Origin of the sequence: Streptomyces avidinii (assembly GCF_045161815.1) — a bacterium.
In the GTDB taxonomy this organism is placed as follows: domain Bacteria; phylum Actinomycetota; class Actinomycetes; order Streptomycetales; family Streptomycetaceae; genus Streptomyces; species Streptomyces avidinii.
Genome location: NZ_CP108863.1, coordinates 7,110,777 through 7,341,462, shown reverse-complemented (window position 1 = coordinate 7,341,462; position 230,686 = coordinate 7,110,777). Strand labels below are relative to the sequence as shown.

Genomic DNA, 230,686 nt, shown 5'->3' with positions numbered 1-230,686 from the left:
TCGCCGCCGGCCCGGAAGAAGTCGCTGTCGGCGTCCACAGCGGTGCCGGGGAGGGTCTCGGTGAAGATGTCGACCAGTGCGGTGAGGGCGGAGCAGGTCGTGGCGGCCGCCGGGGTCCGGGGCGTGTCGCGCGGCACGTCGTGGGATGCGGCGTGCTCGGTGAGGGCCTTGCGGTCCAGTTTGCCGTTGACGGTCAGCGGCAGGGCGTCGATCGGCAGGACCAGGCCGGGGACCATGTGCACGGGCAGTTTCGGGGCGAGCAGGCCGGCGAGGTCGTCGGGCACCCGCCCGACGACGTGCGCGACGAGGTGGTCGCCGCTCGCGGCCACGGTGACGGCCGCGTCGACCACGCCGTCGAGCTCCCTGATCGCGGACTCCACCTCGCCGGGCTCGATGCGGAAGCCCTTGAGCTGCACCTGGTCGTCGGCGCGGCCGGTGAACTCCAGCTCGCCGTCGAGCGTCCGGCGGGCCAGGTCGCCCGTGTGGTACATGCGGGAGCCGTCGCCCGCGAACGGGTCCGCGACGAAGCGGCCCGCGGTGAGGGCCGGCCGGCCCAGGTAGCCGAGGGAGACCTGGTCCCCGGCGACGTAGATGGCGCCCACCCGGCCCGGCGGGACGGGGCGGAGTCGGTCGTCGAGCAGATGGGTGACCAAGCCGGGGATCGGGCCTCCGATCGGGCTGGCGTCGGCTCCGTGGCGGAAGTCCTCCTCGGTCAGGATCCGGTGGGTGACGTGCACGGTGGTCTCGGTGATCCCGTACATGTTGACCAGCTGGGGCGAGGCGGTGCCGTGCCGCTCGGCCCAGGCGCGCAGCCGCCCGAGGTCCAGCGCCTCGCCGCCGAAGATGATGCGGCGCAGGGCGGTGGCCGGCTCGCCGGCGTGCCGGTCGGCCTCGATGAACCGGTAGAAGGCCGACGGGGTCTGGTTGAGGACGGTCACCCCGCGCTCGCGCACCAGGCGGTGGAAGTCGACCGGGGAGCGGGTCAGACCGTACTCGGGGACGAGCAGTTCACCGCCGTGCGCGAGTGCGCCCCACAGTTCCCACACGGCGAAGTCGAAGGAGTACGAGTGGAACTGGACCCACACGTCGTGGGGGCCGAACTCCATGTCGGGCCGGGTGTTCGCGAGCAGGGTCACCACGCTGTTGTGCGGGACGACCACGCCCTTGGGCCGGCCGGTCGAGCCCGACGTGTAGATCACGTACGCGGGATCGTGCGGGCCCGCCCCGGGCGCGGCGGTGTCCCGAGCCTCCCGCGGCGCCGGCTCCTCGCCCTGTACGAGCACGCGGGCCGCGACGCCCGCCCGGGCCAGCAGCCGCGTGAACCGGTCCCGGTGCTCCCGGTCCACGAGCACGACCTGCGGGGCCGCGTCGGCCAGGACGTATTCCAGCCGTCCGTCCGGGTAGGCCGGGTCCAGGGGTACGTAGGCCCCGCCCGCGGTGACGATCGCGACCAGGGCGACGACCTGTTCGAGGGAGCGCGGGACGGCGACGGCGACCCGTTCGCCCGGCCGGACTCCGGCGGCGCGCAAGGTGGAGGCCAGCTCGTCCTTCGCGGCGGCCAGTTCGCCGTAGGTCAGAGACCGGGCACTGCCGTCGAGGGCGCACTGGGTGACGGCGGTGGCGGCCGGATCGCGGTGGGCGGCGGCGTCGAAGAGTGCGCCGAGGGTCGTCGGGGCGGTCTGTACGGGGGGCCGGGTGCCGGTGGGCGCGAGCTCGTCGACGAGGGCGTCGGGCCGCGTCAGCAGGCCGTCCAGGGTGCGGGTGAAGGTGTGCAGGATCCGCCGGGCGGTCGCCTCGCGCAGCAGCGCGCCGTCGTGGATCAGGTTGAAGCGCGGGCGGCCGTCGAGCGCCCGCTCCACGACGAGGGTCAGGGGGTAGTGCGGGGCGCCCTCGTTCACGATGCCGGTGACGGCGAGGGTGTCCTCGGGCCGGCGCAGACCTGCCACGTCGGTCGCCACGTCGAACACCACCAGGGTGTCGAAGAGGGGGCCGGCGCCGCTCCGGCGGCTGATGCGCGCCAGGGAGACGTGCTGGTGCGCCAGCACCGCGCTCTGGTGTTCGCGCACCGAGTCGAGCAGGTCGCGCGCGGTGGTGGTGGCGGCCCACCGGGCGCGTACGGGGATGGTGTTGATGAACAGACCCACCATGTCCCCGATGCCGGGGACGTCCGCGTCGCGCCCGGAGACCGTGGAGCCGAAGACGACGTCCCTGGAGTGCAGGAGGCCGCCCAGGGTCACCGCCCAGGCGCTGTGCACGGCCACGCTGAGCGGTACGCCGGCGGTCCGGGCGGCCTCGTCGATGTCGCCCTCCGGCGGTGCGGAGGTGTCGTCGAACCGGTCGGACGGGGTGTGCCCCTCGGCGACCAGCGAGGGGCCGGGGAGCCCGGCCAGTTCCTCGCCCCAGATCCGGTCGCTCTCGTCCTCGTCGCGCTCGGCGAGCCAGCGCACGTAGTCGGTGAAGCCGCCGAGCGGGTACACGGTCCCGGGTGCGTGGTACTCGGCCAGCAGCGCGCGGAGCATCGGCGGCACGGACCAGCCGTCGGCGATGATGTGGTGCACGGTCTGCACCAGGACGCTGCGCCCGGGGCCCGTGCGGATGAGCGTGTAGCGCATCAGCGGACCGGTGGCCAGGTCGAACCCGGCGCGGCGGTCCCGCTCGGCGTGCTCGCGGATCTCCTCGTCGGTGATGCCGGGTCGGTCCAGGGTGGTGAACGGGGCCGCCACCCCGTCCTCCAGTACGGAGACCACCCGGCCGTCGGCGAGGGCCACGAACCGCGCGGCCAGGTTGGGGAACAGGGTGAGCAGCCGGGTGGCCGCCGCGGCGAGCCGGTCGGCGTCCACCTCCCCGTCCAGGGTCAGCAGCTGCTGTTCGACGTAGCTGCCCGCGGAGTCGTCGTCGAAGACCGAGTGGAAGTACAGGCCTTCCTGGAGCGGGGTCAGCGGCAGGACGTCCCGCAGCGCCGGGCCGTCCAGTTCGTCGACGTCGGCCTGGGTGAGCGTCGAGAGGGCGAAGTCGCTGGGCGAGTGGCCGCCCGTGTCGAGCGAGGCCAGCCCGGCCAGCCCCGTCAGGGCCTCCCGGAAGTACCGGCCGATGGTCTCGATGTCCCCGTCGGTGAGCAGCCCGTCGGGCCAGGAGAGGGTGGTGACCAGTTCGTACGCGCCGCCGGCCGCGGCGGGTTCGGCGATCGCGTTGAACTCCAGGACGCGGGGCAGGCGCATCCTCGGGTCTCGCTTCTCGCCCAACTGGCCTGTGGTTCCGGCGAGTTCCCAGTCGCCGGAGGAGCCCGCGTCGAAGCGTCCCAGGTAGTTGAACAGCACCTGCGGGGCGGGGGCGTCGAAGCCGGTGTCGGCCAAGTGGCGCAGGACGCCGTAGGAGACGCCGTTGCTCGGTACCCGGGCCAGGTCCTCCTTGACCGCCTTGAGGGCGGCGACCAGGTAGTCGGGATCGGTGGGATCGGTGGTCGCGCCGGGGTCGACGGTCACCGGGAACAGGGTGGTGAACCAGCCCACGGTCCGTGACAGTTCCGGCTCGAAGCCGGCGGACTCCGCCACGTACCGGCCTTCGCGGCCGTGGCCCTCCAGCTCGATGTGCGCGAACGTCTGGTCCTGGCCGAGGTCGCGGCGCCACCGGGCGAGGGTGACGGCGAGCGCGGTCAGCAGTACGTCGTTGACGCCCGCGTGGAACCCGGCGGGGATCTCGCCCAGCAGCGCGGCCGTGACGTCGGGGCCGACCGAGAGGGTCGTCGTCCGCTCCCGGGCGACGGTGTCGGCCGCGGACAGTGCGCGCCGGCCGAGCGGCTCGTCCGGCCCCGGCAGGGGGCGCAGGAAATGGTCGCGGTCGGCGTCGAAGCCCGCGCGCGCCAGCAGCTGCGTCCAGCGGCGGAACGACGTGCCCACCGGCGGCAGGTCGATCGGTGCGCCCGAGACGAACCAGCGCCACGCCGTGGAGAGGTCCTCCATCAGGATCCGCCAGGACACGCCGTCGATGACCACGTGGTGCGCGACCAGGACCAGCTGGCGCGCCTCGCGGCGCCAGACGGCGCGCAGCATCACGCCGCCGTCCGGGTCCAGTCCGTCGGTGGCGAGCGCGACGCACTCGTCGAGCGGCCGGTCGCTCTCCTGCCATCGCGCCGCGGCCCGGTCCGCCTCCGGGATCTCGAAGCCCCAGCGCTCGCCGCGCACCAGCTCGGCGCGCAGCATGTCGTGCCGTGCGACCACGGCGGTGAGGATCGCGTCGAGGGCCTCGGCCGTCAGGTCCGCCGGGGTGTTCAGGACCACCGACTGGACGAAGCCGTCGACGGCGTCGGTGGTCCCGCCGAGCCACTGCACGATGGGCGGGCCGACGACGGTGCCGGTGGCGACGTCGCCGTGGTCCACGGCGGCGGCCTCGCGGTCCGCGACCGCCGCCAGCGCGCCCACGACGCTGTGGGTGAAGATCTGGCGGGCCGTGACGTGGAGGCCCACTTCGCGCAGGGCGCTCAGCAGCGAGATCGCCAGGATGCTGTCCCCGCCGAGCCGGAAGAAGTCCTGGTCGACGCCGACCGCGTCGCGTCGCAGGACCGCCGCGACCGCCGCGCACACCAGCCGCTCGTTCTCGGTGACGGGCGGGGCGAGCGCGCCCGCTCCGGTCTCCGGCTCGGGCAGCGCGCCCCGGTCGAGCTTGCCGTTCGCGGTGAGCGGGAATTCCTTCATCACGACGATGTGGGCGGGCACCATGTACTCGACCATGTGGCCGGTGGCCCATTGCCCGACGTCGTCCGCGCGCAGGTCCTCGCTCCCGGCGGCCGGGATCACGTACCCCACGAGGTAGGTGCCGCCCGCCGTGTTCTTCTTCGCGACGACGCAGGTGTGCCGTACCGCGGGGTGCTCCGCGAGGCCGACCTCGACGTCCTCGATCTCCAGCCGCATGCCGCGGATCTTGATCTGGTTGTCGGCGCGGCCGAGGAAGTCCAGCGAGCCGTCCGGGGCGAAGCGGGCGAGGTCACCGGTCCGGTACAGCCGGGACCCGTCCGTGGCGAAGGGGTTCGCGACGAACCGGGCGGCCGTCAGGGCGGGGGCGCCCACGTACCCGCGGCCGAGCAGGAACCCTCCCACGTACAGCTCGCCGCCGACCCCGACCGGGACCGGGCGCAGCTCGTCGTCCAGCACGTACAGCTGGGTGTTGGGGTTGGGCCTGCCGATCGAGGTCGACAGGCGTTCGGCGGCGCCGCGGTAGACGACGTGCGAGACGCCGATCGTCGTCTCGGCGGGGCCGTAGCCGTGGTACATGGGTATGTCGAGCCGGGTGCGGAAGCGTTCGTACAGCTCCGGGGTCAGTACCTCGCCGCCGCACCAGACGTGGCGCAGGCTGTCCAGTCGTCCGGAGTCGCCGGCGATCTCCAGCAGGACGTCCAGCATGGACGACACCAGGTAGGTGAAGGTGACGCGCTGCTCGGCGATCACGCTCAGCAGGTGGTGCGGGTCGCGTTCGCCGCCGGGCCGCAGGACCACCAGCCGGCCGCCGCACACCAGGGGCAGGAAGATCTCGTTGATGGAGATGTCGAAGGACAGCGGCGCCTTGAAGAGCGAGGCGTCGTCGTGGCCGAAGCCCAGGATCTCGTCGACCTGCCAGAGCAGGCGCTCGCTGATCGCCTCGTGGCGGATCATCGCGCCCTTGGGCCGGCCGGTCGATCCGGACGTGAAGATCACATAGGCGAGGGCGTCGCCGGCGACGGTGACTTCGGTGTCCTCACCGGGGTACGCGCCGAAGCGCCAGTCGCCGAGGTCGACGGGCACGGCTTCCGGTTCGTCCGGGGCGTGCTCGGCCGAGGCGGCCAGCTGCAGGACGACGCGGGCGTCGTCGATGACGACGGACCGGCGCGCGGCCGGCCACTGGGGGTCGAGCGGTACGAACGCGGCTCCTGCCCGGAGCACGCCGAGCAGGCCGATGACCATGGCGGCGGAGCGGTCCAGCGAGATGGCGACGACCTGTTCGGCGGTGACCCCTCGTTCGAGCAGGTGGTGGGCCAGCTGGCCGGAGAGTTCGGCCGCCTGGCGATAGGTCAGCGAGCGGTGCTCGTCGACGACGGCGACGGCGTCGGGCCGCAGGCGTGCCTGCTCGCGGAACATCTCCACGATGGTCGGGCGGACCCGCTCCGCCCCGGTGTCGTTCCACCGGGCGAGGGTCGCGAGCCTCTCCTCGATACTGGAGGGGCCGATGGTGGAGACGGGCCGGTCCGGGAAGTCGGCCAGGTCGTCGAGCGCGAGCTGGGCGTCGGCGGGTACGACGCCTTCCGGGACGGTGATGCTCCGGCCGCCCGCGGGGTCCGCGGCGACCTCCCAGCCGGCCGGCCCGGCGCCGCCGCTGTCCGCCCAGCCCAGGACGTCCGCGAACAGCGTGCCCGGGGTGAGCTCCAGGCCGTCGGGGCTGCGGCCCGTCGCCCAGTACGCCAGCCCGATCGCGCACGCCCGGGCGACGGTCGTGTCGCAGTAGTCGCCGGAGCGCCGGCGCACGTCGGCCAGGCGGGTGGGAGAAAGCAGCACGAGGCGAGCGGTCGATTCCGTCATCGAAGGCTCAACGTCCCTTCCAGATCGATAAGTTGACCCAACCGAAAAAAGGGCCGGCCGGTTAGCTGCCTTCCCGCCAGGCCCGCCACAGTCGTGCGTAGCGGCCGCCGAGGGCCACCAGCTCCTCGTGCGTGCCCTGTTCCACGACGCGCCCGGCGTCCAGTACGGCGATCCGGTCCGCCGCCATCGCCTGGGTGAGCCGGTGGGCCACGAACAGCGTGGTCCGGCCGGCGCACGCGGCCAGGACGGCCCGCTCCAGCTCGGCCGCGCCCTCGCTGCCCGCCTCCGCCGTGGACTCGTCGAGCACCACCACCGGTGTCCGGCCCAGCACCAGCCGGGCCAGCGCGATGTGCGCGACCTTGGTGACGTCGAGGCGTTCGCCGCCCTCGCCGACCGGGGTGTTCAGCCCCTCGGGCAGCGCGTCGACCCATCCGTCGGCCCCGACCGTCCGCAGGGCGTCCCGCAGCTCGGCGTCGCCCGCCTCCGGTGCGGCCAGCCGCAGGTCCTCCGCGAGCGGACCGGAGAACACGTGTGTCTCCTGCGTCAGGATGCTCACCAGGGCCCGTGCCCCGGCCTCGTCCAGACCGGCGAGGTCGGTGGACCCTATGCGCACCGACCCGGCCTGCGGGGCGGCGATGCCCGCGATCAGGGCCGCCAGCGTCGACTTGCCCGCGCCCGTCGCCCCGACCAGCGCGAGCGAACCGCCCGCCGGGATCGTGAGGTCGACGTCCCGTACGACCGGCTCCTCGGAGTCGGGGTAGCCGAACGTCAGCCCGCGCACCGTCACGGGCACCGGGTCCGGCAGGTCCGCGGCCCGTGCCGCGGCCAGTGCGCCCACCAGCCGGTCCTCCGCGTCCTCCTCCAGCACTCCGACGAGGCGGGTCAGGCTCGCGCCGGACTTCTGCGCCTCGTCGAAGGTGAACATGATGGAGCCGAGCGGGGTGAAGAGGCGGTGGAACAGCAGCGGGGCCGCCGACACCTCGCCGAGGGTCGCGGCGTCGGCCTCCAGCAGGGCGTACCCCACAACGATGATGAGGGTCAGTCCGATGAACTCGGCGCGGTTCTCCCGGCCGACGAAGCGGCCGAAGAGCCGGAACACCTCGATGCCGAGTTCGCGTACCCGCCACGACTCCCGGGTGACCTTCTCGCGGACGGCCCCTTCGAGGCGGTAGGCCCGGACCGTGTCGATCCCGTTCAGTCCGCTGATCAGGGCCTGCGCACGGTCGGCCTGGGCCGCCCGCTGCTTCCGGTAGAGGGGCGCGGAGCGGGGCAGGTACCAGCGCAGGGCCAGCCCGTACGCCGGCAGTGCGCAGGCGCCGGCCAGTCCGAGCCGCCAGTCGAGGCCGAACATGCCGATCGTCGCGATGACGACCAGCACGCCCGCGGAGAACACGGTGGGCACGGCCGTTCTGATGCCCTTGGACAGGACGGCCACGTCGTCACCGACCCGGGAGAGCACGTCCCCCCGGCCCACCTGCTCGATCCGTGCGCTCGGCAGGCCCAGCACTGCCCGGACGGCGCCTTCGCGCAGCCGGGCGAGCAGGTCCGCGCCGAGCCGCCCGATGAGGTACGTCGACAGGGCGGTGGCCGCCGCGCCGAGGAGCGCGGCGGCCACCATCAGCACCCCGGTCGTGACCAGGATCGAGCGCGGTCCGCCCGCGACCACCCCGTCGACGACCCGGCCGAGCAGGAGCAGCGGGAGCACCTGGAGCGCCGCCCCCGCCACCGTGGTGAACACGGTGGCGAAGGTCAGCCACGGCACCTCGCGGCAGTGCGCCACGACCCAGCGGGTGGCCTCGCGTCCGGTCGTCGTGCGCAGGGTCGACGGGACGACGCGCGTGACGGTGGTGCTCACATCTGACCGGCCGACTTGACGAGTTCGTCGATCGCGTACGGCAGCGAGAGCAGGGTGCCCTGGGACATGGCCGCGCCGACGGCCGGGCCCTCGCTGTCGAGGAGGTAGGAGACCTTGCCGTTCTTGACCGCGTTCAGGTTGGTGAACAGCTGGAACTTCTTCAGCGCTTCCTGGTCCGCCTTGTCGGCGATGACGAAGAGGCGGTCGACGTCGACGAGGTCCATGCGCTCGGGGGAGAGCGTGGTGTAGAACTTGCCGTCCGCGATCTTGTCGATCTCGGTCTGGCCCTTGTAGCCGATGCCCGTCACCAGCCGTCCGCGCACGTCGGTGGTGGTGAAGGGGGCCACGGAGTCCTTGTACCAGGACAGCGGAACGGCGGTCTGGTTCGCGAACTCGGGGTGCGCCTTCTTGGCCGCGTCGAGCTTGTCCTGGATGCCCTTCACCAGCTCGGTGCCCTTGGTCTCCTGGCCGAGCGCCTTGGCGATGTGGACGGCGTTGTCCTGCCAGGGAGCGCTGAAGGGCTCCTTCTCGGCCTTGGTGCGGCCCACCGTGGGGGCGATCTTGGAGAGTTTCTCGTAGCCCGCCTGGTCGATCTCGGAGTACACCGCGATGATCAGGTCCGGCCGCAGGGCCGCGATCTTCTCGTAGTTCGGGCCGGTGTCACCGTTGTTCATGATGACCTCGGGGCGGGTGTCGCCCCACTTGTCCTTCACCCAGGGCCACTGGGTGTTGATGTCGGGGGACGTGCCCGGCGGGTTCGGGTACTGGTCGACCATGCCGACCGGCTTGATGCCGAGTGCCAGGATGGCCTGGTCGTCGGTGTACCCGACCGAGACGACCTGCTGGGGGGCCTTCTCGACGTTCGTGGATCCGAAGGCGTGCTCCACGGTGACCGGGAACGTGCCGCCGGCGGCGGGCGCGTTGTCGCTCTTCTTGTCCGCCCGGTCCGCGGAGTCCGAACCGCATCCGGCAAGGAGCCCCACGCCGAGGGTCGCAGCGGACAGTACCGCCGCCCACCTGCGCCAGGGCCTCGTACGTGTTGTTGGCTGGAGAAGCATCCGAATCCCTTGCTTTCGTGCCATCCGTTGCGGTCCCGCCCCCGGGGGCAGCCAAACCCTACCGCGCCCAAGTGAGGCTAGCCTAGCCTTACTTGGGCCGTAACTTTGTTTGATCTAGAGGGTGTTCTGCTGATCGAGCCGCACGTGGGTGCGCCCGATGGGAACGATGAGGGGCCGGTCCCCCACCGGGTCGTCGATCACCTTGGCGCGCAGCCCGAACGCCTCGTACAAAAGCTCTGCCGTGATCACGTCACGGGGATGCCCCTGCGCGAGGATCGAACCGGCCTTCATCACGACGAGGTTGTCGCTGTAGCGCGTGGCCAGGTTGAGGTCGTGCAGCACCAGGACCACGGTGCAGCCCGACTCGTGCAGGTCGTCCACCAGGTCGAGTACGTCGATCGCGTGCGCCAGGTCCAGATAGGTGGTCGGCTCGTCCAGCAGCAGCAGGTCGGTGCCCTGAGCCAGCGTCATCGAGATCCAGACGCGCTGGCGCTGCCCGCCGGACAGCGCGTCGACGGGGCGGTCGGCGAGGTCGGAGACCCCGGTCATGGCGAGGGCTCGCGCCACGACGTCGGCGTCGTCCGAGGACCACTGGCGCAGCCAACTCTGGTGCGGATGGCGGCCCCTGGCGACGAGGTCGGCCACCGTGAGCCCTTCCGGCGCGACCGGCGCCTGCGGCAGCAGGCCGAGCTTCTTCGCCACCTCGCGGGTCCTGAGCCTGCCGATGTCCTCGCCGTCCAGTACGACCGTTCCGCTGGTCGGCCTGAGCAGCCGCGACAGGGTCCGCAGGAGTGTCGACTTCCCGCATCCGTTGGAGCCGATGATCGTCGTGATCACCCGCGGCGGGATCGACACGTGGAGATCGTCGATGACGGCCCGGCCGCCGTACCCGACCGTGACCCCTCTGGCGGCCAGCCGCGAGGTCCCCGCTTCCCCGGACTCGATCCCGGCGATCTGCTGTACGGCCACAACTCCCCCTGAAGTAGGCATGTCTGAAGAGGTATCGAAAGGAACCGAGAGGTACCGGCTAGCGGAGGTTGGCCCGCACCAGCAGATGGATGAGGAAGGGGCCGCCGATCACGGCCGTCACCACGCCCACCGGGAGGGTGATCGGCAGCGCCGTACGGGCGACCAGGTCCGCGCCGATCAGCAGCAGGGCTCCCACCGTCCCGGAGGCCGCCATCGGCGGCGTCGGGCACTTCGCCAGGCGCATCGCCACCTGCGGCGCCACCAGCGCGACGAACGGGACCGGGCCGGCCGCACTCACCGCCACGCCGGCCAGCAGGACCGCGCACAGCAGGAGCACCGCCCGCACCCTCGTGTAGCGGACGCCGAGGCCCGCCGCCACGTCGTCGCCGAGGTGCAGCGGCTTGAACTGGAAGGCGACGCCCGTGACGACCACCATCAGCGCCAGGGTGCACCACAGCGCGACGCCCACGTCGTCCCACGACCGGTTGTCCAGCGAGCCGATCAGCCAGGCCTGGGCCCGGGCCACGTCCCTGATGTCGGCCGTGACCAGCAGCCAGGTCGTGACGGCCTCCATGACGGCGCTCACCGAGATGCCGATGAGGATGAGCCGGAAGCCGTCGATCCCGCGCCGCCACGCCAGGAAGTACACGAGGAGACCCGTGCCGAGGCCGCCCGCGAGCGCCGCCCCGGACAGGCCCACGGAGCTGACGACCGCCGCGGCGGTTCCGCCCGAGACGGTCACCAGGAACACCGCGACCGCGCCGGCGCCCCCGGTGATCCCCAGGATGTCCGGGCTGGCCAGCGGGTTGCGCGCGATGGACTGGGTGATCGCCCCGGACACCCCCAGGGCCACCCCCACGACCAGCCCTGCCAGGGCGCGCGGCATCCGCAGGTCCATGATCACGAACTTGTCGACCTGCTCACCCCCGCCGAGGAGCGTGCTGATCACCCGGGTCAGGCCGATGGGGAAGTCCCCGACGCCGATGGACAGGCAGAACACGAGGAAGGTGGCCGCCGCGAGGAGCAGCGTGACGCACACGACCCACGGCCGCCACACGAACGAGACCGGGCCGAGCCGCACGCCCGGCGTCACCGAGGCCTTCACGTCGGTCCCGGTCATGCGCTCTTGAACTTTCCGCGCCACACCAGGGCCGCGAAGAACGGGGCTCCGAGGAGGGCCACGACCACACCCGCGTCCAGCTCCCCCGGTCGCACCAGCAGCCGCCCCGCCATGTCGCAGACCAGCAGGACGATGGCGCCGAGCAGACCCGCGTAGGGCACCAGCCACCGGTAGTCCGGCCCGGTCAGGTACCGGGCCATGTGGGCCACCATCAGGCCGAGGAAGGCGATGGGGCCGCACGCCGCCGTCGCCGCCCCCGCCAGCAGGGTGATGGCGACGATGCCGACCGTCCGGCTCAGTACGATGTTCACCCCCAGCCCCCGTGCGACGTCGTCGCCGAGGTTGAGCAGGTTGAGGGCGGGCAGCGTGATCAGGGCCAGTACCAGACCGACGGCGATGAAGGCGGCCACCGGCCGGATGATGCCGAATCCGACGCCGGCCACGGAGCCCGCGTTCCAGAAGCGCAGGGCGTTCAGCGAGGCCCTGTCCGACAGCGCGACCGCCGTGGTCATCGCGGCGAGGAACACCGTGACCCCCTGTCCGGCCAGTGCGAGGGTCAACGGGTTGCCGGCGCCCCGGCCGATGCTCGCCAGCCCGAAGACGATGACACCGGCGACCGCGGCGCCCAGGAAGGCGAACCAGACGTACCGGAGGGGGTCGGCGAAGCCGAAGAGGGCGATCACCAGCACCACGGCGAACGAGGCGCCGGAGTTCACTCCCAGCAGGCCGGTGTCGGCGATCGGGTTGCGCGTGTACCCCTGGATCAGCGCTCCGCCGACCCCCAGGGCCACGCCCGCCACGACCGCGAGCACCGTGCGGGGCACCCGTACGGTCCGTACGATGAGCCGTATCTCGGTGAGCCGCTGATCGGGATCCGGCGGCGCCACCAACCCGCGCCACACCTCGCCGGGGGTCAGCGCACGCGCGCCGACGGCCAGCGAGACCACCATGGCGGCCAGGAGGACCAGCACCAGGATGACCGAACCGGCAACCCGCCGCCGACGGGCCTCTGTTACGCCCCTGGGCACGGGGCGTTCCACTGCGATCGTGCCCATGTTGCTCTACGTCATCCCTTCGAGCCGCCGGGGCGAAGCATGGTGTCAGCGGGCCGTAACTTAGGCAAAGCTAAGCTGATTCCATGGCGCACTGTCGATAGACAAAACGGGCAGTCGGGAGCGGGAGGCCGTCAACTCGCCCCCAAATATGCACTGCTGAACGATTAGCTTAGCCTAACCTAACTCTCACGCTGCGGCGCATGCGTCACACGGGGCGCGACAGCGGCGCGCCCCGGCCGCCGCCCCCGGTTGCGGGGGTCGACGACCGGGGCACGCACGGTCCTCGGGAAGTGAAACGTCAGGTGTGCAGACGGCTGTTGGGGCCGTCCTGGTCCCCGGCGCTCTCGTCGTTGAACCAGTAGTCCCCGGCCGCCAGGTACCGGAACGAGTGCGTGCTCCTGCTGGGCAGCTCGACGGTCACGGCGCGCTTGCCGTCCTTCCGGCGGGCCAGGGTGTGGACACCGGGCTGCCAGTCGTTGAAGTCCCCCACCACGCTGACCGGTCCCGGCGGGGTGTCGACGGGCAGGATGAAGGTGACCTCGGTGCGGTCCTTGCGCAGCTTGCGCTCCAGCATGGTGAGCTCCTGACAACGGCAGTGGGGGTGGTACGCCGCCATCGTCGGCGGCGGACGCACCGGACGCACCCCGGCGCCGCCACTCCCCCCGCGGACCCACCACATCGAGTGACCCGCGGGCACGCCATGTCACCCTGCGTGTCCGCGAGTAGCCCGGACACCTCGCTCTCCGCTCCTGTCAAGGCACGAATGGCCGGGACTACGGCCCCGTCCCGCCCGCGGGCACGGTGGATATCGACCTTCCTGCGCGAAAGCAGGAACGCATCGCGTCCGCCATCGGAGGCACCCATGTTCCGCCGCGCAGGGGCTTTCGTGACCCGTCGCCCCCGACTCGTCCTCGCCGCCGCGCTCCTGTTCCTCGTCGTGTCCGTCCTGTTCGGTGCGGACGCCACCGGCCGGCTGAAGACCCAGGGGTACGCGGCCTGAACCGGTGGGCCCCGCGTCCCCTGCGGCCCGCGGAGCCGAGCCCGGTGTCCCGTCCTCCCCCGGCCCCCGTCCGGAGGTGTCCCGCGGCTCGGCCCGCCCTCCGTTCCCCGGCCCGCGCGTGCCACTGACCAACGGCGCGCCTCTCCGCCCCGCTCCCCCACCTCACGACAAGGAAGACCTCCCATGACCGACATCGCCATCACCGGACTCGGCTGCCGCTTCCCCGGCGCACCCGACATCGGCGCCTACTGGAAGCTCCTGCTGAGCGGGGAACGGCAGTTCGCCGCCGTCCCGAAGGAGCGCTGGAACCACGAGACCTTCCACGAACCCGGCGATCCCTCGGCCCCGCACGCCGCGTACACCGACCAGGTCGCCTTCCTGGACGACGTGGACCGCTTCGACGCGGCGCACTACGGCGTACCGCCCGCGCGCGCCCGGGCCATGGACCCGCAGCACCGCCTGCTGCTCGACGTCACCCGGGAGGCCCTGGACGACGCGGGGCTGGGCCGGGGCGACTTCGACCGGGAGAACACCGGGGTCTTCTGCGGCCTGTCGGTGTCCGACTACAAGGACCTCATGTCGGCCCCCATCCGGGCCATCGCCCTGGCCGATGACGCACGGCAGGCGGCGGCGGAGCACCGCGGGGGCATCGACGCCGTCCGGGAGCACGCGGAGGCGCTCGGCAGCGTCCAGGCGTTCAGCCTGCCGGGCAGCCTGCTCAACATGGCCCCCGGCACCGTCAGCCGGCACTTCGACCTCGGCGGGCCCAGCTTCGCCGTCGACGCCGCCTGTTCCGGCTCGCTGGTCGCCCTGGACCAGGCCGTGGCGCAACTGCGCCAGGGCCGTTGCCGGATCGCCGTCGTCGGCGGCGTGTACCTCAGCCTCACGCCCGACGGCCTGATCGGTTTCTCCACGCTCCGGGCGCTGTCCGCCACCGGGGTCTGCCGCCCCTTCGACGAGGGCGCCGACGGATTCGTGCTCGGCGAGGGCGCCGGCGCCGTCGTCGTACGGCCGCTCGACGACGCGCTCGCCGCGGGGGACCGGGTCTACGCGGTGATCAGGGGCATCGGCTCCGCCAACGACGGCGCGTCCCCCGGACCGCTCGCGCCCGCTCCCGAGGGTCAGCTGCGTGCCATGCGCCGGGCCTACGACGACGCGGGCCTCGCCCCGTCCACCGTGGGCTTCCTGGAGGCCCACGGCACGGGGACAGTCACCGGCGACCTCGTGGAGGTGGAGGCGCTGCGCCGGCTGCGCACCGAGTACCCCGACGACGACCCCTCGCTGTGCTACCTCGGCGCCGGCAAGGCCCTCATCGGGCACTCCCTGTCCGCTGCCGGCATCGCCGGGCTGATCAAGACGGCCCTGGTCGTCCACCACCGCACGATCGTTCCGCAGCCGAGGACCACCGCCCGTCCGGACCTGGACATCGACACCGCCGGGCTGCGCCTCGCCGACGGCCCGCGACCCTTTCCGACCTCCGGCGCTCCGTGCCGGGCCGCTGTCAGTTCGTTCGGATTCGGCGGGACGAACGTCCACGTCGTTCTGGAGGAGCGGCCCTCCCCCTCCCCTTCCCTCCCCCTCATCGGTCTCCCGGAACACGGCGGGGCCGCCGGACCGCAGCTCGTCCTGCTCTCGGCCGGCGACGCCGAGCTGCTGGACCAGCACATCGGCGACGTTCTCGACGCACTCGACACGGCGGACCCCGCCCCGCTGGCGGCCGTGGCCCACACCTTCGGCTCCCGCCGGCCGCTGACGGCCCGGCTCGCGATCGTGGCCGACGGCACGGAGGCGTTCGTCCAGCGGCTGCGCCACGCGCGCCGGCAGCTCGCCGCCGGGGACCGGGGCGACCTCGGCGACGGCGCCTTCGCCGCCGACGCTCCGCTGCCGGCCGACCGGCGCCGCCTCGCCTTCCTCTTCCCCGGCCAGGGCAGCCAGCGGCCGAACATGGTGCGGGACCTCTACGAGCGGTTCCCCGGCTTCCGGGCGACCGTCGACGGCCTCGGCGCCGCGGCCCGCCCGGACAGCGGCTTCGACCTGGTCGACCTGCTGTTCGGCGGGGCGCCCGGCGCCGACGGCGGCGCCGAGGCCGAGGAGCTCGGGCGCCGGCTCGCCTCGACCGAGGTGTGCCAGCCGCTGCTCGGTACCGTCCAGATCGCCGCCACCCGGCTCCTCGCCGACCTCGGCGTCCGGCCCGACCTGGTCCTCGGCCACAGCGTCGGGGAGTTCGCGGCGGCCGCGGCGGCCGGCGCCCTCACCGCGGAGGACACCGTGCGCCTGCTGGTCCACCGGGGTGCGACCCTCCGGGAGAGCGAGAGCGGGCTGCGCGGCGGGATGCTCGCCGTACAGACCGACAAGGAGACCTGCCGCCGGCTGGTGACCGGCATCGACGACGTGTGGCTCGCCTGCTTCAACCAGCCGCGGCAGGTCGTGGTCAGCGGTACGCCGCACGGGCTCGCCGCGATGCGGCGGGCCTGCGCCGAGGCGGGCGTCGTCACGGTGGCGCTCGACGTCTCGAACGCCTTCCACTCGCCGCGGCTCGCCGACGCCGACGAGAGGATGCGCGAGGACCTCGCCGACCGCCCCGTGAGCAGCCCGGTCCTGCCCTTCGTGTCGTCCGTGAGCGCGGCCCTGTGCACCGACCCGGAGGGGCTGCGCGCGCTGTGGGCCCGGCACGCGTCCGCGCCGGTCCGGTTCGACGACGCCGTGCGTACCGCCTACGGCCAGGGGGCCCGCGTCTTCCTCCAGGTGACCGGCGGCAACTCGCTGCTGACCTCGGTGCGGCGCAGCCTCGCCGACCGCGGCGACGTGCACGTCGTCCCCGTCACCGGGGAGGATCCGGACGATGCCCGCAGCCTCGTACGGGCCCTCGCGCGGCTCGCGGTCCTGGGCGTGGCGGTCGACCCGCGCGCCCTGGTTCCCCGGGAGGGGCGCCGTCTGCTCGACCTGCCGGTGGCGAGGCTCGCCACCCGGTCCTACTGGGTGCCTCGTCGGCACCCCCGGAGGGCGGACGACCGCACCGCCTCCCGCCTGCCCGTATCGCCCGTATCGCCCGAGGAGATCGCCATGGACGAGTCGCTGCACCACCCGATGGACGAACTGCTGCGGCTGATGCAGCAGCAGACGGCACTGCTCGCCCGCCTCGCCGGGGCGCTCCCGGAGCGGAGCCCCGCCGCGCCGGCGGCCGCGCCGGCCCCCACCCCTTCCGCCGCTCCCGCTGACGTTCCCGTCGACGAGGATCCGCCACCGCCCGGGGAGCTCACCGAGGTCAGGGAGGTCGTGCTCGCGCACGTGTCCCGGGTCAGCGCCTTCCCGGTGGCTCATCTGCGCGACGACCAGTTGCTGGTCGACGACCTCGGCTTCGACTCGCTGATGCTGACCGACCTGTTCACCGCCCTCGGGCAGCAGTGGCCGCAGTGGACCTACGACGAGACGGTCACCGATCGGCCGACCGTCGGAGCGATAGCCGCGATGATCGCGGGCGGATGCCCGGACGCCGTACCGGCGGCCCTCCCCGGGCAGCGCTCCGGGGCAGGCGAGGGGCAGGCGCCGGATCCCGCCCCGGACCGGGACCCGGCCCCGGCCCCGGCTCCGGCTCCGGCCCCGGCTCCGGCTCCGGCTCCGGCCGCTACCGCGCTGCCCGAGGAGCACACGAGGATCGAGTGCTTCCCCGAGGTCATCGCCCACAGCGAGCGCATCGCGACCCTCTCCGGGCTGGGCCTGCCCAATCCGTACTTCCTCGTCCACCAGCGCGGCATGACGGACACGACCGTCGTCGACGGCCGGGAGCTCCTCTCCTTCTCCGGCTACAACTACCTGGGCCTGGCGACCCACCCGCAGGTGAGCGCGGCGGCCCGGGAGGCAACAGAACGCTTCGGCACCTCGGTGTCCGCCAGCCGGCTCCTGTCCGGCAGCCGCCCGCTCCACCTGGAACTGGAGAACGAGCTCGCCGACCTGCTCGGATGCGAAGCGGCGATCACCCTGGCCAACGGGCACGCCACCAACGTCACCGTGATCGGACACCTCGTCGGACCCGGGGACCTCATCGTCCACGACGCCCTCGCCCACGACAGCATCCTGCAGGGGTGCAGGCTCTCCGGCGCGACCCGGCGGCCCTTCCCCCACAACGACGCGGCCGCCCTCGACGCCCTGCTGAGGCAGGTCCGCGGCGAGTACCGGCGGGTCCTCGTCGTCGTCGAAGGCGTCTACAGCATGGACGGGGACATCGCCGATCTGCCCGCCCTCGTCGAGGTCAAGCACCGGCACGGCTGCCTGCTGATGATCGACGAGGCGCACAGCATCGGGACCATCGGCCGGACGGGGCGCGGTATCGGCGAGCACTTCGACATCGACCGCACGGCCGTCGACCTGTGGTCGGGCACCCTGTCGAAGGCCCTGGCGAGCTGCGGCGGCTACGTCGCGGGGAGCCGCCCGGTCGTGGAGTACCTGCGCTACACCGTCCCCGGCTTCGTCTACAGCGCCGGGATGACCCCGGCCGACACCGCGGCGTCACTGGGCGCCCTGCGCATGCTGCGTACCGAGCCGGAGCGCGTGGCACGTCTCGCGGAGAACGCGGCGCTGTTCGTCCACCTCGCGCGCGAGGCGGGCGTCGACACCGGCGACAGTCACCGCACGCCGGTCGTCCCGTGCATCGTCGGGGACTCGCTGAAGACCCTGCGCCTCGCGGAGGCCCTCTTCCGGCGCGGCATCAGCGTCAACCCCATCCTCCATCCGGCGGTACCGGAGGAACTGGCCCGGCTGCGCTTCTTCGTCACCCACGACCACACGCCCGGCCGGATCCGGCAGGCCGTGGCTGCGCTGGCACGCGAGCTGCTGCTCCTCGACACGGCCGCGGCCGCGTGACCGGCCCTGTGGACACCGCCTTCCGGCGGTGTCCACAGGGCCGTGTCCTGCGTTGGTGCTCCTTGCCCCGCTGGATCATCCTGGTCAGAGGAGCGCCTGGCCGTGCGGGTCCCCGTGGGACGGCGGCAGCGGAACGAGCGAGGGCGAGATGAGTGGCGATGGAGCGAGTTCCCACCTCTCCTGGTGAGCGGCCCGAGGAGACGGGCGCCTTCGAGTCGGCGTACACGGCCTCGGCCACGATCAACGAGGAGGGCATCGTCACCGAGTGGAGCGAGGGAGCCACCCGTCTGCTCGGCTACGTGCCGTCCGAGGTCGTGGGGCTGCCCGCCGCCCACCGGCTCGCCGATGTCCTCAGCGAAGCGGCGAGCCGGATTCCGTCGGCGCAGGAGCGGTGGAGCGGCACGGTGGCGCTGCGGCACCGGGACGGCCACCGGATCGAGGTGGCGCTGCTCGCGCACCGCTGGACGTCCAGCGGTGGGACCACCAAGTGGTTCGTGGTGTCCGCCGTCGGTGGCACGGGCCGCTCGCCCTGGGAGGAGCCGCTGAAGGAATGGGCGTTCACCCAGTCCCCCTGCTTCCTGGCGATCTTCGATGCCGACCTGCGGCTGGTGCGGGCGAACTCCGGCATGGAGCGCGCGCTCTCCCTCACGGAGGCCGAGATGCGCGGGCTGCGGCTGCCGGAGATCGCGCCGGATCCGGTGAGCGACGAGACCGAGCGCAGGATGCGCGTGGCCCTGGAGTCCGGTGAGCCGCAGTACATGGAGTCCTTCGTCCATCCGACGGTCGGCGGCGCGGATCACGGCTGGGCGACCTCGGTGGCGCCGTTGCGGGATCCGGACGGCCGGGTGCACGCCGTGTGCCTGGCCGCGCACGACCGGAGCGCGGTGGAGAGCGTCCAGCACCAGATGCTCCTGACGGACGAGATCGACAACGCCGCCGCGCCCATCGGGACCACCCTGGACAGCGTGCGCACCGCGCACGAGCTGGCCGACGCCGCCGTCCCCCGGTTCGCCGACTTCGCGGTCGTCGACCTGCTGGAGCCCCTCCCGCGCGGCGACGAGCCGTCCTCGGTCCCGGTGGACGGGCCGGTCACCGTGTGCCGCGCTGCGGCGCGGTCGATCCTCGACGGGACCCCGGAGTCCCAGGTCGCCGTCGGGGACACGACGAGCTATCCGGCGCTGTCCCCGCCCGTCGAGGTGCTGATGGCGGGCCGCGGCGCCGTGTACGGGGCGGCGGACCCGGCCCTCGCCCGGTGGGCGGCCGAGGACCCCGGGGCCGCCTGGATCGGCGAGTACGGGGCCCACTCGCTCATGGTGGTGCCGATGCGGGCCGGCGGGGGCTCGCTGGGTGTGGCCGTCTTCAGCCGCCACCGGCGGCGGGAGCCCTTCGGGCCGGAGGACCTGCGGGTGGCCGGGGAGCTCACCGCCCGGGCGGCAGCCGGGATCCGCAACGCGTACCGGTCCGGCCGCGAGCACACCACCACGATGACCCTGCAGCGCAGCCTGCTCCCGCACACGCTGCCCGATCAGGCAGCGCTGGAGATCGCCTCCCGCTACCTGCCCGCCGGCGGCGAGGCCGGGGTGGGCGGCGACTGGTTCGACGTGATCCCGCTGTCCGGCGCCCGGGTGGCCCTGGTCGTGGGCGATGTCGTCGGCCACGGCATCCGGGCCACCGCCACCATGGGCCGGCTGCGCACCGCGGTACGCACCCTCGCGGACGTGGACCTGGGCCCCGACGAGCTGCTCACCCACCTCGACGACCTCGTCATCCACCTGTCCGCCGACGAGGGCGACCAGGAGACCGGCGGGGAGACGGCCGGGGGCATCGGCACCACCTGCCTCTACGTGGTCTACGACCCGGTCATCCGGCGGTGCACGGTGGCCCGGGCCGGGCACCCGCCGCCCGCCGTGGTCTCCCCGGAGGGCTCCGTGTATCTGCTCGACGTCCCGGCCGGTCCGCCGCTGGGCCTGGGCGGCCTGCCCTTCGAGACGACCGAGGTCGAGCTGCCCGAGGGCAGCATCCTCGCCCTGTACACGGACGGTCTGCTGCAGCCCCGCGACCACGACATCGACGAGGCGCTGGACAGTATGTTCGCGGCTCTCGCGCGGCCGGCGGACACGCTGGAGGCGGTCTGCGACCGGGTACTGACGACCATGCTGACGCACCGCCCGGACGACGACGTGGCCCTGCTCGTGGCCCGGACCCGGAGCCTGCACGCGGACCAGGTCGTCGTCTGGGACCTGCCCTCCGACCCCTCCGTCGTCGCCACGGCCCGGCGGCAGGCCACCGACCAGCTGACGGCCTGGGGACTGGAGGAGGCCGCCTTCGTCACCGAGCTCCTGGTCAGCGAGCTGGTCACCAATGCCATCCGGTACGGCCAGCCGCCCATCCAGCTGCGGCTGATCCACGAGAAGAACAGCACCCTGATCTGCGAGGTCTCGGACGCGAGCAGTACCGCCCCGCACATGCGGCGGGCCCGGACCTTCGACGAGGGCGGGCGGGGTCTGCTGCTGGTCGCGCAGCTCGCCCAGCGCTGGGGCACCCGGCACGCGGCCATCGGCAAGACCATCTGGGCCGAGCAGTCCCTCACGGGGTTCTGAGGACGCGTACCAGGCAGGGCAATATGCACGGAAATGTTCCCTGTGACGCGCCTGTGACAGTTGACGGACACCTCCATGAAGTCGCGCCCACAAGCTCTTTAACAGGGACAAACACCGACATTCAGGTACGAGTCCCCTGCTTCCGAGGACGTGAGCAGTGATGACCAGGCCGACCTGTCGGAGGAAATCATGACTCTCACCCTCACCGCCCCGCAGACCGAAGCGCAGACCGAAGCCACCGTCCCCACGCTCGCCCCGCGCGAGCAGGAGGCACTGCGACACATCGCCGCCGGCTGCACCTACCTGCAGGCGGCCCGCCAGATGGGGCTCTCGAAGCACACGGTCGACGCCTATCTGCGCCGCATCCGCGCCAAGCTGAACATCAACACCACGGCCGAGATGACCCGTCTGGCCATCTCCATGGGGCTGTGACGCACTCGGACATGGAAGCGCCCGTAGCGGGCGGGGCGGTCTACGGGCCGCCGGGCAGGCCGTAGAAGACGGGCCGGGCCCAGACCGGGGGCTCCTTCGGGGGCGCGGAGTCCCCCGGAGCACCGGGGGTACGGGAATTCTCCCGCGCAGGCGGATCGGCCATACGGCCGGTGCCGCCTCCCGTGGCGACGCGCAACGCGGCCACGAATTCGAGGCAGGATCCGTAACGGTCCTCGGGGATCTTCGACAGGGCCTTGGTCAGCACGTCGGCGGCGGCGGGAGCGATTCCCGGCCGCCTTTCCGTCAGTGGGGGCGGGGGGTCGTACTGGTGCGCCCACAGCAGCGCCGCGTCCTCCTCGCGCTGGAAGGGCGGCCCGCCGGCGAGGGTCTCGTAGACGACGCACGCCAGGCTGTACAGGTCGCACCTGCCGTCCACCGGCCTGCCGGAGATCTGTTCCGGCGCCATGTAGTCGAGCGTGCCGACGAACTCCCCGTCCGTGGTGAACCCGGTGAGCGCCAGCGACTTCTTCGTCAGCCCGAAGTCCGTGAGGTAGATGTGCTCGGGGTGCTCGCTGTCGGTGCCCGCTGCCACCAGGATGTTGCCGGGTTTGACGTCCCGGTGCACCAGGTCGTGGTCGTGGGCCGCGTCGAGCGCGGACGCCACCTGGGCGGCGATGCGCAGCGCGGTCGCGACGGGCAGCGGACCCTCCCGGTCCAGCAGTGCGCGCAGGTCCAGGCCGGAGACGTAGCGCATCGCTATGTAGAGGACGCCGTCGGTCTCACCGGCTTCGAAGATGGGCACGATGTGCGGGTGGTCGATCGACGCGGCCACCCGCGACTCGTGGGTGAAGCGGCGGCGGAAGGTCTCGTCGCGGGCGCGTTCCGGGGCGATCAGCTTGAGCGCTACCGTACGGTCCAGGCGCAGGTCCTTCGCGCAGTAGACGACGGCCATGCCGCCGCGGCCGATCATGCGCTCCACCCGGTAGCCCGCGATCCGCTTCCCGATGAGGCCCGAGGCACGACCCGCGTACACGCTGAGGTTGGAAACCTCGCTCATCGGACGCCCCGCTCACCTGGCCGTACGGCGCCGCCGGACGCGGCGGGCCGCTCTTCCCTACCTGGAAGTCTATCGACGGGGCCACCCGAGTGCCGGTCCGACAGGATCGACACGCGCATCCCCACACGCATACGCATCGCGCACGGTGACCGGCCCCGTCGGGGCCGGTCACCGTGCGCGATGCGGTCGGTGGTGGTCGTCGTGGTGGCCGGTGGGTCAGTCCTCGTCGAAGCCGCCGGCGCCGCCGGCCCCACCGAAGCCGCCGGTGACCCCGCAGCCGAAGCCGAGGCAGAGGCCGCCCTCGCCGCCGGTGCCGCCCTTGCCGCCGTCACCGCCGGGCAGCGCGTTCCCGCCGGTGCCGCCGGTCCCGCCGTTGGCGCTTCCCTTGCAGGAGCCGGCGCAGATGCCGCCCTTCCCGCCGGTACCGCCCGTGCCGCCCGGCACGCCGGTGGCGCCGGTGCCGCCGTTGGCGCTCCCGTTGCAGAGCCCGGCGCAGATGCCGCCCTTGCCGCTGGTGGTGCCGTTCACCGTTCCGTTGCATTTGCCCGCACAGACCCGGTCACCGACGCGGACGCTGCCCTTGTCCACCTTGATGCTCTCGAGGACCGCCCTGCCGTCGAACCGGCCCCCGCCGGGACGGGAGTCATCGGCGGCGAACGCGGGGGCCACCTGACCGGTTGCCGCCGTCGGCGCTGCCGTGGCGACCGGTGCCATGGCACCGGCGCCGATCAGCGTGGCCGAAATGACGAGACCGAGACGAAACTTCGTGGACCGCATACGCATGAGATTCTCCCTGCCTAGGAATTGCTTTCCGTATCGAGTGGCCCGATCCATATCCGGCCGGCTGTTCCCCGGGATTCGTCGGCGCCCCGGCCTTCTGCAGGCCGGGGCGCCGCGGTGGTGCGCCTGTGTTCTCGTCAGGTACGGCCGTCCGCCATCAGCGCGAACCAGTCGCCCTCGACGTAGTACTTCTTCCAGGTGTCGATCTGCTTGTCCGAGATCTTGTACTTGTCGGCGATCTTCTTCGTCATCTCGTCCGGCTCGTCGGCCGCCAGCACGATGAGCGAGATGCGCACCTTGTCCACCACCGTCAGGTCCGCCTTCGACTTGTCGGGCAGGTCCTCGAACCTGAGGCAGCCCACTCCGCCGGGCTGGCCGGGCTCACCCGGCTGACCGGGCTCGCCGCCCCGGCCGCCCTTGCCGCCCTCGCCGCCCTTGCCGCCCTTGCCGCCGGCGCCGAAGCCGATGCAGTGCTCGGGCTGGTCGGCCGGGGCCGAGGCGTTGATGCCGGTGGGGGTGTGGGACTGCTGCGACGCCTGCGCGGCGCACGCCGTACCGGTGACGAGGGCCAGAGAGGCCGTGACCAGGATGATCGGACGCTGCCAGGACTTCGTGAACATGGCGTGGTTCTCCGTTTCCGCAAATACCGAGGTGGGGGGATGAGAAGGGGTGAGAAGGGGGTGGGGAGGGTGGAGGCCCGAAGGCCTCCACCCGTTGAGCCGGGTACTGCGGTGTGCGGTTTAGAAGATGCTTCCGCCGCCGGCGCCACCGTTGCCACCGAGGCCGCCGATCAGGCCACCGAGGCCGCCGTCTCCGGCCTTGCCGCCGTTGCCGCCGTTGAAGACGCCGAAGCCTCCGTTACCGCCGTTGCCGCCCTTGCCGCCCTTGAGGAAGCCGTCGCCGCCCCCGCCCCCGCCACCGGCGTTGCCGCCCTGGAGGACGCCGAAGCCGCCGTCGCCGCCGTTACCACCGGCGCCACCGATGCGGCCCTCGCCGCCACCGCCGCCGCCGCCACCGGCGCCGCCGACCAGGAAGCCGTCCCCACCGGTACCGCCGTTACCGCCCTTGCCGCCGGTGCCCGTGACGCTGCCGCCACCGGAGCCTCCGGCTCCACCGGCGCCACCGACGAGACCGCCGGTACCGCCCTTGCCACCGTCACCTCCGGCGCCTCCGGCGTTCGGGAGGGCCGTTGCCACGTGGGAGGTCACGGGCGTCGCCGAGGCCATGGACGCCGGGAGCAGGACGCCACCGGTGACGACAGCTGCCGCGGCGGCCAGGGTCGCAATGCGGAAGCCGCGACGGGTCGGACGGACAATGCTGTTGGTGTGCATCTTGCGGTTCATGACTTTCTCCTACTGATGAAGAGGGATATGTGACCTCCCCGGATTTCCGGGGAGGTGCGGATATGGGGAGAAGTGATCCTCGGAGAGGATTTCCGTCTCTTCCGTCTGCCTCGTTCTGTTTCCGGTGAGGCCCGCACCACAAGTAAGCCCCGGGGGCCACATCCGGGTCATGTTCCGGAATCTCGGGGCTTGACACCCTCATAAACACCGACTAAAAGCCCCCGGCGGCGTCATCACCGCGGCCGGTCCTCCGGGGCGCGGGCCTCCGCGAGGGCGGGAGCCTCGGGGCCTCGGCCGCCTCCCGGAGCCGCCCCGGGTCCGCCGGGGCCACCACATACAGGGACAGCGCGTCGGCATACAGGGACAGCGCGTCGGCGAGGAGCGCGCCGGGCGGTATTGGGGGGCGCGCGGGCGAGCGCGCGGTACAGGGCCACGGACTCCCGGGCCACGGACTCCCGGGGCACGGCTCCCGGGGCACGGCGAGTGCCTCCTGCGGGCGCCCGCGTCCCCCAGGGCGGCGCCCGGGCGGAGCAGGGTGGCGCACAGCGGGGCGGATGAGCCGGACGCGGGGGTCGAAGGGCTCCCGTCGCGCGCGCCGGCGTCAGCGCGGTCCGCCCCCGGCCCGGGGAGGGGGCCGGGGGCGGGTGGGTCAGCGGGGCTGTACGAAGGTGCGGCCCTGGTGGGCCTCGGCGGTGCAGGATCGCTTCTCCGCGGCGGTCATCTTGCGGGTCTTCACCACCACCGCGTTGCTCTTGCCGTCCGTGCCGTTCTTGGCCGGGCTGGTGATCGTGTCCTGGAAGAACCAGTAGTAGTGGCCCCACTTGGGGCTGTCGTAGTGGGTCTGCCAGGTGCCGGAGACCCGCTGCATCACCTGGGCGCGCGAGATCCAGCCCACCTCGCCCGGCTTCACCGTCATATTGAGCGAACTGCTCTCGGAGTGACTGCTCGACCAACTGTGGCTGTAACTCGCCGTTACGCTCAGGTCTACGATGCCCGCTATCTTGCCTCCCGCCGTGACGGAAACTCCCAGGGAGTCGGTGGAGCCCACCGTGTCGTCCCAGGTCATCGACTGGGTGGAGTCGGACGTGCTGCAGTTGAACAGCGAGTTCGACACCTGGCGGAGCTCACCCAGGTACGCCTCCTCGAGCCGGGGCGAGTTGAACGTGCACTTGCCTTCGCCCGAGGCGCAGTCGGCCATGAGCAGCTGTCGTGTCGGCTGGTCGGAGGCGGATGCCGGAAGGGCGGTCGCCGCCGCGACGGCGCAGGCCGCCACCGTCATGGTCAACGCGCGGGCTGCATAACGCCTGACGCGGTGTGTGGTCATCGTGGAACCTCTCACGGTGCTGGGGGGATCGGTGAACCGCCGTACGGAGGACGCGAATTCACTCGCCGCCCGCCGCGCGTTCGATCACCGCCTGTTGCTCCTGAGATTCTCCCGACCGACCGGAGGGGTACGGTCCGATTGAGTCAACCTGCCACCGGACGCAGCAGCGCCACCTCCGGGCCGAAGCCGACCACGAGCCGGCCGCCCGGCGCGGCCCCCAGCGCACCCACCGCGAGCGGCAGCACGTACTCGTTCCCGGCCTCGTTCCCCGTCACGAGGTCCCAGCACCGCACGGTCTGTCCCTGACCGACGGCCACCGCCGGCCGCCCGGCGCCCCCGTCGCCCCCGCCGATGACGGCCATCGGCCCGTTCGGATCCGCGTGGCCGGTCCGCGCCCCGCCGATCTGCCGCATGGCCGCCAGGTCCCACAGGCAGACCGTCTTGTCCCGGCTCCGGCTGACCGCGGCGGGCCGCCCGTCCACCAGCACGGTGGCCACCGAGGTCACCCAGTCGGTGTGGCCGGTCAGCGGTTCGCCGATCTGCCGGCCGGTGCCGAGGTCCCACACCCGTACGGTCTTGTCCCAGCTTCCGGTGACCGCGACGGGCCGCCCCTCCAGCTCCGCGGTCGCGACGGCGGTCACCCGGCTGGCGTGGCCGGTGAGCGGCTCGCCGACCGCCCGGCGGGTGGCGGGGTCCCAGACGCCCACGGTGCGGTCGGCGCCGGCCGTGACGAGGACCGGCCGGCCTGCGAGGGTCGCGGTGGCCAGGGCCAGCACCCGGCCGTGAGGGGTGGTGACGGGTTCGTGCGGCTGTCCCCCACCCACCGGATCCAGCAGGCGCAGCGCGTCGCCGGAACCGGCGGTGACGACCAGCAGCCGCCCGTCGACCACCGTCGTGACCATGGCGGTCACCTCGCCCTCCAGGTCCGTCACGGGGGCCGTGACCTGCTGCCCGGTGGCCAGGTCCCAGACCCGCACGGCCCGGTCGGCGCCTGCCGTGACGGCCACCGGGCTCCCGTCGAGAACGGCCGTGGTGATCGCGCAGACCGTTCCGGTGTGCCCGGCGCGGGGCGGGCCGTCCCCGTGGACATGGGTGAGGTCCCAGGTCCGGACCGTGTGGTCGGCGCCCGCGGTGACGGCCACCGGCCGACCGTCCAGGACCGTGGTGGCCACGTCCTGGACCTTGCCGGTGTGGCCGGTCAGGGGCGGGCCCACGGGCTTCCCCGTGGCGCGGTCCCGTACGACCACCGTGCCGTCCTGCTCCACGGTGAGGGCCGTCCGATCGCCGCTGCTGCTGCCGCTGCCGCCTCCGACCGGACCGTTGCCGTGGCCGTTCCCGGGCCCTCGGCCGGAGACACGGCGCCACAGGTCGGCGGCCTGCTCCGGGCCGGGCGGGAAGACGGGGACCGCCTCGCTCGCACCGATGCTCCGCATCACGCGCATGCCGTTCACGCGCGGCCCGTCCTCCGTCAGGTCCCAGATGCGCAGGGTCCCGTCCCCGGCCGCTCCGGCGGTGAGGGCGACCGTACGTCCGTCCAGCAACGCGGTCTCCCGGGCCCGGTGCCGTGCCAGCGCGCCGTTCTGGCGGGCGAGCGCCAGCGGGCCGATGAACCGGGGTTCCTCGGCATCCGACCCGACGGCGACGACGCGCCCGTGCACCACCGTCACGGTGGACACTCCGGGCACCTCCGTGCCGTCGGACAGGGCCGCGGCGGCCGAGGGGGTCGCAACCGGCTCCCCCGTGGCCAGGTCCCACAGCCGCCGCTCCTCCCCGGCCTCGCCGGGACCCACGACGGTGGCGGCGAGCACCCGCCCGTCGAGGGTGACGGTCCGCTCCACCGTCAGCGACCGGGCCAATTGCTCGCCGGTGCCCAGGTCCCACACCCGTACCGTCCGGTCCACGTCGATGTCGTCGACCGTGAGGACGACACGGCGGCCCTCCAGCACCGCGAGGCCGGCCGCCGACGGAAAGACGCCGACCCGGCCGCCCGTGAGCAGGTCCCACGCGCCCAGGGTCCCGTCGGCCCCGAGGGTGAGCAGCACCCGGCGCCCGTCGAGGACGGTGCTCTCCACCAGCCTGACGAACTCCCCTGCCGCGCGGCCCGTGGCCAGGTCCCGCACGAGGACCGAGTCGTCACCGTGCAGGGTGAGGGCCACCGGCCTCCCGTCGGCCTGTGCCGTGGCCACGGACAGGACCTCGGCGGTCATCGAGGACACCGGATCGGTGCGGCCGGTCACCGGATCGTGGAGCTGCTCGCCCGTCGCCAGGTCCCAGACGCGCACCGTGTTGTCCCGGCTGCCCGACACCACCACCGGTCTGCCGTCGACGATCGCCGTGGCCACCGACCTGACCGGGCCGGTGTGGCCGCCCAGGGAGCGCAGCCGCCGGTGGTCCGGCACGGGCCCGTCGGCCCACTGCACGGTCCACCGCTGATCGGGCAGCGGGGCGTTCACGTCGTCGGGCGCACCCGCGGAGGTCTCAGACATACCGCCGAGGCTAGCCACCCGGTCTGACAACGCCCGTCGCTACCACACCGCGACCGTCGGCCGGAGCGTGCGGACCACCACCATTGTGCCCGGTGCGGGACGGCACTCCGGTGGGGGGCGCGGGCGGAGATTATGCGGGGCCACCGCCCATGTGCGGGTGGAGCGGATGGCGTTGAGTCGGAACTGCCGATCGGCCGGCAAGGAATCGACATCAGCCGCGCGAACCGCGCACTCGACCTTCGAGGAGGTGATCCGGATGAGCGTCCTCAAGCTTCAGAACATGGAAGCCCGCACCACGCAGAGCGCTGCCGCCACCGTCAGCCTGACGAGCAGCAACAGCAACTGCTGCAAGTCTCCGCACGAGCCGGAGAACCCGAACTGACCCGGCGGTCCGTGCGGGGGCTCGGCGCGCCCCCGCACGGACCCGCTGTTCCCAACGGCCGCTGCCGTCGGCGGTCCTCGGACGATCACAGAGGCTGACATGCGCAACGAACGCTGGGTATACCGCTTCCTCTTCGCGTGGAACGACACCCTGTTCTTCGACCCGCTCGACGTCTTCTACGAGCCGAACGCGGACCACTTCCTCGCCGCGTTCGACGAGACGGTGCGGGCCCGGTTCGTCCGCAGCGGCATCTGGTGGAGCCACCGGCACAACCCGGCCCTGCCGGCGCAGGGCTGGAAGATCCACGTGTCGTCGAGCCACCGCCACGTGCGCGAGGTCGCCACCTCGGTGATCGGGCACCTGACGGAACGCGGGATCGATTTCAAGATCGCTCTCGACCTCAACATCTTCGAGATGCTCAACTCCAAGTCCATCTCCCGGGGCAGCGGCGGCAAGCTCGTCACCGTCTACCCCCGCGACGACCACGAGTTCAGGAGCTGCCTGGCCGATCTGGCCCGCCTCCTGGAGGGCGTCGAGGGGGCGTACGTCCTGTCGGACCTGCGGTACCGGGACAGCAAGGCGCTCTACTTCCGCTACGGCCAGTTCCTCGACACGCACACCGTCGACGTCCTCGGGCGCAGGCGGCCGCGGATCCTCGGACCCGACGGCCCCGTCCCCGACGACCGGCGCCCGGGGCATGCGCGGCCCGGCTGGGTGCCCTGGCCGTTCGACGACTGGAAGCCCGACGAGGAGGACCGGGACGAAGGGGACGAGGGGGACGGCGAGCTGCTCGGGGGCCGCTTCCGGGTGACCGGGGCGATCCAGTTCTCCAACAGCGGCGGCGTGTACACGGCCGAGGACACCGAGAACGACGACCGGCCGGTGCTCCTCAAGGAGGCCCGCCCGCACACCAACATCAACCCCCGTCAGGACCACGACGCCGTGGGCATCCTGGGCCGCGAGTGGATGTTCCTGAACCGGCTGGCCGACGTCGGTGCGTACCCGGCGCCGATCGCGCGGTTCCGGCACTGGGAACACCACTACATCGCCGAGGAGTTCGTCGACAGCTCCGACATCCGCTCCGTGCTCCTCGAACGCAATCCGCTCGCGCGGCCGGGGTTCGACATCGAGCAGTCGCGGGAGTACCTGCGGATCTTCCTCGCCGTCTTCCGCGGCCTGGCGCGCGCGATCCGGGCCGCCCACGACCGCGGCGTGATCCTCGCCGACTTCACCGCCGCGAACCTGCTCATCGACCCGGACACCCACGAGGTGACCATCGTCGACCTGGAGGCCTGCCGGCTGGCCGAGTCCGCCGGCGAGGGCGCCGGGAGCGGTGTGAGCGGCGGGAGGGGCCCCGGCGAGAGCGCCGAAGCGGCGCTGGAGAAGCCGGTCGAGCTCTACACCCCGGGCTTCAGCCTCTCCCGCAACCGCTTCAAGGCGTACGGGCCGGAGGGCGACCGGTACGCCCTCGCCTCCACCATGGCGTACTTCGTCTTCCCGATCGCCGCCATGTCGTACCTGCGCGAGGACGTCCTCGACCTGTACCGCATCTTCATCACCGAGGGACTGGGCTGGCCGGCGCGGGTCCACGAGCTGATCACCGACCTGGCCCGGGACCGGATCGACCTCGACGGCGTACTGAAGGCCCTGGAGGACGAGACCGACCTGCTGGACCGGGTCGAGACCGCGCCCGAGCGCCCCGTCGTCGAGGAACGCCTCGCCCTGGCGGAGGCGGAGGCGGCAGTGGGCGCCTTCGTCCTGGCCACCGCCGACACCGGCCGCGACACCCTCTTCCCCGTCGACCCCTTCGCCCACGTCACCAACCCGCTGAGCCTGGGCTTCGGAGCCGCCGGGGTCCTGTGGGCCCTGCACTCCAGCGGTATCCCGGTCCGGCCCGAATGGCGCGCCTGGCTGAGCCGCAGGCTCGCGGGCATCGATCCGGCCCGGTACCCGGACGGCCTGATGAACGGCCTGTCCGGCATCGCCTGGGCGGCCGATACCCTCGGGCTCGGCATCCAGGCGCGGGAGCTGCTGACGCAGGCCAGCCGGCGCGCGGTGGAGAAGGGCGACCACACCTTCTACTACGGCCTCTCCGGGGTCGGCATGACGAACCTGCGCTTCTTCCTGCGCAGCCACGACCCCCGCGACCTCGCCGCGGCTCAGGAGTGCGCACAGGCCCTGTGCGGGACGGCGCAGCGGGACGGCGGGCGCGCCCACTGGCTGAACGAGTTCTCGGCGAAGGGGCCGCTGACCGGGCTGGGCTTCGGGCAGGCCGGCGTCGCGATGTTCCTGCTGCGCATGCACCAGGTCACGGGAGAGGTCCGCTACCTGCGGCTCGGTCGGGAGGCCCTCGCCTGGGAGATGGCCCACGCCCGGCCGATCGACGACGACGGCGGCCCGGTCATGTTCGAGCACGAGGGGACGATGGAGCCGTACGTCGAGGTCGGTTCCGCGGGCGTGCTGAAGGTACTGCTGCGCTACGGGGACCTGGACGCGGCCCGCACCGTCCTGCGCGGGCTGGACGTCCGGTACTCGGTGATGCCCGGGTACGCCTTCGGCATGGCCGGGGTCGCCGACGCGCTGCTGGACGCGGCACAGTTCACCGGCGACCGGTCGTACCGCGATACGGCGCTGCGCCAGCTCGACTTCGTCCGGAGGGTCTTCCTGTTCGAGCCCGCCGAACGCTTCGGGCTGCCGCGCACCGACGGCCGGCCGCCCCTGCTCGCCCTCCCCGGTGACGGGCTGCTGCGCTGCTCCACCGACTACCTGACCGGCTCGGCGGGCGTGCTGCGGGTGCTCCACCGGGTGAACCGGGGCGGTCCGGCCGACTTCCTGCTGGACGAGGTCGGGCGGTGAGGCAGCTCTGGCGCACCCTGCGGGGGCACCGGGCCCCGTTCGTGGTGATCCTCGTCGCCGAGGTCACCACGAGCGGGCTGGAGGCCCTGCTGCACCCGCTGCTGCTGAAGGCCCTGTTCGACGAGGCGATCCTGACCGCGGACCTGCGGCGCTTCCTGGTCCTCGGCCTCACCTACCTCGCGCTCGGGCTGACCCTCAACACGACGGGGTACTGGATCGCGTGCCGGCGCAAGCGGTTCGAGAACGCGTTCACGCTGGTGCTGGAGACGGAGCTGCTGGGCCGCGCGCTCGGCCTGGACGGACGGAAGGTGTCGCGGGAGGGCAACGCCTCGTTCGTCAGCCGCATCCACAACGACGTCGCGCAGGGAGTCCTGCCGGCCGTCGACGTGGCCCTGCGCATCGCGCGGCAGGCGGTCACCTCGGCCGTCTTCCTCGGGGTGCTGCTGTACCTGTCCTGGCAGGCGAGCCTGATCCTGCTGGTGATCGTGCCGCCGCTGGTGTTCGTCAGCAACCGGCTGGGCAGGCGGATCGAGGCGAACACCGGCCCCGAACGCGAGGCCGAGGCCCGGTACGTCAACACGCTGACCCGCACGCTGGAGGCGTTCCCCGCCCTGCGCGGTCTGCCGTCGCTGCTGGCTGGCACCCGCGCCGCGAACCGGGACGCCCTGAGCGGATTCCTCGGCCTCACCTTCGTCAACTTCCGGCTGGCACAGCGCCAGCGGACCCTCAGCGATCTGGTGATGAACCTGTCGGACACCGCTTCGATGATCGTCGGGGCCTTCTTCGTCTTCTCGGGCCGGATGTCCTTCGGCAGCTTCCTCGCCTTCGTCAACTCGCTGTGGCGGGCGGTGACCGGGATGTTCGACCTCATCAACATGATTCCGCAGGCCCGCCGGAGCAGCGCCGTCCTCGAGCGGATCGAGTCCCTGAGGGAGTCCCGGGAGACCCCGTACCACGACGAAGGGGCCCTGGTACGGGTCCATGGGGCCCGCGTCGTGTACGGCGGGGCGGCCGGGGCGGAAACCGGGTCCGGCGGGAGCGATGTGGCCGGGGTGTCGATCGAAGCGTTCGAGCTGCGCGCCGGCGAGCACGTGCTGCTGCGCGGCCCCAACGGCTGCGGGAAGACCACCCTGCTGCACATCATCGCCGGGACGCTCGCCCCCGACGCCGGGTCGGTCACCCTGCCGCCCCGGGTGGCGAGCCTGACCGCCCCGGTGAACCTGCCCCCGCTGCCGGTGCGCGACCTCGTCCCCGACGAGCGGCTGCGCGCGGTACTGGGCCTGGCGGCGCAGGCCGGCCAGCTGCCCTCGGAGCTGTCCTCCGGCCAGCGCCAGCGCGCCGCAGTGGCCGCGCTCCTGTGCGAGGACGCGGACGCGTACCTCGCCGACGAGCCCTTCGCGAACCTCGACGACCGCGGCCGGGAGCTGGTGCTCGGGCTGCTGCGCGAGCGGACCGCGGGGCGCGCCCTGCTGGTGGTGCACCACGGGGACGAGGACCTCGACGGCCGCTTCGACCGGGTGGTGACCCTGGCGGCCCGGCACCCGCTGGCCCGGCTCTCGTAGACGTGTCCTGTCGGTCGGGCCGGCCGTCAGGCGACCAGGTCGCGGGCGGCGGTGGCGAAGGCCGTCCGGTTCGGGTGTCCGGTCTTCTGCAGGAGGTTCGCCACGTGTTTCTCGACGGTGCGCAGCGAGATGTGCAGCCGGCCGGCGATGTCCTTGTTGCTGATCCGTTCGGCGACCAGCCGGGCCACCTCGAACTCCCGGACGGTGATCCCGCACCGGCGCAGGTCCGGCGGGACCCGCTCGGTGCCCGTGCGGCGCTGCCGGACCGACGCGCCCATGCCGCGCAGCAGGGCCCGGCTGGCGCCGGCGACCGCCTGGAGGCCCGCGTCGTGGAAGTACTCCTCCGCCTCGCGCAGCCATTCGACGGGCGTGCCCCAGCCGTCCTCGTACGCCGACTGCGCGACCAGGCGCAGGGACAGCCGGCGTGCCACGGGGAAGAGTCCGGCGGCCTCCAGTGCCTTGCCCGCGGCGGCCGTCGCCTCGTCGGGGCGGCCCTCACGGCCGAGCAGCACGGCGTCCGCGAGGCCGGTGAACTGGTGGTTCCAGCGGGTCCCGCTCGCGCTCGCCCGCGCGACCTCGGTGTGGTGGCGCCGCCCCATGCGTCCGTCGAGCACGCCGAGCAGCAGGATGATGCCGTGTTTGCCGAACCCGCCGATCGCGGGGTTCTCCGCGTCGTAGGCGAGTGCCTGCGCGAACTCCTGCCCGGCCGCCTCGTGCCGCTCCTCCAGGAGCGAGCAGAACGCCCGCGCCAGCCCGTACGACATGGCGCGCACGCCGGGTGCGGCGTCCAGCAGGGGTGCCAGTCGCTCCAGCGCCCCGCGCATCTCGGCGCGGCGGCCCTGGTGCGCGTACCGTACGGCGTCGGCGAGCCTGAGCATGGCCAGGGGGCGGCCCAGTCCGAGCCGTGAGGCGTCGGCCGCGGCCTCGCGGATCCGGTCGCGGGCCTCGTCGAACCGGCCGTGCTGGATGCGGTCCAGCGCGAGGACGAAGCCCGTCTCGTGGGCCAGCGGCAGCAGACCCATGCGCAGGGCCTCCTGCCGGGCCTGTTCGATCCGGGTGGGGTGGCCGTCGTGGCTCGCGGCCACGGTGGCCAGGTGGACGTCGGCGGCCATCCGCGGCACGGGGAGTCGGCGTGCGAGGGCGATCGCGCGGGCCCGCCGGAAGTGGGCCGCGGCCGTCGGCTCGTCCTGCTCCCGGGCCAGCAGGCCGAGCAGCAGCAGCGCCCGGCACGCCACGTCGGGCAGGTCGACGCGCTGGGCGGCCTCCAGTGCCCGGTGGGCGTAGCGGGTGGCGGTGCGCAGCCGGTCGGGGGCGAGCCGGCTCAGTTCCACCTGCACGGCGCAGAGGTCCACGAGGGCGGCGTACTGGTCGGCCGGGTGGCTGCCGAGCAGTGAGCGGGCGATGTCGAGGTGCCACAGGGCTTCCGCGGGGCGGCCCGTCAGGGTGGCGATGTCGCTCAGCCGGGCGTGCAGTGCGGCCCGGCGCTGGGCGGGGATGTCGTGTTCGCCGCCGTCGCCGCCGAGGGTGTCCAGGAGGGCGGCGGGCGCGGGCAGCCGGTCGAAGCGCGCCGAGCGGGCGACGGCGTCCAGCAGCCGTTCCAGCACCGTGGCGTGCAGTTCGGGTGCGGTGCCGGGTTCGACGAGCCGGTGGGCCCGGGTGAGCAGTTCCACCGCCCGGTCCGCGGTGCCCTCGCCGGTCGCCCGCCCGGCCGCCTCGCAGTAGAGGCGGATGGCCTGCGGGGTGTCGCCGGCGTGCTCGTGCAGCAGGGCGGCGTGCTCGCACCAGGCTCCGGGCAGTCCGGGGTGGAGGTCGGTGAGCGCGCGCGCCGCCCGCCGCAGGTACCCGGCCCGCTCCCCCGGCCCGAGGTCGTCCAGCAGGGCTTCGGCCGCCAGCCGGTGGCGGAAGGTGTACCACTGCGTGCCGGGCCCTTCCGGCGTGATCAGGTACGAGGCGACCGCGGACCGCAGCGCCGCGGACAGCTCGGCGTGGTCGCGGCCGATCGCGCGCTCCAGCACGGGCAGCGGGAAGCGGGTGCCGAACAGGGCGGCCATGCCCAGCAGTTCCGCACCGAGCGGGCCGAGCCGGTCGGTCCGGCGTCGGACGTCGTCCGCGACGGTGAGCGGTACGGAGGGGGTCCGCGACGCGTGGTGGGCGGGGCGGCCGCCGAGGTCGTGGACGAGTTCCTTGACGACGAAGGGGATTCCGGCGCTGCTGTCCACCGCCCGGTGGACCAGGTCGGGGCAGACCTCGGCCGGGGGGACGCGCAGTTCGGCGGCGATGAGCAGGTGCAGGTCGGGGCGGCTGAGGGGGCCGAGTTCGAGGACGGCGGCGGCTCCGCGCAGGCGGGCCCGGGTGGTCAGCTCGGCCGCTTCGCAGGGGGCGCACCCGGTGACGAGGAGCAGGACGGCCGGTTGCTGCGCGAGGTTGTCGAGGAGGTACTCGACGACCGCCAGGGTTCCGGGGTCGGCGTCGTGCAGGTCGTCGAGGACGAGCAGGCAGCCGCGGTGTTCCCCGACGACGTCGAGCAGGCGCAGCATCGTCTCGGCGACCACGAGGTGCGAGGCCGCGTCGGCGTCGGCGGCCCGGGCGCCGCCGAGCAGCCGGGCCAGGACAGGTCCGTAGCGGCCGAGTTCGTCCGGCTCGGGCAGCAGGCCGGCGCGGGAGAGCAGGAGCAGGGCCTCGACCAGTGGCCGGTAGGGGACGGGCGGGCCGACCGCGCTGGCCCGGCCCCGTACCGTGACCATGTCCGTCTCGGCGGCCATGGCGAGGGCCTCGGCGGCGAGCCGGGTCTTGCCGATTCCGGGCTCGCCGGTGACGATGAGCGCGGCGCCGCGGCCGGACCGGGCAGCGGCCAGCGCGAGCATGATCTGCTCCATCTCCGGTCCGCGCCCGACGAGTTCGCCCCGTCGGGGGTGCGGGCTGCCGTTCGGACCCGCGGCGGTACAGTCCTCCGGCAGCGCCGGCCAGAAAATGGACACCGGCTCGTCCCCTTTCCGGCGGGCCCTCCGAGGCGCCGCCGGGGGTGACGATAGGCGCGGTGCGCGTGTCCCTTGTAGCCGTCCGTTTGGGGGGCTTGTGCGGGGGGTCAGCCCGCGTCGAGACTGTCCTCCCGGACCCGCCTGGCCAGATCGAGCTTGGTGTGGGTGGGGCGGCCCGCCTGCTGGTACTTGGCCTTGACCCGGTCCAGGTAGTCCTTGGCGGTGTGGACCGTGATGCCGGCGCGCCGCGCTGCGGACTTCAGGGTGAGTCCGGAGGCGTAGTCGAGCAGGATCTGGCGTTCCCGGGGCGAGAGCCGGGGGCGTGCGGGGCTGTCGTCGTAGGCGCAGGCGAAGGCGAGCTCCGCGGAGAGGGCACCGCGGCCCGATGCCAGGTCCTTGATGGCGGCGACCAGGGTCGGCAGGTCGTGGTCCTTGGTCAGGTAGCCGTCGGCGCCGGCCCGGACGGCCTCGATGATCCGGGAGCGGTCCGGCACGGTGCTGATCATCAGGACGCGGCTCCCGGTGCGCAGCAGGCGGCGGATGTTGTCGGTGGGGGCGGAGCCGTCGCGCAGGACGAGGTCGAGGAGGACGACGTCGGGAGGGGCGTACCCGGCCCGGCCGAAGCCGTACGGGAGTTGGGCGTCCGGTGCGCCGAGGAGTTCCCCGACGGTGGCCGCGGTCGCCACCAGCCTCAGCTCCGGCACGCCGGCCAGCCAGGCCCGCAGTCCGTCGAGGAGCATCCGGTCGTCGTCGACCACCGAGACGGTGATCACCCGGGCCATCTCAGCTCCACCCGTACGCCCTCGCCGGGAGCGGTGTCCACGGTCGCCCGGCCCCCCACCTCCGCCATCCGGCCGTGGACCGAGCCGCGCAGGCCGAGGCCGGGCACGCACCGCTCGGGGTCGAATCCGGGTCCCCGGTCGACCACGGTGACGAGGGCGCCGCCGCGTGCGTCCGGGTCCCTGGTGGCGGTGAGGTAGGCGTGTCCGGTGCCCGCGTGGCGCCGTACGTTGTTCAGGGCCTCGCGCACGGCGTCGCCGAGTGCGGCGGCGACCGCGGGCGGCACCTGCGGCAGGTCGTGGTACTGGGCGGTGACGCGCAGTTGGAGGCTCTCGACGGAGCCGACCGCGTCCTCCAGGGCGGTGCCGATCTCCCGGTGGTGGACCTCTGCGGCGGTCTGCTGGATCAGCCGGCGCAGGTACGCGGCTTCGCGCGCGCAGCGCTGGCGCACCTCCGGGGCGTTGGCGTCGACCGCGCCGGACGCCAGGGTGGTCAGGGTGGCGAGGACGGTGTCGTGCAGCGCCCGGTGGTGTTCCAGCCGCTCGGCGTAGCGCGCCTTGTGGGCCTCCGCGGCGACGGCGCGGGCGTTGGCCTCGTCGAGGAGGCGGCCCTGACGGAGCAGGTACCACCGGAACAGCCAGGTCATCACGGCGGAGGAGACGATGGAGTTGAGATGGCCGAGAATCACGGCGGGGCTCGCGCCGACCGCCTGGTAGCCGATGAAGTGGGTGACCAGGAGGAGGGCGATCACGGTGAGGGCGTGGAGTCGTTCGAGGGAGATGGCGGCGACGGCGCTCGCCGACCCGCCGAGCAGCATGGCCCAGGCGATCGCCGGTGGTTCGCGCAGGCCGCCCCAGGCGCAGAGGGCCAGGGGGAGCACGCAGCCGGTGACCAGGGCGTCCGCCCAGATGTGCCGCCGGTCGAACCAGCCGCGCCGCAGGGCGGTGCCGTAGGTCAGTGCGCTCAGTGCGAGGGCCACCGCGAATCCCGCGTACTGGAGGGGGAGTTCCGAGCGGCGTTGGGCGACGGCGAGGGCGCCCACCGTCAGATGGCTCGCCCGGTACAGCAGGGTGGCCACGACCATGAAGGACTGGGCGCGTTGCAGGCCCGATCCGACCCCGCTCGTCCCCCGTAATGCCCGTATGCGCCGTACCGGTAAGGACAGCAACGCCAAGACCACACCTTCCCGTGCCGTTTTGCCCGTGACATCTGCCATTTTGCCCTAGCAGGTGCACGTCAAATAGGCGCGTATCGGCCTGCTCGTGGGCTTGGCCGACGTAGCACCACAGGTCGGCCGGAAAGGTGTCGGCCTCCTGCCGCGGGCCGTCGCCGCCCGGGAGGCGACCGCGTCGCCGGACCGCGGCGCAGCCGCCCGGTGGTCAGTCCCGCGTGACCAGGCCGGTGACCAGTGCGGCGGTGCGCCGGTGCCAGGCACCCGCGCCCCGGAGCATCGCGTGGCCGCCCGTGGGCATCGGGATGGCGGTGGCGTCGGCGCCCGCGAGCCGGGAGCGGCGGACGAACTCCCAGGATCCGGCCGCCGAGGTGACCCGGTCCTGCTCGTCGTGCAGCAGGTAGAGCCTGCGGCCCGCGAGGTGGCCCACCGGCTCGTCCGGCGGACACCAGGGGGCCAGGGCCACCACGCCGTGGACCAGGGGTGCGCCGGCGGCGCGCAGCGCGGCCCGGCCGCCCATCGAGTGGCCGACGAGGACCACCGGCACGTCCCCGGCGATCCCGCGCAGCCGGTCGAGCGCGGCCTCGGCGTCGCGCGCGGCGTCGCAGCGGGGGCCGTTCCATCCGCGGTGGCGGTAGCGCACCTCGGCCACCAGGACGCCGCGTCCTCGTGTGGCGCGGGCGACGGCGGCCGCGAAGGGACGCATCCGCAGCGCGGGCAGGTTCAGCCGGGGCGGCGGCTCCGGCCCGTCCTCGCGGCCCCCGTGCAGCAGCAGGACCGCGGCGGTGGGTATCTCCGGAGCCGTACGGACCACCAGCTCCGGGCCCTCGCCGGCTCTCGCCGCGCCGCGCTCCGTCCCGGCCGTCACCGCGCCTCCCCGGGCGTTCGGCGCGGCGGGCGCGGGAAGAACCCGCTGGTGCGGGCCGCGTAGGCGGCGTACCCGGGACGGTCCGCCATATGGGCCTCCAACAGTCTCTTGCCGCTGCCCCAGATCAGCAGCGCGCTCATCACCAGCGGTGAGACCAGCGTGAGTGCCGCAGTCTGCCAGGTGGCGCAGGCCAGCAGGTACAGGCCCCACCAGACGAGGAAGTCGCCGAAGTAGTTGGGGTGCCGCGTCCAGCTCCACAGACCGCGGTCCATGATCGTGCCGCGGTTCTCGGGGCGTTCCTTGAAGCGGGCGAGCTGGAGGTCGCCGACCGCCTCGAAGAGCAGTCCGGTGGCCCACAGCAGCAGGCCCGCCGCGGCGAGCGGCCCGAGGGGCACGGACACGTACGAGGCGACCTGCACGGGCAGGGACACGAGCCAGACCAGCGCGCCCTGGAGGAGGTAGACCTTGCGCAGGGCGTAGAGCCGGGGGCCGCCGGGCGCCCGGGCGAGCATGCGGGCGTAGCGCGGGTCCTCGCCGTGGCCCCGGCCGCGGGCGGCGATGTGGAGGGCGAGGCGCAGCCCCCACACGACCGTCGCGGCGGCGACCGCGAGCCGTCGGCCGTCGTCGCCGTACCCCGCCGAGAGCAGCCAGCTGGTGAGCGCCACCGCGGCGAAGGCGACGCCCCAGGCGATGTCGACGATCCGGTGCAGGCCCCGGACGGCGGCGACGGCGAAGGTGACCAGCATGACGGCGAGCGCGGCGCCGGCCGCGACGGCCAGGTTGAGGGAAAGCGCACCCCAATCGAGGGTCATCGGGGCTCCCGCGGTTCGTCGTCGGCGGTGAGCAGCAGTTGCCGTACGTCCAGGTAGCGCGAGCGGAACCCGGCCTCGGAGTAGCCGAGGTAGAGCTCCCACATGCGCCGGAAGGTGCGGTCGAAGCCGAGGGCCGCCACCGAGTCGGACCGGCGGTCGAACTCCTCGCGCCACAGCCGCAGCGTTTCCGCGTAGTGGTCGCCGAAGCCGGTGTCGGACTCGGTGCGCAGCCCGGCCGCGGCGCTCTCGCGGGCGATCGCCTCGCGGGAGGGGATGAGCCCGCCGGGGAAGACGTACTTGCTGATCCAGGTGTGGGTGCGGGCGGTACGGAGCATCCGCTCGTGCGGCATGGTGATGGCCTGGAGGGCGACGCGGCCACCGGGTGCGAGGAGCCGGCGCAGCGCGGCGAAGTAGACGGACCAGTACTCGGCGCCGACCGCTTCGATCATCTCCACACTGACGACGGCGTCGAAGGAGCCCTCGACCTGCCGGTAGTCGCGCAGTTCGACGGTGACCCGGTCGCCGAGGCCGGCCGCCGCGATGCGCTCCCGGGCCAGGTCGCGCTGCTCGGCGGAGAGCGTCACGGTCAGCACCCGGGCGCCTCGGGAGGCGGCCCGGATCGCCAGCTCGCCCCAGCCGGTGCCGATCTCCAGCAGCCGGGTGCCCGGGCCGACGTCCGCGAGGTCCAGGAGCCGGTCGATCTTGCGGTGCTGGGCGGCGGTGAAGGTCGCGGGCGTGGCGGGGAAGGCGGCGAAGACCGCCGAGGAATAGCTCATGCTCCGGTCCAGGAACAGCGTGAACAGCTCGTTGGACAGATCGTAGTGGCGGTGGATGTTCTCCCGGGCACCCTCGGGGGTGTTGCGCTGCTGCTCGGGACGCCGGTGCACCCACGCGTCGCGCAGCCGGCGCAGCGGCGCCGGCACCAGGTCGTCGACGTGGGCGGCGAGTACGGTCAGGGCGCCGACCAGGTCGTCGCTGTCCCACTCCCCGGCCATGTACGACTCCCCGAAGCCGATCAGGCCGTCCGCGCCGATGCGGCGGTGGAAGGACTCGGGGTCGTGGAGGATCAGGGTGGGCAGCGCCCCGGCCTGCCGGGGCACCCCGAGCACGGGCCGCTCCCCGCTCCCGAGCCGTACCCGCAGCGGGAGCCGGGCGAGCGCGCGGCCGAGGATCCGCTCGGCGACGGCGGTGCGCAGCGCCGAGGCGCGGGGCGGCCGGGCCACGTCGGGCCAGCGGGCCGGGTCGACGGGTGCGAGCAGGTCCTCGTGGGCCGGGGGGTACGAGACGGTCACAGGGTGCCTTCCTGCGGGGGGTGGAGGGGACGGGGGCGGACCGGGAGTCCGCGGAGGTAGAGCCGGACGCCGTGGAACCGGATGCCCGCGGAGACCCGGGCGGTGGACCAGGGGTGACGCAGGGCGGCGCCGAGCAGGGCGCGGGCGGCGGCCGGACGGTGGCGGCCCCGTACGGTCGCGGTGAAGGGGCGGGTGCCGTCGTCGTGGCACAGCTGCACGGTCAGGTCGAGGCCGTCACCGGGGACCGGCAGCCGCATCCGGTAGAAGCCCTCGACCGCGAAGAACGGCGAGACGTAGAAGTCCTTGGGGACCTCGGCCAGTCCGTCGGTGCCGGGGCGCAGCAGGTAGCTGTGGCGCTCGCCGTAGGTGTTGTGGACCTCGGCGACGACGCAGACCGGGGTACCGGCGCGGTCGTGGCACCAGTAGAGGGTCAGCGGGTTGAAGACGTGCCCGAGGACCCGGGCGTGGGCGAGCATCAGAACGCGCCCGTCCGCGTTCTCCACGCCGTGGGCGGACAGCTGGGCCTGCAGGCCCGCGCGCAGGGTGGGTGCCCGGCCGCCGAAGTGGTCGCGGGGGTCGAACCGGGCCAGCGGGCGCAGCGCCCGGGGTATGCGGGGCGGGTCGTCGATGTCGATGAGCCACAGGTAGGTGCGCTGGCGGAAGGCGTGGCGGACCGGCGAGGTGCGGGCGTGGGCCACCGTGCACTCGTACAGGGCCGGTACGCGGGGCAGGGCCGGCCGCGCGGGAGTGCCGTTCACCACCTCACCCCCAGGGCCTCGGCGGCGGCGACGCCGGAGCGGCAGCCGTCCTCGTGGAAGCCCCAGCCGTGGTAGGCGCCGGCGAAGGCGGTCACGGACGTGTTGAGCCGGGGCAGTTCCTGCTGCGCGGCGACGGACCGCGGTGTGTAGACGGGGTGTTCGTAGACCATGCGGGCGATCACGTCGAAGGGGTCGACCCGGCCGCGGGCATTGAGGGTGACGATGTGCGGCTCGGCGGTCGGCAGCCGCTGGAGCCGGTTCATGTCGTAGCTGACCTGGACGCTCTCGGGCCGGGCCGAGCAGGACGGCAGCCAGTAGTTCCACGAGGCGCGGGCGTGCGGGGAGCGCGGCAGCAGCGAGGCGTCGCGGTGCAGCACGGTGGGGTTGCGGGAGTAGGTGAACGCTCCGAGGACCCGGACCTCGTCCTCGGTCGGATCGGCCAGCAGCCGCAGCGCCTGGTCGGGGTGGACGGCGATGACCACGGCCGCGTACGGGGTCGAGTCGCCGTCGGGGGTCAGCACGCGCGCGTGGTCGGCGGCTCGCACGACGGCCCGGACCGGGGTCCCGGTGCGGACGGAGGTGAGGTTCTTGGCCACCCTGGCCACATAGCTCGCCGAACCGCCTTTGACCGTACGCCACTTGGGGGATCCCTTGACGGACAGCAGTCCGTGGTGGGCCAGGAAGCGGAAGAGGTACCGGGCCGGGTACTGGAGGGCCGTGTCCGGGGCGCAGGACCAGACGGCCGCGACGAGCGGGATGGCGAAGTGGCCGACGAAGTAAGGGGAGAAGCGATGGTGGTCGAGGAACTCCCCCAGGGTCTGCCCGTCGTCCTCCGAGTCGAGCAGCCGCCGGGCGGCGCGGTGGAAGCGCGGCACATCGGCCAGCATGCGCAGGTGGCGGCCGCGCAGCAGGTTGCCGCCGCCGAGCAGGCCGGCCGCGCCGCGGGCGCCCGCGTACTCCAGTCCGCAGCCGTCGCACCGGACGGACATGCTCATCTCGGATTCCTGGGTGGTGACGCCGAGTTCATGGAACAGCCGCAGCAGGTGCGGGTAGGTGCGCTCGTTGTGCACGATGAATCCGCTGTCCACGTGGACGGTGCCCGCGTCCCCGGTGGGCAGTTCATGGGTGTGGGCGTGGCCGCCCAGGCGGTCGTCCGCCTCGTACAGCACCACGTCGTACGCGCGTTGCAGCACATGGGCGGCCGTCAGTCCCGCCACGCCGCCGCCCACCACAGCGATTCTCCGCCGGTCCACGTCACTCAACCCCTCGCGCTCGGCTGCCCCGCACGGCCGGTGCCGGGCGTTTCACGGGTACTTCGGTGCCGGACGGCCCGCGGATGGGAATCTTGTTCGCCGGCCGTCTCGGCGCCGAGGCAGTGGCGCATCCGGTGCAGTCCCCGGCGGGCGTGGCTCTTGACCGTGCCGAGCGGCAGACCGGTGCGCTCGGCGATCTGGACCTGGGTGAGGTCTGCGTAGAAGGCCATGGCCAGTACCTCCCGCTGCGCGCGGGGCAGTTTCGCCAGCTCGCCGGTGACGAGCAGCCGGTCCAGGACGGTTTCGGGGCCGGCCACCGGATCGCCCGCGGGAGGCAGGGCGGCGCCGGCCGCGGCGACCAGGTCGAGCCGCCGGGTACGGGCCGTGAGCGCGTCGGCGATCTTCCGCCGGGTGATGCCGACCAGCCAGCCGGGGAAGGGGCCGCGCTCCGGCCGGTATCCGGCGCGGCCCACCCAGGCCGCCAGGAAGACCTGCTGGCGGATGTCCTCGGCCTCCCTGGAGTCGCCGAGGGTGCGGGCCGCCAGGGCGTGGACGAGCCCTCCCCAGCGGCGGTACGCGGCGCTCAGGCACCGTTCGTCGCCGCGGACGAACCCCTCGGCCAGCTCACGGTCGGGCAGCTGCTCCCCGACCGCGGGCGACGGCCGAACGGTGACGCTCTGTGCGGTCATGACCACTGCTCCTCGGGGCGGGACCGGTTACGCGTCCAGATTCCGGCCCGCCCGCGCATCGATTCCACTCGCATCGGTTGTGCGTCGCATGATGGATCCATGGACGAGTCCGCAGAGCAGCCCACCGAAGCAGTGCACGGCGTCACCACCGGGGCCGTGGCACGCCGGCTGGGGGTCGCCCCCACGACCCTGCGCTCCTGGGACCGGCGGTACGGGATCGGTCCGGCCGCCCGCGAGGACGGCAGGCACCGGCGGTGGACCCCCGGGGACATCGCCGTCCTGCAGGAGATGTGCCGGCTGACCGCATCGGGGGTCCCGCCCGCGGAGGCGGCGCGCGCCGCCCGCGCCGGATCGGGACCCGCCGCGCCGCCCGCGCCGGTCGTCCCCGCCGCGCCGGCCCGTCAGCCGGGTTCGGGTAACGGTCTGCCGTTCGGCGATGTCCGCCAGGAGTGCCGGGGGCTGGGCCGGGCCGCCGTCCGCCTCGACTCACCCACCATGGACGAGATGCTGGGCTCCCTGATCAGCGAGTACGGCCTGGTCACCACCTGGGAGGAGGTGATGGTGCCGACCCTGCACGCCGTGGGGCGCAAGTGGGAGACCTCCGGCGACCAGTACGTCGAGGTCGAGCACCTGCTGTCCTGGCACGTCTCGACCGCGCTGCGCCGCGTGGGCATCGGGGCGCGGTCCGGCCCCCGGGCGAACGCTCCCGCGATCCTGCTCGCGTGCGTTCCGGGCGAGCAGCACACGCTCCCGCTGGAGGCACTCGCCGCGGGGCTTGCCGAACTGGGCCTACCGGCCCGGATGTTCGGGGCGGCCGTGCCGCCCGAGGCCCTCGCCCAGGCCGTACGCCGGACCGGCCCGTCGGCGGTCGTGCTGTGGGCCCAGGCCCGCTCCACCGCGCACCACGCACTGGCCCGGCACATCGCGGACAGCGCATGGGGGGTCAAGGGGGCACGGGCCCGCACCACGGTCCTGCTGGCGGGCCCCGGCTGGGCGGGACCCGCCCCCGCTCCGGGCATGCTGCGTCCCGGCGGCCTCCGGGAAGCCCTGGCCCTGCTGCGCGGGCTGTGCGAGAGCGCCGCGGCGTCAGCGGGGGCGCCCGCTCAGCGCTCCTGACCGGCGCGGGCCCGCTCGACCACGTCGCGGACCGCGCCGGCGACGCGTCGCGGCTGTTCGACGGCGATGCCGTGGCCGCTGTCGGTGTCGGTGACGTGCCGGGCGTGCAGGTCGTCGGCCAGGCGCTGCTGGGCGGCCAGCCAGGCCGGCCAGGTCGATCGGCCGCCCAGTCCGAGATCCCACGGGTGGTCGGAGGTGAGCACGGCGGCGGGCAGGTCGGGCGGCAGGGCCGGGGCGGCGCGGACCTCCCGCACGGCGGCGGGGTAGTCCGGCACTTCGAGGCCCTGCCCCTGGTCCATGGCCCGGATCCGGTCCATCCACGCGGACCACTGGGCGGGGGTGAGCGTGTCCTTGAGGAACGGGGAGGCGCCGTCCACGGTCACGATCCCTGCGGTCAGCTCCGGTTCGGTCCGCGCGAACCGCGAGGCGACCATCGCCCCCCAGGAGGCGCCGACCAGGACGTACGGCGGGCGTTCACCGGCGGCGGCGAGCACCGCCCGCAGGTCCTCGGCGCCCGCGGCCGCCGAGGTGGGTTGGTGAACCGGCGTCGAGCGGTTCGGCGTGCCGTCGAGGCGGGTCGTGCCGGGGCGGTCGTAGGCGCACACCCGGGTGAACGGGGCGAGCGTCGTCAGCACCGCCGACGGGTCCGGCTTCAGGCCGGCCCCGGGACCTGCGGCGTCCGCGACGTGGGTCCACTCGTCCGACGCACCGCCGGTCCCGGACACCAGGACGACCGTGGGGGACCCCGACCCGCGGCAGTCCAGCAGCACGCGGCGACCGCCGCCGACGTCCACCAGGCGGCCGGAGTCGTCCCCTCCGTCCGAGGCCCCCGCCCGCCCCGCCCCCGCGAGCAGGGCGAACGACACGGCCAGGGTGACGGCCGCGGCGGCCACGCGACGGGCCCGGACCGGGCCTCTTGCGAACACCTGTCCAGTCTGGCACCCGGTGGAGACCGGCGACAGCCGGTGGTGTCACGGAGCGTCCTTGCCGCGGGCCCGCCGGAAGCGGGCCAGTCCCTCCGGGAGGCCGACCAGGGGGTCCGGATAGTCGAACCGGGCCCGCTCCAGGCCGGGCAGTTTCCACGGCTCGTGGACCGAGGGGCCCGGCAGCTCGGCGAGTTCGGGCACCCAGCGCCGTACGTACGCGCCGTCGGGGTCGTACCGCTTGCCCTGGATCACCGGGTTGAGCACCCGGTTGGGGCGGCTGTCCGTGCCGGTCCCGGCCACCCACTGCCAGTTGAGCTGGTTGTTGGCCACGTCGCCGTCGACCAGCAGGTCGAGGAAGTGGCGGGCTCCGGCGCGCCAGTCGATGTACAGCGTCTTGGTCAGGAAGGACGCGGCGAGCAGCCGGCCCCGGCCCGGCATCCAGCCCTCGTGGGCGAGTTGCCGCATGGCCGCGTCCACCACGGGATAGCCGGTGCGGCCCTCTTTCCAGGCCAGCAGGTCCGCCTCGGCCGCCTTGCCGCGCCGCCATCGGTCGGAGCGGGGCCGGTAGTCCTCGTCCGCGGCGCCGGGGCGGGCGGCGAGGAGCTGGTACTGGAAGTCGCGCCAGCACAGCTGCCGTACGAAGGCCTCGGCGCCCGCACCGCCCCGCGACCGCGCCCGGTGCACCGCCTCGGCCGCCGAGACCGCGCCGAAGTGGATGTACGGGGAGAGCCGGGAGGTCGCGTCGCCCGGGAGGTCGTCGTGCCCCTCCTCGTACCCGTCGGCGTATTCCGCCAGCCAGTCCGCGAGCCGCTGCCGGCCCTCCCGCTCGCCCCCGGTGGCCAGGCCCTCGGAGACGGATGCCACGGCTTTCCGGGAGGGGAGGGGATCGGAGCGGATCGCCCCGGGCACCCGGACCTCCTGCGGCGGCGCCAGCGGCTCGCGCAGCCGCTCCCCCGACCAGCGTCTGAAGTACGGGGTGAAGACGGCGAAGTGGTCGGATCCGCTCGGTGTCACGGCCCCGGCCGGCAGGGCGGTGACGACGCCGTCGTGGACGTACAGGCGCCGCCCGTCGGCCTCCAGCGCGCCGCGCAGCCGCTGCTCGCGGTGCAGGGCGAAGGCGCTGCATCCGGCCGCCATGTGCACCTCGTCGGCGTCGGTCTCCCGTACGACGGCGCACACCTCGGCGACGGGGTCGCCCGAGCGCACCACGAGCCGGCCGCCGCGCTCGCGCAGCCCGGAGTCGAGACCCGCCAGGCAGTCCGCGAGGAAGGCGAGCCGGTTGGGCGCCGCGAAGCCCGCGCGGTCGACCGCCGGGTCCCGGACGAAGAGCGGAACGGTCTCGTTGCCCGGGCCCAGCGCGGCGCGCAGCGGCGGATGGTCGTGGACGCGGAGGTCCGAGGTGAACAGGACGACCGAGACGTTCATGGTGCTGCTCCTGGCATCGGGCCACCGGACCGGCTCTCGACGTGCCGCGCGGTGGTCGCTGGGCTGGCCTTGCCCCGTCATTCGGTGCGGACGGCCGCGGCGGATGCAGCCGGGCCGCGCTCGCCGTCCGTCTCCGCCGTGCGCGCGATGTTGCGGGCCATGCCGCCGAAGACCAGGGCGTGGAACGGGGAGACGCTCCACCAGTAGAGGTGGCCGGCCAGACCGCGCGGGTGGAAGAGCGCCCGCTGCCGGTAGCGGGTGCGCCCCTCGTCGTCGTCCTCTGCGTACATCTCCAGCCAGGCGAGGCCGGGCAGCCGCATCTCGGCGCGGAGCCGGAGCAGCCGGCCGTGTTCGATCTCCTCGACCCGCCAGAAGTCGAGGGAGTCCCCGACCCTCAGGTGTGCGGCGTCCCGGCGGCCGCGGCGCAGCCCGACGCCCCCGACGAGCCGGTCGAACCAGCCGCGGACGGCCCAGGCGAGCGGGAAGGAGTACCAGCCGTTCTCCCCGCCGATCCCCTCCACCACCCGCCACAGGGCCTGCGGCGAGGCCTCGACGGTCCGCTCGCGCACGTCGGAGTACAGGCTGCCGCCCGCCCAGTCGGGGTCGGTGGGCAGCGGGTCGCTCGGCGCGCCGGGTACGGAGGCCGAGGACCAGCGGGTGATCACCTCGGCGTCGCGGACCTTCTTGAGGGCGTAGACGAGGGCCGTGTCGAAGGGGAGGGGGGTGCCGGGCGGGTCGGGCACCCAGGCGGCGATGTCGTGCTCGTCGCAGACGACCTCGTACTTGAGGGACTCCGCGAGGGGCCGGGCGATGGAGCGGGGAACCGGGGTGACCAGGCCCACCCAGTGGCTGGAGAGCCTCGGCGTGAGGACCGGTACGGGGAGGATGAGCCGCCGGGGCAGCCCGTCGACGCTGGCGTAGCGGCGCATCATGTCGAGGTACGTGAGGACGTCGGGGCCGCCGATGTCGAAGGCGCGGCTGACGGTGGCGGGCATGCGGGCGCTGCCGACCAGGTAGCGCAGTACGTCGCGGACGGCGATGGGCTGGATACGGGTGCGCACCCAGCTCGGGGTGACCATCACGGGCAGCCGCTCGGTCAGGTAGCGGAGCATCTCGAAGGAGGCCGAGCCGGAGCCGATGATCACGGCGGCGCGGAGCACGGTGGTGGGGACACCGGAGTCCAGCAGGATGCGCCCGACCTCGGCGCGGGAGCGCAGGTGCGGCGAGAGGTCCTGGTCGGGGACGCCGCGCGGGGTGAGTCCGCCCAGGTAGACGATGCGGCGGACGCCGGCGGCGCGGGCCTGCTCGGCGAAGTTCCGCGCGGCCTGCCGGTCGGTGCGCTCGAAGTCGCGACCGGTGCCGAGGGCGTGCACGAGGTAGTAGGCGACGTCGATGTCGCGCAGGGCGGGGGCGAGCGACTCGGCGTCGGTGACATCGCCGCGGACGATCTCCGCCTGTCCGGCCCAGGGGTGGTCGCGCAGCTTCTCGGGGGTGCGCGCGAGGCAGCGCACCCGGTGGCCCGCGGCGATGAGCTCGGGGACGAGCCGGCCGCCGATGTAGCCGGTGGCCCCGGTGACCAGGCAGCGCATGCCGGGGGCCGAGGGTCCTTGTGCGTCCGTCATGGAGTCGCTCCGATCCGCCGTCACGGGGTGTTTCCCCCGGAACTCTTCCGGGGGCGCGGTCCGGCCGGATGCACGGACCGTCGCCCACGAGCTGATCGTGCGGGACCGCGGCTACTTCGGCATGAGGACCGTGTCGACGATGTAGACGGTGGCGTTGGCGGTGGGAACGTTGCCGCAGACCACCTTGGAGGAGTTGTTGACCTTGTAGTCCGCGCCCGATCCCATGCTGGTGATCATGCCCTTCTGGAGGGTCTGGAAGGAACCGCTCCCCAGCTGGTCCGGGGTGAGCCGCTCGCCGACCACGTGGTACGTGAGGATCTTGGTCAGGGTCTCCTTGTCGGCCAGGACCTTGTCCAGGTCGGCCTTCGGGATCTTCGCGAAGGCGTCATTGGTCGGCGCGAACACGGTGATGTCCTGGGCGTTGTTCAACGTGTCCACCAGGCCGGCCTTCTTCACGGCCGCGACCAGGGTGGACAGCGCCGGGTTGTTCGAGGCGGCAGTGGCCACCGGGTCCTGGGCCATGCCGTCGAAGGAGCCCGCTCCGGTCTTGGGAACCGAGGCGCACGCAGGGCCGAACGGGCCGCCCGCGGCCGCCCCGGCGTCGCCGACCGGCCGGGGCGGGGAAACGGCATCGGGAGCGCCGGCCCCCTGCTTGCTCGTACTCTCCTCCGAACAGGCGGACAGTGCCAGCGGCAGCAGTACGGCGGCGGTCACGGCGAGGGTGGCACGACGGAAGGTGTGAATGCTCATGGTCTCTCCTGGGTCTGCGGGGCTCACCCATTGGTGAAGCACGCCGTCTCTTCGGCGCCCACCTCCGTCCGGATGGCCCGCTCACCCGAACGGACGCGGGCTCGAACACGCCTTCGGACCGCTGCCCGCGGCTGCCGAACATTCATGTCCGCCCAGACCAATCCGGCCGGTCCGCGGCTCCGAATGAGCCGTGCAACCGAGAACTCCTGGAGGACCTCCCCGGTGAGAGAGAACGTGCGCATCGGCCGACACCCGTCGACCGCTCCTGACCTGCCGGAGCTGATGGGCCGTGTGGCCCGCGGTGATCAGCAGGCGTTCACGGCCGTCTTCGAGGCCGTGTCCGGCCCCGTCCTCGGCCTCGTGCGCTCCGTGCTGCGCGACCCCGCCCAGTCGGAGGAGGTCGCCCAGGAAGTACTGGTCGAGCTCTGGCGGACCGCAGCCCGCTACCAGCCCTCGCGGGGCTCGGTGATGAACTGGGTCCTGACGCTCGCCCACCGGCGGGCCGTCGACCGGGTGCGTTCCGCGCAGGCGGCGTCCAACCGCGAGAAGCGGGCGGCCCTGCTGGATCACACCACGGCCTACGACGAGGTGGTGGAGCAGGTGGAGAGCCGGCTGGAGCGCGAGCAGGTGCGGCGCTGTCTGGGCGGCCTCACCGAACTGCAGCGCCAGGCGATCACTCTGGCGTACTACCGCGGCCTGACCTACCGGGAGGTCGCGGAGCTGCTGGCCATGCCGTTGGGTACCGTCAAGACACGGCTGCGCGACGGCCTCATCCGGCTCCGTGACTGCCTGGGGGTGGGCGTGTGAACTCCGTGGATCTGCACACGTTGACGGGCGCGTACGTCCTCGACGCCCTGGAACCGGCCGAACGGGCCGCCGTCGAGCGGCACCTCACCGACTGTGCCTCCTGCGCGCAGGAGGTACGGGAGCTGTCCGAGACCGTCACGCGCCTCGGGCTCGCCGTCGCCGCGCAGCCCGGCCCGGCACTGCGGGACGAGGTGATGCGCCGGATCGGCACGGTCCGCCAGGAGGCACCCACGACGGTGCGGTCCGCCCGCGGCGGGCACGTACGGCCCCCCCGGCGGTGGGCACCGAACTGGGCCCTGGCGGCCTGTCTCACGGCGGCCGTCGCGCTCGGCGGCGTCGCGGTGTCCCAGTACGAGCAGGCCCAGGAGGCCCGGCAGCAGGCGTTGCAGGCCCGTATCGCGAACGATGCGGTCGGTGCGGTCCTCGCGTCGGCCGACGCCCGGGTGTCCACCGCGCCGCTGCGGGGCGGCGCCGTGGGCACGGTGGTCGTCTCGCCCTCCCGCAACCAGGCCGTCTTCGCGGCCTCCGGCATGCCGGCGCCGCCCAGCGGGAAGGTGTACCAGCTCTGGTACAACGACGGCGGCGGCAGGATGCGTTCGGCGGGCCTGATGGACAGCGGCACCCCGGCGGCGGCCACGCTGCTGCACGGGCCGGTCGACTCGGCGTCGGGGATGGGCATCACCGTCGAACCGGCCGGCGGCTCGCCGAAGCCGACCTCGACGCCGGTGGCGCTGCTGCCCTTCCCCACGGCCTGAGCCCGCCGGGCCGTCAGACGGAGGACGACCGGAAGCGGCTGCGGTACTCCGTCGGTGTCGTGTCGAGCTTGCGCCGGAAGGCGCGGACGAGGGTGTCGGTCGTGTTGAAACCGCAGACGGTCGCGACGCGTTCGAGGGTGTCGTCCGTGGACTCCAGCCGGTTGCGCGCCACTTCGACGCGGGCCGATTCGATGTAGGCGGCCGGGGTCGTGCCCAGTTCCGTCTTGAAGATCCGGGTGAGCTGCCGTTCGCCGACATGGGCCTGCTCGGCCAGGTCGGCGACGGTCAGCTGCTCGGCGATGTTGCGCGTGATGTAGTGGCGCAGGTCCTCGATGCGCCGCGTGGTCGAGAGGGGTTCGAGCGGGACGCTGAACTGGCTCTGCCCGCTGGGTCGTTTCAGGTACATCACCAGCTGCCGGGCGACGCGCAGGGCGACGGCCTCGCCGAAGTCGTCGGCCACCAGGGCGAGCGAGAGGTCGAGGCACGCGCTGATGCCGGCGCCGGTCCACACGTCCCGGTCCCGGATGAAGATCGGATCCGCGTCGACCTCGATCGAGGGGTGCTCGTCGGCGAGTTGCTGCGCGGTCGACCAGTGGGTGGTGGCCCGCCTGCCGTCCAGCAGCCCTGCGCCCGCGAGGATGTGCGCGCCCACGCAGACGGACGCCACCCGCCGGGTCGTTGCGGCGAGGGTCCGCACCCGGTCGACCACGAGGGGGGCGGCGAGGGCGCGGACGCGGCCCCGCCCGTCGATCTCGACCGAGCCCGGGACCAGCAGGGTGTCGATGCTCCGCCCCGCCACTTCCCGGAAGGTGAGGTCGGGCAGGATCCGGACCCCGGCGGAGGTGGTGACGGGGTCCATGGTCTCGGCGGCCAGGGCCACCCGGTAGCCCGTCGCACCGCCCACCTCGCGCCGGAGCAGGGCGAACACCTCGGGCGGTCCGGTGACGTCCAGCAGGTCGACGCCGTCGAAGAGGACGACGACGACGAACCGTTCGACGGTGCTCAAGGGGTCTCTCCGTTCGGTGGCGGCAGCGGGCGGGGCCGTGGCAGTGGCGGTGCCCGTCTCACGGCCCACCGTATGTCGGTTTCTGCGGGTTGGATGACATTGCCGACATGGAGGGGTGGGTCATAGCGTTCTGAACACGGCCGCCGCTCCGCGGCCGGCACCCCGAACACGACACCCCAGGAGGGCATTTCCATGTCCAGGACGACCCTGCGCGAGCTGAGCGGACTCGACGGGACCCCGGCCTCGCCGGCGGACTCGACGCTGATCCTCGTCGACTACCAGAACACCTACACCCGGGGCGTGATGGAGCTGACGGGATGGGAGTCGGCGCTCGACGCCGCCGCCGCGCTGCTGGCCCGGGCCCGTGAGGCGGGCGCGAAGGTCGTCCACGTGGTGAACGACGGCGGCGCGGGGACCCCGTACGACGTCCGGGCCGAGATCGGCGCGATCCACCCCCGGGTGGCTCCCGCCCCGGGCGAGCCGGTGGTCGTCAAGACGGTCCCCAACGCGTTCGTCGACACCGGCCTGGGCGAACACGTCGACGCCGCCGGCCACAAGGACGTCATCGTCGCCGGGTTCATGACCCACATGTGCGTGGCCTTCACCGCGGAGGGCGCCTTCCTGCGGGGCAACCGGCCCACGGTCGTCGCGGACGCCTGCGCGACCCGGCCGCTGCGCACGGCGGTGGCCGACGTGTCCGCCGAGCAGCTCCACCACGGTGCACTGGCGACGATCGCCGATCTCTACGGGGTGGTCGTCCCGTCCGTCTCCTCCCTCGGCTGACCGCCCGGCCGTTCGGTCCCGCCGTCCGGTCCCCGCCGTTCAGCGGGCCGTCGCGACGAGGCGGCGCAGTGCGGCGTGGGCGGGCGGGCCCCAGGTCGCCTTGCCACCGGGGCGGCCGTGCACGCCTGCCTCTCCGACGAGAATGCCGCCGAGGGCCCTGAGCACCGCCCAGCCGCGGGCGCGCCGCAGGGTCGCGGCGTCCGCGGCCGGCCGGTACGCGGCGTGGAAGCGGTCGACGGCACCGTCCGGCAGCAGCGCCCACGGGGCGGCGAGGTCGCAGGCCGGATCGCCCGCGCAGAGATCGCCGAAGTCGATCACGCCGCAGAAAGTGCCGCCCTCGGTGAGGACGTTGGCCGGATGCAGGTCGCCGTGGAGCCACAGCGCCGGGCCGCCCAGGCGGGCGCGGCGACGGCGTCCGCCCAGACCGCGCGGACGGCATCGGGGTCACGGATCAGCCCCGCACCGGTGGCCGCCGCAAGTCCCTCGGCGAACTGCTCGGCGCATGCCGCCAGTGGTCCCCCGCGGCCGCGGCCGCCGAGGGGCGCTCCGTGGGGCGCGGGGCGGTGAAGGGCCGTCAGGAAGCCGGCCAGGGCGTCGGCCGCCTCCGTGGCACTCGTGGCGGGAGCGCGGTCGGCGGGCGCACCCGGCACCCAGGTGGTGACGGTCCAGGGGCGTGGAAACCGTTCCGAGGGCTCACCGAGGCGCTGCGGTACGGGAACCGGTAGCGGGAGGCCCGGGGCGAGCGCGGGCAGCCAGGCGTACTCCTTGCGCAGCAGGGCGTCCGCGGACCGCGTCGCCCAGGGCAGCCGGACGGCCAGGTCGTCGCCCAGCCGCCACAGTTGGTTGTCCCAGCCGCGCGCGCCGAGCCGCACGGGGCGGTCCGCCAGGTCGGGGTGCTGGTCGCGCAGCAGGTCCTGGACCAGCTCCGCGGTCATCACGGTCTCGGTGTGGGTCATGCGGATCGACCTTAGGCCGTCTCTTCCGGATCTTGCCGGGCCCGCGACGCCCGGCACCGCACCCGGCCGCGTTGTCGGGGCGCCCGAGTACGTCCAGTACACGGGCGCCCCTCCGCCTTGCCGGGCACGGCACCGGACGCCGCGGGCTCGGCCGACAAGATCCGAAAGAGACGGCCTAGTCGACGGGCGGGGCTTCCGGTTCGTGTGCCGTCACAGTGCCTCACCGAGCGGCAGTCGGTGGATGCCCGGCAGGTACGCGTCGAGCTCCCCCGGCGCGAACCGGGACATGCCCACCACGTGCCAGAACTCACCGGCCACATCGCCCTCGTACTTGTACCCGCCGGCCGGTGTCAGCGCCGCCCAGCCGTCCGCCATCCCCATCAGCGTCCCGCGCAGGGACGGCGGCTCCCCGTCGGCCGGGAGGTTCCAGAGCCGTGCCGTGCCGTCCTCGGCGCCGCTCGCCAGGGTCGTGCCGTCCGGGGAGAAGGCGAGCGAGAGCACCCGGCCGGTGTGCCCGACCAGGTCGGCGACCTTCTCACCCGTCTCGGCGTTCCACAGGCCGACGCCGCGGTCGTCGCCCCCGGTGGCGAGCAGCGGGCGGCTCGGGTGGGCGGCCACCGCCCACAGCCGGCCGCCCCGTCCGCGCAGGCGCAGGCACGCCCGGCCGTCGCGCCACACGATGGCCGTACCGTCCCAGCTCGCGCTGGCCAGCCAGGCGCTCCCCGGGCCGTACGCGACGCCGTACACCCGGTCGGCGTGCCCGTCACCGCCGCCGCCGAGGTGCACGACGAGGCGGCCGTTCCTGGCGTCCCACACCCGTACGGAACTGTCGTCGCAGCCGGTGGCCAGGACGTCGGCGTCCGGGCGGAAGGCGATCGAGCGGACCCGCCCCCGGTGCCCGGTCAGGGTGGAGACGGGGGAACCGGTGGGGCGGAACCACACATGGACGGAATCGTCGTCGTTGGCGGTGGCGAGCAGGGTGCCGTCCGCGTTGAAGGCCTCCGCCCAGACGTGCTCGGTCTCGGCGTCGAGCTCCCTCTGGTACTCGCCGCCGAGTGGGTCCCAGAGGTACATGTCGCCGTCGTTGCTCGCCGTGGCCAGGATGGCATCGACGGGGCTGAAGGCGGCCGAGACCAGCCGGTCGCCCCGCCCGGTGAGCTCGTCCGTACGCCGCCCCGTGCGGGTCTCCCAGAGCCGTACGACCCCGTCGTTGCCGGCCGTCGCCAGCTGGGAGCCGTCCGCGCTGAAGGCGACACCGCTGATCCGGCGGCCGTGGCCGCGCAGGATGCGCTTGCCCTGTCCGGTGGCGGCGTCCCAGATCTGCGCGCCGCCGTCGTTGCCGACGGTGAGGAGCTGGCTGTCGCCGGGCCGGAACGCGCACGCCCAGGCGGTGCCGCGGTGCGGGGTCGGCTGCTGGGGGTGGAGGGCGACCGTGTAACCGTGGGGGCGGCCGGTGACCGTCCACAGCCGGACGGCGCCGTTGCTGTCGCAGGCCGCGAGGAGATTCCCGTGGTCGCCGAAGAGCACCTGGTAGACGGCGCCGGTGCCCCGCTCGAGGATTCCGGCGGGGGTGCCGACGACCGGGTCCCAGAGCCGCACCTGGCCGTCGGTGTCGCCGCTGGCCAGGAGGTTCCCGTCGGGGTGGAAGTCGAGGACGTACACCCGGCCGGTGTGTCCGGTGAACTCGTGCAGCAGCCGCGCGTCGGCCGTCCGCCAGATCCGCACCGTGCCGCCCTGCCCGGGCCCGCCCCGGTCGGCGGTGGCGAAGAGGGTCCCGTCGGGGCTGAAACGGGCGCGGTAGACGGCCCCTTGGTGGCCGTCGATCTCCCGGACGCAGTGCCCGGTGCTCAGGTCCCACAGCCGTCCCGTCGCGTTCGCGTCCCCGGTCAGCAGCATGCCGTTCGGACCGTGGACCGCGGTGTAGACGGGTGCGGTGTGGCCCGGCAGCCGGTGCAGGGGCTCGCCGGTGGCCACGTCCCAGACGGTGACCAGGCCCTCGCGGTCGCCGGTGGCGAGCAGCGTGCCGGCCGCGTCGAAGGAGACCGGCCACACCCCGTCGGGGTGGACCCGCAGGTGGTGGCGGCAGGCGCCGGTCACCGGGTCCCAGAGCCGCACCGCTCCGTCGGAGCCGCCGGTGGCGATGACGTCCGCCCGGAACTTCACGGCGTACACGCGACCTTCGTGTCCCTGGAGGGTGCGCACCGCCCGGCCGTCGTCGGCGCCGCAGACCAGGATGGAGCCGTCCTCGCTGCCGACCGCGAGGAGTTCGCCGTCGGTGCTGTACGCGATGGGTTCGGGCAGCCGGCTGGTGCGCATGCCGAATCCGTACGGGACCCCGACGGCGGAGGGCCGGAACCCGGCGTCCACCGGCATCCCCGGGGCGATCGCGGCGGCGCCGAGCTCGGGGGCCGACCGCACCCCGTCGTCCATCGTCACGTCGATGAGCGCGGCCCGGTGCCAGCGGCTGCCGGTCAGCAGGGCGCCCCGCAGATCGGCCCGGGTCAGCCGGGCCCGGCTGAGGTTCGCGCCGGTCAGGTCGGCCCGGCTGAGGTCGGCCCGGTCGAGGCGGGCGCCGGTCAGCCGGGTGCCCCGCAGCAGCGCGCCGGAGAGGTTCGCGCCGATCAGCCGGGCGTCCGTCAGATCGGCGTCGGTGAGGTCGACCCCGGAGAAGTCGCGGTGCGAGAGGTCCTCACCGGCCAGCCGGGCGCCCCGCAGATCGGCGTTGGCCGGCACCCGGAGCCGGTCGGAGATCCGGACGGCGTTGGCGCGGGCCGCCTCGCTGATCGAGCGCCCCGGCGAGTCGAGGACGTCGCGCACCCACCGGGCGCACAGTTCGTGGTCGGCGAGGTCGCAGAAGAACTCCACGGCGAGCTGACTGAGCGGGCGCGCGAGGAGCAGGGCGTGCTGCCCCCGGGCGAGCTGGCGGGCGGCCTCCCGTGCCACCAGCCATTCGACGACGGAGCCGTGGATGAACTGGAAGACCCCGTCGTCGCTGCGGACCAGCAGGCTGCCCGCGCCGACGGCCTGGGCGCGCTCGGACGGGGTGAGCGGGGACTCGGTGAGTTCGCTGAGGGTGCCGGCCACGGTTTCGGTGAGCTCGTCGAGCCGCAGGGCGCTGCGGCCGCTCTCCCACAGCCGCCGGGCGAGCGCGGTCACCGCCGCCCACAGCTCGTCGAGGCTGAGCCCGGGCGGCGCGCCGGGCCCGCCCTGGCCGCGCCGCTCCTCGTGGCCGAGCCAGGAGGTGAACACGTCCTCGTACAGGCGGGCGGCGCTGAGCGCCCGGCCCGCTCCGGCGACCGCGCGCAGCTGGTCCTGGCTCAGGTCGGCGACGAAGGAGAGCAGCCGGGGGTTGCGGCAGAGCATCAGCAGGTCGGGGATGTTGCGCAGGAGCCGGTAGCGCCGGTCGGCGGTGTGCTCGTCGCCGTAGCTGCGCACCAGGTAGGAGCGGATCTGCGCCGGGGTGAAGCCCTCCACGGCCAGGATCCGGCGCTGCGGGAGCAGGCCGACGCGTTCACCGAGGGCGGTGAGGACCTGGGCGTGCGACTTGAAGTGCTGGGTGCGGCTGCTGACGACGATCTTGGCGTTGTCGACGGCCGCGTCGAGGAGGACCTGGAGGTGGTCGGCGGCGCGGTCGTAGCTGACCCGGTTGACCAGTTCGTCGAATCCGTCGAAGAGCAGGACGACGCGGCCCTGCGCGAGCATGTAGCGCAGGGCCCGCAGGTCGATGGTGTCGACGCCGTGGCCGGCCAGGTGGGCGGCGACCAGGCCTTCGAGGCTGTGCGCCCGGTCCAGGGAGTCCAGCGGGATCAACAACGGTGTCAGGTGCGGGAGCTGTTCGGAGATGCGGCGGGCGAGCTCGCGCAGGGCGAAGGTCTTGCCGTGTCCGAAGTCGCCGAGCAGCAACACGAAACGGCCGTGGTCGGACTCCAGGAGTTCCAGCAGCTCCTCGACGAGCCCGTCACGCTCTTGGCCGGCACGTTCTTGGCCGTCGGGGCGGTCGGCGTCGCGGTAGCGCTGAGGGAGGTAGAGGCCGGGGGCGTACTGCTCGCTGCCGCTAAGGCGGGCGCTCTGGGCGGCGACGTAGCCGCGGAGGTCGAGCAGGCCCTGGAACTCGATGAAGCTGCGCACCCTGACCCGGACACCGTGGCCGGCGGCCCGGCTGCGCAGTCCGCCGGCCGGGGCGTCGCCCGCGTACACCAGGACGGCCTCGGAGCCGGGGTCGGTCGCGTGCACCTGGGCGATGAAGCGGTCGACCTCCTCCTCGGTGGGGCTCCCGGGGTGGACGGCGATGCGCTGCTGCTGGACGACGCCGTCCTCCGGCTCCCGCCAGGTGGCCATGATCTGCACCATGTCGCCCGGTTCGCGGCGCGGTACGTCGCGCAGCCGTACGCCCTCCCGGCGCACCCGGCAGATCTCCTTCACCTGCTCGGCGAGCGCGGCGGCCGGGTCGTCCAGGGGAGCCCGGCCCGTGTCGCGCTCGACGTCGATGACGGGGGGCAGTTCGGGTACGGGGAAGACCCGTCGGGTCTGCCGCCACTCGGCGGGGAAGGCCGCGGACTCGGAGGTGATCCGGTCGTCCCAGCGGGTCACGCCCTGCGCACCGACCTGGAGCAGCTGGAACCGGGCGGGGGCCGCGGAGCCGAACAGCGGGAGCTCCCCGGCGGGTCCGGCGAGCTGGGTGCGGCTGGGGGTCGCGGTGGCGGTGCGCGGACCGCCGGTCGGCCCGTGCAGCAGCAGGTGCAGCCGGGGGGCGGCCAGCCGGGCGAAGGTGTCGGTGTCCCGCAGCCCGCCGGGGCCGCCGACCGCGTCGCCGGGGCGGCGCCCGTCGGTGAGCGGGTGGCGGAGCGCGCCGATGCGCAGCCAGCCCTCCTCCTCGTACCGGCGCATGGCTTCGGCGAACCAGGCGGCCTGGTCGCGGCCGATGAATCCGTACTGCTCCTCGGGGCGGTGGCTGTAGGCCATGGAGGAGTTGAATCCGGCGACGACCGTGCTCAGTTCGGGCACCGGGAAGAGGGTCCAGGGCTGGTCGCTGTCGAAGACGGTGTCCAGCCCCTGGTAGAGGCCGCGGAACAGCCGGGTGTAGTGGCGCCACTTGGGCCAGTACGGCGGCTGCGGTGCCACCTCGTCGGCCTCGCAGGTGTGGAAGTAGGCCTGGGACGCGGCCTGGTTCACGTCCTGGGCGCCCGGCACCACCATGACCCGCTGCGGGGACAGGTCGAGCTGGGACCGCAGGGCGGTGAGGAAGCTGAGGGCCTGGTCGCACTCGCGCGGGCTGCCGGACGCGGTGAGGTCCCCGGTCACGACCATCAGGTCGGGGGCGGGCGCCCCCGCGTCCCTGAGCATGATGAGGTCGCCGCGGATCTGCCGGCTGAGGGCATCGGGTTCGCGGCCGCGCCCGAAGTCGGGCCCGGCCAGGTGCAGCACGGTCACGGCGTCCTGGGCACCGGCTCCACCGGCCGCGGCGGCCTGCGGGTAGAGCGGCGCCCTGGCCGGCCTCCGGCGCCCCGACCAGCCGGGGCCTGCCAGCGCGCTCGGCCGCGGCCGGGCCGGGTTCGGCTGCTCCCGGTGGCGGGCGGCGCCCGGTCCGCCACCGGGGAAGCCGGGCCGGCGTCCGGGGCGGGCGTGGCCGTCGACGGCCTGTCCGACCCGGTTCAGCAGCAGGGAGCGGGCGGCGTCGATGTCGGCCACGCCCACGAGGTCGACGTAGGTGATCGTGGCGAGCAGTCCCTCGATCGGGATCTCGTCCACCCGGACGGTCAGCAGCCTCCGTTCGGGGGACTCGGGCGAGGCCCGGAGCGCGGCCTGCCATTCCATGCGACCGTAGGTGGATCGCTCGTAGTGGCGTGACAGGACGGCGATGACCGCGAGGGACTCGCTGACCCCCCGGTCCATGAAGTCTATGAAGTTGGTTCCCGGCACGAAGTCCCATGCCTGCACCACCGTGCGGTACCCGGCCTCCTCAAGGGTCCAGGCGATCCAGGCGGCCCACTGCTCGTCTGCCGGGGAGTAGCTGATGAAGAAGTCGAACTCTCTTGCAGGAGCGCCGAATTGCCCATCCGTCATCATGGGTCCATCGTAGGGCGGTGCCCTCTGCTGCGGGTTTGTCCCGGCAAGGACGAGGCGGCCGTTCGCCGGGTGGCTGCCTCTCGCGAGGTGGCGGTCGCGCCGCCCGGGCGGGGCTGTCCGGTTCCGTCCGGGCCCTCTGACGGCGGGGCGTGCGTATGTGCGAACCTGTTCGCCGTGTCTCTCCTCAGGCGTCTGCACCCGCTGGACTGGCTGGCCGGCGGCCTGCTCGCACTCGGTGCGCTGTGCGTCGCCACGGGCCTGCTGCCCACCGGTCCCGCCGCGGACGTGATGCAGCGCATCGGTCCGCTGGTGGTGTTCCTCGCCACGGTCATCGTCCTCGCCGAGCTGACCGGCAGGGCGGAGGTCTTCGACGTCGTCGCCACCTGGGTGGCGCGGGCGGGCCGCGGGAGGTATCCCCTCCTGTTCTGCCTGTGCGTGCTGTTCGCGTCGGTCACCACGATCACGCTCAACCTGGACACGACGGCGGTTCTGCTGACCCCGGTGATGCTGGCCCTGGCGACCCGGGTCGGGATCGCGCCCGTACCGCTGGCGATGACCACGGTCTGGCTCGCGAACACGGCGAGCCTGCTGCTTCCCGTGTCGAACCTGACGAACCTGCTGGCCGCGGACCGGATCGCGCTGACCCCGTCGGAGATGGCCGCCGCCATGTGGGCGCCGCAACTGGCGGCCGTCGCGGTCACGATGGCCTGCCTGTGGGGCTTCTACTGGCGCCCCGGGCGCCGCGGCGAGACGCGCTACACGCCCCCGCCCCTGCCCCGTCCCGCGGACCGGGTCCTGTTCCGGGTGTGCGCGGTGGCGTGCGCCGGGTTCCTGCTGGCGATCCTGCTGGCGGACGTGCCGCTGTGGTCGGCGTCGATGGCGGCCGCGCTGATCGTGGTGGTGGCCTTCGGGGTGCGCCGCCGGGAGGAGCTGCGCCTCTCGCTGATCCCCTGGCGGCTCCTCGTCCTCGTCCCGGGGATGTTCCTGGTCGTGGAGACGGTCAACGCCCACGGGCTGCACGACATCCTCGCCGCCGCGATGGGGTCCGACAACGGCCTCGCCGGAATGCTGCGGTCCGCGGCGGTCGGGGCGGGCTTCTCCAACGTACTGAACAACCTCCCGGCCTATCTGGCGGGCGAGGCGGCCATCCCGGTGGCCAACCACGAGCAGCTGCTCGCGCAGCTGATCGGGGTCAATGTGGGACCGGTCATCACGCCGTGGGCCTCGCTCGCCACCCTGCTGTGGTTCGAGCGGTGCCGCTGGCACGGCACCCGGATCGACCTGGGCCGCTTCTTCGGTACGGGGTTCGTGCTGGCGGTGGCGGGCACCCTGGCGGCGACGCTGGCGCTGGCCGCCACGGCTTAGCGGTCGGCGCCGTACATCCTTCGGGGTTGGTCGACGCGCATCGCCCCAGCCCCGCAAGGACCGGTGCAGGAGGCCACTTGGACAGGGAAAACGCAACTTCGACACGGCCCGCAGAGGCAGCTACCTTCACCTGGTCCTCGGCGATCAACCACGGTCGCACAGAAGTTCCTTCAGGCTGAGCCGCCGCGACGGGACGAGTCGGTCACGCCCCGCGAACCCTTGCCCCGTGCGCAAGCCACCGAACCGGGTCCGCACCAGGGACCCCACCCCAACCAGGGAGAGACGCATGCCCCATCTCGCGCTGTACACATTCGGCGTCCTGAAGTCGCCTCTGGCGGATCCCGGACCTCTCACGCGCGAGTTCTACGACATGGGTGAGGCCGTCTACCGGAAGATCAGTCAGCACCCCGGATACCTCGGGCGTGCCGAAGCGGCAGACGGTGATCGGGGCATGCTCTTCGGCGCGGACTGGGGTGCATGGGGGGAGTTCGCCGTACCGACCTGGTACGGCAAGGGCCATACGGTGGAAACCACCGCCCTGGCCACGACCCTCTCGCTCTGGACCGACCTGCGCCCCGCCTTCGACGCCATCTACACCGGTCTGCACCGTGCGGCGCTGAACAGGCGTTACGACTGGTTCGAAAGGACGGGACACCCGAATTACGTGTTCTGGTGGGTCTCCGACGGCGTGATACCCACCTGGCAGGACGGGGTTTCCAGGCTGGAACACCTCCACGACCACGGCTCCGCGCCGCACGCCTTCACCTTCCACCACGCGTTCGCCCCGGAGGGAACTCCGACCAGGATCAAAGGCATCGGGCCGAAGAGCGACCGGGTTCGCTGACAAGGAGGCCCTAGTGCTGTGACCGGAAAGGTCCACCGGGTCGCGACGCCCGGCACGGCACTAGAAGACGCCCGGGGTGACGGCTGCCACCTCCCGCAGCAGGTACGCGAGGGTCTCGCCGCGTGCCGCCACGAAGCTGCGGCCGGTGTCGGCGCCGGCGAAGCCGGGTCTGAACGGCGCCCCGGACAGCGTGCGCAGCTCCACCCCCGCCTCCGCGGCCAGCAGCGCCCCGGTGGGCAGGTCCACCCCCTCGGCGCGGTAGCCGACGAAGCCGTCGATGGTGCCGCGCGCGAGCAGGCTCCAGCCGAGCAGCGGCGCCCACAGTTGCAGGACGCGCCGGCAGCGCAGCTCCAGCGTGCCGCGCAGGGCCACCGCCGTGACGTCCCCGCGTTCCACGGCGTACCCCTGCGTCCAGGCGACGACCGGCCCGGGGCGGGGCAGGGTGCGGTCGGGGCCGGGCAGCGCGCCGGACGGCCCGTGCGCTCCGTACCCCCGGACCGCGTGCCAGGTCTCCCCCGTGACCGGTTCGTGCACCACTCCCATCACGGGGGCGCCCGCGAGGCACAGCCCGATGCCCACCACGTAGGTGGGCAGCCCGATCGCGACGTTGTTGCTGCCGTCCAGCGGGTCCACCAGCCAGGTGCGCTCGCCCGTCGCGTCGAGCAGCCCGGCCTCCTCGGACAGGATCCGGTCGTGCGGGAAGTGGCGCTGGATCCGGCCGAGGAGGAGCTTCTCGGCGGCGAGGTCGAGGTCCATCTGCACGTCCCCGGACCCGCCTTTGGTCCGCAGGCACCGCGCCGAGCCGAAACGCGTGCGCAGCAGGCCGCCCGCCTCCTCCGCCGCGGCCACGGCAACCTGCCTCTCGTGGTCGAAGTCAGGCCCGCTGTTGGGCATCGATCCTCCTGAGGACGGTGTGGACGCTGCGCACGGTCTGCGCGGTGTCGCACAGCCGGCGGGTCGTGCGGCGCGGCCGGCCGTCGAGCGGGCCGAGCGAGAGGTCGAGCTGTCCGGGTATCGACATGCCGTGGACCAGCGTGGCCGCGGGCTCCACCCCGTCCAGGGCGGTGGCGTGGAACTCGCCCGCGGGCAGGGTGTAGGTCTCCCCGCCGGCGCTGATGTGGGCGGGGCCGGGATCGCTCCGCACGAGGAGGGAGGTCGGCCGGATCTCGTCCACGCCGTCACTGCCGCTGTGCACCTCGAACACGCGATGGGTCGCGCCCTCCTCGCCGTCCCGCACCACGGTGGTGCGTACCGGCAGGTTGGCGACCCGCCCGTACAGCACGCGGCTGCGCAGTTCCCAGCTGTGGGCGTGCATCGGGGACGCGTCCGGCTGGGCGCGGTTGCCGGCCTCGAAGAGATGGACGCAGACGCCGCGCGGGCCCTCTCTCAGCAGCGGCAGGCACAGGAATCCGAGCGGATGCCGGACAGCACGCAACTCCCGGGTCCCGGAGGCGATTTCCTCCAGGGTGACAAGGGTCCTTTCGAGCTCGGGTTCCATGGCACGCGCCGGAGCGCATCACCTCCTGTAGGGGTCCTCCGCATGCAGTGCCTTCTCGATGATCTTGCCGATGTCGCTGTCGGTGAAGACGCGCGGCAGGGGCAGCCGCAGGTCGTCGAAGAGGGTCCGCACCTCGTCGACCGTGGGCTCCTGGCCGAGCGGCGAGGCGACGCGCAGATCGAGCACGGTGGCCTGCTCGCGGCTCTGGTGCAGCTCGGTCACGTAGTAGTCGTACAGCGGTTGGCCACGCTCGACCAGCAGGTTCACCCGGGACTGGTCGTCCTGGGTGATGATGAGGCAGGTCTCGGACAGGTCGAAGCGCAGGGTCGGGACGGCGGCGGACAGGTGCACGCTGATCTCCAGCGTCGTCAGCTGCCGCTGGTACCAGCAGGCCGCAAGGACGGTCGCGTAGGACTCGCGGCGGACCCGGTCGGTGGTCCACAGTTCGTCGCCGCGCCGCTGCACGCCGAACATCTGCCGGAACCGGGCGTACGCGGCGCAGGCGCGCTCGTCGGCCGGATTGACGATGTCGATCTTCACGTTGAGCTGCGAGCGCTGTTCCTTCGCGGCGCTCACGCACAGGGGGAGGGTGACCGCCCGCAGGTAGGTGCCCGTACCGCCCTTGAAGTACCAGAGGTTGGTGTGCTGGCGGGCCTTGCGCAGCGCCTCGCCGACCTCGTTGCCCGACAGCGAACGCACCATCGCGAGGTCTTCCAGGGCCTGCCGGGTCCCGCTCATCGCCTCCTGGATGCTCGCGGGGCGCCGCACGCGCTCCACGATCGACCCGGTTGCGAGGAGGCCGAGGACGACGAGGGTGGCGCCGGAGGAGACGTCGTCACTGATGACGTCGCCGAAGATGTCCAGGAGCCCGACCGCCATCGCGATGCCCAGGGCGACCACGACGTCGGCGTTGCGCAGCACCCAGGCGACGAAGCGTTCCAGGCGCCCTACGTGCGCTGCCATGAACGCACCCCCCTCCCCCACCCGTGTTCCGATGGTAGGAGATGTGCCGGTGGCGCCACCAGAGCGAGTTCACGTCGCGCGGCAGGCGTCGCGGTCCCTGTCGTCGCCATCGGCGTCGTCATCGCCGTCGCCGGTCAGCAGGCGGGCGCGCAACCGCTGCGCGGTCGACTCGGTGAGCCCGACCCGGTCCTTGAGATAGCCCTCTACCGATCCGTACCGGGCCTCCAGGTCCGCGAACACCAGCTCCATGACGACGGCGGGGGCGCGGCCGTAGCTCGGCCACTTCATGACCCGGCCCGGGTTGGCCGCCCGCCAGTCCGCGGCGAGCCGCTCGGTGGCCAGCTCGGTGAGCGCGAAGTCGGCGAGGACGTCGGCCCGTTCCACCCCGAGCAGGGTCAGCACGAACGCCCCGATCAGCCCGGTCCGGTCCTTGCCCGAGGTGCAGTGGAAGACGACGGGCGCGGGCGCCTGCGCGATCGCCTCCAGGGCCTGCCGGATCTCCTCGACCCCGTCCTCGGTCACCTCGGCGAACCGGTCCGCGAGGTAGCGCCAGGGGTCGAGGTCCGGGTCGATCTCGGCCTGGTCGTAGGGGCGGTGCTCGATGCTCAGGTTGACGTAGCGGAACCGCTCCGCCTCGGGCACCCGCCCCTTGGCCTCGATCTCCCACGGATACCGCAGGTCGATGACCGTCCCGATCCCCAGCCCCAGGAACCGCTCCCAGTCGGCGCCCCGCAGCTTGCCGAGCGAGTCGGCCCGATAGACCATCCCCCACCGAACGGTCCGCCCGTCGGCGGACCGGTAGCCGCCCAGGTCACGGAAGTTGTGCAGCCGCTCGAACCCGACATGCCGCTTCATCGTCTCTCCCCCTCGTCGACGGACTCCGCCGACGACCATGCCCTACCCGGACCGCCGAACTCCAGCCCGAACCGCCGGAGTCGGGGCACAGAGGTGAGGAGGGAAGGTTAAGCGCTTCCCACCGTCGCGGGCTCCGGGCGGGGTGCGGGGAGGGCGAAGGCCTCGGAGAGGAGTTCGTACGAGCGCCGGCGGTCGGACGGGTCGCAGGTCAGGGTGTTGATGATCAGCTCGTCGACGCCGTGGCTCCCGGCCAGGGCCTTCAGTACCGCGGAGACCTGCTCCGGTGCCCCGGAGACGAGGGCCGTGCGGTGCACCTTGGCCCGTTCCAGCTCCGCGCCCGTCCAGCGGTGGCGGCGCGTGGTCCCGTACGACGGCAGCGGGCCGTCCTGGCCGAGGTCCTTGCGGGCGCGCCACAGCAGCATGCTCTGGGCCAGTTCCTCGGCGCGGCCGGCGCTGTCCGCCGTCACCACCCGGACCGCGAGCGCACCGCCCGCCCGCTCGCCGATGGAGGTACGGAACCGGGCGCGGTAGTCCTCGAAGGCCTCCCGCCCGCCGACCGGGGAGAAGAAGTGCCCGAACGCGAACTCCGTGCCCAGCATCCCGGCCAGCCGCGCCGATTCGCGGCCCGCGCCCAGGAGCCACATCTGCGGCGGGACCGGTGCCTGCGGCACCACCCCGCCCTCGCCGAGCAGCGCGCGCAGTTCCGCGAGCCGCTGCGGGAAGTCGCGGGCCGGACCGCCGGCCCGGCCGATCCCGAGGTCGACGCGCCCCGGATGGAGGGAGGCCAGTACGCCGAACACCTCGGCCACCTTCGCCGGGTCGTAGCGCGGCAGCAGTACGCCGCCGGTCCCGATCCGCATCCGCGAGGTGCGGGCGAGCAGCGCGCCCGCGAGGATCTCCGGCGCGCTGCTCGCGAAGCCCGGCGAGTCGTGGTGCTCGGCGACCCAGTAGCGGGTGTAGCCGAGGTCCTCCGCGACGCGGGCGAGGTCCACGGAAGCGCGCAGCGCCCCGTCCGGAGTGTGGTCCTCGCCGACCGGGGTCTGGTCCAGTACGGACAGTCGCAGCTTCGTCATGACGGGCCGCCTTTCAGTGCTGGTGGACAGGGAGACCGGTGGCGCCCGCCATGGTCGCGGGCACGATCCTGAAGTCCCGTTCGAAGACCAGGTTGTGGAGGTCCGCGGCGGCGATAGCGCGCAGGGTCGGCAGTTCGGCGGCGGCCTGCGCGTCGTCGAAGACGTTCAGGGGCCATTCGGAGACCGTCGCCCCGCGCAGGTGCGGGTGGTGGAACGAGGCTCCGTAGTGCGCGTAGAGCGTCACGGGCGGGATGTCGGCGGCCGACTGCTCGTCCCACCACAGGGTCCAGGCGCGGAAGAGGTTTCCGTCGTCGGTGCGTTGCACCTCGCCGGCGTCGATCACGCCCTGCCCGAGGAGGAGTTCGTCATTGAGCTCGCCGAGCGCCTGGCGGGCGTACGGGTCCAGCAGGCGTGCGGCGGTACGGAAGTGCTCCTCCTTGTCGGGCCGGGAGACGGCGCCGCCGTGGATGCCGTCGCGCAGGTCGGCGAAGTGGCGCAGCAGGGCGTCGAGGTTGGGGACGTCGGCGGTGGTCATGTCAGCTCCTTGAAGGATGGACGAGGGAGGAAGGGGTGCAGGGCCCGGCCCAGCCAGCCGCGCATCGAAACGGCCGGCCGCTCGCCCGGGCCGCCGCGGCCGGGTTGCAGGAACGCCCCGTGACCCGTCTGCCGGAACTCGCGCAGGGTGACCTCCACCCCGGCCGCCCGCAGCAGGCGCCCGTAGTGGTGCACGTCGTCGCTGACGGGGTCGAGGTCACCGGTGGCCAGGACGGCCGGTGCGAGTCCGCTCAGGTCGGCGGCTTCGAAGGGGGTGCTGTGCAGCCGCGTGCCGTCCGCGGCGACCGGCCGGCCGGGGAGCCGGTAGTCCTGCCAGGCCGCCGCCAGGTAGGAGGCGGTGGGGAACAGGTCGGGGAAGCGGTGGTACGAGGCCGCCGCGCACTCGGGGTCCAGCGGCGGGTAGGCCAGGACCTGCGCGGCCAGCGGAATCCCGCGGTCGCGGCACACGAGGGCGGCCGAGGCGGCGAGGGTGCCGCCGGCACTGTCCCCGCCGACGGCCAGGACGGGCGGGGCGGGAGCGGACCCGTCGTGGTGCTGCTCCGGCTCCTGCTGCCCGGCCCAGGCCAGGGCGGACAGGATGTCCTCGACCATGGCCGGGTGGCGTGCGTCGGGGGCGAGCCGGTAGTCCACGCTCAGCACGCCGAAGCCGGAGTGCTGAGCGAGTTCGGCGGTGGCGCCGTGCCAGTCCCGGGCGGATCCGGCACGCCAGCTGCCGCCGTGGGCCCACACCAGCCAGCCCTGCGGTGACCCGGTGCCCGGGCGGTACGCGCGGGCGGGAAGGGGCCCGGACGCGGTGGGCACGGACACCTGCTCCCAGCTGACGACGGTGGGTGTGGCCATCGGGGTTCCTTTCCATCGGTAGCCGGCGCTCGCGCCGGGCCCGGGGCCAACGTTCGCGGCCGGGACGGGGCTGTCACAAGGCGGAGTTGCCTTAGTGGAGGCGCGCACTTCGTCAGCTGGACCGCTTGGTGCGGAGGAAGAGGGCGGTGGTCAGGGTGCCGACCACGACGATCGCGGTGTTCACGATGACCGCGGTCGTGATCCCCGCATGAATATCGGTGCCGGCCGCGGCGATGGCCGACATGATCGGCGTGCCCATCGTGATACCGATCTGCTGCGTCATCGTCGCCAGACCCGTCGCCATGCCCTGCTCGTGATCCGGCAGCCCCGTCGTCGCGGTCACCATGAACCCGACGATCACCAGCATGTTGCCGATACCACCGACGAACGTCGCGACCAGCAGCAGCCACATGCTCGACGAGGTCTCACCCAACGCGATCAGACTCAACGTCGCGACCGCCTGGAGGAGACCACCGATGATCAAAGTGCTGCGCGTGTTCGTCGCCGCGATCACCCGCGGAGCGATCGAACCACCGATCACCGTCCCGATACCCAGCACACCGAACGAGAGGCCGGCCGTCAGCGGAGAGAAGTCCAACACTTCCTGCAGGTAGAGCGTCATCAGGAAGACCAGACTCGTCTCCGTCAGGAACGCGATCAGACCCGCGATGTTGCCCCACGCCACCGTCTTCTTCTTCAGCACCGACACCGGCACCAGAGGAGCCGCGCTCCTCGACTCGATCGCATAGAACACCACCAGCAGCACCACACCCGCCGCCAGCCACGCCAGCGCACCGCCCGAACCCCAACCGTGCTCACCCGCCTGCGTCAACCCGTAGATCAGAGCGAGCAGACCCAGCGTGACCGCCGTCGCACCCGGCAGATCCAGCTTCGGACGCACCACCGGACGCGACTCCTTGATCACCGCAGGAGCGATGAACAACACCGCCAGCGCCACCGGCACGTTGATGAAGAACGCCCACCGCCACGACAGCAGATCCGTCAGGACACCACCCAGAATCGCGCCCGTCGTGAACCCCGCCGACATCAACGCACCATTGAGACCCAACGCCTTCTGACGCAACGGCCCCTCCGGGAACGACGTCGTCAACAACGACAGACCGGCAGGGGTGACCGCCGCCGTCGCCAGACCCTGCAACACACGGGCGACCAACAGCATCTCCGGACCGTTCGCCAGACCACCCGCCAACGACGACAGACCCAGCACCGCCAGACCCACCAGGAACAACCGACGACGACCGAACAGATCCGCCACCCTGCCGAACAACAGGGTGAAACCAGCAGCACACAACGCGAACGACGTCGCGATCCACTGCAGATTCGACAACGAGAAACCCAACCCGTCACCGATCACCGGCAACGCCACATTCAAAATCGAGAAATCAACCGCCAGCATGAACTGCGCCACCAGCAGCACCACGAGAACCAACTTCAGACGCCCGTCCAGACGAACGGGGCCCTCGGCTCCTCCCCCCTCCCCTGAACCCGCGTCAACACGCGCTCCCTCGACAACCGACATCGCCATACATCCTTTCGATCACAACTGGGGCCTTCCATGTCGAAGGCCGGTACTCGCCGGGGAAGCCGGCTCAGGCAGGGGTGTGCGCCGAGGCGCGGCGCCGGAGTTCGTCGGACAGTTCCTGCCAGTCCCGTGCGCACTGGGCGGCCGCGGCAGCGGCTGTCTCGACGCGGTACGGGGGTATTGCGGCGACGATCCGCTCCCACTGGCGCAGTCCGCTCACCTGGAGGTCGAGCATGCGCAGCAGGAGCCTGCCCGCCTCGCTCAGCCTGAGCAGGGGGTCCTTGCACAGGCTGGTGACCAGTACGGGCAGTGGCTGCCCCCGGCCCCGAGGGGGCACCGGGGGCGGCGCGGGGGCCGTGGCGTCGGCGGAGCGGCGCTGGGCGGCCGGTACGGGATCGGCTCCCTCTCCGATCCGGCGCCGCACGTCCCGTACGGTCGAGGGCGCGATGCCCGCCTCCCGTGCGATCTGCCGCAGGGACGCGGTGGGGCGGCCGGCCAGCAGCCGGGCCGCGGCCTCCCGGCCCCGGACCGGATCGGCCGGCCGGACCCGGCCGTCCTGACCGACACGGCCCGGCGGCGCCGGCCCCGGCGCCTCGCGCCGCCGTAGCGTCGCGACGGTCCTGGCCGCCAGCCCGGTCCGGCGCGCGATGCCGCGGTCGGACCAGTCCGGGTGGGACCGCAGGATCCGTAACGCCGCGGTGGTCCGTTCCGCCTGGGTCAGCGGGAGTCCGTGACTGATGTTGGCCTCGACCGAGATCACGAACGCGTCCTCGGCGCTGCCGTCGAAGAACGTCACTCCCACCGTGTCCCGTCCGCGCAGTACGGCGGCCCGCAACCGGTGCGTCCCGTCGATGATCCGCATGGTGGGGCGGTGCACGAGCAGCGGCGGCAGGGTCCGGTCGGAGTGCGCGAGGGCCTGTGCGTGGCTCTCGTCCACCTGCACGGTGCGGGGGGAATCCGCGGCGAGCAGGGTGCGGATCGGCACCTCGACCGCGACGTCGGGGGCCTGCGCCGGGTGTCGTGGGTTCGGCTCGTCCATGAAGTTCACCTCCCTCCCGGCACTCGGTGCTTCGGGCGCCGCTCCGTTCGGCGGCCCCGGAGAAGAAATTACGTAATTACCGTTCGGTAACCTATTCAGGAGCCGAACCCCGTTGAGATTTGGGCAAGTTGGCCCTGCAGGGCCAGGTGGGGTGGGCGACCGGGGAACTTCCGCGGTCGCCCACCGAGCGGCGCTCAGACCCTCACGAGCTCCTCCGACCGCACGAACTCCCTTAACCAGGACAGGAATTCGGGGCCCAGGTCCTCACGCTCGCAGGCGAGCCTGACCGTCGCGCGCAGGTACTCGGCGCGGTCCCCGGTGTCGTAGCGCCGACCGGAGAACACGACGCCGTGCACGGGGCGGCCGGCCGCGACCAGGGCCCGCAGCGCGTCCGTGAGCTGGATCTCGCCGCCGCGTCCGGGGGCCGTGTTCCGCAGCACCTCGAAGATCTCGGGATCGAGGAGATACCGGCCGATGACGGCCAGATTGCTGGGCGCGGTGCCGGGCTCCGGCTTCTCCACCAGCTCCGTGATGCGTACGCCGTCACCACCCGCCGACGACCGGTCCACCGCAGCACATCCGTACAGGTGGATGGCCTGCGGCTCCACCTCCATGAGGGCCACGACACTGCCGCCGAAGCGTTCCCGCACCTCGGCCATGCGGGCGAGCAGGGGGTCACGGGGGTCGATCAGGTCGTCGGCCAGGAGGACGGCGAAGGGCTCCCGGCCGACGTGGGGCGCGGCGCACAGGACGGCGTGCCCCAGACCCTTGGGATCGCGCTGACGCACGTAGTGGATGTCGGCGAGCTCGGTGGAGGCGCAGACGCTCCGGAGTTTGTCCTGATCACCCCGGCGCCGGAGGGCTTCCTCCAGCTCGTAGTTGCGGTCGAAGTGGTCCTCCAGCGGCCGCTTGTTGCGTCCGGTGACCATGAGAATGTCGGACATCCCCGCCGCGACGGCCTCCTCCACCACATACTGGATGGCCGGCTTGTCGACCACCGGGAGCATTTCCTTCGGGGTGGCCTTGGTCAGCGGGAGGAATCGTGTGCCGAGTCCCGCGGCGGGGATCACTGCCTTGGTTATCCGGTGAGGTGTGGAATTCATGCCACTGACGCTAGAGCGCGCCGCACCCGACCGGCTCGAATTGCCGTGCTTTTACTCCTACTTGGGCATTTCCGTTTCCGGCGGCGCCGCGATCCCTCGCCGGATGAGCCGCCACAGCTCCCCGAGCTCCCCGCTCACCGCACCGGGGCGCTCACCCGGGCCGCGGCGCGCCCGGGTGACGACGCCCCCGACCAGATGCGCCGTCAGCAGGGTGGCGGGGCACGGGTCGACCTCGGGGTCCAGCTGCCCCTCCTCGGCAGCCTGCACCATCAGCTCCTTGACCTCGGGAAGCCAGCATCCGCACCAGTCGGGTCCGGCGCCGACGCGCTCCTGGGTCAGGCGTGCCGCGGCGCGCACGGCTGCGTCCGTCTCGATCAGCCGGCCCAGGGCGAGGACGAGCGCGGAAACGGTGTCCAGCGCCGGGCCGCCGCGGGCCGTCACCCCCTCGACCACTCTGCGGGTGGCGGCCCGCCCCGAATCCTCGACGGCGGAGGCCAACTCCCCTTTCGCCGCGAAGTGAAAGGTGAGGGCCCCGATCGAAATTCCGGCGGAACGGCTCAGCCGGGAAAGCGAGGTCCCGTCGTACCCATTGCGGTCGAATTCAGCGGCGGCCACCGAGATCAGATGATTACGGGTGCGTACGCCGCGCTCTTGCTTCACCACTGCGCTATCACTGCCATCCAGGTCGTTCCTCACTCGCCATTGCGCCCCGCGCGGACATGGCGGCCTCCAGCCTCACCCGGGGGCGGGTCGCCCACAACGCCGACTTGACGAAGAAGCGCCCATGCCCCGCCGCTCCGCACCGCCCCCGCGACCGGCGCCACCGCCCTCCGCGAACCAACGTGCCGAAGTCGTGGGGAGGACGCCACACGTTCGCTAGAAAAAAAACGAACGTTCTGTATTCTATGAGTGCCGACGGCACCTGCCGACGTCCGCGGTGGAGGGGGAGACAGATGACGACACGGACAAGGACCAGAGCCCTGGCTGCCGGTGACACCGAACTGAAGGAGTTCACGGAGCGCCTCTTCGGGCACTTACCGAGAGCCGACCAACGACGCTGGGCCCGGGTCTACCTGCAGGGACTGCTCACGACTCCGGGGAAGAAGTCCGTACGCAGGCTCGCGGCGTCCGTCACCGAGTCGCCCACCGCCTCCCAGTCCCTGCAGCAGTTCATCAACGCGAGTCCCTGGGACTGGAATCCGGCCCGCACCGAACTGCTGCGCTGGCTGGAGGAACGGCAACCGGTGCGGGCCTGGACGATCGGGCAGGTGTGCTTCCCCAAACGGGGTGAGCACTCGGTCGGCGTGCACCGCCGCTTCGACCCCGTCGCCGGACGCATCGTCAACTGCCAGTTGGGCTTCTGCCTCTTCCTGTACCTGGACGGCATGAGCGTGCCCGTCGACTGGCGGCTGGCCCTCCCCGAGGCGTGGGTGACGGATCCCGTCCTGCGCCGCCGTGCGCGCATCGCGCCCGAGGCCGTCCACCAGAGCCCGGAAGCCCTGGTGCTGGAGCTCGCCGACTCGATCGCGGCCCGCACCTCGTCGGCGCGTCCCCCGGTGGTCGCCGACCTCAGCCGCCTCGGCGGGGCCGCCGCGCTGATCGGGATGCTCGGCCGCCGCGGCCACGGCTTCCTGGTGTCCGTACCGCCGACCCTCGCGGTGCGCGCGGCCGGCCTGACGCCGGGCGGTGACGGCGCCCGGGCGCCCGGGCGCGGGACCACCGCGGCCGATTTCGCCGGCCTGGGCAACACCAGCCACCCGTACACCGCACCGCTTGCCGGCCCCGGCGCACGTCCGCGGGGGCAGCGCATCCACTCGGCGCTGGTCAGGGTGCCGGAGGGAGAGTCGCGAGCCCGGGGGGCGCAGCAGATCTACCGGCTGTTCGGCGAACGGCGGCCGGGGGCGGGCGGGAGGGGTGGGCCGGGTGGGCCGGTGTGGCTCACCAATATGAACCGGCACCGGATGGACGACCTGCTGGGCCTGGTGCGGGCGGCGGGGCGGTCTGCCGCGGTGCTCGGGGCGCTCGCGGACGACTTCGGGCTCCTCGACTTCGAGGGGCGATCCTTTCCCGGCTGGCACCATCACATGACGCTCATGTCGGCCGCCTATGCGTATGCCCTGCGGGGGCATGTGAGGCTCCCCAGGGCGCAGCCCGCCTGAACGAGCGGGCCGGGCCCCGGGGCCTGCGCCCCGGGGGAACCCGGCTCCGCCGGGCACCGGACTCCGCCCGGACCCTCGCCCAGCTACCGCTGGGAGGTGCCCCCTGCTCGAACGCCGGCGGGGCTTGATTCGGCGGAGCCCGGACCGAACAGGGGTCAGGCGCGGATGAGGGCCAGGGCCTCGTCGCGGACCCTGGCCAGCGTGGCCCCGTCACGCGCCTCCACATTCAGACGCAGGAGCGGCTCGGTGTTGGACGCACGCACGTTGAACCACCAGTCCCCCGCCGTCACCGTCAGACCGTCCAGCTCGTCCAGCGTCACACCCTCGGCGCTGCCGTAGGCGGCCTTCACCGCCGCCAGACGCGCCGCCTGATCGGCGACCGTCGAGTTGATCTCACCCGAACCCGCATAACGGTCGTACGAGGCCACCAGCGCCGACAACGGACCGTCCTGACCACCCAGGGCCGCCAGCACATGCAACGCCGCCAGCATGCCCGTGTCCGCGTTCCAGAAATCCTTGAAGTAGTAGTGCGCCGAGTGCTCACCACCGAAAATCGCACCCGTCCTCGCCATCTCCTCCTTGATGAAGGAATGACCCACCCGCGTCCGGACCGGCGTGCCACCGTTCTCACGCACCACCTCCGGCACCGACCAGGACGTGATCAGGTTGTGGATCACCGTGCCCGAACCACCGTTACGGGCCAGCTCACGCGCCGCGACCAACGCCGTGATCGCCGACGGCGACACACCGATACCACGCTCGTCCACGATGAAACAACGGTCCGCATCACCGTCGAAGGCGATCCCGAGGTCGGCACCCTCCGCCAGCACCCGCGCCTGAAGATCCACAATGTTCTTCGGATCCAGCGGATTCGCCTCGTGGTTCGGGAACGTCCCGTCCAACTCGAAGTACATCGGCACCACATCCAGCGGCAGACCCTCGAACACCGTCGGAACGGTGTGACCACCCATGCCGTTCCCCGCATCCACCACCACCCTCAAGGGGCGGATCGACGACAGGTCCACCAGACCCTTCAGATGCGCCGCATACCCGGGGAGGCTGTCCAGCTCCGTGACCGTCCCCGCCACCGTGCCCTCCGCAACGGCCGGGGCACCCGCCTCCGACCACTTCTCCACCAGCCCACGGATCTGCGACAGACCCGTGTCCTGACCCACCGGAGCCGCACCCGCACGGCACATCTTGATCCCGTTGTACTGCGCCGGATTGTGCGACGCCGTGAACATCGCACCCGGCAGCCCCAACGAACCCGACGCGTAATACAGCTGATCCGTCGAACACAGACCGATCAACGTCACATCCACACCACGCACCGCCGCACCCCGCGCAAAAGCCGCCGACAGACCCGGCGACGAAGGCCGCATGTCATGCCCGACCACAATCGCCTCAGCACCCGCGACCTCGACGAACGCCGCACCGAACAGCTCCGCCAACGACTCGTCCCACTCGTCCGGCACGACGCCACGCACGTCATACGCCTTGACGATGTTCGAAAGATCGGGCATTTCCACTCCTCCATGGGGTGACCGGCTGTGCTCCGGACGCTACCCGCCGCCCTGCCCGACACAGCCCGTCCACGCCCCATCCCGCTGAGGCTTTGGCAGATAGCCGTCACCCCGGCGCCGCCCCGCCCCTCTCCCGGTACCACTCCGCCGCCGGGCCGATCCGGCTCAGCGGGCCGGGCCCCGGTGTGATCCCGGCGAGCTCCCAGGCCGCGTCCGCGCGGTACCAGTGATCCCGGGCCAGCAGCGTGAACTGACGTTCGCTCACCCAGCCCGGGACGGCGGCGAGCGTGTCCAGGCACCTGCGCCACGGCCAGTCCCCGTCGGGCCGCGCCGGCAGTACCCGGTGCTCGGCGAGCGCGTCCATGAGGTCCCGGTTGCGCACCGGCTCCGGGTGATGGGCGTGAATGACACCTGTCGTACCGACCGCGGCGCCGTCGCCGAGAGCGAAGGCGACGATGAGCCGCGCCAGGTCGTCGACGTCGACGAAGGAGGCCAGACCCTCCCCTCCGTCCCACCGCGCCGGTACGCGCCGGAAGGCGTCGACGAGGGCCGGTACGGCCCACCGGTCGCCCCGTCCGAGCACCAGCCCCGCGCGCAGTACCAGTCCCCCGGCGTCGAGCACGGGCCCCTCCCCCGCCAGCCGGCCGGCGCTGGCCGGCGAGACCGGGGCGGGTGCCAGCTCGCCCACGTCCTGCCCCCGGTGCGGTCCCGGTCCGTAGACGGCACAGGTCGACAGGTGGACGATCCGCCCCACTCCGGCCCGTCGGGCCTCGGCCACCAGGGCTGCGGCTCCGGCGGAGTTGACCGCGGCGCACCGGTCGGCGTCCGGTCCGATGTAGGAGGCCAGCGACAGCAGGACGTCCGCGCCCTCGCACACCCCGCGCAGGGACTGCTCGTCGGCCAGGTCCGCGTTCACCCAGCGCACGTCGTACGGGGCGGCGGGGGGCGGCGTACGCGATGTCGCGCGCACCACGGCCCCGGGGTCCTGTGCGGCCAGTCGGCGCAGCACCGCCGATCCCACGAAGCCCGCCGCGCCGGTGACGACGACATGACGGGCACTCAAGCCCGCTTCTGCGCACCCGACTTGGTCTCGTTCTTCGGCTTCTGCTCGGCGGGCGGCAGCGTCAGGCGCAGTCCGCCGCGGATGTCGTCGGCGGCCACGGCGGGCAGCAGGTACCGCCAGAGCGAGGCGATCCGCTGCGGCAGGTCGGCTCGTCCGGTGGACGCCTGGGAGAAGAGCTGCGCCCCGGTGAAGGAGCTGACCAGCACCCAGGCCAGCTCGTGGTCGTCGACGTCCGGCTGGAGCTCCCCCTTGGCCCGGGCGAAGCGCAGCTGCTGGCGGAACTCCAGGACCCAGGCCTGGTAGGCCACGTCGTCGCGCAGGCCGAACTCGCCCTGTTCCACGGCCAGTCGTACACCGGCCCGGAGCACCGGATTGTGCTGGAGCTGCTCGGCGAGGTAGAGCGTGATGTCCACCAGGTGCTGCAGGCCGTCCTCGCCGGCGGGGAACTCCAGGCCGTCGCCCTGGCCGACCATGACGGCATAGGCGAGTTCCTCCTTCGAGCTGAAGTGGAAGTACATGCCGCCCTGCGTGACGTCCGCACGCTTCATGATCTTGCTGATGCTGGCCCCGCTGAAGCCGAACTCGTCGAAGACCTCGGCCGCGGCGCGCAGGATGGCAGCTTTGGTCTGAACTGCCCTGAGTTGGGGCGCGCGTTGCTGCTTCCGTTCTGACATGAGCACCTAACTAATCTCGACAAAAAAAACGAACATCCTTTATTTTAGGACCTGCGCCGAACAAGCACCAGCTCATGTCCGACGTCCAGGGGGGCTCAACCATGACTCTGTCAACTGATTACTCCGCCTCACCCATCGCCGCGCTCAGCAGCGCCTTACCGCGGGAGTACGTACACAAGAGCGCACACTCGGAGGTCCTTCTCACCGGGTGGCGCACCGTCGCGCCGGACGAGTACGTCGTCAGCGCCCAATGGCCCCGCTCCCACAGCTTCTACACGCCGGACGGCGGCCATCACGATCCCCTGCTCCTCGCCGAGTCGGTCCGCCAGGCCATCCCGCTCCTGAGCCACGTCGCGTACGAAGTCCCCTTCGGTCACCGCCAGATCTGGGACACGTTCAGCTACTCGACCAACCCCGAGACCCTCGCCGTCGGTTCGACTCCGGCCGACATCGCACTGCACATCCGCTGCTCCGGCATCTCGCGGCGCGGCCGAAGACTCGCGGGTCTCACCATGCACGTGACCGCCACCCGCGACGGAGAGTTCCTGGGCACCGCCCAGGCAGGCTTCACCAACCAGCCGGAGGCCGTCTACCAGCGCCTGCGCGGCCCGAACGCGGACCTCGACGAGGTGGCCGCCCGCACCATCCCGCTGCCGCCGCCGCTGACGCCCCGCCGTGTGGGCCGCGACCGCTTCCACGACGTGATCCTCTCCCCCACCAGCTCCACGCGGCGCGCCCAGCTCCGGGCCGACGTCAACCACCCGATCCTCTTCGACCACCCCGTCGACCACGCCCCCGGCATGCTGCTCCTGGAAGCCGTGCGTCAGGCCGCGTACCGTTCCGCCTTCCCCCGACGGGGAGTCCTGACCGATATGGAGATCCGCTTCTTCCGCTACGCGGAGCTGACCTCGGCCTGCTGGATCGAGACCGTCCCGACCGCCGGGGAGCCGGCCACGCCGGACCGCCATCCCGTACGCGTGGTCGCCAGCCAGAACGGCGAGGTCGTCTTCACCGCCACAGCGACGATCAACGCCACGGCGCCCGCGCCCGTCCACGTCCACGCGACGCCCTGACTCTTCGGTGAGGCACTCGGCTCATGAGCGCGCCGGCCCATGAGCCCCCGCCGCACCGGTCCGCCCCCTCCGGAAGAAAGGCGAAGGCGCCTGATCGGGTCCGTGCCCGACAGGCGCCTTCGTTCGCTCACGGTCGGCGCCGTCGGCGTCCCCGCCGTCCCCGCCGTCGCGGCCGGTCAGACCTTCCTGACCACGCTGGACTTCAGCTGCATGGGCCCGAAGCCCTCGATCCTGCAGTCGATGTCATGGCCGTCGACACCCTCCACCAGGCGGATGTTGCGCACCTTGGTGCCCGCCTTGATGCCGCTCGGGCTGCCCTTGACCTTCAGGCCCTTGACGACGGTCACCGTGTCGCCGTCGGCCAGCACGTTGCCCACCGCGTCCTTGATCACCCGCTCCTCGGCGGCGCCGCCCGACTCACCGGACTCGCCGGAGGCGTGCGGCCACTCGTGCCCGCACTCGGGGCAGACCAGGAGCGCCCCCATCTCGTAGGTGTACGCACCCGCGCATTGGGGGCAGGGAGGCAAGGGGTTCTCAGTCACCCCTCGAGTATATTTCAGGCCCGTCGCCGCAGGTCGGCGACCGGTCCAGGGTCCTCAGGCCCTGCAGGAGCAGGGACAGCCCGAATTCGAAGTGCGCCGCGAAGTCCTCACTCGTGAGCGTGGGCAGCGCGGCGGCGAGCTGCGGATACCGCTCGGGATCGGCCGCCAGGCGCAGGCGCTCGGAATCCGCCGCCCCGTCACCCCCCACCGGCTGGAGCGCGGCCTGCTCCTCCAGCGTATGGCCGATGGTCAGGTGGGCCACCGCCATCAGCGTGCGCGCCGCCTCCTGCGCGCCGAATCCGGCCGTGCGCAGTACGCCGACGACCGCCTCGGCGAAGCCGAGGGTGTGGGGCCCGGTCGCATGGGTGCCCGCGTAGACCCGCGCGCCGTCCCGGCGGGCGAGCAGCGCCCTGCGCATGCCCCGGGCGAGGGAGGCCAGCTGCTCGCTCCAGTCGCCGTCGCTCTTCGCCGCCGCGAGGTCGGCCAGCATGCGTTCCGCCATCGCGGTCAGCAGGTCGCCCTTGGTGGCGAAGTACCGGTACAGCGCGCCGGCCTGGACGTCCATCGCGTCGGCGAGGCGGCGCATCGTCAGCGCGTCGAGGCCGACTTCGTCGAGGAGTTCCAGCGCCGTGTCGACCGTCCGGGTGCGGTCGAGGCGGGCCGGGCGGCCACGGGCGGGGGTTGACGGGGAGCTCATGACCCTCACTATAGTGAACATCGTTCACGTGAACGATGTTCACTAATTGTGGGAGGCATCACCGATGGATACCGACGTGATCGTGGTGGGCTCGGGGCCGACCGGGCTGCTGCTCGCCTGCGAGCTGGCACTGGCCGGCGTACGGACCCTGGTCGTCGAGCGGCGCAGCCGGCCCCAGCAGGACTCCCGGGCGCTGACCCTGCATCCGCGCAGCCTCGAACTGATGGATCTGCGCGGCCTCGCCCCGCGCTTCCTCGGGCTCGGCCGGACCGTTCCCGGCTGGCACTTCGCCGCGCTCGACACCCCGCTTGACTTCACCGCCCTGGACAGCCGCCGGGCGCACACGCTGTTCCTGGCCCAGGCGCGTACCGAGGAGCTGCTGGCGCAGCGGGCGCACGAGCTGGGCGTGGAGATACGCCGCGGGCACACGCTCACCGGCCTGCGGCAGAGCGAGGACGGGGTCGAGGCGGAGGTGCACGGGCCGGACGACCGGCCGGACGGGGTCCCGCGGACCCTCCGCGCGGCGTACCTGGTGGGGTGCGACGGCGGGCGCAGCGCCGTCCGGGAGGCGGCCGGCATCGACTTCCCCGGTACCGACGAGACCCTGACCGGGGTGCTCGGGGACTTCGCCACCGTCATCGCCGACCCCGAGGACCTGGCCGCCGCCCGGGGCGCGGGCGTGCTCGCCGTCCCCCTGGAGGGCGGACTCACCCGCTTCGTGTACATCGACCCGGAGCGGCTGCGGACACCGGCGCGGGAACCGGTGACCCTGGAGGAGTTCCGCAGCGCGCTGGTCCGGATCTGCGGCTCCGACTTCGGGGTCGACCGGCCCCGCTGGCTCTCGCGCTTCGGCAATGCCACCCGGCTGGCGGCGACCTACCGCTCCGGCCGCGTCCTCCTGGCCGGCGACGCCGCCCACATCCACTTCCCGGCCGCGGGCCAGGGCCTCAACACCGGGCTCCAGGACGCCATGAATCTCGGCTGGAAACTGGCCGCGGAGGTGAACGGCTGGGCCCCGCCCGGCCTCCTCGACACCTACCACGCCGAGCGCCACCCCGTCGGCCGGGCCGTCACCGAGAACACCGAGGTGCAGACGCTGCTGGCGGAGCTGCCGCTCGTGGACCGCTACCGGCGCCCGGCCGCCGCCCTGCGCGGGCTCTTCGAGGAACTGCTGAGGATGCCCGAGGTCAACCGCCGGTTCGCCGAGCAGGTCTCCGCGCTCGGCACCGCCTACCCCGCCACCGCCCCCGGCGCCGATCCGCTGGTAGGCCGCAGGATGCCCGACATCGCCCTGAGCGCGGCCGGTTCGGACGCGACACGGGCGTACGAGCTCCTGCACCGGGGCGGCTTCGTCCTGCTCCGCCTCGCCGGTGCGCGGGACCCGCGCCCAGCACCGTACGAGGGCCCCGGCCGGCACCCGCACCTCGGCGCGGTCACCGCCCGCGCGCACGAGGAGCACCCGGAGCTCGACGGGGTGCGCGAGATCCTGATCCGTCCCGACGGGCACATCGCCTGGGCCACCCGGAGCGACGACGCCGACGAGCGCCTCACCGGCCGCAACGCCGCCCTCGTCGCATGGACGGCGCGCACCGCGGCATGAGCCGGGGCGCCCGGCACCCGGGCGGTCATGAGGGGCGGTCGGTGGCGGCCGGGTTTCCGAGGCGGGCGAGGAGGGCGAGGCCGCGGGCGCTCGGGCTGTCCGGTTCGGCGTGGTAGACCACCAGCTGCTGGCCCGGCGCCCCGCGCACGTCGAAGGACTGGAAGGTGAGCGAGAGCCGGCCGACGTCGGGGTGGTCGAGTTCCTTGGTCTCATAGGTCTTGCCCCGGACGGTGTGCGCGGACCACAGCGCGGCGAAGTCCGCACTGGCCGAACCGAGTTCGCGAACCAGGTCGAGCAGCCGCGGGTAGCGCGGGTCGAGGCCGGTCGCGTGGCGCAGCCCGGCCACCACCGCCTCGGCCGCGCGGTCCGGGTGGACGAAGAATCGGCGGGCCGCGGGGTCGAGGAAGGTCATCCGGGCGAGGTTGTCCCGCTGCGCGAACGGGGAGAAGAGCGCCTCGGCCATCGCGTTGGCTGCCAGGAGGTCGGTGGCGGGGTTGAGGACGAACGCCGGGGTGTTCGTGTACCCGTCCAGCAGTTGCCTCAGGGCGGCCCCGACCGCCTCCCGCGGCTGCGGCCGGTCACCGCCGGGCGCGGTACCCGCCAGCCTGAACAGGTGTTCCCGCGCGGCCTCGTCCATGCGCAGGGCGGCGCTGATCGCGTCGAGGACCTGCGAGGAGGGGCCGCGCTCGCGTCCCTGTTCCAGCCGGGCGTAGTAGTCGCTGTTCATTCCGGCCAGAACGGCGACCTCCTCGCGGCGCAGCCCCGCCACACGGCGGCGTCCGTAGGAGGCGAGTCCCACGTCGCCGGGCCGCAGGTGGGCGCGCCGGGCACGCAGGAAGTCTCCGAGATCGCTGCTGGTCACACCTCCAGGTTAGGAGGCGGCTCCGCGTGGCGGAACTGCCGTTCTTTATTGGCGCGTTCCCGCTCCTTCCGGCACCCGTCCGACCTGATGATCTTGCGTAGGCTCGTGTTCGACCGACCCTGCCGACCCTGCCGACCCGGCCCACCCGGCCGATCGACACCGGCCGATCGACACCCACGGACCGGATTCCGCCCCCCACCGGAGGAGCACAGTGCCCCAGCCCATGAACCGACGACTCGCCCTCGGCGCAGCCCTGCTGGCGGTGATGGCCGCCGTGGCTCCGGCGACCACCGCCCACGCCGCCCCGACCACTCCGGACCTCGACGCGCTGACCCAGGCGCTGCAGAACACGACCGGCGCCGGAGCGCCGGGCGCCATGGCCCGTTTCAGCGGCCCCGACGGGGTCAGCGTCAAGACGGTGGGCGTGCGCGACAAGGTCACGGGGTCGGCGATGGACGCTCAGGCCCGCTTCCGGATCGGGAGCGTCACCAAGACCTTCACCTCCGTCGTCCTGCTGCAACTGGTCGACGAGGGCAAGGTCGATCTGGACACCTCCGTCAACCGGTACCTGCCCGGGCTGCTGCCCGACGACCGGATCACGGTGCGTCACCTGCTGAGCCACCGCAGTGGGTTGTCGGACTACACCAACGCCATGTTCGAGCACACCGTGCCGGGCTTCGAGGCCGTACGCAACCGGGTGTTCGGCTACCAGGAGCTGGTGAACCTCTCGCTCGCCGAACCGCGGACGAACGAGCCCGGCGCCGCGTACGCGTACTCGAACACCAACTTCATCGTCCTCGGCATGCTCATCGAGAAGACCACCGGCAACGCCGTGGCCAAGGAGTACGAGCGGCGCATCTTCAAGCCGCTGAAGCTGCGCAACACCTCCTACGTGCACCCCGCGACGCAGATCAGGGGGCTGCACGCGCACGGCTACCTCCACCCCGACGAGGCGGGCGCCCCGCTGGTCGACTCCACCGAGCAGACGGCGTCCTGGGCCCAGTCGGCCGGGGCGGTGATCTCCAACCCCGCCGACCTGAACACCTTCACGTCCGCGCTGCTCGGCGGTCGGCTGCTGCCCGCGCGCCTGCTGGACGCCATGCTCACGGTGACTCCGACCGACACCACGAACACCCGGTTCTACGGGCTCGGTCTGCGCCGCTACGACCTGTCGTGCGGCACGTCGGTCTATGGGCACACGGGCACCGTGCAGGGCTTCTACACCTACGCCTTCTCCACCCGCGACGGGCGCCGCAGCCTCGCCGCGATGGCGAACACCTCGAACCGGGGGCAGGCCAACACGGCCCTCGGCGGCACCCTCGAAGCCGCGTTCTGCGGGAAGCCCGCCCCGAAGGCCGCCCCCAAGGCCGCGGCGCGCGGGTTCGGCATCGCCCCGGCCGAGATGGACCTGCCGGAACGCAACGCGCGCTGACGTCACGGGGCGGGTGCCCGCAGGGAGCACCCGTCTGACGAATCATCAGGTCATCTGTCCCGGACTATTGACTCTGTCGGCGGCAGTCGGGATTCTCGTCCCACCGTTGTGGGGTCCATGACAAGCCACGCCTGTGGCCGTGGCCTGTCATGACCCCCGGCGGATCCGGCTCCTCGACCGCGCCATCCGGCTGACCTAAGACGTGAGTGATGACCATTTCTCGACAAACGCACCACAGGCGTAGGCCCCTGGCGGTCCTGTCATTGCTCCTCGCCGTGGTGGCCATGGTGCTCGGCCCCGTACCCAGTTCCGCCGCCGACCCCGGCTGGTGGAACCCGGTCGCGCGACCCGCACCCGACTCCGACATCAACGTCACGGGCGAGCCCTTCAAGGGGACCGACGCCCAGGGACGGGTCCGGGGCTTCGTCGACGCGCACGACCACATCATGTCCAACGAGGGCTTCGGCGGCCGTCTCATCTGCGGCAAGCCGTTCTCCGAGGCGGGGGTGGCCGACGCGCTCAAGGACTGCCCCGAGCACTACCCCGACGGCACGCTCGCCATCTTCGACTTCATCACCAAGGGCGGGGACGGCAAGCACGACCCGAACGGCTGGCCGACCTTCAAGGACTGGCCCGCCCACGACTCGCTGACCCACCAGCAGAACTACTACGCGTGGGTCGAGCGGGCCTGGCGCGGCGGCCAGCGGGTCCTGGTGAACGACCTCGTCACCAACGGGGTCATCTGCTCGGTCTACTTCTTCAAGGACCGCGGCTGCGACGAGATGACCGCCATCCGGCTCGAGGCGCAGAAGACGTACGACATGCAGGCCTACATCGACAAGATGTACGGCGGCCCGGGCAAGGGCTGGTTCCGGATCGTCACCGACTCCGCGCAGGCCCGCGACGTCATCCAGCAGGGCAAGCTGGCCGTGGTCCTCGGGGTCGAGACCTCCGAACCCTTCGGCTGCAAGCAGATCCTGGACATCTCGCAGTGCAGCAAGCAGGACATCGACCGCGGGCTGGACGAGCTGTACCGCCTCGGCGTGCGCAGCATGTTCCTGTGCCACAAGTTCGACAACGCCCTGTGCGGGGTGCGCTTCGACGAGGGCGCCCTCGGCACCGCCATCAACGTCGGCCAGTTCCTGTCGACCGGGACCTTCTGGAAGACGGAGAAGTGCACCGGCCCGCAGCACGACAACCCCATCGGGCTGGCGGCGGCCGCACCCGCGGTGCAGAGCAAACTCCCCGCGGGGGTCGCGGTCCCGTCCTACGCCGGCGACGCCCAGTGCAACACGCGCGGGCTCACGGAACTCGGTGAGTACGCGGTGCGCGGCATGATGAAACGCAAGATGATGCTCGAGGTCGACCACATGAGCGTGAAGGCCGCGGGCCGGGCCTTCGACATCCTGGAGTCCGAGTCGTACCCGGGTGTCATCTCCTCGCACAGCTGGATGGACATGGACTGGACCGAGCGCGTCTACAAGCTCGGCGGTTTCATCGCCTCGTACATGAGCGGAGCCGAGGGCTTCAGTGCCGAGGCGAAGCGGACGGACGCGCTGCGCGACAAGTACAACGTCGGCTACGGATACGGCACCGACATGAACGGCGTCGGCGGCTGGCCCGGACCGCGCGGGGCCGACACCCCCAACCCGGTGCGCTACCCGTTCCGCAGCACCGACGGCGGCTCGGTCATCGACAAGCAGACCACCGGTTCGCGCACCTGGGACCTCAACACCGACGGCGCCGCGCACTACGGTCTGGTCCCCGACTGGATCGAGGACATCCGGCTCGTCGGCGGCCAGGGCGTGGTGGACGACCTCTTCAAGGGCGCCGAGTCCTACCTGACCACCTGGGGGAACTCCGAGAAGCACAGGTCCGGTGTGAACCTGGCCGCGGGCTCCCCGGCCTCGGCGTCGAGCGCGGAGTGGTGGAACCCCTTCGTGAACTTCTCCCCGGGCCGGGCCGTGGACGGCGACTCGGGCACCCGCTGGGCGAGCGAGTGGAACGACAACCAGTGGCTGCGCATCGACCTCGGGTCCGCGAACCGGGTGGGGCGCATCACGCTCGACTGGGAGGCCGCGTACGGGAAGGCGTACCGCATCGAGGTCTCCACGGACGATACGAACTGGCAGACCGTCTGGTCCACGACCGCCAGTGACGGCGGCCTGGACACGGCCCGCTTCTCCGGGGTGCCGGCGCGCTACGTCCGCGTCCAGGGACTCCAGCGGGCCACCCAGTGGGGGTACTCGCTCCACGAGGTCGGCGTCTACAGCGGCTGACGCCGCCGAGGCGAGTGCACGGGTGGCCGGGGCCGGCCGGATCTGCTGATCCGGCCGGCCCTCCCGCCTTCCCCGGCGCCGGATCCACCGCGCACAATCGGCCACACCGCACAGCACAGCACGACCGAAAGGAACACCCATGGCACGGATGCCCTCGGCCGAGCGGCGCAGACAGCTGACCGAGGCCGCGATCCGCGCCATGACCCGCGACGGCGTCGCCGCGACGACGACCAGGTCGATCTGCGCCGAGGCGGGGGTGTCGCTGAGCGTCTTCCACTACTGCTTCGACTCCAAGCAGGCCCTGCTCGAATCCGTCATCGCGGCGATCACCGATCACAGCGTCACGCTGGTACGGGAGGCGATCCAGCCGAAGGCCACCCTCCGGGAGACCATCCGGGCGGGCTTCCAGGCGTACTGGGACCATGTGTCCGACCGTCCCGGCGAGCACATGCTCACGTACGAACTCACCCAGTACGCCTTGCGCCGGCCGGGCTTCGAGCACCTGGCGCAACGGCAGTACGAGCGGTACTGCGACACCTACACCGAGCTGATCGAACAGCTCCGCCACCACATGGCCCTCGAACTCCGCGTGCCCGTGATCGTGTTGGCCCGCTATCTGGCCGCCATGACCGACGGCCTGACGCTGAACCACCTCGTCCTCGGCGACGACAGGACCTCGGCGGACATCCTGGACATGATCACCGACCATGTCGCGGGCCTCATCGACGAGAGGCCGGATCCGGCCGAGACGTCCGGCGGGCTCGGCTCCACGAGGGCCGGGTGAGCCGACCGGCTCCCGGCATGTACGGAGGGCGCCGTCCCGTGGATCGCTCCACGGGACGGCGCCCTCCGGCGTGGTGTCAGGCGCGGTCCAGCAGGGTGGTCAGGACCTCGTGGAGGACCGCTTCCGGGTCCGCCACGGCCTGGGCCGAGCGCCAGGCCACGAAGCCGTCGGGGCGCACGAGGACCGCGCCCTCGGGGGTCGTGCCGTGCACCTCGGTCCAGTCGCCGCCGTTCGCGGGGATCAGGTCGGCCTCCGGTCCGGTGCCGATCGCGTACGCGTCCAGGCGCAGGCCCAGTTGTTCCGCGACCGACCGGGCCGCGGCGCGCCACGGCGTGTCCTCGGAGCTGAGCAGGACGAAGGAACGCTCGTACAGGTCCACGCTGGACTTCGGCTCCGGCTCCCCCGGCCCGCAGAGCCACATGTGCGGTGCGCGGCTGCCCGGCTCGCCGCTCAGCCGCATCCGGTCGGGCACGACGGGCTGCTCCGGGTCGGCTCCCAGCACCGCGCCCCGGTTGTAGCGGTAGCCCATCGCCACCGAGAGGACGCCGCCCTGCCGGCCGCCGCCACCGCGCGGCGCGGCGCCCGGCTCCGGGTCGGGTTCGGGTTCGGTCGCGGGCAGGATCTCGGGGTCGGGCTCGTATCCCGGGTGGCTGTGCTCCGCGGAGCGGGCCGAGGCGCGCTCGCTCGTCGCCCGGGCCACCGGAAGCCGCTCGGCCTCGTAGGTCTGCAGCAGCCCCGGCCCGGCCGAACCGCCCAGCACCGCGGCGAGCTTCCAGGCGAGGTTGTGGGCGTCCTGGATGCCGGTGTTGGAGCCGAAGGCCCCGGTGGGAGACATCTCGTGGGCGGCGTCACCGGCCAGGAAGACCCGGCCGACCCCGTACCGCTCGGCGACCCGCTCGGCCGCGTGCCACGGAGCCTTCCCGGTGATCTCGACGTCCAGGTCGGGTGCGCCGACGGCCCGCCGGATGTGCTCGACGCACCGCTCGTCGGTGAAGTCCTCCAGTGTCTCGCCCCGGTCCGGGTGCCAGGGCGCGTGGAAGACCCACCGCTCGCCGTTGTCGACCGGCAGCAGGGCCCCGTCGGCGTCGGGCCTGGTCAGGTAGCACACGATGAAGCGCCGGTCGCCGACCACGTGGGCGAGCATCCGGGACCGGAAGGTGATGCTCACGTTGTGGAACAGGTCGCCGGAGCCGTTCTGACCGATCCGCAGTTGCTCGCGCACCGGACTGCGCGGCCCGTCGGCGGCGACGAGGTAGTCCGCGCGCACCGTGCTGTGCTCCCCGGTGTCCCGGTTCTTCACGATCGCGGTGACCCCGCCCGGGTCCTGGTCGAAGGAGAGGAGTTCGGTGGAGAACCGCAGGTCGGCCCCGAGGGAGGGGGTCACGGACATCAGGACCGGCTCGATGTCGTTCTGGCTGCACAGGCACCAGGACGACGGGCTGAAGCGCGCGAGCGCGCCACCCGGGTCGATCTCCTCGAAAAGCCACTCCTGATCGTCTCCGGTCAGCGAGCCGCCCTGGAGGATGCCGTGGTTGTCCGCCAGGACCGAGGCGGCCTCCCGGATCCGGTGCTCGACGTCGGCGACCCGGAACAGCTCCATCGTCCGAACGTTGATACCGCGTCCGCGTGGGTGCAGCGAGGTACCCGCGTGCTTCTCGACCACCATGTGCCTGATGTCATGCCGGCCGAGGAAGAGCGAGGTGCACAGACCCACCAGCGAGCCGCCCACGATGAGGACCGGGACGTGGTGGTCGACGTTTTCCTTCATGGCTCTTCCATGCCCTGTGCGGGGCAGGTTCCCTCGCCCGTTCACCCGCTTGGTTCTCTCCTCTCGCGCCGCAGGGATTACGGGACAACGATCGGGTTCGGGTGCCGCCGCCCCGTGGCGACCGTGTGGTCTCGAAGGAGTGTGAACGATGACAACCTTGTCGGAACGGATATCCCAGTCCGCCTTCGACGGCTCGAGGCTTCGGGTCGTGCTGCTGCTGGATCTGTACGACGGAGCGCAGAACCAGTTTCTGGAGGTGTACGAACATCTGCGCAAGCAGGTGTCCTCCGTCCCCGGACACATCAGCGACGAGTTGTGCCAGTCGATCGAGAATCCGTCGCAGTGGCTCATCACCAGTGAATGGGAGAGCGCACCGCGGTTCTTGGCCTGGGTCAACAGCGAGGAACACGTCGCCTCGGTGCAGCCGCTCCACGGCTGCGTACGGGACACCCGATCGCTGCGTTTCAGTGTGCTGCGGGAGACCGGCAAGGGGCCGGACCCCGGTCTCGCCTCCCTCACCGTCCCGCTCGGCGCCTTCCCCTCCGCCGCCGCCTCCGCGGGCGCCGCGGACCGGGCCCGGGGGCATCTCCAGGTGGCTCCGCGACGCGGGGACGGCGTGGTCCGCCACGCGCTCACCTTCACCGTCAAGCCGGGCAGCGAGCCCGTGGTGGCGGAGCTGCTGGCCGGGTACACCTCCCCGCAGGCCCAGGTCGACGAGACGACCCGGCTGCGCCGCAGCTCGCTGTTCATGCACGGCAACCGGGTCGTGCGGGCGGTCGAGGTGGAGGGCGACCTCCTCGCGGCACTGCGCCACGTGGCCCGCCAGCCCGAGGTGCAGGCACTGGAGGAGGCCATCAACCCGTACCTGGAGCAGGACCGGGATCTCAGCGACCCCGGATCGGCCCGGATGTTCTTCACCCGGGCGGCGCTCCCGGCGGTGCACCACGTGGCGGCAGGTGGCCGTGAGCCCGCGGACCTCCGGCGGCACGCCCTCTTCTACCCGGCCAAGGACGGGTGCGGCATGGCGCTCGCCCGGCTGCTGGCCGGCCACGACGAGGCGGCCGTGGACGACCCGACGTGCCCCGTCGAGGGCAGCACCGTCTTCCAGCGCGACGACATCGTCGTGCGGCTCCTCGATCTGCGCGGCCCGCTCGACGCGCGGCCCGCGTTGGCCCTCGGCGTCGAGGGCAGCCACAAGGCCGCCGTGCTCGCCCGGCTGCTCGACAGCGCAAAGGACGGCGTCCCCACCACCGACCAGGAGATCTCACGCTTCCTCGCGCGCTCTGAAATGCGCCTGATCACCGACCGGCGCACGCCGGTCCAAGCATGAGGAGTTGTCCGTCATGACCGCTCGACTGACCATGGAAGAACTGGCCGCTCTGATGAAGAAGGGGGCCGGCATCACCGTCGACCCCGCGGCGATGGCGAGCCGCCCCGACTCGGGCTTCGACGAGTGGGGGCTCGACTCCCTGGGACTCCTCGGCATCGTCGGTGAGCTGGAGAACCGGCACAGCCGGCCGCTGCCCGCCGACGCGGACCGCTGCAAGTCGCCGCGCGAGTTCCTCGACCTCGTCAACAACGCCCTGGCGGCCTGAGGCCTGCGCGGCCCGAGCCCACCGGGCGCCGCGGGCCCACCGGACACGTCCCCGAGACCGGCTCCGTGCCGGTCTCGAGGCGTGTGCGGGCCGACGGCCCTGCCGACCGCCCTATACCGGCCGGCATCAACCGGGCACGGTGCACTCGAAGGCGTGCAGGTACGCGTTGACCGGCCGGATCTCGCCGATCACCAGTCCGGCGTCCGCCATGCGGGCGCAGAGGCTGGCCTTGGTGTGCTTCGCGCCGCCGACGTTCAGCAGCAGCAACAGGTCCATGGCCGTGGTGAACTTCATCGACGGGCTGTCGTCGACCAGATTCTCGATGATGACGACCCTGGATCCGGGGCGGGCCGACCCGACGACGTTGCGCAGCGTCCTTCGGGTGCTGTCGTCGTCCCATTCGAGGATGTTCTTGATGATGTACATGTCGGCCTCGACCGGGATGGCCTCTCGGCAGTCCCCGGGAACGATCTCGGCCCGCGCGGCGAGCGCGCCGCCCTCCCGCAGCCGGGGGTCCGCCTTGGCCGCCACGCCCGGCAGGTCGAGCAGGACGCCCCGTAGCGTCGGGTGCTTCTCCAGCAGGCTCGCCAGGACGTGTCCCTGGCCGCCGCCGATGTCCGCGACCACCGAGATCCCGGTGAGGTCGAGCAGCTCCGCGACGTCCAGTGCCGACTGCATGCTGGAGGTGGTCATGGCCCGGTTGAAGACGTGGGCCGACTCGTGCGCGTCCTGGTGCAGGTAGTCGAAGAACCCCTTGCCGTACAGCTCCTGGAAGACGCTGCCGCCGGAGCGGACGGCGTCGTCGAGCCGCGGCCAGGCCTGCCAGGTCCAGGGTTCGGTGCACCACAGGGCGATGTAGCGCAGGCTGTTCGGGTCGTCCTCGCGCAGCAGTCGCGACATCTCGGTGTGGACGAACTGCCCGTCCTCCGTCTCCGCGAAGATCCCGTAGCAGGACAGGGCGCGGAGCAGCCGTTGCAGGGGCAGCGGCTCGGCCTCGACCGCGGTCGCGAGCTCGGCCGCGGTGGCGGGCGATTCCCCGAGGGCGTCGGCCACTCCCAGGCGGGCCGCCGCTCGCACGGCGGCGGCGCAGGCGGCGCCGAAGACGAGCTCCCGCATGCGCATGGCGGGCTGGGGGGTGTGCTGGGGGGCGGGGATCGGGGTGGGGGTGGGACTTACCGTGGTCATGAGGCCTCGATTCTGCTGATCAGGGGAATCACGCGTCAGCACATCCCGGCCGGTACGGAGGATTCGCACCGGTTGTTGAGGAACCGGTTGCCCGATCCGGTGCCCTGGTTGGCCAGGTCCGCCGGCTTGTTGTCCCTCACCTCGTTGTCCTGGATGACGTTGTCGGTGTTCGTCGCGCCCACGAAGCTCTTGAACAGCAGGATTCCGCCCGACAGCGGGGAGGCTCCGACGTTGCCGCGGATGGAGTTCGCCCGGACGACCGTCTCCTCCGCCCCGGTGAGGACGATGCCGACGCCCTGGATGTCGGGGAGGCGGCTGTTGCCCTTGCAGAACTTGTTGTTCTCGTGGATCCGGTTGTTGCGGATGGTCATGTCTCCGGCGCCGGGATCGCCCTCGTCGCCGACGACGAAGATGCCGCCGCAGTTGCCGGTGGCGGTGTTGCCGTAGACCGCCAGGTTCCGGACCCGCCTGACCGTGACGCCGATGCGGTTGCCGGTGAGCGTGTTCCGGCGGACCACGGCGCCGAGGGTGTCGGTGGCACCGCCCTCGCGGTCGACGGTGTTGGCGATGAAGAGGCCCGACTCGGCGTTGTCACGCGCGGTGTTGTCGCGGAAGAGTCCACGGGTGGACCTCTCCTGGGCGATGCCCCACGTGCCGTTCTTCTCGGCGATCACCCGCTGGACGCTGAGCCGGTCGGTGTGGGAGGCCCAGATGCCGTTGCGCTTGAACCCGGAGACGGTCAGCGAGCGGATGTCGACGCCGACGACGGGCTGCTCGGCCGTTCCCATGACGCAGATGCCGGTGTCGGCCTGCGAGCAGGTGAGGGCCCGTCCGTTCGCCGCCGCCCCGGGCGCCGCGGGCGCCACCGGGGCCGCCGCTGCCCCGGACGGGACCGGCGCCCCCGTCGCACCGGGTTCCGGGGGCGCCACCGGCGTGCCCGGGTTGACCGGGGTGACCGGCGTGGTGGCCGTGACCGGCGGCTTGATCACCGTGCGGGCACCGTAGCCCCGCAGGGTCACGCGCTTGGTGATCAGCACGTTCTCGTAGTAGGTGCCGGGCATCACGGTGATGATGTCGCCCGGCCTGGCGAAGTTCACCGCTTCCTGGATCGAGTCGCCCGGGAGCACCCGGCGTCCGGCAGCGGCGGCGGAGGGCGTGAGGACGCCCAGACCGGCGGCCATGACGACTGCGATGCACGTGAGGGACTTGATTTGTCGGTTCGTCACGATACCGAAGTTATGGGCCATGGCGACCTCTCGCCACACCGTGTGAGCGGATGGATACATCCCGTGGGCAAACGGCTGCATTTTGACGTCCGGAGGAGTGGATAGTCGTACTCCGGACGACGGCCGAACGGGGTGACGCCCGATCAGCTCCGGCCCTACGGCGTGTCGCCCGGCCCGGACGGACCCCGCGGGGCCGTCACACCCCGGCGAGGGTCGCGGCGCCGAAGGAGACGTCGAAGCGGTCGCACCAGATGGTGACGCTGGTGAAATCGGCCACCTTCACGTCGGCCGGCACCGGGTAGTTCTGGTCCCCCTTGTTGCCCTTGAGCTTGCCGAGGCTGGCGTACTTGCCGTCGTCGAAGACGCGCCAGCCCGCCACGCCCTCCTTCACCGGAGCGTCGGTCAGCCACACCCGCAGATCCGGGCCGTTGCTGGTGTCGAGGTTCGTCAGCCGCAGCGTGTGGGACCCGTCGGGGAGCCGGATGAGCTCCACCTCGCCGGTGGTGCTGTGCTCGTGGCTGATGAGCGTCCCGCGGGCGACGGTCACCGGGGCGGCGGGGGCGCCGCCCGGTACGGCCGCGGTCGCCCCGGGCCTCGACGGCGCGACGGCGACCGGGAGCGCCTCGCGCACGGTCTCGTCCTGCCACAGCTTCCACGGCTGCAGCCAGTACAGCCCCGCCGCCAGCACCACCGTCACCGCGATCGATACTCCGGCCCACAGCCGTCCGCGTCGCCTTGTCCCTGTCACTGCCGATCCCTCTTCCCACTCGTTCTCTCCTCGGCGATTCAACGCGGTCGCGCCGCCGTGCGCCATGCCTGCTCCGATGACGAAAGTCTTACGTCCGCCGACCGGGCCGTTGCCCACTGCCCGTCGTCCGCCCTGGTGGCAGGGGGTTTCCCGGACGGGCGGGGGTTGGGCAACGGGCAACCCGTCGACCCCGGTGCATGGCCGGGGCAGGCTGAAGCCGTCAGCACGAGCCAAGCACCACAAGGGGAAATCATGCGCAAGATGTTCCGCGGCGCCGCCGCGCTCGCCACCTCCGTCGTCGCCGTTCTCGCGCTCAGCGGTACGGTCGAGGCGAAGCCGGCCGACGCGTGGGCCGGATGCCCGGAGGGGGCGGTCTGCATCTACCCTCAGAACCAGAACCCGGCCGTCAAGCCGACGCACGTCTTCTACGCCTACGGGGCACACAACCTGAGCAACCAGTTCGGGAACCACTGGGTGCTCAACAACCAGTACGGCGGTGCGACCGCAAATCTGTGCAAGGGCTCCGGAGGTCGGGACTGCGGCAGCAACATCGCCGCCAAGACCGGTGTCTACGCCGACCTCACGCCCATCAACTCGGTCCGGCTCAACCCCTAGCGGCACCCCCGTCACGGCAGTGTGCGGAGCCCCCGGCCAGGCAGCTCCGCACGCTCGTGTGCTGGTCATATCGGCCCGAAGAGGCGGCCGGACACCCCATCCCAGCTGTACCCTGGGCGCTGCCCGACCGCTGCCTGGGTGCGCATGGCCATGGGGGATGTCTTGGGGGATCCGGACCACCGGTGGAAGACCGGTCACCAGCACGAGTCCGACGACGCCGCGATGCCTTTTCCCGCTCAGTTGCGACGTCTGCGGGTGCAACGCGGCCTGTCCCTCGCGGACCTCGCACGGCAGACGCACTACAGCAAGGGCTATCTCAGCAAGATCGAGACCGGCTCGAAGCGCGTCACCGTCGACGTCGCGCGGCGCTGCGACGACGTACTGCGGGCGGGCGGTGAACTTCTGCGGATGGTCCGGGAAACGGGTCCGCGCGGCAACGAGGACGGCGGGGACGCACCGGGTGGCGCCGGTGCGCACACCGGGCCGCAGGCGGACGGCGAGTGCCCCTACCGCGGCCTGCCCGCCTTCACCGCACGGGAGGCGCGGTGGTTCTTCGGACGGGAGCGGGCGACGGCCGAGCTGACGGAACGGGTCTTCGAGCGGGTCGGCAACGGGCCGCTGATGCTCCTCGCCCCGTCGGGCGCCGGCAAGTCCTCCCTGCTGAACGCCGGTCTCGTACCGGCGCTGCGGCGCGGCGGCTTCCCGATGCCGGGCTCCGACACCTGGCCGGTGCTGCGGTTCACGCCCACCGCCCATCCGCTGGAGGAGCTGCTGGACTGCACCGCGAAGGTCCTGGGCGGCGATCCGGGGCTCACCGCGGGCGAGGTGCGGGACCGGCCGGACGCGCTGCTCGAGGCCGTCCGGCGGCTCGCGGGCGCTCCCGCGGCGGACGGCCCGGACCGGACGCCCCCGCCGCCTCGTCCGGTACTGCTCGTCGACCAGTTCGAGGAGCTGTTCACCCTCTGCGGCGACGAGGACGAGCGGCGCGCGTTCGTCCGGGTGCTCTGCGCGCTGGCGGGCGCGCGTCCCGAGCCGGACGACGGCGACCCTTACGTCTGCGCCCCGGAGGGTCCCGAGCCGGCTGCCCTCGACCCTGCCGTCGTGGTGCTCGGCGTACGGGCCGACTTCTCCGGGAACTGCCTGGACCTGCCGGAACTGGCGCCGGTCTTCACGGGAGGGCTGTTCGTCCTGCCCCCGATGTCCTTGGCGGAGCTGCGGGAATCGATCACCCGCCCGGCGGAGCTCGCCGGTCTCACCCTCGAACCGGGCCTGTTCCCGCTGCTGCTGCGCGATGTCGGCCTGCGCGACGATCCGCCCGACCTGACCCCCTCCGGAGTGCTGCCGCTGGTCTCCCACGCCCTGCTGGCCACCTGGCGCCAGCGCGAGGGCGCCACCCTGACCGTCGCCGGGTACGAGCGGACCGGCGGCATCCAGGGCGCGATCGCCCGTACCGCCGAGGAGGTGTTCACCCGCCTGTACCCGGCCGAACAGAACACGCTCCGCCGCGTCCTGGTGCGGCTGGTGCACGTGGCCGACGGTACGGGGGCCACCCGGCGCCGGATGAGCCGGACCGCCCTGATGGAACAGCTGGCCGACGCGGGCCCCGCCGCGGCCGCGCTCGACACCTTCGTACGGGCCCGCCTGATCACGATGGACAGCGACAGCGTCGAGATCACCCACGAGGCGCTGCTGCACGCCTGGCCGCGGCTGCGCGGCTGGATCCGCGCCGACCGGGCCGGGCTCCTGATCCACCAGCAACTGGCCCACGCCGCCGCGGAATGGGAGCGCGAGGGCCGCGATCCGTCGGCGCTGCACCGCGGGACCCGACTGGACACCGCGCGGGCCTGGGCCGACGAGCACGACGGCAGGAGCCGGCTCGGCCCCCTGGAGGCCGCCTTCCTGCGGGCGAGCCAGGAGGCGCACGACAGCCGGGAGCGACAGGCCGGGCGCCAGGTGCGGCTGCGGCAGTGGATGCTGGCCACGCTCGTCGTCCTGCTGGTCCTCGCCGTGGGCGCCGGGGGCCTCGCCCACCAGCAGCGCGCAGGCGCCCTCGGCCAGGAGCGCGTCGCACGGTCGCGGGCGCTCGCCCTGCAGTCCGCGGCGCTGGCCGCGGGCCGGCCCGAGGCCTCGATGCTGCTCGCCGGGGAGGCGTACCGGACCTCCGCGACGAGCGAGGCGCGCGGTGCCCTGCTGAGTACCCAGTCCCAGCCGTTCATCGCCCGCCTGGGCGGGCACGGCGGCCCGGTCAACGCGGTGGCCTTCGCGCCGGGCAACGACACGCTGGCGACGGCCGGTTCCGACGGGACGGTGATGCTGCGGCGGATGTCGGACCGCCGGACGACGGCGACCTTCCGGCTGCCCGGCCGGGTGCGTGCGGTGGCCTTCAGTCCCGACGGCAGGATGCTCGCGGCCACGTCGACGGACGGGCCCGCCCGGCTCTGGGACATCGCCGGCGGTGGCGACGGCACACAGCTCCCGGCGAGTACGGCGGGCGCCCGGGCCGTGGCCTTCGCGCCCGACGGGCGGACCCTGGCCGTCGCCGGCGCCGACGGGACGATCGGGGTGTGGGACGCGGCCGGGGACCACGGCGCCCTCGCCTCCCTCACCGGTCATACCGGACGGGTCAACGCCCTGGCGTACGCGGCCGACGGCCGGACGCTGGTGTCCGCCGGCGCCGACCGGACCGTACGGCTGTGGGACCCGGCCCAGGCCCGTCCACCGGCCGTCCTCACCGGGCACACCGACGAGGTGCTGGGCGCGGCCTTCGCCCCGGACGGCCGGACGGTCGCCACCGGCGGCGTCGACCGCACCGTACGGCTGTGGGACGTGGCGGGCCGCCGGACGACCGCCACGCTCACCGGGCACAGCGACGACGTCAACGGTGTCGCCTACACCCCGGACGGGACGACGGTCGTCAGCGCGGGCGGCGACGGCACGACCCGGCTGTGGGACGTGGCCGGGGGCCGGGCGGCGGCGACGCTCGCCGGGCACACCGACTACGTCCTCGGGGTGGCCGTGGACAGCCGCGGCGCGGTGCTGGCCACGGCCGGCTTCGACCAGTCGGTGGTGCTGTGGGACCTGCGGGGCGGGGCGCTGACCTCGCGGCCGTTCACGGAGATCTGGCATGCCGCGTACAGCCCGGACGGCAAGCGGCTGGCGACCGCGGAGGCCGATCACTCGGTACGGCTGTGGGACGTCGCGGGGCGCCGGGTCGTGGCCACGTTCGCGGGGCACAGCGAGACGGTGTTCTCGGTGGCGTTCGCCCCTGACGGGCGGACGCTGGCCTCGGCCGGTTCCGACGGCACCATCCGGCTCTGGGACACGGCGGCCCGGGGCCGGTCGGCGGTCCTCACCGGTCAGGGCGGCACCGTGTTCGCGGTGGCCTTCTCCCCGGACGGGCGGACGCTGGCCTCGGCCGGGTCGGACGGCACCGTACGGCTGTGGGACGTGGCGGGGCGCCGGCCGCTCGCCGTCCTGGCCGGTCACACGGACTTCGCCAACGACGTGGCGTTCAGCCCCGACGGGCGCACCCTGGCGAGCGCCGGGGACGATCTGACGGTCCGTCTGTGGGACGTGGCCGGACGCCGTCCACCGACCGTGCTCACCGGCCACCGGGGTGCGGTGCGCGGTGTGGCCTTCAGTCCGGACGGACGGACGCTGGCGAGCAGCGGCAACGACGGGACGGTACGGCTGTGGGACGCGCGGCGCCACCGCTTCGAGGCGGCGCTGTCCGGGCACACCGGCTCGGCGCGCGGGATCGCCTTCTCCCCCGACGGACGGACGCTCGCGAGCAGCGGCAACGACCGTACGGTCCGGCTGTGGGACGTGGCCGGGCGCCGGACGGTGGCCGCGCTGTCCGGTCACGCGAATGCGGTGTGGGGCGTCGTGTTCGCCCCGGACGGCCGGACGGTGGCCAGCAGCAGTACGGACGGCACCGTGCGGCTGTGGGACCTGGACGTCGGGGCGCGGCTGGCGGCGATCGGCCGGCTGCGGGAGACGGCCGGCTCCGAGGGACAGGACGGGGGTCCGCCCCTCGGGGTCAGGCGTTCGCGATGACGAGCAGGGTGCGGGCGGCGTCCGGGCCCGACAGGCGGCAGCGGTGCAGGACTTCGCCCCGGTGGTGGGCGCTCTGGCCCGCGCGCAGGGTCAGCGGCTCCTCGCCCTCGACCTCCAGGACGATCTCGCCCTCCAGGACGTAGAGGAAGTCCTCGCCGGGGTGCTCGAACCAGCCGCGCTCGCCCCGGCCGGGCTCGAAGTGGTGCTCGTAGGCCTCCATCAGGGTGCTGCGCCCGCCGGGGATGAGCACCTGGGCGACCTGCCCCGCGGTCTCGTCGACCCGGATCACCTGGGGGTCGCTCTCGTGGGTGACGGCGCCGGGCCGGCCGGGCGGCCGCAGGAAGGTGCCCGGGGTGACGTCCAGGGCCTCGGCGATGCGGTAGATCGAGCTGAGGCTGGGCGTGGCGAGTCCGCGTTCCAGCTGGCTGAGGAAGGGCTGGGAGAGGCCCGATCGGGTGGCGAGTACGGCCATGGAGACGCCGCGCTGTTTGCGGCAGCCGCGGATCACCCGTCCGACCTCGATCGCTTCGGGCGTGGGTTCGGGGCGAGACACGCAGGTGAACGTACCTCATCACGCAGGGGGCGCCGGGGGGCCTCGGCAGGTTTCGTACTGCCGCAACACTCTCTTAATAAGCGTGGTCAATTATTGACCTCACTTATCAACGTGTCCGGAACCAACCCCGGAACGAACTCCGGAACCAACCCCGCAACGAGCGAGGAGCCGCCCCGTGCACGCCACCCCCTCACCCCCCGGCCGGGGCCTCGCCGGGCTCGGCCCGGCCCTGGGCGCGGCCGGCGTCGTTCTCGCCCTCTGGTACCTGCTGGCCCACTCCGGCAGCGTGGCCCCGGGACTGCTGCCCACGCCCGGCCGGACCGCGGCCGCCCTGGCGGACAGCGCCCGCAGCGGCACCCTGGCCGCCGACCTCGGCGCCAGCCTGACCCGGGCCGGACAGGGCTTCGCACTGGGCGCAGTCATCGGCAGCGCGCTGGGCTTCACCACCGGCTACCTGCCGGTGGTGTCCGCCGCCGTCACCCCGGTCGTGTCCTTCCTGCGGCCGATCCCGGCCATCGCGCTGGTCCCGCTCGCCACCGCCTGGTTCGGTATCGGCGAGAGCGCCAAACGGCTGCTCATCGCCTACGCGGTGCTGCTCGCGGTCTGGCTGTACGTCCACGACGGGGTCTCCCGGGTGCCGGTCTCCCATCTGCGGGCGGCCCGGTCGCTGGGAGCCCCGCTGCGCCGGAGGTTCACCGAGGTGCTGCTGCCCGCCGCCGCTCCCGCCCTGCTCGCGGCGCTGCGCTACGGGGCCTCGGTGGCGCTGCTCGCGCTGGTCGCGGCCGAACTGGGCGGCGCGGACAGCGGGTTGGCGTACCGGCTCCAGGTGGACGGCCAGTTCCTGCGGGTGGACCGGATGTTCGCGGGGCTGCTCGTGCTCGGGCTGCTCGGGGTGAGCGTCGACCTGGTCCTGGCCGCCGTGGGCCGCCGGTTCGTGCACTGGAGCGCGTCATGAGCCTGGAGGTACGGCTGGAGGGACTGTCGGCGGGGTACGGGAGCGCCGCCCCGGTGCTGGAGCGCACCGATCTGGAATTCCCGGCGGGCTCCTTCACGGCGCTGCTCGGGCCCAGCGGGTGCGGCAAGTCCACCGTCCTGAACCTGGTGGCGGGATTCGTCCGGCCCACCGCGGGGCGGGTGACGGCGGGATCCGAGCCGGTGCGCGGGCCGGGCCCGGAGCGGGGCGTCGTCTTCCAGCACTATGCGCTGTTCCCGTGGCGCACGGCCCGCGGCAACGTCGAGTTCGCCCTCAAGCGGCTCGGTCTGCCGCGTGCGGAGCGCCGCGGGCGCGCCCTCGCGGCGCTGGCCGAGGTGGGGCTCGCGGAGGGCGCGCAGAAGTACCCGGCCCAGCTCTCGGGCGGGATGCAGCAGCGGGTGGCGCTGGCGCGGGCGCTGGCCGCCGAACCCGAAGTGCTGTTGATGGACGAGCCGTTCGGGGCGCTGGACGCACTGACCCGGACCCGGATGCAGAGCCTGTTGCGGGAGCTGTGGCAGCGCCGCGGCACCACCGTCCTGTTCGTCACGCACGACATCGACGAGGCGCTGGCGCTGGCCGGGCGCGTGATCGTCCTCGGCGGGAGTCCCGGACGGGTGCTCGCCGACCACGCGCTGCCCGCCGGACCGCCCGATCCCGACCTGCGGGCCCTGATCGCCCGCCACCTCGGTTCCGAATGAACCGGGCCCACGGCCACACCCCACGACCACATGCCACGCCCACACCCCTGTCCGGGAAAGGACCCTTCACCATGCTCAGACCCCGCGCGGTGGCCGCCGTACTGCTCGCCGCCCTGCTCTCCCCGCTCGCCACTGCCTGCGCCGGCGCCCCGTCCGGTACGGCCTCCGGCGGCCGCCCGGCCGTCACCCTCGCCACGAGCGACCACCTCGGCGGCGCCCCCGTCCACGTGGCCGAGGAGGGCGACCTCTGGTCCGCCGAGGGCATCCGGGCCACCGTCACGTCCCGGCCCACGGGCCGGGACGCCCTGAACGCCGTACTGGGCGGCCAGGCCCAGCTCGGTGTCGTCGGCGATCTGCCCGCCGTGACGGCCGCGCTGGGCGGACGCGAGCTGCGGGTCGTAGCCGATCTGTCCCGCTTCTCCGACTGGCGGCTGCTCACCCGGACCGACCGGCGGATCACCGGCTTCGCCGCACTGAAGGGCCGCAAGGTCGGGGTCCCGCAGGGTACGAACGTGGAGTACGCCCTGTCGCGCATGCTCGCCTCGGTGCAGCTGACGGCGGCGGACGTGACCGTCGTCAACCTCGCCCCGAACCAGGTCACTTCGGCCCTGGCCCGCGGGGACATCGACGCCGGGGTCACCTTCCCCAGCTTCTACGACGCCGCGCGCACCGCCCTCGGCGGCTCCTACGCCGAGCTGCCCTTCACCGGCTACACCGCCAGGACCCTCCTCGTCGCCGGACCCTCCGCGAGCGAGGCGAGCACCACCGCGGTCCTGCGCGCGCTGCTGCGCGCCCAGCGCGAGCTCGGGGCCGACCCGGCCCGCGCCCGCAAGGCCGTACTGACCCAGTCCAAGGGCGCCCTCCAGGCTGCCTACGTCGACACCTACCAGCCGCGCTACACGTACGGCGCCGCCCTCTCCCCCGAACTGCTGGCGCAGTTGGAGGAGGAGGCGGCCTGGGCCAAGGCCGCCCAGAACCTGCCGGGCGCCGCCGACCGCGCCGCGCTGCTGCGGTACCTGGACCCCGGACCCCTGACGGCCGTCGACCCGGCCGCCGTCACCGTCCGCTGAGCCACGCCGACCCCATTGCGCCCCGCCCGCCCCACCACCCCCAGGAGATCCTCATGACCGTCGACCAGAACACCGTGCGCCGCCGCGGCGTCGGCCTGATCGCCCACGACCCCGAGCGCAGCTACGGCGGCCTCACCCTCTACACGCCGATCACCGGCGCCGGTGAGATCCACCTCGTCGACATCGAGGGCCGGCCGGTGCACACCTGGAACTCCCCGCACCCGCCCGGCCGTCAGGCCCAGCTCCTGCCGGGCGGCAACCTCTTCTACGCGGCCAAGGACACCACCGGCCCGACCCTCTTCCCCATCTGGGACGTCTACCACGGCGGCATCTTCCAGGAGCTGGCCCCCGACTCCACGGTGCTCCGCGAGGTCCGGCACCCCTTCCACCACCACGACGCCTCGATCCTGCGCAACGGCAACCTGATCATCGGGGCGGTCGAGCCGCTGGACCCGGCCGACGCCGCCCGGATCCGGGGCGGCATCCCCGGATCCGAGGCGCCGGGCGGGGTGATCTACGGGGACGTGGTGTACGAGCTGACCTGGGACGGGGAGATCGTGTGGCGCTGGGCCGCCATCGAGCACCTGGACCCGGAGGACGTGCCGCTGAACCGGCACTTCGCCCGCAACCACTGGCCGATGGCCAACACCGTCAACGAGAGCGCCGACGGCTCGATCGTGGTGGGTTTCCGCAGTGCGTCCACCACCGTGTCGGTCGACCGCGCCGACGGGTCCGTGCGGTGGCGCATCGGCCCGGACGTACTGGCCCAGCAGCACCACCCGCACGAACTGCCCGGTGGCACCCTGCTGGTCTTCGACAACGGCACCTACCGCGACACCACCTCGGTGCCGTACTCGCGGGTGCTGGAGCTCGACCCGCGCACCGGCAAGGAGGTGTGGTCGTACGAGGACAACCCGCCACAGAACTTCTTCAGCCCGTACATGTCCAGCGCGCAGCGTCTGCCGGGCGGGAACACCTTCGTGGCGGAGGGATCCTTCGGCCGGCTCTTCGAGGTGACTCCGGACGGGGACGTCGTGTGGGAGTTCGTGGTCCCGCAGTTCCGGTCCTTCGGCGAGGGCGTGGGCCTGGAGTCCTCGGCCGGCGCCCAGAACTCGGTCTTCCGTGCCTACCGGTACGCCGCCGAGCAGATCCCCTGGCTCTGACGGACGCGAGTTAACGAAGTCACCGACAGGACTCAGCCATTCTTTGGCCGAAATTCCTTTGCAGAAAATGTTGTTGAGAACCCTCGGATGGCTAGTACGATTTACACCGAACATGTGCCCTTGGCAACCATCGACCCGGACCTCGACCATCCAGTTCTGCCGCCAAAGGCACATGCCGCACTGCTGTTTGTTCACCGACACCGCCAGGTGCACGGCCGAGGTCACAAACCTTGACGGGCGGGATACGGACGGTGCGCGCCACATGCGCGCCCTCCGTCCCCTGCCGGGCAACAACTAGGGGAGTATTTTTCGTGTCTCACATGCGCAAGATCGTCGTTGCAGCCATCGCCGTTTCCCTGACCACGATCTCGATTACGGCCAGCGCTTCGGCCGACCCCTCCAAGGACTCGAAGGCCCAGGTCGCGGCCGCCGAGGCCGGCATCACCGGCACCTGGTACAACCAGCTCGGTTCGACCTTCATCGTGACCGCGGGCGCCGACGGCGCCCTGACCGGAACCTACGAGTCCGCCGTCGGCAACGCCGAGAGCCGCTACGTCCTGACCGGCCGTTACGACAGCACCCCGGCCACCGACGGCAGCGGCACCGCCCTCGGCTGGACGGTGGCCTGGAAGAATAACTTCCGCAACGCCCACTCCGCGACCACGTGGAGCGGCCAGTACGTCGGCGGCGCCGAGGCGAGGATCAACACCCAGTGGCTGCTGACCTCCGGCACCACCGAGGCCAACGCCTGGAAGTCCACGCTGGTCGGCCACGACACCTTCACCAAGGTGAAGCCGTCGGCCGCCTCCATCGACGCGGCGAAGAAGGCCGGCGTCAACAACGGCAACCCGCTCGACGCCGTTCAGCAGTAGTCACGTCCGGGCACCGGCGGGTGCCGGGACGTCGGACCGCACGTGTGCGGGCCGTCCGGAGGCACGCCTTCGGACGGCCCGCCGTCCGCGGCCCCGCCCCGGGCGGCGTCCGCGCGAGACGCGGCTCACACAGGTTCTTCCCCGGCCGGTATTCAGCGCGATCACGAAGGCTTGATACCTTCGAACGGGGGAAGGTGGAATTGACGTGATGTTGGCAATGCCCGTGGACAGCGTGGATCTGTTCGACCAGGGATATGCGCTCGACCCGTATCCGGCGATGGCGGCACTCCGGGAAAACGAACCCGTGAAGTTCGACGAGAACACGGGGCTTTGGCTGATCAGCCGATACGAAGACGTGCGCTCCATTCTGCTCGATCCGGAGAATTTCCTTCCGGACAATGCGATCGACGCGATCGGACGATTCTCGGTACAGACGCTTCGCGTCCTCGCGAGAGCCAGGTTCGACCTCCCGCAAACGCTTGCAAACAACAGCTCGGACAGCCACGCCGGCTATCGGCGCATCATGACCAAGCTGTTCAACGCCCAGGCCGTGAGCGCCTCGGTGCCGATGGTCGAGAAGGTCGTGGCGGAGGCGCTCGACGACGTCGAGCAGCGGCTCGCCGCCGACGGCGCGTGCGATCTGGCCACGACCATCGCGCGGGACGTCCCCTTCCGGGTGATGCTGCGGCTCCTCGGTCTGGAATCGGCCATCGACGTGGACATCGACACCCTGGCCCGCTGGAGCGACGCCTCCCTGGAACTGTTCTGGGGGCGGCCGCGCGGCGAGCGGGAGGTGGCGCTGGCCCGCGAGGCCGCCGCGTTCTACTCCTGGCTCACCGACCTGGTCTCGCAGCCGGCGCCCGAGACCGGCACGCTGCTCGGCGCGCTGGCCGCGCACCGGCTGCCGGACGGGGAGCCGCTGGGCGTGCCCCAGAAGGCGGCGGTGGTCTACTTCATGATCATCGCCGGTCAGATGACGACCACCCAGATGCTGAGCACCATGTACCGCAGGGCACTGCGGGAGCCCGGCCTGTGGCAGCAGTTCGCCGCCGAACCGGCGACCGTCGCGCCCTGGACCGAGGAGGTGCTGCGGCGGGATCCGCCGATCACCACCTGGCGCCGGGTCACCGGCCGGCCGATGACCCTGTCCGGCGTGGAGCTCCCGGCCGGAGCGCCGCTGCTGCTGATGCTGTCGTCCACCGGCTCGGACACCGAGGTCTTCGAGAATCCCGAACAGCTCTGCCCGTACCGGTCCAACGTGCGCAAGCACCTGTCCTTCGGCATCGGGCGGCACCGCTGTTCCGGGGCCGAACTGGCCCGGATGGAGGCCGATGTGGTGATGCGGATGACGGCCGCCCGCCTGCCGGACCTGCGGCTCTCGGACGGGACCTCGCCGCGGATGCTGGCCCTGCTCTCGTTCCGCGCCCCGCTGCAGGTTCTGGTGGAACGGGGCTGACCGGCCGTACGGGGCCGGCCGCCGCGGCGACGGGCCGGTGCGCCTTCACCGCACCTCCCGCATGCCGTGGCGGCCGTCCAGCAGGAGGCTCCGTACCCGCCCGTGGTCGATCTTCCCGCTGGAGGTGTGCGGCAGCTCCTCGGCCTCGAAGAGCCGCCGGGGGCACTTCTGCCGCGACACGTGGGCCGAGGCCCGCTCGCGTACCTCCGCGAGGCCCAGGCGGGCCCCCGGCCGCCACCTGACCACGGCGCACACCAGGTCGCCCCAGTGCTCGTCGGGCAGTCCGACGACGGCGGCCTCGGCGATCTCCTCCAGCCGGAGCAGGGCGGCGGCGACCTCCTCCGGGTACACGTTGAGCCCGCCGCTGATCAGCATCCCCTGCTTCCTGCCGACGAGGTGCAGATAGCCGCGCTCGTCGACGCGTCCGATGTCCCCGACGGTGAACCAGCCCTCGCCGTCCGGTGCTTCGACGTGGTCGGCGGACAGGTAGCGGGTGAAGAGCATGTCGCTGCGCACGTGGACCTGGCCCGGCTCGTTCACGCCGACCTCCTCCCCCGAGGGCGAGCGCAGCGAGAGCTCCACGCCGGCCACCGGCCTGCCGACCGACTCGCGCGGACCCTCGTCGTCGCCGTGGAGCACGGAGACGAGGCTGAGCTCCGTCGACCCGTAGAACTCCACGGCGTCGGCGTTCGGGAAGAGGTCCGCAGCCGTCGCACGGCTGGCAGGTGACCACTTCGCGCCGACCGACAGCAGGGAGCGCACACCCGGGAACCGGCGGCCCGGCTGCCGGCGCGCGTGTTCGAGCAGCGCCTGGAACATGGTCGGCACGAGGTAGAGCCGGGTGACGCCGTGCCGCTCGACGTGGTCGAGTGCGCGTCCCGCGTCGAAGGCGGGCATCAGGCGGACGGTCGCACCGGCGTGCAGTGCGTGCACGAGCCCGAAGAGGAAGTGCGAGTGCGCGAGCGAGCCGGGCAGCAGCACCGTGTCGCCGGTGCCGATCCCGAACTCGGCGGTGTAGCGGTCGAAGGTGCGCAGCCAGGAGCGGTGCGAGCGGACCACCCCCTTGGGCCGGCCGGTGCTCCCCGAGGTGAAGCCGACGTAGAACGGCGAGCCGTGCGGCACCTCGGCGAAATCCGGAAGGGGTTCGAGCTCCTGGCGCTCCCCCTGGTGCGGGCGCAGCCATGCTTCGAGGCCGCCTCCCGCCACCTCCACGAGGGCGGCCGGGGGCAGGAGCCGCGCGAGCGGCCCGTCGGCGCTCTCGCAGAACAGCCGGGCCGGGGGTGCGTCGCCAAGGACCGCGGCCAGTTCGGCGGCGCTCCACGCGGGATCGAGGACCATCACCGGGATACCGGCGACGGCGGCTCCCAGGAAGATACTCGGGAACTCCTCGCGGTTGCCCAGGAGTACGGCGACGCGTGTCCCGGGTCCGGGAGCGGGGCCGAACTCGGCGCGCAGGGCCCGGGCGACGGCGAGCGCGCCGCGCCGCAGCGCGCCGTAGCTCCACCGCCGCCCGGCCGCGTCGCCGATGGCGAGGGCGGCCCGGTCGGGTGACTTCGTGGCGTTCGAGAGGAACCCACCGGCGATCGTCATGACGGACTCCCTCACTCGGCCCGGGCCGTTCGCTCGTCCTGGGGCAACTGCCTTACCAGGGGCTGTGCTTGACCACCACGTCGATCGCCCGGTCGATCTCCGCCTCCGTCAGGTCGGCGCGGGAGGTGAGCCGGATGCGGGAGAACCGGTCGGGCACCGAGGGCGGGCGGAAGCACGCCACCTTGAGGCCGTCGTCCAGGCAGTCCTGCGCCCACTGCGCGGTCTGCGCCGCGGAGGGCCCGCGTACCGAGACCACCGCGGCCTGCGCCTCGGTCACCGGCAGTCCGGCGGCCGCCAGTCGTTCGGCGAGGGCCACCGCCACGGCGCGGGTCCGGGCCGGACGGTCCGGCTCGGCGCGCAGGACCCGCAGCGCCGCCAGGGCTCCGGCGGCGGAGGCGGGGGCGAGCCCGGTGTCGAACAGGAAACTCCGGGCCATGTTCATGACGTGGTCGATCACCCGGCGGGGGCCGATCACCGCGCCGCCCTGGGCGCCCAGGGACTTCGACAGGGTGATGGTGGTGACGACGTCGGGAAGGCCGGCCAGCCCGGCGGCGGCCACCGCGCCCTCGCCCCGCTCGCCGATGACGCCGAACCCGTGCGCGTCGTCGACGAGCAGGCCCGCGCCGTTGCGGCGGCAGACGTCGAGAACGGCCCCGAGGTCCACCAGGTCGCCGTCGACCGAGAACACCGACTCGGTCACGGCCACCGCGCGCTGCTGTTCCCGTGCGGCGAGCGCCCGTTCCAGTGCCTGCGGATCGGCGTGCTCGACGTCGACCACGTCCGCGCCCGACAGCCGGTAGCCGTCGATCAGGGAGGCGTGGTTGAACGCGTCGGAGGCGATCAGCGTGCCGGGGCGGGCCAGTACGGTCACCGCGCCGAGGTTGGCCAGGTAGCCGGAGGAGAAGACCAGTGCGGCCTCCGCCCCGCTGAACTCGGCCAGCTCGCGCTCCAGTTCGGCGTGCACCTCGGTGGTTCCGGTCGCCAGGCGGGAGCCGGTCGACCCCGCGCCCCAGGTCAGTGACGCGTCGGCCACCGACCGGACCACGTCGGGGTGGCGGGTGAGGCCGAGGTAGTCGTTGCCGCCGAAATCGATCACGTTCGGCCGGGGTCCGCGGACCTGGATCCGGCGGGTGAGGCCCGCCCGGTCGCGGCGCCGCGTACTGTCGTCGATCCATGCGAACACGTCGTGCGGATCGCTCTTTCGCTCTGCTGTCATCGCTTCGCTCCGAACCTATCCGGCGGGGCCGAGGACCAGGACGCCGTTGTGGCCGCCGAATCCGAAGGACTGGGTGAGGGCCGGCCCCGGCTGCCACGTGCGGCCTTCGCCGGTGACCACGTCCACGGCGAGCGCCGGGTCGACGGTGGTGAGACCGATGGTCGGCGGGATCCGCCCGTGGCGCATGGACAGCAGCACCGCGACGGCCTCCAGCGCACCGCCGGCGCCGAACGCGTGGCCGGTCGCCCCCTTGGTGGAGGTCACCGGCGGGCACTCTTCGAACACCGACAGGATGGCGTTGGTCTCCGCCTCGTCGTTGCGCAGGGTGCCCGTGCCGTGTGCGTTGATCTGCCGTACGTCCTGAGGGCGTACGCCCGCGTCCTCCAGGGCGAGGCGGATGCACCGGGCGGCGTCGCCGCCGCCGGGGGCGGGCATGGTGATGTCGTGGGCGTCGGCCGTGCTGGCCGAGCCGAGGACCTCGCCGTGGATGGTGGCGCCGCGGGCCACTGCCGTGTCCCAGTCCTCCAGCACGAGCACCGCGGCGCCCTCGGCGATGGCGAAGCCGTCGCGTTCCGCGTCGAACGGCCGGGTGCGGCCGGTGGAGGACAGGGCCCGCATGTTGGTGAACCCGGCCACGATGGTGGGCGTGACGGCGGCCTCGGTGCCCCCGGCGAGCATCCGGTCACAGGTGCCGTCGGCGATCATCCGTGCGGCGTGCCCGATGGCGTGGGTGGCCGCGGCGCACGCGGTCTCCAGGCTCTCGCACGGGCCCCGCCAGCCCTGGCGCATGGCCACCGTCGCCGCGGCGGCGTTGGCCATCATCATGGGCACGAGGAACGGGGAGACCCGCCGTCCGCCGCGTTCGTGGTGGATGACGCTCTGCCGTTCGAAGGTGCTGACGCCGGCGAGGGCCGTGGCGACGACGACGCCGCTGCGTTCGGCGTCGACCTCGGTGAGGCCCGCGTCGCGGTGGGCCATGTCGGCGGCCGCGACCGCGAACTGGGTGAACCGGTCGGTGTGCCGGGCCTCCCGGACCTCCATCCAGGGCGACGGATCCCAGTCCGTCAGTTCCCGGTGTCCGTCCGGCGGTGCCTGGAAGAGGCCTTCCCAGAAGGCTTCCGCCCCCGTGCCGCAGGCGCTCACGACACCGATTCCGGTGACGGCGACGCGGCGTCCCCCGTTGTCCTTGCCGTTCATCACGCGACCAGCGAGAGGATCAGTCGGTGCAGGTCGTCGACGGTCCGGATCTCCTCCACGGACTCGTCGGGCACCGAGATGCCGAACTCTTCCTCGATGGCCATGACCAGTTCCACCTGGATGAGACTGCTGGCGCCGAGGTCCTCGGTCAGGCTCGCGTCCGGGGTCACGGACTCGGGCTTGACCTGCAGGACGTCGACCGTGCAGGTGGTGAGGCGGTCAAAAACGTCGTCGTTAGCCACGGGTGGCCAACCTCCCCCAAAATAAGATGAATTGTATATTTTTCATACTGTTCCAGCTTCCGGGCGGCCGTGTCGGCGCTCGAAGGCCGGAAGTCTTCAAGGTCACACCTCGCGCACGGGCTCCGGCAGCGCGCCGGCGGGCGCGTGCCCGGCCCGGTCCTTGCGCGCCGCGCGGACCCTCGGCAGGACGACGAGGGCCAGAGCGATCAGCTCCAGGCATGCGCCCGCCCAGGCCAGGGCGGCCGGCGAGAGCCGGTCGAGCACGGCGCCGCCGACCGCGCCGCCCAGGGCCACGCCGAGGTACGACGCGGAACTGTTGACGGAGATGGCCACGCTCGGCGCCGTCGGTGCAAGGTCGAGCACGCGGTGGATGGCGGTGGGCGGTTCGGCCCAGTACACCGTGCCCCAGGCGACGGTCACGGCGAGGAACACCAGCCCCACGACCGTCGATCCGGAGGCGAACCAGCTCGCGAGCACGGCCAGCAGCACCATGGACACCACGACGCCCGACACCGCACCGGTGAAGGTGCGTTCCGCCCCGATGCGGTCGCTGAGCCGGCCGCCGACCGCATTGCCGAAGGCGCCCGCCACACCGAACACCAGCAGGACGATGCTCACCCGCGCGTCGTCCATGCCCGTCGTGGCCCGGGTGAAGGCGGCCAGGTAGGTGAAGACGGTGAAACAGCCCGCCACCGCGAACAGGTTGGCCAGGACGGACAGCAGCACCGGACGCTGCGCGCCGATCCGCAGCCGGTCGCGCATGCTGATCACCGGCGGCTGGGGCACGGCGGGCAGCACCAGGAACAGCCCGATGAACACGGGCACGGCCAGCACCACGACCAGCGCCAACGTGAGGCGCCAGCTGCCGAGTTGCCCGACCAGCGTACCTCCGGGGACCCCGAGCGCGGTGGCCACGGTGAGCCCGCCGATGATCAGGGAGACGGCCCGGCCCCGGTACCGCTCCCCCGCGAGCGCGGTCGCGGTGGCCGCCGCCGTGTTCATGTAGAGCGCGGCGCTGATCCCGGCCAGGATCCGGGCCGCCATCAGCACCCCGTAGGTCGGCGCGAGGGCGCCCAGCACGTTGGCGAGCAGGAAGGCCAGCATCGAGCCGCGCAGCATGACCCGCCGCGACAGGCCGGCGGTCAGGGTCATCAGGACCGGGGCACTGATCGCGTAGCTCAGGGCGAAGGCCGTGACGAGCTGTCCGGCCACCGGTTCGGACACGTCCAGTTCCCCGGCGATACGCGGAAGAATCCCACTGATGACAAAGCCGTCGGTGCCGACGGCAAAGGAGCCGATGGCGAGAAGCGCCAGAATCACCTTGTGGGGCATGACGCCTCCCGGGGACCCTGCGCGGGATCACGCATGTCAGGATCGTGAATTTTCCCAGCTCCCCTTTCAGGTCGAGCCGGTCTCGTGAACCGGCTTTACGAACGGGGTTGTTCGGATCAACGTACCAGCAATCAAGTCGCGACAATAACGGCATTAACGTGAGGGCGATCACCTTGATCAGTGGCCGAAAAGCACCGCTGTGCCGACGACTCGATCAAGAAGGGAAGCCGATTTCAAGTCAAACCCCATACCCCCGGAGTAGATGTGGCTTGAATGCATCGGGCCGGTCGTTATATTCGGACCGCTTTGTCGGTGCCTGATTCCGGCGAAGCGCCTTCAAGAGGACGAACCGTCAGGAGGATTCGGATCCCATGTCTTCAGCCATGCCGCCGCCCCTGGACCCCGAGCAACTCGTCGCCCTCGACCGGGCCCACGTATGGCACCCGTACGCCCCCATGCCCGGGCGCACCGACCCGGTGGTCGTCGAGTCCGCCTCGGGCGTCCGGCTGCGTCTGGCGCGGCCCGCGGAGGGGGCCGACGAGCTCATCGACGGCATGTCCTCGTGGTGGGCGGCCGTCCACGGCTACGGGCACCCGGTGCTGGACGAGGCCGTGCGCGACCAGCTCGGCAGGATGAGCCACGTGATGTTCGGCGGCATCACCCACGAGCCCGCCGTACGGCTGGCCGCGAAGCTCGTCGAGATCACCCCCGACCCGCTGCGGCACGTGTTCCTGTCCGACTCCGGATCGGTGTCCGTCGAGGTCGCGGTCAAGATGTGCCTGCAGTACTGGCGTTCCCTCGGCCGCCCGGCGAAGCGCCGGCTGCTGACCTGGCGGGGCGGCTACCACGGCGACACCTTCCAGACGATGGCCGTGTGCGACCCGGACGGCGGGATGCACAGCGCCTGGGCGGGCCTGCTGCCGGACCAGGTGTTCGCGGACCGCCCGCCGGCCGGCTTCGACGCCGGTGTGGACCAGGAGTACGCCGCTCACCTGGCAGATCTCCTGGAGCTGCACGCGCACGAGCTGGCCGCCGTGATCGTCGAGCCGGTGGTGCAGGGCACGGGCGGGATGCGCTTCCACTCCCCCGGCTACCTGCGGCTGCTGCGCGAGCTCGCCGACGCCCACGACGTGCTGCTCATCTTCGACGAGGTGGCGACCGGATTCGGCCGCACCGGCGAGCTGTTCGCCGCCGACCACGCCGGTGTCACCCCCGATGTGATGTGCCTGGGCAAGTCCCTGACCGGCGGGTACCTGTCCATGGCCGCCACGCTCTGCACCCCCCGGATCGCCGACGGCATCTCGCGCGGCGAGCTTCCCGTCCTCGCGCACGGGCCGACCTTCATGGGCAACCCGCTGGCCGCCGCCGTGGCCAACGCCTCCATCGAGCTGCTGGTCCGGGGCGACTGGCGCACACAGGTCAAGCGGATCGAGGCGGAGCTGCGGACGAATCTGGAGCCGGCCCGGACGCTGCCCGGCGTGGTCGATGTACGGGTGCTCGGCGCCATCGGCGTGGTCCAGCTCGACCACGACGTGGACGTGGCCGCCGCCTCCCGGGCCGCGATGCGCGCGGGCGTGTGGCTGCGCCCCTACCGCGACATGGTCTACTCCATGCCCCCGTTCATCACCGGTGACGAGGATCTGGCGCGGATCGCGGACGGCGTCCTGGCGGCCGTGGAGGCCGGCTGATGCCCCCTCAGTACTGAATGCGGCATTCCGTTCTGATGCCCCGCCAACTGACTCGAGTAACAACTCACCGCGTTACCGCAGGTCGCAAGTGGGTTGAGTCACACGGGGATGCATATTCGGCCCGGCATGGCTAGCATCGAACGTTGGAACGACCTTCTCGGACCGGCGCACCGACCACACGACCAGTCCGTGCGTCCGGGAAGATCCGAGCTGTGACAGACATTACGGGGGCTAGAAAATGTCAGTTTCATCCGCATAGCCATGCGCATCCGCCTGAGCATGCCGACGTGCGCTCAATTCAGCGCCATCGATTCACATCACCGATGAATCACCACCGATAGAAAAGTCGGTCAGCCGGATCACTGTGCCCAAAAGGCCGTTCCGGCCATCAAGGAGCTCGACCACATCGTGATAGACCTGCGGATCCTTCTCGTAGACAACTATGACTCCTACACGTGGAACCTCTTCCAGCTGATATGGAAGGTTGCAGGCGTGCCTCCCGTCGTCGTGCGGAACGACGAGGCGACGGCGGACGAACTGCTGAGACAGGACTTCACCCACGTCGTGATCTCGCCGGGCCCGGGCACCGCGGCCAGGGACGAGGACTTCGGGCTCTGCCGGGCCCTGCTGGAACAGGCGACCGTGCCCGTCCTCGGCGTCTGTCTCGGCCACCAGGGCCTGGCACTGGCCTTCGGGGGCGACGTCCGGCACGCGCCGGAGATCGTGCACGGGCAGACCAGCGCGATCACCCACACCGGGACCGGTGTCTTCGCCGGCATCCCGCAGGGCTTCCGGGCCGTGCGCTACCACTCCCTCGCCGTCACCGAACCGCTGCCGGCGGACCTCGTCGCGACGGCCTGGTCCGAGGGCGGTCTGCTGATGGGGCTTCAGCACCGCGAACGACCGCTGCACGGGGTGCAGTTCCATCCCGAGTCGGTGGACAGCGAGTACGGCGAGGAGATCATCGCCAACTTCCTCGGCATCGCGCCCGCGCTCCGCTGGAGCGAACTCGAGGTCGAGCTCGACACCGAGGGCCTGTTCCTGCGCGCCTTCGCCGAGAGCCCGTACAGCTTCTGGCTCGACAGCTCGCGCACGGCCTACGGGATGGGCCGCTACAGCTACCTCGGCGCCTGCGCCGGGGACGGCCTGGAGGTGCTGCGTGCCTACGCGGGCGCCGACGTCGTCGAACGCGAGACCCACGAGGCCATGGAACGCCTCTCCGGCACGGTCTTCGAGCACCTGCGGGCGGGGCTCGCGACCACCCCCGTGGCGGCCGGCGCCTCGCCCGTACCGTTCGCGGGCGGCTACCTCGGCTACCTCGGCTACGGCGTCAAGGGGAGCGTCGGCATCGGCCGTCCGGGCAGCGGCGAGCGGCCGGACGCGGAGCTGCTGCGCGTCGACCGCTTCGTGGCCTACGACCACGAGGCCGACCGGCGCTACCTGATCACGGTGGGGCTCTCCGCCGAGGAGCACGACGCCTGGTGCGAGGAGGTGCGCGCGCTCGCGCGGCGCCCCCTGGTGCCGCGGCCCCGGCGGGAGACCGCACCGGCCGTACTGGAGCCCGGCGTCGACCGGGAGACGTACCTGAAGCACTTCGAGACCGTGCAGCAGTGGCTCCGGGACGGCGACTCGTACGAGGCCTGCTACACGTACCAGATCAGCGGGACCAGCGAGGCCGACCCGCTGGAGACCTACCTGCGGCTGCGGGCGACCAATCCGGCCCCCTACGCCGCGTACGTGCGCCTCGGCGAGCGCTCGCTCCTGAGCTCCTCGCCGGAGCGGTTCATCACGGTGGCGGGCAACGGCGAGGTCGAGGCCAAGCCGATCAAGGGCACCGCCCCGCGGCACGCCGACCCGGTGGCCGACGAGGCCGCGCGCGCGGCGCTGGAGACGGACCGCAAGATCCGCAGCGAGAACCTGATGATCGCGGACCTGCTCCGCAACGACCTCGGCCAGGTCTGCGACACGGGCACGGTGCACGTGCCCAAACTGATGGCGGCCGAGTCCTACGCCACCGTGCACCAGCTCGTCACCACGGTGCGCGGACGGCTGCGCGCCGACCGCGGCGCGGTCGACTGCGTGGAGGCGCTCTTCCCCGGCGGTTCGATGACCGGCGCGCCGAAGAAGCGCACGGTGGAGCTGCTGGACGGACTGGAGCCGGAGGAGCGCGGGGTGTACTCCGGCAGCCTCGGGTTCTTCGGCTTCGACGGGGCGGCGGACCAGTCCATCGTCATCCGCACCATCGTCTGGGAGGGCAACCGCGTGCGCATCGGCGTGGGCGGGGCGCTCATCGTGCTCTCCGACGGCGAGGAGGAGTTCCAGGAGACGCGGCTCAAGGCCCGGGCGCTGCTGCGGGTCCTGGGCGTCGAGGAGCTGCACGAGGCCACATCGGGAACGGCTGCGAGGTACCAGGGATGAGCACGCTCGAATTCGAGACCGGTCCGGCGAAGCCGGAGGAGGCACCGGCCGTCGCCGAGGCGGTCACCGCCCTCCTGCGGGAGCTGCGCCAGGACGACACCCACACGATCCCCGGGCTGGACGGGGCCGTGGACGCGGCCGTCGCCGGCCGGGACGGCACCGGAGTGCTGGTCGCGCGGGACGGACAGGGGCGCGTGGTCGGCGTACTGGGGTACACGACCCAGACCGCCCTGCGGCTCGCCGCGCCGTACCGGCACGTCCAGGAGCTGTGGGTGGAGCCGGCGCTGCGGTCGCGGGGCGTCGCTGCCCTGCTGCTGGAGGCCCTCGACGGGCTGTGCGCCGCCGACGGCGTCCGGCGGGTCGAAGTCTGTCTGCCCGCGGAGGAGTTCCCCTCGTTCCCGCGGACCCGGGCGTTCTACGAGCGTTCCGGTTTCCGCGTCATCGGCCCGCGCGTGATCAAGGACCTGTCATGACGCTGCATGTGGTGATACCCGAGGCGTCCGAGGCGCTGCCGTTCACGGTCGAGCCGTCCGGTGCCCAGGTGGCCAGCAAGGAGATCCCGGAGCGGATCCACGAGATCCTGGCCGGTCTGCTCGACGGCGGCGCGGTCTCCGCCCCGCTCGGTGCGGACAGCCTCGCCCGCGCCGGGCGGCTGGTCGGGGCGGTGCACGACAAGGAGCTGCTGGACCACCTGCGCCACGGGGTGCCCGAGGGTGCGGAGTCGGTGCTCGACAGCGCCTTCTCGGCCCCCGGGCTGGAGCAGGAGACCCCGGTCACCCGCGGGGTGTGGCCCGCGGCGCTGGGGGCGGCGGCCGCGGCCGTCCGGGCGGCCGAGCTGACGGCCCGCCACGGGGAGAACAGCTACGCCCTGGTGCGGCCCCCGGGCCACCACGCGGGTCCCGGCTGGTACGGCGGCTACTGCTTCGTCAACAACGCCGTCGTCGCCGCGCGGACCCTCCAGGAGGAGGGCGTGACGCGGGTCGGCATCCTCGACGTCGACTACCACCTGGGCAACGGCACCCTCGCTCTCGTGCAGGGCGATCCCACCCTGCCGTTCGCCTCGGTGCACTCCAGCGATCCGAAGGACTTCCCGTACGCCTTCGAGCCGGGGCCGGGTCTCTTCGGTGTCCGGTCCGATCCGACCCAGGAGGGCTTCCTGGCACTCGTCGCGGACGCCCTGGCCCACCTGCGCCGCGAGGAGGCGGCGGCGCTGGTGGTCTCGGTCGGCTACGACGTCCTCGCGGGCGACCCGCACGGCTCCTGGACCCTGCCACCGGAGGTGTTCGGGCCCGTCGCCGCGCTCATCGCCGAGCAGCGGCTGCCCACCGTCTTCGTCCAGGAGGGCGGATACGGACTCCCGTCCCTGCGCGGCGCCGCACGCGCCCTGGCCCTGGAGGCCTCGTGATGACGAACGCGACTCCCGAAAGCCTGCTCCAGCCGTTCCGGGAGCGGCTGGAGGCACTGGACCAGCAGCTGGCCGAGCTGGTGGCGGCGCGCCTGGCGATCTGCTGCGAGGTGGCCGAGGTCAAGCGGGCCAACGGCATTCCGATGATGCAGCCGCACCGGGTCACCGCGGTCCGCGAGGCGTACGCGGCCCGCGGCGAAGGGCTGGACCTGTCACCCGATTTCATGCGCTCACTGGCGACCCTGCTCATCGACGAGGCGTGCCGCCTGGAGGACGAGATCATCGACGCTCCCGCGGCTGCCACCGCGGAGGCACTGCGATGACCCTGACCTTCACCACCCTCGGTCCCGAGGGAAGCTGCCACGAGAACGCCGTACAGCACTACTTCGGGTTCCAGGGCATCGAGAACGACGCGAAGATCGACCTCACCATCGACCTGCACGAGGGCCTCGAACGGGTGCGCCGCGGCGAGTCCGACTACCTCGTGCAGTGCAGCGCGCACCCCGAGGTGCACCTGCTCACCGAGCGGTACTTCAGCGAGGTCCACGTGGTGGACACCTTCGTGTATCCCACCAAGGAACTGGTGCTGCTCAGCCGCGCCGACGTGGAGCGGCCGAGGTCGCTGGGCCTGGTCCCGGCGACCGCCGGCTACGTGGACGTGTCGCAGTGGGAGGAGGTCGTTCCCGTGGCGTCCAAGCCCGTGGTGGGCGCCGGGCTGCTGGCCGGGGCCTACGAGTCCGGCCTGACGCACCTGGAGTACCTGGAGAAGTCGAACGGCACGCTGCGCCTGGACCGCTACATCGGCGCGGTGACCACCACCTGGGTCGTCTACGGACGCCGTCCGAGGTTCTCGGGCGAAGTGATCGGCACCAAGTGCCGCGAGTACCTGTTGGGAGAGGGCGCATGAGCGGGACCGAATCCCCGGCGCGGAAGATCCGCGTCTGTGACACCACGCTCCGCGACGGTGAGCAGACCTGCGGAGTGGCCTTCCAGGTCGAGGAGAAGGTGAAGATCGCCCGTCTCCTCGACGAGATGGGCGTCGACGTCATCGACGCCGGGTTCCCGGCGTCCTCGCAGGCCGACCAGGACGCCGTGCGCGGCATGGCCGAGCTGGGTCTGAACGCCCGTGTGGTGGCGTTCTGTCGGCCGAACCGCAGCGAGATCGATCTCGCCAGGGCGTGCGGCGCCGACTCCATCTACACCTTCGTACCGACCTCCGACGTGCACATGCGGGTCAAGTTCGGCGGTACGGACAGCGCGGTGCGCGACCGGCTCAAGCGGGAGATGGCCGACGGCATCGCCTATGCCAAGGGCCTCGGCATGTACGTCGGCTGCGGCTCCGAGGACGCCACCCGGACCTCGTACGACTACCTGGAGGAGGTCCTCGTACTCGCCCAGGAGAGCGGCGCGGACCTGGTCGGCGTGGCGGACACGGTCGGCTCCACGACCCCCGACGCCTTCCGCTCGCTCATCCAGCGGCTGCGCTCGCAGATCCACGTGACGCTCTCGCTGCACTGCCACAACGACTTCGGCCTGGCCACGGCCAACACGGTCGCGGGCATCCTGGGCGGCGCGGACGAGGTGCAGTGCACCATCAACGGCCTCGGCGAGCGGGCGGGCAATGCCTCCCTGGAGGAGGTGACGGTGGCCCTCACCCAGCTGTACGGGTTCGAGACCAATGTCGACCTGTCCCGCCTCAAGCCGATGTCGGAGATGATCGCCGGCCTGTCGGGCATCGAGGTCAGCCCGATGAAGCCGATCGTCGGCGGGAACGCCTTCTCGCACGAGTCCGGCCTGCACGTGTCCTCGGTGATGAAGGACTCCACCGCCTACGAGCCGCTGCGGCCCGAACTGGTGGGCCACACGCGGCGGATCGTCATGGGCAAGCACTCCGGCAAGGGGATCATCTCCCACGTGCTGGACGCCCACGGGCTCGCGTACGACGACGAGGTCCTCGGCGCGGTGCTCCGCGAGGTCAAGGAGGTCTCGGTGCTGTCGAAGTCCAGCGTCACCGAGGCGCAGGTCGTGGAGATCCACCGCAAGCGAACGGCCCTGGTGGTATGAGCACGGAGCAGGAACAGGCACAGGAGCAGGACACCTCCGCCTGGTTCGAGGACCAGGCGTTCTGGAACGACTTCTACCCGCACCTCTTCTCCCCGGAGCGTGCCGCGCAGGCGGTGCGCATCGTCGAGCGGTCCCCGCTGTTCCGCTTCCCGGCCGGTTCGCGTGTGCTCGATCTGTGCTGCGGGCCCGGCCTGTTCACCGTGCCGCTGGCCCGCGCGGGCCACGCGGTCACCGGGGTGGACCTCAGTGCCCCGATGCTCTCGCGCGCCCGGACGCACTGCCGGGAGGCGGGCGTCGAGGCCCGGTTCGTGGAGGCGGAGATGCTCGGCTTCGCCGAACCGGGTGCGTTCGACGCCGTCGTCAACATGTTCACCTCGTTCGGGTACTACGACCGGCACGAGGACAACGTCCAGGTCCTGCGCAACATCCACACCAGCCTCGCGCCGGGCGGCACCCTGCTGATCGACGTCGTCGGCAAGGAGATCCTCGCGCGGCTCGACGAGCGCGTGTCCCTGTCCGAGCGGGACGGGAAGGTCCTCGTGCAGCGCGACACCGTGCTCGACGACTGGACCCGGCTGCGCAGCGACTGGTACTCGATCGAGGGCTCCCGCGCGGCGACCGGTTCGATGACGCTGTTCCTGTACAGCGCCGGCGAGCTGCGGGACATGCTGGGCGCCGCCGGTTTCACCGACGTGCGGTTCCACGGGGACTACGACGGCGCGCCGTACGACCACCGGGCCGAGCGCCTGGTCGCGGTCGCCACGAAGGGCGTGGGCGTCCGTGGGAACTGAGGTCGCCGTCGTACGGTCGGCATCGGATGTCGACCGGGAGGAGTGGGACGCGCTCGTCCCCCGGGCGCAGGTGTACCTGTCCCACGACTGGCTGCGCGCGGTCGAGGAGTGCTTCGGCTTCGAGCTGGTCATGTTCCTGCTGCGGGACGGGGAGCGCACCGTGGCCGCGGTGCAGGGTCTGCTGGTCCGGGACCCGGACGCGTTCCCGTACCACGATCCGACGGGGGCGCTCTTCGGCGACTACGAGATCGACCACCTCACCCGCGCCCTGGCCCGCGACCGGTCGCCGCAGGAGTCCGCCGAGGCGGCGGCCCTGCTCACGGCCGTCGTGCGCACGGAGGCCGGCCACACGCGTGCGGCCGGCTATCCGGCGCTGGTGATGACCAGTCCCTACGGGTACGCGAGCGGTGTGCTCACCCTGCCGGGCATCGACCGGCGGGCGGCGATCGGCGAACTCCTCGCCGGGGTGGAGGAGTTCTGCCGGGACGAGGCGATCCCCTCGCAGTCCTTCCTGTGGGAGTCCGGCACCGACGGGGACCTGCACCGCGCCCTCGCCGACCACGGCTACCTGGAGTTCCTCTCCGACCTGGAGTACGACCTCGACACCGGGTCCTGCACCTCGCTGGATGAGTACCTGGGCACCCTGGAACGCAAGCGCCGCACCGTCGCGCGGGCCGAGATCCGCAAGTTCGCCGAGGGCGGGATGCGGGTCGAGCGGATCACGGACCCGGACCCGGCGGTGATCGCCCGTTGCGCCGAACTCTCCGAAGGACAGCAGAAGAAGTACGGACTGCCGGTCGACCGGACGGCGATGGAGCGGCTGTTCACCGCACTCCTCGGTGCCCCGCGACTGGCTCCCGCGCTGTACGTGGTGCGCCGCGAGGAGACGGAAGGGGCCGACTTCGGGGGCTTCCTGCTGTGCCTGGAGGCGGGCGGCGTCCTGCACCCCAAGTTCCTCGGCTTCGACGACGCCGCCGTCGGGGCCACGTACTCCTACTTCAACCTCGTCTTCTACCACCTCGTCGAACTGGCCGTCGGCGGTGGCTCCCACCGCATCGCCTACGGCATGGGTTCGGCCGACGCGAAGCGGCTGCGCGGCTGCCGGCCCTCCGCGGTGCGCGGCTGGATCCGGTTCTCCTCACCGGCGGCGCAGCGGCGGATCGAGCCGTACGTCGCCGTCTTCGACTGCCTCAAGAAACAGCTTCTCGGTAACCAGGATGGACGCGTTCTGCGATGACACTCGTACGACAGCTCTTCGAGCACAAACTCGGCCGTCCCGTCAGCACCGGCGAGGTCGTGGACCTGCCGTTCGACCTGTGCTGGGGCAGCGAGATGACCGTCAAGTGGGCCCTGGACATCCTTCGGGACTCCGGCTTCGACGACGCGTACATCGCCGCCGGCCTCGCCGCGCAGCGTGAGCGGACGGCCTTCGTCTTCGACCATGTCGTCCCCACCCACACCGCTTCGATGGCCTCGATCCTCGTCGAGCTGCGCCGGTTCGCCCGGAAGCACGGCATCAAGGTCTTCGACGTCGGCTACGACGGCGGCATCCAGCACAAGATCCTCATCGAGCAGGGGCTGATCCGCCCCGGCGACGTGGCGGTCGGTGCCGACTCGCACAGCTGCACCGCGGGCGCGATCGGCTCGCTCGCCACCGGCATCGGCTCCACCGACCTGGCCATGGCGCTGGTCCGGGGCAGCGTCTGGATGCGGGTGCCCGAGGCGACCCTGGTCCGCTTCCGCGGGAGCCTGCGCCCGCACGTGCAGGGCAAGGACGTGGCGCTGTACCTGTGCGGCCTGATCGGGGTGCACGGCGCGGTCTACCGCAGCCTTGAGTTCGGCGGTCCCGGCCTCGCCTCCCTGGCGATCACCGACCGGCTGTCGCTGAGCAACATGGCGGTGGAGATGGGCGCCAAGTACGGCCTGTTCCCCACCGACGGGGTGCTCGCCGACTACCTCGGCGACGAGGTCACCTACCCGACCTTCGCCATCGACGAGGACGACGCCGAGTACGTGGAGGTGATCGACGTCGACCTGGGCCTGATCGAGCCCACCGTCGCGCTGCCGTTCTCCCCCGACAACGCCGTCGGCACGCACCAGTTGCAGCACCTCCTGCGCCACTGGGACGAGTACGAGGGCCGCGCGGACCTGATGACCGGGGTGGCGCCGCTGGCCCGGCGCGCCGACGCGAACGGCGAGATCCCGGTCGACCAGGTCTTCATCGGCTCCTGCACCAACGGGCACCTGGAGGACCTGCGGGTCGTCGCGGACGTCCTGCGGGGCAAGCGCGTCAAGGAGGGGGTGCGGACCATCGTCATCCCGGCCTCCCAGAAGGCCTACCGGGCGGCGATGAAGGAGGGTCTCATCGACGTCCTGCTGGAGGCCGGCTGCTACGTGGAGTCCTCCAGCTGCGGGCCCTGCATCGGCATCAAGTCCGGTGTGCTCGGCAAGGGCGAGGTCGCGATCTTCACCTCCAACCGCAACTTCCGGGGTCGCTGCGGCGACGTGGACGCCAGTGTCGTCCTGGCCAGCCCCGCCATCGCGGCGCGGGCCGCGCTGACCGGCATGCTCGCCCCCATCGGCGACCGCGGCGACTACTACGCCGACGAGGACGCGGTGCGCGCCGGCATCGAGGAGCTGTTCGCGCTCCACGCGGCGCGCGAGGGCAGGGCGCCGGGGACCGGTGCGCAGGACGAAGCACCCGTGACGGCCCCGGACTCCGCCGCGGCGGCCGACGCCGGAAGCCTGGCCTGGGTCTTCGGCGACCACATCAACACCGATGTGATCCTGCCGGGCGTCTTCTGCCAGATCCCGGACCCGGCCGAGTACAAGAAGCACATCATGGCCCACGCGGGCAACCAGCCGTTCCTGGACCACTACGCGGGCACCGGGCACGATCTGAGCGGCTCGGTGATCGTGGGCGGGATGAACTTCGGCTGCGGCTCCTCCCGGGAGAACGCCCCGATGGGCATCAAGGCATCGGGCGCGCCGTTCGTCGTCGCGCACAGCTTCGCGCGGATCTTCTTCCGCAACGCCCTCAACATCGGCCTGCGGCTGGTCGAGGTCGGGGACTTCGCGTACGAGATCCGGGAGGGCGACCGGCTGGTCGTCGACGACGAGCGCGGCGAACTGGTCAACGTGACCCGGGGCACGTCCGCGCCCATCACCCCGCCCTCCGCGTTCGAGCGCGAGCTGCTGACCGCGGGCGGCCTCGTGGCGTACGCCGGTGAGCAGGTCCGGGCGGAGGCGTCGGCCGGATGAGTACCCTCGCGGTCATCCCGGGAGACGGCATCGGTCCCGAGGTCATGGCCGAGGTGCTGAAGGTGCACGCGGTGGTCGAGGACGCCTTCGGCACCGGGCTGAAGACCGAGGTGCTGCCCTACAGCGCCGACTGGTTCCTGGAGCACGGGGACGTCGAGATCGACATCCCCGCGATCGGCAGCGCCTACGGCGCGGTGCTGCTCGGCGCGCTCGGCGACCCCCGCATCCCGGACAACCGGCACGCGATCCAAATCATCGGCGGGCTGCGCCAGCAGCTCGAACTGAGCGTCAACCTGCGCCCGGTCCGGCTGCGCACCCTGGCCCACTGCCCCCTCAAGCACGTGCGCGAGGTGGGGGACGTGGACCTGGTGGTGGTGCGGGAGAACACGGAGGACGTGTACGTGGGGGTCGGCGGCACGGTCCGCGGCGGCCGCCCCGGCCATGTCGCCATGGAGGTCGGCGTCCACACCCGGTGGGCCGTGGACCGGGCCCTCACCGCCGCCTTCGAGCTCGCCCGCTCCCGCCCGCGCCACCGGCTCACCCTGGTGGACAAGAGCAACGCGATGCCGAGCGCCGGCCCGCTGTGGCAGAGCCGCTTCCGTGCCCTCGCCGCGTCCTACCCGGACGTGGAGTGCGACCACCTGTACGTCGACGCCGCCGCCATGGAACTGATCCGCAACCCGGCCCGGTTCGACGTGGTGGTGGCGAGCAACCTCTTCGGCGACATCCTCAGCGACGAGGCCTCCATGCTCGCGGGCGGGCTCGGGGTCGCGCCCTCGGCGAGCTACGACCCCGAGGACACCTCCTTCTTCGGCGTCTTCGAGGCGGTGCACGGCAGTGCGCCGGACATCGCCGGTACCGGCCGGGCCAACCCGCTGGCCTCGGTGATGAGTTACTCCCTGATGCTGGACCGGATGGGGCTGCGCGCGGCGCACCGTGCCGTGGAACGCGCCGTCGACGAGGTACTGCGCGGGGACCTGCTGACACCCGATCTGGGCGGCACCGCACGCACCGACGAGGTGGGCGACCTGATATGCCGGGCGATCGCCCGGCGCGACGAGGACCGATGATGAACGAACCAGCGAAGCTCATGTGGTGGCAGGGCAACATGGTCCCCGCCGGCCACACCGCGCTGACCCTCGCCAACCACAGCCTCCACTACGGACTCTGTGTCTTCGAGGGCATCTCCGCCTTCCCCTCCGGGGACGAGGGCCACCACATCTTCCGGCTCCAGGAGCACATGACCCGGTTCGCCGAGTCCTGCCGCCTGGTGGGGACCTCGCTCGCGCAGTCCCCCGCCGAGCTCGCCGCCGCCTGCCACGAGACGCTGACCGCCAATGGTCTGCGCCGGGCCTACCTGCGTCCCCTCGCCTTCCTCGGCGACGGGGTGCTCGGCCTGGCCGCGCCCGGCGCGCAGGCCCAGGTGGCCGTCCTGGCCTTCGACGTCTCGGGCTTCGACGCGGTGATCCGCGCGCAGCGGCCCCGGCTCGCCCTGTCCGAGGTCGCCCGGCTGAGCCCGCACGCCTACCCGACCAAGGCCAAGGCGTCGGCCGGCTACCTCAACTCCAGGATCGCCTGGCTGGACGCCCGGGAGCGCGGCTGCGACGACGCGCTGATGCTGGACGACACCGGGGCCGTCGCCGAGTGCACCGTGCAGAACGTCTTCGGGGTGCGCGGCCGTACCCTCCTGGTGCCCGACTCGCCCGCCGCACTGGACGGGATCACCCTGGACTCGGTCATCGAGCTGGCCGGCGACCTCGGGTACGCGGTGGACCGCGGCCCGCTGGCGCCGGCGGACCTGCTGGCCTGCGAGGCGCTGTGCGTGGCGAGCACCGCCGGTGGCGTCCGCCCCGTACAGAGCGTGGACGCGGCCGTGTTCGACACGGACAACCCCGTGGTGGCCGACATCGTGCGGGCCTACCGGCAGGCCGAGCTGGGGCTGCTGCCCGGCTATGCGAAGTGGGTGTCGGCCGGATGAGCGAGGCCCTCGTCGTCGATCTGTACGCCGCCCTCCCCGGGGAGGCGCGCGGGCGGATCGACGCGCTCGGCCGGGAGCACTGGCGCCGGGCGCACGCCGGGGTGCCGCGTCTCGCGGACTCCTGGTGCCCGACCCGGCCGCTGATGCTGGGCGCCGAGGCCTACGAGCTGGTGGGCGCGGTCGCGGACCGCGCGGCGGGGCTGGTGCTCGACGCGTGCCTGCGCCGGGTGACGACGGCCGGTGAGCTGCTGGCCGCCCTCTCCATGCCGCGGGAGCAGTTCCCGCTGCTGGATCCGGCGGAGCCGCTGGGCCCGCACCTGCTGACGTCCCTGCGCGCCGACGTGATGGTCGAGCGCGGCGTGCCCAAGGTCGTCGAGCTCAACATCGACGGGGCGATCGGCGGGGCCATCGAGGCCGACCTGATCGCCGCGCAGTTCCAGGAGGTCTACGCCGGGCCCGCCGGGGCCGGTGCGCAGGAACCCGTGGGCCCGTTGCGGACCCCGCCGTCCGCGGTCGACGCGTTCTTCGCCGAGCTGGTCTCCTTCCTCGGTCTGGCCGACGGCAGCACGCTCGTCGTCCCCGTCTTCCGCGAGGACGGCCTCGACCACCTGGCCGATCCGGACGACTTCATCTCCTTCCTGGCCCCCATGGCCGAACGGGGCAAGGCGCACGGCATCACCGTGGTCGGGTATCCGCTCGACCGGCTGACCCTCGACGACCGGCAGCGGCTGCGTGCCGGCGAGCAGGTCGCGCACGGGGTGTTCCGGCTCTTCCTGCCCGTCGAGCAGGCGGGCCCGGGGCTCGACGCCCTGGTCGGTGCCCTGCTGGCCGGCACGGCCCGGATGTACACCCCGGAAGCGACCAGCCCCGTCAGCGACAAGCGGGCGCTGGCCTGGCTCTGGGAGGACCTGGAGCTGCTGGACCCGGCCGACCGGGACTTCGTACGCCGCCACGTGCCGCACACCACGATGGCTCGGGCCGGGGCGCTCGGCGAGGACCGGACCTCCCTGGTGCTCAAACCCGGGGACGGCTACGGCGGCGCCGGAGTGACCATGGGCCGCTCGGTGACCGAGGAGGAGTGGCGGGAGCTGCTGCTGCGGGCCGCCGATCAGGGCGACCACATCCTCCAGCGCGTGGTGGACGCCGACCTCGTCACCCTGGAGTTCGCGCACGAGACGACCGGCGAGATCCGCAGCGCCGCCGTGCCCTGCGTGCTGGGTCCGATGATGTACGGCCGTGCGCTGTCGGGCGTCTATGTCCGGCACGCCACGCCCAGGCCCGGCGAACTCATCAACACGCACCAGGGCGCTGCCTCCAACAGCGTGCTGATCGTGGAGAGTCCGACGGTCCGGCAGTGAGCGTCGACGGCACCCGGGCCCCCACGCTGCGCGACCCGCTGCGGCAGCGGAACTTCCGCTGCCTGGCGGGCGGGCGCATGGCCACGTACTTCGCCAATGCCATGGCGCCGATCGTGCTCTCGTTCGCGGTGCTCGACCTGACCGGCTCGCTGATCGACCTGGGGATCGTGGTCGGGGCGCGGTCGGTGGCCAATGTGGCGCTGCTGCTGTTCGGCGGCGTGATCGCCGACCGGCTGCCGCGCCGGCTGGTGCTCCAGGGGTCGAGCGTGGCCGCCGGGCTGGCCCAGGCGGTGATCGCGGCGAGCGTGCTGCTGGGCTTCGCCTCCATCCCGGTGCTGGTCGTCATCAGCGTCATCAACGGCATGGTGTCGGCGGTCTCGCTGCCCGCGGCCGCCGCCCTCGTACCGCAGACCGTACCGGCCGGCATGATCCGGCCCGCGAACGCGCTCGTCCGGATGGCCGTCAACGCGGGCATGGTCCTCGGCGCCTCGACCGGCGGGATCGTCGTCGGCTTCGCGGGACCGGGCTGGGGCATCGCCGTCAACGCGGCGGTCTTCCTCCTCGCGGGGCTCAGCTTCGCCGGGCTGCGGGTGGCGAAGACCCCGTCGGCGGCGGACGGACCGGCCCGGCCGCTGGCCGAACTGCGCGAGGGCTGGTCGGAGTTCACCTCCCGGTCCTGGGTGTGGGTGGTGGTGCTCCAGTTCCTGGTCATCAACGCGGTGGTCGCCGGCGGACTGCAGGTCCTCGGGCCCACCATCGCCGACCAGTCCTTCGGCCGGACCACCTGGGGGCTGCTGCTCGCCGCGCAGACGGCGGGCGCCTTCGCGGGCGGCATCATCGCGGCCCGCACCCAGCCCCGGCACGCCCTGCGGATCGGAGCGGCCGTCGGCGCGTTCGAGGCGGTGCCGCTGCTCGCCCTCGCGACCACCTCGCACACGGCGCTGCTGCTGGCCGCGATGTTCATCAACGGTGTGGCGCTCGAACAACTCGCCGTCGCCTGGGACGTGTCCCTGCAGGAGAACATTCCTCCCGAGCGACTCGCCCGCGTGTACTCCTACGACGCGCTCGGCTCGTTCGTGGCCATCCCGATCGGCGAGGTGGCGGCCGGCCCGATCGCGCTCCACGTGGGCATCGACACCACGCTGGTGGCAGGCGCCGTCCTGGTCGTCACGGCCACGGGCCTCGCGCTGTGCAGCGCCGGCGTGCGCGGCCTGACCGTCAGACCCTCCGCACCTCGGCTGCAGGCCGGGGACGCGGCCGCATGACCACCATCGCACCGACAGCGGGAACAGCACCGCACACAGGGGGATCACCATGCCGCACGGCATATCTCTTATCGACAAACCGGGCTGGTACGCGGGGGAACCGTACCCGGCCGGCGCACTGGAGCACATAGCCGCGCTGCCGGCGGCCCAGCAGCCCGACTGGGCGGACCACCCGGAGCTCGGCCCGGTCGTCGGCGAACTGCGGGCCGCGCCGGGGCTGGTCGGCCCCCGCGACATCAGTAGGTTCGGCCTCCTGATCACCGAGGCCGCACAGGGCAACGTGAGCATCCTGCAGGCCGGGGACTGCGCCGAGGACCCGGCCGACAGCACGCCCGAGGCGGTGCGCGACAAGGTCCGCATGCTCGACGTCCTCGCCTCGGCGCTCTCGGAGATCACCGGGAGGCCGACGGTCCGGGTGGGCCGTATGGCCGGCCAGTACGCCAAGCCGCGCTCCCGGCCGACGGAGCGCCACGGGGACCGTGAACTACCGGTCTTCCGGGGCCACATGGTGAACCGGCCCGAGCCGGAGGCGGCGGCCCGCGCACACGACCCGCGCCGCCTCGTGGACAGCTACCGGGCCGCGCACGCGGTGTTCGAGACCCTGCGGACGGACACCGGATGGGACTTCCGGAACACCTGGACCAGCCACGAGGCGCTCGTCCTGGACTACGAACTCCCGCTGATCCGGGGCGACGGGCCGGGCCGGGCGTTCCTCTCGTCCACGCACTGGCCCTGGATCGGCGAGCGCACCCGCTCCGCCGGCGGGGCCCATGTGCGCCTGCTCTCCGCGGTGGACAACCCGGTGGCCTGCAAGGTCGGGCCGACGACCACCCCCGCGGAACTGCTCGAACTGTGCGCCCTGCTCGACCCGGAGCGCCGGCCCGGCCGGCTGACCCTGATCGCCCGTCAGGGTGCCGCCCGGGTGCGGGAGAACCTCCCCGCCCTCGTCGAGGCCGTACGCCGGGCCGGGCATCCCGTGGTCTGGATGTGCGACCCGATGCACGGCAACACCGTGACCGCCCCGGACGGCCGCAAGACCCGCCTCGTCGAGGAGATCGTCCGGGAGGTCGGGGGCTTCCTGTACGCGGTGGAGTCCGGCCGCGGGACCGCCGGGGGGCTCCACCTGGAGGCCACCCCCGACCGGGTACTGGAGTGCGTCCTCGACACCGAGGGCATGTCCGGGCTCGCCGGCCGGGCCGGACCGCTGTGCGATCCCCGGCTGAACGTGGAACAGGCGCTCGACGTCGTCTCCGCCTGGCGCGCCTGAGCCACCGCCGCCCACCGGCACCAGCCGGTCCTGCCACACCATCACACACGGGGGAACATCCGTCATGAACCATCATTCCGACCAGTCGGTCCGCGCGCTGCGCGGCCCGACCGTGGACCATCCGGCGCCCTACGGCGTCCCGGGCCTGATCCGGGCCGCGAGCGAGCGCACACCCGACGCGGTGGCCTGCACCGGCGCCGGGGAGACCTGGACCTACCGCCGTCTGGAGGAGGTCTCCGACCGCCTCGCCGCCGAACTGCTGCGCCGCGACCTGCCCGAGGACCGGCCCGTGGCCGTGCTGGCGCAGCGCGGACCGCACATGGTGGCCGCGCTGCTCGGCGTACTCAAGGCCGGACTGCCCTATCTGCCGCTGGCCACCGACGAGTCGGCCGAGCGGCTCGCGCTGATCCTGGACACCGCCCGGCCGGACCTGGTGGTGGGCACCGCCGGGGCACTGGCCGGCTGGCAGGGGCCGGCCGGCGCCGCCCTGCTGGACGTGGAGCCGCTGTCCGCCGATCCCGACGCGGCCTATGTGCCCGGCCCGCTGCGGCCCGTCGCCCCCGACCAGCCCGTCAACATCATCTTCACCTCGGGCTCCACCGGCACGCCCAAGGGCGTCGTGGTGCCGAGCGGCGGAGTCACCAACCGGCTGCTGTGGGGGCAGCGCCACTACGGGCTGACTCCCGAGGACCGTGTCCTGCAGAAAACCCCGTACACCTTCGACGTGTCCGGCTGGGAGATCTACTGGCCGCTCATCGTCGGCGCGCGGCTGGTCATGCTCGCCCCCGGTGAGCACGCCGACCCCGCCGCGATCATGCAGACGGTGACCGAACACCGGGTCACCGTCTGCCACTTCGTCCCGTCGATGCTCGACGAGTTCCTGCGCTGGCCGAACGCCGCGGACTGCACCGGCCTGCGGCACGTGTTCTGCAGCGGTGAGGCGCTGCCGGCCACGCTGGCGCGGGCCTGCGTCAAGACGCTGCCCGCCCGGCTGCACAATCTCTACGGACCCACGGAGGCCTCGATCGAGGTCACCTACTGGGACAGCCCCGAGGATCCCGCGCTGATCGACGACGTGCCCATCGGGCAGGCCGTCGACAATTGCGCACTTCTGGTGCTGGACCGGCAGGGCAGGCCCGTCCCGGACGGGGAGACCGGCGAACTCGCCATCGGCGGCGTGCCGCTGGCGCTCGGCTACCTCGGCCGCCCGGACCTGACGGATCGGGTGTTCGTCCCCGCCCCCGAGGGCACCGGCCTGGACCGCGTCTACCGTACGGGTGACCTCGTACGGGTGGTGGACGGACAGGTCCGCTACCTGGGCCGGATCGACGAGCAGGTCAAGATCCGGGGGGTGCGCGTGGAGCCCGGCGAGGTCGAGAGCGTCCTGCGCGAGCACCCCGCGGTCGACGAGTGCGCCGTGGTCGTCGCCGGTGAACGGGTCCCGCGCCTGGTTGCGTTCGTCCGGCCGCACGGCGCGTCGGACTGGACCGCCGCGGACCGGGTCGGAGCGCGGGACGGGGGTCCGGCGGACTGGCAGGAGGAGTGCCGCGCCCATGTCGCGGCCCGGCTGCCCTCCGCGTACGTCCCCACGTATTTCGTGGCCCTGGACGCGATGCCGCTGACCCGCAGCGGCAAGCAGGACCGGGTGCTGCTGCGGCAGCGGGCCGCCGAACTCCTCGCGCCCCGCGCCGAGGGCCCCGGCGTCCAGGGCGACCCGCTCGCCCGGCTGTGGGCGCAGGTGCTCGGAGTCGACACCGTCGACGAGGACGCCGACTTCCTCTCGCTCGGCGGCCACAGTCTCGCCGCGGTACGGCTGCGCGGCGAACTGCTGCGCTCGTACGGGGTGCGGATCACCCTCGCGGAGCTGCTGCGCGAGCGGATCACCCTGGCCGCGCTGCGCCGCCGTACGGCGACCGCGCCCGACCCGGGCGACGGCGCGGCCGGCGCCCTGCCCCGGCGGCCCGACCCGGCCCGCGCGCCCGTCTCCGGCGGGCAGCGCCGACTGTGGCTGATGGAACAGCTCTACCCGCGGCTGAGCGCCTACAACGTGGTCGCCGCCGTACACGTCGCCGCCGGCCTGGACACGGACCGGCTGCGCACGGCACTGGCCCTCGTGGTCCAGCGGCACGAGTCCCTGCGGACCGCCGTCGTCGCCGACGCGTCGGGCCCCTACCAGGCGGTCGCCGAGCGGGTGGAGGCGCCGCTGGAGACGGGGGTGGCGGACGGGCCGCTGACCCGGGAGCGGTGCCGCGCGCTGGCCGCCGAGGCAGCGGCCCGGCCGCTGCCGATCGACCGCGCGCCGCTGTTGCGGGTCGTGTACACGCAGGGCGCGGACGGCGACGGCCTGCTGGTGACCGTGCTGCACCACGCGATCGCCGACCAGCGCTCGGTGGACGTCTTCCTCGCGGAACTGGCCGCCGCCTACGGCGGGTTCCCGCCCGCCGGCGAGCCGCCGCACTTCGGTGACCTGCTGGTGGACCGGGCCGCCCGGGAGGACGCCGGCGGGCAGCGGGCGCACCTCGCGTACTGGGTGGACCGGCTGCGCGACGCTCCCCGCACGCACGGGCTGCCCTTCCAGGCACGCCGTCCCGCCGTCACCACCTTCGAGGGCGGAGCCGTCGAGTCCGTCCTGGGCGGGGCCGACGCACAGCTCCTCGACGAGGTGGCACGGCGGATCGGGGTCACGCCCGTCGCCGTGGTGCTCGCGGCCTTCACCACGGTGCTCACCTCCTGGAGCGGGCAGGAGGAGATCGTCGTCGGCGTCCCGTGGTCCTCCCGCGACGGAGGTCCCGGCGAGGACGTCATCGGGTTCCTCGTCGACACCCTGCCGGTCCGGGTCGACGTCGCGGCCGCGGAGAGCTTCTCCGCGCTGGTCCGGCAGGTCTCCGACACGATGATCGACGCGCACGGGCACGCCGGCGCGGACTTCGAGGAGATCGTCCGGGCACTGGGTCTCCCCCGCAATCTGAGCCGCAACCCGCTGTACCAGATCTGGTTCAACGACCTCACGCACGCCGCTCCCGCCCCCGCCTTCGACGGGGTGCCGGCCGCTCCGGTGGAACCGGGCACCACCGGCTCCCTGTTCGACCTGGGCCTGTACCTGCACCGCGACGGGGAGTCGGGCTACCGGCTCCAACTCGTGCACGCCCGCGACGTCTTCGACGCGGCGACCGCCGCGCAGCTGCTCGGCCAGGTCGTCCGGCTCCTGCGGGAGGCACCCGCCGACCTCGGCCGGGCGCCCTCCGGGTGGCTGCTCGGCGGCGACCGGCCGCCGGTGGAACCGGCCCCGCGACCGGCCCTCGCGGGCGTGGCCGAGGCCTTCGGCCGGGCTGCCGCGCTGCACACCGACCGGGTGGCGCTCCGCTTCCCCGGGGGCCGGCTCACCTACGGGGAACTGCGCGACCGCGTGGAGGCGCGCGCGGCCGCCCTGGGCGGGGCCGGCTGGTCGGGGCGCGCGGTGCTGCTGCCGGGCGACCGGTCCCCCGGTACCGTCGTCGAGCTCCTGGCGGCCTGGCAGGCCGGATGCTCGGTCGCCCTGGTGGACGCGGCCCTTCCGGCCCGCCGGCTGCTCGCCGCCCTCGCCGGGTCCGGCGCCGAGGCGGTGCTCACCGGCGACGGCGCCGACTGGCCGGTACCGGTCCTTTCCGGCCCCTCCCTGCCGCGTCCGGCCACCGGGGCCGTACCGCTCGCCTGGGGGCACGCCCTGTGCACCTCCGGCACCACCGGGGAGCCGCGTGTGGTGTTCGCGCCGCACGAGGCCCTGCCCGAGGCCCTGCACTGGTACCGCGAGACGTTCGGGACCGGGCCCGACGACCGCTTCCTGATGCTGTCGGCGCCGGGGCACGACCCGGTGCTGCGCGACGTCCTGGTCCCCCTCACCAGCGGCGCCTGTCTCCACCTCCCGGCCGCGGGCACCGAACCCGGGGCGCTCGTGGACCTCCTGCTGGAACACCGGATCACAGCCGTGCACGCCACCCCGGGACTGGCCCGGCTGCTCGCCGCGGCCGCGCACGGTACGGGCAGGCGGCTCGACCGGCTCCGGCACGTGGTGCTCTCCGGGGCGCTGCTCACCGACCCGGTGGCCCGGGAGCTGCGGCGGGCCGCCCCCGCCGCGGAGATCCACCACGGCTACGGGTCCACCGAGACACCGCAGTTGAGCTCCTGGCTGCGCTGGCGCGACCCGGCCCGCGACCCCGAGCGGCGACGGCGCGACCGGGTGGGCGTGCCGCTGGCGGCCCACAGCCCCTGGCGCGAGCTGGTGATCGAGGGCGCGGGCGTCGGACAGCTCGGGGAGATCGTGGTGCGCGGCCGGGGGCTGGCGCTCGGCACCACCCCGGTGCAGGACCCCTCCCCGTTCGGACCGGATCCCTACGGCCGGCCGGGGGTGTCGACGTACCGCACGGGGGACCTCGGCCGGTACACGCCGGACGGGCTGATCGAGTTCGTCGGGCGGCGCGACCGGCAGGTGTCGGTCGGCGGGCATCGGCTCGAACCGGCCGAGATCGAGGCCGCGTTGCGCGCGCACCCGGCGGTGGCGCAGTGCGTCGCGGTGGTCTCCGGGACGGAGATCACCGCCTTCGTCGCGGCGCCCGGCGCGGGCCCGGTGCTCGCGGAGGAGCTGCGCCACGAGCTTGGCTCCGTACTCCCCGGGTGGGCGGTGCCGGGCCGGATCGTCGTCCTGGACGAGCTCCCGCTCGACCGCAACGGAAAGGTCGACGTCCGCGCCGCCGCGGCCGCCCCGGTCCCGCAGGCGCCGGCGGCCGGGCCGGTGGCCTCGGCCACCGAGGACGTGATCGTGGCGGCCCTGCGGGAGCAGCTCGGCGCGGGAGCCGGCGTACGGGACGACGGGCTCGGCTCGCCCGACCCGCTGGACGCGGCCACGAACTTCTTCGACGCCGGCCTGACCTCGCTGTCGCTGCTGCGGATGCACGCACACCTGCGGGCGCGGGGCCTGACCGTCGAGGTCGTGGACCTGTTCCGGTTCCCCAACCCCCGGCTGCTGGCCCGGCACCTGCGCGGCGACGGCGCCGCCGCGCCGGGCACCCCGGCGCCCACCGCGGCCCGGTACACGTCACCGGCCGGTGCGGCCGCCGCGCCCGGCGGTACGGCCGCCGCGCCCGGCGGTACGGCCGCCGCGCGGCGATCGGTCCGCCGACGCCTGAACGACCAGAAGAGGACGCAGCGATGAACCCGTCGGAGAAGCACGACATGGACGAACAGACCGCCGAGCCCATCGCGATCGTCGGTATGGCGGGACGGTTCCCCGGGGCGGGGAACCTGGAGGAGTTCTGGCGGGCCCTGTCGGAGGGCGAGGACTGCTTCAGCACCCTCGGGGACGAGGAGCTGCGGGCCGCGGGTGTCGAGGAACGGCACCTCCGGGACCCGCACTACGTACGGCGGATCCCGCTGTTGGAGGACGCCGACCGGTTCGACGCGGCGTTCTTCGGGATGACCCCGCGCGAGGCCTCCATGCGCGACCCGCAGCAGCGGCTCTTCCTGGAACTGGCACATGCGGCCCTGGAGGACGCGGGCTTCGACGCGTTCGCCGTGCCCGGCACGGTCGGCGTGTACGGCGGCGCCGCATCCAACCGGTACGCGGAGTTCAACATCCGCGCGAACAAGGAGCTCGCGGCCCGCGCGGGCGCCCTGTCCCTGGACATCTACAACAACAACGACTACGTCGCCAGCACCGCCTCGTACCGGCTGGGCCTGACCGGGCCGGCCCTGTCCGTCGCCACCGCCTGCTCCACCTCGCTGGTGGCCGTGCACCTCGCCTGCGAGGCGCTGCGTTCGGGCGAGTGCGACGTCGCCCTCGCGGGCGGCACGGAGATCGAGCTGCCGTACGCGCACGGCTACCGCTGGGCGCCGGGCAGCATCTACTCGCAGGACGGTGTGTGCCGTCCGTTCGACGCCAGGGCCAACGGCACGGTCTTCGGCAACGGCGGCGGTGTGATCGTCCTCAAGCTGCTCTCCGACGCGCTGGCGGACGGGGACCCGGTGCGCGCCGTGATCCGCGGTTCGGCGGTCACCAACGACGGCTCGGACCGGGTCAGTTTCAGTGCCCCGGGCGTGGACGGGCAGATGCGGGCCGTGGTGGAGGCGATGACCGTCGCCGGACTCGGGCCCGGGGACATCGACTACGTCGAGGCGCACGGCACCGGCACGGACATCGGCGACTCGATCGAGATCGAGGCGCTCACCTCGGCGTACCGGTTCCTGGCCGAGGGCGGCGGGCTCGCCCCCGCCGGCGTGGCGCTCGGATCGGTGAAGTCGAACATCGGCCACCTCGGTCCGGCCGCCGGGGTCGCGGGCCTCATCAAGACCGTCCTGTGCCTGGAGCACGGCGAGCTGGTGCCCACGGTGCACTTCACCGAGCCCAATCCGAAGCTGAACCTGGGGGCGACCCCCTTCCGGGTGGTCAACCAGCGCGACGCGTGGCCGGTCTCGGACGAGCGGCCGAGGACCGCGGCCGTGAGTTCGTTCGGCGTGGGCGGCACCAACGCGCACGTCCTGCTGGAGCAGGGGCCCGCGGCCCGGCCCGGCACCCCGGCCGACGGCCCCGAGCTGCTCGTCTGGTCGGCGCGTACGGAGGCCGCCGAGACGGAGGTCCGTACGCGGCTCGCCCGTCACCTCACCTGGCAGGGCGAGGACGGGCTCGTGGACACCGTCACCACCCTGCGCAGCGGCCGGACCGCCCACCGGGAGCGCCGCGCGGCCGTCGCCGGCTCGGCCCGCGAGGCGGTGACCCTGCTCTCCGACGCGGAGGGCCGCGGCGTGATCCGCCCGGCGGACGGGGCGGCGGCCCGCCCGGTCGCGCTGCTCTTCCCCGGCCAGGGCTCCCAGCGCCCGGAGATGGCCGCCGGGCTGATGGGGTACGACGCGACGTTCACCGAGACGATGCGCCAGTGCCTCGACACGGTGGCCGGGCTCGGCCTCGACCTCGAACCCGCCTGGCGCGGACCGCACGCCGCCGAACTGCTGGGGCGCACCGAGTACGCGCAGCCGCTGCTGGCCTCGGTCGGCTGCTCGCTGGCCGCGATGTGGCGGGCCTGGGGCGTGACCCCGGTGGCGCTGCTCGGCCACAGCGTCGGTGAGCTGGTGGCCGCCGTGGTCGCGGGCGTGACCGGGCCGGAGGACGGCCTACGGCTGGTCACCGCGCGGGCGCAGGCCATGCAGGCCATGCCCGCCGGCTCGATGCTCGCCGTGTCCCTGGGCGAGCAGGAGGCCCGGGACCTGCTCGTGGACGGTGTGGTGCTCGCCGCCGTGAACGGTCCCCGCCAGAGCGTGCTCGCGGGGCCCGCGGACGCGATCACCGCGCTGGAGGGGCGGCTGCTCGGGGCCGGGGTGCAGTGCAAGCGCCTCGCCACCTCGCACGCCTTCCACAGCCCGGCCATGGCACCGGCCGCCGACCGGTTCCTGGAGGCCTTCGAGGGAGTGGCCCTGTCCGCGCCGCGGATCCCGGTGATCTCGGCCGCCACGGGGCTGGCGATGACCGACGAACAGGCCGTGGACCCGGCGTTCTGGGCCGGGCAGCTCACCACCCCGGTCCTCTTCGGGCCCGCGCTGGCCCGGCTCCTGGACGGGCAGCGCCTCACCACGCTGGAGGCCGGACCCGGCCGCGCCCTGTCCGTGCTGGCGCGCCGGCACGGTACGGACAGCCTGGCGGTACCCGGCCTCGGCCCGGCCGGGAGCGACCGGGAGGCCGTCCTCGCGGCGGCGGGGGCCCTGTGGACCGAGGGCCACGATCTCCGCTGGGAGGCCGTGGGCCCCGCCCGTCCGCAGCGCCGGATCTCCCTGCCGGCCTATCCGTACCAGCGGGAGCGGCACTGGATCAGCCCGCCCGCGCCCGAGGCGGAGCAGCCGGGGGCCGCCCTGCCCGAGGCCCACCAGCCGGAGCGGGCCGGCGCGCGGGAACAGGCCTCCGCCGTAGCGGAGTCCGCGTCCGCGGCTGTGCCCGCGGCCGAGGGCGTCCCCGCCCGGGGCGTGCCCGCGCTCTCTCCGCTGTCGGTCATGCGCTGGGAGGAGCTCCCCACCGGGACGCGCGCGCCCCGCCACCGCAGCAGCGTCGCACTGGCCCTGCTGCCGCAGGACCCCGATGCCGCCCGCCACGTGACGGCCGTACTGGGCCGGGCCGGTCACCGGGTGGTGCCCGCCCGCCCGGACACCCTGCGGTCGGTGCTGGACGGCCTGCTGGCCCGGGGCGAGGAGCCCGCCGTCTACGTGCACGCCCTCGCGGCGCAGCCGTGGCCCGAGGCCACCCCCGACACCATCGAGGAGCAGGCCGCCGCGGGTGTGGAGAGCGCGTACGCCCTCGTCAGGGCCGTGGTGCGGCAGTCCCGGCTGCGGCAGCCGGCCCGGTTCCTGCTGCTGGCCGCGCAGGCTGCGGACGTGTCCGGCGGCGAGCGCGTCAACCCGGCCAAGGCCGCGCTCGCCGGCCTGGCCAGGACCGTCCCGCTCGAAGTGCCCGGCGCGCAGTGCATGCTGCTCGACGTGTCGCCGGGCACCGACGCGGACCTGATGACCCAGCAGGTGCAGGAGCCGCAGTGGCCCGCCGTGGTCGCGCTGCGCGGTGACCGCCGCTGGGTTCCGGTGGAGGTGCCGATCCCCCACGAACCGGCCACCGAGCCCCCGGTCCGCCCGGGCGGCACGTACCTGATCACCGGCGGGTTCGGCGGCCTCGGCCTGGCCGTCGCCCGCGGGCTGGCCGAGACCGGACTCGCCCCCACCCTCGTGCTGGTCGGCCGTTCCGGGCTCACGGACTCGGCCGCCGACGAGGTCGCAGGTCTCGAACAGCTCGGTGCGACCGTGCTGGCCGAGCGCGGGGACGTCACCGACGAGGAGTCCGTACGGGCCCTGGTCGAGCGGGTGGAGAGCGCGGCGGGGCAGATCCACGGCGTCCTGCACGCGGCCGGGCTGCCCGGCGAGGGGATGATCGCCTTCCGTACGCCCGACCAGGTCAGGGCGGTGCTGTGGCCCAAGCTGCTCGGCACGCTCGTGCTGGAGCGGGTGTTCGCGGACCGCCCGCGGCTGGACTTCTTCACGTCGTTCTCCAGCCGCGCCTCGATCTCCGGGCTGGTCGGCAGCGCCGACTACGCGGCGGCCAACGCCTTCCTCGACGCGCACGCCGCCGTCTCCCGGCAGCGCTGCGTGAGTGTGAACTGGCCCAGCTGGGCGAGCGTGGGCATGGCCGCCAGGTCCACCGTGGATCCGGGCAGCGGCGAGCCGCTCTCCGCCTGGACCTCGGAGCAGCGCCGGGCACCGGAAGGCCCGGTGTACGAGGAGGAGTTGTCGGAGAAGGACTGGGTGCTCGACGAGCACCGGTTCGCCGGGCGCGCGGTCCTGCCGGGCACCGGCCATCTCGACCTGGTGGTCCGCGGGGCCCGGGCGCTGCGCCCGGAGCTCGCGGACGTGCCGGTGAGCCTGGGCGACGTGGTCTTCCGCCGGCCGCTGTTCGTCGACGGTACGCAGCGGGTGCGGGTCGTTCTCGAACCTCGCGGCGGCGACACCTGGGCCTTCTCGGTCCGTACCGGGTCCACCGTGCACTGCGACGGCCGGATCGGCGCCGCGGCCGATCCCTCGGCGCCCGAGGTGGATCTGGCGGCCGTGGCCGCGCGCATGACGGAGACGGTCGAGGCGTCCGGCGCCGGCGACCTCGCCGAACTCGGGCCGCACTGGCTGAACGTCACCGAACTGCGGCGCGGTGCGGACGAACAGCTGGGCTCGCTCGCGCTCGACGAGCGCTTCCGCGGCGAAGCGGCCACCCGCCCGCTGCACCCGGCGCTGCTCGACAGCGCCACGGCGCTCACCCGGCGCCGCGAGGACGCCCACCACCTGCCGCTGCTGTACGGCGCGGTCACGGTCTACCGCGACCTGCCGGGCGAGTTCACCAGCCATGTCCGGCACGTGCGCGGCGGCGGGGACGGCGGCGTCCTGGTCTCGGACATCGACCTGGTCGGCCCGGACGGGGTGGTGGCAGTCGCCGTACGCGGGTTCACGATGCGCAGGGTGGAGGGCAACCCCTTCGGGGCCGGCTCTCCCGGGGAGCAGCCCGCGGCCGAGCCGGCGGCCGGACTGCCGGCCTCGGACGGCATCCCGCCCGGTGAGGGCGTGGCCCTGCTGTTCGACGTACTGGGCGGGCGCCCGGCGCGTCAGGTCACCGTACGTCCGTACCGCGACGGGGCGCCGGTGGCCCCGGAGACGGTACGGGCGCCGCTGGTGGCTGCATCCGCCCCGGCGGCGGCGGTGACGGCCCCGGCGCGGACGGCGCCCGAGCCCGCCGCCCCACCGGCCGTCCCCGTCCCCGCGCCGGCCGCCGACAGCGGCGGCAGTGACCAGGACCTGGCCGAGATGCTCGAGGAGACCTGGCGGGCCGCCCTCGGCATGGGCTCCATCGACCACGCCGCGGACTTCTTCGACCTCGGCGGGGATTCCCTCAGCGCGGTCGGGCTGATCGCGGAGGTCCGCGACCGGCTGGGCGTCGAGCTGAGCATCGGCATGATCTTCGAGTTCCCGACCATCGCGGCCCTGGCCGCCGAGCTGCGCCGGCAGGCGGAGGGAGCCCGATGAGCACGCCCGTACGAGGAGCCGGTCAGCCGCGCTGGTCCGTCCGCGGTGAGCTGCGCGCGGACCCGCGGCTGCGGCTGTACTGCTTCCACCACGCGGGCGGGTCCGCGTCGGAGTTCACGCGGTGGCACCGCTACCTGCCCGAGGACGTCGACGTGTGCGCCGTCCAGCTCCCGGGCCGCGGGGCGCGGATCAAGGAGCCCGCGCACACCCGCATGGGCCCGCTCGTGGCGGAACTGGCCGGGCAGCTCGGGACGGACGTGCCCATGGTGTTCTTCGGGCACAGCTTCGGCGCGCTGGTCGCGTACGAGCTGGCCCGGGCCCTGGTGGAGGCAGGCGGTCCGGCACCGCGGCACCTCTTCCTGTCCGCCCGCCCGGCGCCCGGCCTGGTCACGCACCGGGGCAGCATCCACGACCTGCCCGAGGAGGAGTTCCTGGACGTCATGGACGCCCGCCACGGCGGGGTCCCGGGCGAGCTGCGCGAACACCCCGAACTGCGCGGGATGGTCCTGCCGTACTTCCGGGCCGACTACGAGGTGATCGAGACGTACGGGCCCGCCGCGGCCGCCCCCGTACCGGTGCCGGCGACCGTGCTCGGCGGGACAGACGATCCGATCCCCCTGGAACAGCTGGAGGCGTGGCGGGAGCACCTGTCCGGCCCGTTCGCACTGCGGATGTTTTTGGGCGACCACTTCTACCTCCGGCCGCACCGGTCGGCCGTACTGAACCTGGTGCGCGCGGTGGCCGGATGAGTACGGACGTGCGCGCCGCGCGCGCGGGACGGCGGCTCGGCGCACCGTACGAGCTGCTGCTGTTCGCCTTCGTGGTGTCCGGGCTCGGCAACTGGATCTACCGCCTGGCGCTGCCGCTGATGGTGTTCGAGCTGACCGGGTCGGCACTGAACACCGCGGTGGTGTACGCGCTGGAGTACGCGCCGCTGCTGCTGCTCTCGCTGCCGGGCGGCGTGATCGCCGACCGGTTCGAGCGCCGGCGGATCCTGGTCGTGGGCGACCTGGCGGCGACGGTGCTCGCGGGGATCCTCGCGCTCATCGTGACGTCGGGTTCCTCGTCGGTGCTGCTGGTCTACCTGGCGGCGTTCCTGCTCGCGTGCGTGGAGCCGCTGTACTACCCGGCGTTCCAGGGGATGGTGCCGGACCTGGTCCGTGACAAGGACCTGGAGCGCGCCAACTCCTGGATGCAGATGGGCGACAACGTGATGAGCCTCGCCGGTCCCGCCGTGGCCGGCGTGCTGATCGCGGCCGTCGGGTACCAGGGCGCGATCTGGGCCGACGCGGGTACGTTCGCCGTGTCGGCCCTGGCCATGGTCGCCATCAGGACCAGGTCGAAAGCGCCCGGGACGGATCAGGAGGCGGCGGGCGGGCCGGTGCGCCGCGACCTGATCGGGGAGGTGAAGGACTCCCTGGTCCACATCACCCGGGAGAACCGGCCCCTGCTCAGCGGCGCGGTCCTGTTCTTCCTCGCCAACCTGGGCACCTGGCTGGTGCAGGCGAACCTCGTCTACTACCTGAGCGACTACCAGTCGATGTCGCCCGCCCTGATCGGCGTGGTCTTCGCCGCGCAGGGCGCGGGTGCGGTGCTGGGGGCCGCCGTGTGTCCCTGGCTGGGCCGTCGCTTCGCACCCGGCCGGGTCGTCATTGCGGGAACGGTCCTCGCGGGCGCCGGAATCGTCCTGCTGATCCCGCTGCGGGACGTCGTCGGCATCTCGGTGCTGTGGGCGCTGATCTACGGCATCGGCACCGTGAACATGGTGAGCTGGTTCGTCCTGCGCCAGCGCACCGTGCCCGCGCGGATGCTGGGCCGGGTGGTGGCGACCACCCGGATGATCGCCTTCATGTCGATCCCGGTCGCCTCGGTGCTGGGGGGCGTGCTGGAGCAGCACTGGCACAACATGTACCTGATCATCGCGATCGCGGGCGGTCTGCGGCTGCTCGTCGGCTTGGGCGCCCTGCTGTCGCCGCTCAACTCCGCGGCCGGATGGCGTAATCCGGCCGATTCCTGACGGCGGGGCCGGCCGGCACGACGGTCGCGGCAAGGAGCAGTTCCGGGGTGGCCGCCCAGCGTCCTTCGTAGTGGAGGGGCACAGGCGGATCTCCGGCCTCTTCGGCGATCACGGAGATCCTGGCCGTCCCACCCGTCCCACCCGTCCCACCCGTCTCGACGAGCTCGGCGCGGAAGGTCCCGGCCGTACGGTCGAAGAAGACCGACGCGTCCCCGAAGCCCAGCCGGCGCCGCGTCATCGGGAACCACGCCTTGTACACGGACTCCTTCACGCAGAACAACAGCCGGTCCCAGTGCACCTGCGGGCACTCCGCGGTGAGGGCCGCCAGCCGCTCGTGCTCCTCGGCGCGGGCGATGGCCTCCAGCACCCGTCCGGGCAGGGGTTCGTGCGGTTCGGCGTCGATCCCCACGGCCCGTACCCGCGTGCGGGACGCCACGGCCGCCGCCCGGTACCCGGCGCAGTGCGTCATGCTGCCGACCACCCCGTACGGCCACACCGGCGCTCCGCGCTCGCCGGGCAGCACCGCCACGGGCGGTACGCCGAGGTCCGCGAGGGCGCGCCGGGCGCAGTGCCGGACGGTGGTGAACTCCCTGCGCCGTCCTTCGTGGCGCGCCGCCCCGAGGGCTTCCAATTCCTCGCGAAGAAGGGTGGATTCGGGTACGTCGGCAAAGCTCTCGGCGTACGCCACGGCGGTCGGAAGGATCAGTTCGAGCACCTCAGGACCCTAACGACCGGAACCGTTCTTCCGCCATTTCTGCCGGTCGGTCCGACTGCTAGCGTGATTCGGGACCAGCAATTGCATTCGAACAAAACGCAGATGTTCGTCCACCTAGGGGGATTTCCGCAATGACCAGCGGTATTGATGATGTGTCCACCGCCATAGGCGCGGCCGAAATCGGTTCGAGGAAGCGGCCGCCCGGCCTGCGCCTGCCCGCGGTGGTCCAGACCCTGCTGTTCGCCCAGTACCGGCACAAGCTCTTTCCCGTGCTCCGCCGCAGGCACGGGGACATCTTCACGCTCCGGCTCACCACGCCCACCCGCCATCTGGTGATCCTCACCAAGCAGGAGGACATCAAGACCGTCTTCGGCGGCCCGGTGGACGTCCTGCACGCGGGCGAGGGCAACGCGATCATGGGGCCGGCCCTCGGCGACCACTCGGTGCTGCTCACCGACGAGGGCGAGCACCGCAGGTCCCGCCGGCTGCTGATGCCCGCCTTCACCGGCGCGGCACTGGCGGGCTATCAGCAGATGGTGGGCGAACTGACCAGGGCCGAGGTGGAGAGCTGGCCCGAGGAGACCGTCTTCAGCTCCCACGAGCGGATGCAGGCGCTCACCCTGGAGGTGATCCTGCAGGTGGTGTTCGGGGTGACCGACGAGGCGCGGCTGACGCGCATGCGCCCTCTCGTGCGCGGTATCGCGGACATCGGCCCGGTCACCCTCCTCGGCCTCCCCTACCCCCTCCTGCAGCGCTTCGGGCCGTGGCGCCGCCACACCGATCTCCAGCGGGGGCTGGACAAGCTGCTGTACGCGGAGATCACCGGCCGGCGCCGCGCCGCCGACCTGCACAGCCGGACCGATGTGCTCTCGCGCCTGCTCCAGGCGGCGGAGAACGAGGAGGGCGGCGGGTTCACCGACGCGGAGCTGCGCGACCAGCTCATCACGCTGCTCCTCGCCGGGCACGAGACCACGGCCACGGGTCTGGCGTGGGCGCTGCACGAACTGGTGCGCCGACCCGAACAGTTGCGGCGGGCCCAGCGCGCCGCGGACGAGGGTGACGACGCGTATCTCACGGCCGTCGCCAAGGAGGCGCTGCGGCTCAAGCCCGTGGTGTACGAGGTGGCCAGGCAGCTCACGAAACCGCTCACGGTCGGCGGCTACCGACTGCCCGCCGGTGCCACGGTGATGCCCGCCATCGGCATGGTGCAGTCGGACCCGGAGTACCACGACCAGCCGGACGAGTTCCGTCCCGAGCGCTTCCTCGACGGCCAGCCGCCCGCCCACACCTGGATTCCGTTCGGCGGTGGCGCCCGTCGGTGCATCGGCGCCGGTTTCGCGCTGCTGGAGGCGACGGTGGCACTGCGCGAGGTGCTCCAGCGGTACGAGATCCGGCCCGACCGGCCCGCTCCGGAGGAGCAGAAGGCCCACCACGTCACGCTGATCCCCGCCCGGGGGGCGCGTCTCGTGGTGAGCCGTCGCCGCTGAGCCGCACCGGACGAGCGGGACGCGGCCACCTCCGTACGGAGGTGGCCGCGTCCCGCGTCCTGGGCGTCCCGCGTCCTGGGCGTCCCGCGTCCTGGGCGTCCTGCTCAGCGGGCGACTTCCGCCAGCACCTCCAGACGGCCCGTCAGCAGGCGCTCCCGGCACAGGCCCCGCTGGACCTTGCCGGAGGAGGTGCGCGGGATCGCGCCCTTGGCCAGGGCCACGACCCGGTCGGGGGCGTGGCCGAGCTGCTCGCGCAGTCGCTGCATCACCCGGGCCGCGATCTCCTCGTGGTTCTCGAAGCCCTTCGCGGACTCGAAGGCCACAACCATGCGCTCGGTGTCAGGCACCGCGAAGGCCGCGCACACGGGCCGTACGCCCTCCACCTTGGCGGCGACGTGCTCGTAGTCCTCCGGGTAGAGGTTGCGGCCCGAGACGATGATCATGTCCTTGGCGCGGCCGCAGACCACCAGGCCGCCGTCCTCGGTCCGGTAGCCGAGGTCGCCGGTGTGCAGCCAGCCGTCGCGCAGCACGGCCGCGGTCGCCTCCGGGTCCTCCCAGTAGCCCTGCATCAGCGAGGGGCTGTGCACGCAGATCTCACCGACCCGCCGTTCGCCCAGCGGCTTGCCGTCCGCGTCCCTGATCTCGATCCGGACTCCCGGCACCGGAGGTCCGCAGACCGCCAGCGCGCGGGCGTCGGGGGCGTCGGCGGGCACCGGCGCGGCCACCGCGCCCGGCTGGAGGCCGTCCCGTGACACGTGGTCCCAGACCAGGGGCCGGGTGGCCTCTCCCATGGCCACGGCCAGGGTGGCCTCGGCCAGCCCGTACATCGGGGTCATCGCCTGCGGCCGGAGCCCGTACACGGCGCCGGCCTGCACGAACTGTTCGAGGGTGGCGGCGCGGATCGGCTCCGCGCCGTCCCCGCACACCTCCAGGGCGGAGAGGTCGAGCTCCCGCGGCCGCAGCCGCATGCCCTGGGCGGCGAGCCCGTAGGCGAAGTTCGGGGCGACCGTGCTGGTGGCCCGGAACCGGGAGAGGGCGTCCACCCAGGAGTCCGGCCTGGCCAGGAAGTCCTCCGGCGGCTGGAGCACCATCTTGATCCGGTAGGCCATGCCGGAGAGCACGGAGATCAGGCCCATGTCGTGGTAGAGCGGCAGCCAGCTGACGTGCACGCTGCGGTCCCGCTCCAGTTCGAGCCGCTCGCAGCAGACGGCGGCGTTGGTGAGCATCTGCCGGTGGGTGAGTGCGACCGCGCGGGGCAGGCCGGTGGTGCCCGAGGTGAACTGCAGGTAGGCGAGGTCCTCGGGTCCGACCCGTACCGGACCGCTGATCTCCGTCCGCTCCGCGGCCAGTTCGCCGCAGGTCAGCACGGGCCGGTCACCGGTGATCCGGCCGGTGACGAAGTCGCCGAAGGCATCGGCGACCACCACGCAGCGCGCGTCCACGTGGTCGAGCCTGCGGTTGATCTCGGCGATGAACTCCGGCAGGTCGGAGAGCCGGTGCGGCAGGGGCAGGATGACGGGCACGGCGCCCGCACGCCAGACGCCGAAGAGGCTGAGCAGGAAGCCGGGCGAGGTGGACGAGACGATCGCGACGCGGTCCCCCTTCGCGACGCCCGCCCGGACCAGCCCGCCCGCCACCCGCCGCGCTCCGGCGGCCAGCAGCGCGTAGGGCAGCGGTGTCCGATCCAGCCGCCGGTTCACCACGGTGATCCCCCGGGGGGTGGTGGCGGCGAGTTCCAGGACCTCGGGCACGGTCACCGCGCCGAACATGTCCTCGGGACGCGGATGGTCCATGTTCTTCTCTCCCCCGTTCATCCGGCGCTCCGCGCCAGAGCGTGCAGTTCGTCGATGAGGCGGTCGGCCAGGGCGCGCACCGTCGCCTCCGTGTGGAGATTGCTGCTGTACGTCCACACCAGCCGCAGGGTGCCGTCCGAGGCCATCGCCATCAGGTCGAGGGTCCTGGTCCGGTGGCCGAGGTCGCTGCGGTGGTGGCCGAAGGAGTCGACGACCGGCCGGGCGTCGCCGGTGAAGTACTCGCTGACGTCGCCCCAGTAGTTGAAGCCGATCTCGGGTACCGGGACCTCGGCCATCCGGGCCCGCACCGCCGGATCGGGGTGCAGGTACCTCAACAGGCCGTATCCGACACCCTGGTGGGGCATCTCGCGGATCTGGCCGCGTACCGAGGCGAGGTCGCCCGGCCGCAGCACCAGCGGAGACAGCGTGGAGAAGCGGGCGACGGTACGGGAGATGTCCAGCGGGCCGAAGGCGCGCTGCCGGCCGTGGCCCTCGACCTCGACGACCAGCTCCGGCTGCCCGGTCCAGTCGGTGACGGCGCGGGCGAGGGCGGTCAGCAGCACCTCCCGGATCTCGGTCCCCTGCTGTCGGGCGAGCCCGTTCAGCACGGCGTCCGCGGTCCGTCCGGTCACCTCCGTGAAGTGGCGGACGGCGGAGGCCTGCGCGTTGGGTCCCAGCCGGTGGTCCACGGGCAGCGGTGCGGGAGACAGCTCGGCGAGCCTGCTCCAGTAGGGGAGTTCCGCCGTGACCTCCGCGCTAGCCGCGTGGGCGTGGAGCTGCTCCGCGGCCTGCGGCAGCGAGGCCGTCTTGGGCGGCAGGACCGGTGCGTCGCCCCGCTCCAGGGCGAAGTAGGCGGTGCGCAGGTCCTCGTAGAACACCCGGGAGGAGTAGTAGTCCATGACCAGCCAGTGGGCGCTGACGAGGAGCCGGGGGCGGCGCCGCGGGCCCAGGTCGAACTGGGTGAGCCGGACGGTCGTGCCGGTCGCCAGGTCGAGCCCGCCGTTGCGCAGGGCGACGTACCGGGCGATCTCCGCCTCGATGTCGGCATCGGCGACGGCGCCGAGGTCGACCTCCGTGACCGCGGACGCGTCCAGGGGCCGCGCCGCGGGCAGCTCCGCGTACGGCTCCTGCTCCTGCGCGCTGCGGAACTCGGCGCGCAGCCCGTCGTGGTGGGCGAGCACGGTGGTGAGGGCCTCGCGCAGCGGTTCGGGGTCCAGCCGCCGGTCCAGTTCGAAGACGGGCCACATGCCGTTCCAGTGGTCCGCGTCGGCGAAGTCCTGCTCGAAGAACCAGAGCTGACTGGGCGACAGACCGGCCCGTCCGGTGATCTCCCGCTGGTCCGCGGCGGCCGGCGAGCGGTCCGTGGCGAGGGCGGCCTGTTCGGCGACGGTCGGGTGGGCGAAGAAGTCCGCGAGGGTGAGGTGGAGCCCCTGTTCGGCGGCCTTGGCCACGGCGCGTACGCCGAGCAGCGAGTCCCCGCCGAGCGCGTTGAAGTTGTCGTGGCGCCCGATCCGCTGCACCGGGAGTACCGCGGCCCAGGCGCGGGCCAGGGTCTCCTCGGCCGGGGTGGCCGGCGGTTCGTCCCCCGGGGCGGTGGCCTCCGGCACCGGCAGCACGCGCCGGTCGAGCTTCCCGTTGGGGCCGATCGGCAGTCGCTCCAGGGTCACCACGGCCGAGGGGACCATGTAGGAGGGCAGCTTGGCCGCGAGGTGGGTGCGCAGCTCCTCCTCCACGAGGTCGGCCCCGCTCTCGGGCACGGCGTAGGCGATGAGCCGCCGCGCGTCCCTGGCCACGACGACCGCGGTCCGTACGCCGGGGTGGCCGGCGAGCACGGCCTCGATCTCACCGAGTTCGATCCGGTGACCGCCGATCTTGACCTGGAAGTCGTCCCTGCCGAGGAGTTCGAGGGTGCCGTCGGGCCGGTAGCGGCCGAGGTCGCCCGTGCGGTAGAGGCGTTCGCCGGTGACCGGGTGGACGATGAACTGCGCCGTGGTGCGCTCGGGGTCGTCCCAGTACCCCTGGGCCACGCCCGCGCCCCCGATGTGGAGGTCACCGGTGACATGATCCGGCTTGTCGGTGAGTTCGGCGTCCAGGACATGGAAGGTCTGGTTCCGCAGCGGGGTGCCGTACGGAACGCTGCGCCACCCCGGATCGATCTCCTCGATCGGGTGCCAGATCGACCAGATCGAGGCCTCGGTCGCACCGCCGAGGCTGATCAACTCGGGCGCGTCGGCGGCGACGGCACGGACCCGGCCGGGCAGGGTCAGCGGGATCCAGTCACCGCTGAGCAGGGCAGTCCGCAGCGATCGGGGGAAGCCGGCGCCCTGCTGTTCGCAGTGCTCGACCAGCAGCTCGAGCAGTGGCGGGACGGTGTTCCACAGCGTCACCCGGTGCTCGTCGGCCAGGGCGGCCCAGCGGCCGGGATCGCGGGCCTCGCCGGGTGCGGGCAGCACCAGGGTGCCACCGGCTCCGAGCACGCCGAAGACGTCGTAGACGGACAGGTCGAAGCTGAGCGAGGACAGTCCGAGAACGCGGTCCTCGGGGCCGACGGCGAAGCGGCTGCTGATGTCGTCGACGGTGTTGACCGCCGAGCGGTGGCTGATCATCACCCCCTTGGGGCGGCCGGTCGATCCCGAGGTGAAGATGACGTACGCGAGGTCGTCGGGGCCGGTGACCGGCGCCCCGACCCGTCCTTCCGGTCCTTCCGGTCCGTCCGGTCCGTCCACCTCCGGCTGCCGGTCCACCACCAGGGCGGTGACGCCCGCCGGGACGTGGCCGCCGGGCTGGACGAGGGCCACCCCAGCGCGACCCGCCCCGATCAGCTGGTCGATGCGCTCCTGCGGCAGGCCCGCGTCCACCGGCAGGTAGGCCGCGCCGGAGCGGAGCACGCCGAGGACGGCCGGGATCTGCTGCCACCCCTTGTGCATGAGCACGGCGACGAGGGTGTTGGGGGCCGCGCCGAGCGCGCGCAGCCGGTGGGCGATCCGGTCGGCCATGCGGTCGAGTTCGCCGTAGGTGAGCGTGGTGTCGGCCGTGATCACGGCGGGCGCCCCGGGCCGGGCGGCGGCCTGCCGCCCCATGGCGGCGTGCAGGAGCTCGTCCGGCAGCGGCCCCCCGGTGTCGTTCACGCCCTCGCGCACGGCGCGCTGCTTCGCCGGCAGGGTGACCGGGGGCGGTATCTCCTGGTCCGCGACGGCCCCGACCAGGTCGAGGTAGGCGGCGAACATGTCGTCGAGCACGCCCTCGGGGAACATCTCCTCCACGGCGTCCCAGCTGATCAGCAGATCGCTGCCGCGGGCCACGACCTGGTTGTCGAGGTAGACCTGCGGGGTCTGGGAAATGGCGTACGCGGTCTCGAAGACCACGCCTTCGAGGGATCCCAGGCTGTCCTGCTCACGCAGCAGGCTGGTGAACACCACGGGCATCCGCGCCCGGGTGGTGTCACCGCGGCGGCCCAGCTCGCGCTGCACCTCGACACCGCTGAAGCGGGCGTGCGCCAGGTCCTGACGCAGCTGCCTCTGGATCCGCTGTGCGGCGCTCGCGAGGTCGGGCGCGCCGCCGAGATCGCATTCCAGCAGGATCGTGCTGGTGAAGTCGCCGATCAGCCGGTCGATGTCGGCGTGCCAGCGCGGGCGGTCGGCGAGGGTCAGGTTGAGCGTGAACCGGGAGCTCCGGCTCCAGGTACGCAGGACCTGCGCGTAGGCGGCGCACAGCAGCACGGAGGGGGTGACGCCCAGGGCGTTGGCGCGGTCCCTGAGCTGCCGCCACACCCGACCGGTCAGCCGGCGCTCGCGGCGCACGAAGGCGGGGGCCGCCCCGTCGCGGGCGACCGGGCGTACGGGCAGTTCGGGAGCGGGCGGCAGGGTGTCCAGGCGGTCCTGCCAGTACGCGCGGGCCTGCTCGTGGCCCGGCTGCGTACGGTGCGCGGCAACGCCGTCGAGGTAGTCGCGGAAGGTCGGTTCGGGCGCCGGGCCGAGCGAGTCGGGGTCGAGGACCAGCCGGATCCACTCGGCCAGCAGTACCTGGATGCTGCCGGCGTCGACGAGCAGCAGGTCGATGCTGATGTGGAGGCGGAGCCGGCCGGGGTCCAGCCGGTGGGTGCGGATCTCGTACAGCGGCCAGGTGTGCGGGTCGAAGACCTGGGCGGCCATCTCCTCGCGGGTCTCTTCGAGCCGACATCGGCCGTCGGCCTCCGGGACACCGCTCAGGTCGCCGTGGCGGAAGCGGTAGTACGGGACCTCCCGCGCGACCTGCTGGCGGCCGTCGGGGAGCAGGGTCGCCCGCAGCATGCCGTGGCGGCCGATCAGGGTGTTGAACGCCTCTTCGACGCGCTCGCGGTCGGCGGTGAACAGGTCCACTTCCAGGTAGAAGTGGGCGGAGCGCCCGCCGAGGTCGAACCCCCGGCTGCCCAGCCAGTACGCCTGCTGGACGTCGGTGAGGGCGAAGGGGTCGTGATCGTGCTCGGGATCCGGAACCAGCTGCGGGACCGACCCGCCGTCCGTACCATGGTTGAGGAGCGCACCGGTGAGCGTTTCGAGCGTGCAGTGGCCGAAGAACAGCTCCAGCGGGAGGTCGACGGTGCACGCGGTGTCGATCGCGGACTTGAACCGAACGGCGTCCAGCGAGTCGAGGAAGAGCGGTTCCTGCGGGTCGATCCAGCGGTCGTAGTCGCTGTTGACGCCGGCCAGCAGGTCGCGAATCTGATTGAGGCCCTTGTCCTGGTCAGGGATGGGCACAGCGGATATCTCTGACATCGGTCCCCCGTATCAACCAGCCAGTCATGCCGGTTTGAGAGTGTTATTGCGATGTGGCCTGCGCGTCGGCAACCTTGCGCAGGTAGGAATAGATGCCACCATTTCGGGCAATCCAGGCAGTAAGTCGGGGTGAGAGGGCGCTGACCACGTCCGCGACCTTCTCCATGACGGGAGCCACGGTGATCTCCACCCTGTTCTCGCGGATGCACTTCAGCACCGCGCGCGCGACCTCGTCCGGCCCCACCCGGCCGAGCATCGGCGGGCGCCGGCCCGCCTGCCAGCCCGCGGAGATCCCGACATCGGCGATCAGCGTGGGGTAGACCGCCGACACCCCCACACCGGTCCCCCGCAGCTCCTCGCGCAGGGACCAGGTGAAGCCGACGAGGCCGTGCTTGGCCGAGGAGTTGATCGTGGCGTACGGATAGGCCGTCCGCCCGCCCACCGAGCCGATGTTGACCACATGGCCGCGCCCCGCCTCGAGCATGTACGGGAGTACGAGTCGGGTCATCGCCTCGGCCCCGAAGAGATTCACGAGCAGGACTTTCCTGATGTCCTCGATCGAGGCGTCCTGGAACCGGGTGATGCATTCGATCCCGGCATTGTTCACCAGCAGCGCGGGCGGCCCCAGTTCGCTCCGGACCGTTTCCACGATCCGCCGCTGGGCCTTCTCGTCGGAAATGTCGGCGGGCACCACGAGCGGCTTGTGTCCGTGTCGGCCGATCCTTTCCGCGGTGTCCCGCAGGCCCTCCTCCGATCGGGCGACGAGTGCCAATCGGACACCCGCTCTCGCCAGTTGTTCGGCGATGTGCGGGCCGACGCCGCGCGAGGCCCCCGTGACGATTCCCACCACATTGTTCAATTCGCGCACGAACATCGTCCTTTGCCGAGAGTTACGGAACTAGCGGGACGGCTGCGGAGCGCCGCGACCGCCGGACAACAGCTGGACCAGGACCGCGACGCAGCACAGCAGTGCTCCGGTCAGCGCCACGGCGCCGATGCCGACGTGGTCGAGCACCGCTCCGCCGATGACCCCGGACAGTCCGATGCCCAGGTACAGGGCCGACGCGTTGAGCGCGAGCAGCAGGCTGCCGGCGCCCGGGGAGAGTTCGAGCAGGCGGCGCTGGACCGGCGGGTTGAACCCCCAGCTCGAGACGCCCCACACGAACAGCAGCACGGCGGCGAGCGCGGTGCTGTGCACCACGGACAGCGCCGACAGTGCGATCACGCTGCCGGACACGGCCACCAGCAGCGGCAGCCGGTAACCGAACCGGTCGGCCGCGACACCGCCGACGACATTGCCGATCGCGCCGCCGATGCCGTACCCGAAGAGCAGCAGGCTCAGCCCGGTGCCGTGCGCACCGACGGTGTCGGCCAGCACGGGAGCCGCATAGGTGTACACGGTGAACACCCCCAGGCTGGCGGCCAGGGTGATCCCGAGGACGCTGACCACGCGCGCGTCCGAGGCGACCTCGACACGCCGGCGCAGCGACACCCGCGGGGGCGCCGCGACCTCGGGCACGGCCACCGCCACGGCGACCGCCGAGAGCGCGCAGAACGCCGCGACCAGCCAGAAGACGCCCCGGTACCCGAGCGGGCCGACGAGCAGCGTGCCCGCGGGGACCCCGACGATGGTGGCCGTCACCAGACCGCCGAACACCCAGGCCGCCGCGCGCGCCCGGCGCTCCGGTCCGCTCAGTTCGGCGGCGACGGCGGTGGCCGCCGGGGTGAACACCGCGGCGCCGACGGCCGTGACGATCCGGGCGGCCAGCAGAATGCCGAAGTTCGGCGCCAGCGCGGCGAGTGCGTTGCCCACCGCGGCCACCAGCAGCGCGGCGACGATCAGCGGACGACGGCGCCACCCGCCCATGGCGACGGCCAGCAGCGGGGAGCCGATCGCGTACGCCACGGCGAAGGACGTGGTCAGCAGCCCCGCCGTGGAAAGGGATACGGACAGCTCCTCGCTCAGCTGTGGCAGTACGCCGGTGACGACATAGCCGCTCGTCCCCACTGCGAACGCTCCGAGCGCGAGCGTCAAGACCTTGCCCAACACGAAATGAACCCCCTGCCCCCGGCCGGTCGGTGCCGATTGCGATCATGGCACGGGCCACGAAGGCCACGCGAACCGGAGTCATCACCACACTCCCACAACAGAAGTTGCAGGCCAACGGGGGTTTTGCGCCAAGATCGACCGGCCCGGGTCCGGGCGCGCGCGAGCCGCCCGCGGCAAGGGACACCTTGCGGCGGGCGGTCACACAGCGGGCCCTACGACCGGATCACTCCTGGCCGGAAGCCGACGGATTCGCAGAGGCGACGCCCAGCCGACGGGCCTTCTCGATGTCGGCGGCGGAAGGCTTGACCCGGCTGAACTCGTCGTGCCCGACCACGGTGGACTTCCACTGGTCGGCGGCCGTGGTCCCGTAGCTCAGCAGCCACTGGGTCACGATCCGCTCCTGGCTGCCGCCGATGTACTGGCCGCTCCAGGTGGCGACGGAGTGGGCGTTGCGGTAGGCGTTGCGGTAGGCCACCGTCCATCCGACGGCGGTCCCGCTGCCGTCGGTGGCGGGTGCGCTGTCGTAGCGGCCGGTCATGACGTAGCGCTTCTCGGCGTTGCCGACGGCCGACTCGTAGGTCCCGACGAACCCGCCGTTCGCGGCCTTGGTCACGACCATGGTCGAGCCGAGCTGGTTGTACCAGGTACCGAGCACGGACGGGCGGCCGTTCGCCCCGTCCTCGGTCCCGGCGATCTCGGCGGACGCGGCCGCCGGGGTGTCCGCGGAGGCACTCGCGGAAACCGTGCCGAAGGTCAGGAGCGTTGCGCTGAGAGCTATGAGGACATGGCGTACACGCGTCACGAGATCGATCCCCCTGTGCGGGCCGACGGCCCGGTCCGGCTGCCGGTGACGGCAGAGGGCCACATGGCCGCTTTCGGGGAAAAGCGTAGGGCGGCGCGCTTCCGACGGGCCGGATGCCCCGCGCGAATGTCGGAGTTCGTACCAAGAGTCGGCGCGATTCGTTCGCCCGCCTGCCCCCGGGGAATTCCGGAGGCAGGCGGTCCGTGTCAGTTGCCGTCAGTTGTCGCGGACCGCGACGATGCCGTTGAACACACCGACGTACGCGGTGCCGTCGGGGCCGAGGGTGATCGGGGCCCAGTTGTTGTCGTAGAGCGGACCGGTGCCGGTCAGCTGACGCCAGCGGCGCTCACCCGTACGGAAGTCCACGGCCGTGAGGTACCAGGCGTCGATGCCCCAGACGTTGGGTTCCTTCTCGTAGAAATAGAGCAGCCCGTTCGCGGTGGAGAGCTTCGGGACCACGGAGGGAGCGCGGATCGCGCTCTCCCAGACCGTGTCGCAACCGCTGCCGTCGGCGCGGACGTCGATGCGGGTCACGCCGCCCACGACGGACTTGCCCAGCAGCAGGGTGGTGGGGTTCTCGTAGCCGTAGTTGTTCTCGACGACGATGCTGTTGCCCCAGGTGATCAGGGAGTTGTCGGTGGTGGAGGCGCCGGAGCCGAAGACCGGCACCTTGCAGACCAGCCGCCGGTCGGCGGGCACGTCCACGCCCCGCCTGAAGACCAGGACGTTCATCCGGTCGTCGGCGTTGTCCGTGATGGCGACGTAGCCCGGGCCGAAGAGGTCCGGGGTGGTGCCCGAACCCTGGTTGACGGAGCCGGGCTTGGCCGCCGTGCCCCGGTCGTAGGTCTGGCGCCACTGCACCTCGGGGGTCCCGTCGGCTCCGGCGCGGAAGCTGTACAGCGCGTGGTCGGAGACGATCGAGACACCGTCCTCGGCGACGGAGAAGGAGTTCTGGATCTCCTCGCCGCGCAGCTGGACGGAGCGGATCCGGTCGGTCGCCGGGTCCACCGTGCCCACCCGCCCCTGGCGGGTGACCCACCAGATCCGGCCGCTCCAGTCGGGCATCACCGAGGTGACGGGGTCGCAGGTGCCGCTGGGCCACAGGTTGGTCCAGGTCACGCAGTCGTGCGGGACCTGCCCGGTGAGGTCCCAGTCGTCCTCGACCGTGAATTTCCAGCTGCCGTCCGGGTTCTGCGCGTGGGCGAGGCGCAGGATGTGCTGGCGGGAATCGGCCAGCACGGCCCGGTCCTGGTGGTCCAGGTAGAAGTAGGCGCCGCCCGAGGTGTCCTTGAAGATCTTCGCGAAGTCGAGCGAGGTGATCGCCTCGACCGTCGAAGAGCGCTGCGGGAGCTGGTACTCCGCGAGCGTGGCGAGCGTACGGGGCTCCAGGAGCTTGACCTTGAAACCGGAGAAGGTGCCGCACACCGTGACGATCCGGCCGCCCGAGTCGAAGGTGGCGGTCGCGCACTCGCCGCCGAGGGCGGCGATCTTCTCGCTGGTCACCTTCGGGTTCCTGCCGAGCGGACCGGACCAGGGGGAGGTGGCGCTGCCCGCCGCGTCGGAGTGCATGCCGCTGCGGCCGTTGGGCGCGAGGAACGGGTGCTGCGGCGGCGCCTCGCCGGGCAGCGGGGCGGCGGCCGCGGGGCTGCCGTCGTAGTGGGTGACGAGGCGGTGACCGGGGGCCTTGGGTATCTCCTCGGCCTGGGCCGGCGAGCCGCCGTACATCACCGTGAGGGCGGCGACGACGGGCAGCACGGCACAGTTCAGCGATCTTCGGAACATCCGGGCTTCCTCCACTTCTCTTCAGCCTTGTTGACAATGCGTCTGATGTCGCGCCGCCGCCAGACGCTAGATCGCACTGCCCGAGGAGTCCATGGATGGGCCGGATGATTCATGAAGGCGCAACAGTCGATCAAGGATTGAGGCTGGAGACCACGTTCGCGGTGGCCGTCAGGCCGTCGTGGATGGTCGCGGCCATGCTGCTGCTCGCGAGGTAGAAGCCGAGCAGCGCGCAGACGACTGCGTGCGAGAACTTGAGCCCGCCGCTGCGCAGGAAGATCCACGCGAGGATGAGGAGCAGGACGACCACCGAGAGGGAAATCACCATAGAAACCTCCTTGCTCGCCGTCATGGTGGCGCAGGAGGGGGTGCCTTCGGGCGAAAGACGTGTCCGCCGTACGGGTGTTGACCGTCCGTGACGAGCGGTCGGTCCTTGACGATCTCGTCCCGGTGGGTAGCAGGTGTCCCAGCCCTGTTCATATGCGTCCGCTATTGCAAAGTGCCGGCAACAATGCCGGACGGGTCAGAAGAACACGAACCCGGTCACAACGCGGGCCGCCGGCCGCAGGGGGCTTGTCGGGCTCCCGCCCGCCGTGCCATATATGTCTAGACCTTTAAGGAAGCCGAGGAAGGCACCCCGTGCGACGCAGCGCCCCCACGCTCGCCCTCTGCCTGGCCGCCCTGAGCCTCACCGCCCTCACGGCCTGCACCGCGCCCGACACCGAGCCCCCGCCCGCCCCCGCCGGACTGACCGCCCAGGCCGGCAGCGCCACCAGCGTGCACGTCATGTGGGAGGCCGCGGCCGGCCGGGACGGGGTGATCGGCTACCAGGTCTTCGAGGCCGACCACATGGTCCGTGAACTCCCCGCCGAGAAGACCATGGTGGACATCACCGGCCTGGCCCCGCAGACCGGTTACACCTTCACGATCCGGGCCAAGGACGCTGCCGGAAACCTCTCCGGCCCCGGCCCGGCCGCCCGGGTCACCACCCCGGCGGCCAAGGCGGAGGACCTCAAGGCCCCCACCACCCCGGCGACCACCACCGCCCGGGCGACCGGCCCCGGGTCCGCCCGGGTGTCCTGGACGGCGGCGACCGACGACACGGGCGTGACGGCCTACGACGTCTACCAGGGCGGCGTACGGATCCACACCGCGGGCCCCACCGAGAGCGACACCGCGCTGACCGGCCTCCAGCCGGACACCGTCTACACCTTCACCGTCCGGGCCCGCGACGGAGCGGACAACTCCTCCCCCGACGGCCCGGCGGTGGACGTGACGACCCCGCCCGCCTCCGGCGACGGCCCGGGCACCGCCCCCGCCGCATTCGGCGTGACCGCCTCCCCGGGCGCGGTCACGCTGACCTGGACCGCCCCGGACACCGGCCGCGAGACCACCGAGTACGAGCTGTACGTCAACGGACTGCCCACGACCGTCATCCAGTTCGGAGCGGGCGCGGTGCCCAGCGGCCGGGCGGAACACCGGCTCACGGTGACCGAGCCGGCCGGCACGGTGTGGGCCGTCAAACTGCGGGCCAGACTCCCCGACGGCAACTGGGGATCCTTCTCCGCGGAGCGGCGGATCACACTCGTCGCGTGAAAGAAGGTACCGATCCGCCCTGAACGGCACGGCCGCACAGGAAGATCGCGCACAATACATCCGTGTTCGGTGAGTACTCGTTCAATGACAATCAGGCAGACTCCGCGGACGGCGATCCAGGACCGGACCCCTGCCCGGTGCCGGGCAACCTGCCGCCGGAACCTGCGAGCTTCGTCGGCCGGGAGCCTGAACTCCAGCTGCTCGACGACCTGTTGCGCGAGCGAAGACTGATCACCCTCACCGGGGTGGGCGGCGTCGGCAAGTCACGGCTCGCCCTGCGGGCCGTCGCCGCCGCCCGACGGGTGCGGCCCGACGGGGTCTGGTGGACGGAGCTGTCGCCGCTGCGCGATCCGAGCCTGCTCACCGCCACGGTCGCCCACACGCTCGGCCTCGCCGACCACTCCCCGCGCCCTCCCGACGAGGAGCTGTGCGCGTGGATGGCGGACAAGGAACTCCTCCTGGTGCTGGACACCTGTGAGCATCTGGTGGCCGCCTGCCGCCACCTGGTCGGTGAACTCCTGCAGTCCGCACCGGGTCTGACGATCCTGGTCACCTCCCGCGAGCCGCTCGGCATGCCGGCCGAGGAGGTGGTCGAGGTCCGGCCGCTGCCCTGCGAGGGACCCGACAGCGACGCCCTCGCCCTCTTCCGGGCCCGCGCGCTGGCGGCGGCCCCGCGGGCGGCGGCCGTCTTCACCGACCCCGCCCGGAGCGCGCTGGCCGCCGAGGTGTGCCGGCGCCTGGACGGCATCCCGCTCGCGCTGGAACTCGCTGGCGCCCGGCTGCGGTTGTGGACGCTGGAACACATGGCCGAGCGGATCGGCGAGCGCTTCGAGGTGCTGTCCGACGCCCGGGCCGCCCTGCCCCGCCGGCACCGGACGATGCGCACCACCATCGGCTGGAGCCACGAACTGTGCGAGCCGCTGGAGCGGTTGCTCTGGGCCCGGCTCTCCGTCTTCACGGGCGACTTCGACATCGCCGCGGCCCGCGCGGTCTGTTCGGGCGGCCCGCTGCCGGCCGCCCGCGTGGAGCGCGTACTGGCGGGCCTGGCCGCCAAGTCCGTGGTCCTGCGCACCGAGGAACGCGGCGCCGGGGCCCGCTACCGGATGCTGGACACGATCCGCGAGTACGGGCAGGACTGGCTGGTCGAGCTCGGCGAGGTGGGGATCGTCACCGACCGGCACGCCCACTGGTACGCGGCCCTCTCCCAGGCCGCCGACCGGGGCTGGATGGGCCCGGGGCAGGTGGACTGGTACCGCAGGATCACCGCCGAGCACGCGCAGCTGCGTACCGCTCTGGAGCACCTGCTCACCGCCGACCCGACGGCCGCGCTGGAGATGGCCGGGGCACTGTGGTTCTACTGGTTCGCGTGCGGGCACGTGCACGAGGGCCGCGGCTTCCTGGAACGGGCCCTGCGGGCCGCCCCGCGTACGGGGAGCGCACACAACCAGGCCGTGTGGGCCCTCGGGCTCACCGCGCTGCTCCAGGGCGACATGGAGGCGGCCCAGCAGCTCGGCGACTCGTGCTCGCGGGACGCCGCCCGGCTCGCGGACCCGGAGCGGGAGCTGCGCGCGGCCTACCTGCACGCGGTCTCGGTGCTCATGCCCGGCGACCCCGTACGGGCCCTGCGGCTCGCCGGCCCACGGGCCCGGGCCGGTCACGGCGGGCGCACCAGCGGCGCCGGCTGGCTCCTGTGCAAGCTGGCCACCGGCTACGCCCTGTGCGACCTGCGGCGTTTCGAGGAGGCGACCGAGGAGGCGCAGTCCCTGCGGGAGGCCTGCGTGGAGCTGGGCGAGCGCTGGCTGCGGGCGTACGCGGACTACGTCCTGGCGGTGGCCGCGCTGGGTATGGGGGACCACGGGGAGGCCGCCCGGCACGTACGGGCCATGCTCTCCGGGAAACGGCTGCTCGGCGACCGCTTCGGCATCGCGCTGGGCCTGGACCTGCTGGCCGCGGCGGTGGCCGGACTGGGCGACGGGGAGCTGGCGGCGCGGCTGCTGGGCACCGGGCACGCCTGGTGGCGCACGGTCGGCCGGCCGCAGATGGGCGGCTCGCCCTCGCTGACCGCCCTGCGGAATCAGGGCGAGCAGCAGGCCCGCGCGGCGATCGGGGACGCCGCGTACGAGACGGCGTTCCTGGGCGGCGCGGCTGCGCCCACCGGCTGATCGGCGGCCGGTGGGCCCGGTAATCGGTCTGGGTCCTGGGCTCCCGTCAGTACGGGAGGGGTCTGCCCGACGGTGTGCGCAGGTCCAGGTCTCGGGGGGCGGGCTTCGGGACGGGCTTACGGATCAGCTGCTGGCGCATGCTGCCTCCTCGCTCAGACCAGTGCCGGGCGGCGGGGTTCCACCGTGCGGCTGTCGGGGAGCAGTTCACCGGTGTCGTCGAACATCACGACTCCGTTGCACAGCAGGCTCCAGCCCTGTTCGGGGTGAGAGGCCACAATGCGGGCGGCGTCGTGATCGGCGCTGTCGGCGGTAGGGCAGGGTGGCTGGTGGGAGCACATGGCGCACCTCCTCGCGAAGTGGGGCGGGAGCGCCGGTGGTCACCCGGTCGAATCCGCGATCCACGGTGGCGGTGAGTATTACTGATCGCCGCCCCCGGACGGAACCCATATTCGCCGTCCAGTTCAGGGTGTGTATGCCCGATTACCATGCGCTCATGCCCGCTATCCGGATCGTTCACCGCACGTCTTTTCCACCGGTCGAGGCGTGGCCGATGCTCACGGACTGGGAGCGCCACGGCGCGCAGGTCCCGCTCACCCGGACGATCATCGAGACGGCTCCGCCGACCCACGTCGGAACGATCTTCACGGCCCGCACGGGCGTGAGCAGGATCACGTTCGACGACCGCATGGAGGTCGTCGTCTGGCGACCCCCCACGGAGGGTTTGCCGGGATTGGTCCGGCTCGAGAAGCGCGGCCGGTCGGTGACGGGCTGGGCGGAGATCGAGATCCGCCCCCTCGCCGCGGGCGGCTCGGAGATCCACTGGCGCGAGGAACTGCGGCTGCGCGGCCTCCCCCGCGCCCTGGACCCGGTGGTCGCGGCCGCGGGCCGGTTCCTCTTCGGCCGGGCCCTCGCCCGACTGCTGCGGCCCTGAGGGCACGGGCTAGGGTGCCGTGATCGCCGCGCCGGTGATCATGAGCGACCGAGGAGATTCCCGTGGCCACTCCGCCACAGCCCCAGCCCCAGCCCCAGCAGGGCGCCGGCCCGTACAACCCCTACACCGCGCCCGTTCCGCCGCAGAGCGGTCCGCCCGGACCGGGGTACGCCGCGCCGCAGCCGTACGGCGCGTACGGCACGCACCCCGAGCCCGGCCGGTACGGCTGCCGGCTGTGCGGGGCCTGGCCGGCCGCGCACGCGACCGTACGCGGCCACCAGGGCATGATCGTGCTGATGCGGTTCCTGAGCCTGCGCGGGCCCTTCTGCCGCGACTGCGGGCTCGCCACGTACCGCCGGATGTCCTCGGACACCCTGTGGCAGGGCTGGTGGGGGCCGCTGTCCCTGTTCATCACGCCCGTGACCCTGCTGATGAACCTCGGCCCGCGGGCGGCCTTCCGCAGGCTCGCTCCCCCGGCGGGCGGCCACCGGCCCGCGCTCGACCCGGGCAGGCCGCTGTGGCGCCGGCCCCCGGCCCTGCTCCTGATGGTGCCGGTGCTGCTCGTCCTGCTGACCGTCCCCGCCCTCGTCCTGCTCGGCATGCTGGTCGGCGACACGAAGCTGACCACGGGCCAGTGCGTGCGCAACGAGGGCAGCTGGACCGAGCAGGACCTGCGGGTCGAGTCCTGCGCCTCGCCCCGCGCCGAGTTCCGCGTCACCGGTCCGCCCTGCGCCGCCGGCGACTACATCGCCGACCCCGAGTACGGCCCGCAGGAGTTCACCACGCTCTGCCTCACGCGGCTGGGCCGGGCACAGGGTGCGGCCACCGCACCCGGCACCCCGCCCTCCACGGACTAGGCCGTCTCTTTCGGATCTTGTCGGCCGAGCCCGCGGCGTCCGGCGGCATGGGGTCTCCCCAGGCCCGCAGGGCCGAGGGGAAGCATCGCAAGGCGGAGGATCGTCCTTGTACCGGACGTACCGGGGCGGGCCCGACAACGCGGCGAGGTGCGGTGCCGGGCGTCGCGGGCCCGGCAGGATCCGGAAGAGACGGCCTAGCGGATCGGCATGCCGGAGATCGTGCGGGCGATCACGAGGCGCTGGATCTCGCTGGTGCCCTCGAAGATCGTGTAAATGGCGCTGTCCCGGTGCATGCGCTCCACCGGGTACTCGCGGGTGAAGCCGTTGCCGCCCAGGATCTGGACCGCCTGGGCGGTGACCTTCTTGGCGACCTCGCTGGCGAAGAGCTTCGACATCGAGCCCTCCGCCGATTCGAACGGCCGGCCAGCGACGGCCATCCAGGACGCCCGCCACACCAGCAGCCGGGCCGCGTCGATCTGGGTCCGCATGTCGGCGAGCTGGAAGGCCACGCCCTGGTTGTCGATGATCGGGCGGCCGAACTGGGTGCGGGTCTTCGCGTAGTCGAGGGCGACCTCGTACGCCGCGCGCGCCGTGCCGACGGCCATCGCGCCGACCGCGGGACGGGAGGCCTCGAAGGTGGCCATCGCCGCGTTCTTGACCCGCTCGCCCCCGCCGCTGCGCGCCCGCTCGTGGGCCCGCGCGAGGCGCTCGTCCAGCTTCTCCTTGCCGCCGAGCAGGCAGGAGCCCGGGATCCGTACGTCCTCCAGCACCACCTCGGCGGTGTGGGAGGCACGGATGCCGTGCTTCTTGAACTTCTGGCCCTGGGACAGTCCAGGGGTGTTCGGCGGGACGATGAAGGAGGCGTGCCCCTTGGTCCCCAGCTCGGGATCGACGACCGCGACCACGATGTGCACGTTGGCGATGCCGCCGTTGGTCGCCCAGGTCTTGGTGCCGTTGAGCACCCACTCGTCCTTGGCCCGGTCGTAGACCGCCCGGGTGCGCATCGAGCCGACGTCGGAGCCCGCGTCCGGCTCGGAGGAGCAGAAGGCGGCGACCTTCACGTCGTCAGGGGTCCCGTACATCTGCGGGATCCAGGTGCCGATCTGCTCCTCGGTGCCGTTGGCGACGACGCCGATGGCCGCGAGTCCCGTGCCGACGATGGACAGCGCGATGCCCGCGTCGCCCCAGAAGAGCTCCTCCATCGCCATCGGGATGCCGAGGCCGGTCGGGTCGAAGAACTGCTGGGCGTAGAAGTCCAGCGAGTAGATGCCGACCTTGGCGGCCTCCTGGATGACGGGCCAGGGAGTCTCTTCGCGCTCGTCCCATTCCGCGGCGGCGGGTCGCATCACATCGGCGGCGAAGCCGTGGATCCAGTCCCGTACCTGCTTCTGGTCGTCGTTCAGCTCCATGGTGAACTCCGCCATGTCCCCTCCACCTGTCTGTACTCGTCCCTGCGGCGGTTACTAGCGGTAACCTACGCGAAGGCCACAGTCTGTTACTGGCGAGTAAGCACTGTCAAGCACCGTCGACACCGGTCACGACGCCGGACGGGGTGGCCGCCGATTCGATCGACAGGGTGTACCGGGTGTTACGTTGCGTGGGCGTCACGCACATCGCAAGGGCGGGGAGAGAAACACGTCATGGAGACCACTCAGCGGGCCGGCGAGCCGGGAGCGGCCGAACGCCGCAGGCGGGAGCTGCTCGAAGCCGCCGACCGGGTCGTGCTCAGGGACGGCCCCAAGGCCTCCATGAACGCGATCGCGGCGGAGGCCGGCATCACCAAGCCCATCCTCTACCGGCACTTCGGGGACAAGGCGGGCCTCTACCAGGCACTCGCCGTCCGGCACACCGACGCCCTGCTCGACTCCCTGCGGGCCGCGCTCGACGCCCCCGCGGAGCGGCGCCGCCGGGTGGAGGCGACCCTCGACACCTACCTCGCCGCCATCGAGGCCCGCCCGCAGGTCTACCGCTTCCTCATGCACCCGGCCGAGGACTCCCACAGCGCCGAACGCGGCTTCGACGTCGGGCTGCACTCGGCCCCGCTGCTGCGCAGGCTCGGCGAGGAGCTGGCGGAGGTGATCGGCGAACGGGTGGACCTCGGCCCGGCCGGCGAACAGCTCGCCCGGATCTGGGGCCACGGCATCGTCGGCATGATGCACGCGGCCGGCGACTGGTGGCTGGGCGAACGCCCCTGCGACCGCGCGGAGCTGGTCACGGGCCTCACCGACCTCCTCTGGGGCCGCCTGGCCACCGCCGGCAACCGCCACGACGGCCCGGGCTTCTAGACCCCACCGGGGCCAATCCAGCCCCGCCGGGCCCCTTCAGCCTCGGCCGAATCCAGCCTCGCCGGCGTTTGAGGCGCGGGTCCGGGCGGAGCCCGGTGCCCGGCGGAGCCGGGTTTCCCGGGGCGCCGCCCCGGGCCCCGCGCCTCAAACGCCGGCGAGGCTGGAAATGCCTTCGGCTCCCCAGGGGGTCTTCCGTATGGCCCGCCGCAGGCGACGGGCGCGCAGGCCCGTCACGCGCTCCGCGTACACGGTCCCGTCGAGGTGGTCGCACTCGTGCTGCAGGCACCGCGCGAAAAAGCCGGTGCCCGAGATCCGGACCGCCGCACCGCCCGAGGTGAACCCCTCCACCACCGCGTGGTCGAAGCGCGCCGTCCCCGCCTCCAGCCCCGGCAGGGACAGGCACCCCTCCGGCCCGAGGAACTCGTCCCCGTCGGCCGTCACCAGCCGCGGGTTGACGATGTGCCCGACGTGGCGGACGTCCTCGTCGTCGGGGCAGTCGTAGACGAAGACCCGCTGCCCGACCCCGATCTGGTTCGCGGCGAGCCCGACGCCCTCGGCGGCGTACATCGTCGCGAACATGTCCTCGATGAGCCGGTCGAGATCCGGGCCGAATTCGGTGACTTCCGCGCACGCGGAGTGGAGCACCGGATCACCCAGCAGGCTCATGGTGCGGACGAGGCCGGTGGTACCGGGGATGGGGCGCTGTCGCATGGCCGTAAGCCTACGACGGGCGACTATATGAGGAGATCCGCGGCGGGGCGGGGGCGCCGCGGTCAAGGCCGGGGCCGGTACTGGATAGGCTGGGGCCGACCGACGCAAGGAGGACAAGGGACGATGGCAGGCAACACGGAGCCGCTTTCGCCGCGGGCCAAGCTGGCCGTGACGGCGGGCAAGGCCGCGGCGGCGGTGTCGCGGGCCGCGGGACGCGGAAGCGGATCGGTGATCGGTGGCAAGGTCGCACTCAGGCTCGACCCCGATCTTCTCGGCGCGCTGGCGCAACATCTCGATGTCGTCCTCGTCTCCGCGACGAACGGCAAGACCACGACGACCCGGCTGATCGCGGAGGCCCTGCGGGCCAGCGGTCCGGTCGTCTCCAACGCCCTCGGCGCCAACATGCCCGCCGGCATCACCTCGGCGCTGGCCGGCGGTTCGGACGCCAAGTACGGCGTCATCGAGGTCGACGAGAAATACCTGGCCGGGGTGGCCCGGGACGTCACCCCCAAGGTGATCGCCCTGCTCAATCTCTCCCGCGACCAGCTGGACCGCGCCGCCGAGACCCGCATGCTCGCGGAGAAGTGGCGCGAGGGCCTCCAGGGCTCCAAGGCGGTCATCGTCGCCAACTGCGACGACCCGCTGATCGTGTGGTCCGCCTCCTCCTCCCAGAACGTGGTGTGGGTCGCGGCCGGCCAGGAGTGGAAGGACGACGCCTGGTCGTGCCCCTCCTGCGGCGGCGTCATGCAGCGCCCGGGCGACGACTGGTTCTGCGGCGAGTGCGGCTTCCGGCGCCCGACCCCGACCTGGGTGCTCTCCGGCGATCACGTCCTGGACCCGCACGGCAGTGCCTGGCCGATCCACCTCCAGCTGCCGGGCCGCGCCAACAAGGCCAACGCCGCCACCTCCGCCGCCGTGGCCGCCGTCTTCGGCGTCCCGCCGCAGGTCGCGCTGGAGCGGATGTACCAGGTGCAGGCCGTCGCCGGCCGCTACGACGTGGTGAACTTCCAGGGCCGTGAGCTGCGGCTGCTGCTCGCGAAGAACCCGGCGGGCTGGCTCGAAACGTTTTCGCTGATCGATCCCCCGCCGACCCCGGTGATCCTCTCGGTGAACGCGCGCGGCGCCGACGGCACCGACACCTCCTGGCTGTGGGACGTGGACTACCCGCGGCTGCTCGGTCACCCGATCTTCGTCATCGGTGACCGCAAGCTGGACCTCGCGGTCCGCCTCGAGGTCGCGGGCCTGGACTTCCGGGTGTGCGAGACCCTCGACGAGGCCGTGCAGCTCGCGCCGCCCGGACAGATCGAGCTGATCGCCAACTACACCGCCTTCCAGGACGTGCGCCGCCGCGTCGGCAACTAGTACCCATAAGGACAAGAGCATGAGCGACAACAGCCTGCGTCTGGTGTGGGTCTACCCGGACCTGCTGAGCACGTACGGAGACCAGGGCAACGCCCTCGTGGTGGAGCGCCGGGCGCGCCAGCGCGGCCTGGACGTGCAGCGCGTGGACGTGCGCAGCGACCAGCCGATCCCCACCTCGGGCGACATCTACCTGATCGGCGGTGGCGAGGACCGGCCGCAGCGGCTGGCCGCGGAGCGCCTGCTGCGCGACGGCGGTCTGGAGCGCGCCGTCTCGAACGGGGCGATCGTCTTCTCCGTCTGCGCCGGGTACCAGATCCTCGGCAAGGAGTTCGTCAACGACCAGGGCCAGCGCCAGGAGGGCCTCGGCCTGCTGGACGTCGTCACCTTGCGCGGTGAGGGCGAGCGGTGCGTCGGCGACGTCCTCGCGGACATCGACCCGCGCCTGAACCTGCCGCAGCTGACGGGCTTCGAGAACCACCAGGGCGTGACCCACCTCGGCCCGACGGCCAGGCCGTTCGCCCGGGTGAGCATGGGCCGCGGCAACGGCACCGGCGACGGCACCGAAGGCGCGTACAACGACACGGTGTTCGGCACGTACATGCACGGCCCCGTGATGGCCCGCAACCCGCAGATCGCGGACCTGCTGCTGAAGCTGGCCCTCGACGTGAACGCGCTGCCGGCCATAGACGACCGGTGGTACGAGGCGCTGCGCGCGGAGCGCATCGCCGCCGCGACGCAGCCCGCGTAACGCCCGGCGGACCGCTCATCGGGGCGGCCCCGTCATCATGTGTTCGGCCCGGTTTTCCCTAGGGGGAACCGGGCCGACGTGGTTTCGTACGACGAGTGCGACCAGCATGTGGAGGATGGTTCAGCCCACCGCTCCACCGCTTGTAGGGTGGCCGTAGTTCCAACCGGACGACGTGGTCCGGTCGTCGGCCCACGTTGCAAAGGTCCGTTCCTGCCATGCGCATAGGTGTGCTCACTTCCGGTGGCGACTGCCCCGGTCTCAACGCCGTCATCCGCTCCGTCGTGCACCGCGCCGTCGTCGACCACGGCGACGAGGTGATCGGCTTCCACGACGGCTGGAAGGGCCTTCTGGAGGCGGACTACCGCAAGCTCGACCTCGACGCCGTCGGCGGCATCCTCGCCCGCGGCGGCACCATCCTCGGCTCGTCCCGGGTCCAGCCCGCGCACCTGCGCGACGGTGTGGAGCGCGCCCGCGGCCACGTCGCGGACCTGGGCCTCGACGCGATCATCCCGATCGGCGGCGAGGGCACCCTGAAGGCCGCGAACCTGCTCGCGCAGGGCGGTCTGCCCATCGTCGGGGTCCCGAAGACCATCGACAACGACATCGCCTCCACCGATGTCACCTTCGGCTTCGACACCGCCGTCGGGGTGGCCACCGAGGCACTGGACCGGCTGAAGACCACCGCCGAGTCCCACCAGCGCGTGATGGTCGTGGAGGTCATGGGCCGCCACACCGGCTGGATCGCCCTCCACTCGGGCATGGCGGCCGGCGCGCACGCCATCGTCGTACCGGAGCGCCCCTTCGACATAGAGCAGCTGACGGAGATCGTCGGCGAGCGCTTCTCCGCGGGCAAGCGGTTCGCGATCGTCGTGGTCGCCGAGGGCGCCAAGCCGAAGCCGGGCTCGATGGACTTCGAGGAGGGCGGCACCGACATGTACGGGCACGAGCGGTTCGCCGGCATCGGCAACCGGCTCGCCGTGGAGCTGGAGCACCGTCTGGGCAAGGAGGCCCGGCCGGTGATCCTGGGCCACGTCCAGCGCGGCGGCACGCCCACCGCGTACGACCGGGTCCTCGCGACCCGCTTCGGCTGGCACGCCGTGGAGGCCGCACACCGCGGTGAGTTCGGCATGCTGACCGCGCTGCGCGGCACGGACATCGTGATGGTGCCGCTCTCCGAGGCGACGTCGACCCTCAAGACGGTCCCGGCCGAGCGGTACGACGAGGCGCAGACGGTTCTCTGACGTCCCTTTTGTGCGCCCCCTTTATCCTGGGCCGCCCCCGCGCGCAAGAGCGTGCGGGGGCGGCACTACTGTGGTGGGGCACCACGGTCAAGGGAGTGAACAGATGGATCACAGCGGGCACGGCATGGACATGGACATGGACCTGCCGCCGTTCACTCTCGGGCGTGGTCTGGAGTTCTCGTTCGACGCCTTCTTCCTGTTCGGCTCGCTGATCGCGCTCGCCCTGTACGGATGGGCCGTGCTGCGGCTGCGCCGGCGCGGGGACTCCTGGCCGCTGGGCCGGACCGTCGCCTTCGCCGTGGGCGTGCTGACCGTGATGCTCGCGGTGTGCACCAAGCTGAACGACTACGGCATGGTCATGTTCAGCGTGCACATGGTCCAGCACATGGTGATCAGCATGATCACCCCGATCCTGGTCCTGCTGGGCGCTCCGGTGACGCTGGCGCTGCGTGCGCTGCCGCCCGCGGCCCGCGGTCACAAGGGGCCGCGCGAGCTGCTGCTGATGCTGCTGCACAGCCGCTACATGAAGGTGATCACCCACCCGGCCTTCACGATCCCGATGTTCATCGCGAGCCTGTACGCCCTGTACTTCACGCCGCTCTTCGACTTCCTGATGGAGAGCCGCACCGGGCACGTCGCGATGATGCTCCACTTCCTCGCCGTCGGCCTGATCTTCTTCTGGCCGATCATGGGCATCGACCCGGGTCCGCACCGGCCGGGCTACGTCATGCGGATGCTGGAGCTGTTCGCGGGCATGCCCTTCCACGCCTTCTTCGGTATCGCCGTGATGATGGCGAGCCAGCCGATGATCAAGACGTACGCGAACCCGCCGGCATCCCTGGGCATCGACCCGCTGCTCGACCAGCAGTGGGGCGGCGGCATCGCCTGGGCCTTCAGCGAGATCCCCTCGGTGCTGGTCCTGATCGCCCTGGTCTACCAGTGGTACCACTCGGAGCAGCGGGCCGCACGACGGTCCGACCGGGCCGAGGAGCGCAACGGCGACAAGGAGCTGGAGGCGTACAACTCGTATCTCGCCTCGCTCCAAGCGCGTGGCCAGTAGCGCGATCCCGCCTTTGCGCGCCACCATGGGGCATGACCGGATCCGTTAAGGCGATGGCAGTCATGACCTTCGCCGCACTGGTGGCCGTGGCCGCGTACTCCGTGGCTCTCGGCAGCAACGGCTGGCTGTGGTTCGGCTGGGTCGTGCTGGGACTGCTGACCGCCGGGATGGCCGCCTCACGCAATGTCTGAGCAATGCCACGTCCGCCCCCTGCACCCCGCGCCTCACCGTCCGTAAAATGGCGGTGACAACGGGATATCGACAGGAGCGGCCTGGTGTTCTACCACTTGCTCAAGCACGTGTTGCTCGGTCCCCTGCTGCGGCTGCTGTTCAGACCGCGGATCGAGGGCCTGGAGAACATCCCGGCCGAGGGTGCCGCGATCGTCGCGGGCAATCACCTGTCGTTCTCGGACCATTTCCTGATGCCGGCGATCCTCAAGCGGAGGATCACTTTCCTCGCGAAGGCCGAGTACTTCACGGGCCCCGGGGTCAAGGGCCGGCTCACCGCCGCCTTCTTCCGCAGCGCCGGCCAGATCCCCGTGGACCGCTCGGGCAAGAACGCCGGGCAGGCGGCCCTGCGCGAGGGGCTGTCCGTTCTGGCCAAGGACGAGCTGCTGGGCATCTACCCGGAGGGGACGCGCTCGCACGACGGCCGGCTCTACAAGGGCAAGGTGGGGGTGGCCGCGATGGCTCTGGGCGCCGGGGTGCCCGTCGTGCCCTGCGCGATGGTGGGCACCTTCGAGATCCAGCCGCCCGGGAAGAAGCTCCCGAAGATCCGGCGGGTCACGATCCGCTTCGGTGAGCCGCTGGACTTCTCCCGGTACGCCGGGATGGAGGGCGAGCGGGCCGTCCTGCGGGCGGTCACCGACGAGATCATGTACGCGATCCTCGGGCTGTCCGGCCAGGAGTACGTCGACCGGTACGCGGCCGAGGTCAAGGCCGAGGAGGAGGAACAGCGGAAGAAGACCCGGCGCACCGCGCGCTGAGCCTTCTCCCGCTCGTCCTCGCCCGTCCCGCCGGTCCTTAACGGACGGCGGGGAGCTCTTCCGGCGCCGGGAAGACCGGGGACTCGGCCGGGGCGTCGGAGGACAGGGACTTCGCCACGGCCGGGGCCGGGGCCACCGGGGTGGCGTGCGGGGCGCAGGTCACGTCCTTGGCGTCGACCTTGCCGGTGAGCAGGTAGGTGTCCACCCGCGTGTTGATGCAGGGGTTCAGCAGGCTGGTGACACCGTGCGAGCCCGCGGTCTTCTCGGTGATCAGACGCGAGCCGGCGAGGCGGCGGTGCAGCTCGACCGCGCCCTTGTACGGCGTGGCCGCGTCCCGCTCGGACTGGACGATCAGCACGGGGGGCAGCCCGTGCTTGGCGCCGACGGCGATCGGGGTGCTCTGCTTGGCCTTCCAGGTCGCGCAGGGCAGGTTCATCCACGCGTTGGACCAGGTCAGGAACGGGTACTTCTCGTGCAGCTTGGTGTTGTCGCGGTCCCACTTGGACCAGCTGGTGGGCCACTTCGCGTCGGCGCACTCGACGGCGGTGTAGACGGCGTTGCCGTTCTCGGACGCCGCGTTGCCCTTGGTGTCCGACATGTCCGGGGCGATGGCGTCGATGAGTGCCTGCTCGTCGCCGGCCGCCCAGGCCGCGAAGGTCTGGGCGACGGGCACCCAGGAGGAGTCGTAGTACGGGGCGCCCTGGAAGAAGCCGATGAGCTCGGCCGGGCCGACGATCCCGCCGAGCGGCTTGGCCTTGGCCTTGGCGCGCAGCTCCTGCCACTTGGCCTCGACCTCGGCGCGGGTGCCCCCGAGGTGGAAGACGGCGTCGTTCTTGGCGACCCAGTCCTGCCAGTCGTTCCAGCGCATCTGGAAGGCGACGTCCTGGCCGAGGTTGGCCTCGTACCAGATGTTGTCCTGCGACGGGTCCACCACGCTGTCGACGATCATGCGGCGCACGTGGGTGGGGAAGAGGGTCGCGTAGACCCCGCCCAGGTAGGTGCCGTAGGAGACGCCGAGGTAGTTCAGCTTCTTCTCGCCGAGGCCGGCGCGGATCACGTCGAGGTCGCGCGCGGTGTTCGGCGTGGTCATGTGCGGCAGCATCTCGCCGCTGCGCTCCTTGCAGCCGTCCGCGTACTCGGCGGCGAGCTTGCGCTGGGCGCGCTTGTCGGCCTCGGTGTCCGGGACCGGGTCGGCCTTGGGGGCCTTCACGAACTCCTGCGGGTCGATGCAGGAGATCGGCGCGGAGTGGCCGACACCGCGGGGGTCGAAGCCCACGAAGTCGTAGGCCTTGGAGGCGTTGACCCACAGCGGGCTCTTGGTGGTGACGCGGCGCGGGAAGCGCATGCCGGAACCGCCGGGGCCGCCCGGGTTGTAGACGAGGGCGCCCTGGCGCTCCTCCTTGGTCCCCGTGCTGCCGATCCGGTCGACGGCGATGTCGATGGTCTTGCCGTACGGCTTCGCGTAGTCGAGCGGGACCTTCACCCAGCCGCACTGGATGGGCTTCTCGAAGCCCCAGTCCGCCGGGCAGTCCTTCCAGTCGATCCCGGCGCGGGCGGCGCGGGCGGCGGCGATCTGCGCGCCCAGCGCCTCGGGCAGCCTGCCGTCGCTGCCTGCGGAGGCCGCCGCGGCGGGCGGGGCCAGCAGCAGGCTCGCCGCAAGTGTGCCGGTGATCAGTGTGGCGGCGCTCGCCAGCGCCGCGTTGCGTATCACGTGGTTGTTCCCCCTGCGTCAGATGCCGCCGTGGGCGGCCCGGTTGGTCGGGTTCGGTCGTCGGCGTGCAGGGGGATCCTGTCGTCTGACCCCGACCCGGCGACAGGGCCGGATCGACTTCTTTGCCAACCCGATAACCGGCGAGGTGTGTACCGCTGAGCGGTGCCTGATGCGTCCCGCTTTCGCCGGCGCCCTCAGCGGCCGTAGGTACGGCAGGCCGCGTCGAGCAGCTCGCGCACCCGCAGGGCGTCCGGGGCCAGGGCCGTCACCAGAACGGCCGGACCGGCCAGCGGCGTCACCACCGCGAACTCCCCCAGGACCGCCGCCGTGGGCGGACTGCCGGCGAAGGCCGGGTCCACGACCAGGAGTTGGCCGAGCGCCCGGTGCCCGGCCAGGCCGGCCGGACCGTCCCAGCCCCCTGGCGCACCGGGTCCGCAAGCCAGCTCCTGGTCCAGCAGCGCAGTGCCCCCGCGCTCGACAGCGAGGCGGCTGCGCAGCAGGCCCGGAGCCTCCCCGGTGCGGCCCAGTACCTGCTCCTCGCGCAGCACCAGGCGTGCGGTGGGGGCCATGCGGACCCGGGTGCGCACCCTCAGGTCGCTGCCGCGCACCGAGACGAGCGGTTCGGGAAGCCAGCGCACCGACGCCGCGTCCTCCAGGGTGAGGTGTACGTCGTACCGCGCGGGTTCGCCGGACCGCCCGGGCAGTGCCAGGGTGGCCGCCGCCGAGGCGAGGGCGAGGTGCGCCCCGGGCCCGGCGGTGGCCTCGACGGTGAGATGGTCCCCGCCGAGCGGGGCGCTCATCGCGCCGACCAGCATGACCCCGGCCTCGGCCGCCGACGGCGAGCGGGTGCGGCGCAGCGCGAGCGGTCCCTCCCCGGCCAGCAGGGGCAGGGCGGTGCCGCCCCGCCCGTCGGCCGCGGCGCGGATGCGGGCGGTGGCCCGCAGGCCCGCCGGCGGCGTGGCGGGTGTCTGCGCACGGTCCGTGGTGGCCGCGCCGCTCATCGCGGGGACCAGGCGGCGATCCGCTCGCGCACCCAGGCGGCCACCGGGCCGACCCCTTCGGGGCCGCGCAGCGACTGGAAGGCGACGGGGAGTTCGCCGCGCTGTGCGGCGGCGTCGCGGGCCATCCGGTCGAGGTCGGAGCCGACGTGGGGCGCGAGGTCGGTCTTGTTGACGACGAGGAGGTCGGCGGTGGTGACGCCGGGGCCGCCCTTGCGGGGGATGTCGTCCCCGCCGGCCACGTCGATGACGAAGATCTGGGCGTCGACGAGTCCGCGGGAGAAGGTGGCGGTGAGGTTGTCCCCGCCGGACTCGACGAGGATCAGGTCCAGTCGGCCGTGCTCCCGGAAGGCGTCCTCCAGCTCCTCCACCGCCTCCAGGTTGGCGGAGATGTCGTCGCGGATGGCGGTGTGCGGGCAGGCCCCGGTCTCGACGGCGGTGATCCGCTCGGGCGGCAGGACGGCCTCGCGGAGCAGGAACTCGGCGTCCTCGCGGGTGTAGATGTCATTGGTGACGACGGCCATGGACAGCTCGGTGCGCAGCGCGCGGCACAGGGCGGCGACGGTGGCGGTCTTGCCGGAGCCGACGGGGCCGCCGAGTCCGATGCGCAGGGCCCGCCGGGTGCCGTCGGGCCGCAGCGGGTCGGCGCTGCGGGTGTGCCGGTGGGGGTAGGTCACCGCGTGGTCGAGGTGCATGGGGGGTGTCTCCTTCGGGGGATCAGGAAGCGAAGAGCCGTACCGGCCAGTCGGCATGAACCTCCGCCGAGATGTCCAGCAGTGGCGAGGAGGACGCGGGCAGGGCTTCGGGGCCCTGTGAGCGGGCCCGCAGGGCGGCCCGCTCCGCCCGGGCCGCGACGGCGTCGAGTTCGGGGGCGAGCCGGGCCAGTACCCCGCTCGCCTCGAAGGGGTCCAGGCCCAGCAGCCGCACGGTCGCGGTGGCGGGCCCGCCGACGCTCTCGTACGCCGCCACCTGCGCGGCGTCCCCCGGCCCGAGCCCGGCCGCCCGGGCGGTGACGCCGAGCACCACGGGCTGGTGGGCCCCGCGCGGGAAGGCCGCCGCCAGGGCCTCCAGTTCGGCTGCGGGCCAGGTGGCCCGGGCGGCCCGCAGCAGCTGCCGCCCCAGCCGCCGGGCCGCGGTGCGCAGCGCGAGCGAGGGGGTCCGGGCGTCGGCGGCGGCGTCCAGTACGGCCGGGTCGAGCCCGAGTGCGGCGGCCGCGGCGAGCGCGGCGGCGGTGAGGCCGGCGGTGTGCAGCCGGCCCCGGCAGAAGTCCTCCAGGGTGGCGGCGTCGTGGATCCGGCCCGCCTTGCAGGCGGCCTCGGCCCCGCCGGAGTGGGCATGGCCCCCGGCGGGGAACCGGCCGTCGGCGAGGACGAGCAGCGCGGCGCGGCTCATCAGGGACCTCTTCTCAGAACAGGAAGTAGCGTTGGGCCATGGGCAGTTCCGTGGCGGGCGCCGGTTCCACGGCCTCTCCGTCGATGGTGACCGTGAAGGTGTCGGCGTCGACCTCGACCCGGGGCATGGCATCGTTGTTACGCATGTCGGCCTTGCCCACCTTGCGGGTGCTCTCGATGGCCACGAACTGCTTGCCCAGCCCGAGCCGTTCGGGCAGCCCGTCGTCGAGCGCGGCCTGCGCGGTGAAGTTCAGGGAGTTGAGGCCGGGCGCCCGGCCGTGGCTGCCGAACATCGGCCGGGGCAGGACGGGCTGCGGGGTGGGGATGGAGGCGTTGGCGTCGCCCATCTGCGCGTAGGCGATCTGGCCCCCCTTGATGACGAGTTCGGGCTTGACCCCGAAGAAGGCGGGGTTCCAGAGCACCAGGTCGGCGAGTTTCCCGGTTTCGACCGAGCCGATCTCGCGGGCGAGTCCCTGGGCCACGGCGGGGTTGATCGTGTACTTGGCGACGTAGCGGCGGGCCCGGTGGTTGTCCGCGGGGCCGTCGCCGGGGAGGAAGCCGCGGCGCTTCTTCATCACGTGGGCGGTCTGCCAGGTGCGCAGCACGACCTCGCCGACCCGGCCCATGGCCTGGGAGTCGGAGGAGATGATGGAGATGGCCCCGAGGTCGTGGAGGACGTCCTCGGCGGCGATGGTCGAGGGCCGGATCCTCGATTCGGCGAAGGCGAGGTCCTCGGGGACGGCCGGGTTGAGGTGGTGGCAGACCATCAGCATGTCGAGGTGTTCCTCGACGGTGTTGACGGTGTGCGGCCGGGTGGGGTTCGTGGAGCTGGGCAGTATGTTGGGCTCGGAGACCACGGTGATGATGTCGGGTGCGTGCCCGCCGCCGGCGCCCTCGGTGTGGTAGGAGTGGATGGTCCGCCCGGCGATGGCCGCGAGGGTGTCCGCGACGAATCCGGCCTCGTTGAGGGTGTCGGTGTGGATGGCGACCTGGGCGCCGGTCTCCTCGCACACCCCGAGGCAGGCGTCGATGACGGCCGGGGTGGCCCCCCAGTCCTCGTGGATCTTGAACCCGAGGGCGCCGCCGCGCAGTTGGGAGTACATCCCCTCGCGGGACATGGTGTTGCCCTTGCCGAGCAGGCCGATGTTGACCGGGTAGGCCTCCAGGGCCGCGAACATCCGGGCCAGGTGCCAGGGACCGGGAGTGACGGTGGTGGCCTTGGTTCCCTCGGCCGGTCCGGTGCCGCCGCCGACGAGGGTGGTGATCCCGGAGGCGAGTGCCTCCTCGATGATCGTCGGGGAGATGAAGTGCACGTGGGCGTCGATGGCACCGGCGGTGACGATCTTCCCGTTGCCGGCGATGATCTCGGTCTCGGGGCCGATGACCAGGGCGGGATCCACCCCGTCCATGGTGTCGGGGTTGCCTGCCTTGCCGATGCCGCAGATCCGGCCGTCACGGATGCCGAGGTCGGCCTTGACGATGCCCCAGTGGTCGAGGACGACGACACCGGTAATCACGGTGTCGGGGGCGCCCTCGGCCCGGGTGGTGCGGGCCTGCCCCATGGATTCGCGGATCACCTTGCCGCCGCCGAAGACGGCCTCGTCGCCGGCCCGCCCGGGGCCGCCGCTGAGGTCCCGCTCGATCTGGACGAAGAGGTCGGTGTCGGCGAGCCGGATCCGGTCACCTGCCGTCGGCCCGAAGAGGTCGGCGTACACCTGGCGGGAGAGCTCAGCCATCGAGCGGCCCTCCGGTCTCCCCGCGCAGCCCCGGTACGGTGCGCAGCCCGCCCAGGGGTACGAGTTCCACCGCGACCGGGATGCCCGGCTCGAAGCGGACGGCCGTACCGGCGGCGATGTTGAGCCGGAGCCCGCGGGCGGCGGGGCGGTCGAAGTCGAGGCCGGGGTTGGCCTCGGCGAAGTGGTAGTGGGAACCGACCTGGACCGGCCGGTCGGCGGCGTTGAGCACGGTGAGGCGGGTGACGGGACGGCCCTCGTTGAGGAGCACCGGGCCGTCCCCGTAGGCGATTTCGCCGGGGATCATGCGGGGGTACTCCGTTTCAGACGATCGGGTCGTGGACCGTGACGAGCTTGGTGCCGTCCGGGAAGGTCGCTTCGACCTGGACGTCGTGGATCATCTCGGGGATGCCCTCCATGACCTCTTCGCGGGTCAGGACGGTGCGGCCCGAGGCCATCAGCTCGGCCACCGTCCTGCCGTCGCGGGCCCCCTCCAGAAGGTGCGACGTGATCAGCGCGATCGCCTCCGGGTGGTTGAGGCGGACCCCGCGCGCCCTCCGCTTCTCGGCCACGTCGGCGGCCACGTGGATGAGCAGTCTCTCCTGCTCGTGCGGTGTCAGTTGCACACGTATCACCAAGCTTCCGGGACAAGATCAACTATGGGCGGGGCGACCCTACCGGCCTTCAACACTTCGTTGACCTGCACATATCCGAACCAAGCGAGTCTTTCCCAACACGGGGAAAGGCTTTCCACCCCGACCACCACCGCTTTACCGGATCATGGATGATCATTGGCGGTCGAACGTGGCGCCACGCTAAGCCCTGCGCTTTTCCACTGCGTTAACCCACGTTTCGGGCAGGTACCCGGTTCAACTCCGGCGCCCCGCGCACCCGATTCCGTATACGGCTCCGCAAACGGATCCCCCATCGAGGAGACAGATGTTCGTCAACCCCGTCCGGCACATCACCTTCGACGCCCTGGACCCCTACCGGATCGCCGAGTTCTGGTCCGCGGTGACCGGCTTCCCGTTCCACCCCGACGACGTGGAGGGGGACGACGAGGTCCTGCTGGAGTCCGGGCAGCCCGGGGTACCGGGACTGCTGTTCATCCGGGTCCCGGACACCAAGGCGGTCAAGAACCGGGTCCACTTGGACATCCAGCCGCCGACCGGCACCCGGGACGAGACCGTCGAGCGCCTGATCGGGCTCGGCGCGAAGCTCGTGGACGACCGCCGCGACGCGGACGGTGTCGCGGGCTGGGTCGTCCTCGCCGACCCCGAGGGCAACGAGCTGTGCATCGAGCGCAGCGCGGCCGAACGCGGCCTCGTCTAGGCCGTCTCTTCCGGATCCTGTCGGTCAGGTCCGCGAAAGAGACGGCCCGGGGGATGTCCGACCCTGATGCGCCGGACGCACCTGAGTAATCCGGCAGGTCAGCAGCCCGTGACGCTGCCCGCCGGAGCCACTGCGATCCAGGGCAGCGCGATCCACACCGTCTTGCCGCCGTCCTCGGTCGGGGTGACCGAGAGCCGGCCGCCCGCCTCCGCCGTCAGCCAGCGGATGATGACCATGCCCCGGCCGTTGTCCTGCTGGACGGCGGCCGGGAGCCGCTTGGGCCAGCGGGGGTGGCTGTCGGTCACCCCGACGCGCAACCACTCCTGCCGTTCCAGCCGGACGTCGACGGTGAAGGTCGGCGACTGGCCGAAAGTGTGCTGTACGGCGTTGGTGGCGAGCTCCGAGACGATCAGCCGGACGCTGTCGGCGGTGTCGGCGTCATCGGGGAGTCCCCATTCGCTCAGCACCTCCGCGACATAACGTCGGGCAGCGGCGACCGAGGCGGGATCGCTCGGCAGAGTGACGGATGCTTCCTGGTGATCTGCCATGGCGACGGTCCCTTTCCCACCGGGGCGAAAAGCCCCGGATCTGTGCTGGACGCCAGAGTGCCACCCATCGTGCCGCCACATCTGCCTTTCCCCCAAGATGTGCATATATCTGTCGCTCGATGCGGTGAACTCTGCTACGGAAGAGCGTATTTGGACGGCAGACTGGTGCGAGCTGTGCCGGTGGAAGGAGGCGGGTGTGCAGCACGGTCCCGCGGTGCGCCGACGCAAGCTCGGCGAGGAACTGCGCGCCCTGCGCGACCGGTCCGGACTCACCAGTGGTGAGGCGGCCCGGATCGTGGGGTGGCACCAGTCGAAAATCAGCCGCATCGAGACGGGGCGGAGCGGCGTCAAACCGGAGGACATCCGGCTGCTCCTCGACGCCTACGGGGAGATCGTCGGCCCGCAGCAGCGCGCGCTGCTGGAGGCGCTGTCGGCCTCGGCGGCCGGCCCCGGTCCGGCGGGCGACACCGGCCGCGGCCGCCAGTGGTGGCACGACTACCGGGGGCTGCTGCCGCAGGAGTACCGGGACTTCATCAGCCTGGAGGCGGGGGCCCGTGCGGCCCGCACCGTGGAGCTGTCCGTGGTACCGGGGCTGCTGCAGACCCCCGGGTACGCACGGGCCGTGACCCGGGCCGCGCTGGGCGGGCTGCCGGAGCCGAAGGTGGACGCGCTGGTAGACGTACGGCTGGCCCGGCAGTCGGTGCTGCGGGCCGATCCCCCGCTGGAGCTGAGCGCCGTACTGGACGAGGCGGTGCTGCGCCGGCAGATCGGCGGGCCGGGGGTGATGGCCGAGCAGTTGCGGCACCTGGTGGAGGTGTCGCGGCTGCCTCAAGTACGCCTGCAGGTACTTCCGTTCAGCGTCGGAGGGCATCTCGGCCTGACCGGACCGTTCGTCATTTTTTCATTTCCGGACATCGCCGATCTGGATGTGGTGGTACTCGACCATTTGACGAGTAGCCTCTATCTGGAGCGGAAGGAAGACCTTGAGGCGTACGGCGCCGCGTTCCGCACCATCCAGGCGCACGCCCTCCCGCCCCAGGACTCGTCGGATCTCATCAGCTCACTCGCTGACGACGCGTAAGGAGGCACCCCCGTGTCCGCAACCCCCTTATCCAGCAGCGGACTTCCGACCAGCGTGCGGTGGCGGCGGAGCAGCCGCAGCACCGGAATGAACAACTGCGTGGAAACGGCCGTCCTTCGCGGCGGCCTGCTGGCCGTCCGTGACTCGAAGCGGACGGACGGCCCGGCCGTGCTCTTCACCGGGCCGGCCTGGGACGGCTTCCTCGCCTCCGTACGGGTGGACGCGCAGGCGTAACACCCGCCCGGCAGCCCCCGGGACCCGGGCCGCAGCGCCCTACCGGCCCCGGCCGTCCGTGGCTCCGGCCGGCGCGGTCGCCAGGATCGTCCCGACCGCCCGATCGATCTCGTCCCCCGTGAGATCGGCGCGGGCGGTCAGCCGCAGCCGGGAGATGCCGTCCGGCACCGACGGCGGGCGGAAGCACCCCACGGACAGACCTGCCTCGCGGCAGTCGGCGGCCCAGCGCAGTGCCGCCGACGCCGACGGGGCCCGTACCGACACCACGGCCGCGTCCGGCCGGGCCGCGGTCAGGCCGGACGCGGTGAGTCGCCCGTACAGCTGGGCGGCCACCTCGCGGGCGCGGCCCGCACGCTCCGGTTCCCGCTGGAGCAGGCGCAGGCTCGCCAGCGCCGCACCCGCGGCGGCCGGGGCCAGGCCGGTGTCGAAGATGAAGGTGCGCGCGGTGTTGACCAGGTGCCGGATCACCCTGGCCGGGCCGAGCACGGCTCCGCCCTGGCTGCCCAGGGACTTCGAGAGGGTCAGGGTGGCGACCACGTACGGCGCGCCCGCGAGCCCGGCTGCCTGCAGTGCGCCGCGACCGCCGTCGCCCAGTACGCCCAGCCCGTGGGCGTCGTCGACGACCAGGGCGGCGCCCTCGTCCCGGCAGGCGGCGGCGTACCCGGCGAGCGGCGCGGCGTCCCCGTCCACGGAGAACACCGAGTCACTGACCAGCAGCGCCCGGCCCTCGTGCGCGGCCAGCGACTTGCGGGCGGCGTCCGGGTCGGCGTGCGGGACGACGGCCGTCTCGGCGCGCGAGAGCCGGCAGCCGTCGACGATCGAGGCGTGGTTGCCCGCGTCGGAGACGACCAGCGTGCCCCAGTCGCTCAGCGCGGTGACGGCCGCGAGGTTGGCCGCGTAGCCGGAGGAGAGGACCAGCGCGGCCTCGAAGCCGCAGAAGGCGGCGAGCTCCCGCTCCAGCTCCGTGTGGAGCTCGGTCGTCCCCGTGACCAGACGGGAGCCGGTGGCTCCGGCGCCCCAGCACTCGGCCGCCCGCTGTGCCCCCCGGATGGTCTCGGGATGCCGGGACAGGCCGAGGTAGTCGTTGCTCGCGAGGTCCAGCAGCGGCGACACCGGCGGCCTGGGCCGCAGGGTGCGGACCAGTCCGGCCTCCTCCCGCGCGCGCTCCGCGGCGTCGATCCAGGCGAAGACATCCACGGGGTCGGGAGTGTGCTGGGGCATCGGCAGGTCCTCGTGTTTTGTCGGCAGTCCACAGACCTGCCCGACCCTAGCTCCCGCGACTGCTGCGCCAGGTGTGGTGATACACACACACCCATCCGGCCATGTTGTGCGATCTCTCCTTGGCCGGGAGCGGGGGTGTGGTCCAGGATCGGGTTCATGGACCTGCTGAACACCCTGGTGGACAAGGGGCTGCGGCGAGAGCTGCCGACCCGCGAAGAAGCGCTCGCCGTACTGGCGACTTCTGACGACGAACTGCTCGACGTGGTGGCCGCGGCCGGCAAGGTGCGCCGCCAGTGGTTCGGCCGTCGGGTCAAGCTGAACTACCTGGTCAACCTGAAGTCGGGCCTGTGCCCCGAGGACTGCTCCTACTGCTCCCAGCGCCTGGGGTCGACGGCCGAAATCCTCAAGTACACGTGGCTGAAGCCGGAGGAGGCCTCCCAGGCCGCCGCGGCCGGTGTCGCGGGCGGCGCGAAGCGGGTCTGCCTGGTCGCGAGCGGCCGCGGGCCGACGGACCGGGACGTGGACCGCGTCGGCAAGACGATCGCGGCGATCAAGGAGCAGAACGAGGGCGTCGAGGTCTGCGCGTGCCTCGGCCTGCTCTCGGACGGCCAGGCGGAGCGGCTGCGGGACGCGGGCGCGGACGCCTACAACCACAACCTCAACACCTCCGAGGCGACGTACGGGCAGATCACCAAGACCCACACCTACGCGGACCGCGTCGACACCGTGCAGAAGGCGCACGGCGCCGGTCTGTCCGCGTGCTCCGGTCTGATCGCGGGCATGGGCGAGAGTGACGAGGACCTGGTCGACGTCGTCTTCTCGCTGCGCGAGCTGGACGCGGACTCCGTGCCGGTCAACTTCCTGATCCCGTTCGAGGGCACCCCGCTGGCCAAGGAGTGGAACCTCACCCCGCAGCGCTGCCTGCGCATCCTGGCGATGGCGCGGTTCGTCTGCCCCGACGTCGAGGTCCGCCTCGCCGGCGGGCGCGAGGTGCACCTGCGCTCGATGCAGCCGCTTGCCCTGCACGTCGTCAACTCGATCTTCCTCGGCGACTACCTGACCAGCGAGGGCCAGGCCGGTCAGGCCGACCTCGACATGATCGCGGACGCCGGTTTCGAGGTGGAGGGCGCCGGTACGTCGACCCTTCCCGCACACCGCTCCGACGTCGCGGCCGCCGCGACCGGCGGGGGCTGCGGTTCGAACGGCGGAGCCTCGCTCTGCGGTTCGGGCGCGTCCGCCGAGGGCGACGCCCCGGCCGCGGGCTGCGGCTCGGCGTGCGGCGGCTGCTCCGGCCACGAGCCGGCGGCGGAAACACCCGTACCGGTCCAGGCCGAGGCCGGCGGGGTCCGGCCGGAGCTGGTGGCGGTCCGCCGCCGCGGCGCGGGGACGGACATCGCCCCCAATGCCTGATCAGCTCCACCGGCTGTCGGCCGGCGCGGAACTTCTCGCGCTGGACCGGCAGCACGTCTGGCACCCGTACGGTCCGATGCCCGGCCGGCAGGAGCCGCTGGTCATCGCCTCCGCCTCGGGGGTGCGGCTGCGGCTCGCCGACCCGTCCCAGGGACACGGCCACGAAGAGCTGGTCGACGGCATGTCCTCCTGGTGGTCGGCGATCCACGGCTACAACCACCCGGTGCTCAACGAGGCCGCGACCGCACAGCTGGGCCTGATGTCGCACGTGATGTTCGGCGGGCTCACCCACGAGCCCGCCGTCCGGCTCGCCGCGAAGCTCGTCGAGATCACCCCGGCGGGGCTGGAGCACGTATTCCTCTCCGACTCGGGCTCGGTGTCCGTCGAGGTCGCGGTCAAGATGTGCCTGCAGTACTGGCGTTCGCTGGGGCGCACGGGCAAGACCCGGCTGCTGACCTGGCGGGGCGGCTACCACGGGGACACCTGGCAGCCGATGGCCGTCTGCGACCCCGAGGGCGGCATGCACGAGCTGTGGCAGGGTCACCTGCCGCGGCAGGTCTTCGCGGACGCGCCGCCCGGCGGTTTCGACACGCCCGTCGACCCGGCGTACACGGACCACCTGCGCTCCATGATCGCCGCGCACGCGGACGAGCTGGCCGCTGTCATCGTGGAGCCGGTGGTGCAGGGTGCGGGCGGCATGCGCTTCCACCACCCGGGTTACCTGCGGGTGCTGCGCGAACTGTGCGACGAGTACGGGGTCCTGCTGATCCTGGACGAGATCGCCACGGGCTTCGGCCGTACGGGCGCGCTGTTCGCGGCCGACCACGCGGGGATCACCCCGGACGTGATGTGCCTGGGCAAGTCGCTGACCGGCGGTTACCTCACGCTGGCGGCCACCCTGTGCACGGAGCGGGTGGCGAACGGCATCTCGCAGGGCGAGGTCCCGGTGCTGGCGCACGGGCCGACCTTCATGGGCAACCCGCTGGCCACGGCCGTGGCGCTGGCCTCCGTCGAGCTGCTGCTCGGCCAGGACTGGGCGACGGACGTCAAGCGGATCGAGGCGGGGCTGCACGAGGGCCTGGCCGTCGCCGCCGACATCCCCGGGGTGAAGGACGTACGGGTCCTGGGCGCGATCGGCGTGGTGCAGCTCGACCACGAGGTCGACGTGGCCGCGGCCACCCGGGCGGCGGTGCGCGAGGGCGTGTGGCTGCGCCCGTTCCGGGACCTGATCTATGTGATGCCGCCGTTCGTGACCGGCGACGAGGACGTGAACCGTATCTGCCGCGCCGTGTGCGCGGCCGCGCAGGAAGGCTGAGATGTCCGTATTGATGGTGTCCGGGACGGGCACCGAGATCGGCAAGACGGTGGTCACGTCGGCGATCGCGGCGGCCGCGGTGGCGGCCGGCCGCTCGGTGGCGGTGCTCAAGCCCGCGCAGACGGGTGTCGGCCCGCAGGAGCCGGGGGACGCCGCGGAGGCCGTCCGGCTGGCCGGGCCCTCCGTCACGGCGGTGGAACTGGCCCGCTACCCGGAGCCCTTGGCCCCGGACACGGCGGCCCGCCGCTCTGGACTGCCCACGCTGTCCCCGGCACGGATCGCGGAGGCCGCGCAGCGGCTGTCGCTGGACCACGACCTGGTCCTGGTGGAGGGCGCGGGCGGGCTGCTCGTCCACTTCGACGAGTCGGGCAACACGCTGGCCGACGCGGCCCGCCTGCTCGGTGCGCCGACGCTGATCGTCGCTCAGGCCGGTCTGGGCACGCTCAACTCCACCACCCTCACGGCGGAGGCACTCCGGGCCCGGGACCTGACCCCGCTGGGCGTGGTGGTGGGCAGCTGGCCGCAGAGCCCCGACCTGGCGGCCCGCTGCAACCTCGCGGACCTCACGAAGTCCTCGGGCCTGCCACTGCTGGGCGCGATCCCGGAGGGCTCGGGGACCCTCGCGCCGGAGCGCTTCCGGGCGTCGGCCCCGTCCTGGCTGGACCCGTCCCTGTCGGGCACCTGGTCGGCCCGGTCCTTCCTCTCCACCTGGTCCCCCCCGAGCTTCATCCCGGCCGGCGCGCACTCCAGCCCCGCCGGCGTTTGAGGCGCGGGGTCCGGGGCGGAGCCCCGAGTCCCTGAGCCCCGCCGGGGACCGCGGCGCGGCCGCCCGCCCGAGGCGGCCGCACCCACCCGCCAGCGCACGGCACGGCACGGCATCGGCACCGGCGGCTAGCCGAACGGCTTGACCCAGCGCGTCCACTGCTCCTGCGGCCGATAGCCCACCGCGTCCCACACCCGGTGCGCCCGCTCGTTGCGGTCCAGCACCATCGCGTCCCCGCGCCGGCCGCCGAGGGCCACGAAACGCTCCTCGGCCGCGGCCAGCAGGGCTGCCCCGATGCCCTGCCTGCGGTACCCGGGGTGCACGGCGAGCCGGTAGAGGTGACAGCGCCACCCGTCGAAGCCCGCGATCACCGTGCCGACGAGCTCACCGCCCTGCCGGGCGAGCAGCAGCGCCTGCGGGTCCCGCTCGTGCAGACGCTCGACGCCGGCGAGGTCGTCGCTGATACTCGTTCCCTCCGCGGCGGCCTTCCAGAAGTCCAGGACAGCGCCCAGGTCGGCGGCCGACGCGGGGCCGATATGAAGATCAGTCATATCCGGATCCCACCATCCGGCCACGCTCCGCCAAAAGCGTGATCCGCCCCCTTTGCTCTTCCTTTACCATGTGGTGAAAGGTCCCTCTTGAGTGAAAGGTGTGAGCGTCCGCCCATGGGCGAGCCTCCCAGTCCCCGACATACCCGTCCGCGACATACCCGTTCGCGACATCGCGCGGTCCCCCGCTTCCTGGCCGATCATGGGACGGAGGTGATCGACCGATGACCGAAGTGCTCCTGCTCGTCGTGGCACTGTTGCTCTGTCTCGTCTGTGGAGTCTTCGTCGCGGCCGAGTTCTCGCTGACGACCGTCGAGCGCAGCGAACTCGAACGAGCCGTCGAGCGCGGCGAGCGCGGCGCCGAGAGCGCCCTGGCCGCCGTCCGCACCCTGACCTTCCAGCTCTCCGGCGCCCAGCTCGGCATCACCGTCACCGGCCTGATCATCGGCATGATCTCCAAGCCGTCGATCTCCGCCCTGCTCCAGGGTCCCTTCGAGGCCCTGGGCCTGTCGGCCGGCACCGCCTCCTCCACCGCCCTGATCCTCGGCACCGTCCTGTCGACCGTCGTCCTGATGGTCGTCGGCGAGCTGGTGCCCAAGAACTGGGCGATCTCCTCCCCGCTCGCGATCGCCAAGCGCGTGGCGACCGTGCAGCGGGTCTTCAGCCGGGCCTTCAGGCCCCTGATCAGCCACCTCAACACCACCGCGAACCACATGGTGCGCCGCTTCGGCCTGGAGCCGGCCGAGGAGCTGGCGTCCGCCCGCACTCCGCAGGAGCTGGTCGCCCTCGCACGCCACTCCGCGAAGGCGGGTGCGCTGGAGAAGGACACGGCCGAGCTGTTCGTCCGGACCCTGAACCTCGCGGACCTGACCGCGGAGAATGTGATGACCCCGCGCGTCCAGGTCACGGCGCTGGACGTGCAGACCACCGCGGAGGACGTGGCGAACGCGACGCTGGCCACCGGCCTGTCCCGCTTCCCCGTCTACCGCGGCAGCCTCGACACCGTCGTCGGCACCGTCCACATCAAGGACGTACTGGCCCTGCCCGCCGCGGAACGCCGCCGCCGTCCCGTGTCGCAGCTGCTGCGCGAACCCCTCCTCGTACCGGAGTCGCTCACCGTGGACCGGCTGCTGGACCGGCTGTCCGGCAAGCAGACGATGGCCGTGGTCATCGACGAGTACGGCGGCACGGCCGGAGTGGCCACGCTGGAGGACATCGTCGAGGAGGTCGTCGGCGAGGTGCGCGACGAGCACGACCCGCACGAGACCCCCGACCTGGCCCCGGCCGGTACGGACGCCTCCGGGCGCCTGCTCTACTCCGCCGACGGCGCGGCGCGCACCGACCAGCTCCGGCGGATCGGACTGCGCGTGCCGGAGGGGCCGTACGAGACCCTGGCCGGCCTGATAGCGACGGCGCTGGGCCGTATCCCGGCGGTCGGCGACCGCATGGAGCTGGACGGCTGGCGTCTGGACGTGGTGGACGCCGTCGGGCGACGGGCCTCGCGCGTCCTGCTGCACGCCCCGGTCGAGCCCGCCGAGGGTGGGGAGGAGGGCCGATGACCGTCATCCAGCTGTTGATCGGCCTGGCGACCCTGGTCGTCAATGCCTTCTTCGTCGGCGCGGAGTTCGCGCTGATCTCGGTCCGGCGCAGCCAGATCGAACCGTACGCCGAGCAGGGCGACCGGCGGGCCCGCGCCGTCCTGTGGGGCCTGGAGCACGTGTCGGCGCTGATGGCGGCGGCCCAGCTGGGCATCACGCTGTGCACCCTGGTGCTGGGCGTGGTGGCCGAGCCGGCCATCGCACATCTGCTGACCCCGCTGTTCGACCTCGTCGGGGTACCGGCCGGCGTGACCCACGCGATCTCCTTCGTGGTGGCGCTGGCGCTGGCGACGTACCTGCACATGCTCTTCGGCGAGATGGTGCCGAAGAACGTGGCACTGGCCGAGCCCGTGCGCACCGCCTTGCTGCTGGGGCCGCCGCTGGTGACCGTCACGCGGGCGCTGCGGCCGGTGATCTTCGCGATCAACGCCTTTGCCAACGCCCTGCTGCGCCTGCTGCGGGTGGAGGTCAAGGACGAGGTCGCGGCGACCTTCACGGACGACGAGCTGGCCCGGATGGTCAAGGACTCCAGCGACGCGGGGCTCCTCGACGACCGGGCGAGCGAGCGCCTGCACGACGCCCTGGAACTGGGCCGGCGGCCCGTGACCGACGTGGTGCTGCCGGCGGACCGGGTGGTCACGGCCGGGGAGGGCATCAGCCCGGCCGGACTGGAGCGGCTGTCGGCCGAGTCCGGATACTCCCGCTTCCCCGTGGTGGACGCGCAGCACAGGATCCTGGGCTACCTGCACGTGAAGGACGCCCTGGACGTGGACGACGAGGCCCGGGACGCGTCCTTCCCGGTGTCGGCGCTGCGGCCGATCGCCCAGGTGAGGGCGGAGACTCCGCTGGACGACGTGCTGACCGCCATGCGGCGCAGCCGTACGCACCTGGCGGCGGTCCTCGGGGCGGAAGGCGCCATGACGGGCCTGGTGACGATGGAGGACGTCCTTCGGGAGCTGTTCGGCAGGCCCGCTTCGGCGTGATCCGCCGGGACGTGCGGTCCCCGGCCCTGCGGGGCCGGGGTACCGCGCGGTAACATCTCTCCGCCATGGAGATGAATGCCTCTTACACCAGTTTCGTCGCGGTCGGCGACTCCTTCACCGAGGGAATGTCCGACCTGCTTCCGGACGGCTCCTATCGCGGCTGGGCGGATCTGCTGGCCGCCCGCCTCGCGGCGCGCGAGCCGGCCTTCCGCTACGCCAACCTCGCGGTGCGCGGCAAGCTGATCGGGCAGATCGTCGAGGACCAGGTCCCGGTGGCGGCGGCGATGGGCGCGGACGTGGTGACCCTGGTGGGCGGGCTGAACGACGCTCTGCGCCCCAAGGTGGACATGGGCCGGGTACGCGACCACCTGGAGTCGGCCGTGGAACTCCTCGCCCCCTCCTGCAAGCGCCTCGTCCTGATGCGCTCCCCGGGGCGCAACGGGCCGGTGATGGAACGTTTCCGGCCGCGCATGGAGGAGCTCTTCGCCACCATCGAGGAGCTCGCCGCCCGGCACGGCGCGGTGGTGGTGGACCTGTACGGGGCCTCCGCTCTGGCGGACCCCCGGATGTGGGACGTCGACCGGCTGCACCTGACGGCCGAGGGCCACCGCCGGGTGGCCGAGGCCGTCTGGCAGGCGCTGGGCCTGCCCGCCGAGGTGGACTGGCGCACCGAACTGCCGGCCGAGGCTCCCCCCGGCTGGACCGTACGCCGGGCCCAGGACCTGAGCTTCGCCCGGCAGCACCTGCTCCCCTGGATCGGCCGCCGCCTGACCGGCCGCTCCTCCGGCGACGGCCGCCCGGCCAAGCGCCCCGAGCTGCTGCCCTACGGGGACGCGCCGCTCTCGTAGCAAGCCACAATCCGCAGTGGTGGCCCTACCTGCGTAAACGCACAGCCGTGTCCCAAGTAGACTTCCTCCACGTGACTGCCAAGCCCCGCATCCCCAATGTCCTGGCCGGCCGCTACGCCTCCGCGGAGCTCGCCGTCCTGTGGTCCCCCGAGTACAAGGTGACGCTGGAGCGGCGGCTGTGGCTCGCCGTGCTGCGCGCCCAGAAGGACCTCGGTATCGAGGTCCCGGACGAGGCCCTCGCCGACTACGAGCGCGTCCTCGAAACCGTCGATCTCGCCTCCATCGCCGAGCGTGAGAAGGTCACCCGGCACGACGTGAAGGCCCGCATCGAGGAGTTCAACGCCCTCGCCGGTCACGAGCACGTCCACAAGGGCATGACCTCGCGCGACCTGACCGAGAACGTCGAGCAGCTGCAGATCCGGCTCTCGCTCGAGCTCGCCCGGGACCGCACGGTCGCTGTTCTCGCCCGTCTCGGCAAGCTGGCCGGCGAGCACGCCGAGCTGGTCATGGCCGGTCGCTCCCACAACGTGGCCGCGCAGGCGACCACCCTGGGCAAGCGCTTCGCCACCGCGGCCGACGAGCTGCTCGTGGCCTACGCGCGCCTGGAGGACCTGCTGGGCCGCTACCCGCTGCGCGGCATCAAGGGCCCCGTCGGCACCGCCCAGGACATGCTCGACCTGCTCGGCGGCGACGCCGCCAAGCTCGCCGACCTGGAGCAGCGGATCGCCGCCCACCTCGGCTTCGCCGAGGCCTTCACCTCGGTCGGCCAGGTCTACCCGCGCTCGCTCGACTACGACGTGGTCACCGCGCTGGTACAGCTCGCCGCCGCCCCGTCGTCGATCGCCAAGACGATCCGCCTGATGGCGGGCCACGAGCTGGTGACCGAGGGCTTCAAGCCGGGCCAGGTCGGCTCCTCCGCGATGCCGCACAAGATGAACACCCGCTCCTGCGAGCGCGTGAACGGCCTGATGGTCATCCTGCGCGGCTACGCCTCGATGACGGGTGAGCTGGCCGGCGACCAGTGGAACGAGGGCGACGTCTCCTGCTCCGTGGTGCGCCGCGTGGCCCTGCCGGACGCCTTCTTCGCCTTCGACGGCCTGCTGGAGACCTTCCTGACGGTCCTCGACGAGTTCGGCGCCTTCCCGGCCGTCGTCGCCCGTGAGCTGGACCGCTACCTGCCCTTCCTCGCGACCACCAAGGTCCTGATGGGCGCGGTACGGGCCGGCGTGGGCCGCGAGGCCGCCCACGAGGTCATCAAGGAGCACGCGGTGGCCTCCGCCCTCGCCATGCGCGAGCAGGGCGCCGAGCGCAACGAGCTGCTCGACAAGCTGGCCGCCGACGAGCGGATGCCGCTGGACCGGGCCCAGCTCGACGCTCTGATGGCCGACAAGCTGTCCTTCACCGGCGCTGCGGGCGACCAGGTCGCGGCGGTGGTCTCCCGTATCGAGGCGATCGCCAAGCAGCACCCGGAGGCCGCCGGATACGCGCCGGGGTCGATCCTCTGACCCCCGACGAGCTGAACGCCGCCCGCGACCGCGTCCTCCCGGACGTGGTCGCGGGCGGTCTGCGTGTGCTCTTCTGCGGCATCAACCCGGGACTCCTCTCCGCCGCGACGGGCCACCACTTCGCCCGCCCCGGCAACCGCTTCTGGCCCGTCCTGCACCTCTCGGGCTTCACCCCGCGCCGGCTGGCCCCCGCCGAGCAGGAGGAGCTGCTGACCTACCGCCTCGGCATCACCAACGTCGTGGCCCGGGCCACGGCCCGCGCCGACGAGCTGAGCGCCGAGGAGTTCCGCGAGGGAGGCCGCATCCTGACCGCCAAGGTGGAACTGCTGCGCCCCCAGTGGCTGGCGGTGGTCGGGGTGACCGCCTACCGCACCGCCTTCGGCGAGCCGAAGGCGAAGATCGGCCCCCAGGAGCGGACCATCGGTTCCACCCGCGTCTGGGCCCTCCCCAACCCGAGCGGTCTCAACGCCCACTGGACGGCCGAGTCCATGGCCCAGGAGTACGCCCGACTCCGCACGGCCGCCGAGGCGTCGGACGGCCCCTGAGGGCTGTCCCGTAACCCCCGGTGGATCGGCGCACGGTGTCGGATACGGTGCGTCGCAAGGCGGAGGGGCGCCCCCCGTGCCGGGCGTACTCGGGCCCTCCGCCAACGCGGCGAGGTGCCGTGGCTGTCGTCGTGCGCCCCCGGGGATTGCGGGACAGCCCTCAGGGAGGGTCGGTGACCGTGACCCCTGCCATCAGCCGGTAGGGGTCGTCGGAGTCCCACTGCGCCACGTAGGCCACCAGCCAGTGGGCTCCGACCCGCCACAGGTGCACGTGGTCGGTGCTGTTGCCCATCTCCCCCCATGGCTGCGGTATGTCCTCCCCGTCGAACCCGCGGTCCCTCAGCGTCCGCAGCGAAAAGATCTGCGGCTCCCCCCACCGGTCGGTCGCGGCCTGGGCGAGCGCCCCGTAATCGGCAGCGATCTGGTCGGCCGCCTCGATCCGGCCCGTACCGTCGTCGTCCCAGAAGTCCTGTGTCCTGGCGAGCTGGACCAGGTGGAAGCCCGGGCCGCTGCTGTTTCCTCCGGTCCGGACCGGCTCGGGCGGGAACTCCTTCGCCCGGAGCCGGTCGATCGTGTCGAGGTGCTCTGCCGTGGTCATACCGTCAGTATCCCGAGGGCCACTGACAACTGGCCCGACGTCACGCGTCCCGGCGGCGCACCGCCAGCCAGCCTCCCAGCACCGCGACGCCCGCCCACAGCGCCAGCACTCCCAGTCCGGCCCACGGGCCCAGGTCGCCGTACGACTGACTGCGCATCATGGCCTGTCCCGCCCGGTCCGGCATGAACTGGCCCACCCCGCTCGCCGCCGAGCCGACGATGAAGGACACCATGACGACGAAGGGTATGAGGATGCTCAGGACGGCCACCCCGCTGCGCAGGACCGCCGTGAGTCCGGCCGCGAACAGCGTCATGAGCGTCAGGTAGAGGCCGCAGCCGACGACGGCGCGCACGGCACCGGGGTCGCCCAGGTCAAGGGCGTACTCCCCCATGAACGTCTGTCCGGCCACGAAGGTCAGCAGTCCGGCGAGCTGGCCGGTGACGAGCGCGAGTGCGCCCAGCATCGACATCTTCGACAGGTAGAACCGGGTGCGGTCCGGCACGGCGGTGAGGCTGGTGCGCAGGGCTCCGTTGTGGAACTCGGCGGAGAAGGCGGTCGCGCCGAAGGCGATGGCCGCTATCTGGCCGAAGTTGAGTCCGTAGAAGGCCGCGAGGAGCGGATCCTCCCCCATGCTTCCCTCCTCGGCCTGACCCAGTGCGGCGGCCGTCAGCGCCTGGATGCCCACGGTGGCGACGAGGATGGATATCAGCGACCAGAAGGTGCCCCGGAGGGACCGGATCTTGATCCATTCCGAGTGCAGTACGGCGGTTGTGGGCAGAGCGGCGCTCATGGCGAAGCCTCCTGAGGGTGCGGGAGCGGGTGAAAGGTCAGTGGGTTGCGGTGAACTGCACGTGATCGGCGGTGAGGTCGAGGTACGCCTGCTCCAGGGAGGCTCGCTCGTCTGAGAGTTCCAGCAGGGGAACCCCTTCGCGGGCGGCCAGGCCGCCGAGCTGCTCGGCCTGTATGCCGTCGACGGTCCATCGCCCGTCGTCGGAGGTCACCAGCTCGAAGCCGTCCCGGGCCAGCGCGGCCCGCAGCCGGACCGGGTCGGAGGTGCGCAGGCGCACCCTCGGGGTGCTGCGGGCGTCGATGAACTCCTCCATCGAGGTGTCCGCCAGCAGCTTGCCGTTGCCGAGGACGACCAGGTGGTCGGCAAACGCCGAGGTCTCCGACATCAGGTGGCTGGAGACGAGGACCGCGCGTCCTTCGGCCGCGAGGGAACGCATCAGCTCGCGGATCCAGATGATGCCCTCGGGGTCCAGGCCGTTGGTGGGCTCGTCCAGCAGGAGCACTCCGGGGTCGCCCAGCAGTGCGGCAGCGATGCCGAGGCGCTGGCGCATGCCGAGGGAGAAGGACTTGATCCGCCGCTCGGCGACGGAGGCTATGCCGGTCTGCTCCAGTACCTCGTCCACGCGGTTGCGGGGGACCCGGCCGGCCGCGGCGAGCAGGCGGAGGTGGTCACGGGCGGTGCGCCCGCCGTGCGCCGCCTGGGCGTCCAGGAGGACACCGACCCGGTGCAGCGGGTCCGGCAGGTCCAGGTAGTGCCGGCCGCCGATGGTGGCCGTGCCGGACGTGGGCCGGTCCAGTCCCAGGAGCAGGCGCATCGTCGTGGACTTCCCCGCACCGTTCGGGCCGAGGAATCCGGTGACCCGCCCGGGCAGGACATCGAAGGTGAGGCCGTCCACCGCACGGTGGGTGCCGTATCGCTTGGTGAGTTCTCGGATCTCGATGCTGTTCATGGCTCAAGACTCGCCGCCGGCCCCACCCCCTTCCCTCCCCCATGCGAGGGTGCCGTCTCCCCCACGTGGGGGAGACGGCCCTGAGCAGGGCACTGTCACCATGGGGTCATGTACCGACTGCTGCGAGCCCCGTTTCAACCAGTGACCTATTCACGCTGGTTGCATCTGTGCGTGCCTCTGCTGCTGCTGGGCATATGGATGTTCATCATGCCCGAGTGGCCATGGGGGCCCCTGCTGCTCATCCTGCCCTTCGGGCTGGTGCCCTGGGTGCGGCTGGCAGAGGGCCTTCAGGCACAGTTCCTGCTCACGCCGTACGACCGCGACCCCTCGGACAGCGCCATAAGCCTGGCTCCGTCGGCCCATTGGGGGGACCGCTGGCGCACCGTGCTCTGGCTGGAGGCGCGGATGGTCATCGCGGTCGGTGCGGTCGGCGCCTCCGTCTGGCTGCCCACGATCGCCGTGGAGCTCGTCGCGATCGCGGTCGGGCATCCCATGGGCGCCGACTTCCTTCCGTTCGTGCCCGAACGCTGGGCCGCCGCGTTGCTCGTGCCCGTGCCGCTGGTGCTGCTCATCGTCGTGGTGTCCCTGCTCGGCGAGTTGATCACCACGGTCGCCACCCGCCTGCTCAGCCCGTCCGCGGCGGAGCGGCTGACGGCGCTCGAGGCACGTACGGAGCAGCTGCTGGAGCGCACCCGGATCGCTCGGGAGCTGCACGACTCCATCGGGCATGCGCTCACCGTGGCTGTAGTGCAGGCGGGGGCGGCGCGTGCTGCGGGCGATCCCGCCTTCACGGAGCGTGCGCTGTGCGCGATCGAGGAGACGGGCCGGGCCGCGCTGGAGGATCTGGAGCGGGTGTTGGGGGTGCTGCGCGAGTCGGGGCCGCCCCCGTCTCAGTGGCCGACGCTCGCGGAGGCCGACCGGCTGCTGGAGTCGGCCCGGGCCTCCGGCTCCGCGGTGGACGCACAACTGACGGGTGAGCTGGCGAAATTGCCGGGCCCGGTCACCCGGGAGGGGTACCGGATCCTGCAGGAGTCGCTGACCAACGTCCTGCGGCACTGCGGCCCCGTCCCGGTGCGCGTCCGGGTGGAGATGACCTCGGCCGGGCTGGACCTGGAGGTGACGAACCCGCTGCCGGAGCGCCCCGGTGTCACGCCCGGCGGCGGCAGCGGGCTGCGCGGGATCCGCGAGCGGGCCGCGCTGCTCGGCGGGGAGGCCGAGACCGGGCTGTACGAGGGGGGTTGGAGGGTGCGCGCCCGGCTGCCGCTGGAGCGAATACGCTGACCGGATGCCGGTTACCGTACTGCTCGTCGACGACGAACCCCTGGTACGCGCGGGTCTGCGCGCCGTCCTGGATGCCCAGCCCGACATCGAAGTGGTGGGTGAGGCAGCCGACGGCGCCTCCGTGATCCCGCTGGTCCGGCAGTTGCGGCCGGATGTGGTGGCCATGGACGTGCGGATGCCGCTCCTCGACGGGATCGAGGCGACCCGGGCGGTGCTGCGGACCGTGGACTCCCCGCCGAAGATCCTCGTGGTGACCACCTTCGAGAACGACGAGTACGTCTACCAGGCGCTGCGGGCGGGAGCGGACGGCTTCCTGCTGAAGCGGGCCCGGCCTTCGGAGATCGTGCACGCGGTACGGCTGGTGGCGGAGGGCGAGACGCTGCTCTTCCCGGCGGCCGTGCGGGCCCTGGCCGCGGAGTACGGGAACCGGCAGGCCCGGGCGGTGCTGGAACGGGCGGCCCTGACCGAGCGGGAGGAGGCCGTTCTGCGGCTGATGGCGCGGGGTCTCACCAACGTGGAAATCGCCGCCGAGCTGATCATCGGCACGGAGACCGTCAAGTCCCACGTCAGCGCCATCCTGGGGAAGCTGGGGGCGCGGGACCGGACGCAGGCGGTGATCACGGCGTACGAGTCGGGGTTCGTCTCGCCCGCCTGAGGGAAGGGCTGCTTCCGGCCGATGGGGGGCTGCTTCTCGCCGACGCACCGGGCGGGCAGTACGATCCGGCTGACAAGCTCGCCAGCTGGGAGGACACACGTTGGGGCAGCTGACCGGCGGGGACCCCTCTCTGCTCCGGCGAATCAATTCCGCCGTGGTGCTGCGCGCACTGCGGACGGCCGGATCGCCGACTCTCACCGACCTCACACGGCTGACGGGGCTCTCCCGGCCGACCGTGGAGGGCGTGGTGGAGGGGCTGATCGGGACCGGGCTCGTCGTCGAGGCGGACGCGGAAGAGGGCGCGCGGCGGCAGGGCCGCCCGGCCAGGCGCTTCCGCTTCCGGACCGAGGCGGGGCATCTGCTCGGCATCGAGATCGGCGCGCACCGGATCGCGGTGCTGCTGTCCGGGCTGGACGGCCGGGTCATCGGGGCCGGCACCAAGGACGTCGCTGAGACGGCGTCCGCCGATGAGCGGCTGGAGCGGGTACGGGCGGCCGTCGCCGATCTGCTGCGCCGCGCCGGGGTGCCACGGGACTCCCTGCGGGCCGTCGGGGTCGGCAGCCCGGGGATCGTGGAGGCGGACGGCACGGTCCGCCTCGGCACCGCGCTGCCCGGCTGGACCGGGCTGGCGCTCGGGGAACGGCTGCGGCGCTCGTTCCGCTGCCCCGTCCAGGTGGAGAACGACGCCAATGCGGCGGCAGTCGCCGAGCACTGGAAGGGGGCCGCGCGGGACACCGGCGACATGGTGTTCGTGATGGCGGGGCTCAGCCCCGGCGCGGGCTCGCTGATCGGTGGCCGACTGCACCGTGGCTTCGGCGGCGCGGCGGGCGAGATCGGCGCCCTGCACCTGCTGGGCCGCGAGGTCACGCCGGAGCGACTGCTGTCGACCACCGGGGAGCCCCTGCATCCGCTGGACGAACCCGCCGTCGCCGAGGTCTTCGCCATGGCCAAGCGGGGCGACGAGCGGGCGGTGGCCGCCGTGGAGCGGTTCCTGCAGCGGCTGGTGCACGACGTGGCGGCGCTGGTCCTGGCGATGGATCCGGAGCTGGTGGTCGTCGGCGGCTGGGCGGCCGGCCTGGACGGGGTGCTGGAGCCGCTCCGCCAGGAGCTGGAGCGCTACTGCCTGCGCCCGCCGAGGGTGGCCCAGTCCATGCTCGGCGAGGCCGCGGTGGCCACCGGCGCTCTGCGGCTGGCGCTGGACCACGTCGAGGAGGAGCTCTTCGCGGTGGAGAAGACGGTCACCGCCCGCCGCTGACCCCGCGCCTCCGGCGCCCCGTACGACGCGGAACGGCCCGGCCCCCGCAAGTGCGGGGCCGGGCCGTTCCGCGTGTTCAGGAGGCGACGCGCGGCTCGTGGGTGATCTCGACGTTGCCCGAGTCGCCGAAGGTGAGGCGGCAGGTGTCGGCGCGGTAGGTGGCCACCGAGACCGCCGCGGTGCCCGCGGTGGTGAAGTAGCGCGTGGTGACCAGAAGTACCGGGGCGCCGGGCAGGCGGTCCAGTTCCTTGGCGTCGTCGGCGCGGGCGGAGCCGAGCTCCACCGAGCGGTCCTGGCCGTCGAGCACCAGCCGCTGCAGCTCGCGCAGGACGGCACGGGCACGGGCCGGCCCGGCCGGGGCCTCGATGGCGGGCAGTCCCGGCACGGAGGCGGCCGGCACGTAGAGCAGTTCGGCGGCGACGGCCTGGCCGTGGGTGACCCGGGTCCGGCGCACGGTGTGCACCGGCTGGTCGGCGGCGAAGGCGCCACCGGTACCGAGGAGTTTGAGCACGGCGGGCGTCGGCAGGGTCTCGGCCGCGTCCAGCGGCTCCCAGCCGTCGACGCTCTCGCCGGGCCAGCTGTGCTGCGCGCTGCCGACGGCGACGCCGACGCGCGGCGGGGCGACGGTGGTGCCGACGCCACGGCGACGCTGGAGCCGGCCCTCGAGTTCCAGCTGTTCCAGTGCCTGGCGCAGGGTCGCGCGGGCGACTCCGAAGCGGGCCGCGAGCTCACGCTCGTTGGGCAGCACCTCGCCGACGGCGAAGTCCTGGTCGAGCGCCTCGCTGAGGACGGTCTTGAGGTGCCAGTACTTCGGCTCCGGCGCCGTTTCGAGCTGCGTGGTCCCCACCCTGACTCCTCCTGCCATCGCCGCACTCGCCGTGTGTTTCAGCGGCAGTTCCGCGCCTTTGTTTATTAAAGGTTCCTGCACTATCCCTGCGACGATAGGACGGCGCACCCCCTTGGTCAAGACCAATGCTCGTACCTTTGCCGGGCAGAACGGGCATACGTATCAAGCCGTTCATGGGATGTTCTCGATGGCACAGAAGGCTTGTAGTCAAGGGCTACCGGACGGTAATCATGGCGGTAGGCACTACTGACATCCTGTCTCGCACGCGCCAACGACGAGGAGCAGCATGACCGCCACGGTCTCCTTCACGATCGATTCGCCGCTCGGCCCCCGCACCGCCACCGTCGCCTACGAGCGCAAGGGCGCCGGCGAACCGCTCCTCCTGCTCCACGGCATCGGCCATCACCTTCAGGCCTGGCACCCGGTGATCGACATCCTGGCCGCCGAGCACGACGTGATCGCCGTCGACCTGCCCGGCTTCGGCGCCTCGGAGCCCCTGCCCAAGGGCGTCCCGTACTCCCTCGGAACCGTGGCCCCGGCCCTCGGGGCGCTCTGCACCGCCCTCGGCGTCGAGCGTCCGCACGTCGCGGGCAATTCGCTCGGCGGCCTGCTCGCCCTCGAAATGGGCCGGAGCAACCTCGTCCGCTCGGTCACCGCCCTCTCCCCCGCCGGTTTCTGGACCGAGGGCGAGCGCCGCTACGCATTCGCCACGCTCCTCGCCATGCGCGCCGGCGCCAGGGCGCTCCCCCTGCCCGCCGTGCGGCGGCTCTCCCGCACCGCCGCCGGCCGCGCCGCGCTCACCGGCACCATCTACGCCCGCCCGTCCCGCCGCCCGGCCGAGGCCGTCGTCGCCGAGACCCTCGCCCTGCGCGACGCCACCGGCTTCGAGGACACGCTGGCCGCGGGCGGTTCCGTACGGTTCACCGACGACGTGCCCGGCCTGCCGGTCACCATCGCCTGGGGCACCCGCGACCGCCTGCTGCTGCGCCGTCAGGGCATCCGCGCCAAGCACACCGTCCCCGGCGCCCGGCTGGTACGGCTCCCGGGCTGCGGTCACGTCCCGATGAACGACGATCCGGCGCTTGTCTCCCGGGTGGTGCTGGACACGGCCCGCAGCGCACGGCTCGCGGTCGCCTGAACGGCAGAACCGGCCGAAATGCCCGGACAGATGAACGAATGAGCGGCTGACGGCTGTTCATCCGCGGTTCGCGTGGGAGACGCGGCCGGGCCGGTGTGCGACGGCACGCTGGTCCGACCCGTCCTCGCCGGCCCCAGGAGACGTACCGATGGCATCGATCCCGCACACCCGACGGTCCCTCATCGGCGGATCCCTCGCCCTGTCCTCCGCGCTGATCGCCGCGCCGGCCCTCGCGGCCCCCGCCTTCGCCCGCTCCGGCCGGCCCCATGCGCTCTGGGGCGTCCAGTCCGGCGAGATCACCGCCCACTCGGCCACCGTGTGGACCCGTTCCGACCGCCTGGCGCGGATGTACGTCGAGACCTCCCCGAGCGAGGCGTTCCGCTACGCCGTACGCCGCCACCGCGGCCCGCTCCTCGGCCCGTCGAGCGACTTCACCGGGACCACCGTCCTGCGCGACCTGCCGCCCGGCCGGCAGATCCACTACCGGGTCGTCCTGACCGACCCCGACGACCCCCGCCGCAGCTCCTCTCCGGTCCACGGCACCTTCCGCACCACCCCCGTCTCCCGCCGCCACGACGTGCGCTTCCTGTGGTCCGGCGACCTGGCGGGCCAGGGCTGGGGCATCAACCCCGATCTCGGCGGCTACCGCGTCTTCGAGGAGATGCGGCTGCGCAACCCCGACTTCTTCCTCTTCAGCGGGGACACGATCTACGCCGACGGGCCGATCAACGCCACCGCTCCCCTCCGCGACGGCACCGTCTGGCGCAACGTCACCACCGAGGAGAAGGCGAAGGTCGCCGAGACCCTCGCCGAGTTCCGCGGGAACTTCCGCTACAACCTGCTCGATCGCAGCCTGCTCGGCTTCAACGCCCAGGTTCCGGTCCTCGCCCAGTGGGACGACCACGAGGTGCGCAACAACTGGTACCCCGGCCAGCTGATCGACGACCCCCGCTACACCGTCAAGGAGGCCGACACCCTCGCCGCCCGCGCCCGCCAGGCCTTCGGGGAGTACTTCCCCGTGACCGACCTGCGCGGCGGCCGCGCCGAGGGCCGGATGTACCGCGTGATGCGGTACGGCCCGCTGCTCGACGTCTTCGTGCTCGACATGCGCACCTACCGCAATGCCAATTCCCCCGGCACCCGGGCCGAGGACCCCATCGGCATCCTCGGCGCCGAGCAGCTGGCCTGGCTCAAGCGCGAGCTCTCCCGCTCCCGCGCGACCTGGAAGGTGATCGCCGCCGACATGCCGCTGGGCATCGTCGTACCCGACGGCGCCACGAACTTCGAGGCCGTCGCCCAGGGGGACCCGGGCGCTCCGCTGGGCCGCGAGCTCCAGATCGCCGAACTCCTGCGGCACGTCAAGCACCAGCGCATCACGGGCACCATGTGGGTCACGGCCGACGTGCACTACACCGCCGCGAACCACTACGCGCCCGAGCGGGCGGCCTTCACCGACTTCGCGCCGTTCTGGGAGTTCGTGTCCGGCCCGATCGGTGCCGGCGGCTTCCCGGCCGGGCGCCTCGACGCCACCTTCGGTCCGGAGACCGCCTACGTACAGTCGGCCCCCTTCGCCAACATGTCGCCCTCGGAGAACCCCCCGTACTACGGCGAGGTAGACATCGACGGCGGCAGCGGGGAGCTCACCGTCCGGTTGCGCCGCCAGGGAGGCGACGTACTCTTCACCCGGACCCTCCAGCCCGGTCGCGTGGGCCAGTAGGGCCGAAAAGACGCCGGACCGACCCGTAATCCGGAAATGGCCCGGAAAACTGGGTGAAATCGGCCAGATGGACACTTAACCAGTCGGTCACAGATCGTTCGTGATCACGCAACACCCCTGCGCCACAGTGGTGTGCATGACTGACCGTAACCTCGCCCCCGCCCAGCGTCCCCACCGTCACCACTGGCGCCGCGACATCGTCGAACTCGCCGCACTGTTCTGCGCCGTCGCGGTCGCCGACGCCATCGCCAATCTGGTCGTGCACGGCCCGAGGGGCCCGATCATGCTCATCGCATCGGCCGTCGCACTTCTGGTGACGGCGGCCTTCCACACCTGGTGGGCACGGCGCCACAGTCATGCGCCGCCGCCGCAGAGCACAGCGCCCAGCGATCAGGTGCCGCCGGCGACCGCCACCTCGGGCACGAGCGCGACCGCCAGCAGCACCGCGCTCTGGCGGATGCGCACGACCGTACGGGACGAGCCGGGCTCCCTGGCCGCGCTCTGCACCGCCCTCGCCCGCAACAGCGTCGACATCCTGACCCTCCAGACGCACCCGCTCCCCGAGGGCGGCACGGTCGACGAGTTCCTGCTGCGCGCCCCGCAGGAACTGCCCTCGGCCGACCTTTCCCGCGCCATCTCCCGGGCCGGTGGCCACAGCACCTGGATCGAGCGCGCCGACGCCCACGACCTCGTCGACACTCCCACCCGGGTCCTGGGCCTGGCCACCCGCACCGCCCTGGACGCCGCCGAGCTGCCCCTCGCCCTGCGCCAGTTGCTCGGCCGCTGCACGATCCACTCGATCCCGGCGACCACCCTCTCCGGCCGTCCCAACGCCGGTGCGGACGCCCCGGTCGAGGGTGTCCTGGAGGCCACGGTCATGCGGCTGCGCGACCCCTCCGGCGGCGCGATCACCGTGGAGCGGCCCTACCTCCCGTTCACCCCGACCGAGTTCGCCCGGGCCCGGGCCCTCGTCGAACTCGACGCCCGGCTCGGCCCGCGCGTCCCGCGCAGCCAGGACGTGTTGACCCTGCCCGAGGGCAACGAGATCACCGTGCGCCGCGCCGACGGCTCCGACCTGGCGGCGGCCCGTGCCATGCACGACCGCTGCTCGGACCGCACCCTGTCGCTGCGCTACCACGGCCCCGTCGCCGACGCCGACCGCTATCTCGGCCACCTGCTCAGCCCCCGCTTCGGCCGCACCCTCGCGGCGACCACCGCCTCCGGGAAGCTCGTGGCCCTCGGCCACCTGCTGTGGGACGGCGACGAGACCGAGGTCGCGCTGCTCATCGAGGACGACTGGCAGCGCCGCGGCATCGGTTCCGAGCTGCTGCGCCGACTCATCTCGATGGCCGTCGAGGCCGGGTGCGACAGCGTGTACGCCGTCACCCAGGCCGCCAACACCGGCATGGTCGCCGCCATGCGCGGCCTCGGCCTCCCGCTCGACTACCAGATCGAGGAGGGCACCCTGGTGATCACGGCCCGGCTGGACGCGACCCCGGTCGGCTCCCGGCCGCCGTACGGCCTTCCCCGCGAGCTGCCGCAGGAACAGCCGGCTCCGCAGCGCCGCCGCTGAGCGCTCCGCCCGGAGCCGGGACCCGCCGCGGGTCCCGGCTCGGGCGGATCCCTCGGCACCCGGCGGGATCGCGGGAGACCCCGCGGATCCCGCCGTCCACGGGATCCCCCGGGCTCCCGCGAACGGCGGGATCCGGCCAAACTGCACGCGCCCGCCCCCGCCGGATCCTCCCCCATGGGCCCGAAGTCGCTTGCGCACAAAGCCGGTTGAGCGAACTCCGCATGCGCCGCCGCACCCGCTCCGGCCCGCGTCAACAGGCTGACGCCCATGGGTGATGACGGGAACACATCCCACATACGAAGATGGCCGCATGTCAGAGATCCTCCACAACGGCAGCGCACCCCGGCTGCCCCGCCAGGTGGCCGACGCGTACGTCGACGACCTCATCGCCCTCGACCCGATCACGGGCACCTACCTCGGTGTCGCCGCGAGTTCGAGCAAGCTCCCGGACTTCTCCCCGGCGGGCCGCGCGGCCGTCGCCGAGCTCGCCCGTGAGACCCTCGCGCGCCTCGACGCCGCCGAGTCCGCGCCCGGCGCCGACAGCGACGCCGAGCGCCGTTGCGCCCGGCTGCTGCGCGAGCGCCTCACCGCCGAGCTCGCCGTCCACGAGGCCGACGAGGACCTGTGCGCGGTCAGCAACATCCACAGCCCCGCGCACTCCGTCCGCGAGATCTTCTCCCTGACCCCCGCCGACACCGACGAGGACTGGGCGGCGATCGCCGAGCGCCTGCGCGCCGTACCGGCCGCCTTCGACGGCTACCGCGAGAGCCTCGGACTCGGCCTGGAGCGCGGCCTGTACGGCGGCCCCCGCGCCACCACCACCATGATCGGTCAGCTCACCACCTGGGCCGGTCAGGACGGCGGCGAGGCGCCGTTCTTCGAGGGCTTCGCCGCCGCCGGTCCGGACTCCCTGCGCGCCGAGCTGGACGCCGCGGCCGCCGCTGCGACCGCCGCGGTCGTCGACCTGCGCGACTGGATGACCTCGGTGTACGCCCCCGCCGTCGAGGGCAGGCCGGACACCGTGGGCCGCGAGCGCTACGCCCGCTGGTCCCGCTTCTTCAACGGTACGGACCTGGACCTGGACGAGGCGTACGCCTACGGCTGGTCGGAGTACCACCGCCTGCTCGCCGAGATGAAGTCCGAGGCGGCCAAGATCCTCCCGGGCGCCGGCCCCTGGGAGGTGCTGAAGCACCTCGACGAGCACGGCGCCCACATCGAGGGCGTGGACGAGGTCCAGGCCTGGCTCCAGGGCCTGATGGACGAGGTCATCGAGAACCTCGACGGCACCCACTTCGAACTCGCCGAGCGGGTCCGCAAGGTGGAGTCCCGCATCGCCCCGCCGGGCGGCCCCGCGGCCCCGTACTACACCTCTCCCTCGGAGGACTTCTCCCGCCCGGGCCGCACCTGGCTGCCCACCATGGGTCTGACCCGCTTCCCGGTGTACGACCTGGTGTCCACCTGGTACCACGAGGGCGTGCCGGGCCACCACCTGCAGCTCGCGCAGTGGACGCACGTGGCGGACCAGCTCTCCCGCTACCAGGCCACCGTCGGCATGGTCAGCGCCAATGCCGAGGGCTGGGCGCTGTACGCGGAGCGCCTCATGGACGAGCTGGGCTACCTCAAGGACGCGGAGCAGCGCCTCGGCTACCTGGACTGCCAGATGATGCGCGCGGCGCGGGTCATCGTGGACATCGGCATGCACGTGGGCCTGCAGATCCCGGCGGACTCGCCGTTCCACCCGGGCGAGACCTGGACGGTGGACCTGGCGCAGGAGTTCTTCGGCCTGCACAGCGGCCGCCCGGCCGACTTCGTCGAGAGCGAGCTGACCCGCTACCTGTCGATGCCGGGCCAGGCGATCGGCTACAAGCTGGGCGAGCGCGCCTGGCTGCTGGGCCGGGACAACGCCAGGGCCGCGCACGGCGATTCCTTCGACCTGAAGGCCTGGCACATGGCGGCGCTGTCGCAGGGTTCGCTGGGGCTGGACGACCTGGTGGACGAGCTGTCGAAGCTCTGACGGCGCGCGGCGTCCGTCGTCCCTGGGCGGACGACGGGCCACGGACGACGGGCCGCGGACGACGGACGGGCCGCTCATCCCCCGGGGGACGAGCGGCCCGTCCGCGTGGCGGGCGCCTCAGCAGCCGCAGTCGTCCGAGTCGGTCGGCGAGGTCAGCGGGTCGGCCTCGGCACGCTGCCGGTGCCCCTGCCAGGTCTCGACCTCGAAGCCCTCGCGGATCCAGTACTCGATGCCGCCGAGCATCTCCTTGACCTGGAAGCCCAGTTCGGCCAGCGCCAGGGCCGAGCGGGTGCCGCCGTTGCAGCCGGGGCCCCAGCAGTACGTCACCACGGGGATGGCCTTGTCCAGGAGCCGCTCGGCCTGCTCGGGGATGAGCGCGGTGGGCAGGTGGACGGCGCCGGGCACGTGGGCCTGGTCCCAGGACGGGGTGGAGCGGGAGTCGACGAGCTGGAAGCCCAGCTCGGCGCCCCGCTCTCGGTGGGCCCGGAAGGCTGCGGCGACATCCGAAACGTCCGCGTGGAAGGCCAGGCTCGCGGCGAAGTACGCGGCTGCCGCGGCCGGAGAGGCCGGCGGCACGCGAAGCACGGGGTTGGTGGCGGCGGAGGCGGCGGAGGAGACATTCTGCGTCGTCGTCATGGCCAAAAATCTACGATCCGTCGATCACGGCCGGAAGTGGATTTCCCCGGCCTTTTCCTTGTCCGACCGGGGAATCCCCTGCTAGACCTGCCCCATGACCGACTATTCCCCTGACGCCACCGACTGGCGGATCCTCGAAGCCCTCCAGCGGGACGGGCGGGCCAGTTTCACGGAGCTCGCCCGCGCCGTGTCCATGTCCGCGAGCGCCGTCACCGAACGGGTCCGGCGGCTGGAGGAGGTCGGGATCATCACCGGCTACACGGCGGTGGTGGACCCGGAGAAGCTCGGCAAGACGATCCTCGCGCTGGTGCGGCTGCGCTACCCGCACGGCAACTACAAGCCGTTCCACGACCTGCTGGAGTCCACTCCCGAGATCCTGGAGGCCCATCACGTGACCGGCGACGACTGCTTCGTCCTCAAGGTCGCCACCCGCTCGATGGCGCATCTGGAGGAGGTCACGGGCCGGATCTCGGGCCTGGGGCCGGTGACGACGAGCATCGTCTACTCCTCGCCGCTGCCCCGCAGGCCGCTCAGTCCGTGAGCGCCGCCGTCCGGTGGCGGACCACGGAGCCGCCGCGCTGCTTGACGATCTCCAGCTGGGCCTGGACCCGGGTCCGCAGGTCGGCGACGTGGCTGACGATGCCGACGCTGCGGTCCCGCTCGCGCAGCGAGTCCAGGACGTCCAGCACCTCGTCCAGGGACTGGTCGTCAAGGCTGCCGAAGCCCTCGTCGATGAAGAGGGTGTCGAGGCGCATGCCGCCGGCCTCGTCGGTGACCACGTCCGCGAGCCCCAGGGCCAGGGCGAGCGAGGCGAAGAAGGTCTCGCCGCCCGACAGCGTGGCGGTGTCCCGCTCGCTGCCGGTCCAGGAGTCGACCACGTGCAGCCCGAGGCCCGAGCGCCCCCGCCCGCTCGACCGGGTGTCGGAGTGCACGAGGGTGTAGCGGCCGCCGGACATGCGCAGCAGCCGTACCGTCGCCGCGGCGGCCACCTGCTCCAGGCGGGCGGCCAGGACGTACGCCTCCAGGCGCATCCTGCGCTCGTTGTCGGCGGAGGTGCCCGCGGTGAGTCCGGCCAGCCGGGCGACCCGGTCATAGGCCTCGCGCAGCGGGCCGAGGGCGCGCAGTTCCTGCTCGGCCTGCCGGGAGAGCCGGTCCAGCTCCGTGCAGCGCACCCGGGCCGCGTCGGCGGCCGACCCCGCCGTACGAAGCTTCGCCGCGGCCGAGGCGGCGTACGCCTCGGCCGCCTCCGGTGCGGCCGGAGGCAGGGCTGCCGCTTCGGCGGCGCCGGTCTCGCGGCGGCGGTCCGCCAGCAGGGCCTCCTCCGTCTGCCAGGCGTCCAGCCGGTGTTGGAGCGCGGTGCGTTCGTACTCGGGGAGCACCGCGTCGGCGGCGGCCTCGATGGTATCGAAACCGGCCTTGAAGGCGGCGTCGGCGAGCTGGTCGTCGGCCTCCTTCAGCCGGGCGGCAGTGCTCTCGGCCCGGCGCAGCGAGGTGGCCGCGCCGGAGACCATGCGGACCCGGTCCTCCAGGGTCCGGGCGCGGGCCGCGACCGTGGGCGCGCCGTCCCGTACGAGGGCGAGTTCGGACTCCAGCCCGGCCTGTTCGCGGTCCAGGGCCTCGCGCCGGGAGGCCCTGGCGGCGGCCCGGGTCTCGGCGCCCTGCCGGTCCGCGCTGCGTGCGGTGTGCTCCCGCTCGGCCCGGGCCAGCTGCTCACGGGCGGCGTGCAGCCCGGCGGCCGATGCGTGTGCGGCGGCATGACGGGCGCTCAGGTCGGCGGTCTGGGCGAGCAGTTCGGCGGTGGTCGCCTGCCCGGCCGCGGCCGCGGCCTCGGCGCGGGCCTCCTGCGCGGCGGCGAGCCTGCGCTCGACGGCGGTCCTGGCCTGCTCGGCCCGTTCGAAGAGGGCGTGGGCGGCGTCCTCCGCCGCGCGGTCCACGTGGCCGGGGGCCGGGCGGGCCGGAGCGGGGTGCTCCGCGGACCCGCACACGGTGCAGGCCTCCCCCGCCACCAGGGCCTCGGCGAGCTCGGCGGCGATTCCGCGCAGCCGGGCCTCCTTGAGCTCCAGCCAGCGCTCCCGGGCGGCGGCCGATTCCTCGCGCAGGGTGAGCAGTTCACCCGCGGCCCGCTCGGCCTCGGCATCGAGCTCGTCGCGTCGGCGGGCGGAGTTCAGCTGCATGCGGGCGGGTTCGAGCCGGCCGGCGAGCTGTTCGGCCAGGGTCGCGGCCTGCTGGGCGGCGTCCACGCGTTCCTGCAGCTCGGTCCGGGTCGCCTCCCAGCGCTCCAGCCACTCGGCGGACTCCTGGTGCTGTTCCTCGGCGGCCCGGGACTCCCGTTCCAGGTCGGCGCGTTCGCGGCCGATCTCGGCGCTGCGCTGCTCGGCCCGCTGCGCCGCGCCGAGGGCGCCCAGTGCCTCGCGCAGCCGCTGCTCGACGTCGGCCAGCTGCTCGGTGCCCGCCTCCTTCAGCGTGGGCGGAAGCTGCGCCCGGGCGGAGGTCTCGGCGTGCGCGGCGGCGAGGTGTGCGGCGGAAGCGGCGCCGCGCAGCTCCAGGGCGGGGGCCACCAGGGCGCCCCGCCGGGCGCGGTCCAGCAGGCCGCGCACCCGGTCCCGCTCGGGTTCGGCCTCGGCGAGCACGGCGGCCCGGCGGAGGGTCTCCGCGTGCCGGCGCTGCAGCCGGTCGAGCTCCCGCGCGTCCTCGGCGGCCCGCCGTGCGGCGGCGTGCCGGCCCTCGACGGCGGCCAGCGCGTACTCGGCGACGTCGAGGCGCTCGCGGGCGGCGCACCGCGCCACGGCCGCCCACTCCCGGACGGCCCCGGCGAGCCCGGGGTCGCCCGGCTGGTGTCCGGGCATGGGCCAGGCCCGCAGGTCGGCGCTGTCCCCGGCGGCCTGGGCGAGCCGCTGGGCGGTGTGGAGCACCTTCTCGTCGCCGGCCCGGACCTTCGCCTCGGCGGCCCGGCGGCGCTCGCCGAGCAGGGCCTCGACGGCGGCGAATCGGCGGGTGTCGAAGAGCCGGCCGAGCAGGCGGCCGCGGGCCGCCTCGTCGGCGCGCAGGAACCGTGCGAACTCTCCCTGCGGCAGCAGCACGACCTGGCAGAACTGCTCGCGGCTCATGCCGAGCAGCTGCTCGATCTCCTCGCCGATCTCCTGGTGGGAGCGGCTGAGCGGGTCCCAGCCCTCGCCGGTGTGCTCGCGCAGCCAGCTCTGGGCCTTGTCCTTGGTGGTGCCCGTACCCCGCTTCTTCGGGCGCTCCTGCTCGGGGCGGCGGGTGATCTCCAGTCGGCGGCCGCCCGCGGTGAGTTCGAGGGTGACCTCGGTCGGAACGTGGGCGGCGGCGTGGTCGCTGCGCAGGCTGGTGCCGGGGGCCTGGCGGGGGCCGGGCACGGAGCCGTACAGCGCGTAGCAGACGGCGTCGAGCACGGAGGTCTTCCCCGCGCCGGTGGGTCCGTGGAGCAGGAAGATCCCTGCGGCGGACAGCGCGTCGAAGTCGATCTCCTGGGGCTCGGCGAACGGCCCGAAGGCGGTGACGGCCAGCCGGTGCAGCCTCATCGGTGGGTCTCCCGGTGGCTGTCGTCGGCCCGTACGTCGTCGAAGGCGCCCTGGAGGACGGCCCGTTCGGCCTCGTCCGGGTGACCGCCGCCGCGCACGTGGGTGACGAAGTCCTCGGCGATCTCCTGGTCGGTGCGGCCGCGCAGCCGCTGGGCGTAGGAGGCGCCGGTCTCCTCCTGGCGGCCCTCGGGGTCGAAGGCGAGGGTGAGGGTGTGCGGGAAGCGGGCGGCGAGGCGGGCCATGGGGTCGTCGGGCCGGACCGGGTCGGTGAGGGTGGCCTCGACCCAGGCGTCCTCGTGCTCCTGGTGCGCCGGGTCCTCCAGCAGGTCCTCCAGCCGTCCGCGGAGCCGGGCGAGGGCGCGCGGTACCGGGGTGTCGATGCGCTCGGCGGCGGCGACCTCGCCCTGCGCGCCCAGCTCGATCAGCCACATGGTCTTGCGGTGGTCGGCCTCGGAGAAGGAGTAGGCGAGCGGGGAACCGCAGTAGCGGACCCGTTCGTTGATGGTCTGGCAGCCGTGGAGGTGGCCGAGGGCGGCGTAGTCCACCCCGTCGAAGACGGAGGCGGGCACGGCCTCGACGCCGCCGACGGTGATGTCGCGTTCGCTGTCGCTGGCCTGCCCGCCCGTGACGAAGGCGTGCGCGAGGACGATCGAGCGGGTGCCGGGCGCGCGGGCGGCCAGGTCGGCGCGGATCCGGTCCATGGCGGCGCCGAGGACCGCCTCGTGGCTCACCTTCTCCGCGCTGAACTCGTCCTTGACCAGGGCGGGCTCCAGGTACGGCAGGCCGTACAGCGCCACGTCACCGTGTACGTCGGCCAGTACGACGGGGTCCGCGCAGCCGGCGGGATCGGTCCGCAGGTGGATCCCCGCCCGGTCGATCAGCCCGGCGCCGACGCCGAGCCGGCGGGCGGAGTCGTGGTTGCCGGAGATCATCACGGTGGGCACACCGAGGTCGGCGAGGCGGTGCAGGGCGTGGTCGAAAAGCGCCACGGCGGGCAGTGGGGGCACGGCCCGGTCGTAGACGTCACCGGCGACGAGGACGGCGTCGACCTCGTGCGCGCGGACGGTCTCGATGAGGTGGTCGATGAAGACCGCCTGGGCGCCGAGCAGGTTGACCCGGTGGAAGGCCCGGCCGAGGTGCCAGTCGGAGGTGTGCAGGAACTTCACTCGCCGGCCCCGCCGCACATGCCGTCTCCCCCTGGTCGTCTCCCGCTCGCTGAACCCCTCTACGCTAACCCGTCCCGGGGGTCGCTCAGGGCGCGTACGTCTCCCCGCCGAGGGTGAGAGCGGCGCTGCCGGCCGTGGTGTCGGCGAGCCAGGCCTCGAAGGCGGGCAGGTCGGCCTCGGGGAGGGCGACCTCGATCTCCACGGCGGCCCCGTAGCGCAGGTCCACCACGGTCCGGCCGGTGGAGCGCAGATCGTTCTGGGTCTTGCCGGCCCGCTGGTGGTCGACGGTGACGGTGGCCAGCCGGTAGCGGCGCCGGGTGACGGTGCCGAGTTCGTCGAGGGCTTCGCCGACGACCCCGCCGTAGGCCCTGATCAGGCCGCCGGCACCGAGTTTCACACCGCCGTAGTAACGGGTCACGACGGCCACCGCGTAGCGGACGTCGCGGCGCATGAGCATCTGCAGCATGGGCACCCCGGCGGTGCCGCCGGGCTCACCGTCGTCGCTGGCCTTCTGGACGGACGCGTCGGCGCCGACGACGTAGGCGAAGCAGTTGTGGGTGGCGGTGGGGTGCTCCTTGCGGATGCGCGCGACGAAGTCCTGCGCCTCCTGCTCGGTCGCGGCGGGCGCGAGCGAGCACAGGAACCGCGAGCGGTTGATCTCGGACTCGTGCACGCCCTCACGGGCCACCGTCACGTACTGGTCTGCCTTCACCTCACCACCCTAAGCCGTGGTGAAGGGCTACCTTGGCGGTCGTGAAACCGCGGGGGCGCAGCTACCGGTACGTGGGGCCGGCCGAGCTGAGAGAACTCGCCCGCCCGGGGACCGAGGGCCGGAGCATCCGCTCGGCCGCGGACTTCGAGGAGTGGGCCGCGGGCCGGGCGGCGGCGGAGCTGTCCGAGCCGTTCACGTTCGTCGTCGACTCCGCCGGTGTGCTGCGGCTCGCACCGCGGCGCAGCGAGCACGTGGTCTGCGCGGGCGGTGGCTCGGTGCTGAGCGCCGGGGAGATGGGCCTCGGGCGGGTGTCCGGGCGGTGGGTGGTCTGGACGGTGAGCAACCAGTCGACGGGGTACTGCCCGGACATCGACTCGTGGCCCGGGGTGGCGGACGCGCTGGACGCGGCCGGGATCGGCCGGCGTCCCGGCGGCTTCACGCACGCGGTGGTCTTCCGTCGGTGCCCGGCCTGCGGGCAGCTGAACATCGTCCGGGACGGGGACTTCGTCTGTGTCTTCTGCGACGGGGCCCTGCCGCCCGACTGGAACGTGGACCCGTCAGCGGCGTAGCCGGCGGGGAATCGCGCCCGGGTGTTTTCGGTTGATGCGGCTGAGCGCCGGTCCGACGCAGCGGGAAACAGTGCACGGGGCCGGCGGGGACGAGAACACCAGGAGGCGGCACACGTGTACGGCGACCCGGCAACCATCCGCAAGATCCTCACCGAGCTCGGCGACACCTGGGCCGTGGTGGGCCTCTCGAACAACCAGGACCGAGCGGCCTACGGGGTGGCGCGCGTGCTCCAGCGGTTCGGCAAGCGGGTGATCCCCGTGCACCCCAAGGCCGAGACCGTGCACGGTGAGCCCGGCTACGCCTCGCTGGCGGACATCCCGTTCAAGGTGGACGTGGTGGACGTCTTCGTGAACAGCGAGCTGGCCGGGCCGGTGGCCGACCAGGCTGTCGCCGTCGGCGCCGAGGCCGTCTGGTTCCAGCTCGGCGTGATCGACGAAGCCGCGTACGGCCGCACCCGCGAGGCAGGGCTGGCGATGGTCATGGACCGCTGCCCCGCCATCGAGATCCCGGCGCTCTAGGCCGTCGCTAGCCCGCGGACGCGCCGGCGCCGGCGCCCGTGCCCCCGTGCGCATGCGCGTGCGCGGGCACCGGCGCCGAGACCGGGGGAACCGACACCGCGAGGGTCATCTCCATCGGTACGGAGCCGTCGTTGCGGTAGGAATGCGCGAGGTTGGCCTCGAAGGTGGCCGCGGCTCCGGCCGGGACGCGGAACTCCTCCTCGCCGACCACCAGGGTCAGCTCCCCGGCCGTGACGTGCAGCATCTCGATGGTGCCGGAGGGGTGCGGGACGGAGTCCGTCCCCTCGCCCGGCACCAGGTGCCAGGTCCACAGCTCCATCGGTCCCCGCTCGTCGGTGCCGATGAGCATCGTGGTCGAGCTGCCCGCCTCACTGGACCAGATCCGGACGACCTGGTCCGGCGGGACGACCCGGACCTGCGGTCCCCGGTCGTGGTCGAGGAGCGCGGAGATGCTGACGCCCAGCGCGTCGGCCAGCCTGACCGTGGTGCCGACGCTGGGGTTCGTACGAGCCTGCTCGATCTGGATGATCATCCCGCGGCTCACTCCCGCGCGGGCCGCCAGGGAGTCCAGGGTGAAACCGCGCTCTCCACGCCACCGCTTGAGGTTCCGGGCGAGCGCCTGGGTGAGCTGTTCGAGGTCCGACACCATTCCGTCCAATATTTTGGATGACACAGTCCAACAGAGTGCACTAACGTGTTCTGTATTCGATGCTGCACTCCAGCGTTCACTGCACTGTACTGCGAGGCCCCCATGACCGCGCTCTTCGCCCTGGCCACAGCCGTGCTGTGGGGGCTCGCCGACTTCGGCGGCGGGCTGCTGACCCGCCGGATCCCGGCGCTCACCGTGGTCGTCGTCTCGCAGATCGTCGCCGTCGTCGTGCTCGGCGCGGTGGTCCTGGGCACCGGCGCCTGGCGGGAGGCCGGGCCGCAGCTGTGGTTCGCGGTCGGCGCGGGTCTGGTCGGGCCGGTCGCCATGCTCAGCTTCTACAAGGCGCTGGCCCTCGGCCCGATGGGCGTGGTCTCGCCGCTGGGCTCCCTCGGCGTGGTCGTGCCCGTCACCGCGGGGCTGATGCTGGGCGAGCGGCCCGGTCTCGGCCAGTTCGCGGGCATCGCGGTGGCCGTCGTCGGCATCGTCCTCGCCGGTGGCCCCGAGCTGCGCGGCGCGCCCGTCCAGCGGCAGGCCGTCATCCTCACCCTGGTCGCGGCCTTCGGCTTCGGCGCGGTGATGGCCCTGATCGCGGAGGCGTCCACCACCGTGACCGGGCTCTTCCTCGCGCTCTTCGTCCAGCGGGTCACCAATGTCACCGTCGGCGGCGCCGCCCTGTGGGCGCAGACCCGGCGCGGCATACCCGCTCTCCCGGCCGGCACCGGCCCGCGGGTCCTGTGGGGGCTGCTGCCCGCCCTGGCCTTTGTCGGCCTTGCGGACGTCGCGGCGAACGGCACGTACTCCATAGCCGCCCAGAACGGCCCGGTCACCATGGCCGCCGTCCTGTCCTCGCTCTACCCGGTGATCACCGCGCTCGCCGCCTTCGCCGTCCTCAAGGAACGACTGCGCACGGTCCAGGCGGCAGGCGCGGGCCTGGCCCTCGCCGGAACGGTGCTCCTCGCCGCCGGCTGACCCGCCGGGCACTGCCTAGGCGTGCTCGGCCTCCGCCAGCTCGGCCAGGCCGCGCAGTTGCTCGGGCGTCATTCCGTCCGGGATCGGCACCGGCGCGGGCGTGCGCAGCGGCGGCTGCCATCCCGTCTCCGGCTGCCAGCGCCGCACGATGCGCGCCGGCGCCCCCGCCACCACCGCGTGGTCCGGCACCTCGCCCCGTACGACGGCACCCGCGGCCACCACGACGTTGCGGCCGAGCCGCGCCCCCGGCAGGATCACCGCGCCGGTGCCGAGCCAGCACCCCGGGCCGATCTCCACGGGCTCGCTGCGCGGCCACTGCCGGCCGACGGGCTCGTGCGGGTCGTCATAACTGTGGTTGGTGGACGTGATGTAGACCCCGGGACCGCAGAAGGTGTTCGAGTCGATGGTGATGCGGGCGTCCGCGATGACATGACTGCCCCGGCCGATGACCACCCCGTCGCCGAGCACCAGCATCGGCTCGGAGCCCAGGTCGAGGTCCGGCATCATCCCGGCGGTCAGGGTGACCTGCTCGCCGATGATGCAGTGCGCGCCGAGTCGGATCCACCGCTCGCCGAAGACCGTGCCCTGCGGGAAGGCGAGCCGGGTGCCGTCCCCGATCGCACCGAACCTGAGCCGCCCCGGGGTCTGCGCGGTGACCGCGCCGGCCTGTTGCATCCAGCGCCAGCCGGTGTGGACCACGCGGCTCGCCAGCCGGCGGCGCGCGGCCGTCAGAGATGAGAACGTGTTCTGTTTCTTCGGCACCCGGCCACGGTAGTGCGCCGGGCCCCGGTCACCCCGGCCACACTCCTGTGATCTTCACCCCATCGCCGGTCCGGCGGGACGCGTGGCCTACGGTGCCGTTAGCGCGGCAACCGGACGACGGACACAGAGGAAGAGAACATGACGCACCAGGCGGCCCAGGCACTCGTGGCGGGTGTCGGCGGCAAGAACCCGGACATCGACCCGACGGCCTTCACGGCTCCCACCTCGGTCGTGGTCGGCGACGTCACCCTCGCCGCCGGCGCGAGCATCTGGTACTCGGCGGTGCTGCGCGCCGACTGCGGCCCGATCACGCTCGGCGCCGACAGCAACGTGCAGGACAACTGCACGGTCCATGTGGACCCCGGCTTCCCCGTCTCGATCGGCGAGCGCGTCTCCATCGGCCACAACGCGGTGGTGCACGGCTGCACGGTCGAGGACGACTGCCTGATCGGGATGGGTGCGACCGTGCTGAACGGTGCGGTGATCGGCGCCGGTTCCCTGGTGGCGGCGCAGGCGCTGGTCCCGCAGGGCATGATCGTCCCGCCCGGCTCGCTGGTCGCGGGCGTGCCCGCCAAGGTGCGCCGCGAGCTGACCGACGAGGAGCGCGAGGGCATCAAGCTCAACGCCCTGATGTACGCGGAGCTGTCCAAGCAGCACCGCGCCTCGGTAACCCCGGACGCCTAGGCCGTCTCTTCCGGATCTTGCCGGGCGGGAGTCCCACGCGAAGGGCGGCGCCCAGCAGGTCCACGGGCTCCGGGCTCCCGCTCCCCGGCGTCCGGTCGGTCCGCTTCCGGTCCGTCCGCCGTCACTCGCCGACCGGTGTCCGGGTCGCCGGCTGGGCCGGGATCTCCGCCCCGGCCGGAGCGGGCACGGAGAGTGCCTGCGCCGCCTTCTTCATCCGGCTGCGCACCACCAGCGTCACCACGAGCCCGAACAGCACCGCGAGCCCCAGGGCCAGCCAGGAGAATCGCTTCAGCCACGGCTCGGCGACGATCCCGACCGAGTAGATGACGGCCGTGGTGCCGCCCGCCCAGAGGATGCCGCCGAGGACGTTGGCGACCAGGAAGCGCCAGTACGGCATGTGCAGCACGCCCGCCAGCGGCCCGGCGAAGATCCGCAGCAGCGCCACGAACCGTCCGAAGAAGACGGCCCACATGCCCCACTTCTCGAAGGAGCGTTCCGCCAGCGCGACCTGCTGGGGTCCGAAGTGCTTGGGGAAGCGCCGGCCCAGCCGGTCCAGCAGCGGCTTGCCGCCGCGGCGCCCGATCGCGTAGCCGATCGAGTCGCCCACGATCGCCCCGGTGATCGCGCAGAGCCCGAGGATCACGGGGTCGATCTCCCCGTGCTGCGAGGCCAGCAGCGCCGAGCTGACCAGGACGATCTCGCCCGGCAGCGGGATGCCGAGGCTCTCCAGCCCGATGACCAGACCCACCAGGAGATAGATGCTGACCGCCGGAATCGTCTCCAGCCATTCCTGGATGTGCACCGGTACGTCCTCCCGTGTCGTCGTCGGCGCGCCCCCTGTGACACGCCGAACGGGCAGCCTATCGGCTCGTCACGACCGCCTTGGACCTCAGTGGCAGTTCGCGCGACGAACGGCCCACGAACACCTCGCGGCGGCCGGAACCCAGCACCCAGGCGTGCTGCTCCGGGTCCCATGACGACAGCGTCCGCGCACCGATGTCGACGGTGACCCGCTGTGCCTCGCCGGGCGCCAGGACGAGCCGCCGGTAGCCGGCCAGTGCGCGCACCGGCTGGTCGAGCTCCAGCTCCGCGCAGGGCCCCACATACACCTGGGCCACCTCGGTGCCCTTGCGGCGGCCGGTGTTGCGGACGGTGAACTCCACCCTCAGCCGCCCTGCGCGCTCGGGCCGGACGGTGAGCTTCTCGTAGTGCCAGGTGGTGTACGAGAGCCCGTGCCCGAAGGGGAACAGCGGGGTCACCCGCTGGGCGTCGTACCAGCGGTGGCCGACGTGAATGCCCTCGGAGTACTCCTGCCGGCCGCTCACTCCCGGGTAGCGCAGCGGGTCGCCGCCGACCGGGGTGGCCCGCTCGTCGGTCGGAAAGGTCTGGGTGAGGCGGCCTCCGGGGTCCACGTCCCCGAAGAGGAGGTCGGCGGTGGCTCCCCCGCCCTCCTGGCCCGGGTAGTACATCTGGAGGACCGCCCCGGTCCGCGGGAGCCACGGCATGGTCGTGCTGGACGAGGTGTTGAGGACGACGGTCGTACGGGGGTTGGCGGCGGCCACCGCTTCGATCAGCCGCTCCTGCCCGCCCGGCAGCGCCAGGGAGGTCCGGTCCCTGCCCTCGGTGGCGTCCTCGTAGGCGAACAGGACCACACTGCGGGCGGACTTCGCGGTCCGCACGGCCTCGGCGAGGTCCGCGGCGCGGATCGCCCCGGTGGTGTGCCGGAGCCGGAAGCGCTGGCCCTTGTCCCCGCCCTCGGCGGTCACGGCGAGCCGGTGGGCGCCCGCCTTCAGGGCGAGGGTGCGGCGGCGGACGCTCATCCCGTCGGGTGCGGAGCCGAGCAGCCCGCCGGCGAAGTACTCGGCCACGCCCTGCCGGACGGGGAACAGTTCCTCCCCGTCGAGCCGCACGACGGGCCGCTTCCCGGTGTAGTGGACGAGCAGGGTCCACTCGTCGTCGGCCGTGAGGCGGAACTCCCCCTCGTGGGTCCAGACCTGGCCGGGGGCCACGGCCCGCTCGTCCAGGGCGGCGGCCGGGGTCAGCAGCTTCGCCGGGAGCGGACGCCCGTACACGTCCTCGCCGAGGGCGTAGCGCACGGACGCGCCGTTCCCGGCGCGCTGCCGGATGGCGGTGAGCGGGGCGGGTGCCCCGTCGGGGACCACCTGCGCGCTGCCACCGCCGCCGACGAAGGGCACCTGGCCGGTCGGCCCGATCACCGCGATCGAGCGGGCGGCGGCGCCGGTCAGGGGCAGGGTGCCGTGTTCGTTGCGCAGCAGTACGGCACCGGCGGTGGCCACCTTGCGTGCGGTCCGTGCGCCGGCGGCGGCGTCGCACGGGGGCCGGGCGGCGGGCCGGGCCGCGAGCAGCCCGAAGCGGTCCATGGTGGCCAGGATCCGGTGGACGGCGAGGTCGACGGCGTCTTCCGCCACGGAGCCACCGCGCACCGCCTCGCGCAGCGGTCCGCCGAAGTGGGTGCCGCCGGGCATCTCCATGTCGAGGCCGGCGCCGATGGCGGCGACGGTGCTGTGGGTGGCGTCCCAGTCGGACATCACCCAGCCGTCGAACCCCCAACTGCCGCGCAGCAGTTCGTCGAGCAGCGGCTTGCTCTCGCAGGCGTGGACCCCGTTGACCTTGTTGTACGCGCCCATGACGGCGCCCGCGCCGGCCGCCACTGCGGCCTCGAAGCCCCGTAGCTCGGTCTCGTGGAGGGTCCGCTCGGCGGCGATGACGTCGACGGTGTCGCGGCCGTGCTCCTGGTTGTTGAGGGCGAAGTGCTTGACGGTGGCGATGAGTCCCTCGTCCTGGATACCGCGGATCAGTTCGCCCACGAGGTCGGCGGTCAGTCCCGGGTCCTCGGCGAAGGTCTCGAAGTTCCGGCCCGCGTAGGGGGTGCGGATCAGGTTCACCATGGGGGCCAGCAGGACGTCCTGGCCGAGCGCCCGGCCCTCCCGGCCGATGACCCGGCCGTACTCGCGTGCCAGCGCCGGGTCGAAGGCGGAGGCGAGCAGCACGGGCGCGGGCAGCGCGGTGGCCGGTTCGGCGACCCGTACCCCGGCGGGTCCGTCGGCGAGGCGCAGCGCCGGGATGCCCAGGCGCGGTACGCCGGGCACGTAGCCGGCCTGGCCGAGCGGGGCGGGGTCCCGGGCTCCGTGCAGCAGGGCGGTCTTCTCGTCGAGGGTGAGGCGTTCCACGAGGGCGTCGACGCGGGCCGCGCCCTTGGCCTCGACGGGTGGTGCGGCGGACGGCGCCTCGGGGGCCGCGGCGCCCGGCGGTACCTCGGGTGCGCAGGCGGCGGCGCCGAGGGCCGTGCCCGCCGCGCCCGCCGCCGCGATGAGCCGCATCGCGGAACGTCTGGACACGGCCTCGCTCATGGGCGCTCCCTGCGGCGTGGGTCGGCGGGAGCGGCCCGCGCCGGACCGCTCCCGCGCCCACTGTGCGCCGCGCGCCCGCCGGGTCCGCCGAGACGCGCCACCGCGGCGCCCAGGTTCAGCCCTCCGGCAGCGGCGGCGCGGTGTCGGCGCCGCGCCGGGTCTCGTCCTGTCGCTGCACGCGCGCCTCGGTGCGGTGCCCGCGCGCGATGTAGTCCCGTACGACGGCCTCCACCGCGTCCTGCGGCGAGCCGACCCCGGCGAGCACCATCACCTCCACCACGAGCTCGGCATCGAGGCTGATGTTGACCTTGGCCACGGGCGTTCCCTCCGTCGTCGTGCGAGGGACTCTAGGCCGTGGTGGCCCGTGGAGGCAGCCGTTGGCTTACGGCTGTCGCTACGCGTTGGGGCGCAGGGTCCAGACGACGGTCATCTCGCCCGTCACGGCCTCGTCCTCGCGCTGGATGGCGATGGTGACGGGGAACTCGGGGCGGCCGCCTGCGTCGAGTTCGGCGACGACCTCCGCGGCCGGGCGGCCGAGGGTGGCGGTGGCGGTCACGACGCCCTTGGCGAGCTTCTTGTAGCCGATCTCGGCCTTCACGGCGAGCGGCACGGCGCGCGAGAGCTGGTCGCCGAAGGCGGCCAGGACGATCGCGCCGCTCGCGGACTCGGCGAGGGTGAACATGGCGCCGGCGTGGGGGCCGCCGACGTGGTTGTGGTAGTCGGGCTGGTCCGGGAGCCGGACGACCGCGCGCTCGGGGGTGGTCTCCAGGAACTGGAGGTTCAGGGTCCGGGCCATCGGCACGGTCGCGGCGAGCAGTTCGCCCACGTTCATCTGGTCTGCGCTCATGAAGCGCGATGTTACCCACGAGTAGTCCCGGTTGGCCAGAGCTCCCACGGGGGCGGCCGTGGCTCCCCACGGCCACGACCACTATCGTTACCGGCCATGTGGCCAGGACAGCAGCAGCCGCCCGGGGGCGAACAGAACCCTCAGGACGCGCATCAGAACCCGTACCAGCAGCAGCCGGGACAGCCGGGGCAGCAGCCGAACCCGTACCAGCAGCAGCCCGGTTACGGATACCCGCAGCAGCCGGGGTACCAGCAGCCCCAGGGCGCTCCCGGCCAGCAGTGGGGCCCTCCCCAGCCGCCCCAGGCACCTCAGGCACCTCAGGCGGCCGGCGGAAGCCCGTACTCGACCAAGACCGTGGCCATCGTCGCGGCGGCCGCGGTCGTCGTGGCGGCCGCCGCGACCGGCGCGTTCGTCCTGACCCGGGACGACAAGAAGACCGAGGCCAACGACAAGCCGCCGGCCAGCCCCTCGGCGCCGGCCTCCGAGGCTCCCGCCCCGGCCGGCAGCAGCCCGAACCCGCGGGCCGGCGGCAACGCCCAGCCCGTCATCCCGGGCTGGAAGGTCGTCGTCAACACGAAGTACGGCGTCAGCTACGACGTGCCCCCCGAGTGGAACGTCAACGACTCCGGCGTGTCCCTCTTCTTCGAGGACGAGGTCAAGAAGGACGGCAAGCCCGTCATCACCATGTCCGGAACCGCCACTCTCAAGGAGGAGTGGTGCACCTTCGACAAGGACGCCGACGGCCGGGTCGAGAAGTTCTCGGTCGGCGACGCCGGCGTCAAGGGCGCACAGGGCGCCAAGGACACCGCGCAGGCGGCGACCGACAACACCGGCACGTGGGTGTGGGCCGCCTTCGCGCAGAAGGAGCCCAAGGGCACGGTCAAGGTGACCGACCCCAAGGAACTCACGACCGCCTCCGGCATCAAGGGCCACATGGTGGTGGCGACCGCCACGGGCGTGAAGAAGGAGCACAAGTGCTCCACCGACGGCAAGGCGGTCGGCTTCGCCTTCAAGAACGCCACCGGTGACTTCGCCAGCTTCGTGCTCATCAGCGCGGCCGGTGTGAAGGACGAGGTCGGAACCGACATCACCGACAAGGTCCTCAGCTCCATCCGGCTCACCACTCCGTGATCCCCGCGTCCCGTGTCCCGGGTCGGGTTTCCGTTTTGGATTCTCGGCCCGGGGCGGGGATAGTCCGGGGGTGAGTTCTCCCCGCACCGCAGCACCCCGAACGCCCGCGAACCGCCGCCGCCCCGCCTGGGCCGGCCGCAATTACAGCCTGCTCACGGGTGCGGCGATCATCACGAACCTGGGGAGCCACGGAGCGCTCATCGCGGCCGCCTTCGCGGTCATGGAGGCCGGCGGATCCGGCGGCGACGTCGGCCTGGTCGCGGCGGCCCGCACGCTGCCGCTCGTCCTCTTCCTGCTCATCGGCGGCGCGGTCGCCGACCGGGTGCCCCGCCACCGCGTGATGGTCGCGGCCAACGCCCTGAACTGCCTCTCGCAGGCCGCCTTCGCCCTCCTGGTGCTCACCGGCGAACCCCAGCTGTGGCAGATGATGCTGCTGACGGCCCTGTGCGGCACCGGAACGGCCTTCTTCAACCCCGCCGCCGAGGGCATGCTGCTCTCCACGGTCTCCGGAGAACACGCCAACCGTGCCTTCGCCCTCTTCCGCATGGCGATGAACGGCGCCGGCATCGGCGGCGCGGCCCTCGGCGGAGCGATGATCGCCGCGATCGGCCCGGGCTGGGTCCTGGCCGCCGACGCGGCGGCCTTCGCGGTCGCCGGCGCCCTGCGTGCCTTCCTCGACGTCAGCCACGTCCCCGACCGGGCTCCCGGCGGCGGCCTGCTCTCCGATCTGCGCGAGGGCTGGGTGGAGGTCAGGACCCGCCCCTGGCTGTGGAGCATCGTGCTCCAGTTCTCCGTCGTCGTCGCCGTCGTCGGCGCTGCCGACGCGGTCTACGGGCCGCTGGTCGCCCGTGACCAACTGGGCGGGTCCGCGCCCTGGGGGCTGGCCCTGGCCTTCTTCGGAGTCGGCACCATCGCCGGGGCCGTCCTGATGATGGCGTGGAAGCCGCGCCGGCTGCTGCTGGTCGGCACCCTGTGCGTGTTCCCGCTGGCGCTGCCCTCGGCGGGGCTGGCGGTGCCGCTGCCCGTGTGGGGGCTGTGCGTGGTGATGCTCATCAGCGGCGCCGCGATAGAGGTGTTCGGCGTGAACTGGATGACCGCGATGCACCAGGAGATCCCGGAGGAGAAGTTCTCCCGGGTCACCGCCTACGACTGGTTCGGCTCGGTGTCGATGCTGCCGCTGGCCACCGCCCTGGCCGGACCGGCCGAAGCGGCGTTCGGGCGCACCCAGGCGCTGTGGGGGTGCGCGGTCCTGGTCGTCGTGCCCACCGCCCTCGTGCTGCTGGTCCCGGACGTCCGCCGCATGACCCGCAGGGCGCACGGCAAGACCATTGCGCCGGCCACGGCCACTGCACCGGAGACACCGGTGCCGGTGCCGGCACCGGCACCGGCACCGGCCGAACAGGCTCCCACCGGCCTCTGACGCACGCCTGGCTTCCGGCCGCCGCCCGGTCCCTGATGCCCGCCGGGCGCCGGCCGCTCACCCCAGGCTGAACGCGCCCTCCGGCGGCGCCGGTGAAGGGGCCGCGTCCGCATCGGCCACGGGCGTCGCGCCCTTCCTGAACCGTGCCAGCCCGTCCCCGAACTCCACCCGGGCGGGAAACGCGTCGCCCGCGCACCGCCGGGCCAGCGCCCCCACCTCCAGCGGGGCGTCGGAGGCCAGCAGCACGGCGTTCCCGAACCGCCTGCCCCGCAGCACCGCGGGCTCCGCGACCAGCGCCAGCTCCGGGAACACCTCCGCGAAGTTGGCCACCTGCGCCCGCAGGAAGTCGAAGGGCGCCCCGTCGGCCAGGTTCGCCGCGTACAGCCCGCCGGGCCGCAACACCCGCGCGGCCGCCCGCGCGTACTCCACCGACGTCAGCTGCGCGGGCACCCGCGAGCCGCCGAACACATCGGCCACCACCACGTCCGCGCTCCCCGCGGGCGCCGCCTCCAGCCAGGCGCGGGCGTCGGCCGTGTGCACCGTGACACCGGAGCCCGCCGCGAGCGGCAGGTGCTCGGCCACCAGCTCCACCAGGCCCGCGTCGAACTCGACGACCGCCTGCCGGGATCCGGGCCGGGTCGCCGCGGCATAGCGCGGCAGGGTGAGCGCGCCGCCGCCGAGGTGCAGCAGGTCCAGCGCGAGCCCCGGCTCGGCCGCGCAGTCCAGGACGTGCGCGAGGCGGCGTACGTACTCGAACTCCAGGTGCTGCGGATCGTCCAGGTCCACGTACGACTGCGGGGCCCCGTCGACGGTCAGCAGCCAGGCCCGCTCCCGGTCCACGTCCGGCATCAGCTTGGCGGTGCCCTGGCCCACGTCCCGGACGACCGGGATCTGTTCGTCGCTCACCGCTCCATTGTCCGGCAGGAGCCCGGGCGGTTCCGGGCGGGCCTCAGGCCGCCCGGCCCGACCAGACCTCCGTCGCCTCCCGCACGTGCTCCGCGGCCTGCGCCAGGCCCGCCCGCGCCGCCGGGTCCCGCCGCGCCGGATCCAGCACGTTGCGCCCGAAGACCTTGCGGGCGGCGGCCGAGGGGGTGATCAGCAGCACCCGTGCCCCAGCCGCCCGGAGCCGCTCGGCCTGTGCCGAGGGCGAGGGAACCAGCTTGGAGCCGAGCGACAGCGGGGCGACGATCACCACGCGCGCGTAGCCCTCGGCCAGATCGGCGTTGGTGGCGGAGCAGATCCCGCCGTCGATGAAACGGCGCCCGCCGACCGTCACCGGCGGCCACACCCCGGGCACGGCGCAGCTCGCCGAGACGGCGTCGACGAGTCCGCTGCCGCTCCCCCGGTCGAACGCCTTGAGTTCACCGCTGAGCGCGTCCACCGCCGTGACGACGAGCCGCCGCTCGGGCCACTCGTGCGAAACCAGCCGGGCGGCCAGGACCTTGCGCCGCTCCGTCTCCGGGCCGGTGTCGGCGGCCAGCGCCATGGCGCCGATCCGCTGCCGGTAGGCCGTCCCGGTGCGAGAGCCCACCATCGCGACGGCGTACCGGGCGACGAGGCCCGCCCCCAGTTTCGCCGCGACCTCCCCGGCGGGGTCGCCGAGCTGGCGCTCGTACAGCTCCTGCGCGGTGAGCAGCCCGGAGGTGAGCTGGGCACCGACCACGGAACCCGCGGACGTGCCGACGACCAGGTCGGCGGTGGTGAGGTCCACGCCCGCGCGGGCGAGCCCGTAGAGGATTCCGCACTCCCAGCCCACGCCGGTCAGTCCCCCGCCGCCGAGCACCAGTGCCGTGTCGCCGCCCATCTCCGCCCGCCCCTTCGATCGCGCCTGTGGTGACGGCAGTCTGGCTCAGCCGTCCTGCCGTCACCACAGTGGGTCCGGATCGGACCGGGATCAGGACCCGGATCGGACCCTGATCGGACCGGGATCAGGCCCGGGAGCGGCCCCGGATCAGCCCAGCACCGCAGTCACCGTCCCCGCGCCGACGGTCCGCCCGCCCTCGCGGATCGCGAAGCCGAGCCCGGACTCCAGCGGGACGTCCCGGCCGAGCTCGACGGTCATCGTGACCGTCTCCCCGGGCCGGGCCACGGCGGCCTCGCCCAGGTCCACGTCCCCCACCACGTCGGCGGTGCGGATGTAGAACTGCGGCCGGTAGCCGCTGGCGACCGGTGTCGTACGTCCGCCCTCGCGCCCGGAGAGCACGTACACCTGCGCGGTGAACCTGCGCCGCGGGATCACACTGCCGGGCGCGGCCACCACGTGCCCGCGGCGCACGCCGTCGCGCGGCACTCCGCGCAGCAGCAGTGCGACGTTGTCCCCGGCCTCGGCGGACTCCATCGGCTTGCCGAAGGTCTCCAGTCCGGTGACGACCGTCAGGGCGGGCGCGCCGTCGCCGCCGAGGATCGCCACGTGGTCCCCGAGGCGGACGGTGCCCCGCTCGACGGCTCCGGTCACGACGGTCCCGCGCCCGGTGATGGTCAGCACGTTCTCCACCGGCAGCAGGAACGGCGCGTCCGTGTAGCGCACCGGGGTCGGCACGTACGTGTCCACCGCGTCCAGCAGCGCCCGGATCGCCTCCGTCCACCGCGGGTCGCCCTCCAGCGCGCCGAGCCCGGAAACCCGTACGACCGGCGCGCTGTCGCCGCCGTAGCCGTGCGCGGTGAGCAGCTCGCGGACCTCCAGCTCGACCAGGTCGGTCAGCTCGGGGTCGCCGGCGTCGGCCTTGTTGAGCGCCACCACGATGTGGTCGACACCGACCTGGCGGGCGAGGAGCACGTGCTCGGCGGTCTGTGGCATGACCCCGTCGAGCGCGGAGACGACGAGGATCGCCCCGTCGAGTTGGGCGGCGCCGGTGACCATGTTCTTGATGTAGTCGGCGTGGCCGGGCATGTCCACATGGGCGTAGTGCCGGGTGCCGGTCTCGTACTCGACGTGCGTGAGGTTGATCGTGATGCCTCGGCGGGACTCCTCGGGAGCCCGGTCGATGCGGTCGAACGGCACGAAGGAGGCGCCGCCGCTCTCGGCGAGGACCTTGGTGATGGCGGCGGTGAGGGTGGTCTTGCCGTGGTCGACGTGACCCATGGTGCCGATGTTGAGGTGCGGCTTGGTGCGCACGAAGGCCGTCTTGGCCATGATTCATTCCCGTGTCCGGAAGCTGGAACGGGACCCCGAGGCCGAGCCGACCCTCCCCCTGCGGGGTCCGCCGGACGATCCGGGAAGGGTCAGCTTCGTGCGCCGTCGAATGCGGCGAAGACAGGTGCGCCTGCAAATTCGGCAGCCTTCGGCGCGTCCGCGACTGCGGACGGCGCTGCGAGGAAGGCGTACCGGTTCATGCCACTGATCCTGCCGGACGGTCAGGGACGCGTCGAATGGATTACCTCACGCTCAGAGGTTCTTGAGCGCCTCGCGCACGGACAGAGGGGCCAGGGTGCCGCGTTCGGCCTCGACGAAGGCGCGCACGGCCTCCGGATCCGTCTTCGCGTACTCCCGCAGGGCCCAGCCGATCGCCTTGCGCAGGAAGAATTCCGGGTGGCCGGCCCGGCGGCGGCAGTAGTCGAAGAGCCGTCCGCTGTCGGTGGCGGCCTTGAAGCGGAGCTGGTGGAGCAGGGCGGTGCGGGCGAGCCAGAGGTTCTCGTCCTCGATCCACTCGTCCATCACGGCCGCGAGCCGCGGATCGGCGGCCACCAGCGGGCCGACCGTGTGCGCGGCCAGCAGGTCGACGGTGTCCCACCAGGGGACGGTGACGATCAGGTGCCGGGCCACCGGCAGGAAGCCGGACGAGCAGCGGGCGACGTGGCGGCGCAGGTAGTCCACGGCGAAGTAGTGGTACTCACGTTCCGGGAGCAGCCAGCAGCGCAGCGCGAGCGCCGCGCAGTCCGACTCGGAGGGTTTCGGAGTGTCCTTCGTCACGGTCCTCGACAGGTCGCGGCGCAGCGGGGTGGGGATGCCGAGGAAGGGCGCGACGTCCTTCATGTACGCGGCCATGGCCCGGGCCCTCACGGGATCGGCGGCCGCCCCGTACGCCCCGGGCAGTCGCTCCATCAGGGTGTCCGCGAGGGCGCTGCGGGGAACTCGCGGGGGTCGCCGGTCGTTCGACAGCATGAGGCCCAGATTACGGCGGGACGCCGCATACGTCGGCTAGTCTCCCGGGATGTCCCTCCTCCTCGCGCCGTGGGCCCGGCTGTCGCTGCTCGTCGTGCTGCTCGTGGCGGCCGGCGTGTGCGTGCTGCTGTACCAGCCCCAGCGCATCCTCTCGGAGGGCTGGCCCCCGGGGCTCCCGGTGGGCACGGCGGTCCTGCTGTTCGCAGCCGCGTACGGTGTGTGCACGGCCGCCCTCGTGCCGCGCCCCCTGCTCAATCTGGCCGCGGGAGCCCTCTTCGGCTCCCAGTTCGGCCTTGTCGCGGCGGTCGGCGGCACCGTGCTCGGCGCCGCGATCTCCTTCGGACTGGGCCGGATCATGGGCCAGGAGGCTTTGCGGCCGTTCCTGCGCGGACGCTGGCTCCAGGCGGCCGACGGCCAGCTCAGCCGGCACGGTTTCCGCTCGATGCTCGCCGTCCGGCTCTTCCCCGGAGTGCCGTTCGTGGTGGCCAACTACTGCGCCGCGGTGTCGCGGTGCGGCTGGGGCCCCTTCCTCCTCGCCACCGCGGTCGGCGTCGTCCCGAACACGGCCGCGTACGTGATCGCGGGGGCCAGCGCCTCCTCCCCCGGATCGCCCGCGTTCCTCTTCTCGTTCGGCTTCATCCTCCTCTCCGTGGTGGGCGGTGCGATCGTCGGATGGCGCAAGCGGCACCGCCTGGCACCCGCTCGAACCGGGGATCGGGTGTCCGAACTGACGCCCCAGCACCCCCCTGTGGTCAGTGGCGCTTCGCACGGGCCCTAGCATCGGACGCGAACTGCCCGACGATCACAAGGACGAGCGCACCCCGACATGAGCTGGTTCGAATCCCTAATCCTCGGTCTCGTCCAGGGGCTTACGGAGTTCCTCCCGATCTCCTCCAGCGCCCACCTGCGGCTGACCGCGGCGTTCGCCGGCTGGCACGACCCAGGAGCGGCCTTCACCGCGATCACCCAGATCGGCACCGAGGCCGCCGTGCTGATCTACTTCCGCAAGGACATCGCGCGGATCATCTCCACCTGGTTCCGCTCCCTGTACACGAAGGCCCTGCGCTCCGAACAGGACGCCAAGATGGGCTGGCTGGTGATCGTCGGATCGCTGCCGATCGGCATCCTCGGCCTCGTCTTCAAGGACGCGATCGTGGGCCCGGCCCGTGACCTGCGGCTGACGGCCACCACCCTGATCCTGATGGGCATCGTGCTCGGCATCGCCGACCGGCTGGCCGCCCGCGACGAGGAGGGCGGCCGGCACCGCGCCATCCGCGAGCGCAAGACGCTCCAGGAGCTGGGCGTCAAGGACGGTCTGATCTTCGGTCTCTGCCAGGCGATGGCCCTGATCCCGGGTGTTTCCCGGTCCGGCGCCACCATTTCCGGCGGTCTGCTGCTCGGCTTCACCCGCGAGGCCGCGGCCCGCTACTCCTTCCTCCTCGCGATCCCGGCCGTGCTGGCCTCGGGGGCGTTCGAGATCAAGGACGTGGTGGAGAACCCGGGTCACATCTCCTGGGGGCCGACGATCTTCGCGACGGTCATCGCCTTCTTCGTGGGCTACGTCGTGATCGCGTGGTTCATGAAGTTCATCTCGACCAAGAGCTTCATGCCCTTCGTGATCTACCGGATCCTCCTGGGCATCCTGCTGTTCGTGCTGATCGGCACGGACGTGCTGAGCCCGCACGCGGGTGAGTCCGGCTCCTAGCGGGACCCCGTTCCACCACTTCGCGTGAACCGCAGGCCGCTCGGGAACGTTCCCGGGCGGCCTGCGCGTCGTTGTGCCTGAAGAGAGCGGAAGGCAAACAGCAGGGGGTGCCCCATGGGTCGAGTGGTGCTGGAGCGATTTCCCGCCGGAAGTCCGCGCGGAAGTTGGCCCGCCGAGGAGTACGCGGCACAGCGGATGCGCGAGGGCGTGCCGGCCGAGGTGGTCATGGACCTGGACAGCGACGCGTTCCTCGTCGTGGTCCGGCAGCGGGAGTCCCGTTCCGGTCACTGACCGCCCGCGGGAGGAGCCGGTGGGCGCACGGCCCTTGGCCTCGCGCCCGACCGGCCCCACACTGACCCGATGACTCAGCGTGTGGATCTCGCGACGGTGATGGACCGGCTGGCGATCGACGAGGTGGTCACGGGCTACGCGGTTGCCGTCGATGACGGGGACTGGGCCGCCTACCGGGCCCTGTTCACCGCCGGCGGGCGGGTCGACTACAGCACGGCGGGCGGAATCAAGGGCCCGGTGGCGGAGGTGGCGGACTGGCTGGCGCAGACCATGACGCTCTTCCCCGTGCGCCAGCACCTGATCGTCAATCGGCTGATCCGGCTGGAGGACGTGGGCGGCTCGCCCGGGGACAGCGCCCAGGTCCGGGCGGACTTCCTCAACCCGATGCGGCTGGCCGGGCCGGACGCCGACCCCGAGGTCACCGCGCCGAATTTCGTCGCCGCCGGCCGGTACACCTTCGCGCTGGCCCGCACCCGGGACGGCTGGCGGCTCACCCGCGTCACCGTGCACGAGAAGTGGCGGCACATGTCCGCCTGAGCCGGGCGGATGCCGCTCGACTCGGCCCGGACGTCCGGCACTGCCACACTGGAAGCGGAGGCGCGCCATGATCACGACGGGCATGCGGTGGTGGTCCCCTCGATGGCGTGCGCCCGCCGCCGTCGCCGCGGGGGCGCTGCCCGCGCTCGCCTTCCCCGCCCCCGCGCTCTGGTGGTTCGCCTACGTCGCCCTCGTGCCCTGGATGCTGCTGCTGCGGTCGGCCCCCACCGGGCGGCGGGCGGCCCTGGAGGGCTGGCTCGGCGGCGCCGGTTTCATCCTGGCCGTCCACCACTGGCTGCTGCCCAGCCTGCACGTGTTCCTGATCCCGGTGGCCGCGCTGCTCGGGCTGCTCTGGATCCCCTGGGCCCTTCTGGTGCGGGAGTTCCTCGGCGGGGTCCCGGCCGCGGGCCGGGCCTGGTGCGCGCTCGTCCTCGTACCGGCGGGGTGGCTGCTGTCGGAGCTGGTGCGGTCCTGGCAGGGGCTGGGCGGGCCGTGGGGGTTGCTGGGGGCCAGCCAGTGGCAGGTGGCGCCCGCCCTGCGGCTGGCCTCGGTGGGCGGCGTGTGGCTGGTCAGCCTGCTGGTGGTGGCGGTGAACTGCGCGCTGGTGCTGCTGGTCGCGGTGCCGGGCGCGCGGCTCCCGGCGGTGGCCGGCATGACCGGGTGCGCGGTGCTGACGGGGGCGGTGTGGGTGTGGGCGGCGCGGCCTGCGGAGTCGGGCCGGCTGCGCGTGGCCGTCGTACAGCCGGGCCCGGTGGCGGACGGCCCGGACAGTGTGGAGCGCCGGTTCGCCATCGGGGAGCGGCTGACGCGGCCGCTGGCCGGGGAGCGGGTCGACCTGGTGGTGTGGGGCGAGAGCAGCGTCGGGGAGGACCTGACGGCCCGCCCGGACCTGGCCCGGCGGCTGGCGGCGCTGTCGGCGGAGGTCGGGGCTCCGCTGCTGGTGAACGTGGACGCGCGGCGGGCGGACCGCCCGGGCATCTACAAGAGCGCGGTGCTGGTGGGTCCGCAGGGCCCCACCGGCGACCGGTACGACAAGATGCGGCTCGTTCCCTTCGGGGAGTACGTCCCGGCCCGTGCGCTGTTCGGCTGGGCCACCTCGGTGGGCCGGGCCGCGGGCGAGGACCGGGTGCGCGGTGACGCCCCGGTGGTCATGGACCTGCCCGGACGGCCGGGCGGGCGCACGGCGGGCACCTCCGTCCGCCTGGGCCCGTTGGTCTGCTTCGAGTCGGCCTTCCCCGACATGAGCCGGCGCCTCACGCTCGACGGGGCCTCCCTGCTTGTCGCCCAGTCGGCGACCTCCTCGTTCCAGGAGAGCTGGGCCCCGGCCCAGCACGCCTCGCTGGCCGCGCTGCGGGCCGCGGAGAACGGCCGCCCGATGGTGCACGCCACGCTCACGGGCATCAGCGTGGTGCACGGCCCGTCCGGCGAGCGGATCGGCGCCGCACTGCCCACCTCCGCGAGCACGGCGGCGGTGTACGAGGTCCCGCTCGCCCGGGGCACGACCCTCTACGTCCGCTTCGGGGACTGGCCGCCGGCCGCCGCCCTCGCCGCGCTCGCCGTGTACTGCGCGGTGGCGGGCAGCCGTGCGCTCAGGAGGCCTGCGCCAGAGCCGAGCCCACCACCTTCTCGCACAGCTCGTGGGTGAGCAGCGCGTCGCGGGCGCTGAGCGTGCTGCCCGTCGTGACGGCCGCCAGGAAGTGGTCGACCACCTGTTCGATGCCGCGCTGGCGGGCGACCGGGACCCAGTCGCCGCGGCGCCGCACGGTCGGCTGGCCCTTGTGGTCGATGACCTCCGCGAGGTTGACGACCTGCCGCTTGGTGTCGCGGCCGGAGACCTCCAGGATCTCCTCGGTGGAGCCCGACAGGCGGTTCATGATGCCGAGGGCGGTGAAGCCCGCGCCGGACAGCTGGAGCACCACCTGGTGCATCAGCCCCTCGCGCACCACCGCCCGGACGTCGACGTGCTCGGCCTCGCCGGGCAGCAGGAAGCGCAGGGTGTCGACGACGTGGATGAAGTCGTCCAGCACCAGCGTGCGCGGCTCCTCCGGCAGACCGACCCGGTTCTTCTGCATGACGATCAGCTCGCGGGGATGGTCGGCGCACTGCGCGTAGCCGGGCGCGTAGCGGCGGTTGAAGCCGACGGCGAGCGAGACGCGGCGCTCCTCGGCCAGTTCGACCAGCTGCCGCGACTGCGCGATCTCGTAGGCGAGCGGCTTGTCCACGTACGTGGGTACGCCGGCCTCCAGCAGCCGTGTGACGATCTCGGGGTGGGCCACGGTCGCGGCGTGCACGAAGGCCGCGTCGAGCCCTTCGGCGAGGAGCGCGTCGAGATCGGCGTGCCGGCGCGCGGCCGGCACGTGGTGGGTGTCGCCGACATCGGCCAGCGTGGCGGGGTTACGGGTCTGCAGGTGCAGCTCGATGCCCGGGCGGGTGGTGAGGACGGGAAGGTACGCCTTCTGCGCGATGTCGCCGAGTCCGATGCAGCCGACCTTCACCGGGCGCCTCCAGGTTCGTTCCTTATGGGATCTCCCGCAGCTTAATCCCTGGTGGTGGGGGCTCCGTTCGCCGAGGATGAGCCCCATGACCTCCAGTTCTGGATCACACCGCAACGAACCCGCCACCACCGCCGACGAGCGGGACATGCTGGACGGATGGCTCGACTACCACCGCTCCACCCTCGTCTGGAAGTGCGAGGGGCTCCAGGACGAGCAGCTGCGCCGCACCCCGCTCGCGCCCTCCGAGTTGAGCCTCCTGGGCCTCGTACGCCACATGGCGGAGGTGGAGCGGTACTGGTTCCGGGAGATCACGCTGGGCGAGGACCTCCCCGAGCTGTACTGCACGAGCGAGGACCCGGACGGCGATTTCCACGTCACCGAGAAGGACACCTGGGCCGAGGTCGAGCAGGTCTGGCAGACCGAGGTCGAACTCGCGCGTCAGGCCGCCGCGGGCCGTTCGCTGGACACGGTGTCGCGGGCCGAGAGCCACCACCGCGGCGAGGTGTTCAGCCTGCGCTGGGTCTACACCCACATGATCGAGGAGTACGCACGCCACAACGGCCATGCGGACCTGCTGCGCGAGCAGATAGACGGCGCCACCGGCGATTAGCGGGTGTGGCCGTCACCCGTGCGGGGTGAATATCGGCCGCGGGTTTTCGCAACGGGGTCCTCGCACAGCAGAGTTGCGCGAGTGCATCCAACCCGAACCACGACAAGGCTGTTGCTCGGAGTCGCCTGCGCCGTCTCGGCGGTCTCCGGCTGTGTGAATGTGAGCCCCGGACCCGTGCAGCCGGCGACGGCTCCCACCGCCGGGGTACCGCCCCGCCACGAGCCGCGCGGCGGGCCGGGGGCCGCGCCCGTGGCCGTCCGGGCACCGGCCCTGGAGGCGCTGGAGGCGGTGGAGGCGGCCCCGGAGCGGCCCGGGGCCCCGGCGGCCCCGGCGCCCGCCCAGAGGTCCGCACAGCGCCCGCTGCCGGGCGGCTCGGGCGGGGCGGTACAGGAGGCGCCGCCGGTCCCGGACATCCCGGAGCCGCGGCGGGCCGCCGAGTCGGTCTCCGGGCGGCCCGGCGGCCGTCCCCAGCGGTCCCGGCCCGACGCCGAGGTGGAGCGCGAGCTGATCCGGAAGCTGCCGGTGCGGCCGGCCGACGTGTGCGCGCTGGGCCGAAGGCACGGACGCTGGCACCCCGACAGCCCGGAGGCCCGTATCTGCGCCGGCGCCCACGCGGACTGAGCTCCCGCAGGCCTACGGATCCACGGGATTCACAGGGTCTACGGGTCTACGGGTCTACGGGTCTACGGGGACTGTTCCGGGAACGGCGGGGGTGCGGCCCCCGGTTCCGCGGCCAGGCTCCGCTCCAGCCGGGCGATCGCGGCCCGTACGCCGTTCCCGTACCCGTCGTCGGCCAGCACGCCGGTGGCGGCGCGGGCCCGCGCCAGGTGGACCCGGGCCGCCTCCGGCCGCCGCAGTTTCACGTAGTCGGCGGCCAGGCTGAGGTGCAGGGACGGGTAGAACACGCGCATCGCCTGATGCGGCTCCTGCTGCGCGGGCCGCCCGTCCCGGGGCGGCCCGGTCCCGGGTCCGTCACCCTGGACGTCGGCGGCGGCGGTCAGGGCCCGGAGGTCCCAGGCCAGCTCGTCGGCCGGATCGTCCTGGGCGTCGGCCATGTAGTGGGCCAGCGTGCACCGGTGCAGCGAGTCGCCCTCCTCGCCGATCTCGGCCCAGATGTCGCCGAGCCGATTGCGGGCCTCCTCACGGTCCCCGGCGTGCAGCAGGATGACCGCCTGGCCGATCCTGGTCATGACGGCGTCCTCCGACGCCTCCTGCTGCTCCGTCACGGCGGCCTCCGGCTTGCTCTGCCAGACCTGCTCCGGTCTGATCATCAAGAAGCTAGCCGGAGGCACCGGCAATGGCGCCGAGGCGCGGGGGGACGTCAGCCGAGGTTCGGGATCCGCCAGTCGATCGGCTCATGTCCCTGGGCGGCGATGGCCTCGTTGATCTGCGTGAAGGGCCGGGACCCGAAGAACTTCTTGGCCGACAGCGGGGAGGGGTGGGCGCCCTTGACGACCACGTGCCGCTCCTCGTCGATCAGCGGGAGCTTCTTCTGTGCGTAGGCGCCCCAGAGGACGAAGACGGCCGGGTCGGGACGCTCGGACACCGCGCGGATCACGGCGTCGGTGAACTTCTCCCAGCCCTTGCCCTTGTGCGAATTGGGCTCGGCCTCCCGGACCGTGAGCACCGCGTTGAGCAGCAGGACACCCTGCTCGGCCCACGGCATCAGGTACCCGTTGTCCGGGATCGGCAGGTCGAGCTCCTCCTTCATCTCCTTGTAGATGTTGCGCAGCGACGGCGGGGTCTTGACCCCCGGCTGCACGGAGAAGCAGAGGCCGTGGCCCTGGCCGGCGCCGTGGTACGGGTCCTGGCCGAGGACGAGCACCTTCACCCGGTCGAAGGGCGTGGCCTCCAGGGCCGCGAACACCTGCTCGCGGGGCGGGTAGACCGGCCCGTTCGCCCGTTCCTTCTCGACGAACTCGGTGAGCTCTTTGAAGTAGGGCTGGTCCAGCTCCCCGCCGAGGACGGGGAGCCAGGACTCGGGCAGCATCTGGGTCACGGCGACAACCTCCGGTACAAGTTCGGTGCAACTGCTCAAGAACCTACCGGGGCCCACTGACAACGCGTCGGCCGCCCGGTAACTGCCCGGGCGGCCGACGCGTCGATGCCGTGGCTACCAGCTGGTCTTGCGGTACAGCTCCCACATCTGCATGGCGGTCTGCGGGTCCAGCGCCCGCTCGGCGCCCGCGATGTCCTCGCGTGCGGCGACGTACAGCTTGCCCTGCCACAGGGGCAGCAGCCGGACGTCCTCGGCGAAGATCTGCTGCGCCCGCTCGAACTCCTGGACGCCGGCCGAGCGGTCGCCCTCGCGGCGGGACTTGGGCAGCAGGTCGGTCAGGATCTCGGCCGGCTCGTACGGGGTACCGACCGCGTTCTCCTTGCCGACGAACGGCGCGATGAAGTTGTCCGGGTCCGGGAAGTCGGGGAACCAGCCGCGGCCGAAGATCGGGTACTCACCGGTCTTGTAGCCGGCCTGGAAGGTCTTCCAGGGCTGACTGCGCAGGGTGATCTTGAAGAGCAGGCTCTCGTCGAGCTGCCGCTTGAGTTCGGTGAACTCGTCGGCGGTGGAGGAGCCGTACCGGTCGGTGGTGTACCAGAAGGTCAGCTCGACCGGCTGGGTGATCCCGGCGTCCTTGAGGATCTTCTTGGCCTTGGCGACGTCCGCGCCGCCGTACTTGTCGTAGAAGGGCGTCTTGTGGCCGACGACCCCCTTGGGAACCATCGAGTACAGCGGCTCGGCGGTGCCGTGGTAGACCTTGGAGACCAGGGCCCCGCGGTCGACGATCTGCGCGATCGCCTGGCGGACCGGGAGCTTGGCGACCGCCGGGTCCTTGGGGTTGAAGACCAGGTAGCGGATCTCGGCGCCGACGTTCTCGACGACCTGGACGCCCAGGTCGTGCGACGCGGGGGTCTGCAGGTCCGTGATCTCCGCGGCCGACAGGCCTCGGTAGGTGGCGTCGATCTCCTTCGCCTTCAGCGCGGCGACCATCTTCGGGGAGTCCGCGAAGTAGCGGATGGTCACCGCGCCGTTGCGGCGGTTGGCGAAGCCGGTGTAGCCGGGGTTCTTGGTGAGGACCGCCTCGGCGCCGTCCTTGTACGAGTCGAGCACGTACGGGCCGGAGCCGGTGATCTTGTCGCCCTCGCGGACCTTGTCGGCCGGGTAGTCCTTGGGCGCGACGAGCGAGGCGGCGGGCGAGCCGAGGACGTACGGGAAGGTGGCGTCCGAGGTGTTCAGGTGGAAGACGACGGTCAGCGCGTCCGGGGTCTCGATCTTGTCGAGGGTGCCGAAGAGCCCCTTGGGGCCGACGTTGGAGCCGATGGTCTTGATCCGGTCGAGGGAGTGCTTGACCGCCTTGGAGTCGAGCGGCTCTCCGTTGGAGAACTTCAGCCCCTTGCGCAGGGTGCAGCGGTAGGCCTGGCTCGCCGCGTCCGTGAACTCGCAGTTCTGGGCCGCGTCGGGCTGGGGCTTGCTGGAGCCCGTCGGGAAGGCCAGCAGGGTCTGGTAGACGTTCCGGTACAGCTCCCAGGAACCGTCCCACGCGGCCGCGGGATCGAGGGTGCTCGGTGCGCTCGTGGTACCGACAACGATCCTCTTCATATCGTTGCCGTCGTCCTCCGACAGCAGGCCGCATCCGGCGAGCAGGGATATGGACGCAAGGGCCGCAGTGATCTGCAGGCATCTGGTCCGGTTGAACACGTGCACGCTCCTCGATCAGCCAGGGGTGCGGCAGACCCTACCGCAGTGCCTCACGAATCCAATGGGGTGGTTTCGTGAGGCACTTGACCGGTTCCGTGCATATTCGTTATGCATTTACCTCCCTTCCGGAGGCAAATACGTCCGATTATCGGTCAGTGCACCCCGGCATTGAGGAACATCCCTCCGTCCACGACGAGAGTTTGCCCCGTGATCCATTCCGCTTGTGCAGATGTCAGGAACGCGGCCGCCCCGCCGATGTCCTCCGGGACCCCGAGC

190 protein-coding genes and 1 pseudogene (2 of these 191 only partly in view) are annotated in these 230,686 nt (G+C 72.7%); 91 read left to right on the top strand and 100 right to left on the bottom strand.

The window, feature by feature from the left end:
- From OG373_RS33090 to OG373_RS33060, 7 genes are all read right to left on the bottom strand, one after another.
- Positions 1-6,545, bottom strand: the 5' portion of a protein-coding gene (locus OG373_RS33090) for an amino acid adenylation domain-containing protein (RefSeq protein ID WP_405442117.1). The gene continues 4,399 nt to the left of window position 1, outside the view; 6,545 of the gene's 10,944 nt are visible here — the first part of the coding sequence; the start codon lies at positions 6,543-6,545; its stop codon lies beyond the left edge, outside the window.
- 61 nt (positions 6,546-6,606) lie between these two features.
- Entirely contained in the window at positions 6,607-8,400 is a 1,794-nt protein-coding gene (locus OG373_RS33085) for an ABC transporter ATP-binding protein (protein WP_405442115.1), read from the bottom strand.
- A complete protein-coding gene (locus OG373_RS33080) occupies positions 8,397-9,458 on the bottom strand; it encodes an iron-siderophore ABC transporter substrate-binding protein (protein WP_405442113.1) in 1,062 nt (353 codons plus the stop codon). The genes OG373_RS33085 and OG373_RS33080 overlap by 4 nt, the downstream gene beginning before the upstream one ends.
- Before the next feature lie 114 nt (positions 9,459-9,572).
- Entirely contained in the window at positions 9,573-10,427 is an 855-nt protein-coding gene (locus tag OG373_RS33075) for an ABC transporter ATP-binding protein (protein WP_405442112.1), read from the bottom strand.
- 58 nt (positions 10,428-10,485) lie between these two features.
- Positions 10,486-11,547, bottom strand: coding sequence for a FecCD family ABC transporter permease (locus tag OG373_RS33070; protein ID WP_405442110.1), 1,062 nt, complete (start codon positions 11,545-11,547; stop codon positions 10,486-10,488).
- A complete protein-coding gene (locus OG373_RS33065; protein ID WP_405442108.1) occupies positions 11,544-12,602 on the bottom strand; it encodes a FecCD family ABC transporter permease in 1,059 nt (352 codons plus the stop codon). The genes OG373_RS33070 and OG373_RS33065 overlap by 4 nt, the downstream gene beginning before the upstream one ends.
- A gap of 298 nt (positions 12,603-12,900) precedes the next feature.
- Positions 12,901-13,176: an isoamylase early set domain-containing protein gene (locus OG373_RS33060; protein ID WP_033225103.1), complete on the bottom strand. Its 276-nt coding sequence runs from the start codon at positions 13,174-13,176 to the stop codon at positions 12,901-12,903.
- 609 nt (positions 13,177-13,785) lie between these two features.
- Here OG373_RS33060 and OG373_RS33055 point away from each other — a divergent pair.
- The 3 genes from OG373_RS33055 (at position 13,786) to OG373_RS33045 (ending at position 21,494) form a co-directional block, all read left to right on the top strand.
- A complete protein-coding gene (locus tag OG373_RS33055) occupies positions 13,786-18,462 on the top strand; it encodes a type I polyketide synthase (protein ID WP_405442106.1) in 4,677 nt (1,558 codons plus the stop codon).
- Positions 18,463-18,620: 158 nt separating this feature from the next.
- The gene (locus OG373_RS33050) at positions 18,621-21,062 is read left to right on the top strand and encodes a SpoIIE family protein phosphatase (protein WP_405442104.1); all 2,442 of its coding nucleotides are present in this window, start codon (positions 18,621-18,623) and stop codon (positions 21,060-21,062) included.
- A 189-nt stretch (positions 21,063-21,251) separates the two neighbouring features.
- Positions 21,252-21,494, top strand: a complete 243-nt coding sequence (locus OG373_RS33045) for a response regulator transcription factor (RefSeq protein ID WP_397736685.1) — start codon at positions 21,252-21,254, stop codon at positions 21,492-21,494.
- Between the two features lie 40 nt (positions 21,495-21,534).
- Here OG373_RS33045 and OG373_RS33040 read toward each other — a convergent pair whose 3' ends face one another.
- The 6 genes from OG373_RS33040 to OG373_RS33015 all read right to left on the bottom strand — a co-directional run bounded on the left by OG373_RS33040 (position 21,535) and on the right by OG373_RS33015 (position 28,484).
- Positions 21,535-22,551 carry a serine/threonine-protein kinase gene (locus OG373_RS33040; protein WP_405442102.1) on the bottom strand — a complete coding sequence of 339 codons (1,017 nt, stop codon included), beginning with the start codon at positions 22,549-22,551 and terminating at the stop codon, positions 21,535-21,537.
- A gap of 216 nt (positions 22,552-22,767) precedes the next feature.
- Positions 22,768-23,334, bottom strand: coding sequence for a hypothetical protein (locus tag OG373_RS33035; protein ID WP_405442101.1), 567 nt, complete (start codon positions 23,332-23,334; stop codon positions 22,768-22,770).
- Between the two features lie 134 nt (positions 23,335-23,468).
- A complete protein-coding gene (locus OG373_RS33030; protein ID WP_405442099.1) occupies positions 23,469-23,951 on the bottom strand; it encodes a hypothetical protein in 483 nt (160 codons plus the stop codon).
- 120 nt (positions 23,952-24,071) lie between these two features.
- Positions 24,072-24,674: a hypothetical protein gene (locus tag OG373_RS33025; protein WP_397736678.1), complete on the bottom strand. Its 603-nt coding sequence runs from the start codon at positions 24,672-24,674 to the stop codon at positions 24,072-24,074.
- A gap of 649 nt (positions 24,675-25,323) precedes the next feature.
- Positions 25,324-25,998 carry a hypothetical protein gene (locus OG373_RS33020; protein ID WP_405442098.1) on the bottom strand — a complete coding sequence of 225 codons (675 nt, stop codon included), beginning with the start codon at positions 25,996-25,998 and terminating at the stop codon, positions 25,324-25,326.
- A gap of 143 nt (positions 25,999-26,141) precedes the next feature.
- A complete protein-coding gene (locus OG373_RS33015; protein WP_405442097.1) occupies positions 26,142-28,484 on the bottom strand; it encodes a WD40 repeat domain-containing protein in 2,343 nt (780 codons plus the stop codon).
- A 256-nt stretch (positions 28,485-28,740) separates the two neighbouring features.
- Here OG373_RS33015 and OG373_RS33010 point away from each other — a divergent pair, with 256 nt between their 5' ends.
- From OG373_RS33010 to OG373_RS33000, 3 genes are all read left to right on the top strand, one after another.
- Positions 28,741-28,866: a class III lanthipeptide gene (locus OG373_RS33010; protein WP_199815919.1), complete on the top strand. Its 126-nt coding sequence runs from the start codon at positions 28,741-28,743 to the stop codon at positions 28,864-28,866.
- A gap of 99 nt (positions 28,867-28,965) precedes the next feature.
- Complete coding sequence (locus tag OG373_RS33005) at positions 28,966-31,722, top strand: lanthionine synthetase LanC family protein (protein ID WP_405442095.1); 2,757 nt, start codon at positions 28,966-28,968, stop codon at positions 31,720-31,722.
- Positions 31,719-33,284, top strand: coding sequence for an ATP-binding cassette domain-containing protein (locus OG373_RS33000; RefSeq protein ID WP_405442093.1), 1,566 nt, complete (start codon positions 31,719-31,721; stop codon positions 33,282-33,284). Before OG373_RS33005 ends, OG373_RS33000 begins: the two co-directional genes overlap by 4 nt.
- A 26-nt stretch (positions 33,285-33,310) precedes the next feature.
- Here the strand turns inward: OG373_RS33000 and OG373_RS32995 are convergent, their stop codons facing one another.
- The 9 genes from OG373_RS32995 to OG373_RS32955 form a co-directional block, all read right to left on the bottom strand.
- Positions 33,311-36,262: an AAA family ATPase gene (locus OG373_RS32995; protein WP_405442091.1), complete on the bottom strand. Its 2,952-nt coding sequence runs from the start codon at positions 36,260-36,262 to the stop codon at positions 33,311-33,313.
- A 107-nt stretch (positions 36,263-36,369) separates the two neighbouring features.
- A complete protein-coding gene (locus OG373_RS32990; RefSeq protein ID WP_405442089.1) occupies positions 36,370-37,044 on the bottom strand; it encodes a response regulator in 675 nt (224 codons plus the stop codon).
- Complete coding sequence (locus OG373_RS32985; protein WP_397736663.1) at positions 37,032-38,210, bottom strand: sensor histidine kinase; 1,179 nt, start codon at positions 38,208-38,210, stop codon at positions 37,032-37,034. The genes OG373_RS32990 and OG373_RS32985 overlap by 13 nt, the downstream gene beginning before the upstream one ends.
- A 211-nt stretch (positions 38,211-38,421) precedes the next feature.
- Positions 38,422-39,081 carry an alpha/beta fold hydrolase gene (locus OG373_RS32980; protein ID WP_189966305.1) on the bottom strand — a complete coding sequence of 220 codons (660 nt, stop codon included), beginning with the start codon at positions 39,079-39,081 and terminating at the stop codon, positions 38,422-38,424.
- On the bottom strand, positions 39,078-39,893 hold the full coding sequence (locus tag OG373_RS32975; protein ID WP_405442088.1) for a DUF1295 domain-containing protein: 816 nt from the start codon (positions 39,891-39,893) through the stop codon (positions 39,078-39,080). The genes OG373_RS32980 and OG373_RS32975 overlap by 4 nt, the downstream gene beginning before the upstream one ends.
- Positions 39,890-41,185: a class I SAM-dependent methyltransferase gene (locus OG373_RS32970; protein ID WP_405442087.1), complete on the bottom strand. Its 1,296-nt coding sequence runs from the start codon at positions 41,183-41,185 to the stop codon at positions 39,890-39,892. Before OG373_RS32970 ends, OG373_RS32975 begins: the two co-directional genes overlap by 4 nt.
- A complete protein-coding gene (locus OG373_RS32965) occupies positions 41,182-41,943 on the bottom strand; it encodes a DUF1365 domain-containing protein (protein WP_405442085.1) in 762 nt (253 codons plus the stop codon). The genes OG373_RS32970 and OG373_RS32965 overlap by 4 nt, the downstream gene beginning before the upstream one ends.
- Positions 41,940-43,205 carry an NAD(P)/FAD-dependent oxidoreductase gene (locus tag OG373_RS32960; RefSeq protein ID WP_405442083.1) on the bottom strand — a complete coding sequence of 422 codons (1,266 nt, stop codon included), beginning with the start codon at positions 43,203-43,205 and terminating at the stop codon, positions 41,940-41,942. The genes OG373_RS32965 and OG373_RS32960 overlap by 4 nt, the downstream gene beginning before the upstream one ends.
- Complete coding sequence (locus tag OG373_RS32955) at positions 43,202-43,885, bottom strand: sigma-70 family RNA polymerase sigma factor (protein WP_405442082.1); 684 nt, start codon at positions 43,883-43,885, stop codon at positions 43,202-43,204. Before OG373_RS32955 ends, OG373_RS32960 begins: the two co-directional genes overlap by 4 nt.
- A gap of 99 nt (positions 43,886-43,984) precedes the next feature.
- On the opposite strand from OG373_RS32955, the gene OG373_RS32950 reads away from it, so the two are divergent.
- Positions 43,985-45,001, top strand: a complete 1,017-nt coding sequence (locus OG373_RS32950) for a MerR family transcriptional regulator (RefSeq protein WP_405442081.1) — start codon at positions 43,985-43,987, stop codon at positions 44,999-45,001.
- On the opposite strand, the gene OG373_RS32945 is transcribed toward OG373_RS32950, so the two are convergent.
- From OG373_RS32945 to OG373_RS32930, 4 genes are all read right to left on the bottom strand, one after another.
- Entirely contained in the window at positions 44,989-45,927 is a 939-nt protein-coding gene (locus OG373_RS32945; protein WP_405442079.1) for an alpha/beta fold hydrolase, read from the bottom strand. The genes OG373_RS32950 and OG373_RS32945 overlap by 13 nt on opposite strands.
- A 45-nt stretch (positions 45,928-45,972) precedes the next feature.
- Positions 45,973-47,352, bottom strand: a complete 1,380-nt coding sequence (locus tag OG373_RS32940) for a cryptochrome/photolyase family protein (protein ID WP_405442078.1) — start codon at positions 47,350-47,352, stop codon at positions 45,973-45,975.
- A gap of 77 nt (positions 47,353-47,429) precedes the next feature.
- The gene (locus OG373_RS32935) at positions 47,430-48,974 is read right to left on the bottom strand and encodes an SDR family oxidoreductase (RefSeq protein WP_405442076.1); all 1,545 of its coding nucleotides are present in this window, start codon (positions 48,972-48,974) and stop codon (positions 47,430-47,432) included.
- 111 nt (positions 48,975-49,085) lie between these two features.
- A complete protein-coding gene (locus tag OG373_RS32930) occupies positions 49,086-49,724 on the bottom strand; it encodes a fasciclin domain-containing protein (protein WP_405442074.1) in 639 nt (212 codons plus the stop codon).
- Positions 49,725-49,946: 222 nt separating this feature from the next.
- Here OG373_RS32930 and OG373_RS32925 point away from each other — a divergent pair, with 222 nt between their 5' ends.
- Together OG373_RS32925 and OG373_RS32920 are read left to right on the top strand one after the other, a co-directional pair.
- Complete coding sequence (locus OG373_RS32925; protein WP_397736641.1) at positions 49,947-50,531, top strand: sigma-70 family RNA polymerase sigma factor; 585 nt, start codon at positions 49,947-49,949, stop codon at positions 50,529-50,531.
- Positions 50,528-51,286 (top strand): anti-sigma factor domain-containing protein, encoded by a 759-nt coding sequence (locus OG373_RS32920; RefSeq protein ID WP_405442073.1) that lies wholly within the window; start codon positions 50,528-50,530, stop codon positions 51,284-51,286. The genes OG373_RS32925 and OG373_RS32920 overlap by 4 nt, the downstream gene beginning before the upstream one ends.
- Before the next feature lie 13 nt (positions 51,287-51,299).
- Here OG373_RS32920 and OG373_RS32915 read toward each other — a convergent pair whose 3' ends face one another.
- Positions 51,300-52,292 (bottom strand): GlxA family transcriptional regulator, encoded by a 993-nt coding sequence (locus OG373_RS32915; protein ID WP_405442071.1) that lies wholly within the window; start codon positions 52,290-52,292, stop codon positions 51,300-51,302.
- A 192-nt stretch (positions 52,293-52,484) separates the two neighbouring features.
- On the opposite strand from OG373_RS32915, the gene OG373_RS32910 reads away from it, so the two are divergent.
- Positions 52,485-53,075, top strand: coding sequence for an isochorismatase family protein (locus tag OG373_RS32910; protein ID WP_405442069.1), 591 nt, complete (start codon positions 52,485-52,487; stop codon positions 53,073-53,075).
- Positions 53,076-53,114: 39 nt separating this feature from the next.
- Here the strand turns inward: OG373_RS32910 and OG373_RS32905 are convergent.
- Together OG373_RS32905 and OG373_RS32900 are read right to left on the bottom strand one after the other, a co-directional pair.
- Positions 53,115-54,031: pseudogene (locus OG373_RS32905) on the bottom strand (aminoglycoside phosphotransferase family protein).
- A gap of 210 nt (positions 54,032-54,241) precedes the next feature.
- A complete protein-coding gene (locus OG373_RS32900) occupies positions 54,242-60,097 on the bottom strand; it encodes a TIR domain-containing protein (protein ID WP_405442067.1) in 5,856 nt (1,951 codons plus the stop codon).
- Between the two features lie 174 nt (positions 60,098-60,271).
- Between OG373_RS32900 and OG373_RS32895 the strand changes: the two genes are divergently transcribed.
- Positions 60,272-61,462 (top strand): SLC13 family permease, encoded by a 1,191-nt coding sequence (locus tag OG373_RS32895; RefSeq protein ID WP_405442066.1) that lies wholly within the window; start codon positions 60,272-60,274, stop codon positions 61,460-61,462.
- Between the two features lie 286 nt (positions 61,463-61,748).
- The gene (locus OG373_RS32890) at positions 61,749-62,306 is read left to right on the top strand and encodes a DUF3291 domain-containing protein (RefSeq protein WP_405442064.1); all 558 of its coding nucleotides are present in this window, start codon (positions 61,749-61,751) and stop codon (positions 62,304-62,306) included.
- 60 nt (positions 62,307-62,366) lie between these two features.
- Here OG373_RS32890 and OG373_RS32885 read toward each other — a convergent pair whose 3' ends face one another.
- The 11 genes from OG373_RS32885 to OG373_RS32835 form a co-directional block, all read right to left on the bottom strand.
- On the bottom strand, positions 62,367-63,200 hold the full coding sequence (locus tag OG373_RS32885) for an inositol monophosphatase family protein (RefSeq protein WP_405442062.1): 834 nt from the start codon (positions 63,198-63,200) through the stop codon (positions 62,367-62,369).
- Entirely contained in the window at positions 63,181-63,804 is a 624-nt protein-coding gene (locus OG373_RS32880; protein WP_405442060.1) for a hypothetical protein, read from the bottom strand. The genes OG373_RS32885 and OG373_RS32880 overlap by 20 nt, the downstream gene beginning before the upstream one ends.
- Before the next feature lie 18 nt (positions 63,805-63,822).
- Positions 63,823-64,767, bottom strand: a complete 945-nt coding sequence (locus OG373_RS32875) for a hypothetical protein (RefSeq protein ID WP_052874083.1) — start codon at positions 64,765-64,767, stop codon at positions 63,823-63,825.
- A 69-nt stretch (positions 64,768-64,836) separates the two neighbouring features.
- Complete coding sequence (locus OG373_RS32870) at positions 64,837-65,622, bottom strand: tyrosine-protein phosphatase (protein ID WP_405442059.1); 786 nt, start codon at positions 65,620-65,622, stop codon at positions 64,837-64,839.
- A 107-nt stretch (positions 65,623-65,729) separates the two neighbouring features.
- Positions 65,730-66,695: an LLM class flavin-dependent oxidoreductase gene (locus tag OG373_RS32865; protein ID WP_405442057.1), complete on the bottom strand. Its 966-nt coding sequence runs from the start codon at positions 66,693-66,695 to the stop codon at positions 65,730-65,732.
- A gap of 13 nt (positions 66,696-66,708) precedes the next feature.
- Entirely contained in the window at positions 66,709-67,230 is a 522-nt protein-coding gene (locus tag OG373_RS32860) for a hypothetical protein (protein WP_405442055.1), read from the bottom strand.
- Complete coding sequence (locus tag OG373_RS32855) at positions 67,227-68,090, bottom strand: alpha/beta hydrolase (protein ID WP_405442053.1); 864 nt, start codon at positions 68,088-68,090, stop codon at positions 67,227-67,229. Before OG373_RS32855 ends, OG373_RS32860 begins: the two co-directional genes overlap by 4 nt.
- 112 nt (positions 68,091-68,202) lie before the next feature.
- Positions 68,203-69,630: an MFS transporter gene (locus OG373_RS32850; protein ID WP_405442051.1), complete on the bottom strand. Its 1,428-nt coding sequence runs from the start codon at positions 69,628-69,630 to the stop codon at positions 68,203-68,205.
- A 70-nt stretch (positions 69,631-69,700) separates the two neighbouring features.
- Entirely contained in the window at positions 69,701-70,672 is a 972-nt protein-coding gene (locus OG373_RS32845) for a ParB/RepB/Spo0J family partition protein (RefSeq protein ID WP_405442049.1), read from the bottom strand.
- Positions 70,673-70,866: 194 nt separating this feature from the next.
- Entirely contained in the window at positions 70,867-71,775 is a 909-nt protein-coding gene (gene galU / locus OG373_RS32840; protein ID WP_405442047.1) for a UTP--glucose-1-phosphate uridylyltransferase GalU, read from the bottom strand.
- A 57-nt stretch (positions 71,776-71,832) separates the two neighbouring features.
- Positions 71,833-72,438 (bottom strand): TetR family transcriptional regulator, encoded by a 606-nt coding sequence (locus OG373_RS32835; protein WP_405442046.1) that lies wholly within the window; start codon positions 72,436-72,438, stop codon positions 71,833-71,835.
- Between the two features lie 290 nt (positions 72,439-72,728).
- Here OG373_RS32835 and OG373_RS32830 point away from each other — a divergent pair, with 290 nt between their 5' ends.
- Positions 72,729-73,934 (top strand): IS701 family transposase, encoded by a 1,206-nt coding sequence (locus OG373_RS32830; RefSeq protein ID WP_405442044.1) that lies wholly within the window; start codon positions 72,729-72,731, stop codon positions 73,932-73,934.
- A 155-nt stretch (positions 73,935-74,089) separates the two neighbouring features.
- Here OG373_RS32830 and OG373_RS32825 read toward each other — a convergent pair whose 3' ends face one another.
- The 3 genes from OG373_RS32825 to OG373_RS32815 all read right to left on the bottom strand — a co-directional run bounded on the left by OG373_RS32825 (position 74,090) and on the right by OG373_RS32815 (position 77,194).
- A complete protein-coding gene (locus tag OG373_RS32825) occupies positions 74,090-75,457 on the bottom strand; it encodes a phosphomannomutase/phosphoglucomutase (RefSeq protein WP_405442042.1) in 1,368 nt (455 codons plus the stop codon).
- A 106-nt stretch (positions 75,458-75,563) separates the two neighbouring features.
- On the bottom strand, positions 75,564-76,520 hold the full coding sequence (locus OG373_RS32820; RefSeq protein WP_405442040.1) for an NAD-dependent epimerase/dehydratase family protein: 957 nt from the start codon (positions 76,518-76,520) through the stop codon (positions 75,564-75,566).
- The gene (locus OG373_RS32815) at positions 76,517-77,194 is read right to left on the bottom strand and encodes a ScbR family autoregulator-binding transcription factor (RefSeq protein ID WP_405442038.1); all 678 of its coding nucleotides are present in this window, start codon (positions 77,192-77,194) and stop codon (positions 76,517-76,519) included. Before OG373_RS32815 ends, OG373_RS32820 begins: the two co-directional genes overlap by 4 nt.
- 101 nt (positions 77,195-77,295) lie before the next feature.
- Between OG373_RS32815 and OG373_RS32810 the strand changes: the two genes are divergently transcribed.
- Positions 77,296-78,267 (top strand): ScbA/BarX family gamma-butyrolactone biosynthesis protein, encoded by a 972-nt coding sequence (locus OG373_RS32810; RefSeq protein ID WP_405442037.1) that lies wholly within the window; start codon positions 77,296-77,298, stop codon positions 78,265-78,267.
- A 176-nt stretch (positions 78,268-78,443) separates the two neighbouring features.
- On the opposite strand, the gene OG373_RS32805 is transcribed toward OG373_RS32810, so the two are convergent.
- Both OG373_RS32805 and OG373_RS32800 read right to left on the bottom strand, forming a co-directional pair.
- Positions 78,444-78,809: a zinc ribbon domain-containing protein YjdM gene (locus OG373_RS32805; protein ID WP_397734406.1), complete on the bottom strand. Its 366-nt coding sequence runs from the start codon at positions 78,807-78,809 to the stop codon at positions 78,444-78,446.
- Positions 78,802-79,506, bottom strand: a complete 705-nt coding sequence (locus tag OG373_RS32800; protein ID WP_405442036.1) for a TetR/AcrR family transcriptional regulator — start codon at positions 79,504-79,506, stop codon at positions 78,802-78,804. The genes OG373_RS32805 and OG373_RS32800 overlap by 8 nt, the downstream gene beginning before the upstream one ends.
- Positions 79,507-79,570: 64 nt before the next feature.
- Between OG373_RS32800 and OG373_RS32795 the strand changes: the two genes are divergently transcribed.
- Positions 79,571-81,106 carry a monooxygenase gene (locus OG373_RS32795; RefSeq protein ID WP_405442034.1) on the top strand — a complete coding sequence of 512 codons (1,536 nt, stop codon included), beginning with the start codon at positions 79,571-79,573 and terminating at the stop codon, positions 81,104-81,106.
- A 25-nt stretch (positions 81,107-81,131) separates the two neighbouring features.
- Here the strand turns inward: OG373_RS32795 and OG373_RS32790 are convergent, their stop codons facing one another.
- Positions 81,132-81,968 carry a helix-turn-helix transcriptional regulator gene (locus OG373_RS32790; protein ID WP_405442032.1) on the bottom strand — a complete coding sequence of 279 codons (837 nt, stop codon included), beginning with the start codon at positions 81,966-81,968 and terminating at the stop codon, positions 81,132-81,134.
- A gap of 223 nt (positions 81,969-82,191) precedes the next feature.
- On the opposite strand from OG373_RS32790, the gene OG373_RS32785 reads away from it, so the two are divergent.
- From OG373_RS32785 to OG373_RS32775, 3 genes are all read left to right on the top strand, one after another.
- The gene (locus tag OG373_RS32785) at positions 82,192-83,400 is read left to right on the top strand and encodes a serine hydrolase domain-containing protein (RefSeq protein WP_405442030.1); all 1,209 of its coding nucleotides are present in this window, start codon (positions 82,192-82,194) and stop codon (positions 83,398-83,400) included.
- 284 nt (positions 83,401-83,684) lie between these two features.
- Positions 83,685-85,679 (top strand): discoidin domain-containing protein, encoded by a 1,995-nt coding sequence (locus tag OG373_RS32780; RefSeq protein ID WP_405444286.1) that lies wholly within the window; start codon positions 83,685-83,687, stop codon positions 85,677-85,679.
- Between the two features lie 139 nt (positions 85,680-85,818).
- Complete coding sequence (locus OG373_RS32775) at positions 85,819-86,463, top strand: TetR/AcrR family transcriptional regulator (RefSeq protein WP_405442029.1); 645 nt, start codon at positions 85,819-85,821, stop codon at positions 86,461-86,463.
- A 76-nt stretch (positions 86,464-86,539) separates the two neighbouring features.
- Here the strand turns inward: OG373_RS32775 and OG373_RS32770 are convergent, their stop codons facing one another.
- Positions 86,540-88,231, bottom strand: a complete 1,692-nt coding sequence (locus OG373_RS32770; protein ID WP_405442028.1) for an FAD-dependent oxidoreductase — start codon at positions 88,229-88,231, stop codon at positions 86,540-86,542.
- A gap of 148 nt (positions 88,232-88,379) precedes the next feature.
- Here OG373_RS32770 and OG373_RS32765 point away from each other — a divergent pair, with 148 nt between their 5' ends.
- On the top strand, positions 88,380-89,561 hold the full coding sequence (locus tag OG373_RS32765; RefSeq protein ID WP_405442027.1) for a SchA/CurD-like domain-containing protein: 1,182 nt from the start codon (positions 88,380-88,382) through the stop codon (positions 89,559-89,561).
- A gap of 13 nt (positions 89,562-89,574) precedes the next feature.
- Positions 89,575-89,826 (top strand): acyl carrier protein, encoded by a 252-nt coding sequence (locus OG373_RS32760; RefSeq protein WP_052873145.1) that lies wholly within the window; start codon positions 89,575-89,577, stop codon positions 89,824-89,826.
- A 126-nt stretch (positions 89,827-89,952) separates the two neighbouring features.
- Here OG373_RS32760 and OG373_RS32755 read toward each other — a convergent pair whose 3' ends face one another.
- The 3 genes from OG373_RS32755 to OG373_RS32745 form a co-directional block, all read right to left on the bottom strand.
- Positions 89,953-91,011: a methyltransferase gene (locus tag OG373_RS32755; RefSeq protein ID WP_405442026.1), complete on the bottom strand. Its 1,059-nt coding sequence runs from the start codon at positions 91,009-91,011 to the stop codon at positions 89,953-89,955.
- 35 nt (positions 91,012-91,046) lie between these two features.
- Positions 91,047-92,192, bottom strand: a complete 1,146-nt coding sequence (locus OG373_RS32750; protein WP_405444284.1) for a nitrous oxide reductase family maturation protein NosD — start codon at positions 92,190-92,192, stop codon at positions 91,047-91,049.
- A gap of 241 nt (positions 92,193-92,433) precedes the next feature.
- Positions 92,434-92,985 (bottom strand): DM13 domain-containing protein, encoded by a 552-nt coding sequence (locus OG373_RS32745; protein WP_397734385.1) that lies wholly within the window; start codon positions 92,983-92,985, stop codon positions 92,434-92,436.
- Positions 92,986-93,237: 252 nt separating this feature from the next.
- On the opposite strand from OG373_RS32745, the gene OG373_RS32740 reads away from it, so the two are divergent.
- A complete protein-coding gene (locus OG373_RS32740) occupies positions 93,238-93,600 on the top strand; it encodes a hypothetical protein (RefSeq protein ID WP_397734383.1) in 363 nt (120 codons plus the stop codon).
- Positions 93,601-93,750: 150 nt separating this feature from the next.
- Entirely contained in the window at positions 93,751-97,656 is a 3,906-nt protein-coding gene (locus tag OG373_RS32735) for a helix-turn-helix domain-containing protein (RefSeq protein WP_405442024.1), read from the top strand.
- Here the strand turns inward: OG373_RS32735 and OG373_RS32730 are convergent.
- The gene (locus OG373_RS32730; protein ID WP_405442023.1) at positions 97,640-98,209 is read right to left on the bottom strand and encodes a helix-turn-helix domain-containing protein; all 570 of its coding nucleotides are present in this window, start codon (positions 98,207-98,209) and stop codon (positions 97,640-97,642) included. The two genes, OG373_RS32735 and OG373_RS32730, sit on opposite strands and share 17 nt — an antisense overlap.
- Before the next feature lie 175 nt (positions 98,210-98,384).
- On the opposite strand from OG373_RS32730, the gene OG373_RS32725 reads away from it, so the two are divergent.
- The 6 genes from OG373_RS32725 to OG373_RS32700 all read left to right on the top strand — a co-directional run bounded on the left by OG373_RS32725 (position 98,385) and on the right by OG373_RS32700 (position 104,441).
- Positions 98,385-99,164, top strand: a complete 780-nt coding sequence (locus OG373_RS32725) for an ABC transporter permease (RefSeq protein WP_405442022.1) — start codon at positions 98,385-98,387, stop codon at positions 99,162-99,164.
- Positions 99,161-99,880, top strand: coding sequence for an ABC transporter ATP-binding protein (locus tag OG373_RS32720; protein ID WP_405442021.1), 720 nt, complete (start codon positions 99,161-99,163; stop codon positions 99,878-99,880). The genes OG373_RS32725 and OG373_RS32720 overlap by 4 nt, the downstream gene beginning before the upstream one ends.
- Positions 99,881-99,951: 71 nt before the next feature.
- Complete coding sequence (locus tag OG373_RS32715; RefSeq protein WP_405442020.1) at positions 99,952-100,950, top strand: ABC transporter substrate-binding protein; 999 nt, start codon at positions 99,952-99,954, stop codon at positions 100,948-100,950.
- 53 nt (positions 100,951-101,003) lie between these two features.
- A complete protein-coding gene (locus tag OG373_RS32710; protein WP_405442019.1) occupies positions 101,004-102,113 on the top strand; it encodes an aryl-sulfate sulfotransferase in 1,110 nt (369 codons plus the stop codon).
- A gap of 320 nt (positions 102,114-102,433) precedes the next feature.
- The gene (locus tag OG373_RS32705; RefSeq protein ID WP_397734369.1) at positions 102,434-102,985 is read left to right on the top strand and encodes a streptavidin; all 552 of its coding nucleotides are present in this window, start codon (positions 102,434-102,436) and stop codon (positions 102,983-102,985) included.
- Between the two features lie 523 nt (positions 102,986-103,508).
- Positions 103,509-104,441 carry a cytochrome P450 gene (locus OG373_RS32700; RefSeq protein ID WP_405442018.1) on the top strand — a complete coding sequence of 311 codons (933 nt, stop codon included), beginning with the start codon at positions 103,509-103,511 and terminating at the stop codon, positions 104,439-104,441.
- A 45-nt stretch (positions 104,442-104,486) separates the two neighbouring features.
- Here the strand turns inward: OG373_RS32700 and OG373_RS32695 are convergent, their stop codons facing one another.
- The 5 genes from OG373_RS32695 to OG373_RS32675 all read right to left on the bottom strand — a co-directional run bounded on the left by OG373_RS32695 (position 104,487) and on the right by OG373_RS32675 (position 110,018).
- Positions 104,487-106,031: an AMP-binding protein gene (locus OG373_RS32695; protein WP_405442017.1), complete on the bottom strand. Its 1,545-nt coding sequence runs from the start codon at positions 106,029-106,031 to the stop codon at positions 104,487-104,489.
- A 52-nt stretch (positions 106,032-106,083) separates the two neighbouring features.
- Complete coding sequence (locus OG373_RS32690; RefSeq protein ID WP_405442015.1) at positions 106,084-107,247, bottom strand: 8-amino-7-oxononanoate synthase; 1,164 nt, start codon at positions 107,245-107,247, stop codon at positions 106,084-106,086.
- Positions 107,248-107,262: 15 nt separating this feature from the next.
- Positions 107,263-108,444: a beta-ketoacyl-[acyl-carrier-protein] synthase family protein gene (locus OG373_RS32685; protein ID WP_405442014.1), complete on the bottom strand. Its 1,182-nt coding sequence runs from the start codon at positions 108,442-108,444 to the stop codon at positions 107,263-107,265.
- Complete coding sequence (gene acpP, locus OG373_RS32680) at positions 108,444-108,686, bottom strand: acyl carrier protein (protein ID WP_030388248.1); 243 nt, start codon at positions 108,684-108,686, stop codon at positions 108,444-108,446. The genes OG373_RS32685 and acpP overlap by 1 nt, the downstream gene beginning before the upstream one ends.
- A gap of 102 nt (positions 108,687-108,788) precedes the next feature.
- The gene (locus OG373_RS32675; RefSeq protein ID WP_405442012.1) at positions 108,789-110,018 is read right to left on the bottom strand and encodes an MFS transporter; all 1,230 of its coding nucleotides are present in this window, start codon (positions 110,016-110,018) and stop codon (positions 108,789-108,791) included.
- 383 nt (positions 110,019-110,401) lie between these two features.
- Between OG373_RS32675 and OG373_RS32670 the strand changes: the two genes are divergently transcribed.
- The 19 genes from OG373_RS32670 to OG373_RS32580 all read left to right on the top strand — a co-directional run bounded on the left by OG373_RS32670 (position 110,402) and on the right by OG373_RS32580 (position 140,096).
- Entirely contained in the window at positions 110,402-111,706 is a 1,305-nt protein-coding gene (locus OG373_RS32670; protein ID WP_405444282.1) for an adenosylmethionine--8-amino-7-oxononanoate transaminase, read from the top strand.
- 408 nt (positions 111,707-112,114) lie between these two features.
- Entirely contained in the window at positions 112,115-114,124 is a 2,010-nt protein-coding gene (gene pabB / locus OG373_RS32665; protein ID WP_405442011.1) for an aminodeoxychorismate synthase component I, read from the top strand.
- Positions 114,121-114,597, top strand: coding sequence for a GNAT family N-acetyltransferase (locus tag OG373_RS32660; protein ID WP_405442010.1), 477 nt, complete (start codon positions 114,121-114,123; stop codon positions 114,595-114,597). Before pabB ends, OG373_RS32660 begins: the two co-directional genes overlap by 4 nt.
- Positions 114,594-115,529, top strand: a complete 936-nt coding sequence (locus OG373_RS32655; protein ID WP_405442009.1) for a hypothetical protein — start codon at positions 114,594-114,596, stop codon at positions 115,527-115,529. The genes OG373_RS32660 and OG373_RS32655 overlap by 4 nt, the downstream gene beginning before the upstream one ends.
- The gene (locus OG373_RS32650) at positions 115,529-115,852 is read left to right on the top strand and encodes a chorismate mutase (protein ID WP_405442008.1); all 324 of its coding nucleotides are present in this window, start codon (positions 115,529-115,531) and stop codon (positions 115,850-115,852) included. The genes OG373_RS32655 and OG373_RS32650 overlap by 1 nt, the downstream gene beginning before the upstream one ends.
- A complete protein-coding gene (locus OG373_RS32645) occupies positions 115,849-116,436 on the top strand; it encodes a hypothetical protein (protein WP_405442006.1) in 588 nt (195 codons plus the stop codon). The genes OG373_RS32650 and OG373_RS32645 overlap by 4 nt, the downstream gene beginning before the upstream one ends.
- Positions 116,433-117,593, top strand: a complete 1,161-nt coding sequence (locus OG373_RS32640) for a LeuA family protein (RefSeq protein WP_405442005.1) — start codon at positions 116,433-116,435, stop codon at positions 117,591-117,593. Before OG373_RS32645 ends, OG373_RS32640 begins: the two co-directional genes overlap by 4 nt.
- The gene (locus OG373_RS32635; RefSeq protein ID WP_405442003.1) at positions 117,590-118,384 is read left to right on the top strand and encodes a class I SAM-dependent methyltransferase; all 795 of its coding nucleotides are present in this window, start codon (positions 117,590-117,592) and stop codon (positions 118,382-118,384) included. Before OG373_RS32640 ends, OG373_RS32635 begins: the two co-directional genes overlap by 4 nt.
- Positions 118,374-119,621 carry a GNAT family N-acetyltransferase gene (locus tag OG373_RS32630; RefSeq protein ID WP_405442001.1) on the top strand — a complete coding sequence of 416 codons (1,248 nt, stop codon included), beginning with the start codon at positions 118,374-118,376 and terminating at the stop codon, positions 119,619-119,621. The genes OG373_RS32635 and OG373_RS32630 overlap by 11 nt, the downstream gene beginning before the upstream one ends.
- Positions 119,618-121,645, top strand: a complete 2,028-nt coding sequence (locus OG373_RS32625; protein WP_405442000.1) for an aconitase family protein — start codon at positions 119,618-119,620, stop codon at positions 121,643-121,645. The genes OG373_RS32630 and OG373_RS32625 overlap by 4 nt, the downstream gene beginning before the upstream one ends.
- On the top strand, positions 121,642-122,715 hold the full coding sequence (locus OG373_RS32620) for an isocitrate/isopropylmalate dehydrogenase family protein (RefSeq protein WP_405441999.1): 1,074 nt from the start codon (positions 121,642-121,644) through the stop codon (positions 122,713-122,715). Before OG373_RS32625 ends, OG373_RS32620 begins: the two co-directional genes overlap by 4 nt.
- Positions 122,715-123,623, top strand: a complete 909-nt coding sequence (locus OG373_RS32615) for an aminotransferase class IV (RefSeq protein WP_405441997.1) — start codon at positions 122,715-122,717, stop codon at positions 123,621-123,623. The genes OG373_RS32620 and OG373_RS32615 overlap by 1 nt, the downstream gene beginning before the upstream one ends.
- A complete protein-coding gene (locus tag OG373_RS32610) occupies positions 123,620-124,981 on the top strand; it encodes a hypothetical protein (protein ID WP_405441996.1) in 1,362 nt (453 codons plus the stop codon). Before OG373_RS32615 ends, OG373_RS32610 begins: the two co-directional genes overlap by 4 nt.
- Positions 124,978-126,246, top strand: a complete 1,269-nt coding sequence (locus OG373_RS32605) for an MFS transporter (RefSeq protein ID WP_405441994.1) — start codon at positions 124,978-124,980, stop codon at positions 126,244-126,246. Before OG373_RS32610 ends, OG373_RS32605 begins: the two co-directional genes overlap by 4 nt.
- 49 nt (positions 126,247-126,295) lie before the next feature.
- Positions 126,296-127,513 (top strand): 3-deoxy-7-phosphoheptulonate synthase, encoded by a 1,218-nt coding sequence (locus OG373_RS32600; protein WP_405441992.1) that lies wholly within the window; start codon positions 126,296-126,298, stop codon positions 127,511-127,513.
- Between the two features lie 64 nt (positions 127,514-127,577).
- Positions 127,578-132,701, top strand: coding sequence for an amino acid adenylation domain-containing protein (locus OG373_RS32595; RefSeq protein WP_405441991.1), 5,124 nt, complete (start codon positions 127,578-127,580; stop codon positions 132,699-132,701).
- Positions 132,698-138,079, top strand: a complete 5,382-nt coding sequence (locus tag OG373_RS32590; RefSeq protein ID WP_405441990.1) for an SDR family NAD(P)-dependent oxidoreductase — start codon at positions 132,698-132,700, stop codon at positions 138,077-138,079. The genes OG373_RS32595 and OG373_RS32590 overlap by 4 nt, the downstream gene beginning before the upstream one ends.
- Complete coding sequence (locus OG373_RS32585; protein WP_405441988.1) at positions 138,076-138,828, top strand: thioesterase II family protein; 753 nt, start codon at positions 138,076-138,078, stop codon at positions 138,826-138,828. The genes OG373_RS32590 and OG373_RS32585 overlap by 4 nt, the downstream gene beginning before the upstream one ends.
- Positions 138,825-140,096, top strand: a complete 1,272-nt coding sequence (locus OG373_RS32580; RefSeq protein WP_405441987.1) for an MFS transporter — start codon at positions 138,825-138,827, stop codon at positions 140,094-140,096. Before OG373_RS32585 ends, OG373_RS32580 begins: the two co-directional genes overlap by 4 nt.
- On the opposite strand, the gene OG373_RS32575 is transcribed toward OG373_RS32580, so the two are convergent.
- Complete coding sequence (locus OG373_RS32575; protein ID WP_405441985.1) at positions 140,056-140,811, bottom strand: 4'-phosphopantetheinyl transferase; 756 nt, start codon at positions 140,809-140,811, stop codon at positions 140,056-140,058. The genes OG373_RS32580 and OG373_RS32575 overlap by 41 nt on opposite strands.
- A gap of 131 nt (positions 140,812-140,942) precedes the next feature.
- Here OG373_RS32575 and OG373_RS32570 point away from each other — a divergent pair, with 131 nt between their 5' ends.
- Positions 140,943-142,298, top strand: coding sequence for a cytochrome P450 (locus OG373_RS32570; RefSeq protein ID WP_405441984.1), 1,356 nt, complete (start codon positions 140,943-140,945; stop codon positions 142,296-142,298).
- A 104-nt stretch (positions 142,299-142,402) separates the two neighbouring features.
- Here the strand turns inward: OG373_RS32570 and OG373_RS32565 are convergent, their stop codons facing one another.
- From OG373_RS32565 to OG373_RS32535, 7 genes are all read right to left on the bottom strand, one after another.
- Positions 142,403-144,112, bottom strand: a complete 1,710-nt coding sequence (locus OG373_RS32565) for an AMP-binding protein (RefSeq protein ID WP_405441982.1) — start codon at positions 144,110-144,112, stop codon at positions 142,403-142,405.
- Positions 144,109-148,827: an amino acid adenylation domain-containing protein gene (locus tag OG373_RS32560; protein WP_405441981.1), complete on the bottom strand. Its 4,719-nt coding sequence runs from the start codon at positions 148,825-148,827 to the stop codon at positions 144,109-144,111. Before OG373_RS32560 ends, OG373_RS32565 begins: the two co-directional genes overlap by 4 nt.
- Before the next feature lie 61 nt (positions 148,828-148,888).
- Complete coding sequence (locus tag OG373_RS32555; RefSeq protein WP_405441979.1) at positions 148,889-149,719, bottom strand: SDR family NAD(P)-dependent oxidoreductase; 831 nt, start codon at positions 149,717-149,719, stop codon at positions 148,889-148,891.
- Between the two features lie 24 nt (positions 149,720-149,743).
- Positions 149,744-150,895 carry an MFS transporter gene (locus tag OG373_RS32550; protein WP_405441978.1) on the bottom strand — a complete coding sequence of 384 codons (1,152 nt, stop codon included), beginning with the start codon at positions 150,893-150,895 and terminating at the stop codon, positions 149,744-149,746.
- Between the two features lie 223 nt (positions 150,896-151,118).
- Positions 151,119-151,697 (bottom strand): streptavidin, encoded by a 579-nt coding sequence (locus tag OG373_RS32545; RefSeq protein ID WP_405441976.1) that lies wholly within the window; start codon positions 151,695-151,697, stop codon positions 151,119-151,121.
- 216 nt (positions 151,698-151,913) lie between these two features.
- Positions 151,914-153,479, bottom strand: a complete 1,566-nt coding sequence (locus OG373_RS32540; protein WP_405441974.1) for a hypothetical protein — start codon at positions 153,477-153,479, stop codon at positions 151,914-151,916.
- A 130-nt stretch (positions 153,480-153,609) separates the two neighbouring features.
- Positions 153,610-153,804 carry a hypothetical protein gene (locus OG373_RS32535; RefSeq protein WP_030388219.1) on the bottom strand — a complete coding sequence of 65 codons (195 nt, stop codon included), beginning with the start codon at positions 153,802-153,804 and terminating at the stop codon, positions 153,610-153,612.
- Positions 153,805-154,115: 311 nt separating this feature from the next.
- On the opposite strand from OG373_RS32535, the gene OG373_RS32530 reads away from it, so the two are divergent.
- Together OG373_RS32530 and OG373_RS32525 are read left to right on the top strand one after the other, a co-directional pair.
- The gene (locus OG373_RS32530; RefSeq protein ID WP_405441972.1) at positions 154,116-155,072 is read left to right on the top strand and encodes a fibronectin type III domain-containing protein; all 957 of its coding nucleotides are present in this window, start codon (positions 154,116-154,118) and stop codon (positions 155,070-155,072) included.
- Between the two features lie 62 nt (positions 155,073-155,134).
- Positions 155,135-157,234, top strand: a complete 2,100-nt coding sequence (locus tag OG373_RS32525) for an ATP-binding protein (protein WP_405441970.1) — start codon at positions 155,135-155,137, stop codon at positions 157,232-157,234.
- 152 nt (positions 157,235-157,386) lie between these two features.
- Here the strand turns inward: OG373_RS32525 and OG373_RS32520 are convergent, their stop codons facing one another.
- Positions 157,387-157,572 carry a DUF5999 family protein gene (locus OG373_RS32520; protein WP_030388211.1) on the bottom strand — a complete coding sequence of 62 codons (186 nt, stop codon included), beginning with the start codon at positions 157,570-157,572 and terminating at the stop codon, positions 157,387-157,389.
- Positions 157,573-157,727: 155 nt separating this feature from the next.
- Between OG373_RS32520 and OG373_RS32515 the strand changes: the two genes are divergently transcribed.
- Both OG373_RS32515 and OG373_RS32510 read left to right on the top strand, forming a co-directional pair.
- Positions 157,728-158,165: an SRPBCC family protein gene (locus OG373_RS32515; protein WP_397734307.1), complete on the top strand. Its 438-nt coding sequence runs from the start codon at positions 157,728-157,730 to the stop codon at positions 158,163-158,165.
- Between the two features lie 62 nt (positions 158,166-158,227).
- On the top strand, positions 158,228-159,022 hold the full coding sequence (locus OG373_RS32510; RefSeq protein ID WP_405441968.1) for a hypothetical protein: 795 nt from the start codon (positions 158,228-158,230) through the stop codon (positions 159,020-159,022).
- A 194-nt stretch (positions 159,023-159,216) separates the two neighbouring features.
- Here OG373_RS32510 and OG373_RS32505 read toward each other — a convergent pair whose 3' ends face one another.
- Positions 159,217-160,446 carry an acyl-CoA dehydrogenase family protein gene (locus OG373_RS32505; protein WP_189973546.1) on the bottom strand — a complete coding sequence of 410 codons (1,230 nt, stop codon included), beginning with the start codon at positions 160,444-160,446 and terminating at the stop codon, positions 159,217-159,219.
- Between the two features lie 216 nt (positions 160,447-160,662).
- On the opposite strand from OG373_RS32505, the gene OG373_RS32500 reads away from it, so the two are divergent.
- A complete protein-coding gene (locus tag OG373_RS32500; protein ID WP_405441966.1) occupies positions 160,663-161,307 on the top strand; it encodes a TetR family transcriptional regulator in 645 nt (214 codons plus the stop codon).
- 144 nt (positions 161,308-161,451) lie between these two features.
- Here OG373_RS32500 and def read toward each other — a convergent pair whose 3' ends face one another.
- Positions 161,452-162,018 carry a peptide deformylase gene (gene def / locus OG373_RS32495; protein WP_405441964.1) on the bottom strand — a complete coding sequence of 189 codons (567 nt, stop codon included), beginning with the start codon at positions 162,016-162,018 and terminating at the stop codon, positions 161,452-161,454.
- A 123-nt stretch (positions 162,019-162,141) separates the two neighbouring features.
- Between def and OG373_RS32490 the strand changes: the two genes are divergently transcribed.
- From OG373_RS32490 to OG373_RS32465, 6 genes are all read left to right on the top strand, one after another.
- Positions 162,142-163,380 (top strand): MurT ligase domain-containing protein, encoded by a 1,239-nt coding sequence (locus tag OG373_RS32490; RefSeq protein WP_052873103.1) that lies wholly within the window; start codon positions 162,142-162,144, stop codon positions 163,378-163,380.
- 19 nt (positions 163,381-163,399) lie between these two features.
- Complete coding sequence (locus OG373_RS32485; RefSeq protein WP_405441962.1) at positions 163,400-164,128, top strand: type 1 glutamine amidotransferase; 729 nt, start codon at positions 163,400-163,402, stop codon at positions 164,126-164,128.
- A 215-nt stretch (positions 164,129-164,343) separates the two neighbouring features.
- Complete coding sequence (locus tag OG373_RS32480; protein ID WP_405441960.1) at positions 164,344-165,369, top strand: 6-phosphofructokinase; 1,026 nt, start codon at positions 164,344-164,346, stop codon at positions 165,367-165,369.
- Between the two features lie 103 nt (positions 165,370-165,472).
- The gene (locus OG373_RS32475) at positions 165,473-166,429 is read left to right on the top strand and encodes a cytochrome c oxidase assembly protein (RefSeq protein ID WP_405441959.1); all 957 of its coding nucleotides are present in this window, start codon (positions 165,473-165,475) and stop codon (positions 166,427-166,429) included.
- Positions 166,430-166,482: 53 nt separating this feature from the next.
- Positions 166,483-166,620 (top strand): hypothetical protein, encoded by a 138-nt coding sequence (locus OG373_RS32470; RefSeq protein ID WP_383574270.1) that lies wholly within the window; start codon positions 166,483-166,485, stop codon positions 166,618-166,620.
- A gap of 84 nt (positions 166,621-166,704) precedes the next feature.
- On the top strand, positions 166,705-167,415 hold the full coding sequence (locus OG373_RS32465; RefSeq protein WP_405441957.1) for a lysophospholipid acyltransferase family protein: 711 nt from the start codon (positions 166,705-166,707) through the stop codon (positions 167,413-167,415).
- Positions 167,416-167,452: 37 nt separating this feature from the next.
- Here the strand turns inward: OG373_RS32465 and OG373_RS32460 are convergent, their stop codons facing one another.
- From OG373_RS32460 to OG373_RS32430, 7 genes are all read right to left on the bottom strand, one after another.
- Positions 167,453-169,126 (bottom strand): alpha/beta hydrolase, encoded by a 1,674-nt coding sequence (locus OG373_RS32460; RefSeq protein ID WP_405441955.1) that lies wholly within the window; start codon positions 169,124-169,126, stop codon positions 167,453-167,455.
- A 194-nt stretch (positions 169,127-169,320) separates the two neighbouring features.
- On the bottom strand, positions 169,321-170,127 hold the full coding sequence (locus OG373_RS32455; protein WP_405441954.1) for an urease accessory protein UreD: 807 nt from the start codon (positions 170,125-170,127) through the stop codon (positions 169,321-169,323).
- Entirely contained in the window at positions 170,124-170,819 is a 696-nt protein-coding gene (ureG, locus tag OG373_RS32450; RefSeq protein ID WP_405441952.1) for an urease accessory protein UreG, read from the bottom strand. Before ureG ends, OG373_RS32455 begins: the two co-directional genes overlap by 4 nt.
- A 22-nt stretch (positions 170,820-170,841) precedes the next feature.
- Positions 170,842-171,516, bottom strand: a complete 675-nt coding sequence (locus tag OG373_RS32445; RefSeq protein WP_405441950.1) for an urease accessory protein UreF — start codon at positions 171,514-171,516, stop codon at positions 170,842-170,844.
- A gap of 13 nt (positions 171,517-171,529) precedes the next feature.
- Positions 171,530-173,251 carry an urease subunit alpha gene (locus OG373_RS32440; RefSeq protein WP_405441948.1) on the bottom strand — a complete coding sequence of 574 codons (1,722 nt, stop codon included), beginning with the start codon at positions 173,249-173,251 and terminating at the stop codon, positions 171,530-171,532.
- On the bottom strand, positions 173,244-173,555 hold the full coding sequence (locus tag OG373_RS32435; protein WP_189973560.1) for an urease subunit beta: 312 nt from the start codon (positions 173,553-173,555) through the stop codon (positions 173,244-173,246). Before OG373_RS32435 ends, OG373_RS32440 begins: the two co-directional genes overlap by 8 nt.
- Before the next feature lie 16 nt (positions 173,556-173,571).
- Positions 173,572-173,874 (bottom strand): urease subunit gamma, encoded by a 303-nt coding sequence (locus OG373_RS32430; protein WP_030011137.1) that lies wholly within the window; start codon positions 173,872-173,874, stop codon positions 173,572-173,574.
- Positions 173,875-174,187: 313 nt separating this feature from the next.
- Between OG373_RS32430 and OG373_RS32425 the strand changes: the two genes are divergently transcribed.
- Positions 174,188-174,580, top strand: coding sequence for a VOC family protein (locus OG373_RS32425; RefSeq protein WP_397734279.1), 393 nt, complete (start codon positions 174,188-174,190; stop codon positions 174,578-174,580).
- Positions 174,581-174,678: 98 nt separating this feature from the next.
- Here OG373_RS32425 and OG373_RS32420 read toward each other — a convergent pair whose 3' ends face one another.
- Positions 174,679-175,128: an ATP-binding protein gene (locus OG373_RS32420; RefSeq protein ID WP_397734277.1), complete on the bottom strand. Its 450-nt coding sequence runs from the start codon at positions 175,126-175,128 to the stop codon at positions 174,679-174,681.
- A gap of 196 nt (positions 175,129-175,324) precedes the next feature.
- Here OG373_RS32420 and OG373_RS32415 point away from each other — a divergent pair, with 196 nt between their 5' ends.
- Positions 175,325-176,209 carry a helix-turn-helix domain-containing protein gene (locus OG373_RS32415; RefSeq protein WP_397734275.1) on the top strand — a complete coding sequence of 295 codons (885 nt, stop codon included), beginning with the start codon at positions 175,325-175,327 and terminating at the stop codon, positions 176,207-176,209.
- 12 nt (positions 176,210-176,221) lie between these two features.
- Entirely contained in the window at positions 176,222-176,443 is a 222-nt protein-coding gene (locus OG373_RS32410) for a DUF397 domain-containing protein (protein WP_405441944.1), read from the top strand.
- Positions 176,444-176,482: 39 nt separating this feature from the next.
- Here OG373_RS32410 and OG373_RS32405 read toward each other — a convergent pair whose 3' ends face one another.
- Entirely contained in the window at positions 176,483-177,664 is a 1,182-nt protein-coding gene (locus OG373_RS32405) for an 8-amino-7-oxononanoate synthase (protein ID WP_405441943.1), read from the bottom strand.
- Positions 177,665-177,820: 156 nt separating this feature from the next.
- Between OG373_RS32405 and bioB the strand changes: the two genes are divergently transcribed.
- From bioB to bioD, 3 genes are read left to right on the top strand one after another with little or no spacing between them, the layout of a single operon-like run.
- Positions 177,821-179,074, top strand: a complete 1,254-nt coding sequence (bioB, locus tag OG373_RS32400) for a biotin synthase BioB (protein WP_405441941.1) — start codon at positions 177,821-177,823, stop codon at positions 179,072-179,074.
- Positions 179,067-180,389 (top strand): adenosylmethionine--8-amino-7-oxononanoate transaminase, encoded by a 1,323-nt coding sequence (locus OG373_RS32395; RefSeq protein ID WP_405441939.1) that lies wholly within the window; start codon positions 179,067-179,069, stop codon positions 180,387-180,389. The genes bioB and OG373_RS32395 overlap by 8 nt, the downstream gene beginning before the upstream one ends.
- A 1-nt stretch (position 180,390) precedes the next feature.
- Positions 180,391-181,155, top strand: coding sequence for a dethiobiotin synthase (gene bioD / locus OG373_RS32390; protein ID WP_405441937.1), 765 nt, complete (start codon positions 180,391-180,393; stop codon positions 181,153-181,155).
- A 125-nt stretch (positions 181,156-181,280) separates the two neighbouring features.
- On the opposite strand, the gene OG373_RS32385 is transcribed toward bioD, so the two are convergent.
- Positions 181,281-181,703 carry a GNAT family N-acetyltransferase gene (locus tag OG373_RS32385; RefSeq protein ID WP_405441935.1) on the bottom strand — a complete coding sequence of 141 codons (423 nt, stop codon included), beginning with the start codon at positions 181,701-181,703 and terminating at the stop codon, positions 181,281-181,283.
- Between the two features lie 221 nt (positions 181,704-181,924).
- On the opposite strand from OG373_RS32385, the gene OG373_RS32380 reads away from it, so the two are divergent.
- The 5 genes from OG373_RS32380 (at position 181,925) to mug (ending at position 187,179) form a co-directional block, all read left to right on the top strand.
- Positions 181,925-183,259, top strand: a complete 1,335-nt coding sequence (locus tag OG373_RS32380; RefSeq protein WP_405441933.1) for a hemolysin family protein — start codon at positions 181,925-181,927, stop codon at positions 183,257-183,259.
- Complete coding sequence (locus OG373_RS32375; protein ID WP_405441931.1) at positions 183,256-184,281, top strand: hemolysin family protein; 1,026 nt, start codon at positions 183,256-183,258, stop codon at positions 184,279-184,281. Before OG373_RS32380 ends, OG373_RS32375 begins: the two co-directional genes overlap by 4 nt.
- A gap of 65 nt (positions 184,282-184,346) precedes the next feature.
- Positions 184,347-185,129, top strand: a complete 783-nt coding sequence (locus tag OG373_RS32370; RefSeq protein WP_405441929.1) for an SGNH/GDSL hydrolase family protein — start codon at positions 184,347-184,349, stop codon at positions 185,127-185,129.
- Between the two features lie 71 nt (positions 185,130-185,200).
- Positions 185,201-186,634 (top strand): adenylosuccinate lyase, encoded by a 1,434-nt coding sequence (gene purB / locus OG373_RS32365; protein ID WP_030719003.1) that lies wholly within the window; start codon positions 185,201-185,203, stop codon positions 186,632-186,634.
- The gene (gene mug, locus OG373_RS32360; RefSeq protein WP_405444280.1) at positions 186,631-187,179 is read left to right on the top strand and encodes a G/U mismatch-specific DNA glycosylase; all 549 of its coding nucleotides are present in this window, start codon (positions 186,631-186,633) and stop codon (positions 187,177-187,179) included. Before purB ends, mug begins: the two co-directional genes overlap by 4 nt.
- A gap of 160 nt (positions 187,180-187,339) precedes the next feature.
- On the opposite strand, the gene OG373_RS32355 is transcribed toward mug, so the two are convergent.
- The 3 genes from OG373_RS32355 to OG373_RS32345 are packed head-to-tail and all read right to left on the bottom strand — an operon-like array spanning position 187,340 to position 189,516.
- A complete protein-coding gene (locus tag OG373_RS32355; RefSeq protein ID WP_405441927.1) occupies positions 187,340-187,777 on the bottom strand; it encodes a hypothetical protein in 438 nt (145 codons plus the stop codon).
- Between the two features lie 40 nt (positions 187,778-187,817).
- A complete protein-coding gene (locus OG373_RS32350; RefSeq protein ID WP_405441925.1) occupies positions 187,818-188,567 on the bottom strand; it encodes an ABC transporter permease in 750 nt (249 codons plus the stop codon).
- 37 nt (positions 188,568-188,604) lie between these two features.
- Complete coding sequence (locus tag OG373_RS32345; RefSeq protein ID WP_405441923.1) at positions 188,605-189,516, bottom strand: ABC transporter ATP-binding protein; 912 nt, start codon at positions 189,514-189,516, stop codon at positions 188,605-188,607.
- A 108-nt stretch (positions 189,517-189,624) separates the two neighbouring features.
- On the opposite strand from OG373_RS32345, the gene OG373_RS32340 reads away from it, so the two are divergent.
- The 3 genes from OG373_RS32340 (at position 189,625) to OG373_RS32330 (ending at position 192,707) form a co-directional block, all read left to right on the top strand.
- Complete coding sequence (locus tag OG373_RS32340; protein WP_405441922.1) at positions 189,625-190,797, top strand: sensor histidine kinase; 1,173 nt, start codon at positions 189,625-189,627, stop codon at positions 190,795-190,797.
- A gap of 4 nt (positions 190,798-190,801) precedes the next feature.
- Positions 190,802-191,452, top strand: a complete 651-nt coding sequence (locus OG373_RS32335; protein WP_327261352.1) for a response regulator transcription factor — start codon at positions 190,802-190,804, stop codon at positions 191,450-191,452.
- 100 nt (positions 191,453-191,552) lie between these two features.
- On the top strand, positions 191,553-192,707 hold the full coding sequence (locus OG373_RS32330; protein WP_397734247.1) for an ROK family transcriptional regulator: 1,155 nt from the start codon (positions 191,553-191,555) through the stop codon (positions 192,705-192,707).
- Between the two features lie 76 nt (positions 192,708-192,783).
- Here OG373_RS32330 and OG373_RS32325 read toward each other — a convergent pair whose 3' ends face one another.
- Entirely contained in the window at positions 192,784-193,554 is a 771-nt protein-coding gene (locus OG373_RS32325) for a GntR family transcriptional regulator (RefSeq protein WP_030388175.1), read from the bottom strand.
- Positions 193,555-193,840: 286 nt separating this feature from the next.
- On the opposite strand from OG373_RS32325, the gene OG373_RS32320 reads away from it, so the two are divergent.
- The 4 genes from OG373_RS32320 to OG373_RS32305 all read left to right on the top strand — a co-directional run bounded on the left by OG373_RS32320 (position 193,841) and on the right by OG373_RS32305 (position 199,996).
- Positions 193,841-194,692, top strand: coding sequence for an alpha/beta fold hydrolase (locus tag OG373_RS32320; RefSeq protein WP_405441919.1), 852 nt, complete (start codon positions 193,841-193,843; stop codon positions 194,690-194,692).
- A gap of 148 nt (positions 194,693-194,840) precedes the next feature.
- Positions 194,841-196,409 (top strand): alkaline phosphatase D family protein, encoded by a 1,569-nt coding sequence (locus OG373_RS32315; protein ID WP_405441917.1) that lies wholly within the window; start codon positions 194,841-194,843, stop codon positions 196,407-196,409.
- Between the two features lie 136 nt (positions 196,410-196,545).
- Positions 196,546-197,982 (top strand): GNAT family N-acetyltransferase, encoded by a 1,437-nt coding sequence (locus OG373_RS32310; protein ID WP_405441915.1) that lies wholly within the window; start codon positions 196,546-196,548, stop codon positions 197,980-197,982.
- Between the two features lie 310 nt (positions 197,983-198,292).
- On the top strand, positions 198,293-199,996 hold the full coding sequence (locus OG373_RS32305; protein ID WP_405441913.1) for a DUF885 domain-containing protein: 1,704 nt from the start codon (positions 198,293-198,295) through the stop codon (positions 199,994-199,996).
- A 117-nt stretch (positions 199,997-200,113) separates the two neighbouring features.
- On the opposite strand, the gene OG373_RS32300 is transcribed toward OG373_RS32305, so the two are convergent.
- On the bottom strand, positions 200,114-200,632 hold the full coding sequence (locus OG373_RS32300; RefSeq protein WP_405441911.1) for a rhodanese-like domain-containing protein: 519 nt from the start codon (positions 200,630-200,632) through the stop codon (positions 200,114-200,116).
- 94 nt (positions 200,633-200,726) lie between these two features.
- On the opposite strand from OG373_RS32300, the gene OG373_RS32295 reads away from it, so the two are divergent.
- Entirely contained in the window at positions 200,727-201,173 is a 447-nt protein-coding gene (locus OG373_RS32295; protein WP_405441909.1) for an Lrp/AsnC family transcriptional regulator, read from the top strand.
- Here the strand turns inward: OG373_RS32295 and OG373_RS32290 are convergent.
- The 3 genes from OG373_RS32290 to OG373_RS32280 all read right to left on the bottom strand — a co-directional run bounded on the left by OG373_RS32290 (position 201,163) and on the right by OG373_RS32280 (position 206,052).
- Positions 201,163-204,174, bottom strand: coding sequence for an AAA family ATPase (locus OG373_RS32290; RefSeq protein ID WP_405441907.1), 3,012 nt, complete (start codon positions 204,172-204,174; stop codon positions 201,163-201,165). The genes OG373_RS32295 and OG373_RS32290 overlap by 11 nt on opposite strands.
- Entirely contained in the window at positions 204,171-205,340 is a 1,170-nt protein-coding gene (locus OG373_RS32285) for an exonuclease SbcCD subunit D (RefSeq protein WP_405441905.1), read from the bottom strand. The genes OG373_RS32290 and OG373_RS32285 overlap by 4 nt, the downstream gene beginning before the upstream one ends.
- Positions 205,341-205,425: 85 nt before the next feature.
- Entirely contained in the window at positions 205,426-206,052 is a 627-nt protein-coding gene (locus tag OG373_RS32280) for a YigZ family protein (RefSeq protein ID WP_397734226.1), read from the bottom strand.
- 41 nt (positions 206,053-206,093) lie between these two features.
- Here OG373_RS32280 and OG373_RS32275 point away from each other — a divergent pair, with 41 nt between their 5' ends.
- Both OG373_RS32275 and OG373_RS32270 read left to right on the top strand, forming a co-directional pair.
- Entirely contained in the window at positions 206,094-206,621 is a 528-nt protein-coding gene (locus OG373_RS32275) for a hypothetical protein (RefSeq protein WP_405441904.1), read from the top strand.
- Between the two features lie 114 nt (positions 206,622-206,735).
- Complete coding sequence (locus OG373_RS32270) at positions 206,736-207,140, top strand: CoA-binding protein (protein ID WP_405441903.1); 405 nt, start codon at positions 206,736-206,738, stop codon at positions 207,138-207,140.
- A gap of 7 nt (positions 207,141-207,147) precedes the next feature.
- Here OG373_RS32270 and OG373_RS32265 read toward each other — a convergent pair whose 3' ends face one another.
- Positions 207,148-207,786: a helix-turn-helix domain-containing protein gene (locus OG373_RS32265; protein ID WP_405444279.1), complete on the bottom strand. Its 639-nt coding sequence runs from the start codon at positions 207,784-207,786 to the stop codon at positions 207,148-207,150.
- Positions 207,787-207,891: 105 nt separating this feature from the next.
- Between OG373_RS32265 and OG373_RS32260 the strand changes: the two genes are divergently transcribed.
- A complete protein-coding gene (locus OG373_RS32260; RefSeq protein ID WP_405441902.1) occupies positions 207,892-208,758 on the top strand; it encodes an EamA family transporter in 867 nt (288 codons plus the stop codon).
- 15 nt (positions 208,759-208,773) lie between these two features.
- On the opposite strand, the gene OG373_RS32255 is transcribed toward OG373_RS32260, so the two are convergent.
- Complete coding sequence (locus OG373_RS32255) at positions 208,774-209,520, bottom strand: acyltransferase (RefSeq protein WP_405441900.1); 747 nt, start codon at positions 209,518-209,520, stop codon at positions 208,774-208,776.
- Positions 209,521-209,658: 138 nt separating this feature from the next.
- On the opposite strand from OG373_RS32255, the gene OG373_RS32250 reads away from it, so the two are divergent.
- Complete coding sequence (locus OG373_RS32250; protein WP_405441899.1) at positions 209,659-210,204, top strand: gamma carbonic anhydrase family protein; 546 nt, start codon at positions 209,659-209,661, stop codon at positions 210,202-210,204.
- A gap of 121 nt (positions 210,205-210,325) precedes the next feature.
- On the opposite strand, the gene OG373_RS32245 is transcribed toward OG373_RS32250, so the two are convergent.
- From OG373_RS32245 to OG373_RS32230, 4 genes are all read right to left on the bottom strand, one after another.
- Entirely contained in the window at positions 210,326-211,006 is a 681-nt protein-coding gene (locus OG373_RS32245; RefSeq protein ID WP_405441898.1) for a DedA family protein, read from the bottom strand.
- A 58-nt stretch (positions 211,007-211,064) separates the two neighbouring features.
- A complete protein-coding gene (locus OG373_RS32240; RefSeq protein ID WP_405441897.1) occupies positions 211,065-213,575 on the bottom strand; it encodes a beta-glucosidase in 2,511 nt (836 codons plus the stop codon).
- Positions 213,576-213,690: 115 nt separating this feature from the next.
- Positions 213,691-213,891 carry a type II toxin-antitoxin system VapB family antitoxin gene (locus OG373_RS32235; RefSeq protein ID WP_405441896.1) on the bottom strand — a complete coding sequence of 67 codons (201 nt, stop codon included), beginning with the start codon at positions 213,889-213,891 and terminating at the stop codon, positions 213,691-213,693.
- Between the two features lie 78 nt (positions 213,892-213,969).
- Positions 213,970-214,422 carry a DUF4442 domain-containing protein gene (locus OG373_RS32230; protein WP_189973593.1) on the bottom strand — a complete coding sequence of 151 codons (453 nt, stop codon included), beginning with the start codon at positions 214,420-214,422 and terminating at the stop codon, positions 213,970-213,972.
- 96 nt (positions 214,423-214,518) lie between these two features.
- Here OG373_RS32230 and OG373_RS32225 point away from each other — a divergent pair, with 96 nt between their 5' ends.
- Together OG373_RS32225 and OG373_RS32220 are read left to right on the top strand one after the other, a co-directional pair.
- Positions 214,519-215,553 (top strand): hypothetical protein, encoded by a 1,035-nt coding sequence (locus tag OG373_RS32225; RefSeq protein ID WP_405441895.1) that lies wholly within the window; start codon positions 214,519-214,521, stop codon positions 215,551-215,553.
- Between the two features lie 70 nt (positions 215,554-215,623).
- Positions 215,624-216,973 (top strand): MFS transporter, encoded by a 1,350-nt coding sequence (locus OG373_RS32220; RefSeq protein ID WP_405441894.1) that lies wholly within the window; start codon positions 215,624-215,626, stop codon positions 216,971-216,973.
- A gap of 57 nt (positions 216,974-217,030) precedes the next feature.
- On the opposite strand, the gene OG373_RS32215 is transcribed toward OG373_RS32220, so the two are convergent.
- The 4 genes from OG373_RS32215 to OG373_RS32200 all read right to left on the bottom strand — a co-directional run bounded on the left by OG373_RS32215 (position 217,031) and on the right by OG373_RS32200 (position 221,075).
- Positions 217,031-217,822, bottom strand: a complete 792-nt coding sequence (locus tag OG373_RS32215) for a spermidine synthase (protein ID WP_405444277.1) — start codon at positions 217,820-217,822, stop codon at positions 217,031-217,033.
- Positions 217,823-217,922: 100 nt separating this feature from the next.
- Positions 217,923-218,777, bottom strand: a complete 855-nt coding sequence (locus OG373_RS32210) for a patatin-like phospholipase family protein (RefSeq protein ID WP_405441893.1) — start codon at positions 218,775-218,777, stop codon at positions 217,923-217,925.
- A gap of 147 nt (positions 218,778-218,924) precedes the next feature.
- A complete protein-coding gene (tuf, locus tag OG373_RS32205; protein ID WP_405441891.1) occupies positions 218,925-220,106 on the bottom strand; it encodes an elongation factor Tu in 1,182 nt (393 codons plus the stop codon).
- Positions 220,107-220,358: 252 nt separating this feature from the next.
- Positions 220,359-221,075: a DNA alkylation repair protein gene (locus OG373_RS32200; protein WP_405441889.1), complete on the bottom strand. Its 717-nt coding sequence runs from the start codon at positions 221,073-221,075 to the stop codon at positions 220,359-220,361.
- Between the two features lie 49 nt (positions 221,076-221,124).
- Between OG373_RS32200 and OG373_RS32195 the strand changes: the two genes are divergently transcribed.
- The 5 genes from OG373_RS32195 to lnt all read left to right on the top strand — a co-directional run bounded on the left by OG373_RS32195 (position 221,125) and on the right by lnt (position 225,253).
- A complete protein-coding gene (locus OG373_RS32195) occupies positions 221,125-221,853 on the top strand; it encodes a TVP38/TMEM64 family protein (protein WP_405441888.1) in 729 nt (242 codons plus the stop codon).
- Positions 221,854-221,901: 48 nt separating this feature from the next.
- Positions 221,902-222,780 carry an undecaprenyl-diphosphate phosphatase gene (locus tag OG373_RS32190; protein WP_405441887.1) on the top strand — a complete coding sequence of 293 codons (879 nt, stop codon included), beginning with the start codon at positions 221,902-221,904 and terminating at the stop codon, positions 222,778-222,780.
- Positions 222,781-222,894: 114 nt separating this feature from the next.
- Entirely contained in the window at positions 222,895-223,071 is a 177-nt protein-coding gene (locus OG373_RS32185; RefSeq protein ID WP_181382610.1) for a hypothetical protein, read from the top strand.
- Between the two features lie 69 nt (positions 223,072-223,140).
- Complete coding sequence (locus tag OG373_RS32180; protein WP_405441886.1) at positions 223,141-223,608, top strand: nuclear transport factor 2 family protein; 468 nt, start codon at positions 223,141-223,143, stop codon at positions 223,606-223,608.
- A gap of 67 nt (positions 223,609-223,675) precedes the next feature.
- Positions 223,676-225,253 (top strand): apolipoprotein N-acyltransferase, encoded by a 1,578-nt coding sequence (lnt, locus tag OG373_RS32175; RefSeq protein WP_405441885.1) that lies wholly within the window; start codon positions 223,676-223,678, stop codon positions 225,251-225,253.
- Here the strand turns inward: lnt and OG373_RS32170 are convergent.
- Positions 225,198-226,103 carry a Gfo/Idh/MocA family protein gene (locus OG373_RS32170; protein WP_405441883.1) on the bottom strand — a complete coding sequence of 302 codons (906 nt, stop codon included), beginning with the start codon at positions 226,101-226,103 and terminating at the stop codon, positions 225,198-225,200. The two genes, lnt and OG373_RS32170, sit on opposite strands and share 56 nt — an antisense overlap.
- A gap of 85 nt (positions 226,104-226,188) precedes the next feature.
- Between OG373_RS32170 and OG373_RS32165 the strand changes: the two genes are divergently transcribed.
- Positions 226,189-226,713 carry a DinB family protein gene (locus tag OG373_RS32165; protein ID WP_405441881.1) on the top strand — a complete coding sequence of 175 codons (525 nt, stop codon included), beginning with the start codon at positions 226,189-226,191 and terminating at the stop codon, positions 226,711-226,713.
- Between the two features lie 81 nt (positions 226,714-226,794).
- Positions 226,795-227,334, top strand: a complete 540-nt coding sequence (locus OG373_RS32160) for a hypothetical protein (RefSeq protein WP_405441880.1) — start codon at positions 226,795-226,797, stop codon at positions 227,332-227,334.
- A 62-nt stretch (positions 227,335-227,396) separates the two neighbouring features.
- Here the strand turns inward: OG373_RS32160 and OG373_RS32155 are convergent, their stop codons facing one another.
- The 4 genes from OG373_RS32155 to OG373_RS32140 all read right to left on the bottom strand — a co-directional run.
- Positions 227,397-227,939, bottom strand: coding sequence for a hypothetical protein (locus OG373_RS32155; protein ID WP_405444276.1), 543 nt, complete (start codon positions 227,937-227,939; stop codon positions 227,397-227,399).
- Positions 227,940-228,034: 95 nt separating this feature from the next.
- Complete coding sequence (locus OG373_RS32150) at positions 228,035-228,703, bottom strand: uracil-DNA glycosylase (protein WP_030009790.1); 669 nt, start codon at positions 228,701-228,703, stop codon at positions 228,035-228,037.
- A 123-nt stretch (positions 228,704-228,826) separates the two neighbouring features.
- On the bottom strand, positions 228,827-230,410 hold the full coding sequence (locus OG373_RS32145; protein ID WP_397734182.1) for an ABC transporter substrate-binding protein: 1,584 nt from the start codon (positions 230,408-230,410) through the stop codon (positions 228,827-228,829).
- 152 nt (positions 230,411-230,562) lie between these two features.
- Positions 230,563-230,686, bottom strand: partial view of an SDR family oxidoreductase gene (locus OG373_RS32140; RefSeq protein WP_405441878.1) — the 3' end only. Its footprint extends 638 nt past the window's final position; the window shows 124 of its 762 coding nt (coding positions 639-762); its start codon lies beyond the right edge, outside the window; the stop codon is at positions 230,563-230,565.

What these genes read in the sequence shown, in the direction of transcription:
- OG373_RS33080 (WP_405442113.1), bottom strand. Translation starts at nt 9,458, where the DNA reads ATGCTTCTCCAGCCAACAACACGTACGAGGCCCTGGCGCAGGTGGGCG.
- OG373_RS33070 (WP_405442110.1), bottom strand. Translation starts at nt 11,547, where the DNA reads ATGACCGGGACCGACGTGAAGGCCTCGGTGACGCCGGGCGTGCGGCTC.
- OG373_RS33065 (WP_405442108.1), bottom strand. Translation starts at nt 12,602, where the DNA reads ATGGGCACGATCGCAGTGGAACGCCCCGTGCCCAGGGGCGTAACAGAG.
- OG373_RS33060 (WP_033225103.1), bottom strand. Translation starts at nt 13,176, where the DNA reads ATGCTGGAGCGCAAGCTGCGCAAGGACCGCACCGAGGTCACCTTCATC.
- OG373_RS33055 (WP_405442106.1), top strand. Translation starts at nt 13,786, where the DNA reads ATGACCGACATCGCCATCACCGGACTCGGCTGCCGCTTCCCCGGCGCA.
- OG373_RS33050 (WP_405442104.1), top strand. Translation starts at nt 18,621, where the DNA reads ATGGAGCGAGTTCCCACCTCTCCTGGTGAGCGGCCCGAGGAGACGGGC.
- OG373_RS33045 (WP_397736685.1), top strand. Translation starts at nt 21,252, where the DNA reads ATGACTCTCACCCTCACCGCCCCGCAGACCGAAGCGCAGACCGAAGCC.
- OG373_RS33040 (WP_405442102.1), bottom strand. Translation starts at nt 22,551, where the DNA reads ATGAGCGAGGTTTCCAACCTCAGCGTGTACGCGGGTCGTGCCTCGGGC.
- OG373_RS33035 (WP_405442101.1), bottom strand. Translation starts at nt 23,334, where the DNA reads ATGCGTATGCGGTCCACGAAGTTTCGTCTCGGTCTCGTCATTTCGGCC.
- OG373_RS33030 (WP_405442099.1), bottom strand. Translation starts at nt 23,951, where the DNA reads ATGTTCACGAAGTCCTGGCAGCGTCCGATCATCCTGGTCACGGCCTCT.
- OG373_RS33025 (WP_397736678.1), bottom strand. Translation starts at nt 24,674, where the DNA reads ATGAACCGCAAGATGCACACCAACAGCATTGTCCGTCCGACCCGTCGC.
- OG373_RS33020 (WP_405442098.1), bottom strand. Translation starts at nt 25,998, where the DNA reads ATGACCACACACCGCGTCAGGCGTTATGCAGCCCGCGCGTTGACCATG.
- OG373_RS33015 (WP_405442097.1), bottom strand. Translation starts at nt 28,484, where the DNA reads ATGTCTGAGACCTCCGCGGGTGCGCCCGACGACGTGAACGCCCCGCTG.
- OG373_RS33010 (WP_199815919.1), top strand. Translation starts at nt 28,741, where the DNA reads ATGAGCGTCCTCAAGCTTCAGAACATGGAAGCCCGCACCACGCAGAGC.
- OG373_RS33005 (WP_405442095.1), top strand. Translation starts at nt 28,966, where the DNA reads ATGCGCAACGAACGCTGGGTATACCGCTTCCTCTTCGCGTGGAACGAC.
- OG373_RS32990 (WP_405442089.1), bottom strand. Translation starts at nt 37,044, where the DNA reads ATGGCCCGGGTGATCACCGTCTCGGTGGTCGACGACGACCGGATGCTC.
- OG373_RS32975 (WP_405442088.1), bottom strand. Translation starts at nt 39,893, where the DNA reads ATGACCCTCGATTGGGGTGCGCTTTCCCTCAACCTGGCCGTCGCGGCC.
- OG373_RS32955 (WP_405442082.1), bottom strand. Translation starts at nt 43,885, where the DNA reads ATGACCGCACAGAGCGTCACCGTTCGGCCGTCGCCCGCGGTCGGGGAG.
- OG373_RS32950 (WP_405442081.1), top strand. Translation starts at nt 43,985, where the DNA reads ATGGACGAGTCCGCAGAGCAGCCCACCGAAGCAGTGCACGGCGTCACC.
- OG373_RS32940 (WP_405442078.1), bottom strand. Translation starts at nt 47,352, where the DNA reads ATGAACGTCTCGGTCGTCCTGTTCACCTCGGACCTCCGCGTCCACGAC.
- OG373_RS32935 (WP_405442076.1), bottom strand. Translation starts at nt 48,974, where the DNA reads ATGACGGACGCACAAGGACCCTCGGCCCCCGGCATGCGCTGCCTGGTC.
- OG373_RS32930 (WP_405442074.1), bottom strand. Translation starts at nt 49,724, where the DNA reads ATGAGCATTCACACCTTCCGTCGTGCCACCCTCGCCGTGACCGCCGCC.
- OG373_RS32910 (WP_405442069.1), top strand. Translation starts at nt 52,485, where the DNA reads ATGTCCAGGACGACCCTGCGCGAGCTGAGCGGACTCGACGGGACCCCG.
- OG373_RS32900 (WP_405442067.1), bottom strand. Translation starts at nt 60,097, where the DNA reads ATGATGACGGATGGGCAATTCGGCGCTCCTGCAAGAGAGTTCGACTTC.
- OG373_RS32890 (WP_405442064.1), top strand. Translation starts at nt 61,749, where the DNA reads ATGCCCCATCTCGCGCTGTACACATTCGGCGTCCTGAAGTCGCCTCTG.
- OG373_RS32885 (WP_405442062.1), bottom strand. Translation starts at nt 63,200, where the DNA reads ATGCCCAACAGCGGGCCTGACTTCGACCACGAGAGGCAGGTTGCCGTG.
- OG373_RS32880 (WP_405442060.1), bottom strand. Translation starts at nt 63,804, where the DNA reads ATGGAACCCGAGCTCGAAAGGACCCTTGTCACCCTGGAGGAAATCGCC.
- OG373_RS32875 (WP_052874083.1), bottom strand. Translation starts at nt 64,767, where the DNA reads ATGGCAGCGCACGTAGGGCGCCTGGAACGCTTCGTCGCCTGGGTGCTG.
- OG373_RS32870 (WP_405442059.1), bottom strand. Translation starts at nt 65,622, where the DNA reads ATGAAGCGGCATGTCGGGTTCGAGCGGCTGCACAACTTCCGTGACCTG.
- OG373_RS32865 (WP_405442057.1), bottom strand. Translation starts at nt 66,695, where the DNA reads ATGACGAAGCTGCGACTGTCCGTACTGGACCAGACCCCGGTCGGCGAG.
- OG373_RS32860 (WP_405442055.1), bottom strand. Translation starts at nt 67,230, where the DNA reads ATGACCACCGCCGACGTCCCCAACCTCGACGCCCTGCTGCGCCACTTC.
- OG373_RS32855 (WP_405442053.1), bottom strand. Translation starts at nt 68,090, where the DNA reads ATGGCCACACCCACCGTCGTCAGCTGGGAGCAGGTGTCCGTGCCCACC.
- OG373_RS32850 (WP_405442051.1), bottom strand. Translation starts at nt 69,630, where the DNA reads ATGTCGGTTGTCGAGGGAGCGCGTGTTGACGCGGGTTCAGGGGAGGGG.
- OG373_RS32845 (WP_405442049.1), bottom strand. Translation starts at nt 70,672, where the DNA reads ATGGACGAGCCGAACCCACGACACCCGGCGCAGGCCCCCGACGTCGCG.
- galU (WP_405442047.1), bottom strand. Translation starts at nt 71,775, where the DNA reads ATGAATTCCACACCTCACCGGATAACCAAGGCAGTGATCCCCGCCGCG.
- OG373_RS32830 (WP_405442044.1), top strand. Translation starts at nt 72,729, where the DNA reads ATGACGACACGGACAAGGACCAGAGCCCTGGCTGCCGGTGACACCGAA.
- OG373_RS32825 (WP_405442042.1), bottom strand. Translation starts at nt 75,457, where the DNA reads ATGCCCGATCTTTCGAACATCGTCAAGGCGTATGACGTGCGTGGCGTC.
- OG373_RS32815 (WP_405442038.1), bottom strand. Translation starts at nt 77,194, where the DNA reads ATGTCAGAACGGAAGCAGCAACGCGCGCCCCAACTCAGGGCAGTTCAG.
- OG373_RS32810 (WP_405442037.1), top strand. Translation starts at nt 77,296, where the DNA reads ATGACTCTGTCAACTGATTACTCCGCCTCACCCATCGCCGCGCTCAGC.
- OG373_RS32800 (WP_405442036.1), bottom strand. Translation starts at nt 79,506, where the DNA reads ATGAGCTCCCCGTCAACCCCCGCCCGTGGCCGCCCGGCCCGCCTCGAC.
- OG373_RS32795 (WP_405442034.1), top strand. Translation starts at nt 79,571, where the DNA reads ATGGATACCGACGTGATCGTGGTGGGCTCGGGGCCGACCGGGCTGCTG.
- OG373_RS32785 (WP_405442030.1), top strand. Translation starts at nt 82,192, where the DNA reads ATGAACCGACGACTCGCCCTCGGCGCAGCCCTGCTGGCGGTGATGGCC.
- OG373_RS32780 (WP_405444286.1), top strand. Translation starts at nt 83,685, where the DNA reads ATGGTGCTCGGCCCCGTACCCAGTTCCGCCGCCGACCCCGGCTGGTGG.
- OG373_RS32775 (WP_405442029.1), top strand. Translation starts at nt 85,819, where the DNA reads ATGGCACGGATGCCCTCGGCCGAGCGGCGCAGACAGCTGACCGAGGCC.
- OG373_RS32770 (WP_405442028.1), bottom strand. Translation starts at nt 88,231, where the DNA reads ATGAAGGAAAACGTCGACCACCACGTCCCGGTCCTCATCGTGGGCGGC.
- OG373_RS32765 (WP_405442027.1), top strand. Translation starts at nt 88,380, where the DNA reads ATGACAACCTTGTCGGAACGGATATCCCAGTCCGCCTTCGACGGCTCG.
- OG373_RS32760 (WP_052873145.1), top strand. Translation starts at nt 89,575, where the DNA reads ATGACCGCTCGACTGACCATGGAAGAACTGGCCGCTCTGATGAAGAAG.
- OG373_RS32755 (WP_405442026.1), bottom strand. Translation starts at nt 91,011, where the DNA reads ATGACCACGGTAAGTCCCACCCCCACCCCGATCCCCGCCCCCCAGCAC.
- OG373_RS32750 (WP_405444284.1), bottom strand. Translation starts at nt 92,192, where the DNA reads ATGGCCGCCGGTCTGGGCGTCCTCACGCCCTCCGCCGCCGCTGCCGGA.
- OG373_RS32740 (WP_397734383.1), top strand. Translation starts at nt 93,238, where the DNA reads ATGCGCAAGATGTTCCGCGGCGCCGCCGCGCTCGCCACCTCCGTCGTC.
- OG373_RS32735 (WP_405442024.1), top strand. Translation starts at nt 93,751, where the DNA reads ATGGGGGATGTCTTGGGGGATCCGGACCACCGGTGGAAGACCGGTCAC.
- OG373_RS32720 (WP_405442021.1), top strand. Translation starts at nt 99,161, where the DNA reads ATGAGCCTGGAGGTACGGCTGGAGGGACTGTCGGCGGGGTACGGGAGC.
- OG373_RS32715 (WP_405442020.1), top strand. Translation starts at nt 99,952, where the DNA reads ATGCTCAGACCCCGCGCGGTGGCCGCCGTACTGCTCGCCGCCCTGCTC.
- OG373_RS32710 (WP_405442019.1), top strand. Translation starts at nt 101,004, where the DNA reads ATGACCGTCGACCAGAACACCGTGCGCCGCCGCGGCGTCGGCCTGATC.
- OG373_RS32705 (WP_397734369.1), top strand. Translation starts at nt 102,434, where the DNA reads ATGCGCAAGATCGTCGTTGCAGCCATCGCCGTTTCCCTGACCACGATC.
- OG373_RS32700 (WP_405442018.1), top strand. Translation starts at nt 103,509, where the DNA reads ATGACCAAGCTGTTCAACGCCCAGGCCGTGAGCGCCTCGGTGCCGATG.
- OG373_RS32695 (WP_405442017.1), bottom strand. Translation starts at nt 106,031, where the DNA reads ATGACGATCGCCGGTGGGTTCCTCTCGAACGCCACGAAGTCACCCGAC.
- OG373_RS32690 (WP_405442015.1), bottom strand. Translation starts at nt 107,247, where the DNA reads ATGACAGCAGAGCGAAAGAGCGATCCGCACGACGTGTTCGCATGGATC.
- OG373_RS32685 (WP_405442014.1), bottom strand. Translation starts at nt 108,444, where the DNA reads ATGAACGGCAAGGACAACGGGGGACGCCGCGTCGCCGTCACCGGAATC.
- OG373_RS32675 (WP_405442012.1), bottom strand. Translation starts at nt 110,018, where the DNA reads ATGCCCCACAAGGTGATTCTGGCGCTTCTCGCCATCGGCTCCTTTGCC.
- OG373_RS32670 (WP_405444282.1), top strand. Translation starts at nt 110,402, where the DNA reads ATGCCGCCGCCCCTGGACCCCGAGCAACTCGTCGCCCTCGACCGGGCC.
- OG373_RS32660 (WP_405442010.1), top strand. Translation starts at nt 114,121, where the DNA reads ATGAGCACGCTCGAATTCGAGACCGGTCCGGCGAAGCCGGAGGAGGCA.
- OG373_RS32655 (WP_405442009.1), top strand. Translation starts at nt 114,594, where the DNA reads ATGACGCTGCATGTGGTGATACCCGAGGCGTCCGAGGCGCTGCCGTTC.
- OG373_RS32650 (WP_405442008.1), top strand. Translation starts at nt 115,529, where the DNA reads ATGACGAACGCGACTCCCGAAAGCCTGCTCCAGCCGTTCCGGGAGCGG.
- OG373_RS32645 (WP_405442006.1), top strand. Translation starts at nt 115,849, where the DNA reads ATGACCCTGACCTTCACCACCCTCGGTCCCGAGGGAAGCTGCCACGAG.
- OG373_RS32640 (WP_405442005.1), top strand. Translation starts at nt 116,433, where the DNA reads ATGAGCGGGACCGAATCCCCGGCGCGGAAGATCCGCGTCTGTGACACC.
- OG373_RS32635 (WP_405442003.1), top strand. Translation starts at nt 117,590, where the DNA reads ATGAGCACGGAGCAGGAACAGGCACAGGAGCAGGACACCTCCGCCTGG.
- OG373_RS32625 (WP_405442000.1), top strand. Translation starts at nt 119,618, where the DNA reads ATGACACTCGTACGACAGCTCTTCGAGCACAAACTCGGCCGTCCCGTC.
- OG373_RS32620 (WP_405441999.1), top strand. Translation starts at nt 121,642, where the DNA reads ATGAGTACCCTCGCGGTCATCCCGGGAGACGGCATCGGTCCCGAGGTC.
- OG373_RS32615 (WP_405441997.1), top strand. Translation starts at nt 122,715, where the DNA reads ATGAACGAACCAGCGAAGCTCATGTGGTGGCAGGGCAACATGGTCCCC.
- OG373_RS32610 (WP_405441996.1), top strand. Translation starts at nt 123,620, where the DNA reads ATGAGCGAGGCCCTCGTCGTCGATCTGTACGCCGCCCTCCCCGGGGAG.
- OG373_RS32600 (WP_405441992.1), top strand. Translation starts at nt 126,296, where the DNA reads ATGCCGCACGGCATATCTCTTATCGACAAACCGGGCTGGTACGCGGGG.
- OG373_RS32595 (WP_405441991.1), top strand. Translation starts at nt 127,578, where the DNA reads ATGAACCATCATTCCGACCAGTCGGTCCGCGCGCTGCGCGGCCCGACC.
- OG373_RS32590 (WP_405441990.1), top strand. Translation starts at nt 132,698, where the DNA reads ATGAACCCGTCGGAGAAGCACGACATGGACGAACAGACCGCCGAGCCC.
- OG373_RS32585 (WP_405441988.1), top strand. Translation starts at nt 138,076, where the DNA reads ATGAGCACGCCCGTACGAGGAGCCGGTCAGCCGCGCTGGTCCGTCCGC.
- OG373_RS32580 (WP_405441987.1), top strand. Translation starts at nt 138,825, where the DNA reads ATGAGTACGGACGTGCGCGCCGCGCGCGCGGGACGGCGGCTCGGCGCA.
- OG373_RS32570 (WP_405441984.1), top strand. Translation starts at nt 140,943, where the DNA reads ATGACCAGCGGTATTGATGATGTGTCCACCGCCATAGGCGCGGCCGAA.
- OG373_RS32565 (WP_405441982.1), bottom strand. Translation starts at nt 144,112, where the DNA reads ATGAACGGGGGAGAGAAGAACATGGACCATCCGCGTCCCGAGGACATG.
- OG373_RS32555 (WP_405441979.1), bottom strand. Translation starts at nt 149,719, where the DNA reads ATGTTCGTGCGCGAATTGAACAATGTGGTGGGAATCGTCACGGGGGCC.
- OG373_RS32540 (WP_405441974.1), bottom strand. Translation starts at nt 153,479, where the DNA reads ATGTTCCGAAGATCGCTGAACTGTGCCGTGCTGCCCGTCGTCGCCGCC.
- OG373_RS32535 (WP_030388219.1), bottom strand. Translation starts at nt 153,804, where the DNA reads ATGGTGATTTCCCTCTCGGTGGTCGTCCTGCTCCTCATCCTCGCGTGG.
- OG373_RS32520 (WP_030388211.1), bottom strand. Translation starts at nt 157,572, where the DNA reads ATGTGCTCCCACCAGCCACCCTGCCCTACCGCCGACAGCGCCGATCAC.
- OG373_RS32515 (WP_397734307.1), top strand. Translation starts at nt 157,728, where the DNA reads ATGCCCGCTATCCGGATCGTTCACCGCACGTCTTTTCCACCGGTCGAG.
- OG373_RS32505 (WP_189973546.1), bottom strand. Translation starts at nt 160,446, where the DNA reads ATGGCGGAGTTCACCATGGAGCTGAACGACGACCAGAAGCAGGTACGG.
- OG373_RS32500 (WP_405441966.1), top strand. Translation starts at nt 160,663, where the DNA reads ATGGAGACCACTCAGCGGGCCGGCGAGCCGGGAGCGGCCGAACGCCGC.
- def (WP_405441964.1), bottom strand. Translation starts at nt 162,018, where the DNA reads ATGCGACAGCGCCCCATCCCCGGTACCACCGGCCTCGTCCGCACCATG.
- OG373_RS32490 (WP_052873103.1), top strand. Translation starts at nt 162,142, where the DNA reads ATGGCAGGCAACACGGAGCCGCTTTCGCCGCGGGCCAAGCTGGCCGTG.
- OG373_RS32485 (WP_405441962.1), top strand. Translation starts at nt 163,400, where the DNA reads ATGAGCGACAACAGCCTGCGTCTGGTGTGGGTCTACCCGGACCTGCTG.
- OG373_RS32480 (WP_405441960.1), top strand. Translation starts at nt 164,344, where the DNA reads ATGCGCATAGGTGTGCTCACTTCCGGTGGCGACTGCCCCGGTCTCAAC.
- OG373_RS32475 (WP_405441959.1), top strand. Translation starts at nt 165,473, where the DNA reads ATGGATCACAGCGGGCACGGCATGGACATGGACATGGACCTGCCGCCG.
- OG373_RS32470 (WP_383574270.1), top strand. Translation starts at nt 166,483, where the DNA reads ATGGCAGTCATGACCTTCGCCGCACTGGTGGCCGTGGCCGCGTACTCC.
- OG373_RS32455 (WP_405441954.1), bottom strand. Translation starts at nt 170,127, where the DNA reads ATGAGCGGCGCGGCCACCACGGACCGTGCGCAGACACCCGCCACGCCG.
- ureG (WP_405441952.1), bottom strand. Translation starts at nt 170,819, where the DNA reads ATGCACCTCGACCACGCGGTGACCTACCCCCACCGGCACACCCGCAGC.
- OG373_RS32445 (WP_405441950.1), bottom strand. Translation starts at nt 171,516, where the DNA reads ATGAGCCGCGCCGCGCTGCTCGTCCTCGCCGACGGCCGGTTCCCCGCC.
- OG373_RS32440 (WP_405441948.1), bottom strand. Translation starts at nt 173,251, where the DNA reads ATGGCTGAGCTCTCCCGCCAGGTGTACGCCGACCTCTTCGGGCCGACG.
- OG373_RS32435 (WP_189973560.1), bottom strand. Translation starts at nt 173,555, where the DNA reads ATGATCCCCGGCGAAATCGCCTACGGGGACGGCCCGGTGCTCCTCAAC.
- OG373_RS32425 (WP_397734279.1), top strand. Translation starts at nt 174,188, where the DNA reads ATGTTCGTCAACCCCGTCCGGCACATCACCTTCGACGCCCTGGACCCC.
- OG373_RS32420 (WP_397734277.1), bottom strand. Translation starts at nt 175,128, where the DNA reads ATGGCAGATCACCAGGAAGCATCCGTCACTCTGCCGAGCGATCCCGCC.
- OG373_RS32405 (WP_405441943.1), bottom strand. Translation starts at nt 177,664, where the DNA reads ATGCCCCAGCACACTCCCGACCCCGTGGATGTCTTCGCCTGGATCGAC.
- bioB (WP_405441941.1), top strand. Translation starts at nt 177,821, where the DNA reads ATGGACCTGCTGAACACCCTGGTGGACAAGGGGCTGCGGCGAGAGCTG.
- OG373_RS32395 (WP_405441939.1), top strand. Translation starts at nt 179,067, where the DNA reads ATGCCTGATCAGCTCCACCGGCTGTCGGCCGGCGCGGAACTTCTCGCG.
- bioD (WP_405441937.1), top strand. Translation starts at nt 180,391, where the DNA reads ATGTCCGTATTGATGGTGTCCGGGACGGGCACCGAGATCGGCAAGACG.
- OG373_RS32385 (WP_405441935.1), bottom strand. Translation starts at nt 181,703, where the DNA reads ATGACTGATCTTCATATCGGCCCCGCGTCGGCCGCCGACCTGGGCGCT.
- OG373_RS32380 (WP_405441933.1), top strand. Translation starts at nt 181,925, where the DNA reads ATGACCGAAGTGCTCCTGCTCGTCGTGGCACTGTTGCTCTGTCTCGTC.
- OG373_RS32375 (WP_405441931.1), top strand. Translation starts at nt 183,256, where the DNA reads ATGACCGTCATCCAGCTGTTGATCGGCCTGGCGACCCTGGTCGTCAAT.
- OG373_RS32370 (WP_405441929.1), top strand. Translation starts at nt 184,347, where the DNA reads ATGGAGATGAATGCCTCTTACACCAGTTTCGTCGCGGTCGGCGACTCC.
- OG373_RS32355 (WP_405441927.1), bottom strand. Translation starts at nt 187,777, where the DNA reads ATGACCACGGCAGAGCACCTCGACACGATCGACCGGCTCCGGGCGAAG.
- OG373_RS32350 (WP_405441925.1), bottom strand. Translation starts at nt 188,567, where the DNA reads ATGAGCGCCGCTCTGCCCACAACCGCCGTACTGCACTCGGAATGGATC.
- OG373_RS32345 (WP_405441923.1), bottom strand. Translation starts at nt 189,516, where the DNA reads ATGAACAGCATCGAGATCCGAGAACTCACCAAGCGATACGGCACCCAC.
- OG373_RS32340 (WP_405441922.1), top strand. Translation starts at nt 189,625, where the DNA reads ATGTACCGACTGCTGCGAGCCCCGTTTCAACCAGTGACCTATTCACGC.
- OG373_RS32335 (WP_327261352.1), top strand. Translation starts at nt 190,802, where the DNA reads ATGCCGGTTACCGTACTGCTCGTCGACGACGAACCCCTGGTACGCGCG.
- OG373_RS32320 (WP_405441919.1), top strand. Translation starts at nt 193,841, where the DNA reads ATGACCGCCACGGTCTCCTTCACGATCGATTCGCCGCTCGGCCCCCGC.
- OG373_RS32315 (WP_405441917.1), top strand. Translation starts at nt 194,841, where the DNA reads ATGGCATCGATCCCGCACACCCGACGGTCCCTCATCGGCGGATCCCTC.
- OG373_RS32310 (WP_405441915.1), top strand. Translation starts at nt 196,546, where the DNA reads ATGACTGACCGTAACCTCGCCCCCGCCCAGCGTCCCCACCGTCACCAC.
- OG373_RS32305 (WP_405441913.1), top strand. Translation starts at nt 198,293, where the DNA reads ATGTCAGAGATCCTCCACAACGGCAGCGCACCCCGGCTGCCCCGCCAG.
- OG373_RS32300 (WP_405441911.1), bottom strand. Translation starts at nt 200,632, where the DNA reads ATGACGACGACGCAGAATGTCTCCTCCGCCGCCTCCGCCGCCACCAAC.
- OG373_RS32295 (WP_405441909.1), top strand. Translation starts at nt 200,727, where the DNA reads ATGACCGACTATTCCCCTGACGCCACCGACTGGCGGATCCTCGAAGCC.
- OG373_RS32290 (WP_405441907.1), bottom strand. Translation starts at nt 204,174, where the DNA reads ATGAGGCTGCACCGGCTGGCCGTCACCGCCTTCGGGCCGTTCGCCGAG.
- OG373_RS32260 (WP_405441902.1), top strand. Translation starts at nt 207,892, where the DNA reads ATGACCGCGCTCTTCGCCCTGGCCACAGCCGTGCTGTGGGGGCTCGCC.
- OG373_RS32250 (WP_405441899.1), top strand. Translation starts at nt 209,659, where the DNA reads ATGACGCACCAGGCGGCCCAGGCACTCGTGGCGGGTGTCGGCGGCAAG.
- OG373_RS32240 (WP_405441897.1), bottom strand. Translation starts at nt 213,575, where the DNA reads ATGAGCGAGGCCGTGTCCAGACGTTCCGCGATGCGGCTCATCGCGGCG.
- OG373_RS32230 (WP_189973593.1), bottom strand. Translation starts at nt 214,422, where the DNA reads ATGAGCGCAGACCAGATGAACGTGGGCGAACTGCTCGCCGCGACCGTG.
- OG373_RS32225 (WP_405441895.1), top strand. Translation starts at nt 214,519, where the DNA reads ATGTGGCCAGGACAGCAGCAGCCGCCCGGGGGCGAACAGAACCCTCAG.
- OG373_RS32215 (WP_405444277.1), bottom strand. Translation starts at nt 217,822, where the DNA reads ATGCCGGACGTGGACCGGGAGCGGGCCTGGCTGCTGACCGTCGACGGG.
- OG373_RS32210 (WP_405441893.1), bottom strand. Translation starts at nt 218,777, where the DNA reads ATGGGCGGCGACACGGCACTGGTGCTCGGCGGCGGGGGACTGACCGGC.
- tuf (WP_405441891.1), bottom strand. Translation starts at nt 220,106, where the DNA reads ATGGCCAAGACGGCCTTCGTGCGCACCAAGCCGCACCTCAACATCGGC.
- OG373_RS32200 (WP_405441889.1), bottom strand. Translation starts at nt 221,075, where the DNA reads ATGCTGTCGAACGACCGGCGACCCCCGCGAGTTCCCCGCAGCGCCCTC.
- OG373_RS32195 (WP_405441888.1), top strand. Translation starts at nt 221,125, where the DNA reads ATGTCCCTCCTCCTCGCGCCGTGGGCCCGGCTGTCGCTGCTCGTCGTG.
- OG373_RS32190 (WP_405441887.1), top strand. Translation starts at nt 221,902, where the DNA reads ATGAGCTGGTTCGAATCCCTAATCCTCGGTCTCGTCCAGGGGCTTACG.
- OG373_RS32185 (WP_181382610.1), top strand. Translation starts at nt 222,895, where the DNA reads ATGGGTCGAGTGGTGCTGGAGCGATTTCCCGCCGGAAGTCCGCGCGGA.
- OG373_RS32180 (WP_405441886.1), top strand. Translation starts at nt 223,141, where the DNA reads ATGACTCAGCGTGTGGATCTCGCGACGGTGATGGACCGGCTGGCGATC.
- lnt (WP_405441885.1), top strand. Translation starts at nt 223,676, where the DNA reads ATGATCACGACGGGCATGCGGTGGTGGTCCCCTCGATGGCGTGCGCCC.
- OG373_RS32165 (WP_405441881.1), top strand. Translation starts at nt 226,189, where the DNA reads ATGACCTCCAGTTCTGGATCACACCGCAACGAACCCGCCACCACCGCC.
- OG373_RS32150 (WP_030009790.1), bottom strand. Translation starts at nt 228,703, where the DNA reads ATGCTGCCCGAGTCCTGGCTCCCCGTCCTCGGCGGGGAGCTGGACCAG.